The 223,327-nt window shown below is 62.8% G+C and carries 212 protein-coding genes, 1 other RNA gene and 5 pseudogenes (2 of these 218 running past the window's edge); 114 read left to right on the top strand and 104 right to left on the bottom strand.

What is annotated here, in order from left to right; all coding sequences use genetic code 11:
• The 3 genes in view from AC5QPF_RS00995 to AC5QPF_RS01005 are tightly spaced (at most 34 nt apart) and all read left to right on the top strand, a layout consistent with a single transcriptional unit that may run on beyond the window.
• Positions 1-968, top strand: partial view of a TolC family outer membrane protein gene (locus AC5QPF_RS00995; protein ID WP_494961627.1) — the 3' portion only. It extends 382 nt beyond the left edge of the window; the window shows 968 of its 1,350 coding nt (coding positions 383-1,350); its start codon lies beyond the left edge, outside the window; it ends in the stop codon at positions 966-968.
• A 34-nt stretch (positions 969-1,002) separates the two neighbouring features.
• Positions 1,003-3,159, top strand: coding sequence for a type I secretion system permease/ATPase (locus AC5QPF_RS01000; protein WP_494961628.1), 2,157 nt, complete (start codon positions 1,003-1,005; stop codon positions 3,157-3,159).
• Positions 3,149-4,516 (top strand): HlyD family type I secretion periplasmic adaptor subunit, encoded by a 1,368-nt coding sequence (locus AC5QPF_RS01005; RefSeq protein ID WP_494961629.1) that lies wholly within the window; start codon positions 3,149-3,151, stop codon positions 4,514-4,516. Before AC5QPF_RS01000 ends, AC5QPF_RS01005 begins: the two co-directional genes overlap by 11 nt.
• A gap of 124 nt (positions 4,517-4,640) precedes the next feature.
• Here the strand turns inward: AC5QPF_RS01005 and AC5QPF_RS01010 are convergent, their stop codons facing one another.
• Together AC5QPF_RS01010 and rep are read right to left on the bottom strand one after the other, a co-directional pair.
• Complete coding sequence (locus AC5QPF_RS01010) at positions 4,641-5,210, bottom strand: xanthine phosphoribosyltransferase (protein WP_330077996.1); 570 nt, start codon at positions 5,208-5,210, stop codon at positions 4,641-4,643.
• 65 nt (positions 5,211-5,275) lie between these two features.
• On the bottom strand, positions 5,276-7,285 hold the full coding sequence (gene rep, locus AC5QPF_RS01015; RefSeq protein WP_494961630.1) for a DNA helicase Rep: 2,010 nt from the start codon (positions 7,283-7,285) through the stop codon (positions 5,276-5,278).
• Positions 7,286-7,551: 266 nt separating this feature from the next.
• Here rep and AC5QPF_RS01020 point away from each other — a divergent pair, with 266 nt between their 5' ends.
• Positions 7,552-9,216, top strand: coding sequence for an EAL domain-containing protein (locus AC5QPF_RS01020; protein WP_494961631.1), 1,665 nt, complete (start codon positions 7,552-7,554; stop codon positions 9,214-9,216).
• Positions 9,217-9,316: 100 nt separating this feature from the next.
• Here the strand turns inward: AC5QPF_RS01020 and AC5QPF_RS01025 are convergent, their stop codons facing one another.
• Positions 9,317-10,705, bottom strand: a complete 1,389-nt coding sequence (locus tag AC5QPF_RS01025) for a NorM family multidrug efflux MATE transporter (protein WP_494961632.1) — start codon at positions 10,703-10,705, stop codon at positions 9,317-9,319.
• Positions 10,706-10,840: 135 nt separating this feature from the next.
• Between AC5QPF_RS01025 and AC5QPF_RS01030 the strand changes: the two genes are divergently transcribed.
• Both AC5QPF_RS01030 and AC5QPF_RS01035 read left to right on the top strand, forming a co-directional pair.
• Positions 10,841-11,785, top strand: a complete 945-nt coding sequence (locus tag AC5QPF_RS01030) for a LysR substrate-binding domain-containing protein (protein WP_494961633.1) — start codon at positions 10,841-10,843, stop codon at positions 11,783-11,785.
• Positions 11,786-11,931: 146 nt separating this feature from the next.
• Positions 11,932-13,905 (top strand): Cache 3/Cache 2 fusion domain-containing protein, encoded by a 1,974-nt coding sequence (locus tag AC5QPF_RS01035; protein ID WP_494961634.1) that lies wholly within the window; start codon positions 11,932-11,934, stop codon positions 13,903-13,905.
• A 110-nt stretch (positions 13,906-14,015) separates the two neighbouring features.
• Here the strand turns inward: AC5QPF_RS01035 and hglS are convergent, their stop codons facing one another.
• Positions 14,016-15,392, bottom strand: a complete 1,377-nt coding sequence (gene hglS / locus AC5QPF_RS01040) for a 2-oxoadipate dioxygenase/decarboxylase HglS (RefSeq protein ID WP_494961635.1) — start codon at positions 15,390-15,392, stop codon at positions 14,016-14,018.
• Positions 15,393-15,490: 98 nt separating this feature from the next.
• The gene (locus AC5QPF_RS01045) at positions 15,491-16,390 is read right to left on the bottom strand and encodes a LysR substrate-binding domain-containing protein (protein ID WP_494961636.1); all 900 of its coding nucleotides are present in this window, start codon (positions 16,388-16,390) and stop codon (positions 15,491-15,493) included.
• Between the two features lie 119 nt (positions 16,391-16,509).
• Between AC5QPF_RS01045 and amaB the strand changes: the two genes are divergently transcribed.
• Positions 16,510-18,000 (top strand): L-piperidine-6-carboxylate dehydrogenase, encoded by a 1,491-nt coding sequence (gene amaB / locus AC5QPF_RS01050; protein ID WP_494961637.1) that lies wholly within the window; start codon positions 16,510-16,512, stop codon positions 17,998-18,000.
• Between the two features lie 63 nt (positions 18,001-18,063).
• Positions 18,064-19,353 (top strand): L-pipecolate oxidase, encoded by a 1,290-nt coding sequence (gene amaA / locus AC5QPF_RS01055; protein WP_494961638.1) that lies wholly within the window; start codon positions 18,064-18,066, stop codon positions 19,351-19,353.
• Here amaA and AC5QPF_RS01060 read toward each other — a convergent pair.
• The 4 genes and pseudogenes from AC5QPF_RS01060 to AC5QPF_RS01075 form a co-directional block, all read right to left on the bottom strand.
• Positions 19,350-20,597: a cyclic nucleotide-binding domain-containing protein gene (locus tag AC5QPF_RS01060; RefSeq protein WP_494961639.1), complete on the bottom strand. Its 1,248-nt coding sequence runs from the start codon at positions 20,595-20,597 to the stop codon at positions 19,350-19,352. The genes amaA and AC5QPF_RS01060 overlap by 4 nt on opposite strands.
• A 110-nt stretch (positions 20,598-20,707) precedes the next feature.
• Positions 20,708-21,016, bottom strand: coding sequence for a Txe/YoeB family addiction module toxin (locus AC5QPF_RS01065; protein ID WP_494961640.1), 309 nt, complete (start codon positions 21,014-21,016; stop codon positions 20,708-20,710).
• Complete coding sequence (locus AC5QPF_RS01070) at positions 20,997-21,266, bottom strand: type II toxin-antitoxin system prevent-host-death family antitoxin (RefSeq protein ID WP_494961641.1); 270 nt, start codon at positions 21,264-21,266, stop codon at positions 20,997-20,999. Before AC5QPF_RS01070 ends, AC5QPF_RS01065 begins: the two co-directional genes overlap by 20 nt.
• A 127-nt stretch (positions 21,267-21,393) precedes the next feature.
• A pseudogene (locus tag AC5QPF_RS01075) lies at positions 21,394-22,047 on the bottom strand (ATP-binding protein); the annotation flags it as partial.
• A gap of 255 nt (positions 22,048-22,302) precedes the next feature.
• On the opposite strand from AC5QPF_RS01075, the gene AC5QPF_RS01080 reads away from it, so the two are divergent.
• The 5 genes from AC5QPF_RS01080 (at position 22,303) to AC5QPF_RS01100 (ending at position 28,168) form a co-directional block, all read left to right on the top strand.
• Entirely contained in the window at positions 22,303-22,851 is a 549-nt protein-coding gene (locus tag AC5QPF_RS01080) for a TnsA endonuclease N-terminal domain-containing protein (protein WP_494964102.1), read from the top strand.
• The gene (locus AC5QPF_RS01085) at positions 22,848-24,770 is read left to right on the top strand and encodes a TnsB C-terminal domain-containing protein (RefSeq protein ID WP_494961642.1); all 1,923 of its coding nucleotides are present in this window, start codon (positions 22,848-22,850) and stop codon (positions 24,768-24,770) included. The genes AC5QPF_RS01080 and AC5QPF_RS01085 overlap by 4 nt, the downstream gene beginning before the upstream one ends.
• On the top strand, positions 24,767-25,657 hold the full coding sequence (locus AC5QPF_RS01090) for a TniB family NTP-binding protein (RefSeq protein ID WP_494961643.1): 891 nt from the start codon (positions 24,767-24,769) through the stop codon (positions 25,655-25,657). The genes AC5QPF_RS01085 and AC5QPF_RS01090 overlap by 4 nt, the downstream gene beginning before the upstream one ends.
• Entirely contained in the window at positions 25,615-26,736 is a 1,122-nt protein-coding gene (locus AC5QPF_RS01095; RefSeq protein ID WP_494961644.1) for a TniQ family protein, read from the top strand. Before AC5QPF_RS01090 ends, AC5QPF_RS01095 begins: the two co-directional genes overlap by 43 nt.
• 505 nt (positions 26,737-27,241) lie before the next feature.
• Positions 27,242-28,168, top strand: coding sequence for a hypothetical protein (locus AC5QPF_RS01100; RefSeq protein WP_494961645.1), 927 nt, complete (start codon positions 27,242-27,244; stop codon positions 28,166-28,168).
• A 1-nt stretch (position 28,169) separates the two neighbouring features.
• Here AC5QPF_RS01100 and AC5QPF_RS01105 read toward each other — a convergent pair whose 3' ends face one another.
• The 6 genes from AC5QPF_RS01105 to AC5QPF_RS01130 form a co-directional block, all read right to left on the bottom strand.
• Positions 28,170-29,903 carry a hypothetical protein gene (locus tag AC5QPF_RS01105; protein ID WP_494961646.1) on the bottom strand — a complete coding sequence of 578 codons (1,734 nt, stop codon included), beginning with the start codon at positions 29,901-29,903 and terminating at the stop codon, positions 28,170-28,172.
• A gap of 160 nt (positions 29,904-30,063) precedes the next feature.
• Complete coding sequence (locus AC5QPF_RS01110; RefSeq protein WP_494961647.1) at positions 30,064-31,395, bottom strand: three-Cys-motif partner protein TcmP; 1,332 nt, start codon at positions 31,393-31,395, stop codon at positions 30,064-30,066.
• A 17-nt stretch (positions 31,396-31,412) separates the two neighbouring features.
• Positions 31,413-32,156, bottom strand: a complete 744-nt coding sequence (locus AC5QPF_RS01115; protein ID WP_494961648.1) for a DUF5131 family protein — start codon at positions 32,154-32,156, stop codon at positions 31,413-31,415.
• Between the two features lie 254 nt (positions 32,157-32,410).
• Positions 32,411-33,574 (bottom strand): three-Cys-motif partner protein TcmP, encoded by a 1,164-nt coding sequence (tcmP, locus tag AC5QPF_RS01120; RefSeq protein WP_494961649.1) that lies wholly within the window; start codon positions 33,572-33,574, stop codon positions 32,411-32,413.
• 164 nt (positions 33,575-33,738) lie between these two features.
• Complete coding sequence (locus AC5QPF_RS01125; RefSeq protein ID WP_494961650.1) at positions 33,739-33,987, bottom strand: hypothetical protein; 249 nt, start codon at positions 33,985-33,987, stop codon at positions 33,739-33,741.
• A gap of 75 nt (positions 33,988-34,062) precedes the next feature.
• A complete protein-coding gene (locus tag AC5QPF_RS01130) occupies positions 34,063-34,527 on the bottom strand; it encodes a PA2171 family ribosome-binding persister protein (protein ID WP_494964103.1) in 465 nt (154 codons plus the stop codon).
• 323 nt (positions 34,528-34,850) lie between these two features.
• On the opposite strand from AC5QPF_RS01130, the gene AC5QPF_RS01135 reads away from it, so the two are divergent.
• A complete protein-coding gene (locus tag AC5QPF_RS01135) occupies positions 34,851-35,084 on the top strand; it encodes a PLD nuclease N-terminal domain-containing protein (protein ID WP_095158376.1) in 234 nt (77 codons plus the stop codon).
• A gap of 67 nt (positions 35,085-35,151) precedes the next feature.
• Here the strand turns inward: AC5QPF_RS01135 and AC5QPF_RS01140 are convergent, their stop codons facing one another.
• Positions 35,152-35,361 (bottom strand): hypothetical protein, encoded by a 210-nt coding sequence (locus AC5QPF_RS01140; RefSeq protein ID WP_494961651.1) that lies wholly within the window; start codon positions 35,359-35,361, stop codon positions 35,152-35,154.
• Positions 35,362-35,714: 353 nt separating this feature from the next.
• Between AC5QPF_RS01140 and AC5QPF_RS01145 the strand changes: the two genes are divergently transcribed.
• Entirely contained in the window at positions 35,715-35,936 is a 222-nt protein-coding gene (locus AC5QPF_RS01145) for a hypothetical protein (RefSeq protein WP_494961652.1), read from the top strand.
• Positions 35,937-36,116: 180 nt separating this feature from the next.
• Here the strand turns inward: AC5QPF_RS01145 and AC5QPF_RS01150 are convergent, their stop codons facing one another.
• Positions 36,117-36,407: a KGG domain-containing protein gene (locus AC5QPF_RS01150; protein ID WP_494961653.1), complete on the bottom strand. Its 291-nt coding sequence runs from the start codon at positions 36,405-36,407 to the stop codon at positions 36,117-36,119.
• A 564-nt stretch (positions 36,408-36,971) separates the two neighbouring features.
• Here AC5QPF_RS01150 and AC5QPF_RS01155 point away from each other — a divergent pair.
• Together AC5QPF_RS01155 and AC5QPF_RS01160 are read left to right on the top strand one after the other, a co-directional pair.
• Complete coding sequence (locus AC5QPF_RS01155; RefSeq protein ID WP_494961654.1) at positions 36,972-41,108, top strand: CheR family methyltransferase; 4,137 nt, start codon at positions 36,972-36,974, stop codon at positions 41,106-41,108.
• Positions 41,109-41,604: 496 nt separating this feature from the next.
• A complete protein-coding gene (locus AC5QPF_RS01160; protein WP_494961655.1) occupies positions 41,605-41,913 on the top strand; it encodes a response regulator in 309 nt (102 codons plus the stop codon).
• Positions 41,914-41,937: 24 nt separating this feature from the next.
• On the opposite strand, the gene AC5QPF_RS01165 is transcribed toward AC5QPF_RS01160, so the two are convergent.
• The gene (locus AC5QPF_RS01165; RefSeq protein ID WP_494961656.1) at positions 41,938-43,488 is read right to left on the bottom strand and encodes a PAS domain-containing protein; all 1,551 of its coding nucleotides are present in this window, start codon (positions 43,486-43,488) and stop codon (positions 41,938-41,940) included.
• 172 nt (positions 43,489-43,660) lie between these two features.
• Complete coding sequence (locus AC5QPF_RS01170; RefSeq protein WP_494961657.1) at positions 43,661-45,004, bottom strand: cation:proton antiporter domain-containing protein; 1,344 nt, start codon at positions 45,002-45,004, stop codon at positions 43,661-43,663.
• A 160-nt stretch (positions 45,005-45,164) separates the two neighbouring features.
• Here AC5QPF_RS01170 and AC5QPF_RS01175 point away from each other — a divergent pair, with 160 nt between their 5' ends.
• Complete coding sequence (locus AC5QPF_RS01175) at positions 45,165-45,587, top strand: low affinity iron permease family protein (protein ID WP_009682060.1); 423 nt, start codon at positions 45,165-45,167, stop codon at positions 45,585-45,587.
• 142 nt (positions 45,588-45,729) lie between these two features.
• Positions 45,730-46,134 (top strand): response regulator, encoded by a 405-nt coding sequence (locus AC5QPF_RS01180; protein ID WP_494961658.1) that lies wholly within the window; start codon positions 45,730-45,732, stop codon positions 46,132-46,134.
• Between the two features lie 4 nt (positions 46,135-46,138).
• Here AC5QPF_RS01180 and AC5QPF_RS01185 read toward each other — a convergent pair whose 3' ends face one another.
• The 5 genes from AC5QPF_RS01185 to AC5QPF_RS01205 form a co-directional block, all read right to left on the bottom strand.
• On the bottom strand, positions 46,139-46,528 hold the full coding sequence (locus AC5QPF_RS01185) for a response regulator (protein WP_095158060.1): 390 nt from the start codon (positions 46,526-46,528) through the stop codon (positions 46,139-46,141).
• A 205-nt stretch (positions 46,529-46,733) separates the two neighbouring features.
• Complete coding sequence (locus tag AC5QPF_RS01190) at positions 46,734-47,177, bottom strand: HhH-GDP family DNA glycosylase (protein WP_494961659.1); 444 nt, start codon at positions 47,175-47,177, stop codon at positions 46,734-46,736.
• Positions 47,174-47,398: a DUF2188 domain-containing protein gene (locus tag AC5QPF_RS01195; protein ID WP_095158064.1), complete on the bottom strand. Its 225-nt coding sequence runs from the start codon at positions 47,396-47,398 to the stop codon at positions 47,174-47,176. Before AC5QPF_RS01195 ends, AC5QPF_RS01190 begins: the two co-directional genes overlap by 4 nt.
• Before the next feature lie 14 nt (positions 47,399-47,412).
• A complete protein-coding gene (locus tag AC5QPF_RS01200; protein WP_330076358.1) occupies positions 47,413-47,571 on the bottom strand; it encodes a hypothetical protein in 159 nt (52 codons plus the stop codon).
• A gap of 134 nt (positions 47,572-47,705) precedes the next feature.
• Positions 47,706-48,002 (bottom strand): hypothetical protein, encoded by a 297-nt coding sequence (locus tag AC5QPF_RS01205; protein WP_330076357.1) that lies wholly within the window; start codon positions 48,000-48,002, stop codon positions 47,706-47,708.
• Positions 48,003-48,257: 255 nt separating this feature from the next.
• Here AC5QPF_RS01205 and AC5QPF_RS01210 point away from each other — a divergent pair, with 255 nt between their 5' ends.
• From AC5QPF_RS01210 to AC5QPF_RS01220, 3 genes are read left to right on the top strand one after another with little or no spacing between them, the layout of a single operon-like run.
• Positions 48,258-48,761 carry a nicotinamide-nucleotide amidohydrolase family protein gene (locus AC5QPF_RS01210; protein WP_494961660.1) on the top strand — a complete coding sequence of 168 codons (504 nt, stop codon included), beginning with the start codon at positions 48,258-48,260 and terminating at the stop codon, positions 48,759-48,761.
• An 11-nt stretch (positions 48,762-48,772) separates the two neighbouring features.
• Complete coding sequence (locus AC5QPF_RS01215) at positions 48,773-49,279, top strand: hypothetical protein (protein ID WP_494961661.1); 507 nt, start codon at positions 48,773-48,775, stop codon at positions 49,277-49,279.
• 10 nt (positions 49,280-49,289) lie between these two features.
• Positions 49,290-49,733: a YetF domain-containing protein gene (locus tag AC5QPF_RS01220; protein ID WP_494961662.1), complete on the top strand. Its 444-nt coding sequence runs from the start codon at positions 49,290-49,292 to the stop codon at positions 49,731-49,733.
• A 120-nt stretch (positions 49,734-49,853) separates the two neighbouring features.
• Here the strand turns inward: AC5QPF_RS01220 and AC5QPF_RS01225 are convergent, their stop codons facing one another.
• The 5 genes from AC5QPF_RS01225 to AC5QPF_RS01245 all read right to left on the bottom strand — a co-directional run bounded on the left by AC5QPF_RS01225 (position 49,854) and on the right by AC5QPF_RS01245 (position 55,713).
• Entirely contained in the window at positions 49,854-50,933 is a 1,080-nt protein-coding gene (locus tag AC5QPF_RS01225; protein WP_494961663.1) for a M28 family peptidase, read from the bottom strand.
• Positions 50,934-51,091: 158 nt separating this feature from the next.
• Positions 51,092-51,373 carry a DUF6555 family protein gene (locus tag AC5QPF_RS01230; protein ID WP_494961664.1) on the bottom strand — a complete coding sequence of 94 codons (282 nt, stop codon included), beginning with the start codon at positions 51,371-51,373 and terminating at the stop codon, positions 51,092-51,094.
• A 164-nt stretch (positions 51,374-51,537) separates the two neighbouring features.
• Positions 51,538-54,057 (bottom strand): DNA ligase D, encoded by a 2,520-nt coding sequence (gene ligD, locus AC5QPF_RS01235; RefSeq protein ID WP_494964104.1) that lies wholly within the window; start codon positions 54,055-54,057, stop codon positions 51,538-51,540.
• Positions 54,058-54,878: 821 nt separating this feature from the next.
• Positions 54,879-55,154 (bottom strand): DUF2061 domain-containing protein, encoded by a 276-nt coding sequence (locus tag AC5QPF_RS01240; protein ID WP_494961665.1) that lies wholly within the window; start codon positions 55,152-55,154, stop codon positions 54,879-54,881.
• 49 nt (positions 55,155-55,203) lie between these two features.
• Positions 55,204-55,713, bottom strand: a complete 510-nt coding sequence (locus AC5QPF_RS01245) for a DUF892 family protein (protein ID WP_494961666.1) — start codon at positions 55,711-55,713, stop codon at positions 55,204-55,206.
• Positions 55,714-55,943: 230 nt separating this feature from the next.
• On the opposite strand from AC5QPF_RS01245, the gene AC5QPF_RS01250 reads away from it, so the two are divergent.
• Both AC5QPF_RS01250 and AC5QPF_RS01255 read left to right on the top strand, forming a co-directional pair.
• Positions 55,944-56,828, top strand: a complete 885-nt coding sequence (locus AC5QPF_RS01250) for a manganese catalase family protein (RefSeq protein WP_494961667.1) — start codon at positions 55,944-55,946, stop codon at positions 56,826-56,828.
• Positions 56,829-57,077: 249 nt separating this feature from the next.
• Positions 57,078-57,578 carry a DUF892 family protein gene (locus tag AC5QPF_RS01255; protein ID WP_494961668.1) on the top strand — a complete coding sequence of 167 codons (501 nt, stop codon included), beginning with the start codon at positions 57,078-57,080 and terminating at the stop codon, positions 57,576-57,578.
• Positions 57,579-57,679: 101 nt separating this feature from the next.
• Here the strand turns inward: AC5QPF_RS01255 and AC5QPF_RS01260 are convergent.
• Positions 57,680-58,531: pseudogene (locus tag AC5QPF_RS01260) on the bottom strand (YifB family Mg chelatase-like AAA ATPase); the annotation flags it as partial.
• 250 nt (positions 58,532-58,781) lie between these two features.
• Here AC5QPF_RS01260 and AC5QPF_RS01265 point away from each other — a divergent pair.
• Positions 58,782-59,828, top strand: coding sequence for a hypothetical protein (locus AC5QPF_RS01265; RefSeq protein ID WP_494961669.1), 1,047 nt, complete (start codon positions 58,782-58,784; stop codon positions 59,826-59,828).
• Here AC5QPF_RS01265 and dmeF read toward each other — a convergent pair whose 3' ends face one another.
• The 3 genes from dmeF to AC5QPF_RS01280 form a co-directional block, all read right to left on the bottom strand.
• Positions 59,829-60,740 (bottom strand): CDF family Co(II)/Ni(II) efflux transporter DmeF, encoded by a 912-nt coding sequence (gene dmeF / locus AC5QPF_RS01270; protein WP_494961670.1) that lies wholly within the window; start codon positions 60,738-60,740, stop codon positions 59,829-59,831. It lies immediately after the preceding gene.
• Positions 60,741-60,749: 9 nt separating this feature from the next.
• Positions 60,750-61,025, bottom strand: coding sequence for a metal-sensing transcriptional repressor (locus tag AC5QPF_RS01275; RefSeq protein WP_494961671.1), 276 nt, complete (start codon positions 61,023-61,025; stop codon positions 60,750-60,752).
• 150 nt (positions 61,026-61,175) lie between these two features.
• The gene (locus AC5QPF_RS01280; RefSeq protein ID WP_330073753.1) at positions 61,176-61,439 is read right to left on the bottom strand and encodes an accessory factor UbiK family protein; all 264 of its coding nucleotides are present in this window, start codon (positions 61,437-61,439) and stop codon (positions 61,176-61,178) included.
• Positions 61,440-61,849: 410 nt separating this feature from the next.
• Here AC5QPF_RS01280 and glnK point away from each other — a divergent pair, with 410 nt between their 5' ends.
• The 3 genes from glnK (at position 61,850) to sutA (ending at position 64,352) form a co-directional block, all read left to right on the top strand.
• On the top strand, positions 61,850-62,188 hold the full coding sequence (glnK, locus tag AC5QPF_RS01285; RefSeq protein ID WP_002555808.1) for a P-II family nitrogen regulator: 339 nt from the start codon (positions 61,850-61,852) through the stop codon (positions 62,186-62,188).
• Between the two features lie 39 nt (positions 62,189-62,227).
• Positions 62,228-63,562, top strand: coding sequence for an ammonium transporter (locus AC5QPF_RS01290; protein WP_494961672.1), 1,335 nt, complete (start codon positions 62,228-62,230; stop codon positions 63,560-63,562).
• A 466-nt stretch (positions 63,563-64,028) separates the two neighbouring features.
• A complete protein-coding gene (sutA, locus tag AC5QPF_RS01295; protein ID WP_494961673.1) occupies positions 64,029-64,352 on the top strand; it encodes a dormancy-specific transcriptional regulator SutA in 324 nt (107 codons plus the stop codon).
• Positions 64,353-64,440: 88 nt separating this feature from the next.
• Here the strand turns inward: sutA and AC5QPF_RS01300 are convergent, their stop codons facing one another.
• The 6 genes from AC5QPF_RS01300 to lptM are packed head-to-tail and all read right to left on the bottom strand — an operon-like array spanning position 64,441 to position 69,012.
• On the bottom strand, positions 64,441-65,136 hold the full coding sequence (locus AC5QPF_RS01300) for an HAD-IA family hydrolase (protein ID WP_494961674.1): 696 nt from the start codon (positions 65,134-65,136) through the stop codon (positions 64,441-64,443).
• The gene (gene xerC / locus AC5QPF_RS01305) at positions 65,133-66,032 is read right to left on the bottom strand and encodes a tyrosine recombinase XerC (RefSeq protein ID WP_494961675.1); all 900 of its coding nucleotides are present in this window, start codon (positions 66,030-66,032) and stop codon (positions 65,133-65,135) included. Before xerC ends, AC5QPF_RS01300 begins: the two co-directional genes overlap by 4 nt.
• Complete coding sequence (locus tag AC5QPF_RS01310) at positions 66,032-66,769, bottom strand: DUF484 family protein (RefSeq protein ID WP_494961676.1); 738 nt, start codon at positions 66,767-66,769, stop codon at positions 66,032-66,034. The genes xerC and AC5QPF_RS01310 overlap by 1 nt, the downstream gene beginning before the upstream one ends.
• A 13-nt stretch (positions 66,770-66,782) precedes the next feature.
• Positions 66,783-67,613: a diaminopimelate epimerase gene (dapF, locus tag AC5QPF_RS01315; protein WP_494961677.1), complete on the bottom strand. Its 831-nt coding sequence runs from the start codon at positions 67,611-67,613 to the stop codon at positions 66,783-66,785.
• Positions 67,614-67,617: 4 nt separating this feature from the next.
• On the bottom strand, positions 67,618-68,865 hold the full coding sequence (gene lysA, locus AC5QPF_RS01320) for a diaminopimelate decarboxylase (protein WP_494961678.1): 1,248 nt from the start codon (positions 68,863-68,865) through the stop codon (positions 67,618-67,620).
• Positions 68,866-68,874: 9 nt separating this feature from the next.
• Complete coding sequence (gene lptM / locus AC5QPF_RS01325) at positions 68,875-69,012, bottom strand: LPS translocon maturation chaperone LptM (protein WP_458979916.1); 138 nt, start codon at positions 69,010-69,012, stop codon at positions 68,875-68,877.
• A gap of 187 nt (positions 69,013-69,199) precedes the next feature.
• Here lptM and cyaY point away from each other — a divergent pair, with 187 nt between their 5' ends.
• From cyaY to rnk, 3 genes are all read left to right on the top strand, one after another.
• Positions 69,200-69,532, top strand: coding sequence for an iron donor protein CyaY (gene cyaY / locus AC5QPF_RS01330; RefSeq protein ID WP_494961679.1), 333 nt, complete (start codon positions 69,200-69,202; stop codon positions 69,530-69,532).
• A 1-nt stretch (position 69,533) separates the two neighbouring features.
• Complete coding sequence (locus AC5QPF_RS01335) at positions 69,534-69,752, top strand: DUF1289 domain-containing protein (RefSeq protein ID WP_494961680.1); 219 nt, start codon at positions 69,534-69,536, stop codon at positions 69,750-69,752.
• A gap of 224 nt (positions 69,753-69,976) precedes the next feature.
• Entirely contained in the window at positions 69,977-70,387 is a 411-nt protein-coding gene (gene rnk, locus AC5QPF_RS01340) for a nucleoside diphosphate kinase regulator (RefSeq protein ID WP_330073743.1), read from the top strand.
• Here the strand turns inward: rnk and AC5QPF_RS01345 are convergent, their stop codons facing one another.
• From AC5QPF_RS01345 to AC5QPF_RS01355, 3 genes are all read right to left on the bottom strand, one after another.
• On the bottom strand, positions 70,388-73,243 hold the full coding sequence (locus AC5QPF_RS01345) for a class I adenylate cyclase domain-containing protein (protein WP_494961681.1): 2,856 nt from the start codon (positions 73,241-73,243) through the stop codon (positions 70,388-70,390).
• Positions 73,244-73,420: 177 nt separating this feature from the next.
• On the bottom strand, positions 73,421-73,666 hold the full coding sequence (locus tag AC5QPF_RS01350; protein WP_494961682.1) for a TIGR02647 family protein: 246 nt from the start codon (positions 73,664-73,666) through the stop codon (positions 73,421-73,423).
• 87 nt (positions 73,667-73,753) lie between these two features.
• Positions 73,754-74,038, bottom strand: coding sequence for a hypothetical protein (locus tag AC5QPF_RS01355; RefSeq protein WP_494961683.1), 285 nt, complete (start codon positions 74,036-74,038; stop codon positions 73,754-73,756).
• A 147-nt stretch (positions 74,039-74,185) separates the two neighbouring features.
• Between AC5QPF_RS01355 and AC5QPF_RS01360 the strand changes: the two genes are divergently transcribed.
• A complete protein-coding gene (locus tag AC5QPF_RS01360) occupies positions 74,186-74,854 on the top strand; it encodes a glutathione S-transferase N-terminal domain-containing protein (protein ID WP_494961684.1) in 669 nt (222 codons plus the stop codon).
• Between the two features lie 100 nt (positions 74,855-74,954).
• Here AC5QPF_RS01360 and argH read toward each other — a convergent pair whose 3' ends face one another.
• Complete coding sequence (gene argH, locus AC5QPF_RS01365) at positions 74,955-76,349, bottom strand: argininosuccinate lyase (protein ID WP_489079164.1); 1,395 nt, start codon at positions 76,347-76,349, stop codon at positions 74,955-74,957.
• A gap of 301 nt (positions 76,350-76,650) precedes the next feature.
• Between argH and AC5QPF_RS01370 the strand changes: the two genes are divergently transcribed.
• The 7 genes from AC5QPF_RS01370 to rsd all read left to right on the top strand — a co-directional run bounded on the left by AC5QPF_RS01370 (position 76,651) and on the right by rsd (position 83,063).
• The gene (locus AC5QPF_RS01370) at positions 76,651-77,397 is read left to right on the top strand and encodes a response regulator (RefSeq protein ID WP_494961685.1); all 747 of its coding nucleotides are present in this window, start codon (positions 76,651-76,653) and stop codon (positions 77,395-77,397) included.
• A 128-nt stretch (positions 77,398-77,525) separates the two neighbouring features.
• Complete coding sequence (gene hemC, locus AC5QPF_RS01375) at positions 77,526-78,467, top strand: hydroxymethylbilane synthase (RefSeq protein WP_494961686.1); 942 nt, start codon at positions 77,526-77,528, stop codon at positions 78,465-78,467.
• The gene (locus AC5QPF_RS01380; RefSeq protein WP_494961687.1) at positions 78,464-79,231 is read left to right on the top strand and encodes a uroporphyrinogen-III synthase; all 768 of its coding nucleotides are present in this window, start codon (positions 78,464-78,466) and stop codon (positions 79,229-79,231) included. Before hemC ends, AC5QPF_RS01380 begins: the two co-directional genes overlap by 4 nt.
• A 44-nt stretch (positions 79,232-79,275) precedes the next feature.
• Complete coding sequence (locus AC5QPF_RS01385; protein WP_494961688.1) at positions 79,276-80,406, top strand: uroporphyrinogen-III C-methyltransferase; 1,131 nt, start codon at positions 79,276-79,278, stop codon at positions 80,404-80,406.
• A complete protein-coding gene (locus tag AC5QPF_RS01390) occupies positions 80,403-81,641 on the top strand; it encodes a heme biosynthesis HemY N-terminal domain-containing protein (protein ID WP_494961689.1) in 1,239 nt (412 codons plus the stop codon). The genes AC5QPF_RS01385 and AC5QPF_RS01390 overlap by 4 nt, the downstream gene beginning before the upstream one ends.
• A gap of 198 nt (positions 81,642-81,839) precedes the next feature.
• Positions 81,840-82,361 (top strand): disulfide bond formation protein B, encoded by a 522-nt coding sequence (locus AC5QPF_RS01395; protein WP_494961690.1) that lies wholly within the window; start codon positions 81,840-81,842, stop codon positions 82,359-82,361.
• 231 nt (positions 82,362-82,592) lie between these two features.
• Complete coding sequence (rsd, locus tag AC5QPF_RS01400; protein ID WP_494961691.1) at positions 82,593-83,063, top strand: sigma D regulator; 471 nt, start codon at positions 82,593-82,595, stop codon at positions 83,061-83,063.
• A 28-nt stretch (positions 83,064-83,091) separates the two neighbouring features.
• Here the strand turns inward: rsd and AC5QPF_RS01405 are convergent, their stop codons facing one another.
• A complete protein-coding gene (locus AC5QPF_RS01405) occupies positions 83,092-83,754 on the bottom strand; it encodes an FKBP-type peptidyl-prolyl cis-trans isomerase (protein ID WP_494961692.1) in 663 nt (220 codons plus the stop codon).
• 241 nt (positions 83,755-83,995) lie between these two features.
• Between AC5QPF_RS01405 and AC5QPF_RS01410 the strand changes: the two genes are divergently transcribed.
• Positions 83,996-85,126 (top strand): AlgP family protein, encoded by a 1,131-nt coding sequence (locus AC5QPF_RS01410; RefSeq protein WP_494961693.1) that lies wholly within the window; start codon positions 83,996-83,998, stop codon positions 85,124-85,126.
• On the opposite strand, the gene AC5QPF_RS01415 is transcribed toward AC5QPF_RS01410, so the two are convergent.
• Positions 85,102-85,584 carry a TIGR02444 family protein gene (locus tag AC5QPF_RS01415; protein ID WP_494961694.1) on the bottom strand — a complete coding sequence of 161 codons (483 nt, stop codon included), beginning with the start codon at positions 85,582-85,584 and terminating at the stop codon, positions 85,102-85,104. The genes AC5QPF_RS01410 and AC5QPF_RS01415 overlap by 25 nt on opposite strands.
• A gap of 50 nt (positions 85,585-85,634) precedes the next feature.
• On the opposite strand from AC5QPF_RS01415, the gene AC5QPF_RS01420 reads away from it, so the two are divergent.
• The 3 genes from AC5QPF_RS01420 (at position 85,635) to AC5QPF_RS01430 (ending at position 88,850) form a co-directional block, all read left to right on the top strand.
• On the top strand, positions 85,635-87,545 hold the full coding sequence (locus AC5QPF_RS01420; RefSeq protein WP_494961695.1) for an ATP-binding cassette domain-containing protein: 1,911 nt from the start codon (positions 85,635-85,637) through the stop codon (positions 87,543-87,545).
• Complete coding sequence (locus tag AC5QPF_RS01425; protein ID WP_494961696.1) at positions 87,545-88,132, top strand: mechanosensitive ion channel domain-containing protein; 588 nt, start codon at positions 87,545-87,547, stop codon at positions 88,130-88,132. Before AC5QPF_RS01420 ends, AC5QPF_RS01425 begins: the two co-directional genes overlap by 1 nt.
• A gap of 85 nt (positions 88,133-88,217) precedes the next feature.
• The gene (locus AC5QPF_RS01430) at positions 88,218-88,850 is read left to right on the top strand and encodes a LysE family transporter (RefSeq protein WP_494961697.1); all 633 of its coding nucleotides are present in this window, start codon (positions 88,218-88,220) and stop codon (positions 88,848-88,850) included.
• 98 nt (positions 88,851-88,948) lie between these two features.
• On the opposite strand, the gene AC5QPF_RS01435 is transcribed toward AC5QPF_RS01430, so the two are convergent.
• The 4 genes from AC5QPF_RS01435 to AC5QPF_RS01450 are packed head-to-tail and all read right to left on the bottom strand — an operon-like array spanning position 88,949 to position 92,088.
• On the bottom strand, positions 88,949-89,689 hold the full coding sequence (locus AC5QPF_RS01435; RefSeq protein WP_494961698.1) for a penicillin-binding protein activator LpoB: 741 nt from the start codon (positions 89,687-89,689) through the stop codon (positions 88,949-88,951).
• Positions 89,690-89,692: 3 nt separating this feature from the next.
• Positions 89,693-90,283 (bottom strand): penicillin-binding protein activator LpoB, encoded by a 591-nt coding sequence (gene lpoB / locus AC5QPF_RS01440; protein ID WP_494961699.1) that lies wholly within the window; start codon positions 90,281-90,283, stop codon positions 89,693-89,695.
• Positions 90,284-90,301: 18 nt separating this feature from the next.
• Positions 90,302-90,673 carry a YcfL family putative periplasmic lipoprotein gene (locus AC5QPF_RS01445; RefSeq protein ID WP_330073725.1) on the bottom strand — a complete coding sequence of 124 codons (372 nt, stop codon included), beginning with the start codon at positions 90,671-90,673 and terminating at the stop codon, positions 90,302-90,304.
• 14 nt (positions 90,674-90,687) lie between these two features.
• Positions 90,688-92,088, bottom strand: coding sequence for a COG3014 family protein (locus AC5QPF_RS01450; protein ID WP_494961700.1), 1,401 nt, complete (start codon positions 92,086-92,088; stop codon positions 90,688-90,690).
• Positions 92,089-92,413: 325 nt separating this feature from the next.
• Here AC5QPF_RS01450 and AC5QPF_RS01455 point away from each other — a divergent pair, with 325 nt between their 5' ends.
• Positions 92,414-94,309 (top strand): FTR1 family protein, encoded by a 1,896-nt coding sequence (locus AC5QPF_RS01455; protein ID WP_494961701.1) that lies wholly within the window; start codon positions 92,414-92,416, stop codon positions 94,307-94,309.
• 66 nt (positions 94,310-94,375) lie between these two features.
• Complete coding sequence (locus AC5QPF_RS01460) at positions 94,376-94,837, top strand: YaiI/YqxD family protein (RefSeq protein WP_494961702.1); 462 nt, start codon at positions 94,376-94,378, stop codon at positions 94,835-94,837.
• A 110-nt stretch (positions 94,838-94,947) separates the two neighbouring features.
• Here the strand turns inward: AC5QPF_RS01460 and elbB are convergent, their stop codons facing one another.
• Positions 94,948-95,613: an isoprenoid biosynthesis glyoxalase ElbB gene (gene elbB / locus AC5QPF_RS01465; RefSeq protein ID WP_494961703.1), complete on the bottom strand. Its 666-nt coding sequence runs from the start codon at positions 95,611-95,613 to the stop codon at positions 94,948-94,950.
• 113 nt (positions 95,614-95,726) lie between these two features.
• On the opposite strand from elbB, the pseudogene AC5QPF_RS01470 reads away from it, so the two are divergent.
• A pseudogene (locus AC5QPF_RS01470) lies at positions 95,727-96,779 on the top strand (sterol desaturase family protein); the annotation flags it as partial.
• Between the two features lie 75 nt (positions 96,780-96,854).
• Here AC5QPF_RS01470 and AC5QPF_RS01475 read toward each other — a convergent pair.
• Complete coding sequence (locus AC5QPF_RS01475) at positions 96,855-97,499, bottom strand: VTT domain-containing protein (RefSeq protein WP_494961704.1); 645 nt, start codon at positions 97,497-97,499, stop codon at positions 96,855-96,857.
• A gap of 208 nt (positions 97,500-97,707) precedes the next feature.
• Here AC5QPF_RS01475 and hemB point away from each other — a divergent pair, with 208 nt between their 5' ends.
• A complete protein-coding gene (gene hemB, locus AC5QPF_RS01480) occupies positions 97,708-98,718 on the top strand; it encodes a porphobilinogen synthase (RefSeq protein WP_494961705.1) in 1,011 nt (336 codons plus the stop codon).
• A 19-nt stretch (positions 98,719-98,737) separates the two neighbouring features.
• The gene (gene ppk1 / locus AC5QPF_RS01485; RefSeq protein WP_494961706.1) at positions 98,738-100,972 is read left to right on the top strand and encodes a polyphosphate kinase 1; all 2,235 of its coding nucleotides are present in this window, start codon (positions 98,738-98,740) and stop codon (positions 100,970-100,972) included.
• Here ppk1 and ppx read toward each other — a convergent pair.
• Positions 100,959-102,461 (bottom strand): exopolyphosphatase, encoded by a 1,503-nt coding sequence (gene ppx / locus AC5QPF_RS01490; protein WP_494961707.1) that lies wholly within the window; start codon positions 102,459-102,461, stop codon positions 100,959-100,961. The two genes, ppk1 and ppx, sit on opposite strands and share 14 nt — an antisense overlap.
• Before the next feature lie 239 nt (positions 102,462-102,700).
• Here ppx and trxA point away from each other — a divergent pair, with 239 nt between their 5' ends.
• The 5 genes from trxA to AC5QPF_RS01515 all read left to right on the top strand — a co-directional run bounded on the left by trxA (position 102,701) and on the right by AC5QPF_RS01515 (position 108,014).
• Positions 102,701-103,030 (top strand): thioredoxin TrxA, encoded by a 330-nt coding sequence (gene trxA, locus AC5QPF_RS01495; RefSeq protein ID WP_494961708.1) that lies wholly within the window; start codon positions 102,701-102,703, stop codon positions 103,028-103,030.
• A 227-nt stretch (positions 103,031-103,257) separates the two neighbouring features.
• On the top strand, positions 103,258-104,517 hold the full coding sequence (gene rho, locus AC5QPF_RS01500; RefSeq protein ID WP_009395654.1) for a transcription termination factor Rho: 1,260 nt from the start codon (positions 103,258-103,260) through the stop codon (positions 104,515-104,517).
• A 127-nt stretch (positions 104,518-104,644) separates the two neighbouring features.
• The gene (gene ubiD, locus AC5QPF_RS01505; protein WP_494961709.1) at positions 104,645-106,111 is read left to right on the top strand and encodes a 4-hydroxy-3-polyprenylbenzoate decarboxylase; all 1,467 of its coding nucleotides are present in this window, start codon (positions 104,645-104,647) and stop codon (positions 106,109-106,111) included.
• A complete protein-coding gene (locus tag AC5QPF_RS01510) occupies positions 106,111-107,079 on the top strand; it encodes a 2Fe-2S iron-sulfur cluster-binding protein (RefSeq protein WP_494961710.1) in 969 nt (322 codons plus the stop codon). Before ubiD ends, AC5QPF_RS01510 begins: the two co-directional genes overlap by 1 nt.
• A gap of 284 nt (positions 107,080-107,363) precedes the next feature.
• Positions 107,364-108,014 (top strand): gamma-glutamylcyclotransferase, encoded by a 651-nt coding sequence (locus AC5QPF_RS01515; protein WP_494961711.1) that lies wholly within the window; start codon positions 107,364-107,366, stop codon positions 108,012-108,014.
• A 102-nt stretch (positions 108,015-108,116) separates the two neighbouring features.
• Here AC5QPF_RS01515 and AC5QPF_RS01520 read toward each other — a convergent pair whose 3' ends face one another.
• Positions 108,117-109,094 (bottom strand): zinc-binding dehydrogenase, encoded by a 978-nt coding sequence (locus AC5QPF_RS01520; protein ID WP_494961712.1) that lies wholly within the window; start codon positions 109,092-109,094, stop codon positions 108,117-108,119.
• A 163-nt stretch (positions 109,095-109,257) separates the two neighbouring features.
• Between AC5QPF_RS01520 and AC5QPF_RS01525 the strand changes: the two genes are divergently transcribed.
• Complete coding sequence (locus tag AC5QPF_RS01525; protein ID WP_330073711.1) at positions 109,258-109,665, top strand: flagellar basal body-associated protein FliL; 408 nt, start codon at positions 109,258-109,260, stop codon at positions 109,663-109,665.
• Here the strand turns inward: AC5QPF_RS01525 and AC5QPF_RS01530 are convergent, their stop codons facing one another.
• From AC5QPF_RS01530 to AC5QPF_RS01545, 4 genes are all read right to left on the bottom strand, one after another.
• A complete protein-coding gene (locus tag AC5QPF_RS01530; protein ID WP_494961713.1) occupies positions 109,666-110,775 on the bottom strand; it encodes an ABC transporter permease in 1,110 nt (369 codons plus the stop codon).
• Complete coding sequence (gene rbbA, locus AC5QPF_RS01535; protein ID WP_494961714.1) at positions 110,775-113,495, bottom strand: ribosome-associated ATPase/putative transporter RbbA; 2,721 nt, start codon at positions 113,493-113,495, stop codon at positions 110,775-110,777. Before rbbA ends, AC5QPF_RS01530 begins: the two co-directional genes overlap by 1 nt.
• Entirely contained in the window at positions 113,492-114,457 is a 966-nt protein-coding gene (locus AC5QPF_RS01540) for an HlyD family secretion protein (protein WP_494961715.1), read from the bottom strand. The genes rbbA and AC5QPF_RS01540 overlap by 4 nt, the downstream gene beginning before the upstream one ends.
• A 93-nt stretch (positions 114,458-114,550) precedes the next feature.
• Positions 114,551-115,000: an EVE domain-containing protein gene (locus tag AC5QPF_RS01545; protein ID WP_494961716.1), complete on the bottom strand. Its 450-nt coding sequence runs from the start codon at positions 114,998-115,000 to the stop codon at positions 114,551-114,553.
• Between the two features lie 185 nt (positions 115,001-115,185).
• Here AC5QPF_RS01545 and AC5QPF_RS01550 point away from each other — a divergent pair, with 185 nt between their 5' ends.
• On the top strand, positions 115,186-115,338 hold the full coding sequence (locus AC5QPF_RS01550) for a hypothetical protein (RefSeq protein ID WP_458979949.1): 153 nt from the start codon (positions 115,186-115,188) through the stop codon (positions 115,336-115,338).
• Between the two features lie 14 nt (positions 115,339-115,352).
• Here AC5QPF_RS01550 and AC5QPF_RS01555 read toward each other — a convergent pair whose 3' ends face one another.
• The 4 genes from AC5QPF_RS01555 to AC5QPF_RS01570 form a co-directional block, all read right to left on the bottom strand.
• A complete protein-coding gene (locus AC5QPF_RS01555; RefSeq protein ID WP_494961717.1) occupies positions 115,353-115,958 on the bottom strand; it encodes a 5-formyltetrahydrofolate cyclo-ligase in 606 nt (201 codons plus the stop codon).
• A gap of 84 nt (positions 115,959-116,042) precedes the next feature.
• A non-coding RNA gene (gene ssrS / locus AC5QPF_RS01560) (6S RNA) lies at positions 116,043-116,221 on the bottom strand.
• Positions 116,222-116,240: 19 nt separating this feature from the next.
• Positions 116,241-116,558, bottom strand: a complete 318-nt coding sequence (locus tag AC5QPF_RS01565; RefSeq protein WP_494961718.1) for a cell division protein ZapA — start codon at positions 116,556-116,558, stop codon at positions 116,241-116,243.
• The gene (locus tag AC5QPF_RS01570) at positions 116,555-116,764 is read right to left on the bottom strand and encodes a TIGR02449 family protein (protein WP_009395629.1); all 210 of its coding nucleotides are present in this window, start codon (positions 116,762-116,764) and stop codon (positions 116,555-116,557) included. The genes AC5QPF_RS01565 and AC5QPF_RS01570 overlap by 4 nt, the downstream gene beginning before the upstream one ends.
• Before the next feature lie 144 nt (positions 116,765-116,908).
• Here AC5QPF_RS01570 and AC5QPF_RS01575 point away from each other — a divergent pair, with 144 nt between their 5' ends.
• The 9 genes from AC5QPF_RS01575 (at position 116,909) to gcvP (ending at position 128,777) form a co-directional block, all read left to right on the top strand.
• Positions 116,909-117,463, top strand: coding sequence for a UPF0149 family protein (locus AC5QPF_RS01575; RefSeq protein ID WP_494961719.1), 555 nt, complete (start codon positions 116,909-116,911; stop codon positions 117,461-117,463).
• Between the two features lie 73 nt (positions 117,464-117,536).
• Positions 117,537-118,823: a Xaa-Pro aminopeptidase gene (pepP, locus tag AC5QPF_RS01580; protein WP_494964105.1), complete on the top strand. Its 1,287-nt coding sequence runs from the start codon at positions 117,537-117,539 to the stop codon at positions 118,821-118,823.
• Entirely contained in the window at positions 118,820-120,019 is a 1,200-nt protein-coding gene (gene ubiH, locus AC5QPF_RS01585; RefSeq protein WP_494961720.1) for a 2-octaprenyl-6-methoxyphenyl hydroxylase, read from the top strand. The genes pepP and ubiH overlap by 4 nt, the downstream gene beginning before the upstream one ends.
• Before the next feature lie 41 nt (positions 120,020-120,060).
• Positions 120,061-121,278, top strand: a complete 1,218-nt coding sequence (locus tag AC5QPF_RS01590; protein WP_494964106.1) for a 2-octaprenyl-3-methyl-6-methoxy-1,4-benzoquinol hydroxylase — start codon at positions 120,061-120,063, stop codon at positions 121,276-121,278.
• Between the two features lie 116 nt (positions 121,279-121,394).
• Positions 121,395-122,396: an extracellular solute-binding protein gene (locus AC5QPF_RS01595; protein WP_494961721.1), complete on the top strand. Its 1,002-nt coding sequence runs from the start codon at positions 121,395-121,397 to the stop codon at positions 122,394-122,396.
• Positions 122,397-122,585: 189 nt separating this feature from the next.
• On the top strand, positions 122,586-124,148 hold the full coding sequence (locus tag AC5QPF_RS01600; protein ID WP_494964107.1) for an ABC transporter permease subunit: 1,563 nt from the start codon (positions 122,586-122,588) through the stop codon (positions 124,146-124,148).
• Between the two features lie 120 nt (positions 124,149-124,268).
• Positions 124,269-125,351 carry a glycine cleavage system aminomethyltransferase GcvT gene (gene gcvT / locus AC5QPF_RS01605; RefSeq protein ID WP_494961722.1) on the top strand — a complete coding sequence of 361 codons (1,083 nt, stop codon included), beginning with the start codon at positions 124,269-124,271 and terminating at the stop codon, positions 125,349-125,351.
• Between the two features lie 48 nt (positions 125,352-125,399).
• A complete protein-coding gene (gene gcvH, locus AC5QPF_RS01610; RefSeq protein ID WP_494961723.1) occupies positions 125,400-125,783 on the top strand; it encodes a glycine cleavage system protein GcvH in 384 nt (127 codons plus the stop codon).
• Positions 125,784-125,903: 120 nt separating this feature from the next.
• On the top strand, positions 125,904-128,777 hold the full coding sequence (gcvP, locus tag AC5QPF_RS01615; protein WP_494961724.1) for an aminomethyl-transferring glycine dehydrogenase: 2,874 nt from the start codon (positions 125,904-125,906) through the stop codon (positions 128,775-128,777).
• A gap of 54 nt (positions 128,778-128,831) precedes the next feature.
• Here the strand turns inward: gcvP and AC5QPF_RS01620 are convergent, their stop codons facing one another.
• Both AC5QPF_RS01620 and AC5QPF_RS01625 read right to left on the bottom strand, forming a co-directional pair.
• Positions 128,832-130,478 carry an ATPase, T2SS/T4P/T4SS family gene (locus AC5QPF_RS01620; protein ID WP_494961725.1) on the bottom strand — a complete coding sequence of 549 codons (1,647 nt, stop codon included), beginning with the start codon at positions 130,476-130,478 and terminating at the stop codon, positions 128,832-128,834.
• A 63-nt stretch (positions 130,479-130,541) separates the two neighbouring features.
• Complete coding sequence (locus AC5QPF_RS01625; RefSeq protein WP_494961726.1) at positions 130,542-130,898, bottom strand: ACT-like domain-containing protein; 357 nt, start codon at positions 130,896-130,898, stop codon at positions 130,542-130,544.
• A 126-nt stretch (positions 130,899-131,024) separates the two neighbouring features.
• On the opposite strand from AC5QPF_RS01625, the gene AC5QPF_RS01630 reads away from it, so the two are divergent.
• Positions 131,025-131,495 carry an Lrp/AsnC ligand binding domain-containing protein gene (locus tag AC5QPF_RS01630; RefSeq protein ID WP_494961727.1) on the top strand — a complete coding sequence of 157 codons (471 nt, stop codon included), beginning with the start codon at positions 131,025-131,027 and terminating at the stop codon, positions 131,493-131,495.
• Between the two features lie 75 nt (positions 131,496-131,570).
• Here AC5QPF_RS01630 and AC5QPF_RS01635 read toward each other — a convergent pair whose 3' ends face one another.
• The gene (locus AC5QPF_RS01635; protein ID WP_494961728.1) at positions 131,571-132,938 is read right to left on the bottom strand and encodes a CYTH domain-containing protein; all 1,368 of its coding nucleotides are present in this window, start codon (positions 132,936-132,938) and stop codon (positions 131,571-131,573) included.
• Between the two features lie 126 nt (positions 132,939-133,064).
• Here AC5QPF_RS01635 and argE point away from each other — a divergent pair, with 126 nt between their 5' ends.
• A complete protein-coding gene (argE, locus tag AC5QPF_RS01640; protein WP_494961729.1) occupies positions 133,065-134,213 on the top strand; it encodes an acetylornithine deacetylase in 1,149 nt (382 codons plus the stop codon).
• A gap of 115 nt (positions 134,214-134,328) precedes the next feature.
• Positions 134,329-135,627: an amino-acid N-acetyltransferase gene (argA, locus tag AC5QPF_RS01645; protein ID WP_458979964.1), complete on the top strand. Its 1,299-nt coding sequence runs from the start codon at positions 134,329-134,331 to the stop codon at positions 135,625-135,627.
• 47 nt (positions 135,628-135,674) lie between these two features.
• Here argA and AC5QPF_RS01650 read toward each other — a convergent pair whose 3' ends face one another.
• Entirely contained in the window at positions 135,675-137,051 is a 1,377-nt protein-coding gene (locus tag AC5QPF_RS01650; RefSeq protein WP_494961730.1) for a glutamine synthetase family protein, read from the bottom strand.
• A gap of 602 nt (positions 137,052-137,653) precedes the next feature.
• On the opposite strand from AC5QPF_RS01650, the gene AC5QPF_RS01655 reads away from it, so the two are divergent.
• From AC5QPF_RS01655 to AC5QPF_RS01685, 7 genes are all read left to right on the top strand, one after another.
• Positions 137,654-139,015: a glutamine synthetase family protein gene (locus AC5QPF_RS01655; protein WP_494961731.1), complete on the top strand. Its 1,362-nt coding sequence runs from the start codon at positions 137,654-137,656 to the stop codon at positions 139,013-139,015.
• 47 nt (positions 139,016-139,062) lie between these two features.
• Positions 139,063-140,424 (top strand): aminotransferase, encoded by a 1,362-nt coding sequence (locus AC5QPF_RS01660; RefSeq protein ID WP_494961732.1) that lies wholly within the window; start codon positions 139,063-139,065, stop codon positions 140,422-140,424.
• A gap of 150 nt (positions 140,425-140,574) precedes the next feature.
• Positions 140,575-141,672: an extracellular solute-binding protein gene (locus tag AC5QPF_RS01665; RefSeq protein WP_494961733.1), complete on the top strand. Its 1,098-nt coding sequence runs from the start codon at positions 140,575-140,577 to the stop codon at positions 141,670-141,672.
• Positions 141,673-141,837: 165 nt separating this feature from the next.
• Complete coding sequence (locus AC5QPF_RS01670; protein WP_494961734.1) at positions 141,838-142,932, top strand: extracellular solute-binding protein; 1,095 nt, start codon at positions 141,838-141,840, stop codon at positions 142,930-142,932.
• A 59-nt stretch (positions 142,933-142,991) separates the two neighbouring features.
• On the top strand, positions 142,992-144,134 hold the full coding sequence (potA, locus tag AC5QPF_RS01675) for a polyamine ABC transporter ATP-binding protein (protein WP_494961735.1): 1,143 nt from the start codon (positions 142,992-142,994) through the stop codon (positions 144,132-144,134).
• Positions 144,131-145,051 carry an ABC transporter permease subunit gene (locus tag AC5QPF_RS01680; RefSeq protein ID WP_494961736.1) on the top strand — a complete coding sequence of 307 codons (921 nt, stop codon included), beginning with the start codon at positions 144,131-144,133 and terminating at the stop codon, positions 145,049-145,051. Before potA ends, AC5QPF_RS01680 begins: the two co-directional genes overlap by 4 nt.
• The gene (locus AC5QPF_RS01685; RefSeq protein WP_494961737.1) at positions 145,048-145,935 is read left to right on the top strand and encodes an ABC transporter permease subunit; all 888 of its coding nucleotides are present in this window, start codon (positions 145,048-145,050) and stop codon (positions 145,933-145,935) included. The genes AC5QPF_RS01680 and AC5QPF_RS01685 overlap by 4 nt, the downstream gene beginning before the upstream one ends.
• 169 nt (positions 145,936-146,104) lie before the next feature.
• Here AC5QPF_RS01685 and AC5QPF_RS01690 read toward each other — a convergent pair whose 3' ends face one another.
• Complete coding sequence (locus tag AC5QPF_RS01690; RefSeq protein WP_494961738.1) at positions 146,105-148,486, bottom strand: penicillin acylase family protein; 2,382 nt, start codon at positions 148,484-148,486, stop codon at positions 146,105-146,107.
• A gap of 93 nt (positions 148,487-148,579) precedes the next feature.
• Here AC5QPF_RS01690 and AC5QPF_RS01695 point away from each other — a divergent pair, with 93 nt between their 5' ends.
• Entirely contained in the window at positions 148,580-149,143 is a 564-nt protein-coding gene (locus tag AC5QPF_RS01695) for a maltose acetyltransferase domain-containing protein (RefSeq protein WP_494961739.1), read from the top strand.
• Here AC5QPF_RS01695 and AC5QPF_RS01700 read toward each other — a convergent pair.
• Both AC5QPF_RS01700 and AC5QPF_RS01705 read right to left on the bottom strand, forming a co-directional pair.
• Positions 149,137-150,087 carry a hypothetical protein gene (locus AC5QPF_RS01700; RefSeq protein WP_494961740.1) on the bottom strand — a complete coding sequence of 317 codons (951 nt, stop codon included), beginning with the start codon at positions 150,085-150,087 and terminating at the stop codon, positions 149,137-149,139. The genes AC5QPF_RS01695 and AC5QPF_RS01700 overlap by 7 nt on opposite strands.
• Before the next feature lie 98 nt (positions 150,088-150,185).
• The gene (locus tag AC5QPF_RS01705; protein WP_494961741.1) at positions 150,186-150,746 is read right to left on the bottom strand and encodes a DUF6436 domain-containing protein; all 561 of its coding nucleotides are present in this window, start codon (positions 150,744-150,746) and stop codon (positions 150,186-150,188) included.
• 98 nt (positions 150,747-150,844) lie between these two features.
• On the opposite strand from AC5QPF_RS01705, the gene bipL reads away from it, so the two are divergent.
• Positions 150,845-151,777: a phospholipase BipL gene (gene bipL / locus AC5QPF_RS01710; protein ID WP_494961742.1), complete on the top strand. Its 933-nt coding sequence runs from the start codon at positions 150,845-150,847 to the stop codon at positions 151,775-151,777.
• On the opposite strand, the gene AC5QPF_RS01715 is transcribed toward bipL, so the two are convergent.
• Positions 151,778-152,527 carry a hypothetical protein gene (locus AC5QPF_RS01715; RefSeq protein ID WP_494961743.1) on the bottom strand — a complete coding sequence of 250 codons (750 nt, stop codon included), beginning with the start codon at positions 152,525-152,527 and terminating at the stop codon, positions 151,778-151,780.
• Between the two features lie 114 nt (positions 152,528-152,641).
• Between AC5QPF_RS01715 and AC5QPF_RS01720 the strand changes: the two genes are divergently transcribed.
• Together AC5QPF_RS01720 and AC5QPF_RS01725 are read left to right on the top strand one after the other, a co-directional pair.
• Positions 152,642-153,274 carry a 2OG-Fe(II) oxygenase gene (locus AC5QPF_RS01720; RefSeq protein WP_494961744.1) on the top strand — a complete coding sequence of 211 codons (633 nt, stop codon included), beginning with the start codon at positions 152,642-152,644 and terminating at the stop codon, positions 153,272-153,274.
• Positions 153,255-153,755 carry a 2-thiouracil desulfurase family protein gene (locus tag AC5QPF_RS01725; RefSeq protein ID WP_494961745.1) on the top strand — a complete coding sequence of 167 codons (501 nt, stop codon included), beginning with the start codon at positions 153,255-153,257 and terminating at the stop codon, positions 153,753-153,755. Before AC5QPF_RS01720 ends, AC5QPF_RS01725 begins: the two co-directional genes overlap by 20 nt.
• Before the next feature lie 67 nt (positions 153,756-153,822).
• On the opposite strand, the gene AC5QPF_RS01730 is transcribed toward AC5QPF_RS01725, so the two are convergent.
• Positions 153,823-154,599: a transporter substrate-binding domain-containing protein gene (locus tag AC5QPF_RS01730; RefSeq protein WP_494961746.1), complete on the bottom strand. Its 777-nt coding sequence runs from the start codon at positions 154,597-154,599 to the stop codon at positions 153,823-153,825.
• Positions 154,600-154,804: 205 nt separating this feature from the next.
• Entirely contained in the window at positions 154,805-156,034 is a 1,230-nt protein-coding gene (gene serA / locus AC5QPF_RS01735; protein WP_494961747.1) for a phosphoglycerate dehydrogenase, read from the bottom strand.
• Between the two features lie 171 nt (positions 156,035-156,205).
• On the opposite strand from serA, the gene AC5QPF_RS01740 reads away from it, so the two are divergent.
• The 4 genes from AC5QPF_RS01740 (at position 156,206) to AC5QPF_RS01755 (ending at position 160,360) form a co-directional block, all read left to right on the top strand.
• Positions 156,206-157,603 (top strand): D-2-hydroxyglutarate dehydrogenase, encoded by a 1,398-nt coding sequence (locus AC5QPF_RS01740; RefSeq protein ID WP_494961748.1) that lies wholly within the window; start codon positions 156,206-156,208, stop codon positions 157,601-157,603.
• 35 nt (positions 157,604-157,638) lie between these two features.
• The gene (locus AC5QPF_RS01745; protein ID WP_494961749.1) at positions 157,639-158,304 is read left to right on the top strand and encodes a fumarylacetoacetate hydrolase family protein; all 666 of its coding nucleotides are present in this window, start codon (positions 157,639-157,641) and stop codon (positions 158,302-158,304) included.
• A gap of 145 nt (positions 158,305-158,449) precedes the next feature.
• Positions 158,450-159,382, top strand: coding sequence for an SdiA-regulated domain-containing protein (locus tag AC5QPF_RS01750; RefSeq protein ID WP_494961750.1), 933 nt, complete (start codon positions 158,450-158,452; stop codon positions 159,380-159,382).
• A gap of 78 nt (positions 159,383-159,460) precedes the next feature.
• Positions 159,461-160,360: an SdiA-regulated domain-containing protein gene (locus AC5QPF_RS01755; protein WP_494961751.1), complete on the top strand. Its 900-nt coding sequence runs from the start codon at positions 159,461-159,463 to the stop codon at positions 160,358-160,360.
• Between the two features lie 177 nt (positions 160,361-160,537).
• On the opposite strand, the gene rpiA is transcribed toward AC5QPF_RS01755, so the two are convergent.
• The gene (gene rpiA, locus AC5QPF_RS01760) at positions 160,538-161,209 is read right to left on the bottom strand and encodes a ribose-5-phosphate isomerase RpiA (RefSeq protein ID WP_494961752.1); all 672 of its coding nucleotides are present in this window, start codon (positions 161,207-161,209) and stop codon (positions 160,538-160,540) included.
• Between the two features lie 133 nt (positions 161,210-161,342).
• On the opposite strand from rpiA, the gene ilvA reads away from it, so the two are divergent.
• Together ilvA and AC5QPF_RS01770 are read left to right on the top strand one after the other, a co-directional pair.
• Complete coding sequence (gene ilvA / locus AC5QPF_RS01765; RefSeq protein WP_494961753.1) at positions 161,343-162,854, top strand: threonine ammonia-lyase, biosynthetic; 1,512 nt, start codon at positions 161,343-161,345, stop codon at positions 162,852-162,854.
• A gap of 39 nt (positions 162,855-162,893) precedes the next feature.
• Positions 162,894-163,322: a DUF2269 family protein gene (locus tag AC5QPF_RS01770; protein ID WP_494961754.1), complete on the top strand. Its 429-nt coding sequence runs from the start codon at positions 162,894-162,896 to the stop codon at positions 163,320-163,322.
• A gap of 10 nt (positions 163,323-163,332) precedes the next feature.
• Here AC5QPF_RS01770 and AC5QPF_RS01775 read toward each other — a convergent pair whose 3' ends face one another.
• Positions 163,333-163,989, bottom strand: a complete 657-nt coding sequence (locus AC5QPF_RS01775) for a histidinol-phosphatase (protein ID WP_494961755.1) — start codon at positions 163,987-163,989, stop codon at positions 163,333-163,335.
• 143 nt (positions 163,990-164,132) lie between these two features.
• Between AC5QPF_RS01775 and AC5QPF_RS01780 the strand changes: the two genes are divergently transcribed.
• Both AC5QPF_RS01780 and ptsP read left to right on the top strand, forming a co-directional pair.
• Positions 164,133-164,612: an RNA pyrophosphohydrolase gene (locus AC5QPF_RS01780; protein WP_009396722.1), complete on the top strand. Its 480-nt coding sequence runs from the start codon at positions 164,133-164,135 to the stop codon at positions 164,610-164,612.
• A gap of 22 nt (positions 164,613-164,634) precedes the next feature.
• A complete protein-coding gene (gene ptsP / locus AC5QPF_RS01785) occupies positions 164,635-166,914 on the top strand; it encodes a phosphoenolpyruvate--protein phosphotransferase (protein ID WP_494961756.1) in 2,280 nt (759 codons plus the stop codon).
• 116 nt (positions 166,915-167,030) lie between these two features.
• Here the strand turns inward: ptsP and AC5QPF_RS01790 are convergent, their stop codons facing one another.
• Positions 167,031-167,777 (bottom strand): NRDE family protein, encoded by a 747-nt coding sequence (locus AC5QPF_RS01790; protein WP_494961757.1) that lies wholly within the window; start codon positions 167,775-167,777, stop codon positions 167,031-167,033.
• Between the two features lie 126 nt (positions 167,778-167,903).
• On the opposite strand from AC5QPF_RS01790, the gene AC5QPF_RS01795 reads away from it, so the two are divergent.
• Genes AC5QPF_RS01795 through AC5QPF_RS01805 form a run of 3 tightly spaced genes read left to right on the top strand, consistent with a single transcriptional unit; the run spans position 167,904 to position 170,531 of the window.
• Positions 167,904-168,686, top strand: coding sequence for a TSUP family transporter (locus AC5QPF_RS01795; RefSeq protein WP_494961758.1), 783 nt, complete (start codon positions 167,904-167,906; stop codon positions 168,684-168,686).
• Positions 168,687-168,700: 14 nt separating this feature from the next.
• Positions 168,701-169,510, top strand: a complete 810-nt coding sequence (lgt, locus tag AC5QPF_RS01800) for a prolipoprotein diacylglyceryl transferase (protein WP_494961759.1) — start codon at positions 168,701-168,703, stop codon at positions 169,508-169,510.
• Positions 169,511-169,559: 49 nt separating this feature from the next.
• Positions 169,560-170,531: a thymidylate synthase gene (locus AC5QPF_RS01805; RefSeq protein WP_494961760.1), complete on the top strand. Its 972-nt coding sequence runs from the start codon at positions 169,560-169,562 to the stop codon at positions 170,529-170,531.
• A gap of 129 nt (positions 170,532-170,660) precedes the next feature.
• Here the strand turns inward: AC5QPF_RS01805 and cadR are convergent, their stop codons facing one another.
• On the bottom strand, positions 170,661-171,104 hold the full coding sequence (gene cadR, locus AC5QPF_RS01810; RefSeq protein ID WP_494961761.1) for a Cd(II)/Pb(II)-responsive transcriptional regulator: 444 nt from the start codon (positions 171,102-171,104) through the stop codon (positions 170,661-170,663).
• Between the two features lie 84 nt (positions 171,105-171,188).
• Here cadR and AC5QPF_RS01815 point away from each other — a divergent pair, with 84 nt between their 5' ends.
• The 6 genes from AC5QPF_RS01815 (at position 171,189) to AC5QPF_RS01840 (ending at position 179,563) form a co-directional block, all read left to right on the top strand.
• Complete coding sequence (locus AC5QPF_RS01815; protein WP_494961762.1) at positions 171,189-173,465, top strand: heavy metal translocating P-type ATPase; 2,277 nt, start codon at positions 171,189-171,191, stop codon at positions 173,463-173,465.
• Between the two features lie 8 nt (positions 173,466-173,473).
• Positions 173,474-174,343 carry a LysR substrate-binding domain-containing protein gene (locus AC5QPF_RS01820; protein ID WP_494961763.1) on the top strand — a complete coding sequence of 290 codons (870 nt, stop codon included), beginning with the start codon at positions 173,474-173,476 and terminating at the stop codon, positions 174,341-174,343.
• A gap of 205 nt (positions 174,344-174,548) precedes the next feature.
• Positions 174,549-175,613, top strand: coding sequence for a putative 2-aminoethylphosphonate ABC transporter ATP-binding protein (locus tag AC5QPF_RS01825; RefSeq protein ID WP_494961764.1), 1,065 nt, complete (start codon positions 174,549-174,551; stop codon positions 175,611-175,613).
• A 1-nt stretch (position 175,614) separates the two neighbouring features.
• On the top strand, positions 175,615-177,339 hold the full coding sequence (locus tag AC5QPF_RS01830; RefSeq protein ID WP_494961765.1) for a putative 2-aminoethylphosphonate ABC transporter permease subunit: 1,725 nt from the start codon (positions 175,615-175,617) through the stop codon (positions 177,337-177,339).
• Positions 177,340-177,374: 35 nt separating this feature from the next.
• The gene (locus AC5QPF_RS01835) at positions 177,375-178,400 is read left to right on the top strand and encodes a putative 2-aminoethylphosphonate ABC transporter substrate-binding protein (protein WP_494961766.1); all 1,026 of its coding nucleotides are present in this window, start codon (positions 177,375-177,377) and stop codon (positions 178,398-178,400) included.
• A gap of 44 nt (positions 178,401-178,444) precedes the next feature.
• The gene (locus AC5QPF_RS01840; RefSeq protein WP_494961767.1) at positions 178,445-179,563 is read left to right on the top strand and encodes a TIGR03364 family FAD-dependent oxidoreductase; all 1,119 of its coding nucleotides are present in this window, start codon (positions 178,445-178,447) and stop codon (positions 179,561-179,563) included.
• Between the two features lie 55 nt (positions 179,564-179,618).
• Here the strand turns inward: AC5QPF_RS01840 and AC5QPF_RS01845 are convergent, their stop codons facing one another.
• Positions 179,619-180,983 (bottom strand): DUF3482 domain-containing protein, encoded by a 1,365-nt coding sequence (locus AC5QPF_RS01845; RefSeq protein ID WP_494961768.1) that lies wholly within the window; start codon positions 180,981-180,983, stop codon positions 179,619-179,621.
• Positions 180,976-182,355, bottom strand: a complete 1,380-nt coding sequence (locus AC5QPF_RS01850) for a DUF2868 domain-containing protein (RefSeq protein ID WP_494961769.1) — start codon at positions 182,353-182,355, stop codon at positions 180,976-180,978. The genes AC5QPF_RS01845 and AC5QPF_RS01850 overlap by 8 nt, the downstream gene beginning before the upstream one ends.
• Before the next feature lie 66 nt (positions 182,356-182,421).
• On the opposite strand from AC5QPF_RS01850, the gene AC5QPF_RS01855 reads away from it, so the two are divergent.
• Positions 182,422-182,940 carry a dihydrofolate reductase gene (locus AC5QPF_RS01855; protein WP_494961770.1) on the top strand — a complete coding sequence of 173 codons (519 nt, stop codon included), beginning with the start codon at positions 182,422-182,424 and terminating at the stop codon, positions 182,938-182,940.
• A gap of 40 nt (positions 182,941-182,980) precedes the next feature.
• Here the strand turns inward: AC5QPF_RS01855 and AC5QPF_RS01860 are convergent, their stop codons facing one another.
• A complete protein-coding gene (locus AC5QPF_RS01860; protein ID WP_494961771.1) occupies positions 182,981-184,369 on the bottom strand; it encodes a cation:dicarboxylate symporter family transporter in 1,389 nt (462 codons plus the stop codon).
• 243 nt (positions 184,370-184,612) lie between these two features.
• Here AC5QPF_RS01860 and AC5QPF_RS01865 point away from each other — a divergent pair, with 243 nt between their 5' ends.
• The 3 genes from AC5QPF_RS01865 (at position 184,613) to AC5QPF_RS01875 (ending at position 186,309) form a co-directional block, all read left to right on the top strand.
• The gene (locus tag AC5QPF_RS01865) at positions 184,613-185,668 is read left to right on the top strand and encodes an HAD family hydrolase (protein ID WP_494961772.1); all 1,056 of its coding nucleotides are present in this window, start codon (positions 184,613-184,615) and stop codon (positions 185,666-185,668) included.
• Positions 185,669-185,908: 240 nt separating this feature from the next.
• On the top strand, positions 185,909-186,067 hold the full coding sequence (locus AC5QPF_RS01870; protein WP_494961773.1) for a hypothetical protein: 159 nt from the start codon (positions 185,909-185,911) through the stop codon (positions 186,065-186,067).
• Positions 186,068-186,087: 20 nt separating this feature from the next.
• On the top strand, positions 186,088-186,309 hold the full coding sequence (locus AC5QPF_RS01875) for a hypothetical protein (protein WP_494961774.1): 222 nt from the start codon (positions 186,088-186,090) through the stop codon (positions 186,307-186,309).
• A 689-nt stretch (positions 186,310-186,998) separates the two neighbouring features.
• Here AC5QPF_RS01875 and ilvD read toward each other — a convergent pair.
• A complete protein-coding gene (gene ilvD / locus AC5QPF_RS01880; RefSeq protein ID WP_494961775.1) occupies positions 186,999-188,840 on the bottom strand; it encodes a dihydroxy-acid dehydratase in 1,842 nt (613 codons plus the stop codon).
• A 310-nt stretch (positions 188,841-189,150) separates the two neighbouring features.
• Here ilvD and AC5QPF_RS01885 point away from each other — a divergent pair, with 310 nt between their 5' ends.
• Both AC5QPF_RS01885 and AC5QPF_RS01890 read left to right on the top strand, forming a co-directional pair.
• Entirely contained in the window at positions 189,151-189,633 is a 483-nt protein-coding gene (locus AC5QPF_RS01885) for a DUF2867 domain-containing protein (RefSeq protein ID WP_494961776.1), read from the top strand.
• Between the two features lie 244 nt (positions 189,634-189,877).
• On the top strand, positions 189,878-190,279 hold the full coding sequence (locus tag AC5QPF_RS01890) for a type II toxin-antitoxin system HicB family antitoxin (RefSeq protein ID WP_494961777.1): 402 nt from the start codon (positions 189,878-189,880) through the stop codon (positions 190,277-190,279).
• 141 nt (positions 190,280-190,420) lie between these two features.
• Here AC5QPF_RS01890 and AC5QPF_RS01895 read toward each other — a convergent pair whose 3' ends face one another.
• On the bottom strand, positions 190,421-191,617 hold the full coding sequence (locus tag AC5QPF_RS01895; protein ID WP_494961778.1) for a class I SAM-dependent methyltransferase: 1,197 nt from the start codon (positions 191,615-191,617) through the stop codon (positions 190,421-190,423).
• A gap of 142 nt (positions 191,618-191,759) precedes the next feature.
• On the opposite strand from AC5QPF_RS01895, the gene AC5QPF_RS01900 reads away from it, so the two are divergent.
• The gene (locus AC5QPF_RS01900) at positions 191,760-192,626 is read left to right on the top strand and encodes an HDOD domain-containing protein (protein WP_494961779.1); all 867 of its coding nucleotides are present in this window, start codon (positions 191,760-191,762) and stop codon (positions 192,624-192,626) included.
• Between the two features lie 3 nt (positions 192,627-192,629).
• Positions 192,630-193,442 carry a bifunctional DNA-formamidopyrimidine glycosylase/DNA-(apurinic or apyrimidinic site) lyase gene (gene mutM, locus AC5QPF_RS01905; RefSeq protein WP_494961780.1) on the top strand — a complete coding sequence of 271 codons (813 nt, stop codon included), beginning with the start codon at positions 192,630-192,632 and terminating at the stop codon, positions 193,440-193,442.
• 71 nt (positions 193,443-193,513) lie between these two features.
• On the opposite strand, the gene ggt is transcribed toward mutM, so the two are convergent.
• The 6 genes from ggt to AC5QPF_RS01935 all read right to left on the bottom strand — a co-directional run bounded on the left by ggt (position 193,514) and on the right by AC5QPF_RS01935 (position 199,702).
• A complete protein-coding gene (ggt, locus tag AC5QPF_RS01910; RefSeq protein ID WP_494961781.1) occupies positions 193,514-195,199 on the bottom strand; it encodes a gamma-glutamyltransferase in 1,686 nt (561 codons plus the stop codon).
• On the bottom strand, positions 195,199-195,450 hold the full coding sequence (locus tag AC5QPF_RS01915; protein WP_011531711.1) for a YfhL family 4Fe-4S dicluster ferredoxin: 252 nt from the start codon (positions 195,448-195,450) through the stop codon (positions 195,199-195,201). Before AC5QPF_RS01915 ends, ggt begins: the two co-directional genes overlap by 1 nt.
• 111 nt (positions 195,451-195,561) lie before the next feature.
• Positions 195,562-196,041 (bottom strand): pantetheine-phosphate adenylyltransferase, encoded by a 480-nt coding sequence (coaD, locus tag AC5QPF_RS01920; protein ID WP_494961782.1) that lies wholly within the window; start codon positions 196,039-196,041, stop codon positions 195,562-195,564.
• A 112-nt stretch (positions 196,042-196,153) separates the two neighbouring features.
• Positions 196,154-197,743: a GMC family oxidoreductase N-terminal domain-containing protein gene (locus tag AC5QPF_RS01925; RefSeq protein ID WP_494961783.1), complete on the bottom strand. Its 1,590-nt coding sequence runs from the start codon at positions 197,741-197,743 to the stop codon at positions 196,154-196,156.
• A 14-nt stretch (positions 197,744-197,757) separates the two neighbouring features.
• Positions 197,758-198,243 (bottom strand): twin-arginine translocation pathway signal protein, encoded by a 486-nt coding sequence (locus AC5QPF_RS01930; protein ID WP_494964108.1) that lies wholly within the window; start codon positions 198,241-198,243, stop codon positions 197,758-197,760.
• Between the two features lie 55 nt (positions 198,244-198,298).
• Positions 198,299-199,702 (bottom strand): aldehyde dehydrogenase family protein, encoded by a 1,404-nt coding sequence (locus AC5QPF_RS01935; RefSeq protein ID WP_494961784.1) that lies wholly within the window; start codon positions 199,700-199,702, stop codon positions 198,299-198,301.
• Between the two features lie 224 nt (positions 199,703-199,926).
• Between AC5QPF_RS01935 and AC5QPF_RS01940 the strand changes: the two genes are divergently transcribed.
• The gene (locus AC5QPF_RS01940; RefSeq protein ID WP_494961785.1) at positions 199,927-200,592 is read left to right on the top strand and encodes a TetR/AcrR family transcriptional regulator; all 666 of its coding nucleotides are present in this window, start codon (positions 199,927-199,929) and stop codon (positions 200,590-200,592) included.
• 30 nt (positions 200,593-200,622) lie between these two features.
• Positions 200,623-201,477, top strand: coding sequence for a rhodanese-like domain-containing protein (locus tag AC5QPF_RS01945; protein WP_494961786.1), 855 nt, complete (start codon positions 200,623-200,625; stop codon positions 201,475-201,477).
• On the opposite strand, the gene AC5QPF_RS01950 is transcribed toward AC5QPF_RS01945, so the two are convergent.
• The 4 genes from AC5QPF_RS01950 to AC5QPF_RS01965 all read right to left on the bottom strand — a co-directional run bounded on the left by AC5QPF_RS01950 (position 201,478) and on the right by AC5QPF_RS01965 (position 205,951).
• Positions 201,478-202,464 carry a hydrolase gene (locus tag AC5QPF_RS01950; RefSeq protein WP_494961787.1) on the bottom strand — a complete coding sequence of 329 codons (987 nt, stop codon included), beginning with the start codon at positions 202,462-202,464 and terminating at the stop codon, positions 201,478-201,480.
• A gap of 93 nt (positions 202,465-202,557) precedes the next feature.
• A complete protein-coding gene (gene rsmD / locus AC5QPF_RS01955) occupies positions 202,558-203,139 on the bottom strand; it encodes a 16S rRNA (guanine(966)-N(2))-methyltransferase RsmD (protein ID WP_494961788.1) in 582 nt (193 codons plus the stop codon).
• Positions 203,139-204,602, bottom strand: a complete 1,464-nt coding sequence (locus AC5QPF_RS01960; RefSeq protein ID WP_494961789.1) for an insulinase family protein — start codon at positions 204,600-204,602, stop codon at positions 203,139-203,141. Before AC5QPF_RS01960 ends, rsmD begins: the two co-directional genes overlap by 1 nt.
• Positions 204,599-205,951, bottom strand: a complete 1,353-nt coding sequence (locus AC5QPF_RS01965) for an insulinase family protein (protein WP_494961790.1) — start codon at positions 205,949-205,951, stop codon at positions 204,599-204,601. Before AC5QPF_RS01965 ends, AC5QPF_RS01960 begins: the two co-directional genes overlap by 4 nt.
• Positions 205,952-206,187: 236 nt before the next feature.
• On the opposite strand from AC5QPF_RS01965, the gene ftsY reads away from it, so the two are divergent.
• The 4 genes from ftsY to rpoH all read left to right on the top strand — a co-directional run bounded on the left by ftsY (position 206,188) and on the right by rpoH (position 210,252).
• Complete coding sequence (ftsY, locus tag AC5QPF_RS01970) at positions 206,188-207,594, top strand: signal recognition particle-docking protein FtsY (RefSeq protein ID WP_494961791.1); 1,407 nt, start codon at positions 206,188-206,190, stop codon at positions 207,592-207,594.
• Complete coding sequence (ftsE, locus tag AC5QPF_RS01975; protein WP_075805208.1) at positions 207,591-208,262, top strand: cell division ATP-binding protein FtsE; 672 nt, start codon at positions 207,591-207,593, stop codon at positions 208,260-208,262. Before ftsY ends, ftsE begins: the two co-directional genes overlap by 4 nt.
• Positions 208,259-209,284, top strand: coding sequence for a permease-like cell division protein FtsX (gene ftsX, locus AC5QPF_RS01980; RefSeq protein ID WP_494961792.1), 1,026 nt, complete (start codon positions 208,259-208,261; stop codon positions 209,282-209,284). The genes ftsE and ftsX overlap by 4 nt, the downstream gene beginning before the upstream one ends.
• A 113-nt stretch (positions 209,285-209,397) precedes the next feature.
• A complete protein-coding gene (rpoH, locus tag AC5QPF_RS01985) occupies positions 209,398-210,252 on the top strand; it encodes an RNA polymerase sigma factor RpoH (RefSeq protein ID WP_494961793.1) in 855 nt (284 codons plus the stop codon).
• Between the two features lie 126 nt (positions 210,253-210,378).
• Here the strand turns inward: rpoH and mtgA are convergent, their stop codons facing one another.
• Positions 210,379-211,074, bottom strand: coding sequence for a monofunctional biosynthetic peptidoglycan transglycosylase (mtgA, locus tag AC5QPF_RS01990; protein WP_494961794.1), 696 nt, complete (start codon positions 211,072-211,074; stop codon positions 210,379-210,381).
• A 66-nt stretch (positions 211,075-211,140) separates the two neighbouring features.
• Here mtgA and AC5QPF_RS01995 point away from each other — a divergent pair, with 66 nt between their 5' ends.
• From AC5QPF_RS01995 to trmB, 4 genes are all read left to right on the top strand, one after another.
• Entirely contained in the window at positions 211,141-211,512 is a 372-nt protein-coding gene (locus AC5QPF_RS01995) for a DUF423 domain-containing protein (protein WP_494961795.1), read from the top strand.
• A 102-nt stretch (positions 211,513-211,614) separates the two neighbouring features.
• Positions 211,615-211,815 carry a sulfur carrier protein ThiS gene (thiS, locus tag AC5QPF_RS02000; RefSeq protein WP_316919057.1) on the top strand — a complete coding sequence of 67 codons (201 nt, stop codon included), beginning with the start codon at positions 211,615-211,617 and terminating at the stop codon, positions 211,813-211,815.
• 50 nt (positions 211,816-211,865) lie between these two features.
• Positions 211,866-212,660: a thiazole synthase gene (locus AC5QPF_RS02005; protein ID WP_075805203.1), complete on the top strand. Its 795-nt coding sequence runs from the start codon at positions 211,866-211,868 to the stop codon at positions 212,658-212,660.
• Between the two features lie 9 nt (positions 212,661-212,669).
• On the top strand, positions 212,670-213,395 hold the full coding sequence (gene trmB, locus AC5QPF_RS02010) for a tRNA (guanosine(46)-N7)-methyltransferase TrmB (protein ID WP_494961796.1): 726 nt from the start codon (positions 212,670-212,672) through the stop codon (positions 213,393-213,395).
• Between the two features lie 97 nt (positions 213,396-213,492).
• On the opposite strand, the gene AC5QPF_RS02015 is transcribed toward trmB, so the two are convergent.
• The 11 genes and pseudogenes from AC5QPF_RS02015 to AC5QPF_RS02065 form a co-directional block, all read right to left on the bottom strand.
• Complete coding sequence (locus AC5QPF_RS02015) at positions 213,493-213,819, bottom strand: DUF3392 family protein (protein WP_330073627.1); 327 nt, start codon at positions 213,817-213,819, stop codon at positions 213,493-213,495.
• Positions 213,820-213,828: 9 nt separating this feature from the next.
• A complete protein-coding gene (gene hemW, locus AC5QPF_RS02020) occupies positions 213,829-215,010 on the bottom strand; it encodes a radical SAM family heme chaperone HemW (RefSeq protein ID WP_494964109.1) in 1,182 nt (393 codons plus the stop codon).
• A 29-nt stretch (positions 215,011-215,039) separates the two neighbouring features.
• Positions 215,040-215,636, bottom strand: coding sequence for an RdgB/HAM1 family non-canonical purine NTP pyrophosphatase (gene rdgB, locus AC5QPF_RS02025; RefSeq protein WP_494961797.1), 597 nt, complete (start codon positions 215,634-215,636; stop codon positions 215,040-215,042).
• Entirely contained in the window at positions 215,633-216,067 is a 435-nt protein-coding gene (locus AC5QPF_RS02030) for a DUF4426 domain-containing protein (RefSeq protein WP_494961798.1), read from the bottom strand. The genes rdgB and AC5QPF_RS02030 overlap by 4 nt, the downstream gene beginning before the upstream one ends.
• Positions 216,068-216,094: 27 nt before the next feature.
• Complete coding sequence (gene metW, locus AC5QPF_RS02035) at positions 216,095-216,715, bottom strand: methionine biosynthesis protein MetW (protein ID WP_494961799.1); 621 nt, start codon at positions 216,713-216,715, stop codon at positions 216,095-216,097.
• Between the two features lie 7 nt (positions 216,716-216,722).
• Positions 216,723-217,862, bottom strand: a complete 1,140-nt coding sequence (metX, locus tag AC5QPF_RS02040; RefSeq protein WP_494961800.1) for a homoserine O-succinyltransferase MetX — start codon at positions 217,860-217,862, stop codon at positions 216,723-216,725.
• A 91-nt stretch (positions 217,863-217,953) separates the two neighbouring features.
• On the bottom strand, positions 217,954-218,544 hold the full coding sequence (locus AC5QPF_RS02045; protein WP_494961801.1) for a YggT family protein: 591 nt from the start codon (positions 218,542-218,544) through the stop codon (positions 217,954-217,956).
• Between the two features lie 10 nt (positions 218,545-218,554).
• Complete coding sequence (gene proC, locus AC5QPF_RS02050) at positions 218,555-219,373, bottom strand: pyrroline-5-carboxylate reductase (RefSeq protein WP_494961802.1); 819 nt, start codon at positions 219,371-219,373, stop codon at positions 218,555-218,557.
• Positions 219,374-219,411: 38 nt separating this feature from the next.
• A complete protein-coding gene (locus AC5QPF_RS02055; RefSeq protein ID WP_494961803.1) occupies positions 219,412-220,098 on the bottom strand; it encodes a YggS family pyridoxal phosphate-dependent enzyme in 687 nt (228 codons plus the stop codon).
• A gap of 142 nt (positions 220,099-220,240) precedes the next feature.
• Positions 220,241-220,672 (bottom strand): annotated as a pseudogene (locus tag AC5QPF_RS02060) (C40 family peptidase); the annotation flags it as partial.
• A 78-nt stretch (positions 220,673-220,750) separates the two neighbouring features.
• A pseudogene (locus tag AC5QPF_RS02065) lies at positions 220,751-220,867 on the bottom strand (peptidase P60); the annotation flags it as partial.
• Between the two features lie 156 nt (positions 220,868-221,023).
• Here AC5QPF_RS02065 and AC5QPF_RS02070 point away from each other — a divergent pair.
• Positions 221,024-221,443, top strand: a complete 420-nt coding sequence (locus AC5QPF_RS02070) for an NINE protein (RefSeq protein WP_330073618.1) — start codon at positions 221,024-221,026, stop codon at positions 221,441-221,443.
• Positions 221,444-221,490: 47 nt separating this feature from the next.
• Here AC5QPF_RS02070 and AC5QPF_RS02075 read toward each other — a convergent pair whose 3' ends face one another.
• Positions 221,491-222,183 carry an SPOR domain-containing protein gene (locus AC5QPF_RS02075; RefSeq protein WP_494961804.1) on the bottom strand — a complete coding sequence of 231 codons (693 nt, stop codon included), beginning with the start codon at positions 222,181-222,183 and terminating at the stop codon, positions 221,491-221,493.
• Between the two features lies 1 nt (position 222,184).
• Positions 222,185-223,327, bottom strand: partial view of an arginine--tRNA ligase gene (gene argS, locus AC5QPF_RS02080; RefSeq protein WP_494961805.1) — the 3' portion only. It continues 594 nt past the right edge of the window; only the last 1,143 of its 1,737 coding nucleotides appear in the window; its start codon lies off the right edge, out of view — the gene reads right to left on this strand; it ends in the stop codon at positions 222,185-222,187.

Raw genomic sequence — 223,327 nt, forward strand, 5'->3', positions numbered from 1 at the left:
ACACGTCGGAGCGCACCGCGTTGCAGACCGCCAAGGTGTACATCGACGTGCTGACCCGCCGCGAGATGGTGCGGCTGGCCGAAGCCAACCTGCGCAGCCACGAACGCATCTATGACCAGATCCAGTTGCGCACCTCCCGCGGTGTCGGTCGCCAGGCTGACATGGACCAGGCCGAAGCACGTCTGGCCGGGGCGAAAAACAACCTGCTGACGGAACAAACCAACCTCGCCGACGCACAAACCAGTTACCTGAGCGTGGTTGGCCAGTTGCCTGACGAACTGACGGCGCCTGCGCCGTTCATGGACCTGCTGCCTGCAACGCTCAACGAAGCCCGCCAGCAGATGGTCGAGAGCAACCCGGCGCTGCGCTCGGCCGAATCGGACATCGCCGCCGCCGACAAGCAGTACGATGCGGCCAAGTCGCGCTTCTATCCGCGTTTCGACGCCGAACTGGAGCGCGCGGCGAACAACGACGTCGATGGCATCAACGGGCACAACAACGAGTGGCAGGCCATGGTGCGCATGAGCTTCAACCTGTTCGACGGTGGCAGCGACAAGGCCGACCTGGAATCCAAAGCCTTCATGGCCGGTCAAGCGCTGGATATTCGCAACAATGCCTTGCGTCAGCTCAATGAGGAGTTAGGCTTGGCGTGGAATGCTATGCAGAACGCCGATGCCCAGGTGCCGATCGCCCAGCAATATGTCGATCACAGCAGCAAGGTACGTTCGGCCTACCAGAGCCAGTTCAGCCTGGGCGAACGCACCTTGCTCGACCTGCTCGACAGCGAGAACGAATTGTTCACTGCACAACGTCGGCTGGCCGAGGTGAAAAGCGTTCAACTGTTTACTCAATACCGGATCAAGGCGACCATTGGGTCGCTGCTCAAGAGCCAGGGAGTCGTGGCGCCAATGGCAACGGTCGTGCAGAACGATCTCAAGCCCAAGGTGAACCTTCCCGGGCTGAATTGAGATCCTCCCTCACTCGCCAGCAAGAGAAGTTCGCGTGGAATCAGAAGTCAGTCGAACCCAGCTCACCCATGATCCGCGAAGCCAGCACGACGATCCGTTGCTGGACAGCCTGCTGTCACTTTGCGTGCTGCACCAGAAGCCGGCCAGCCGCGCGATGCTTACCACCGGCCTGCCGCTGCCCTCGCAGCGCCTGAGCCCCGAGCTGCTGCCACGGGCGGCGGCGCGGGCCGGGCTGCAGGGGCGCCTGCTGCAGCGCAAGCTGGAGCAGATCCCGAGCATCGCCATGCCGGCCATGCTCCTGCTCAAGGACGGGCGCAGCACCATCCTGCTCGGCTGGGAAAACGAGAACACCGCACGCCTCCTGCTCAGCGAGAGCGACGGCGGCGAAGTCCACGTCACCCGTGAGGCGCTGCAGAGCGACTACGCCGGCCGCGTGTTCTTCGCCCAGCCGCAGCACAAGTTCGACGTCAACCACGGCAACCTGATCCCGCGGGCCCGTTCCTGGTTCCGCGACACCCTCAAGCGCTCCAAGTGGCTGTACGCCGACGCGATCGCCGCCAGCCTGATCATCAACCTGATCGCCATGGGCGCACCGCTGTTCGTGATGAACGTCTACGACCGCGTCGTGCCCAACCAGGCCACCTCGACCCTCTGGGTGCTGGCCATCGGCATCACCGGCGCCTATGTCTTCGACCTGATCCTCAAGGGATTGCGCAGCCTCTGCCTTGACCTTGCGGGGAAAAAGACCGACCTGATCATCTCCGCCACGCTGTTCGAGCGCATCGTCGGCATGTCGATGAAGAACCGTCCGGCGCGGGTCGGCAGCTTTGCCCAGAACATCCACGAGTTCCAGGGCCTGCGCGACTTCCTCGCCTCGCTGACCCTGGCCAGCCTGATCGACCTCCCGTTCACCATTCTGATCCTGATAGTGATCGGCATCATCGGCGGCCATCTGGTGTGGATTCCGATCGTGGCCTTCCCGCTGGCGCTGGGCATTGGCTATGCCTTGCAGAAACCGCTGACCGCCACCCTTGAGCGGACCATGGCCCTGGCCTCCGAGCGCCAGTCGAGCCTGATCGAGACCCTCGCCGGTCTCGACGCAGTCAAGGTCAACAACGCCGAGAGCGAACGCCAGTACATGTGGGAGCAGACCATCGGCACCCTCAGCCGCCTGGAGCTGCGGGTAAAGGTGCTGTCCGGCCTGGCAATGAACATCACCCTGCTGATTCAGCAAATGGCTGGCGTGGCCCTGATCTGCTTCGGCGTGTACCAGATCATGGACGGCAACCTCAGCATGGGCGGCCTGATCGCTTGCTACATGCTCAGCGGCCGCGCCCTCAGCCCGCTGGGCCAGCTCGCCGGTTTGCTGACTCGCTACCAGCAGGCCAAGGTCACCATGGTCTCCACTGACCAGATGATGGAACTGCCGCAGGAGCGCAACTTCGAGGAGCGTCCGCTGAGCCGCCAGGTGCTGCAGGGGGCCATCGAGTTCCGCGGTGTCGACTTCACCTACCCCAACCAGCAGAACCAGGCGCTCAAGGGCATCAACCTGAGCATTCGCCCGGGGGAGAAGGTTGGCATCATCGGTCGCAGCGGTTCGGGCAAAAGCTCGCTGGCCAAGCTGGTGGTCGGCCTCTACGAAGCCGATGCCGGTTCGTTGCTGGTGGATGGCGTGGATATCCGTCAGATCGATGTCAGCGAGTTGCGTCACAACATCGGCTACGTAGCCCAGGACATCCAGCTGCTCGCCGGTACCCTGCGTGACAACCTGGTCAGCGGCGCACGCTACGTCGAGGACGAGATGGTCCTGCAGGCTGCCGAGCTGGCCGGCGTCCATGAATTCGCCCGGCTGCACCCGAAAGGCTATGAGCTGCAGGTCGGCGAACGTGGGCAGAACCTCTCGGGCGGTCAGCGGCAGAACGTCGCCCTGGCCCGTGCGCTGCTGCTCAACCCGCAGATCCTGTTGCTCGACGAGCCCACCGCGGCCATGGACAACACCGGCGAGGAGCGCCTCAAACAGCGCTTGCAGGCAGTGATCGAGCACAAGACCATCGTTCTGGTGACCCACCGGGCGTCACTGTTGTCGCTGGTGGACCGGTTGATCGTCGTCGACCGTGGACAGATCGTAGCGGATGGCCCGAAAGCCGCCGTCATGGATGCGCTGAAGAAGGGGCAGATCAGTGTTGCTTAAGTCAGGCGTGGGACGTGTCCTGCGAAATTACTTCAAGGGTTCGCAGTCGTTTGGCGGCGAGCCGCTGCCCGAGGTCAACAAGGCGCTGGTCGAGGATGCCCCGCGCATCATCCGCCTGACCATCTGGGGCATCATCGCGTTTTTCGTGTTCCTCCTGCTGTGGGCCAACTTCGCCGTGCTCGACGAGGTCACCCGCGGGGACGGCAAGGCCATCCCATCGTCCAAGCTGCAGAAGATCCAGAACCTGGAGGGCGGCATCATCGCCCAGATCTACGCCCGCGAAGGCGAGATCGTCGAGGCTGGTGCGCCGTTGCTGCGCCTGGACGACACGCGTTTCGTGTCCAACGTCGGCGAGACCGAGGCCGACCGCGTCGGCCTGGCCCTGCGGGTCGAGCGCCTGAGCGCCGAGGTCGAGGACCGTCCGCTGAACATCGACGCCGAGCTGCGCAAGGCGGCACCGAGCCAGGCGGCCAGCGAGGAATCGTTGTTCCAGAGCCGGCATCAGCAATTGCAGGATGAGATTGGCGGTTTGCAGGAGCAACTGGTGCAGCGTCAGCAGGAGCTGCGCGAGTTTTCCTCCAAGCAGGCCCAGTACCGCAACAGCCTGCAGCTGCTGCGCCAGGAAATCGCCATGTCCGAGCCATTGGTGGCCCAGGGCGCGATTTCCCAGGTGGAGGTCTTGCGTCTCAAGCGTGCCGAAGTGGAAAACCGCGGTCAGCTGGATGCCACCTCGCTGGCGATCCCGCGTGCGGAGTCGGCGGTCAAGGAAGTCGAGCGCAAGATCGACGAAACCCGTGGCAAGTTCCGCAGCGATGCGCTGACCCAATTGAACGAAGCCCGTACTGACCTGAACAAGGCCCAGGCCACCGGCAAGGCCCTGGAAGACCGGGTCAGCCGGACCCTGGTCACCTCGCCAGTGCGCGGTATCGTCAAGCAGGTGCTGGTCAACACTATCGGCGGTGTGATCCAGCCGGGCAGCGACCTGGTGGAGATCGTCCCGCTGGACGACACCCTGCTGGTGGAAGCACGGATCCGTCCGCAGGACATCGCTTTCCTGCATCCGGGCCAGGAGGCCATGGTCAAGTTCAGCGCCTATGACTTCACCATCTACGGCGGCCTCAAGGCCAAGCTGGAGCAGATCGGTGCGGACACCATCACCGACGAGGAAGGCAAGAACACCTTCTACCTGATCAAGCTGCGCACTGAACGCAGCCACCTGGGGACCGACGAGAAGCCGCTGCTGATCATCCCGGGGATGGTGGCGACGGTGGATATCATCACCGGCAAGAAGAGCGTGCTGAGCTACCTGCTCAAGCCGATCATCCGGGCCAGGGCAGAGGCCTTGCACGAACGTTGAGAGCCTCATCGCTGGCTTGCCAGCGATAGGGCCCTCACAGGCCCTACAAAGCTCCCGGCATGAAAAAGCCCGCCGCCACATCACTGTGGCGGCGGGCTTTTTACATCCGCACCGGAGTTCGAGGTCAGAGGAAGGTGACCTGGCCACCTTCCAGCGATTTCACCCGGGCCAGCGACTCGACGCGGTAGCCCTGCGCATCCAGCTCGGCACGGCCGCCCTGGAACGACTTCTCGATGACGATGCCCAGGCCGGCAACGGTGGCGCCGGCCTGCTTGATGATCGAGATCAGCGCCTGGGACGCCTTGCCGTTGGCCAGGAAGTCGTCGATCACCAGCACGCGGTCGCTGCTGTTCAGGTGACGCGGCGAGATGGCCACGGTGTTTTCGGTCTGCTTGGTGAAGGAGTACACCGACGCGGTCAGCAGGTTTTCCGTCAGGGTCAGGGACTGGTGCTTGCGTGCAAAGATCACCGGTACGCCGAGCTTAAGGCCGGTCATCACCGCCGGGGCGATGCCCGAGGCTTCGATGGTGACGATCTTGGTCACGCCGGAGTCGGCGAACAGACGGGCGAACTCGTCGCCGATCAGCGCCATCAGCGCAGGATCGATCTGGTGGTTGAGAAACGCATCGACTTTCAGGACCTGATCGGAAAGCACGATGCCTTCTTCGCGAATCTTCTGCTGCAGTGCTTCCACGGGTGTTTCCTCGGATGTAAGCAAAAGGCCCCGGCATGGGCCAGGGCGATTGAAGGGTTGATTATCTACCGTTTGAGCATGGCGCGGATATCCGCCAGCGCCGTATTGCCTCTTGCCGCCTTGACCTCTACCGGTGCGTCGTCCAGTCCTTCCCAGGCCAGGTCGTCCTCCGGCAGCTCATCCAGGAAGCGGCTCGGCGAACAATCGATGATCTCGCCGTACTGCTTGCGCTTGGCGGCGAAGGTGAAGGCCAGGGTCTGGCGCGCCCGGGTAATGCCGACATACGCCAGGCGGCGTTCTTCCTCGATGGTGTCGGCTTCGATGCTGGAGCGGTGCGGGAGGATTTCCTCTTCCATGCCCATGATGAACACGTAGGGGAATTCCAGGCCCTTGGAGGCGTGCAGGGTCATCATCTGCACGCCCTCGGCGCCTTCTTCCTCTTCCTGCTGGCGCTCCAGCATGTCGCGCAGTACCAGCTTGCCGATGGCGTCCTCGATGGTCATGTCGCCGTCCTCGTCCTTCTCCAGCGTGCTTTTCAGCGCGTCGATGAGGAACCAGACGTTGCCCATGCGGAAGTCTGCGGCTTTGTCGCTGGAACTGTTGCTGCGAATCCAGTTTTCGTAATCGATATCCATCACCATGCTGCGCAGCGCGGCGATCGGATCTTCCAGGGCCACCTGCTCGCGGACCTTGTCCATCCAGCTCTTGAAGCGGTGCAGGCGGTCGGTGAAGCGCGCATCCAGATGCTCGCGCAGGCCCAGCTCCTCGCTGGCGGCGTACATCGAGATCTTGCGTTCGGTGGCGTAGTTGCCGAGCTTTTCCAGGGTGGTCGAGCCGATTTCACGGCGCGGTACGTTGATCACCCGCAGGTAGGCATTGTCGTCGTCCGGGTTCACCAACAGGCGGAAGTAGGCCATCAGGTCCTTCACTTCCTGGCGCCCGAAGAAGCTGTTGCCGCCGGACAGGCGGTACGGCACCTGGTGGTGCTGCAGCTTCAGTTCGATCAGCTTGGCCTGGTAGTTGCCGCGGTAGAGGATGGCGAAATCGCTGTACGGCCGGTCGGTGCGCAGGTGCAGGCTGAGAATCTCCATGGCCACCCGCTCGGCTTCGGCCTCCTCGTTCTTGCAGCGGATCACGCGAATCTCGTCGCCGTGGCCCATCTCGCTCCACAACTGCTTCTCGAAGGCGTGAGGGTTGTTCGAGATCAGCACGTTGGCGCAGCGCAGGATGCGGCTGGTGGAGCGGTAATTCTGCTCCAGCATGACCACCTTCAGGGACGGGTAGTCGTCCTTGAGCAGCATCAGGTTTTCCGGACGCGCGCCACGCCAGGCGTAGATCGACTGGTCATCGTCGCCGACCACGGTGAACTGGTTGCGCGTGCCGATCAGCATCTTCACCAGCAGGTACTGGCTGGCGTTGGTGTCCTGGTATTCGTCCACCAGCAGGTAGCGCACGCGGTTCTGCCACTTTTCCAGGATGTCGGTGTGTTCCTCGAACAGCTTCACCGGCAGCAGGATCAGGTCGTCGAAGTCCACCGCGTTGAACGCCTTGAGCGTGCGCTGGTAGTGCATGTAGACGATGGCAGCGGTCTGCTCCTTGGGGTTGCGCGCCTTCTCCAGTGCCTCGGGGGGCAGGATCAGGTCGTTTTTCCAGGCGCCGATCATGTTCTTGATCTCGTCGACACCGTCGTCCCCGGAGTACTCCTTCTGCATGATGTCGGTCATCAGCGCCTTCACATCGGTTTCGTCGAAGATCGAGAAACCGGGCTTGTAGCCCAGGCGCTGGTGTTCCTTGCGGATGATGTTCAGACCGAGGTTATGGAAGGTCGAGACCGTCAAGCCGCGGCCTTCGCCCTTGCGCAGCAGGGTGCCGACCCGCTCCTTCATCTCCCGCGCGGCCTTGTTGGTGAACGTCATGGCCACGATGTACTGCGCACGGATTCCGCAGTTCTGGATCAGGTGGGCGATCTTGCGGGTGATCACGCTGGTCTTGCCGGAGCCTGCGCCGGCAAGTACCAGGAGCGGGCCGCCGACGTAGTTCACGGCTTCTTGCTGCCGGGGATTGAGTCGGGACATGACGTAAACCGGGGGTGGCTGAAAAATAGCCGCGCAGTTTAACAGGGCTTCGCCTTCATGGCGCGACCGTCTGACAGTGTGACGCAGCACAATATCTAAATTTGCCGGCTCTGCTACTTTCCATCAGGATGCGCCTCCAAATGGATGGATTTTCCTGAAACGAGAGCGGTTGTTTCAAGTGAAAATCATTTACATTAGTGCTGTTGTAACAAATGATTTGTCCCGCGCCCTGTCTGTGTCTGCGCGCTGGTAACTAAGGAGAGAGCTTGTCTACGCCTGCCGAACCGTTGCGTTTGCTTCTGCTGGCTGAGGAACCCGAGTGGGCGGTTGCCCTCGGTGAGTCTCTGTTGCCGCTGGCGGGCACTGCGGTATTGCTGACGGCACCGAGTTGGGAGTCGGTGGACAGCCTGTTTGCCCGCGACCGCAACGCCGTGGTGTTGACCACGCCGGGCCGCCAACCGGCGCCGGGGCGCTGCGACCTGCCGATGGTACTACTGCTGGACGCCGAGCCGGCCAAGGCGCCGCCCGGTGTCAGCGACTGGCTGGTACGCGGACAACTGGGCAGCGACACCGTGCGCCGCTGCCTGCGCCATGTGCGCGAACGCGGTGTTCTGGAATCGACCCTGCAGCGCCTGGCCGAGGAAGACCCGCTGACCGGCATCGCCAACCGCCAGGGCTTCCAGACCCTGCTGGCCGCGCGCCTGGCCGAGAATGATGGTCGCGGTGTTGCCCTCGGCCACCTCGACCTCGACAACTTCCGCCACGCCAACGACGCCCTCGGTCATCAGGGCGGTGACCGTTTGATCCTGCAGGTGGTGGGCCGCTTGAAGAGCCAGCTGGAAGCCGGCGACCGCGTAGCGCGCCTGGGCAGCGACGAATTCGCTCTGCTTATCGACACCCGCCGCGAGCCGCAGCGCGCCGAGCGCATGGCCGAGCGCATCGTCGAAGCCCTGGCCGAGCCGTACTGGATCGACGGCGAAAGCCTGTTGATCGGCTGCAGCCTTGGCGTCGCCCATGCCCGCGCCCAGGCCGGTGCGGACCCGCTGATGTGGCATGCGCACATCGCCATGCAGCAGGCCAAGGGCACCCACGGCTGCACTTATCACGTGTTCGACGAGCGCATCAATCGCAACGCCCGCAGCCTGGCTGATCTGGAAAGCGAACTGCGCCGCGCCTTGCGCCGTGACGAACTGGAATTGCACTACCAGCCGCGCCTGGACCTGGCCGAAGGCCGTATCGTTGGCCTGGAGGCCTTGGTGCGCTGGCGCCATGCTGAACGCGGCCTGCTGCCGCCCAGCGAATTCGTGCCGCTGGCCGAACAGAGCGGGCTGATCGTGCCGCTGGGTTACTGGGTGATTTCCCGGGCCTTGCGTGACATGCAGATCCTCCGCGAGCGTGGGCTGGCGCCGCTGCATATGGCGGTGAACCTGTCGTTCCGTCAGTTCCAGGACAGCCAGTTGCTGGCCACCCTGAGCCGACTGATCGTGCAGCATGGCGTGGATGCGCGCTGGCTGGAGTTCGAACTGACGGAAACCGCGGTGATGCGCCGCAACGACCTGGTCAAGCAGACCATGGATGCCCTGGGACGGTTGGGCGTGCGTTTCTCGCTGGACGACTTTGGCACCGGCTTCTCGTCGTTCGTCCACCTCAACAGCCTGCCGATCGCCTTGCTCAAGGTCGATCGCAGCTTCGTCGGCGGAATGGAGCAACGGGAAGAGAACCGCAAGCTGGTCCACGCCATGATCAACCTGGCGCACAACCTCCATTTGGATGTGGTTGCCGAGGGGGTTGAGACCGAGGAGCAACTGGATTTGCTGCGCAGCTTTGGCTGCGACCAGGTGCAGGGGTACCTGATCAGCAAGCCGCTGGCGATCGAGCCGCTGGTGGAATACCTGCTGCTGAATGCAGTACAGAAACCGGTAGCGCTATAGGAAACGACGCGGACCTTGTGGGAGCGGGTTCACCCGCGATTGCGGTAGTGAGTTCACCATCGCAATCGCGGGTAAACCCGCTCCCACAGGTCCGCGTCGCTTATACGGACCTTGTCACGGTCGAAGCCACTGCCTCCCCACCGATCATCCGCTTCATCCGCCATTCGAACGCCAGCGTCAGGCTGATCGCCGCAAACGCCAACCCCAGCGCCAGCCCCCACCACACCCCCACCGCACCCATCCCCAGTGGAAACGCCATGATCCACGCCGCTGGTGCGCCGATCACCCAATAGCTGAAAAGCCCGACCAGGAACGTCGTCTTGGCATCCTTGAGCCCGCGAATCGAGCCCATGGCAATCGTCTGGATACCGTCGAACAGCTCGAACCACGCCGCCACCATCAACAGGCTCACCGCCAGCTTGATCACACCTGCGAACGCCGGGTCATTGCGATCCAGGAACAACCCCACCAACGGCTCGGGCATCACCCAGAACAGCACCGAGAACCCCAGCATCACCGCCGCACCGAAGCCGATCCCCAGCCGTCCGGCATTGCGCGCCGCCAACAGACGGTCGGCACCATAGTGCAGGCCGACGCGCATGGTCACCGCATAGGACAGGCCCGCCGGAATCATGAACGCCGTCGACACGATCTGCAGGGCGATCTGGTGCGCGCCCAACTCGGTACTGCCCATGGTGCCCATGCACAGCGCGGCGAAGGCGAACAGGCCGACTTCCACGGTGTAGGTGCCACCAATCGGCAACCCCAGCCGCCACAGCTCGCGCAGCGCCGGCCACGACGGCCGCGAAAGATTGCGCCGGATCGGGTAGGGCGCATAGGCCGGATGCCGGCGGATATACAGGGCCAGGGCGATGGCCATGGCATTGGCGACGATCGCCGTGACCAGGCCGATGCCCACCAGCCCCAGCTTCGGCAGGCCGAACATGCCTTCGATCAGCGCATAGTTGAGCAGGAAGTTGGCCACCGTCCCGACCAGGCTGATGACCATCACCGGCGACGAGCGCCCCAGCGCGCTGGTGAAGCCGCGCAGGGCCATGAAGGTCAGGTAGCCGGGCAGGGCGAAGGGCAGCAACAGCAGGAAGTGACCTGCGTTTTCGACGTTGCCCGGCTGCTGGCCGAGCAGCAACAGCACCGGGCCAAGGTTCCACAGCACCAGCGCGGCGACCACCGCCATCACCCAGGCCAGCCACAGCCCGGCCTGGGTCAGGCGGGTAGCGCCTTCGGCATCGCCGGCGCCATGGCGGATGGCGACCAGGGTGCCCACCGCAGCGATGACGCCGAGGCAGAAGATCGACACGAACGAATAGCTGGCCGCACCCAGACCGCCGCCGGCCAGTGCCTCGGGGCTGATTCTGGCCATCATGAAGGTGTCGGTGAGCAGCATCAGCATGTGCGCCAACTGCGAGGCCACCAGCGGCCCCGCCAGCCGCAACAGTGCCTTGAGTTCATGGGTTGGCGCCGCTTGCATGATTCCGCGTCCTTTTCCGAAAGTAAGTGACAAGCCGCTAATTCTCGACCTTTGCGGCAACCCGCACAAAAGGATAAAAACGATCGGTGGCATGAGTAAAACTCATGCGAAGATGTGCGCTCACGGAGGTTCGCCATGTCCCATCGTCTTCCCCCGCTGTACGCCCTGCGCGCCTTCGAGGCAGCGGCGCGGCACAGTTCTTTCACCCGCGCGGCGGATGAGCTGAACATCACCCAGAGCGCGGTGAGCCGGCATATCCGCACCCTCGAGGAGCATTTCGCCTGCCGGCTGTTCATGCGTAATGGCCGCAGCCTGCAACTCACCGAAGCGGCGCGCCTGCTCCTGCCCGGGGTGCGCGAAGGCTTCGCCGCACTGGAGCGGGCCTGCGGCACCCTGCGCAGCGAGGAAGGCATCCTGCGCATGAAAGCCCCGTCGACCCTGACCATGCGCTGGCTGCTGGCGCGCCTCAGCCGCTTCCGCCACTTGCAGCCGGGCAATGAGGTGCAACTGACCAGCGCCTGGATGGACGTCGATCATGTCGACTTCAATCAGGAGCCCTTCGACTGCGCGGTGTTGCTGGGCGATGGACACTTCCCGCCGGATTGGGAGGTGAGCCGGCTGTTCTCCGAATTACTGGTGCCGGTGGGCGCTCCCGGCCTGCTCAGCGACGGGCCCTGGACGGTCGAGCGTCTGGCGACCTGCGAACTGTTGCACCCGACTCCGGACAAGCGCGACTGGCGCACCTGGCTGGCACGCATGGGCCTCACCGAACAGGTGTCGCTCAAGGGCGGCCAGGTCTTCGATACCCTGGAACTGGGCATGATCGCTGCGGCGCGGGGCTATGGCGTGTCCATGGGCGATCTGTTGATGGTCGCCGAGGACGTTGCCCAAGGGCGACTCAGCCTGCCTTGGCCGGCGGCGGTGGCCAGCGGGCTTGACTACTATCTTGTCTGGCCGCGCACGCGTCCCGGCGGCGAGCGCCTGCGTCGGCTCAGCGATTTCCTGCAGGGCGAGGCACGAGCCATGCAGTTGCCAGACGTGGAGATGCTGCAAGCAAATGAGCTCAACAACGGTGAGTGATCGTTTGCGCTGAATATCCGGGTTTGGCACTCAAGTAATCTTCGACTGCGCCGAAGTAGGAGGCGAGGGCCCGGAATGAGGCCCATGCCCATGCCCATCGTGCACCGCGATCAGGATGATCCCGGCTTTCTTCGCCAGGAGTTCTCATGTCTCAACCCCGCGCCCGGATTGCCTCCCAACTTGGCCTCGCGCTGGCCGCCGTGCTTGCCGTTGTGATCAGCGGCAGCACATTGTTCGCCTTGCGCTCCCTCGACCACGCCAACCTGGTTACCCGCCAGGAACACCTGACCAGCGAAGCGCGGCTGCTGGCCGACCAGCTCGGCACTTTCCACGACTCCCTGCGCGAAAGCACCCAGCGCCTGGCCGGGTTGTTCGAAAAGCGCTTCAAAGACCTGAGCGTGCAGGCTGGCACCTCGATTCCGGTGGCCGGAGTGGCCACGCCCGGGCTGTTCCTCGATGGCCAGGCGTTGAACAACGATTTCAGCGAGGTCGACGAATTCCGCCAGATGACCGCCGGCGTCGCGACCCTCTTCGTGCGCAGCGGCGATGACTTCATCCGCATCAGCACCTCGCTGACCAAGCAGGATGGCAGCCGTGCGATCGGTACCCTGCTGGACCGGCAGAGCCCGGCCTATGCGCGGATCATGGCTGGCCAGCCGTATGTTGGCCGGGCGCTGCTGTTCGAGCGCTTCTACATGACCCAATACACCCCGGTGCGTGATAGCGCAGGAAAGGTGATCGCCATCCTCTTCGTCGGCTTCGACTACACCGACGCGCAAAAGACCCAGTTCGACAACCTCAAGCGCTTCCGCATCGGCCAGACCGGTTCGCTGGCCCTGCTCGACGAGCAGCAGCACTGGCTGGTACCGCCCGCTGGCGCGACCGGTGGCGAACAGGAAGCCGCGCAACTGGCGGGCAAGCCCGGTGAAGGACGCTTCTGGAACGATGGCGTGGAGGAGCTCTACAGCGTCGCCGTACCTTTTGCCGGCGGGCCCTGGACCGTGGTGGCGAGCATGCCGGAGGCGGAAATCCGCGCGGTGACCTGGAGCGTCGGTACCCGCCTGGCCATCGGCAGCCTGCTGGCGATGCTGCTGGCGGTGGGTGCCACGCTGTGGCTGCTGCGGCGCAAGCTGCGGCCATTGAGCGACCTGGTGCACCAGGCCGAAGCCCTGGGCGCCGGTGACCTGGACGTGCGCCTGAAGGTCACCAGCCACGACGAGATCGGCCAGCTTGCTGCCAGCTTCAACCATATGGGTGAAGCCCTGGCGAGCATGGTCGTGCGTATTCGCGAGGCTTCGCAGCAAGTGGGCAACCGCGCCCATGCCCTGGCCGACCTGTCCTCCGGTGCTTGCGATGGCATGGAGCAACAATCGGGTGAGATCACCAGCATGGCCGGCGCGGTTGAAGAGTTCAGCGCCACCTCGCTGGGCATCGCCGACAGCATGGGCAATACCGAGCGCATGGCGCGCGACAATGCCCAGCAGACCCGCATCGGCCGGGCTTCGATGGAGCAGGCGTCAGACTCGTTGCAGCAGATTGCCGAGGCCCTGGGTGATACCGCCAAGGTCATCGATATCCTGGGTGCGCGTTCGCAGGATATCGGCGGCATCGTCGGGGTGATCACCGCGATTGCCGAGCAGACCAACCTGCTGGCGCTCAATGCTGCCATCGAGGCGGCGCGGGCGGGTGAGCAGGGCCGTGGTTTCGCGGTGGTCGCCGACGAGGTCCGGCATCTGGCCGCGCGCACTCGCCAGGCCACGGATGAAATCTCCGGGATGATCGACAGTGTTCAGCAGCAGACCGGGCATGCCATCAGCACCATGGAGCAGGGCAACCGCCTGATGCGCGAGGGCCTGGAGCGCAATGCCCGGGTGGCCGAGGCACTGGCGCGGATTGACGAGCAGAGCCGCAGTGCCGGTGAGCAGTTTGCGGCGATCAATACCGCGACCCAGGAGCAGAGTGCTACGGCGACGGTGCTGAGCAACAACCTGCAGAGCATTGCCCTGGCCAACAGCGATCAGCGGGAAGTGGCCAACAACCTGGCCTCGACGGCGCGGGAGCTGGAGGGGTTGGCGGAGCAACTGCGGCAGGAGGTGGACCGGTTCCGCGTTCGCCACTGATCCACGCAACACCGCAAACCCTGTGGGAGCGGGTTCACCCGCGATTGCGTCGGTGAATTCACTACCGTAATCGCGGGTAAACCCGCTCCCACAAGGTAACGCGTCGTGCTTTAGAGGGTGGGAAGACCAAGGGCCTCGGCACAGGCCGCCAGCGAACGCCGCTCACTCTCGGCATACAACGCCAACTCATCCTGCACCCGCTGCCCCAACGCCTCCTCGAACGCCTCCCGATTGGCATTGCTCCCATACTCCGCCTGCCCATCGTCCCCCAGGTTGGACTGGAAGATCCCCGCCGCACTCACCGGCAGGAAATCCTCGTACACCAGCGCTTCGAAATGCACATGCCCCGCCTCGATCAGCGCTTCCAGGCCGGCCGGATGCTCCTTGGCCGCCAATCCCTTCTCCGTCGGGAAGTAGCGGAAGTAAGCCAGTTCCTGCTCGCGCATCTGCCCCAGGTCATCCGGGAATGCCCGGAATGTCTCGGCCAGCAGGCTCATGTAGCGATCGGCATTGCTCTCCGCCGGCGCACCGCCCAACGCCCCGCGAGTGGCATCCAGCAACTGGTCGTAGAGCCGGCGCCCCTTCGGCGTCAGCGCCGCACCACGCTGCTCGATCTCGCCGAAGCGCGCCGTATGGCTGCCCACCGCATCACGGAAGGCAATAGACTCCTGTAGCGCCTTGAAGCTGGTCTGACGCAGCAGGATCGGATGCCGCCGGGTCGGTGGCCCTTCTATCACCGCCTTGGGCGGGATGCCATGGGCCGGCATGCCCAACTGGATCGCATCGATATCCAGGGTACGCGGGGTCAGGTGGTTGATATGCGGGCCCTTGAACGCCACCACATCGGCAATCAGGCGGTGCTGGTCGTGCAGTTGCTGGTATTGCCCGGCGGTCACCGTGGCCTCGTGGTGCCAGCGGAAGGTGTGCAGCGCTTCATCGACGAACTCGCCGGCATCCGCCTCGTTCAGGCCGCCATCGCGCTCGCCCTGGGCGATCAGATCCAGCACCCGAGGGGTGAAGATCTGGCGCTTGTCCAGAATCGAGCGGGCCAGCTCGCGCAAGGCCGGATCATCGATCAGTTCCAGGCGCAGCAGCGAGGTGAAGACCCGGAACGGGCTGAGACGCAGCGACTGTTCGTGTACCGGGCGGAACGCCGTGGAATGCACCGGTACACCCGCCGAACTGAGGTCGTAATAGCCCACCGGCTGCATGCCCATCACCGCGAACAGCCGGCCGATGGTCGCCAGTTCCGCCGCCGTGCCGACACGGATGGCACCGTGGCGTTCCTGATCCAGGCGTTCGATCTCGCCGGTCCAGCGCAGGGCCTCGGCGACTTCGGGGCGCATTTCCATGACCTGGCGATTGACCTCGCTCACCAGCTTCAGCAGCGTGCCGTAAAGCGGCACTTCCTGCTTGTACATGAGCGACATGGCGGCGGAGAACCGCGCGCGAATCTGGTCCGGGCTGACGAAATCTTGAGCGGGCATCGCAAGCTTCCTGGTGAGTGGTTCGGGCTCGCCTACATGAAAACGAGGAATGCTGATCGACTTCAAGCGAAAAAAAGTCGAGCAGTCATTCCGTAAATTCAGGACTTGTCGGCGGCGACCTGCTCGGCGATCCAGTCCACCAGGCAACGCACCTTGGGCACTTCGGCGGCATGCTCGGAAAAGGCGAGGAAGTGCGCGCCGTTGCTGCGCATGCGATGGGGCCATGCCACCACCAGCTTGCCCTCGGCCAGGTCGGCTTCGGCCAGGTAGCTTGGCACCAGGGCCACGCCGCAGCCGGCCTGCGCCGCGCTCAGGCACATATGGAAGGTATCGAAGCGCGGGCCATGGTAGCTGTTGGGCGAATGCAGGCCCTGTTCGAGAAACCATTCGTGCCAGGCCTCCGGGCGCGTGGTGCTTTGCAGCAGCACCAGGCCGGACAGTTCGCTGGCGTCGTTCAGCGCGCCGCCGGGCAGCAGTTCCGGTGCGCACACCGGCACCACGTCCTCGCCGAACAGCTCGATGCAGGTTGCCCCAGGCCAGGTGCCCTGGCCATAGAAGAACACCACGTCGGCTTTGGCCTGGAGCAGGGAGAACGGCTCCATCTCGTTGCGGATATCCAGATGGATGTTCGGGTGGCGCTTGCCGAAGCCCTTCAGGTGCGGGATCAGCCAGCGCACGCCGAAGCTGGGCTGGGTCGCGACCTTGAGCACTTCGGTCTGCTCGCCGTAGGACATGATGTAGCGGCTGGACATGTCGACCTGGGTGAGGATCTTGTTCACCTCGGCCAGGTACAGCGCACCGGCGGGAGTCAGTTGCAGGCGGCGGCGGATGCGCAGGAACAGGTGATGGCGCAGCATCTCCTCCAGTTGCGCCACCTGCTTGCTCACTGCGCTCTGGGTCAGGTGCAGCTCCTCGGCGGCGCGGGTGAAGCTCAGGTGCCGGGCGGCGGCCTCGAAGCACTGCAGGGCGGCCATCGACGGGACCAGGCGTTTGGACATGATTCATTACCTGAGGGAATGATGTGCGGAATAAAGGTCGTTTGTTGAGGCTTGGTGATCGGATTAATACTGATCCCTGACAATGATTACAACCTCTCACCGCCTTGCAGGAGAACAACATGGTTGATGGATTGCTTGCCCGCCTGGGTGTCCCGGTCAGTGCCTACACCAACGGCAACCATCCCGTTCACACCCCGATCGACGGCAGTGTGATTGCTTCGGTGCACCTGGAGCCGGCTACAGCAGTCGGCGCGAAGATCGCCAGGGCGCAGCAGGCCTTCGAAGCCTGGCGCAACGTGCCGGCGCCGCGTCGCGGTGAGTTGATCCGCCTGTTCGGCGAAGTGCTGCGCGAGCACAAGGCCGACCTCGGCGAGGTGGTCTCGGTGGAAGCCGGCAAGATCACCCAGGAAGGCCTGGGGGAAGTACAGGAAATGATCGATATCTGCGACTTCGCCGTCGGCCTGTCGCGCCAGCTCTACGGCCTGACCATCGCTTCCGAGCGCCCTGGCCACCACATGCGTGAAAGCTGGCATCCGCTGGGCGTGGTCGGCGTGATCAGCGCCTTCAACTTCCCGGTCGCGGTGTGGGCGTGGAATACCACCCTGGCGCTGGTCTGCGGTAATGCCGTGGTGTGGAAACCGTCGGAAAAGACCCCGCTGACCGCGCTGGCCTGCCAGGCCCTTTTCGAAAAAGCCCTGGCCCGCTTCGGTGACGCGCCGCAGGACCTGAGCCAGGTCATCATCGGCGACCGCGACGCCGGCCAGGCGCTGGTGGACGATCCGCGCGTGCCGCTGGTCAGCGCCACCGGCAGCACCCGCATGGGCCGCGAAGTCGGACCACGGGTGGCCGCGCGCTTCGGCCGCAGCATCCTTGAGCTGGGCGGTAACAACGCGATGATCCTCGCCCCCAGCGCCGACCTCGACCTGGCTGTGCGTGCCGTGCTGTTCAGTGCCGTCGGCACCGCCGGGCAACGCTGCACCACTCTGCGTCGGGTGATCGTGCACCGTTCGGTCAAGGACGAAGTGGTTGCGCGGGTGAAGTCTGCCTACGGCAAGGTGCGTATTGGCGATCCGCGGGAAGGCAACCTGGTTGGTCCGCTGATCGACAAGGCGTCGTTCCAGGCGATGCAGGATGCCCTGACCCGCGCACGGGACGAGGGTGGTCAGGTCTTCGGTGGCGAGCGCCAGTTGGCCGAGCAGTACCCGAACGCTTATTACGTGGCGCCGGCCATCGTGGAAATGCCGGGGCAGACCGAGGTGGTGCGTCACGAGACCTTCGCGCCGATTCTCTATGTGCTGGCCTACGATGATTTCGAGGAAGCGCTGCGCCTGAACAACGAGGTGCCGCAGGGGCTGTCGTCGTGCATCTTCACCACTGACCTGCGTGAGGCCGAGCGCTTCCAGAGTGCGGCGGGCAGTGACTGTGGCATTGCCAACGTCAATATCGGCACCAGCGGCGCGGAGATCGGTGGCGCCTTCGGTGGCGAGAAGGAGACCGGGGGCGGGCGTGAGTCGGGGTCGGATAGCTGGAAGGCCTATATGCGCCGGCAGACCAACACCGTGAACTACTCCCGGGAATTGCCGCTGGCCCAGGGCATCGTCTTCGACTGATGGAAAGGGGGCCGCAAACCGGCCCCAGATAACAAAATCAATATTCGCTCCGGGGACCCGCCCATGTCCGACCTGCGTCAACAATGCTTGTGGGAATACGTCACTCCACCCCCGGCCCTCGCCTCGGCCCTGAACGGCGACGCCGTGGCCGATGTCTGCGTCATCGGCGGCGGCATCACCGGCCTCTCCGCCGCCCTGCACCTGCTGGAACAGGGCAAGTCCGTGGTCCTCCTGGAAGCCCGCGACATCGGTCACGGCGGCTCCGGGCGCAACGTCGGCCTGGTCAATGCCGGCACCTGGATCCGTCCAGACGAGGTCGAGGCCACCCTCGGCCAGCAACAGGGCAGCCGCCTGAACAAGGTTCTGGGCGAAGCCCCGGCAGAAGTCTTCGCCCTGATCGAACGTCTCGGTATCGACTGCCAGGCGCGTAACGAAGGCACCCTGCACATGGCCCACAACGCCACCGGTGTCGCCGACCTGCAGGCCCGCCACGAACAATGGACCCGACGCGGCGCTGACGTCGAACTGCTCACCGGCGCCCGCTGCGAGGAATACTGCGGCACCACGCAGATCGCCGCCGCGCTGCTCGACCGCCGCGCCGGCACCATCAACCCCATGGGCTACACTCGCGGCCTGGCCGAAGCGGTGGAACGCCTGGGCGGCCGCATTTACCCACAGTCCCCGGTTCAGGGGCTGGAGCGCTCAGGCAACCAGGGCTGGCGAGTGAAGACCGCGAAAGGCTCGGTGCAGGCCGAAAAAGTGGTCATCTCCACCGGCGCCTACACCGAAGGCGACTGGACCGACCTGCAGCGCCACTTCTTCCGCGGCTACTACTACCAGGTCGCCTCGGCACCACTGCACGGTGCCGCCGCCGACAATGTACTCAAGCATGGCCAGGGCTCGTGGGATACCCGCACCGTGCTCAGCAGCATCCGTCGCGATGACCAGGGCCGCCTGCTGCTGGGCAGCCTCGGCCGGGTCGACAACAAGCCATCCTGGTTCATCCGCAGCTGGGCCGACCGCATCCAGAGCCACTATTTCCCGCAACTGGGCAAGGTGGAGTGGGAGATGCACTGGACCGGCTGCATCGACTTCACCCCGGACCACCTGATGCGCCTGTTCGAGCCGGCGCCGGGAATTGTCGCGGTCACCGGCTACAACGGTCGTGGCAACACCACCGGCACGGTGATCGGCAAGGCCTTCGCTCAGTTCCTGATGCAGGACGACCCGGCCACGCTGCCGATCCCGTTCTCGCCGATGAAGCCGGTGGCAGTGCCTGCGCTGCGCACCGGTTTCTACGAGACCGGGTTCTCGCTGTATCACGCCGGGCAATGCCTGCGGGTGGTGCTCTAGGCCTTGCGCTGCAGCCAGTGCAGGAAACCGCCTTTCTTGACCTCGGCCGGTCGCTGTAGCAGCAGCGACTGGCTGTTGTCCTGACGGAAACGCTGAAGTTTGCTCAGCGCCGTCTTCACTTCATCGCGCTGCTCCAGGCAACTGCGCACCTCGGCCTTGTCGATGCGGTAGAGCAGGCAACTGGTCAGGCTGCGGAATTCGGCGATGGACGCTTCACTGTCCAGCAGGCCTTCCAGCCCGAGGACTTCGCCCGGGCCCATGCGCCCGGCTTCGAGCAGTCGCTCGCCATCGCGCACCGAGGCCGAGACCACGCCGGTGCCGATCACCAGCACGTGATCGGAAGCCTCGTCGACGCCAAGGATGATCTGGTCCGCCGGGTATTCCACGGCGATCATGCGCTGGCTCAGGCTGTCCTTTTCCTCGCTGGTCAGGGCGCGGAAGATGCGCACGTCTTCCAGCAGGCCGCGTTGGCGGCTCCACGGGCGCGCATCGCTTTCCGGGTTCCAGATCACCCCGGCAGCCACCAGGTGACGGTGGGCGAGGTCGAACATCTGGTTGCGCACGCTGGTCTTCTCGCCCATCGAGCCGACGAAGCCACTGGCCTCGTACTCCACCGATTCCAGGGTCGAGGTCTTGATCGTGGCCTTCGGCGCCGGGGTAGAGAGCAGCGCGCTGCTGCCTTGCAGGGTTTTCTCCAGGGCATCCAGCACCTTGCCCTCGGTGCCGTCGATGCTGATCCACTCATCGATCTGGTAGGGGCGGGTGGTGTTGAGGACGATGCCGGAGAACACGTCGCTCAGGGTGCTCTGCAAGGCCAGGCCGATCACGATGGCCATGACGCCGGAAGTCGCCAGCAGGCCTTTGACCGGAAGCTGCATCACGTATGCGGCTGCGGCGACGATGGCGACCAGGAAGATCACCGCGCCCAATACGTCCTGCAGCAGGCGGCCGGTGTGGCCGCTGCGGGCGATCAGCAGCAGGCCGATGACCACGGTCAGCGTGCGCGCGGCGAACAGCCACCAGGTGATTTCCAGGACGGTAGCGATCAGGTTGCGGGCCAGGTCTTCGGGCCAGGGTGGGGGTTGTAGCGGGCTGATGCCGGCGCTCAGGAGTACCCCGGTGAACAGCAGGAAGGCCACGACCCGGGCGGCCGTGCGCCAGTTGCGGCGCTCCACGGGGATGGCGCGCCAGAGGAGCAGGTCGAGGAGCAGGAGGAAGGCGCCGAGCAAGAGGGGGTAGGGCATGGGGTTCTCGGGGTGAGTGGTCGCCGAAAGGTCTCAAATGTCATTCGAAACAACAGATTTCACAATGCTCTGTGGCCGAATTCCTTCAGGCACTTCTCATTAGCTAAGCCTCATTCGTAATGATAGCGGCAGGCAATGACAGTCAATGTCCCCGCTTCGTACATGTAGATCAGTCGATGCTCCTTGGTGATTCGGCGAGAGTGGTACCCGCTTAAGTCACCTTTGAGGGGTTCAGGTTTTCCAGTGCCTGTGAAAGGTGTCCGCAGGCATTCGGAGATCAAGCGATCCAAAGCAATGGAGATGGCTTCATCATTGGTTTTCCAATACTGGTAGTCCTTCCAGCCGTGAGGAGTGAACGAGACAGACACGTCGCGTCGAGCCTCCTCCTTGTTGCGCTGTTTAGTCTTCTGTTGGGACATTCAGAGAAACCTCCTGTACGAAGGCCTTCCCGGCCTTGTGCTGAGCAATGGATTCGCGCAGCCACGCGGCATTCTTCTCATTACCCAGCAGGTAGACGGTTTCAGCCATCGAGTTGTAGTCCTCAAGGGACATGACAACCACTGGTTCGCCTCGCTGGCGGGTGATTACTGCCGGTTCGTGGTCCCGGCAAACGTCATCCATAGTCTGTTTCAAGTTGGCCCGCGCCTCGCTGAAAGTAAGTACTTGCATTGTGTTGTTTCCTTCCTGGGACAGACCAGGGTGTTCGGGGGTATGAAAGTCGATCATGGTACAGAACATTGTACGTTTCAAGATCGCTTCATCCGAAGCCTGACACTCTCGTCTGAGCTACCCGGATTTACTCTTGTCCCGCCGGCCGATACTGCAACGCCTCCGCCAGATGCTCCCGCCGGATATCCTCCACTTCCTCCAGATCCGCCAACGTCCGCGCCACCTTCAACAACCGATGCGCCGCCCGCAGCGACAGGGTCAATCGCTCGCAGGCGGTTTCCAGCCATCTCTCATCGGCTGTGGATAACCCGCAATGCCGGCGTAGGCCGGGGAGATCGAGGAAGGCGTTGGCGCAACCTTGCCGTTGTTGTTGCCGCTCGCGGGTCAGGGCGACCTGCCGGGCAACCGTTGCGCTGTCGGGGCCGTCACTGCTGGCGGGTGACAGGGCGGTGGCCTCGCGGGCAACGGTGAGGTGCAGGTCGATGCGGTCCAGCAACGGACCGGAGAGTTTGTTGCGGTAACGCTGGACCATTTCGCTGCTGCACCGGCAGCGACCAGTAGGGTCGCCGAGATATCCACAGGGGCAGGGGTTCATCGCCGCCACCAGTTGGAAGCGCGCCGGGAAACGCACCCGGTCCCGCGCCCGCGCCACCACGATCTCGCCCGATTCCAAGGGCTCGCGCAGCACCTCCAGCACCCGGCGTTCGAACTCCGGAAGCTCATCCAGGAAGAGCACACCGTGATGAGCCAGGGTAATTTCGCCGGGCGTCGGGCGAGACCCACTGTAGGCTTTCGAAATAGATGCGAAACCATTACGCTAGAGGGCACGAAGCGCCGTTTTCGATTGCACAAATAGATGCGAGAAATTTTCTAATTGGATGCGACAGGATTGAAAACTATTCGAAATAGCTGCGACCAGATTAAACAGGTCCGGCCGATCAAGCCGACACGCCGCAGCGTATCTGGCTTTTTACCCTTCCGAGGTGTCGGCGGCATCCCCTTCGAGTCGTTGCTGGAGCGCGATTTCCTCAAGCGGATGAGGTTCTCCCATCGTGTCGAATCGGTAATCGCACAGCCTGTTCGCGTCGACTTTCTCGATTCGCGCGGGCGTCCTCAGACCTACACTCCCGACTTCCTGGTTCATTACCGCCAGCTGCCTGACGTTGACTATATGGACTACATCAAGCCGATGCTGGTCGAGGTTAAGCCAGCCTACGAATGGCGCAAGAACTGGCGTACCTGGCTTGGAAAGTGGAAGGCCGCTCGCCGCTATGCGCGGCACGAAGGTTGGACTTTCAGCATCTATGACGAATCGCGTATTCGCGGACTTCCGCTTGAGAACATCACGTTCCTCGAACGGTTCGAACGGTTGGAATTTGATCGCGAAGACATTGAGATGGTCCTGAAAACGCTCCAGGAGATGGAGTTCGCTCCGGTGCATTACCTCCTAGCCCGCCATTTCAAAGGCGTATACCGGGACCGCGGGGTGGCGCTGTTGTGGCATCTGATCGCTACTGGGCGAGTAGAGTGCGACATCACCGAACCTTTGAACGAATTCCTCGAGATTTGGACGGCCACGGTATGAACATCTATGACATCGACACCGATGAGCACCTGGTCCCCTTCGAACCCTCCAGGGAGCGCGTGCGTATCGAGGTAGGCGCGACGGTCCGTAGTGATAAGCAGAACTACCAAATCGTTCAACTGCTCGACCTTCAGAATGTCGTAGGCATTGAGGTCGAATCTGGCCGTAGCGTATCGCTTCGAATCTCCGAGTTGGAGCCTGTGGAGCAGGAGAGAGTTGACGGCCTGTACGTCAACTATGACATCTCGACAATCAGCTCCGATGAGTGGGCTGTTGCCCAGAAGCGCTTCTCAGCAATCAAGCCGCTGTTGCGTGACTCGGTGCTTCCAAGAAGCAGCGTCGACGAGCGCGCCAAGGAAGTGGGTGTCGACGCGGCCACGCTTTATCGGTGGCTGGACCGCTATCAAAGTTGGCAAGAGGTGCTAGCGCTTGTGCCCCGCAAGCGCGGCTGGCAATCGGGTAATAGCCGGCTGAGTGCCCAGGCGGACAATCTGATTGGGGCCGTGATCGAAGAGCACTATCTAACCTCACAGCGCCACTCGATCCAGTCGACTATCAAAGAAATCGAAACGCAGGCCAAAGCCCTTGGTTTTACCCCTCCCAGCGCATCGGCGGTCAGGGCCAGGATAAAACGCATTCCCGAGAAAGTGGTGTTACGCCGGCGCGGTTTTGCGGACGAGGCGCGTAACCGCTTCACGCCTTCCGTCGGCAAATTCCCAGGTGCGGACTATCCGCTGGCGGTAGTCCAGATCGACCACACCCCGATCGACCTCATCATTGTGGATGACCGGCATCGCAAGCCGATTGGACGCTTGTGGCTGAGCCTTGCGATCGACGTGCACTCCCGGATGATTACCGGTTATTACCTGGCCCTCGAAGATCCTTCAGAGATCTCTGTCGGGATGTGCCTGGCGCACTCGATATTGCCGAAGGAAGCCTGGCTGAACCTCCACAATGTTCGTGGAGAATGGCCGGTTTGGGGCTTCCCTCGCATAGTGCACACTGACAACGGCCCTGATTTCCAGGCTGAGAACTTCCGGCGGTCGTGTTCTAACTACAACATCGAGAACCAGTTCCGTCCGGTGAAACGACCCAAGTACGGCGGTCATATCGAACGGCTGTTGGGCACCTTCATGCGTGAACTGCATGAGCTTCCAGGCACCACCCATAGCAGCGTGCCTGATAGAGCCGGCTACGACTCCGACAAGCACGCCGCACTCACGATGAGTGAGTTTGAGGAGTGGTTGGTCAAGACGATCATCATCTACCACAACCGTGTTCACTCTGGGATCTACATGCCTCCCGCGCGAAAATGGCACCTTGGCTTCTTCGGTAGCCGCGGTGTCGATGCCTTGGTGAGTGTTCCGCCTCGACCAGCAGACCCACTCACGGTGCAGTTGGATTTCATGCCTTCTTACCGCCGTACCGTCCAGCACTACGGTGTTCAGCTTGACGTGTACTACTACTCGGAGGCCTTGCGTCACTGGATCGGTACGACGGATCCCGCCACCGGCCAGGCCCGCAAGTTCGTGTTTAGGCGTGACCCTCGCGATATCAGCGTTATCTGGTTCTACGATCCTGTGCTTAAGCAATATTTTCGTGTGCCAGTGGCCAACCAAGCCTTCCCTGCTGCAACCCTTTGGGAGTTCCGAGCAGCCAAGAAACAGGCGGTTGATGAAGGTCGTCAGCACATCGATGAAGCGTTGATCGGCAGGCTCATTTTGGAGCGCCGCCAGATCGTGAAGGATGCGTCAGCGAGTACCAAAAAGGCACGTCGTGATGCCCAGAAGCACAAGGTGCACACCAAAAACATCACGCCGGCACGGCCTGTCAAAGAACGTGTGGAAGCGGTACCTTCTCTTCTTACGGGCGAAGAGCAACTGCTCGATGACGTTGACCTGATTGGTGATATCCAATGACTGAGTACGCCCACCTGCATGCCGATTTCAGGCCCGTTTTGCAGCTATCGGCTCGTGAGCGGATCCTGTTTATGGGGGAGCCTCGTTGGATTGGCTACAAGGCGGCCCACCATATCCTGGACAGCCTGGAATGCCTGCTGGATGCTCCAAAGCGGCCGAGGATGCCGAATATGCTCATCGTCGGTGACCCCAACAACGGCAAGACCACCATCGTTCGGCATTTCGAGAAGACCCATGGCCAAGGCTACGTCGACGAGAACTCCGAGCCGGTGCGGCCGATCATTCTGGCTGAAGCACCTCCGTCTGCCGAGGAGAAGGATCTGTACATTGCCATCCTCGATCGTATGTGGATGCCATACAAAACCACCGACTCCAAGGTCACGCTGAGGTTTCAGGTTATCCATGCCCTGCGCGAGCTCAAGGTGCGGATGCTGATCATCGACGAAGTGCACTCGATGCTCACCGGTTCCGCCACGAAGCAGCGTGAGGTCATGAACGCCCTCAAGATGCTGTGCAATACCTTGATGATCCCGATCGTCGGCGTAGGCACTCGTGATGCCGTGCAGATCCTGCACCTTGATCCGCAGCATGCCAGTCGCTTCGACGTCATCAAGCTGGAGACTTGGAAGTTGAACGCGGATTTCCAACGCCTGCTGAAGTCGTTCGAGGCAGTTCTGCCACTCAAGCGGCCCTCGGAGCTCTACAAGCCAGAGCTGGCTCAGCTGATTCATTCCATTTCGGGCGGCAATACGGGTGACCTGCACGGCCTGCTGCTCGAATGTGCCACGGAAGCCATCAATTCTGGGAAGGAATGCATCGATCGACCACTCATCGAGAGTAAGTCGTGGAAGCGTCCTACACTTGGCATCCGGGAGCGCGTTGTCTAGCACCCCGGTGGCCTCTCACACCTTCGATCCTGCCTGACGAGCTGTTCTCTTCCTGGCTGTTGAGAACTGCGCATGCCCATGGCTGCGAGCCGCGTACGTTGACCAGTATTGTCTGGCCAGGTACCCAGGTATGGTCTGTGGATCTGGACCGCATGCATGCCTGGGCTAACCTCGATGTGTTGGCCGCCATGGCAGGGCTCAGCGCACAGGCTCTATTGGCCAGCACGCTCTGGCCAATCATTCAGATTTTGTCTCCAAACCCTGCCGCTCAGAGATCGTCGCTGTTGCCCTGGATTCTGCCGCTGGGGTGTCGAAGCCGATCTCATGCAGGCGGATTGCTTTGCTGTACTCGCTGCATGTTGGAGCCTGTTCCTCACTACCGGCAGCAGAATAGGCTTGCGTGGCACACCGCTTGTCCCAGGCACCGCGTGTTGCTGATTGATCGTTGCCCTAGCTGCTTTTCGGCGCTGCAGCCAGGTCGCTTGCGTGCTGATCAACCACTATCCAAATGTCACCATTGTGGAGATTCGTTGGGCGGTACTCTCTCAAGGCCAGCGTCTGAATCCGCCGTGGCATTTCAGACGTTCGCCGACGCTGCGAGCCATTCCACCGTGCCCTACGGAGGGATGTCGTTGAGCTTCTCGGAGTGGATGTGCATTGCGCGGGTCATGATCAGCTTCCTGAAGGCTGCAGCGCGGGGGCCGACGGGTAAAATGCGGCGGTTCTGCCAGGCAATCGGTGTAGATGCTTCTGAGCTGAAGTCTTCATCGCTGGGGTTGCCGTTTGAGTACGCATCGCCTGCTGAACGTGCTGGGCTGCTAGGCCAAGCCTGGGAGATAATGCAGGCCGGTCCGGAGCGGTTCGTGGATTCAGCAACGGAGGCTGAACTACCCGTGTCTGCTTTTCCCCTACCGCCGTTTGGAGTGCCCCACATTCTTGAGCAGATGCTCTCGGAGCTTACCCAGCACTCCCCGCACAAACCTGGCCGAGAAGGTCTTAACCATACTCGCGCGCCTCTAGAAGTGTGGCGGATGTGGAATCGATTGCAGAGAAGGATGCGTAGAAATGACCTCTCATGACACATCCACCCAGGCGGGTTGTGATGGATGCGGACGCGAGATGGCCAAGGCCAAGCGAGTTCACGCGGGCAAGCGATACTGCGATACATGCTATCCGCGGCTCTTCAAACGGCGCATGTGTCCTGGCTGTGGTGATTTTGCTCGACTTCCAGTCCTCGATCCAGGAGCACGTTGCCGTGGTTGCGAGCGGGCTGGTCCCTGCGTGAGATGCGGTAAGACCGAATTTGAAACCAGGTTGAGAACTGAGTACGGACCAGTCTGCGGATCCTGTGTGCCTTATTTCCGCACTGCTGACCACTGCGAGGTCTGTGGAAAACTCTCTCAGCGGCTGGCCAGAAATAAATCAACAGGACTGCGCCAATGCCCGACGTGCAGTGGGCCAGCGAAGGCTACCTGCCCGAGCTGCCGGCGCCATCGCGTGCTGATCACTGGGGATGATGGTGTCGCGCGATGCGGGGCTTGTACCTCCCAGCCTGACCACCCTTGCGCCTCGTGCCACATTCTGATGCCTGCCGGACGTGGTCGGGAATGCGAAGCGTGTGGATGGAAAAGTGTTCTCCTCAAGCGGTTGGTCATAAACGGTAACGGCTTCAGTAACGATGGCATAAATGCGCTTTACACCCAGTTTGGCGAGTGGCTGCTAGATAGATCCGGTCCACATAAGGCCGCTCTGAAAATCAACGGCCACTATCAATTTTTCCAGGCGCTCGATGCCGGCTGGGGCGCAGTCCCTTCGTACGAGCAACTGCTACAGCATTTTGGTGCTCGAGGTCTCCGCAAGGCAGAGAACCCCATGCGCTTCCTGGTCGATACCGGCAGGGTCACCATCAGTGCTCAGCTTCGTGAGCAGGATACGGAGCGGGGCCGGCTTGCGGCGATTCTCGCCGAGCCCGTCGACGCTTGGTCCGCTCGACTGCTGAACGAGTATGTCGACACCTTGATGGCGAAAATGGAGCACAGCGGCACTGGTGTGCGTTCAGTCAGGTTGGCGGCGCGTCCGGCGGCCAATCTGCTCAAGGTGGCCCAGTTGAAGCTAGGAGCCTTCCCTACGCAGAAAAACCTGGAGTCGTTCTGGCGAGAATCGCCTGGCCAGGTAGCAGCGGTTACCGGCTTCGTCGGCCATCTGAATAAGCGGTATGGGCTCAAACTGCAGGCTAAACCGGACTCGCATTGGCTAACCCAGGCCAGGCGGCAGAGGGCTGAACGGGAGCTGGTGGAGCTATTGAGCGAAGCCGCCGGTGACGACTTCGAAGTACAGTGGATCGTGAAGGGGCTGGCCTACTTCCATGATTTGCCGAGGGTGAGCCGTAAAACCCTTGTGTTCCAGGTGCAGGAATACCGCGGGGTGGCCGGCTACAACGTCACCTATGAGGACAAGATCCTCTGGGTACCTTCTGCAAACAGCTATCAGCGGGGCGATCACTCACTTTGAGTCACTCTAGCTCCACGCCAATTTCCTTGAATGCATTGATCAGCCGGCTGCGGTACAGCACTTTGGCATCCTTTTGGTGGTGTTTGAAAATCTTCGTTCCAGAAGGGAAAAACGACTCCATGTGCTTGAATCGTCCAACGACGTAGCGTACTCGCGAACAGAGTTGCTGCACGAACTCTTCGAACTCCTCGAGTGTGGTGACATGAGACTTCATGAGCACGCCCGAATACTCGGCCTTGTCCGGTTTGGTCGGTTGTACCTCGAAGCAAAAGTAGTTTTCGCCATCTACCTCAATCCGCAACACCATTACACCGCGGCACTCGCCGGTTTTCTTATCCAGGTACACCCACCCAGGGGCGGTCTTGTCCTCGGGGGTCCAGTCAATCGTAGGGCGTAGCACTATTCGGCCTGGGGGGCCTTGGTCTCGGAATTTGGATGGCGTGTACCAGTTCACCTTGGTCACCCTACCGGGGTTGTCCACCATGATGGATTTGAACGCGTTCCAGATGTCATAGAGGAAACCATGCGTCTCCAATTCGGCTTCAGCTGCATGCTCAAGCTTTCCGACGTTCTTACCAGCACCGGTCCCTTCCCCCGATGAGTGGGAGTCAGCTTCAGGCGGATTGGGGCCGAGCCGGCTGCGGCCGGCCTTGATCACGTCCTTCTTCTTCTTGATTGGGCGTTTTGGGCCAAGCAATTTGAAGGGAGGAGGTTTAACGATGATCGTCTCAGAATGGCCGTCCGGTGCCATGTGAGAGTGCTCGTTGAGAAACTCTTCCGCTTCCGCTGTGCGGACTGGTCGTGGCAGGACTAGATGCCCGCCCTCTTTTCCACCGCTGCTATCAAACTTCTTTGTCAGCCATTCGATGTCTTCACCTTCTGGTTGACTGGAGCCGCCCAGACTCAGGCATAGGAAGGTGTTGCCTTCGTTGATCCAACGTCCGCGGCATCGCAGAAGTCCCTTGCCACGGAACCATGGTCCAGCTTCCATGAAGATCTGGGTGGAGGGGTCTTGAGAGATGAATTGAGCGTTGATGTGCCTAATGCGGCGAGCTGCATAGTCGTCATACAGCAGGTGTGCAAGGAAGACTGCATCGTAGAAGCGCATCTTCCAAGAGGGCTTGACCACCCATCTATACGCGTCACGCTGCGGCTCATCAAAGAACACCGACATCACGTCCGACCATCGGAGTGTGGTTAGGGCTCGGCAAACCTCCATGTTTCTGGCGTAGGCGCGGATAAAGTACTCCGTGCAAGGGATTAGCAGGTTTTTTCTGCTATTACCCAGCTTGAAACTGAGCAGCCGAGTTCGATCTTGCTGATACTGCAGCGGATAGTCATCGTGGTGGAATAGGTGCGGGGTCCCCAGCTTGACCAGCTCTGCCCTGGAAGTGAATGACCAGCCCTCTTCGTCGAAGTTGACCTCAAAATCTTCTGGGTCTGAGGCTAGGTTCGTATCAGAGACACATAGGCCGTTGCGCCAGATGGTGCCTATGCGGTAGTGAGGCAAGCTGCTAAGGGGCACGATGGCCGACGTACGTGGGCCAGGCACATCATTGAACAGCTGCCTGAAGTGAACCTTCACCAAGGGGATCGAGCGAGGTCTCGTATTTTGCCGGACGGGCCCGTACCACCAGACAAGTTGGTCACCTTGCAACAGCTTGACCTGGCTATCGGTGTGCCTGAGGTTGATACGGTAGTACGAGAGGTCGATGCGTTGAAGCTGGTCAGCCAAGCCAAAACTCCCTGTCATGCTATATCGCCATCTTTCGAGTCTACCTATTTGGCATGACTCTTTCGATGGCAAAAAACGCTTGTTCAGTGGAGCTTGGCTGAGGCGGGATGCTCTAGCTCAAGGTGAGCTGGGTCGAGGATGGTTGAGTCACCGGCAATCACTAGTCTTCGAGCTCCGTCTTTCCCTTCTGGACCATTGAGATGGGAGGTAAGAAAAACATCGTTCGCTGCGCCGCCGGCCTCAGGATATCTGAGGGCTTGATGCTGCTGCCCTTGCGGCGCTTAGTGCCACTGTCTTTGTCGTAAACCTCGATGTCCTTGCACAGAATTGGCATGTGGAGGGCCTCGCGAACGATGCTTTCGTTGGCCATCGTGCCGTTGGCCATGCTCTTCATCATGTCCTCGAATGTCTGTACGGGCTGTTGGTAGATCTGCCTGGGCAGCAGCTCGGAGAGTTCTTTCTCGATGCGTTTTCCGGTGACGCTATCGAAGAAGTGTTCTTCACCGAAGCCGAGATTGTGCTGATCGGTCACCTGGATATCGCGCTTGGTGTCGTAACCCACGAACAACGCGGGCGTCATTGCGTGCGAAAAGTGGTTGCCGTACTTCCAGTGGATTTCCTTCATCACTGCGTTGGCGCGATAGGTCTTGGCGAGATGAATGAACCAGTAGGTGCGAGGGTTAGCGCCAAACGGGGTTATGAAAAATACCGTCATGAAATCCGCGCCGCTTTCTTTCAGTATGCCCTCTGCTAGGAAGCGCTGAATGATGTGCTGCCATTCATGGGGCATAGTAGCCTTGAAAGAACGGAGCTTTGCCCACGGAATGTATTTTTCCAGGTCGATATTTTGGAGCGCCTTACGGTTTTCCTCGCGCTCAGAAAGATAGTCAATCAGGCTGTCAACGTTGAAGGTCAGCAACACCTCAGCATTTTTCACTTCCTGAAAGATGGTGCGGATGCTGGAGAAGGGAACATCTTTGTAAGCGTATTGGTCCAACAAGAAAAGTGCACGTTGCGAAAACTTTAATTTCTTGATCTGACTTATCAGCGTAGGGAGAGCGTTGGTGAATCGTGACTTGATCGGAAATACATCCTTGTCAATTAAGTGCGAATATCCTTTCGTATTAAGCACCGCGTTCAGGTAGTTAATGTTGTCCTTTTTGATGTCTACAAAGTAGTACTTGGCAATTACTTCGCGGTTTTGCTTTCTCTGAATGTTTATTTCTGCAACTGTCTCACGCACAGTTTCCAATGCGATGATCGGCGATCCATAATGGACGCCAACACCATCATCGTCCTTGTAAATACCCCCGCCGCAGAACCCGTCGATGATGCTGATTCCGATTCGTGGAATCATCTGGTTGCTCATCAGGACTGTTATGTAGGAACGGATATAGTCCTGAATGATCTTGTGCTTAATCTTGCTGTGGGGGTCAATCTGAGGATACGTCCGGGTGGAAATATTCCATTTATACTTTTCATCCGTGGCCATCCGGTAAATCCTTTAACTCAGGCTAAATTCAACAGAGGTATCTCATCCCAGGTCTGGCCGTTCAGTAGCCGCCCGTTTGCTTTTTTAGAGCGCTTGACTCCATCCGCACCCCACCCACCCCATTGCTTGAAGAAGAATGCGGAGCCGGAGATATCGCACTGGCGATGAATGTTGTCGACCCATTCTTGCTGCATGGGACGCGCTTTCGCACCTGACTCGCCTCCAACGATTACCCAATGGATGTCGGTCAGGTCTATTTCACCGAGGTCTTCGAGAAGGGGCTCCGCCGAGAGGAACCGGATTGTGGCATTCACACGGCGTAAGCAGTCGATACGAGGAACGCCATAGGCCTTGTCTTCGACCGATACACCAAGCCAGGCGTTGGTAGGTGGAACGCGCTTGCTGAAGTAATCAGCCAGCCGTTCTGCGCGCTTGGTCAGGATTTGAAAGGTATGTTGCGTCGCCTCACGAATGACGTCAAAAACTTGATCGATGTAATGATCAGGGACTTTTTCGTGAAACAGATCCGACATGGAATTTACAAAATAAATAGTCGGTTTCTTGCGCTGAAGTGGCTCGCGCAGTTTCTCCGGGCGCAGGCTTAGCTTGAAACCATTCTCATAACCTGGAGTGCCCATGGCCTGCAGCCGGCGCGCCATGTTCTCGGCATAACAATGCTTGCAGCCGGGAGATACCTTGGTGCACCCCACGATGGGATTCCAAGTCATTTCGGTCCATTCTATGCTCGTCTGGGTACTCATTGCACTGTAACTCCTGTCGTGCACGATGCTCATGTAAACCGGGCGCGACTCAAATGACTGTCACCTTTGTGTTTGGCATTTCTGTCCGTGGCCCTGCCAAGTTAGAAGCATAACACATCTGCCCGATAATCCCAGCCAAATAAGAGTTGCTTGATATATTATTTGGCTAGCGATTTCATGGTGTGTTCAAACTTTCTTTTCATCGCCTGGTTTCTGGGCTGTTCATAGAGGCTAGCAAGTCTTTTTGTCGAAATTTATTCTGCGCTGAGTACCCAACGTTCACTTTTCCTTGGCCAGTGAGGCCTTACTGGTTTTTTTGTCCGGTTACGAACATCCGCATCCAGGTTTTTGATTTTCCCTTCTTTTGCTAAGTCTTTGAACGCAAGTTGCAGGTCCGTCGGATAGAGGTCGGATTCCGCAAGGAAGTTTGCCCAGCAATCGTTATCCAGCAGTAATGGTGTTGCGGAGAGACGTGTCAGCAAATACTTTCTGGCGAGCATTCTGTTGTCCCGAACGTTGATTGGCTCGGGCTGATCCTCAGGTGAGGAAAATAGGTCATAAACAGGAGGCCTCTTGCTCGATTGTTGCCTGAGCTTAGTCTCGAACTGACTGACACGCTGGACCATGTCCATTTGCTCGGCGGCATCCTTGAAGACAATGAGCCCCATGGGGTGTCGTGTGAGGTAGATTAGGAAGTACAGGACGCGGTCCATGCCTGGACGCTCAACGGTGACGTGCGCAGTCCTGCCGTTGTAGAGGTTTCCCATCATCTGGCGGTACTGAGAAACAATGATGTGCTGCCGCTCTGTTGCAGTCTCTTCGCCTGAGAAAGTGATTGGCTTACCGAGCAGCTCTTCCACGTTCGCTTGCTGTGCTTTCATCGACATCGCTCGGTTGACGAAGTCGTACATCAAGTTTATGAGAAACTCGGCTCTGTTCAACGCCAGTAGCGGCGCCAATACTGGCGCTGTGATGACCTTCCACCCCTTGGGGTCTATGAAGAAGAACGTGAACCCCAGTTTTGCCCAACTCGCGATATCAGCGATTTTTTTTGTGTAGTCGCCGTGGATGCAGCTGGCTTCTACGCCACTGCCCGTGTTGTGGGACAGGAATCTCTCCAGCTTCGCAAAAGCGTCGTCGTTTTTCTCAATATACAGGGCGCGGAATTTCACCTTTGCGCCATGCCGCTCTTCAAGCGACTTCGCACAATCCTTCATCAGGCTCAACGAGATACCAATGGAGGTATCGCGCAGGTCATCCGATTCTTCCGACCAGGGGCCAGCGAAGCAGTCGACGTAGTTGATCACCTGCTCACTACGGCCGATGATCATAAACAGCCGCTGCAAGTAAGTTCTCAGAATGGTGTGCTTGACGTACGCCTGCTCTCTACCCTGATATTCCATCGGTATCAAAGACATTTCACTTCCTTGTTGACCCATCTCTCTCGCCTACCACGGATCGGCTAATCACGTTGAGCGGCGTTGTAGTGGCAATACGATATCTCAGCCTGGGTCAAGAGGCTACGGTCGGCCCCCGCGGGGTGCCGGAAGGTTGATGGCTGCGGTTGGTCCTCCGTGGAAGCTCATTCGCAGCCCTGCAGCTGGGTATTTTTTCTCCAGCCCCGGAGATTCATTACACACAGGCAGAGTTGCAATATGATCAGGGCCCAGGCCTCTGCGTGCCAACCCCACACACTCCAAAGTACGTTGCTGACGATGAAGCAGCAGAAGCCAATCTTTCTCCTCCCTGCACGACGTGAACCTATGCACCACGCTGCTAGGACAGTCATCACCATGGCTGGCCACTCGAGAAAATCTATCCAGTACACCATGCCCTACCCAATCGCTGGTTCGGTTTGATCGGAAGCATCTGCCAGCCCAACACGGGCCGGCAGATCAGTGCGGAATCAGGCGGCTCGTTGCTCGCCTTTGAGCATTTTCTTATGCGTCTCCATGGCCTGGCCGAGTTCCTCAAGGACGTCTTTACCCAGCAGCTTTTTGGCGGTCGGGAAGAGCTCGCTTTCTTCCTCCTCGATATAGTGCTCCAGCAGCTCTTTCATGACCTTTACTCGGCCTGCGAACTCGACGGCTCCGGTTTCGGTATGCAGCAGATCAGGGAGCACCAAGGAGTCAACGGTTCGGTGCTCCTCCTTGGCCTCGTAGTACATTTTGGCTTCTTCTCTGCCACCTGCTTGCTTGATGGCTGGGTACAAAATCTCTTCCTCAAGCGCCGTATGGAGCTGCAGCTCCTGTTCGATGCGATGAAGTAAATCAGCGCGTTTCTTTACTGCGCGCTCTGTGGTGTTAGAGAGATCTTCGAGCAGCTTCTTCACCAGTTTGTGGTCTTGAATCAGTAGGTCAATCGCATTTATTGAATCACCTCACCACGGGCTAAACACAGGTTCTTGCCTATGGTTGAGTTGCTCTCCATCAGCTGGGTTCCACTCCTTTGATGGTTGGCAATGCCCATGACGAGGCCAACCAACTGCATTCGCGAGGCCCGTTGCGGCAGGACTGCGCAAAGGCTTTCTCCGGCGCTGAGTGCGACGCCGACCGGGCCTGGCTCATCGGATTTGCACCGATCATCCCCTTCACAAGCCTCCGCCTGAACTTACCCCGCGCTGAGAATTCATCTGCATATGAGGGTCGCAATCGCTCAGCCAGGCGGCCATTTCAAGCGTAGGGAGAGACGGCAATGAGTGAGCCTGTGACGTACTTTTGGATTGCTCTGGCGGCAATCATCTTGTTGGTGGACCTGTGGGCGATCGTTAGCGTGTTTCGCAGTGACAAGACAGACTCCACCAAGGCGATGTGGGCTTTGATACTGGTGGTGTTGCCCGTTGTTGGACTCGCGATTTGGGGAGTGGCTGGTCCCCGCGGGATAAAGCGTGGAACCGGGCCGACGTCGAAGGAGCACAGTAAAGGTTAGCTCCACACAGGTTGTGAAAACGATGCGGATTCGGCTCCGGGGCAAGAGATGGATGCAGATCGTTCTATCAGTGCCTGGTCGCTTGGGCAGCTCCAAGCAAGCCGGACTGGTAGTCTGATATCGCTTGGAAAAGGCTTTCAGCTTCAAGCCTCAGGCGTTCGATATTCTCGGCTGAAGATCCAATAGATTTGGCTTCGTGATACCGACGTAGCGCTTCTGTCGCCTTCTTGGTCAAAGGCTCCAAGGAATCCAGGGCCTCGCTGAGTGATTCCTTCATGGATATCGATCTCCGACAGTGGTTTATTCAGTTGAAAGCATACCGGTCTCTCTCGAGGGAGATCGCTGAAGTATGGCTGATAGACCGCCTGTTCGAAGATAGAGAACCGCGACTGCGCAAAAGTCTTAGCGTCTCGCTCTCTATATTTGGCGCTCCGATAGCGAGTTTTCCTCCGCAGGCAATACGTGGCTGGATGGAAGGAGCGAAGTCTTACCATGAAAGCCGAATCATGACCGTCGCCCCCACCCCCCTGAACCCTTACTACGTGTTGACTCTCCATTTCATAGATCGAGGGTACAGCAATGAATGCGATAGGTGGAACGGTAGGGCGTACAGGTAGCGGGATCCGGCATATGGATGACTGGTTCGCTATCTATGACAATCATCGACTGCGTCGGGAATACCCAGACGCTTATCACGATGAACTCCTTAGGCGTGCTGACGAAATGGATCGGCAAAAACTTATCGACTGGCAGCAGTGGCGAGATCTACGGGTGCTTGCTGATAAAAGCTACTTGGAGGCCGTGGCGGGAGCCGAATTTAAGACTCCGGCTGTTGAGGATTACGGCTGCTGACAATGGCCTGGCGTCGTACCGGGTTCATGTTCGTGCTCCAGGCGCTGGACCTGCACATCGCGGAACGAGGAGTTATCACCTCTTCAGCGCTTGCGGAGACAAGCAGCCGGGACGGTTGCCGCCCCGGCTCATTTACACGGTCTGAGAAGCTTGAACACCTACGCTAGGAGTAGTTGCCGCTCAGCGATTGTTATCATCACTTTTGCGGCCCCCACCGTGGCTATGCTGTCCACCTACGCGGCCAGCTTCGGATGCCTTTTCCCGATCGTTTGCGAAATTGCCACCAGAAGCCTGGCCACCTTTCTGACCGGCTTCCGATGCGCGCTCAGGGTCATTCTTGAAGTTGCCTCCCGACGCTTGGCCGCCTTTACGGCCAGCCTCGGACGCCTTCTCGCGGTCGTTGGCAAAATTGCCTGGGTTGGTATTGGCATTCCCGCCCTGATTGCCGCGTTTATCTTGATTGTCAGCCATGATCGTCTACCTCATATCAGTCACACAGGTTGGTCTGTGTTCAGTAGTGACCGGAAGCAAACGGCACATCCCCCAAGAAATTATGAGATTACGGACGAGGTGCGCTAAGGGAAGCGGAATTAATTAACTGTGCTTTTTTGTTGCGCGAACAAGGTATTGAAGCTTTGTATTATCCGACTCTAAAGCCTTGTATAAGTTTTATCTTGATGTTGTACATCCCTAAAAAAAGGTACAACAATCTTAATTGGCTATAAGCCACACTGACTACATATTGCCATCAGTCGAGGCTGGGCCCGAATACCGAACGAGTGATTCGACTGGCCCTTTGCCCCCATTGAACAAAATCCGATACCTGCAACACTAGTTGGTGCTAGATCGTAATTAAATCTCGATGTCACGGTTCGTTCCCGGACGTTTTACGGTGCAGATCAGTTGCTTCCTTTACGCGCTTGCGATCTCCGCTGTCCCCAGGTAGCGACACACTAGGACCGGGCTCTCAGGGGATTTAGCGAAACGATCGGGTACTATTGATCCCTTAGCCATCGAACGACAGAGAACGCCTTTATGACACGGACAGCCAAGCGCCCGTCTTCCGTACCTCAACGGGAAGGCATCATACCCAGCCATCTGGATTTTGCGGTTGTCGGCATAGGGGCGTCTGCTGGGGGCTTGAACGCCGTAAGGGCATTTTTCGAGCACATGCCATCCGATAGCGGTATGGCGTTCGTCGTGGTACTCCACCTCTCTCCTGATCACGAAAGCGTTGCCGATCGGATCCTTCAAGGCTGCACGTCGATGCCGGTCCTCCAGGTCACCAGCACCTCCCGCATTGAGGCCAATCGTGTCTATGTAATCTCTCCAGCCACTCAGCTCTCCATGAATGACGGCTATCTAAGGGTTACTGCTGCAAACCGCCCACGGGGTAAACACACATCCATCGACCTTTTCTTTCGCGACCTGGCAGATGTGCATAAAGAGCGTTCTTTCTGCGTGGTGCTTTCCGGTACAGGAAGTGACGGAGCGGTGGGGTTGTCGCGAATAAAGGAGCAAGGTGGGGTAACCATCGCGCAAAGTCCGGATGATGCAGAGTTCGACGGCATGCCGCTCGCGGCGATCGCAACTGGTATGGTCGATGCGGTCCTTCCCGTCGTGGACATTCCGCACAAATTGCAGGAGCTCTGGGAGAACACGCGGTCGATCAAGCTTCCCGCTCCTCACGATATAGACGTTGACCAACAGACGCAGCCCTACGAACGTGAAGCGGCGGAGGGTTCGTTACGGGAAATCTTGCGTTTGCTGCGTACGCGCACTGGTCACGATTTCAAACATTACAAACGTGCCACAGTGCTAAGGCGGATTGAACGGCGATTGCAGGTCACCGCCCAGCCGGACCTGCAGGCCTATTACAACTACCTGGAAAACACGCCGGAAGAAGCCAAGCTCCTCCTGGGAGACATGCTGATAGGCGTAACCAACTTTTTCCGGGATCGGGAGGCATTCGAAGCACTGGAGCGTCATGTGCTGACATCCCTGATGTCGGCCGATGACCAGCAGGGTCAGCGCGAAGAAGTGCGCATCTGGTCGGCAGCGTGCTCAACAGGCGAAGAGGCGTACAGCCTGACGATTCTGTGCACCGAGCATCAGAAGCTTGAGCTGGATCCGATGAAGATTCAGGTTTTTGCGACCGATATCGACGAGCGTGCCATCGCCGCCGGCCGGGCGGGCTTGTATTCCGAGGCCATTGTCACCGATGTGCCCCCGACCCGCCTGCGCCAGTACTTTATCAAGGAAGGCGAAAAGTATCGGGTACGTAAAGAAATCCGCGAGAGGGTTCTTTTCGCTAAGCACAGCCTTCTTTCAGATCCACCTTTCTCCCAAATTGACTTGGTCGTGTGCCGCAACCTACTGATCTACCTTGATCGCGAAAGCCAACGTGAACTGCTACAAATGTTTCATTTCGCGCTACGACCGGGCGGGTATCTGTTCATGGGATCGTCTGAATCCGCCGACGTGTGCTCCGAGCTTTTCACTCCGGTAGATAAACGCAATCGGATCTATCGCGCCAAGGCCGGGGCAAATGTTCAACGCAAGGCGCCAAGCCTGCCGCGTGGCGGATTCAAATTAGCGAGCTTGGCTGAGCCGGTTCCGATGGTCCAGGTGCCACGCAAGTTTTCCTACGCAGACATCCATCAACGAGCTATGGCTGAGCACATGCCTCCCAGCATGATCGTTGATAGCGATGGAGACATCCTGCACATCACAGAAAGTGCTGGCCGTTTCATGCGCTATGTCACCGGAGAACTCAGTCGTAATGCCTTGGTGCTAATCATGCCGCAGCTGCGTTCTGAGCTGCGCACAGCATTGTTCCAGGCCCAGCAAAACGGTAATCCCACCTTGTCGCGAAAGGTCCGCATCAAAGACATGGATGGCGAGTGCCTGGTAGACGTCATCGCCCGCCCCTACAAGGATGACGCTACCGAACAGGAAGTGCGTACAGTCGTATTCAATGTCTCCCGGATCGAGCCAGGCACAGACCTGAAGGATCTCAATCTGCAAACCGAAAACGAGGTGCTCGCCAGCCTCGAAAACGAACTGCAGCGAACCAAGCTGCACCTCCAGGACGTAATTGAGCAATCCGAAGTTTCCGGCGAGGAACTGAAGGCTTCCAACGAGGAGATGCAGGCGGTTAACGAAGAGTTGCGCTCAGCGACCGAGGAGCTGGAGACTAGCAAGGAAGAGTTGCAATCGATCAACGAAGAGTTGCTCACGGTCAATTACGAGCTCAAGACTAAGGTTGAAGAGACCGACAAGGTCAATGATTACCTGGCCAACCTCATCGCCTCCACTGACATCGCCACCGTCTTCGTCGATCGCAACATGCATATTCGTTGGTTCACACCACGAGCAAAAGAAATCTTCAGCATGCTGCCAGTGGATACCGGTCGTTCACTGCTTGATATCACCCACCGGCTCGATTATCCCGAACTTGCGGAAGATGCATCGGCAGTGTTTGAAACGCTCACGTTGTTTGAGCGAGAAGTCCGCAGCAATGACAACCGCTGGTATATCGCTCGCCTTTTACCGTATCGCTCAAGCGAAGACCATATTGACGGGACAGTGCTCACCTTTATCGATATAACCAAGCGGCGAGAAGCGGAGGAAGATCTTCGACAGGGCCAGGAGCGGATGCGGCTGGTTGCAGAAAGCACCCATGATTTCGCCATCATTATCCTTGATGAAAAAGGCGTGATCTCGGATTGGAACACAGGCGCGGAGCTGATCTTCGGTTACAGCGCTGCCGATATCGTCGGCTCGAACTATGACGTGATTTTCACTCAAGAGGATCGCGTCGCTGGAGTAGCTACAGACGAGTTGAGACGAGCTCGTGAAAAAGGCCGAGCAGAAGACGAGCGCTGGCATGTCCGCAAAGATGGCAGCCGCTTCTACTGCACTGGTGAGGTGGCACGTTTGCAAGCCGACGCCGTACATGGCTATGTGAAAATCGCCCGTGATCTGACGGGGCACAAGCGGCTGCAGGATGAACAATGTCGCAAATTGGAGAAAACAGAAAACGACAGTCTGCTCAAGGACGAGTTCTTCGCGATCATGTCCCACGAGCTTAAGCATCCGTTGAATTTGATCCAGCTTAACGCCGAGATCCTCCGCCGTTTGCCTGCGGTTAGGAACATCCTGAACGCTAGCAAGGCGATTACTACGATCAATGACGCTGTATCAAGTCAAGCTCGGATAATCGACGACCTGCTTGATGTGGCTCGTATCCGCACCGGCAAGCTGAAGCTGAAAAAGCGGCTTATGGACCTTACCAAGGTACTGGAGGATATCCATTCCGTGGTTACCGAAGAGTATCCGGAGGCCGAGATCCTTTTCGAGATTCCGGAGCCGCATTCCGCCCCCTTGCTGATCAATGCAGACCCAACCCGAGTAGAACAGATCGTCTGGAATCTGCTGCATAACGCCCTTAAATTCAGTGGTGAAAACGCCAGGGTCCGCGTCACGTTGCAGAGTATCGACCACTCGGCGCAACTGCAGGTGATCGATAACGGCGTCGGCCTATCGACTGATGATCTGCAGAATGTCTTCGAGCTCTTCAAACAAGCTCCGGCAAGACATGCCAGCCATCAACGCGAAGGATTGGGCATTGGGCTGTCGTTAGTAAAACAACTAGCACAAGCCCATGGAGGGGGTGTGGCAGCCCGCTCACCGGGGGTAGGCCATGGCTGTACCTTCACGGTGACGCTACCTCTTTCTGAACAATCGCTGACGGACATTCAAGTCGATGAGCAGACGGGCCTCGAAGGCCGGCTGAGCGGCCTCAGAATCTTGCTGGTCGATGACTCCAACGACGTACTGGAAGTGATGCGCACTCTTCTGGAGATGGAAAACGCTATGGTCAAAAGCTACAGCGATCCAAGAAAAGCCCTAGAGGTATCGGGACAGGAATCGTTCGATGTGATCTTGACCGACATTGGGATGCCGCACATGGATGGCCATGAATTCATCAACGCGCTGCGTAGCAAGAGCAAAACTCATGAAAACACGCCAGCCATTGCGTTGAGCGGCTATGGCAGTGCCCAGCAAAAGGGAAAGCCAGCATCGGCCAATTTCGCTCGGCATCTCACAAAGCCAGTCCAGTACGATGAATTGGTGGATACGATTGAAACGGTATGCCGGACCGCTTGAGCCTTGGCACGCTTGCTTGATGGCCATGCCGCTCTGTTCGTTGAGAATGGAGGACTTCTCACCGCATTCGCCAAGCAAGGCTCAGGCTGCATTCAGTTATTGAAAATGGCGGCTTAGGTAGTTTGCAGCCTGCGCTAACGGCCGCTATGGGTCGTTAGCTGCCAATGGTGGAGAGCTGTTTTCGCCGTTCAGGATGCGTGCGGCGGGTCATATCCAGCGCAAATGACATGGCACGTCGATGCAAACGGTTGATCAGCATCGATGAAAATCACTAGCCAACTGTAGGCTTCAGCGCGGTGCTTAACCGTAACATCCGGCCGAACAGTCAACATGCCCTCCACAGTGCGCATGCTTGCGCGCTTGCGCCGTCTGTCCTTCCTTCTGTCCGTCCCTGGAAACAATGGTGAATGTGCTGACACCAATAGGGAAATAGTGGGGGAAATCTATGCGTGGGCTAGTGCTGGTGGTCGAGGATGACGACATCCTCCGATGGTTGATGACTGAAGTCGTAACGCACTTGGGGCATGACGTCGTCGAGTGCGCAAGCGCCGATGACGCCATGCAAAAACTGCAAGAGGGTCAACCGCTGGCATTATTGATTACCGATGTGCGCATGCCCGGTCACTATGACGGGCTGGATCTGGCCAAAGCGGTCTGGGCGTTGCGCCCGGGGCTTCCGGTCATTATCGTTTCTGGCAATACGGTGCTCGAGCCTGGTTTTCTTCCGAGCAACGCTCGGTTCATCACCAAACCGTGCACTCTGGATGCGTTAAGCCTCGCGATCAATGAGCTCCTAGGCCCCTGAAGCACAGAGTTAGCGGTCGAGCCCTTACACCTTGAATCGCACGCGGATGGTGCTTTTTCCGGACTGTCTGTCGATCGAGATGGCCGCAGCCCCGTATCCGCAGTAATTCTTGACCAGGCGCATACCCAAGCCGGTACCGGTTGGCTTGGGATAGGTGTCCGGGAAACCATCCCCCTCATCTGAAACGCTGATCAGCGCGTGATCGCCGGCATCCTTCACCTCGACCTCAATGGTCCCTTTGCCGTATTTCAGGGCATTGGTGATCAACTCCGAAACCACCAGGCCTAACGGCGCCATTCGTTCCGGAGGAAGCACCAATGGGTCGGCATCCAGCTCGATTTTTCGGTCAGCCAGTGCTCGGCCCAAATCACCCAGCAACGCCTTGAGGTAGTCCGATGCCAGAATGGCTTGCTCTTGCGAGGCGTTGTATAGGCGCTCATGCACGGTGGCAATGGTGACGACGCGACCGGCCGCTGTTTGAAGCTGAATCCTGACAGCCTCATCGGGAGTCAGGTTGGCTTGTAGGAGCAGCAAGGTATTGACCAGATGGAGGCTATTCTTGACCCGGTGATGGACCTCCTCGACGTCCATGTTGCTTCTGCTGAGTTGGGTGTTTTGCGCTTCTATCAGCGATAGTAATTGGGCTTCGTGATGCCGACGCTCAGTGATGTCCCGGGAGACAGCAATCACTTTTTCTACAGCGCCTTCAGGACCCAAGATAGGTGCGACAGTCACATCCCACCACTTGGGCTCAGCGAGTGCTGTAGGACAGAGGGCCTCGAAACGGGTGGACTCGCCGCTCACGACCTTTTCCAATGCATCGAGTACCAGGGATTCGGACTCTTGAGGCCACAGCTGCCACCAGGATTTGCCTTTGACCTGAGCCAGGTCGCCGATCTGCATCAAACACAAGCCGGCGTCGTTCATGAATTCGATTTCCCCCTCGGTCGAAAGAACCTTTACGCAGTCGGGACTGGCGTTGAGCATGCTTTCCGAATAAGGGTTTGAAGCGGGAACGTCAGCGCCGGCGGCCAGTCTTTCCAAGGTCATCGAGATAACGTTGGATATCCCCTCCAGGAAGACCAGGTCGCTTTCGATGAAGTCATCACCGTCACTACTGTCAGCTTCCAATACTCCAAAAGGGACCGAGATACCCCGGATCGGCACGTTGATCGCGCGCTCTATGCCGTATCTCTTCAGCAGCTCTGGGGTCCGAAAACGTTCTTCCTGGCCGAGATGGTTGGAAAGCACTGGACGGTAGGTCGATATCGCATAGCCGGCCGGGCTTGCGACATCGCCACCAACAACCGCGCTACCGATGTCCTCCTCATCCCAGCCAACCCCGTATGCAAGGAGGAAATCATTGGTGTCCTCAATCGGAGTGAGGACCTTGGCAAAGCGGGTTTGCATCCCCTCTGCCACCACCGTACATGCCTGATTAATCAACGGATCAAGGCTGTCCGATTTCAGCGAGTGAACACCAAACTCGACAACCAATTCATGCTGTCTCTTGAGTCGGGCATGAGTCTTTCGTAGCGCAGCCCGGATCGTCTCATCAGGAGTCGAGTGTTCCATAAACGGTGTTCCACAACGGGAGTGGGGGGTCGTTATCGTCGCACCGGCGCACTACAGAAAACAATCGCATCGATGATGGAGCTTCAGCGGCACTTGGGCAGCTCTCCAGCATAGTTCAGCCGTCGAGCGAATGTCCTGGTCCTGGACCTTTAGGAGAAGGTTTTGTCGAGGATCAAGGCGTCCGCTTTCGCCGGGCCTGATAGCGTGCCAGGAGAGATTGAACAGAGAGACCATGAACCAAAATGCTCAGCGCAACGACTGACAGAACCAGGTTGCTACTCTGCGCTGCAGCACTTGGGGGAAGCCCGTGATTTATCGCGTAGAAGAGATAGTACAAGCTGCCGATTCCCTTGATGCCGAACCAGCCCAGAAGTCCTCGCTGAGGAGCATCCAAACCTTGGCGCAAAGGTGTGAGAAAAACACTGAGTGGTCGGATGATACAGAACAATGCGCCCGCTACGATGAGCCCCTGCCAATCCCAATGCTCCAGCAGCACCACACCCAAGAGCGTGACCAGAAAGACTTCCAATGCTCGCTCAACCAGGCTGCCAAACGCCAACATATCACCCAGCATGATCGCTGCCGCGACGCGGGAGTCGTCGAGCTCTGCGACATCCCCCTTTACGGCCAGCTCTGGTGCCACATGCTGGTGACCCACCACCGGCTGCACCAGATGTTCTGCCGCAGGATCTGAAGGACTCGCAGCAGTAAGCACTTCGGCCTGCCGCAGCCCGAGTCCCGCGGCGAACACGGCCAGGAAGCCATAACCCTGTATCGCCTCGGTAATGACATAAGCAAGCGCCACGAGAGCTAGGGCAAGATAATCATTAGGCGAGACAGTGCTGTCGTCGTTGCGCAAGCGCAAGTAGAGGGTCAGCTTGCCTAGGCCTCTTCCCATCCAATACCCGCACAATGCGCCGACGGAGGCTGCCCATAGCACATCCCCGAAGACCCAATGGATGAACCACGGCTCCCCGGGATCTCGCTGTAACAGCAGCCCCAGCATTACGAAGGGAAAGGCCACACCGTCGTTCAACCCGGCCTCCCCCGACAAGCCGAAGCGCACAGGGTCATCATCCTGGGCATCTACCACCTGCACGAGGGTTGCAAGCACCGGATCTGTGGGGGCGAGAATGGCGCCAATTAGCACCGAAACGCCCCAACTCATGTTGAGTGCGTAATGAAGCAGGAGGCTTACACCTCCTATGCACACCAGGAGCACTGGGCCCGCAAGGTAGAACGCTGTCCGCCACCTGGGATTTCGAAGTGGCAACCGCAATTTGAGGCCGCTGAAGAAAAGAGAGAACAGCACGGCCACTTCGGTGAGGTGTTCCAGCCATCCACTCGCCTTAGAGAGGTCCAACTGCAGCAACCCTATAGCAGGTGAGCCGAGCGCAATGCCAAGGCCAAGACAAACCACCGAGCTGGTAACCGGTGCCCAGCGAAGATAGGACGATGACAGGGCTAGGACCAAGAGCACTGCGCCCAGCATGGCGAACCAAACGATGAAGGTCATTACCCAAACGCCTTGAAACTCAGATGGTGAGCGTTCGAGTGGGTACCGAAGCGGCTCGTTCAGCCTGTCTCCAGATGTCACTTGTCTAGCCGACCAAATGTAAAAAAAGATTTCAGGCTCTGACGACGGTCCTACGTTCTAGTACACCTAGGAGAAAGTCATGAAATTCGCGCAGTTCTGCCAATGGCTCGCCAACCGGTCGGGGAAGCCAAGTACATTTTTGATCGCCGTGGTGCTCATTGGGTTATGGGCTATCTCAGGGCCTTGGTTCCACTACAACGACACCTGGCAGCTCATCATCAACACCTCTACGACGATCGTCACTTTCCTGATGGTGTTTCTGATCCAGAACACGCAGAACAGGGATAACGACATCATCCACGTGAAGCTGGACGAGTTGATTCGCGCCACCAAGTCGGCTCAACGTTCTGTCTTGGATTTGGAAGATATGGACAGCAAAGAGCTTCGAGCGCTGCGCAGGGAATACCGCGCGATGGCTGAAAATTGCGGTCAAGCGGATTTGCAGGAGCCAAGCGCTCCTGAGGATGGAGAGCAGCGCGTAAATATCGATCAACAACGCTAGCCTGGGGCGTTTGATTGATTAAGTGAGACAGAATGAATTTTTCTGGTACAAGCGATGTCGTAATGACATCGCGCACCAAGCCGCCTTGAAGACGGCGACAGGATGTCAGCTTCGACCTGGTGCGCGTTACGCGAGCCAGATGATGAAACACACGATTTCCCCTCCACCGCTTCCCCCCGTGATGCTTGTAGAAGACGAACCTGCGTTAAGAGAAATCCTTACCTTTATGCTGGAGGATCTCGGAGCTGTGGTGACCAGCTTTGCAACCGCGGCTGAAGGACTCGCCGCTCTAGGTGCTCATGACTGGGCGTTGGTCCTGACGGACGTTAGAACCCCAGGGCCTGTCGATGGGCTTGCTCTTGCAACCACAGCTAGGGCAAGACTGCCGGCCGCTGGGGTCATAGTAATGAGCGGGTTCTATGAAGAGATGGGAAGATCACTGCCAATGGGAGTGTCTTTCCTGCCCAAGCCGTGGCCTTCAGAGTCTTTTGACCAACTTGTAATGCCCGTTCTCGAACAGTTCAGCAAGCGGATGTACCCAGAGTAGGGGGTTACCGGCTCAGGGCTTGTCCGATGGCGTCAATGAGTTGTTCAAGAGCCCAAGGTTTGAAAAGGAAGATGGTCCGAGGATCGAGCCCACCTGTGTCTAGGTTGAAGCCGGACGTGAAGATACAGGGCAAATCGGGCCACTTCTGTTGGATCATGGAAAGGAACTCCATACCTTTGATGCTACCAGGTAGCCCATGGTCGGCGATGGCCAGAGAGAAGCTACCGTGCTGCTCCAGTAACTCGATGAGCGCGTCATCGGCGTTATCGAATGTGGTGCAGTCACCTCCCAATTCCCGAATGATATCGGACATCAATGTCCTCAACGTCTGATCATCTTCCAGAACAAGTACCTTCATTCCGGTCAAAGACAGTCCTTTTGTCTCGAATTCCATAACGCCTCTCGCCTGCAAAAAAGAGAGTTTTTCATGATCCTAGGTGGTAATCGACGGTAGCGTATAGCCATCGCGTCTGCTCGCGCCGTCATATTTTTGAACAGAACACCAAAGGATGATGGTTGCGAAGAAGGTGGTCTTCGGTGTGTGGATGCGAGCCCCCACGTCCAGAGATATTCTGAGCGAAGCGGCATGACAAAATTCTCTACTCGGCGCTATGGGTACGCTCAAGGTAGGGGCGGAACTCTCGCAGAAAAATTTCGAGGGTTTTCGGCCCGATCCCGTCCAGGCTGAGAAGCCAAGTTTCAAATTGACCGGTGTCGGATGCTGTGACGACAGCTGCAAGTTTGGCGTGGAGCTCTGCCTCAAGGCGTAGCCCTAAAGCGTGGAGCCGGCGGGCTGTTGATTCGTCATAACGTGCATAGCCAGCCTGGCCCAGCAACTTTACAAGGACCTGGTGCGAGCATCCGGCCAGCTCGCTCGGTGAATCCAAACCATGTCTGTCGACCAGGGTGCGATAGGCCTCTACTGCGGTGCTGGACCGAATCCTCTTTCCAATCAGAAAGCTGGCCAGCAGCCACTTGTAAACACCGACTTCATAAGCCTCTGAAATGTCGATGCCCAAAGTGGCAGCGGTAACCGTGATCACCCCTTGGTGCGCTTCGGGTCAGCGGCACGTGGATACGTCCGTTCTTCCTCGATTGTACCGTCGGCCTTGTGGATCTTCACCGAGGCGGTTTTCCCGTCGAAGAACTCGGAAAGGTGGCCGACCAATTCAGCCTTCGTAGCAGCGCGCTTGGAAGCACGTTCAGCACCGGCTTTCTTCAGTTCCCAACCATCGGCGGTCGGGCTCACGTGATAATTTTCCACGACTCATCCTCCTATTAGATTGATTCGCCATCGTCCTGGATGTCTTGCTCAGCTTCAGCTGCATCCGTGGCGTCGGCATCGTTCAACGGCGGAGACGTAGGCTTCTCCGGGTCATTGATGAAAGGGACCTTGCTCGGCCCTTGCTCTTCAGAACCTTCTGTTTTTGGCTGCATGGTGCATCTCCTTTACCCACGTTTGGAGCGCTTCGCCGCGTCTACGTTCAGTTCGATCAGTTGCACCGTCCTTCCAATCCTATGCTGTTGGCAGAGGTGTTCAGTTATCTGGGCCCCGGGGTTCACACAGTTACTCAGCGACCATGTTGCCTCGCAATCGATGTTGAAGCGGCTTGGCCAAGGTGGCGAGCACGAGCAACCCCCCAGTTCATCGCGCGGGTCATTGTCTCGCCGGGGCGCTTGTCGAAACCCTCCTCGGAGAGCGGCTGACCGAGCTCATCGTAAACCCCGACGAAGAGTTGGGTTTCTCCTGTCCGGGCCAAGCGCACCTGTACATCGATCAAACGCCCGTTATCCAATTTCTCACTGTGGGTTCGGTGATGAAGATTAGGATCCGCCCACTGCAAAAAGGCCTTTCCCCGGTGTTTCATTGTCTCTGCCTCCGCTTCGGCTGCTGTGTGTCTTTTGACAAAATAGCGGAGGCACCAGTCTTCTCAAATCCGCCGCCGAATTATGTGACCTGCTTCAGCCGCGAGGAGCGCTCAGTCCTTTGTGAAGGAGTTTTAGGGCTGGGACACTCGCCACTCTCTATCGGGAGCAGGCGACACGTGACCGTCTACGAGGTCTGCTGAACCAATCGTTTTGGATAAACGTCAATCCAGAAACAGGCCAAGGGGACTACAGCCATGCTTGAGGATCCCGTTGCGGACGTGCTGGCATATTGCAAGGAAAACGACCTTCTGCTGACCACCGCCGAATCATGTACTGCTGGCTACATGATTTCCCTGCTGGCAACGGTGCCTGGAACCGGCGAGGTGGTGGAGAGCGGGTATGTGGTGTATTCCCCACAAGCCAAACAACGGCTCCTGGGTGTCACTCCTGAAACCATCGAGCGATATGGTTTGACCAGCGAAGCAGTCGCTTGGGAGATGGCCATTGGCGCACTAAAAGACAGCGAGGTAGATATTGCGATCGCGACTACCGGCGTCGCTGGACCTGAGCCTGAGTCGGGTATTGCCCCAGGAACATTATGTTTTGCGTGGGCGTTTGCCGGAGAGCCAATAGCAGTCTTTACCCGTTGCCAGCGCTTTTTTGGCGAGCGTAGCGAAGTCATGCGCGAAGCGGCGCTCTATGGACTTACTCAGATCCCTCATTACCACCGGCGATGGCTTCGTGGGGAGCGAGCCTGAGGGCAAAGCTGATGAATAAAAACGAACTGCACTCCCGGCTATTCCCTGTGCATGAAGACATGCGTATGCAGCAGAGCGTCTGGACCTTCGAGCGCGTAGGTTGGTATGCCTTGGTGATCATCGTGCTGCTTGCGCTCGCTGGCGTGTTCGGCAACGGGCCGTTGAGCAATGCCGAGGCGGTCAGCGCCGATGGCAAGCTGCGCGTGCAGTACCAGCGGCTGAGCCGTACCGGGACGGTGGACACTCTGCGGATCACGGTCCAGGGATCAGCGGGAAAACCGTTAACGGTGACGCTGGACGGCACTCTGTTCCGCGAGGCCAGTATCGAGACCATGCAGCCCGCGCCACTAAGCTCTATGTCCAAGGGCCAAGCGTTGCTTCTCCAGCTGGGCACGAGCAACGATGGGCTTGCCACGTTATACCTTACCGTCCGATCCGAATACGTTGGCACGCTGCGGGGGATGGTCGAGGCTGATCCAGGCACGGCTGTCAGCCTTTCAACTTTTCTCTTTCCCTGAGGAGCGTTTCATGGACTCGATCCTCCGCGCCGCGGGCATGTATATCGCCCTCATGGTCTTATTTCGGATTGCCGGCAGACGCTCACTGGCGGACCTGACCACCTTCGATTTTGTGCTGCTGCTGATCATTGGCGAAGCTACTCAACAAGCCCTACTGGGGGAGGATTTTTCCTTCACCAACGCCATGTTGGTCATCGCCACGCTCATCGTTCTGGACGTCGGGCTGTCCTTGGCGAAACTGAACTCCCGACCCCTCGCTCGACTTCTCGATGGACATGCGACCTTAGTGGTCGAACGTGGACGCTTTCTTCACGAGAGGATGCGCCGGGCGCGACTTACCGAAGACGATATTCTGGAGTCGGCACGCACCAGTCAGGGCGTGGAGAAGGTCGAACAGATCAAGTTCGCGATCGTGGAGCGCAACGGGAAGATATCGATCATACCGGAGGAATGACTTGCGAAACGGGGACAGGTCCTGCGCCCGGATCCCGACCGGCCGAGGCGGGAAGGCCACCCCATAACGTGTTCTCAACCTTCACCCGGCTTCCCCCTGCTCATTACCCGAACTTGATTGCTACGACGGCTCCAGCGAGCTGACGACATCAGACGACGGTTCTAGCAAATACTCGACGAGCGTAGCCGCGCATGCCGAAATGCCTTCCACCAGCACCATTTCGAAGCCATGGGTATTTTCAGTTGGGATGGCGATACACCCCGCCTTGGCGTCGATACCCGTACTCAGTACGGCGCTCGCATCAGATGCGAAATCAACGAGCAATGCTGGCTGTGGCTGGTAACCGGCGCGGACGGTAGCGGCCATCAGAGCCTGAACGACGGAGCGGCTGTAATAACCTTTCTGGTCGCCGGTATTGATGATCGGGTGTGCAGACAATGAGGTGTCGTACTCCTCCAGGACCGGACCGACTTCCACTGCAATAGTGGTGTCCCCGGGTAGCCTGGATGCGGCGTAAAGGGCGCCGGCATTCGACTCTTCCTCCAGTGTGGTACACACGAACCACACGTCCTGCTTCAGTTGCTTGCGACGTTGCTGCAGTAGCTTTGCCGTCTCTATCACCACGACCAGTGGAGCCCTGTCGTCAAGGAAATGTGCTGCAATGCAATCCTGCACCCTGAACGGCTTACGCCAATGCTGACTGAGCACCACCCGGGTGCCTGGGCGGACACCTAAACGTTCCAGCTCCTGCTGTGATTTGCGGGTGACGACGTAGACGTCTCGCCATTGCACATCGCCGGACAGCACATCTCGGCCACTAGGCGTGCTACCACTGTTGTGCATTGAACCGTATGAAAGGACGCCAGGGAGAACTTCCTGATCCCCAAGGATATCGACGGGACAGACGCCGAATGAAACGGGCTGGGCTCCACCCAGCGCTACCACTTCAAGGTGGCCGTCCTCTCGTACTTTTTTCACGATCATCGCAATTTCATCGAGGTGAGCCATGACGCGAATGGACGAGTCCGGCTCTACGTTCCCCGATGCCTGGACAACCCCGACCACGTTCCCCGCATTGTCGGTCTCTACCCTGTCGCACCAGCGCTCCAACTCCCGCACACAAACTGCGCGAACTTCATCCTCCTGACCGCCAGGTCCCCTGGCAATCAGCAGCTCTTCAAGCAGTACTTCGAGTTCCATGGTCGCTCCATTCCGCTACGCCCAGGACGATGGACAATCCGACCCTGGCGCTGTTTGCCCGTCGCCAACAGCAGCTGCGGCTGCAACAGTCCAATAAACAGCAATCGCTGATCATCGGGGTGATGTACCAAGGTGAATCACACCCTGATGATCCTCTCTCACGTTGCAGAGAACTTGCCCACATCTATCGGTTGGGGCACAAACGCGGGACCTTGGCCTGAGATCCGCCATTTCACATTTGTGATGCCATAACGTTCAGCCATCGGCTTGCTCACCTTCTTGAGCGAGTGCTGGCCGAACCTCGGAATCATCCCTACTCCCGCATCGCAACTGGCCCAGTGCCAGGCTTCGGCGTTGTCCATTCGTTCGAGACGGATGATGAATGTTCTATAGCTCCCGTGCAGCTCGTATTCAATGACGTACAGCTGTGATCCTGCCATCGGATTCTCTCCATTGTTCACCCCATGTATGGAGCGATGAGAGGTCACGGAATTCACTCGAATTTCATGATCGGCAAAGATCGTCGCGGGGCGGTCGCCTAATAGCATGAGGTAGATGCAAAACACAGTTCAGGGGGGTGATTGTGTTCTAACGGCTATGGCGATTAGCGCTTCTCTCTCATGTCGATGCGATGCGCCATCTCAGAGGTGATGTGTTGGTGAGTGTTCGTCAATTCTGACCAGGGATCGTCGCCTGCGAGCTCGTCCAGGCGCTCCTGAACGTTGGCAATATTCCACCTGGCTGCCGATTGCAGGTCTTGAATCTCTTCTCTGAAAATCGGAACGGATACCGGCAGCCCTTCTCTGGCTCTGGCGGAGAACACATTCGCGGTCGTGGCCCCTTTACCATTGCGCAGATAGTCAATGAAGATCTTTCCTACACGGTTTTTAGGCCCAAGTACTGCCGAGAATCGATCTGGGACGAGCTTGGCGATGTACTGCACCACCGCCTGGCTAAACGACTTCACCTCTTCCCAACCTGCTTGGGGTGTCAGTGGCACCACGATGTGGATACCTTTGCCTCCGCTTGTCTTGAGGAAAGACCGCAGTCCAAGCTCGTCGAGCACCACCAGGGTGAGTTGAGTAGCCTCGACCATTGATTTCCAAGGCAGCGCTGGATCAGGGTCAAGATCGAGCACAAAGCGATCCGGCTGTTCAATGTGAGCCGTTGTGCCGTTCCAGGAATGAAGTTCGATAGTGTTCATCTGCACGGCACCTACAAGCGCTTCCACTCCGTTGATAACCATCCCGGCTTTGCCTGCTTCTGCCTTTGGCACAGTGGTGATATTGGGTATGGCGAGGCGTTCGGCATGTTTCTGGAAAAACAACTCCCCGGTGATACCTTCCGGTGCTCGCACCAGAGCGATCGGGCGATCCCTCAGATGCGGTAAAAGCCACGGAGATACCTGGGCGTAGTACTCGGTCAGGTCTCGTTTGGTCAGCCCGCTGCTAGGATCGATGACACGATCTGGGTGTGTGATACGCACTTTGCCCGGGGCGACCGTGGCGCTGCTGGCCTTGCGCGGCACCACGTCTTCCGGGACCGGCGCTGCCTTCTCGACCGTGATGTCCTGAGCTGGTTTATCGGTGCGAAGACCGTGAAAGACTGCATGCCTTACCACCCCGTCAGCCGTTATTTCCGCGAAGGTCACCTCGGCAAGCAGCTTGGGCATCAACCAATGAACACCTCGGGCATCGACGCCTTTGGGGGGATTAGCCACGGGCGTCTTCTTCCGTTCCATGGGACGCAATGTTTTCAAAATGGTGGCGAGGGTCGACTCGGTGAAACCAGTGCCTACCTTGCCGGCATAGCGGAGCTCGCCGCTGGCCTGGTCGGTTAACGCGAGCAGCAGTGCCCCAAACCCGCTTCGGGCACCCTTGGGATCGGTATAGCCCACGATTACGAACTCCTGACGATGCTTGCACTTGAGCTTGATCCAGGAGTCGCTGCGCCTCGATACATAGGGGCTTCCGGACCGCTTGCCGATAAGCCCTTCCATCCTCATTTGGCAAGCACTGTTCATCAAGGCATTGACGTCTTCAGTGAAGTCTTCAGAGAACCTAAGTAAGGGGTTCTGATTGCCTTCCAGCAGTTGGCCCAACGCAGATCTGCGCCGTTCAACCGGAACCTCGCGCAGGTCGCCGCTGTTCAAATAGGGCAGGTCGAATAGGTAGTAAATGATGCCGTGGCTTTTGCCGGCATCGAAAGCGTTCTGCAGTAGCTGAAAGTCAGGTACGCCTTCACTATTGTGGACAACGATCTCGCCATCCAGCCACGCGGACTCCAGGCCAAGCTCCTTGATGGCCTCAGCCTGGTTTGGCAGCTTGTCAGTCCAGTCATGGCCGTTGCGCGTGAAGAAGCGGACCTCGTCCCCGTCAACCCGACAAAGCATGCGGTAGCCATCGAACTTGATTTCGAACCGCCATTCAGTGCCTTGTGGACTGGACTCCACCAGGGTTGCCAGCTGTGGGGCCAGCTTTTGGGGTAGAGGCGCCCGGATAGCTTCAAGATTCCCGCTCGGGCGCACTCCAGCCTGGCTTTCATTTTGGTCAGCGGACTTGGATTGGCCCCTTTTCCTGGGAATGAGGGTCCGATCACTTAGAACACTGTTGGGCTTCTCAACCACTACATCGAATTCGGCTAATGGGCGAGCTGCCTGGTCCTGATGCTTGATGAGGAACCACTGCTCTTGCTTGCCTTCGATGTGAGTTTTTACCAGATTCCATACGCCGGATAGCTTTTCCCCTTTCAGCTCGAATTTCAGACGACCTTTGCGATAGGCCTCGTCTGCGTCACCTTGCGGTATCCACAGGCCTCTGTCCCAAACAATCACATCGCCTGCGCCGTAGTGCCCTTTGGGAATGGTGCCTTCGAAGGTGGCGTAGTCGAGGGGATGGTCTTCGACATGCACCGAGAGTCGTTTTACCTTTGGGTCGAAACAGGGGCCTTTGGGTATCGCCCAGCTTTTAAGCGTACCGTTTAGCTCCAGTCGGAAATCGTAGTGCAGCCGGGAGGCGTCGTGCTTTTGAACGCAGAACTGCAAGGCGTGAGGCTCGTTACGATTAAGGCGTTTGGCCCTACCAGATGATCCGGACGGCTCAGGGGTCGCTGCGAAGTCGCGCATCTGCTTGTATTTCTCGAGGCCCGGCACGCTAATGTCGGTATGCTCTGGTGCGTCATCAGTAGCTCGACCAAGCAGGTCATTTACAAGTTGAGTGCGCGTCAGGCCGCGGGATTTCGCCTCGGCATTCAATATCTGCTCGACCATCGTGTCTCTCAGATTCTCCAGCGGTTCGCCGGCCTCCAATGACTCACCCTCTCCCAAGGAGAGCATCTTGGACAAAACCTCTTCGTCAGAAGCAGCGAGAACTACGAATGCCAGTGTCGAGTCGTCCATGTGACGGCCCTCTCCGAGTCAGTAATAGCCAAAGCTCTTTTCCATCTCGTTTGGAGGGAACCGCCAAAGGGATAATTCCGTTCAAATCGTCGCTCAGTCTCCGTGTGACTGGAAAACCCCAAGTCCAAGGGTGGCGCATGATTGTTCCCGCGACGACCTCACACTGGTTTTTATGAACAGCCGCATGGCTGCTGGCCTCCCGGTCATCGTTACCAGTAGGGGCTCCAGGGATTTTCCAAAGAAACAAGTAGAGGCAACGCTCACTTAAGGGAGTTTCCAGGGATTTCGTAGGCTCGAATGGGATCACTCCGGTGCCGAAAATTCGTCCACGCTTCTTTAGGCTGGTGGAAGCCGCAGACTACGCACACGTAATCGTCCCCCTCCATACCCAGATAATAAGCCTTCTTTATATAAACATGGGGACACAACTTTTGTTCAAGGCTCTCAGGTTTTTTTGTCATGGTCGGACCTCGGTTATCAAGAACTTCGACTGAGGCGGCCAACCAATAAATCAAGTTCGTCGCGAGGTTTAACTTAATGCGTCCTGCTTACGTGTCGGCAAGCGGTGACTCAGGAGGTTTGCCACTATGGGAAGACGAATCACCCCCGAACCGAAGCCATAGCTTCTCGTGAAAATAGAAGGCTACGGTATTACACGCCGGCTCAATGAGTGCGATTAGTCCTCCCGTTAAAACTGAGCCTGTCAACAGGTACGCTACGGTAAATGCTATGGAAAAATGAACCACACTAAAGCTCAGGGTTTTGGCTAGAGGTCCGGCTGTGTCATGTGATTTACAACGCAGTGCTTGTAATAATATTTTCATTGCTCATCTCTGTATCAAAGGTGAGCCACCATAATGATGGCCCTGAGAGCTACCGTTTTGCTTCTTGATCCGGGTCGGCTGAACGTTGTAAGAAAGCGTGTGTAATCTGTGGGAGATGATCTTTTAGCCAGTCAGCCATGGCTATCTCTTCCTTCAAGATGGAGCGGCAGGCATCAGCCGTGACGGTATCGCCCGCATGAGTCGCAGCCTCAATCAAGACGGTATAGGACGCTATCTCCAGGTTCTCGAAAACATAACCGGCCATGGCGCCCTTTACGACTTCGTCACTCATAGTCATTCCTCCGACGGCCTGACCAAAAGCCATCAATTTGCCAGCCAGGTCTTTAAGTGTCGAAGTAGTGCCTCCAAGTCGTTCGATGCATTCCACTAATAAGCGCTGTTGTCCCTCAGTTTCAGTTATATGCTGCTCGATGCGCTCGCGCAGTTCAGGATAGTGCTCCAGACGCTTTGCTTGTGCAGTGAGCATCTTCTCAGCCTGTTGCTCCATTGCATGAGCGTCACGTAGCCAGTCCAGGAGATGCTCGTTAGGAAGGGTCATGTTGGGTCCCTCAATAGATGGTCGGAATATTTGTGAACCACCTACCAGAGGGACGTTCATTGTGTTCGACGAACGGATCACACTAACTAATTAATTGTGCGCCAATCGAAAAAGTGAACTGCTGACACCATACCTTTCGTCTTGTAGCCCTGTTTCAATCTGCACATTTCGCAGCCGGGGCATTCAGATCAGTTATCCCGTTAATTTATCGTATAAGCCTGGGAGGTTGTATGTTTATTCATAACAAACGTCTGCAATATACCGTTCGGGTCGCCGAACCTAACCCTGGTCTTGCCAACCTTCTGCTGGAGCAGTTCGGTGGGGCTCAGGGGGAACTCGCCGCCGCCAGCCGTTACTTCACCCAAGCATTAGCAGAGGATGACCCGGGACGCAAAGATCTTCTGATGGATATCGCGACGGAAGAGCTGAGCCATCTCGAGATTGTGGGCTCGATCATTGTGATGCTGAACAAGGGTGCAAAGGGACGCCTGGCGGAAGGAGTGGAAGAAGAGGGTGAGCTCTATCGAGCGATCAATGGCGCCGGCAACGACTCTCACATTACCAGTCTCCTGTACGGCGCCGGTGCCCCGCTCACCAACTCGGCCGGTGTGCCTTGGACCGCCGCCTATATCGACACCATAGGCGAGCCCACAGCAGATTTCAGATCGAACATCGCTGCTGAGGCCCGCGCCAAAATCGTCTATGAGCGGCTGATGAATGTGACCGATGACCCTGGTGTGAAAGAGGCGTTGGGTTTCCTGATGACCCGCGAAATCGCTCATCAGCTTTCTTTTGAGAAAGCCCTGCACGCCATCCAGCCTAACTTCCCTCAGGGCAAGCTGCCGGGAATGCCCGAGTTCACAAACAAGTACTTCAACATGTCCGGCGAGCCTAATGTGCGAGGCCCTTGGAATCAGGGTGACGAATGGGAGTACGTCGAGAACCCAAGTACGGCAGTGGACGGTGGTGATGGGACAGCATTGGTCACCCTAACTGCAGATGACATGCAACTGGTTGAGGCGATGAAGTCTCGGACAGCCTCCAATCCCAACGCAAACCCGGTTACAGGCGCTGACCTCGGATCTGGTCTCGTCCAAGGCCCAGACAGCGAGTGAAGGTCATGTCGCGAAGCACTGAAGGTCGGAAATTGGGCGAGTTTCCGTTGCATTCCAAACTTGAAGGCGCGCTGGCCCACTTTGAAATGGACTCGCGTTTGGCTTGTCGAGCGCTTCGAGGGGCCATTCAAGAATTTGGCTTAGGTACGCTGCTTCCAAACGACCTACCGCTTGAATCCAGGCGCAACGCAGGATCGTTGAGGCGTTCCGCCCACACCACGGATTGAACACCACCGAAGGAGAATCATCATGGCTGCACGCAAGACCGTTGAAGACCTTTTCATTCACGAGCTTTCGGATGTCTACAGTGCCGAGAAGCAAATCACCAAGGCTTTGCCTCGAATGGCTCGAGCTGCCACCAACCCGCTGCTCAAGGATGCATTTACCGCTCACCTGGAAGAGACCCAAGGCCAGATAGAGCGGATCGACCAACTGGTCGAAATCAGCGGGCTGAAGCTCAAGCGCATGAAGTGCGTTGCGATGGAGGGGCTCGTCGAGGAAAGTAAGGAGCTGCTCGACGAAATCGAAAAAGGGCCGGTGCTCGATGCAGCGTTGATCGGCGCCGCCCAGAAGGTTGAGCACTATGAGATTGCCTCCTACGGCACCCTCATCGCGATGGCCAAGCATCTCGGAATGAAAGAAGCGGCCGGCTTACTGGCCGACACGCTAGCGGAAGAGAAGTCCACCGACGAGAAGCTTTCCGCTATCGCCGAAGAGGGTGGTAACCAAGCGGCTACCCTCCAGAAGTGACCCTTGCGCGAGAGATAGGGCTCCAGATATACCTGGAGCCTTTCAAACCGTGCTGGGCCCCAGTCGCATTTAATTCGAAAAATTCGCATTTATTTCGAAATCCGACACCCACCGCCAACCAGTGCAGGCCCCGACGCAGAATGATGCGGGTGACGAAACGGCCGTTGTGGCCAGCAGTCCAGCGGCTTGGAGTCCGCCACCGACTGGATCGCCGCCACCTCCAGCGCCTCGCGCTCGTCCAGCGGCGGCAACAGGCCGGGCAGGCGGCTGGCGAGCAAGGTCTTGCCGGTCCCGGGCGGGCCGCTGAACAGCAAGTTATGCGCGCCAGCCGCGGCCACCAGCAATGCACGCTTGGCGGCAATCTGGCCCTGCACTTCGCTCAAGTCCGGATAGGGTCGCGGGTTCAGCAGCAGTCCGTTGGCCTTGTAGGGCTCCAGTGGTTGAACCCCGCTGAAATGCCCCACCAGCTCCAGCAAATTCCCCGCCGCGTATACGACCAGCCCGGATGCCATGCAGGCTTCCTCGGCATTCTCCCTCGGCACGACCAGCGCCCGCCCGGCATCGCGGGCGGCCAGGGCCGCAGGTAGCACGCCCTGCACCGGTCGTATCGCACCAGACAGTGCCAGCTCGCCCAGGCACTCCACCGCATTCAGCGCCGCCAGCGGGAATTCCCCGTTGGCCGCCAGCAGCCCCAGGGCAATGGCCAGGTCGAAGCGCCCGCCATCCTTGGGCAGGTCCGCCGGCGCGAGATTCAGGGTGATCCTCCGCTGGGGAAATTCCAGCTTCGAATTGACGATCGCACTGCGCACCCGATCCTTGCTTTCCTTGACCGTGGCTTCCGGCAGCCCGACCAGGGTCAGGGTCGGCAGACCGTTGGCAAGGTGAGCTTCGATGATGACGGGCGGTGCCAGCACCCCCACCTGGGCGCGGCTGTGGACGAGGGCGAGGGACATGAACACTCCATGATCGATGCGGGGCCGCGTCGTGCGGTCTTGCAAGGATAGTGGCGGACTCGCGGGCCACTGCCCGGACTGTGCTTCCGGGTATTACACGACCGTTTTCGCCTTGCCGGAGCCAGATAGTGGCATTTTGATTCTCACGGCACTGATCTATAGTCGGGCGGCTTTTTCAACTGCCCTCGCCGAACCGCGTTGTGTTGTCTGGCAAAGGGTCAACGGTTTTCCTGGATAAGGACGTCTGCTCATGCCGGTCACCACCTGTTCCGCGTGCAACCACTACGTCAATGTCCCCAACGTGGCCAACGCGCAGGCATTCGAATGCCCTTTTTGCCTGCGCGACAAGGTGAGCAACAACAAGCCGGTAATGGTCCTGTACAAGTGCCATTCGTGCATGAACGTCTTGCTGTTCGCCGCCAAGCGCCCTCCGAGCGCCTGCTCGCGCTGCCGCACATTGATCAGGACCCTGGTCAATCAACAGGTGCCGTCGGCAGTCGCGCCTTTCGTGGAGCGGGAATGGCTGTACCACGTGACCAGCCCGGCCGTGGCCCGGCTGGTGAAGGCTGGCGGGCTGCGTTCGGCCCTGGCCCGGACCGGCGAACGCAAGCCTGATCCGGAGGGCTCGTTCGCCAAGGACCGGGTCAAGCGGGTATCCACCTCGATCGACTCCCGGCTTCGACAATACATCGCCAACTGCCGGGCGAACCTGGACAACGACTGGTTCATCAAGCAGAACACGGCCTACACGCCGATCCCGCTGGCACTCACGGGTGACAACAACGACTACGTGACCCTGAAGGTGCAGGACGAGAGTCGCTTCATGGGGTTCGGCAGGCAGACGATCGGTGAGGGTTTCAAGGGAGACATCGGCACGGTCAAGCTCTCAAGGGACGCCACCACCCTGAAGTACCTGAATACCCTGAAAACGATGCCGGCGCATTTCCTGACGCGCCTGGCCAATGACTACGCCAACCTGAACTTCGATATCGAAGGCGCGATCACGGCCAGCCATGTGTATTTCCTCAACACCGACGACGTCATGATGACCAAGGACGGCTTCAAGGATTACATCAAGTTCCGCAAGCCCGAAGACACTGCGGTACTGCGCATCCGCCGCCGGGATGTGTTCGGGCTCATGCCTGACGAGGCCGACCAGCGTGCCCTCAGGACCGCCCTCAGTGTCAGTGCGTTCGCCGGGTTCGAGATCATGACGGCGGGTACACGCGATGATTTCCTGCGTGACGATTTCCGTGCCGACAGCGACAACTGGACCCCGTTCAAGAACTGGGGCTGATCACGCGGGTTGCACCTCGACCGTCAGGTGGCGCACCTCGTGTACCTGCAGCAGGCGCTGCCGGATGCTCGCCAGGTCCGACCCGACCACGCTGACGATCGCCGCATGCGCCTCGGGACCGACCCGCCACACATGCAGGTCGGTGATCCGCGCATCTCCCGGTTGCTCCACGAGCTCGCGGATTTCCTCGGCGACATGCGCGTCGGTCTGGTCCAGCAGCACGCCTGCGGTGACTTTCATCAGGCTCCATGACCAGCGTGCGATCACCAGCGCACCGACGATGCCCATCAGCGGATCCAGCCATACCCAGCCCAGGTAACGCCCGGCCAGCAGCGCGGCGATCGCCAGCACCGAGGTCAGGGCATCGGCGATCACGTGCAGGTAGGCGGAGCGCAGGTTGTTGTCGTGACCGCCGTGGTGATGATGGTCGTGCCCATGGTCATGATCGTGATGGTGGTGATCATGGCTGTGCCCGTGTCCGAGTAGCAGGGCGCTGACGATATTGACCGCCAGCCCGATCACCGCGATGAAGATCGCCATGTCGAACTGCACCTCACCCGGCTGGAACAGGCGGATGGTCGACTCGACACCTACGCTCAGGGCGACGATGCCCAGGATCAGTGCCGAGGCGAAGCCGCCCAGGTCGCCGACCTTGCCGGTACCGAAGCTGTACCGCGAACTCCCCGCATGGCGCCGGGCATAGGCATACGCCGCCGCAGCGATGCCAAGCGCTCCGGCATGGGTAGCCATATGGAATCCGTCGGCCAGCAGGGCCATGGAGCCGGTGATATACCCGGCGGCGATCTCGGCCACCATCATCACCAGCGTGAGGGCCACCACCCATAGGGTGCGGCGGGCATTCTGGTCATGGGCGGAACCGAGGAACTGATGGTCGTGCGTCTGCTGGTTCATGGTGATCCCTCACTTGGAGTAGCGGCGGATGGCTTCAAGCAGTTCTTCCATGCCCTTGGCGCGTTCCTCGTCGCTCAGTTCGGGATTGGCGACGTGCTCGCGGGCGTGGTCCTCGATGATTTCTTCCAGCAAACCGTTCATGGCGCCGCGGGTGGCGGCTACCAGGTGCAGGGTGGTGCCGCAGTCGGCGCCTTCCTCCAGGGCCTTTTCCACCGCCTGGAGCTGGCCGGCGATGCGTTTGACGCGCTTGAGCAGCGCGTCCTTCTTCACGTGGGTGTGTGACATGGGTATACCCCCCCTACCTATGTAATGGCGCGGAGTATGGCATACCCCCTCCCCCTATACAAGCGACAGGCGAACGAAAGCCCGGGAGGCAGGTGTGAGGAGGGATCAACGGTGGCCAGCACCGCAGGGCGCTGGCCGGGAGGGCAGCGATTATTCGCTGGCGATGGGATTCAGGCGGGTTTCGAGTTCTTCGACCTTGGCTTCCAGTGCTTCGAGGCGTGCGCGGGTACGGGCAAGAACGACCATCTGGCTGTCGAATTCCTCGCGGCTGACCAGGTCGAGTTTGCTGAAACCGCTTTGCAGCAGGGCCTTGAACTGGCTCTCCAGTTCGCTGCGCGGTTGTGCGGTGTCGTTGCTGAACAGGCGCGAGGCCTGGTCGCTCAGGGCATCGAGAAAGGCTTTCGGCGCGAGCATGGTTAGCGCTCCTGTTTCGAAAAGAGGGCGGGCAGTGTAGCACGGGGCAATCATGGGCTTTCGTTGCACGCTTTTTGCGCATCTTCGGCGTCAGCGACGCACCGTTGTTGTGCGTCGTTTAACGTGCTGGCGACTGGCCAAGACCGGGCTTTGCTTCCAAGTCTTTGTAATCCGGCGCTTTCCCGGACATGGCACTGTTTCTGCTAAGACCATCGTGACCCATGCACTGATGCAGTCCCAGGACGATGCAGTGCTCAGGCGGAGCGAAGACACGACCATGGTCGGGTGCGGTTTCGCGAATCGGCGCGAGGATAGGCGCCGAGGAAACGTTACAAAGCCCAGGCACTGCGCTTAGACTTGAGTCGGGTTTGTTTTCCTGGGGCAAGTCCACCTATTCGGGAGAGAGTTTCATGAAGCTAGTCACTGCCATCATCAAGCCGTTCAAACTGGACGATGTGCGCGAGTCGCTGTCCGAAATCGGCGTGCAGGGCATCACTGTCACTGAAGTCAAAGGCTTCGGTCGGCAGAAGGGTCACACCGAGTTGTATCGCGGCGCGGAGTACGTGGTCGACTTCCTGCCCAAGGTCAAGATCGACGTCGCCATCGACGACAAGGATCTGGACCGGGTCATCGAAGCCATCACCAAGGCCGCCAACACCGGCAAGATCGGTGACGGCAAGATTTTCGTGGTGAATCTGGAACAGGCTATCCGCATCCGTACCGGCGAAACCGATACCGACGCGATCTAACCAAGCCGCCCCAAACCCAACGCCCCAGGAGATAACAAAATGACTCTGCGTAAATTCGCAGGGCTAGGAGCCCTTTTGTCCCTCGTAATGCCTGCCCTGGCGCTGGCCGAGGAAACCACGGCGGCTGCAGCCCCTACGCTCAACTCCGGCGACACCGCCTGGATGCTCACTTCGACGGCCCTGGTGCTGTTCATGACCATCCCGGGCCTGGCCCTGTTCTATGGCGGCATGGTGCGTTCGAAGAACGTCCTCTCGGTGATGATGCAGTGCTTCGCCATCACCGGCCTCATCAGTGTGCTCTGGGTCATCTACGGCTACAGCCTGGCGTTCGATACCACCGGTATGGAGCAGGGCGTCACCAACTTCAACTCCTTCGTCGGCGGCCTGTCCAAGGCATTCCTCGCCGGCGTCACTCCGGCCAGTCTGACTTCGGCCTTCCCTGAAGCCGTGTTCATCGTCTTCCAGATGACCTTCGCCATCATCACCCCGGCGCTGATCGTCGGTGCCTTCGCCGAGCGCATGAAGTTCTCCGCGATGCTGGTGTTCATGGGCATCTGGTTCACCCTGGTCTATGCGCCGATCGCGCACATGGTCTGGTCCGGCAACGGCGGCCTGATGTGGGACTGGGGCGTGCTCGACTTCGCTGGCGGCACCGTGGTGCACATCAACGCCGGTGTGGCCGGCCTGATCTGCTGCCTGGTACTGGGCAAGCGCAAAGGCTACCCGACCACCCCGATGGCGCCGCATAACCTCGGCTACACCCTGGTCGGCGCGGCCATGCTGTGGATTGGCTGGTTCGGCTTCAACGCCGGTTCCGCCGCCGCCGCCAACGGCACCGCCGGCATGGCCATGCTGGTGACCCAGGTCGCCACCGCCGCCGCCGCGCTGGGCTGGATGTTCGCCGAGTGGATCACCCATGGCAAACCAAGCGCGCTGGGCATCGCCTCGGGCGTGGTCGCCGGTCTCGTGGCAATCACCCCGGCTGCCGGTACCGTGGGCCCGATGGGTGCCCTGGTGATCGGCCTGGTCTCCGGCGTGATCTGCTTCTTCTGCGCCACCAGCCTGAAACGCAAGCTGGGCTATGACGACTCGCTGGACGCCTTCGGCGTGCACGGTGTCGGTGGTATCGTCGGCGCGATTCTCACCGGTGTGTTTGCAGCGCCGGTCCTGGGTGGCTTCGGCACCGTCACCGACATCGCCGCACAGGTCTGGATCCAGGCCAAGGGCGTCGGCTTCACCGTGATTTACACCGCCATCGTCACCTACGTGATCCTGAAAGTCCTGGATGCAGTGATGGGCCTGCGTGTGAACGAAGAAGAAGAATCGGTCGGCCTCGACCTGGCACAACACAACGAGCGCGGCTACAACCTGTAACCCGCCGAGAAAAAACTTGCCCGGCTTGCCGGGCATTTTTTTGTCTAGGTTTTGCCTTCCGGGGGCCGCGCAAACGGTTTTTCGCGGCAGGTTCATCCCTCATGGAATGGCTCTGCGGTTGTCAGCGGAAAACTTACAGTCATCGGGGCGTTTTAGACACTTTGCTTTTTCATCGGGCACGCTAGAATGCGCGCCGTGGGGTGATGATGGCCTGTTCACACACTTCATGGCCCTTTGCTAGGCTTGCTGATGAGCGAGCCGATTGGCAGGGACCAGCCGGCGCATTTGAACCGGTGGCTCTTTATTTGGTCAGGCTCTGAAAGGCCTGCACAGCGTTCGCCAGCTGAAGCGGCGGGCGCTGCCGATCATGGGTAACCCATGGTTCGTGATCTTTCTCCTGCGGCCGTAAACCTCTACGGCGGCTGGTCTATAACTAATCTGCTTTTCGCAAGTCATGAGGTAGAACATGAGCGACGACGATCTGGAAAATGACGACCTCGAAGTAGGCGACGACGAAGAAGGTGATGAAGGCCTCGAAGCGGCGGCTGATGACGTAGCCGACGACAGCGCTGACGACAGCCCGGCCCCTGCGGCCAAGGGCAAGTCCAAGGCGGCGGTCTCGGTCGACGAGATGCCGAGCATGGAAGCCAAACAGAAGGAGCGCGATGCGCTCGCCCGTGCCATGGAAGAATTCCTGGCCCGTGGTGGCAAGGTGCAGGAAGTCGAAGCCAACGTGGTTGCCGATCCGCCCAAGAAGCCCGACAACAAGTACGGCAGCCGTCCTATCTGACGCCGCCGTGACGAAAAAGCCCGCCATTGCAGCGGGCTTTTTTGCGTTTGGCGGGTTGCGGCCGGTAGCTGCGCCGTGATTCTTCAGCTCAGCGCCAGCGCGCCAACACATCCGGCAATTGCGAAAGCCTCTGGATCTGCGCATCCGGTCGCCCCTCGGCTTCCCAGGTCTTGCCCTGCGGGTTGAACCACACCGCACGCAGCCCGGCACGCTGGGCGCCGGCGATATCGTCGCCGGGATGGTCGCCAATATGCACCGCGGCACCGGCATCGACCTCACCCTGGCGCAAGGCCTCGAGAAACGGCGCCGGATCCGGCTTGCCGATGCCGATATCTTCGGCACACAGGGCGAATTTGAAGTAATCCGCCAGCCCCAGGCGACGCACATCGGCGTTGCCGTTGGTGACCACGCCCAGGGTGTAGTGACGGCGCAGCAGCTCCAGCACCGGTTGCACCTCAGGGAAGATCTCGATCTGGTGGCGGGCGTGGAGGAACACCTCGAAGCCTTCGTTGGCCAGCTCTCGAGCGTGGGCTTCGCTGTAGCCGACATCCTCCAGGGCATGGAACAGCACGCGCCGGCGCAGGGCGCTGATGCGGTGCTTGAGGCCGGGCTCGGCCTGCACCACGCGCTCGCGAATGGCGTACAGGTGCTCCACCGGCACCGCGCCCAGGGTCGGCGCATTGGCCGCCAGCCAGTCGCGCAGCACGGCCTCGGCACTGACGATCACCGGCGCGGTGTCCCACAGGGTGTCGTCAAGGTCGAAGGTAATCAGTTGAATACTCATGAATCTCCGCCTTTACTGCGTTTCGCACGAGGATGCGCGCTGTCGTAGACCGCCGCAAGGTGCTGGAAATCGAGGTGGGTGTAGATCTGGGTGGTGGCGATGTCGGCATGGCCGAGCATCTCCTGGACCGCACGCAGGTCCTGGGACGACTCCAGCAGGTGGCTGGCGAACGAATGCCGGAGCATGTGCGGATGCAGGTTCTGCCCCAGCTCGCGCTCACCGGCTGCCTTGACCCGTTTCTGGATCGCCCGGGGCCCGAGGCGCCGGCCCTGCTGGCTGACGAACACAGCGTCGTCCTGTGGATTGCTCAGTACGCGCATGGCCAACCACTGCTCCAGCGCCTCGCGGGCCTTGCTGCCCACCGGCAGGACGCGGGTCTTGCTGCCCTTGCCGTGCACTTGCACCAGTCCGGCGGGCAGGTCGAGTTGTGCGAGGTCGAGGTCGGTCAGCTCGGAAAGGCGCAGCCCGGAGGAATAGAACAATTCGAGGATCGCCTGGTCGCGGCGGGCCAGGAAGTCGTCTTCCACGCCGCCTTCCAGCAGTTGCAGGGCGCGGTCGGTGTCCAGCGTTCGCGGCAGCCGGCGTTCTCCCTTGGGTGCGGACAGGCCGTTGGCCGGGTCGTGGTCGCAGACACCTTCACGGTTCAGGTAACGGTAGAAACCGCGTACTGCCGAAAGCAGGCGAGCCAGGCTACGGGACGACTGTCCCTGGTGATGCCGACGTGCGATGAGCTGGCGCAGGTGCTGGATCTGCAGGGCTTTCCAGTCACTGATACCGACCGTGGTGCAATACGCCAGGACTGTGTCGAGATCACGTCGGTACGCCAGCTGGGTGTGCTCGGACACCTGGCGTTCGCTGCGCAGGTGCGTGCAGAACGCGTCCAACTGGCGTTCCATCAGCGCACCGGGCGCAGGGTCTGGGCCTGGCGTGGCACCACGCGACCGAGGACTTCGGCGATATAGCCGAGGAACAAGGTGCCGACGCTGCTCTTGTAGTGATGCGGATCGCGGCTGCCGATCGCCAGGACACCATGCAGCCCTTGATTCTCCAAGGCCGCCACCGCGCTGGAACCGACCTCCTTGCGCTGCGCCTCGCCGAACAGGAAGTCCAGCTCATGGTCGCGCAGGTTGCCGCTGACAGTCTTGCCGCCGCCGAGCAGCCCGCCAATGGCCTGCTGAGCCTCTGTGGCGCTGACCCAGCGGCCCACCGGTGTAGGGTGCTCGCCGAACAGGATGAGACTCACGAAGGGTACCTGGAAGTCTTGGCGCAGACGGTCTTCCACGGCCATGACCACGGCTTCCAGGCTGTCGGCGTCGAGCAGGTCGAGAATCAGCCGGCGGGTCTTGTCGAACAGCCGGTCGTTGTCACGGGCGACATCCATCAGGTGCGAGAGGCGGTGGCGCATCTCGATGTTGCGGTCGCGCAGCAGCTTCAGCTGGCGTTCCACCAGCGACACGCTGTCGCCGCGCTGGTGGGGGATACGCATGTCGAGCAGCAGTTCGTCATGCTCGGCGAAGAAGGTGGGATGGGCACGCAGGTAAGCGGCCACGGCCTCGGCCCCGACGTCGGGCGTGGAGCCCTCCACGAGGTTATCGTCGGGTTCCGCGGCTGGCGCCTGGGGCTGATCGGTCATGGCTGGCACTCACTCATAGACGAACCTGTCCTTCATACACCCGAACGGCCGGTCCGGTCATCATCACCGGCTTGCCCGGACCGCCCCACTCGATGGACAGGCGTCCGCCGGGCAGGTCGATGAGCAGGGGCGAATCCATCCAGCCCTGGCTGATGGCGGCCACCGCAGCGGCGCAGGCGCCGGTACCGCAGGCCTGGGTTTCCCCGGCGCCACGTTCCCAGACGCGCAGTTGGGCGCGGTGGCGGTCGATGACCTGGAGGAAACCGACGTTGACCCGCTGCGGGAAGCGCGGGTGGTGCTCGATCTGCGGGCCGAGGTCGTGGACCGGGGCGCTGTTGATGTCATCGACGCGCAGCACAGCATGGGGGTTGCCCATGGATACCGCAGCTAGCTCGACGGTCTGCCCGCCGACTTCCAGCGGATAGCTCAGGGCCTGGGCCGGCGCCTGGAACGGGATATCGGCCGGAACCAGGCGTGGCGGACCCATGTCGACGCATATCTGCCCGTCGTTGCGAACGTCCAGCTCGATGATGCCGCCCTTGGTTTCCACGCGGATGCGTTTCTTCGCGGTCAGGCGCTTGTCGAGGACGAAGCGGGCGAAGCAGCGCGCGCCGTTGCCGCACTGCTCAACCTCGGAACCATCGGCGTTGAAGATCCGGTAGCGGAAGTCCACTTCCGGATTGCTCGGCGCCTCGACGATCAGCAACTGGTCGAAGCCGATCCCGGTATGCCGGTCACCCCACGCCTTGGCGTGCTTGGGCTGGATATGCGCGTGCTGGCTGACCAGGTCGAGAACCATGAAGTCGTTGCCCAGGCCGTGCATCTTGGTAAAACGCAAAAGCATCGTGTCACTCCGGCAGCAGGCTTTCGCCGGCGAACAGCTCGGCTACGGTCTCGCGGCGGCGCACTTCGAAAGCCAGGTCGCCATCGACCAGCACTTCGGCGCAGCGGCCACGGGTGTTGTAGTTGGAGCTCATGACGAAACCATAGGCGCCCGCGGAGCGAACGGCCAGCAGGTCGCCTTCGGCCAGGCTCAGGCTGCGGTCCTTGGCGAGGAAGTCGCCGGTCTCGCAGATCGGCCCGACCACGTCGTAATTGCGCGTCTCGCCGTCACGCGGCTGCACGGCGCTGACGTCCATCCAGGCCTGGTACAGGGCCGGGCGGATCAGGTCGTTCATCGCCGCGTCGACGATGGCGAAATCCTTGTGCTCGGTGTGCTTGAGGTATTCCACGCGGGTCAGCAGCACGCCGGCGTTGGCCACGATGTGCCGGCCCGGCTCGAAGACCAGGGCCAGCTCGCGTTCGCCGAGGCGCTCGCGCACGGCCTTGATGTAGTCGCCGGCCAGTGGCGGCTGTTCATCGCGATAGCGCACGCCGAGGCCGCCGCCCAGGTCCAGGTGGTTGAGCAGGATGCCGCAGTCGCCGAGGCGGTCGACCAGCATCAGGATGCGGTCGAGAGCGTCGAGAAAAGGGTCCAGCGAGGTCAGTTGCGAACCGATGTGGCAGTCGACGCCGACGATTTCCAGGTTCGGCAACTGCGCGGCGCGAATGTAGACCTCTTCGGCATCGGCGATGGCGATGCCGAACTTGTTCTCTTTGAGGCCCGTGGAGATGTACGGGTGGGTGCCGGCATCGACGTCCGGGTTGACCCGCAGCGACACCGGGGCGCGCACGTCCATCTCGGCGGCCACCTGTTGCAGGCGCTCCAGCTCCTCGGTGGACTCGACGTTGAAGCAGTGCACGCCGACTTCGAGGGCGCGGCGCATGTCCGCGCGGGTCTTGCCGACGCCGGAGAAGACCACGCGATCGGCGCGGCCGCCAGCGGCGAGGACGCGTTCCAGCTCGCCGCCGGAGACGATATCGAAGCCCGCGCCGAGGCGCGCCAGGACGTTCAGCACGCCCAGGTTGGAATTGGCCTTGACCGCGAAGCAGACCAGGTGCGAGGTGCCCTGCAGGGCATCGGCGTAGCTACGGTACTGGGCCTCGATATGGGCACGGGAGTACACGTAGGTCGGGGTGCCGAAGCGTTCGGCGAGCGCCGACAGGCCTACACCTTCCGCGAACAGCTCACCGTCGCGGTAGTTGAAAGCGTCCATCGGGGTCCCTTACTGGTGCTGGTGCGATTGCGACTTCTTGCCGTCCTTGCTGTCATCAGGCAGGTACAGTGGGCCCTTCTGGCCGCAGGCGGAGACGAGGCAGGCAATCGCGACGAGCGCCGCGAGGGAGGAAATCAGGCGCTTCATTGGCGAAATCCTTTGATTCAAAGCAGTATTGCGCCGGAGTATACCGAGCCCCCGGCGGCTTGCCTATGTAGCCGGCCAGCCGTCGGGCGGCGTGCCCGGGGCGTGGCGTTTGTCTTTGCATTCGCGGCGCGGCGCTCGTATCTTGCCCGGCTTGCGTGTTGAGCAGACATTTTTCGAGGTTCCTGCAATGAGTTTGAGCGAAGCGCGTTTTCACGATCTGGTAGACGCGACCCAACAGGCACTGGAAGACCTGTTCGATGAGAGCGACATGGACCTGGACATGGAAAACTCGGCCGGCGTGCTGACCGTCAAGTTCGACAACGGCGCCCAACTGATCTTCAGCCGCCAGGAGCCGCTGCGTCAGCTGTGGCTGGCCGACCGCTCCGGTGGTTTCCACTTCGACTACGACGAAGAAAGCGGTAAGTGGGTCTGCGAGAAGACCGAGGAGCTGCTGGGCGAGATGCTGGAGCGCATCGTCTGGGAGCGTGCTGGCGAAAAACTCGATTTCGAAGAGATCTGAGATGAGCGAGGTTCGACCGGCCAAGCCGCTGTACAGCAATGTCAGCCCGGCGGTGAAGTCGCCGTGCATCAGCACCTGTCGCCTGGATGAGGCGCGGGTATGCATCGGCTGTTTCCGCCATGTGGAGCATATTCGCGAGTGGCGCTCGGCGGATGACCAGCGGCGGCGGGAGATTTGCGCCGAGGCCAGTGTGCGGCGGCTGGCTGCGACGGGCTCCTGACTCTTCAGGGCCTTCGCTGGCCTCATCGCTGGCAAGCCAGCTTCCCACAGTGTCCGCGGCGCCGCTGAACCTTGTGGGAGCTGGCTTGCCAGCGATGAGGCCTTGTGAAATTGCCCGGCTATGGTAGTGTCAGCCTCATATCGGCCAATGCCGAGCTATCGAAAACCCCGCCCTTGGGCGGGGTTTTGCTTTATTCGATCTGCCAAAAGGAGTCTGACTGGATCATGAGCACCTCACCTTCCCTCACCCTCACCCGACTGGACGTGCAGCGTCTCGAGCGCCTGATCGACAGCCTCGATGAAAACACCCCGGGTGTGCTGGCCCTGCAGGGCGAGCTGGACCGTGCCGCACAGGTGGTCGGTCACGAGGAAGTGCCCGCGGGCGTGGTGACCATGAATTCCCGCGTGCACTGCCGCGAGGAGGCCAGCGGCAAGGACTACCACCTGACCCTGGTCTACCCGCAGGACGCCGGCAAGGAAGGCAATGTGTCGATCCTCGCGCCGATCGGCTGTGCCCTGCTTGGCCTATCGGTGGGCGAGCAGATCGACTGGCCGGCCCCGGGCGGCAAGACCCTCAAGCTCAAGCTGCTGGAAGTCGAATACCAGCCGGAAGCGGCAGGCGACTTCGACCTCTGATCACACCGCCGCCAGCGCCTGGTTCAGTACCCGTTCCAGATCCTGCTTGTAGCGCAGATAGAGAAGGGTCGAGTCCTGGCCGTCGGCCAGCAGGTCGGACAGGTCCAGGTCGGTGATGTAGCAGCGGTAGCGCTGGGCATCGCGACGCTGCTCGATGATCTCGCGGGCGACCACGGCATACAGCTGGTCGCCATGGTCCAGCTCGGAAAACTCCTTCTGGTTGCAGTACAGGGTGACGTGCAAGGCATTGTCCCCTGCGGCCTGGATGATTGCCTGGACCTCGTAGTAGGGCAGGTCCAGTGCCAGTTCCGGCGCTTGCCAGGGCTCCACATGGCGGGCCCGCCCGCTCCCCGACGGCAGCAGCCGGTAATACAAAGTGTCCAGCGGATGGGCCTGTTGCTCGTCCATCGGCAGCCGCGCATTGCGGCGGAACACCACGGCCTGCAGGAAACGCTGCAGCGGCAGCAACAGACTGCTCTCGTCGTGGTAGGGCAGGCGCTGCTGCCACAGGGCGTTGTACTCATCCAGCACGTAGACATCCGCCCAGGCATCCTGCACCCGGTAGAACACCTGCACGCACTGCGGCTGGCCCATCGGCAGGACCAGCGCCAGGTCGTGGTCTTCCATCACGTTGGCGTCCAGCTCCAGCGGGCTGTAGGCACTGCGCTCCTCGCCAAGGTAGCCGAGCAGGGCGGCCTGGCTGTCCAGCGACACCAGGTTGACCCCGCTGCGATACAGCTCCAGCACATGGGTGTGCTGCTGCACCTGGATCAGGTAGCGGTGCTCCAGGCGCTGGTCGAACAGGGCCAGGGCGTTGGTGAAGACTTCCTCGACCCGCTGGGCGATGGCCATGGCGCGGTTGTGACAGAAGCTGCGGACCCGCAGTTTCGGCCGGTGCGGGCCGTCCACGGTGCCGTTGTCGAGACTGTTGAGGTAGTCGCGCACGCAGCGCAGTAGCGCGTGCTCGCCCTCGTAGCGCAGCACCTGCACTTCGTTCCAGCTGTTGAGGATGACCTGGTCCAGGGTCAGCACCAGGTTCTCGCGGACCCCGGCGTAGCTCAGCGAATCGGTGCGCTCGGTGGTCATCAGGATGTTCAGGTCGCGATGATGGCGCAGCGGGTCGACGCCGACGTTGACCAGTAACAGCACCTCGTCGGCCACGCTCGGGCGCAGCAGGCATGCGTCGCTGACGGTGCTCAGCGGCAGGGTCACGCTCTGCTGCAGGCTGCCCATCAGGTGGAACAGCTCATACTCGCTGAGGTCGCTGCTGCCCGGGTGCAGGGCCATGCGCGTGGCGCTGTCGATCACGCCGTTACGATGTGCCCAGGCCAGCAGGTCGAGGAGGTCGCGGGTGCGCTTGATCGGGGTGAAGTGCTCCCACTCGTGCGCGCCGAGGTTGCCGTTGTACAGGCCCCAGTGGCTCTGGCCCGGCTCCTTGCGGTCGGGAGAATGAACCAGCGTCAGGGTATCTTCGGCCAGGTCCGGGGCGACGCCCGGGTTGACGAATTCGACCTTGCCGGCGCGCCGCTCGAAGGCGGCGTAGAGGCGGCGGCCGAGGATATTCAGGTCGCGCTGGTCGATCCGCGCGATGGCGCCGAGGTTGCGCGCGAACTGGTCGAGGAAGCGGTAGCTGTGGTTCAGCTCGGCCACCAGCACCCGGCGTTCGGCTGCGACCTGGCGCACCTTCCACTGGCTGCGGCTGTCGAGCAGCGCCAGTTGCCGCTCGTTCCAGCCCCATTCGTGGGTCAAACGCTCCAGCAACTCGCACTGCCAGTTGGGCTTCTGTCGGGCCAGTTGGCTGATCTTGCGGTTGACCTTGAGGTACAGGCTGCGTCGCACCAGCTCCAGACGCTGGGTCTCGTTGCGCCGCTGCAGGTACTGCTCGATACGCCGGTAGACCATCATGTACGGGTCCAGCTCGTCGATATCCAGGACATTGGCGAACACCGCCTGTTTGAAGTGCAGGCTCAGGCAGCGCACGTCCGGGTGCTCGCTGGCGTAGACCTCGGTCAGCAGCAGCTTGAGCACCGACTTGTAGGGCGACTCGATGCCCTTGAACAACTGCCACAACCCGGCACCGACGAACTCGCCAGGCGGGATATGGGCCAGGTGGCCCAGGTCGAGGACTTCGTCGCTGCGCACGAAGCGCTTGGACAGCAGGGTCTCGGTGTAATAGGCGTAATTACCTTCCTCGTATACCGGCACCAGCCACCACAGTGGGGTGCGGCCGGCCAGCCAGATCGCGGTGCGGTAGAACTCGTCCAGCAGCAGGTAATGCTGGGTGGTGCCGCAGTCGTCGGAACTCAGGCGGCTGTCGCGCTCACCGGTAATGAACTGCCGCGGCTCGATCAGGAACAGGTGCGCTTCGGCACCCTGGCTGGCGGCCCAGGCCTCCAGCAACTGGCATTTTCTGCGCAGTTCGGCGATCGCGGTCTCGCCCAGGTCCGGGGCATGGCAGACCCAGATGTCCATGTCGCTCTGTTCCGCCTGGGCCAGCGTGCCCAGGCTACCCATGAGAAACAGGCCGTGGATCGGCAGCAGGCTGTCACCGCGTTTGCTCTTGTAGGAGAACGAGCGGGTCAGACGCTGGGCCTCGGCCAGGGCCAGCGGGCTCGGCTCGTAGGCGGAAACGCCCGCCGGAGTGTTGCCGGAGACATAGCCGGGCAGCAGCGGATGATTGACGTGGAAGAACAGCGGCAGCAGGGTCAGCACTTGCTGTTGGCGGCTGGACAGCCCTTCCATGGCCCGGGCCAGGCGGCCCTGGTTGAGGTCCAGGAAGCGCTTGCGCAACTGGTTGAGGACCTTGCGGTCGATGCCCTGGTCGAGGTCAGGGCGGATTTCGTGAGGAAGATTCATCGCAAGCTTAAGCCAGCCGTCGTGAGGGCACGGGCGAGTTTAGCCGCTGCGAGAGCGAAGCGATAAGGTCTATTTGAAAATTGACGCCATTTTTCCAGCGCCGTTTGTCGGCGCCGCCGAATCTGTCGTGGCAAGCCCGCTGCACGAGGCCCCGGGCTTGCCGCTGCGGTGTGGAAATCAGGCGGTTTCGGAAACGTTGAGGATGGTCAGCAATTGCTGGGTGGCCTGGGCGGCGTCGATGCCAAGACTGGTCAGGTAGCCGCCATCGGGCTGGGTGATCAGCTGTTTTTCATACAGGCGCTTGGCGGCGGCGATGGCCTGGGGCGCGGCGGTGGTGTGGACCTTCAGTCCTTCCTGGGTGCTGTCGAGGTTGAACAGCGCGAGAATTTCCAGTTCGGCAACCAACTCGGGGGTAAACGACATAGGTACTCCGGACTTCAAGAATTTAGGAGGGTGGCACCTCTGCGGGTGCCTGGACTTGCAGTGTAGCCAGCCTCGCCCGTACCTGCGTCAGTCTTTTTCCGGTGGCAGCTCGGGCAGGGCGCGCAACGCGGTTTCGTACCACTCGGTATTGAAGGGGCGGTCGTCGTCGAGCATGGCGTCGATCTCGATCGCCAGCACATGGGCCATCAGGTTGAGGATGTCCTCGCGCTCGTAGCCCACCAGGGTCAGCTTGTTGAACGCCGCCTTGGCCGCCGGCGGTTCGCCGCTTTCGATCTGGTTCTCGATGGCTTGGGTCAGGGTCGATTCGGCGAAGGCTTCTTCTTCGTCGTGGTCGATATCGTGGTCGCTCATGGGCGGGCTCCTCTGGGTGAGGCGGCCAGTGTGCCACGCCCTGCGTGACAATGCCGGGCTATCTGCCGGGTGCATGATGCTGGTCAGTCCAGAGCCTTGCGGCTATAACAACCCGGCCAACCCCTTTCGGCCTGGAGGCTGTTCCACATGCTCAAGCTTCATGGATTCGCGGTCAGCAATTACTACAACATGGTCAAACTGGCGCTGCTGGAAAAAGGCCTGCCGTTCGAAGAAGTGCTGTTTTTCGGCGGTCAGGTCCCGGACTCGCTGAAGATCAGCCCGCGCGGCAAGGTGCCGGTGCTGGAGACCGAGCACGGGTTCCTCAGTGAGACCGCGGTGATCCTCGACTATATCGAGCAGACCCAGGGCGGCAAGCCGCTGCTGCCGGCCGATCCGTTCGCCCGTGCCAAGGTCTGGGAACTGGCCAAGGAAATCGAGTTGTACATCGAGCTGACTGCCCGTGCCCTGTATCCGCAGGCGTTCTTCGGTGCCGAAGTGCCGGAAGACATCAAGGCCAAGGCGTGGACCGAGCTGCAGGCAGGCCTCGCCGCGCTCAAGCGCGCCGGGGCGTTCACGCCTTATGTGGCGGGCGACAGTTTCACCGTGGCGGACATCTATTTCGCCTTCAGCGTCGACCTGGCCCGTGCCGTGGGCAAGAAGGTGCATGGCGTGGATGTGCTGGAAGACTTCCCGCAGGCTCGGGCGCTGCTGGACCTGCTGGCGCAGAATCCGCACATGGCCGGGATCAATGAAGCGAAAGCGGCGCAGTTCCCTACCTTCCTGGAGCAGGTAGTCAAGGCGCGCGGCGGGAAGTAAAGAAGGAGAGGGGGGATGACGCGGTCCCTTTGAAACCGAGGCGGCCTCATCGCTGGCTTGCCAGCGATGAGGCCGCCTCGTTCCCACAGGATTCGCAGCGTTAGCGGCTGGCCAGCAAGGCCTTGCCGCGGGCCACGGCAGCACGAACCTGTGCCGGAGCAGTACCACCGATGTGGTTACGTGCGTTGACCGAACCTTCCAGGGTCAGCACGGCGAATACGTCCTGCTCGATCTGGTCGCTGAACTGGCGCAGCTCGTCCAGACTCATCTCGGCCAGATCCTTGCCGCTTTCCACGCCGTACTTCACCGCGTGACCAACGATCTCGTGGCAGTCACGGAACGGCAGGCCGCGGCGCACCAGGTAGTCGGCCAGGTCGGTGGCGGTGGAGAAGCCACGCAGGGCCGCCTCGCGCATCACCGCGTGACGCGGCTTGATCGCCGGGATCATGTCGGCGAAGGCACGCAGCGAGTCGCGCAGGGTGTCGGCGGCGTCGAACAGCGGCTCCTTGTCTTCCTGATTGTCCTTGTTGTAGGCCAGCGGCTGGCCTTTCATCAGGGTCAGCAGGCCGGTCAGGGCGCCGAACACGCGGCCGGTCTTGCCGCGCACCAGCTCCGGCACGTCCGGGTTCTTCTTCTGCGGCATGATCGAGCTGCCGGTGCAGAAGCGATCAGGCAGGTCGATGAACTGGAACTGCGCGCTGGTCCACAGCACCAGCTCTTCGGAGAAGCGTGACAGGTGCATCATCGCCACGCTGGCGGCAGCACAGAATTCGATGGCGAAGTCGCGGTCGGATACGCCGTCCAGCGAGTTGCCGGCCACTGCTTCGAAGCCCAGCAACTGGCAGGTCAGTTCGCGGTCGATCGGATAGGTGGTGCCAGCCAGCGCGGCGCTGCCCAGGGGCATGCGGTTGGTGCGCTTGCGGCAGTCGACCAGACGCTCGTAGTCGCGGCTGAGCATTTCGAACCAGGCCAGCAGGTGGTGCCCGAAGGTCACTGGCTGGGCAGTCTGCAGGTGGGTGAAGCCGGGCATGACGGTTTCTGCCTCGCGCTCGGCCTGTTCCAGCAGGCCCTGCTGCAGACGGGTGATCTCGCCGAGGATCAGGTCGATCTCGTCACGCAGCCACAGGCGGATGTCGGTGGCCACCTGATCGTTGCGGCTACGGCCTGTGTGCAGTTTCTTGCCGGTGATGCCAATGCGGTCGGTCAGGCGTGCCTCGATGTTCATGTGCACGTCTTCGAGGTCGACGCGCCAGTCGAAATTGCCCGCCTCGATCTCGCCCTGGATGGTCTTCAGACCATCGATGATGCTGTCGCGCTCGGCGTCGGTGAGCACGCCGACCTTCGCCAGCATGGTGGCGTGGGCGATCGAACCCATGATGTCGTGGCGGTACAGGCGCTGGTCGAAGGTGACGGAGGCGGTGAAGCGGGCGACGAAGGCGTCGACGGGCTCACTGAAGCGGCCGCCCCAGGACTGGTTGGTCTTGTCAGTGCTCATGGATTCGCTCGTTGAAGGCGTGAACGGGAAAAGTGTCGCGGATGATAACAGGGTTGCCGCGCCCGTCGGGGCTCGGCGGTCGGCCTGGATGCGGGTTTATGTCGCGGCTACGGGTGATATTCAACGATTGAACGGCAGTGTCGCGGCAACCGTCTACAGTTGGACAGAGGATCGGCGCTGTTTGCAGTCGACCAGTGAATCTTTAGCCATCGTGCGAGTCTCAGCGTGGGTCGCCGTGACGGCCGTCACCGTGATTGTCACGTTAGCCTTGTACGAGACTCACGCAGGAATCCAGCGCAATATGAATGTCCTGATCGTTGATGACGAACCCCAAGCCCGCGATCGCCTGAGCCGCCTGCTCGGCGAACTGGAGGGCTATACCGTGCTGGAGCCCAGCGCCACCAACGGCGAAGAGGCTCTGGCGCTGATCGATTCCCACAAACCCGACGTGGTCCTGCTCGATACCCGCATGCCGGGCATGGACGGCCTCCAGGTTGCTGCCCGGTTGTGCGAGCGCGAAGCCCCGCCGGCGGTGGTGTTTTGCACCACCGATGACGAATTCACCCAGCAAGCCTTCAAGGACAGTGGTCTGGGCCACGTGCTCAAGCCGGTGCAGGGCGAGGAACTGCACAACGCCCTGCGCAAGGCCGAGCGCCCCAATCGTGCGCAACTGGCGGCTCTGACCCGTCCGGCTGCAGAAGGTGGCGGTGGCCCGCGCAGCCATATCAGTGCACGGACCCGAAAGGGCATCGAGCTGGTGCCCCTGGACCGGGTCATCTACTTCATTGCCGACCACAAGTACGTGACCCTGCGTCACGAAGAGGGCGAAGTGCTGCTGGACGAGCCGCTCAAGGCCCTGGAAGACGAATTCGGCGAGCGCTTCGTGCGCATCCACCGCAATGCCCTGGTGGCCCGTGATCGGATCGAGCGCCTGCAGCGCACACCCCTCGGGCACTTCCAACTGTTTCTCAAGGGTTTGAATGGCGATGCCCTGATCGTCAGCCGGCGACACGTGGCCGGTGTCAGGAAAATGATGCAGCAGCTTTAGGGCGGGGATGGACGGGATCGCGACCAGGGATGGTCATTTTCCTGCCGACTTCTTTGCTGACATGGATCTGCAAGAGGCTTTGACGGAGCTGTTATCATCCGGCGAATCTTTCTGGTACGGATCGTTCCATGTCCACTCGCGAAATCCGCATTGCCACCCGCAAAAGCGCCCTTGCCCTGTGGCAGGCCGAATATGTCAAAGCCCGTCTGGAACACGCCCATCCGGGACTGCTCGTGACCCTGGTGCCGATGGTCAGCCGTGGCGACAAGCTGCTCGACTCGCCGCTATCGAAGATCGGTGGCAAGGGCCTGTTCGTCAAGGAACTGGAAACTGCGCTGCTCGATCAGCAAGCCGATATCGCCGTGCATTCCATGAAAGACGTGCCGATGGACTTCCCCGAAGGCCTGGGCCTGTTCTGCATCTGCGAGCGTGAAGACCCGCGCGATGCCTTCGTTTCCAATACCTTCGCCAGCCTCGACGATCTGCCGGCCGGCAGCATCGTCGGCACCTCCAGCCTGCGCCGCCAGGCCCAACTGCTGGCGCGCCGTCCGGATCTGGAAATCCGCTTCCTGCGCGGCAACGTCAACACCCGCCTGGCCAAGCTGGACGCCGGCGAGTACGACGCGATCATCCTCGCCGCCGCCGGCCTGATCCGCCTCGGTTTCGAAGACCGCATCACCTCCACCATCAGCATCGACGACAGCCTTCCTGCTGGCGGCCAGGGCGCCGTTGGCATCGAGTGCCGCAGTGCCGACAGCGAGATCCACGCGCTGCTGGCGCCGCTGCACCATGTCGACACCGCCGACCGCGTCTACGCCGAACGGGCGCTGAACAAACACCTCAATGGTGGCTGCCAGGTGCCGATCGCCTGCTACGCCGTACTCGAAGGCGACCAGCTTTGGCTGCGCGGGCTGGTAGGCGAGCCGGCTGGCGGCGCGCTGCTCACTGCCGATGCCCGTGCTCCGCGCGGTTCAGCCGAGACGCTGGGCGTGCAAGTGGCTGAAGCGCTGCTGGCCCAAGGCGCCGGCGACATCCTCAAGGCGGTGTATGGCGAGGCCGGTCACCCGTGACCGCCTGGCGGCTGTTGCTGACCAGGCCTGCCGAGGATTGCGCGGCCCTGGCCGCCACCCTCGATGAAGCCGGTGTGCAGGGTAGCTGCATGCCGCTGCTGGAGATCGCACCACTGGCGGTTTCGGAGCAGCAACTGGCGCTGGTACGCACGCTCGACCGCTACTGTGCGGTTATCGTGGTCAGCAAGCCGGCGGCCCGGCTCGGTCTCGACCTGCTGGCCGGGCTCTGGCCGCAACTGCCGGCGCTGGACTGGTTCACGGTCGGAGCGGCCACTGCCGCGGTGCTCGAAGCTGCCGGCCTGACCGTGCACTTTCCCGATAGCGGTGACGACAGCGAAGCGCTGCTGCGTCTGCCCGCACTGCAGGCGGCACTGGCCGGTGCGGCGCCGCGGGTGCTGATCCTGCGTGGCGAGGACGGACGCGAGCTGCTGGCCGGGCAATTGACCGCCAGTGGCGCGCACGTCGACTATCTGCCGCTGTACCGCCGTGGCCTGCCGGACTACCCTGCCGGTGCCCTGCTGCGACGCATCGAAGCGGAACGCCTGAATGGCCTGGTGGTCAGCAGTGGGCAGGGCTTCGAACACTTGCGTGCACTGGCTGCGCAGGATTGGCCGCGCCTGGCGCGGTTGCCCTTGTTCGTACCGAGCCCGCGGGTGGCGGAAATCGCCCGCCAGGCCGGTGCGCAGAATGTGGTGGATTGCCGCGGCGCCAGTGCCGCGGCTTTGCTGGCGGCGCTGCAGGAAACCCCTGCACCCGCTTCCTGAGGCGCTAAGCTGAGGCGACGCGCCTTAAAACAAAGGATGGATACGTGAGCGAAACAGCCTTGCCCAACGAAGATCAGCCAACGCCGTCCGAGGCTTCGACAAACCCCGCGCCCGCCCCGTCCGGGCGCTCCGGCAATGGCTTGGCGCTCCTCGCCCTGCTGCTTGGCGCCGCTGGTGTCGCCGCAGGTGGCTGGGGCCTGTGGCAGGTGCGCCACCTGCAGCAGGTCAATCAGGACCAGGTCGAGCAGGTGCGCCAATTGAACCAGCAGAGCGAAGCCCTGCAGGCTCGCGAACAACAGCTGTCGGCACAACTGGGCAGCCTGCCGCCGGCCAGCGAGCTGGAAGACCGCCGGCGTCTGGTGGCGCAGTTGCAGGGTGACCAGCAACGTCTGAGCCAGCGCCTGGAAACCGTGCTCGGGGCCAGTCGCAAGGACTGGCGTCTGGCCGAGGCAGAACACCTGTTGCGCCTGGCCAGCCTGCGCCTGTCGGCGTTGCAGGACATCGCCAGTGCCCGTGCCCTTGTCGAAGGTGCCGACCAGATCCTGCGCGAACAGAGTGACCCGGCATCCTTCGCCGCTCGCGAACAGTTGGCCCGTAGTCTCGTCGCATTGAACAGCACCCAGCAGCCGGATCGCACCGGCCTGTTCCTGAAACTCGCCGCGCTGCGCGAGCAGGTGGTGGAGCTCAATGTGCTGGCGCCGGAATTCAAGAACGATGGCCAATCCCTGTTCGGCCTGACGGCCGACGGCGATGGCGCGAGTCGCTGGTCGCAGTGGTGGGAGCAGATCTCGCGCTACTTCCGCATCGACTTCGATGCCGACAAGAACATCAAGCCATTGCTGGCCGGCCAGGCCCTGAGCCAGGTGCGCCTGGCTCTCAGCCTGGCGCTGGAGCAGGCGCAGTGGGCGGCGCTGAACGGCGAGGGCAAGGTCTACACCCAGGCTATCGACGAAGCCCGCAGTGTGCTGCTGGGCAACTTCAACAAGGACAACGAGCAGGGCCGGATGATGCTGGATCAGCTCAATGCGCTGGTGAAGGAACCGGTCACCGTGGTCACCCCCGACCTCGCCGAAAGCCTCTCCGCCGTGCAGGCCTACCTCGAGCGCCGGCACCTGCCCGCCGAGGAAGCGGCGCTGCGCCAGCCGGGTGAGAAAGCCCAGGAGGCCACGCCATGAAACGAGCCTACCTCCTGGTGATCGTGGCGATCGTCGTCGCGACCCTGCTGGGGATCGCCGTGGCTCGGCACAGTGGCTACGTGTTGATCGCCTATGACAGTTTCCGCTACGAATCCAGCCTGTGGGCGACCCTGGGCCTGCTGGTCGGTATCGTGCTCGTGTTGTGGTTGCTCAAAGCGCTGATCGGCGCGGTGCTGCACTCCACCGGCGTGGTCAATCCGTGGTCGCGGCGCAATCGTGGCCGGCGCACCCGCCTGGCTATCGAGCAGGGCCAGCTGGACCTGGCCGAAGGTCGCTGGGCCAGTGCCCAGCGCCATCTGCACCGGGCCGCCGAGGCCGAGCGCCAGCCGCTGCTGTACTACCTCGGCGCCGCCCGAGCGGCCAACGAACTGGGCCGCACAGAAGACAGCGACAGCCTGCTGGAGCGCGCACTGGAGCGCCAGCCGCAGGCAGAGCTGGCGATCGCCCTGACCCATGCACAGTTGCAGGTCGACCGCGGTGACACCGATGCCGCCCTGGAAACCCTGCAGGCCATGCACGAGCGCCACCCGCACAATGCCCAGGTGCTGCGTCAGTTGCAGCGCCTGTACCAGCAGCGTGGTGACTGGTCGGCACTGATCCGCCTGATGCCGGAATTGCGCAAGGACAAGGTGCTCTCGGCCAAGGAACTGACCGAGTTGGAGCGTCGTGCCTGGGGCCAGAACCTGTGCCTGGCGGTGCAGCGCGAGGAAGATGGCCAAGCTGCCAGGCAATCGCTGGAGCGCGCCTGGCAGCAATTGACCAATGCGCAACGCCAGGAGCCGCAACTGGTCCTGGCCTATGCCGAGCAACTGCGCCAGCTCGGTGTGGAAAGCGAGGCGGAGGAAATCCTGCGCACTGCACTCAAGCGCGAATATGAGACTCACCTCGCACGCCTCTACGGACTGGTGCGTGGCAGCGACCCCGCCAAGCAGTTGCAGACCGCCGAGGGCTGGCTCAAGGCTCACCCGGATGACCCGGGCCTGCTGCTGACCTTGGGTCGCCTGAGTCTGCAGAACCGCCTGTGGGGCAAGGCCCGCGATTACCTCGAAAGCAGCCTGCGCCTGCAACGCAACCCGGAAGCCTGTGCCGAACTGGCGCGCCTGCTGGCCGGATTGGGCGAGAACGAGCGCAGCAACGCGTTGTTCCAGGAAGGCCTCGGCCTGCTTGACGAGCGTCTGCTGGCGCTACCGTTGCCGGACCCGGTGCGGGCCTGACATGGGTACCACGGGCCGACCCCAAGCGGCGGCCCGTGAAGGTCGGTAAATTGTCCTTCGGTGGATTGGGGAAATTTCCTACTAATTTCGGCGAAATTTCCAATAAAAATCAGAGACTTGTCCCGTTAGTTGCTTCTTGAAACAACGAGGCTCTTTCCTCTAACGTTGCCAAATGTCTTTTCCTGCCTTGGTCTTGCCATGCCGTTGGCCTGTCTGCGTACCTTTTTCTTCCCGGCTTTCCTGTTCTCCCTGTTGGCCCTGTGCGGCGCGCTGTATCTCGAATTCGGCCTGGGCCTGGATGCCTGCCCGCTGTGTCAGGGCCAGCGCCTGCTGCTGGCGGCGTTCTCACTGACCTGCCTCGGCGCCTTGCTCCATCGGCCCGGGCGCATCGGCGAGCGTTTCTACCTATGGGCTGGCCTGGTGCTGGCTCTCGGCGGCAGCGCGCTGGCCGCGCGGCATGTCTGGTTACAGGGCCTGTATATGGCTGCGGAACGGTCATGCGAACAGTCCATGACCTACCTGCTCGAGCATGGCTCCCTTGTCGAATGGCTGCACGGTCTGCTGCTGGGCTCACCCGAGTGTGCACCGATCAACTGGAGCTTTCTCGACCTCAGCGGGCCGGAATGGAGCTTGCTGGCTTTCCTCGGGCTGACGGTGCTGGTGCTGCTGCGCCTGATCGGCAGGCGGCGGTTGAACCCGGGCGAATCCCTGGAGTCATGAAAGGGTGTCCGTCAGCGTTTGAAACGACCGGCGGCGATGGGTCGCAGGATCAAACACTTGTATGAAACTAGTCGCCTGCGTACCTTGAAGCCTAGGGCGTGCGGGAATAATCTCCCCTCCACGCATTATCGAAAACACTGCTGCTCAATGCCGTTCTGCCGTAATTTCCTTGTGTATCGCCACTTGCGATACAGGGCGCAGGGGCACGACCCAAAAAGGGATGAGACCGCCATGTTAGAGAGTTGTCAGAATGCTCAGGAGCGCTGGGGTGGGGTTCACAAACTCATTGACCGCTGGCTGCAGGAGCGTGAAGAGCTGGTAACTGCGTTCCGCGAGTTGCGCGATGCCAAGCCGGCATTCGCCGACAAATCATTGAACGGCCGTTTCTGCGAAATCCTCGTGGACTACGTGTCCGCCTGGCACTTCGAGATCTGCGAACAACTGATCAGTGAAGCCAAGGCCTTCGGTGACGATGGTGGCCTGGAACTGGCACAGCAGATCAATCCGCGCATCGATGTCAGCACCGAGCGTGCATTGGCGTTCAACGACCATTGCAGCAAGGGTCAATGTACCGACAACGGGCGTTTTGCCGAAGAGCTGAAGACGCTGGGTGGCCAGCTTCGTGAGCGCTTCGAGCTGGAAGACTGCCTGATCGAAGTGCTGCACACTGCGCACAAGGAAGAAACGCCGGCTACTGCCTGACGCTGCCTCCTGCAACGTTGCCGACGACTCAGTCGGCAACGTCGAGCAATTCGATCTCGAACACCAGTGGCGTGTAGGGCGCGATCAGATCGCCCGCGCCATCGGCGCCATAGGCTTGCGCCGAAGGAATCACCAGGTGGTACTTCGAGCCAGTCGCCATCTCCGGCAGCGCTGCCTGCCAACCCGCGATCACGCTGTCGAGGTTGAACCACTGCGGTTGATCGTTCTGGTCGAACACCGTGCCGTCCGGCAGTTTCCCCACATAACGCACCTTCACCTTGCCATGGGCTTTCGGCTGGGCGCCCGCGCCGGCCTGCAGCTGGCTCATCAGCACGCCATCGCTCAGCTCGCGGACACCGGCACGGCCCCGTTCGTTGGCGATGAAGCGGCGCTCCGCAGCCAAGGCCTGCTCTACGTGGGACTGGGCGACGGCGTCGTTGGCCTGTTGGTCATGCTGGGCGAGGATGGCATCGATGCGGGCCTGGGACAGGGCCAGTGGTTTGTTCTGATAGGCCTGCTGCAACCCATCGATCAGCGCCTGAAGTTGCAGTCCCGGGACTTCCTCGCGCAGGCGTTCGCCGAGGCTGGCGCCCAGGCTGTAGGCGAGGTCGTGGTCCGAGGGTGTCGCAGCCGGCTCCGCCAGAACCGGTGGCAGCGTGAAGAATAACGACAGCAACAAATAGCGCGGCACGGACTGGCTCCGAAAATGGAAGGGAAGAGTTGCAGCGGATTCGATTATGCCTGTTCGCCGGGGGCAAGTTAGTTAATTGTCTGCAGTCTGTAACACAGCATCTACACTTGTCCCGAGCTGCAGCTTTCAGAACTTTGCCCAGGCATGCAACCCGGCGTCTTGTTTACTGTCAACATGCCCTAGCGGCGATAGCAGCACAGGTCTAGTATGAGCCGCAATTTCGTCAGCCAGGAGGAAAGCCATGTCGGCCAACAAGAAGCCAGTCAACACGCCGTTGCACCTGCTGCAACAACTCTCGGGCAGCCTGCTTGAGCATTTGGAAAATGCCTGCTCGCAAGCGCTGGCCGATGCGGAAAAATTACTCGCCAAGTTGGAGAAACAACGCGGCAAGGCTCAGGAAAAACTGCACAAGTCCCGTCTGAAACTTCAGGACGTCGCTGCCGCCGGTAAAGCCAAGGCACAGGAAAAGGCAAAAGGCGCGGTCGCCGAGTTGGAAGATGTACTCGAATCGTTGAAAGATCGTCAGGCCCAGACCCGTACTTATATCGTCCAGCTGAAGCGCGATGCCCAGGAAAGTTTGAAGCTGGCCCAGGGCGTAGGTAAAGTTCGCGAAGCCGCTGGCAAGGCGCTTTCTTCCCGCACTCCAGCCAAACCGGCCGCCGCCAAGCCTGCTGCCAAACCGGCCGCCAAGGCCGCTGCTGCCAAGGCCCCAGCAAAAGCAGTTGCCAAGCCGACTGCCGCCAAGCCTGCCGCTGCCAAGGCCCCAGCCAAGACTGCCGCCAAGCCTGTCGCTGCCAAGGCCCCAGCCAAGGCCGCCGCTAAACCTGCCGCTTCCAAACCAGCCGCTAAAACTGCTGCTGCCAAACCTGCGGCAAAACCAGCGGCCGCCAAACCGGCTGCGGCCAAACCAGCAGCGAAAACCGTTGCTGCCAAACCAACCGCTGGCAAGCCTGCGGCCAAACCAGCGGCTGCCAAGCCGGCTGCGGCCAAACCAGCAGCGAAAACCGCTGCTGCCAAACCGGCCGCTGTCAAGCCTGCGGCAAAACCTGTGGCTGCCAAACCAGCGGCCGCCAAGCCCGCTGCGAAACCAACTACTGCCAAACCGGCCGCTGTCAAGCCTGCGGCGAAACCAGCGGCTGCCAAACCGGTTGCCGCCAAGCCTGCTGCGAAACCAGCGGCTTCCAAAGCACCGGCCAAGCCGGCCGCAGCGAAAGCACCGGCCAAACCTGCAGCGGCCAAGCCAGCCGCGGCAAAACCCGCTACCGCTCCAGCCGCTACCCCAGCACCGGCTGCGGCACCTGCTGCTTCGCCAGCACCTGCCGCTCCAGCTGCTACCGCCAACAGCACTCAGTCGCCGTCTTCGGCTTCCTGAGTGATTCCCGTCGCGGCGCGCAGCATCCGCAGCGCGTCGTGATTCTGGGAGGCTACCGGCGCCAGCCGGAACAGCCAGCTCCCCGGAGGGGTTTTGTCCCCGTCCGGCCAGCCATCGCAGATCAGTTGCAAGCGCTTCAGTTGCAGGCGCTCGGCATCCAGTTCCAGCACTTTCACTTGTTCGCGCAGCGCCGCCAGTTGCGGGTCGTTCGCTGCCTGCGTACGCCATTGCTGGCGTAATGCGCGCAGCGGTTGCACCACCGCCGACTGCCAGGGCCCGGCCAGGTCCCGCAACTGTCCCAGGCGCGCTTCGCTGATTCCCACGCTGCGTTGCTCCAGCCAGGCCGCACAGAGCAACAGGCAGATATCTGCACCCTGCGCCTGCAATTCCAGGCAAGCCGCTTCCACGCCGGGACGGGCATAGAGCCCGATGGCGAAATCCCACAGATCGGAGTGCATGGTCCTACTCGCGCCAGTTGCCATCGAAGCTGGTAGACTCCGCGGCCATTATGATCAGACTTTCGAACCTCACTTTACAGCGTGGTCCGCAACGCCTGCTAGAAGGCGCCGAGCTGACCCTGCACGCCGGCCAGAAAGCCGGCTTGATCGGCGCCAACGGCGCCGGGAAATCCAGCCTCTTCGCCCTGCTGCGCGGCGAGCTCACTCCGGACTCGGGTGACTGCCAGTTGCCCGGCGATTGGCGCATTGCCCATATGCGCCAGGAGGTCGATACCCTCGATCGCCTTGCCGTGGACTATGTGCTCGATGGCGACCTGCGCTTGCGCCAGGTCCAGGCTGATCTTGCCGCCGCCGAAGCCGCCCACGACAATGCTGCCCTGGCCCGCCTGCACATCGAGCTCGACAGCGCCGACGGATACACGGCTGACGCCCGCGCGCGCAAGCTGTTGGCTGGCCTGGGTTTCAGCAACGAGCAGATGGACCGCCGCGTCGGTGACTTCTCCGGTGGCTGGCGGATGCGCCTTAATCTGGCGCAGGCACTGATGTGCCCGTCCGACCTGCTGCTGCTCGACGAACCGACCAACCACCTCGACCTCGACGCGATCCTCTGGCTGGAAGACTGGCTCAAAGGCTATCCCGGCACCTTGCTGCTGATTTCCCACGACCGTGACTTCCTCGATGCCGTGGTCGACCACATCGCCCATGTCGAGCAGTGCAAGCTGACCCTCTACCGCGGCGGCTACACCGCGTTCGAGCGTGCCCGGGCCGAGCGCCTGGCGCAGCAGCAACAGGCCTATGAGAAGCAGCAGGCCCAGCGCGCGCACATGGAAAAGTACATCGCCCGCTTCAAGGCCCAGGCCACCAAGGCCCGTCAGGCACAGAGCCGGATCAAGGCTCTGGAACGCATGGAAGAGCTGACCGCGGCCCATGTCGATTCGCCGTTCGACTTTGTCTTCCGTGAATCGCAGAAGATCTCCAGCCCGTTGCTCGACCTGTCCGAAGCCCGTCTGGGCTACGGTGACAAGACCGTGCTGGAGAAGGTCAAGCTGCAACTGACGCCGGGCGCGCGGATCGGCTTGCTCGGCCCCAACGGCGCCGGCAAGTCGACCCTGATCAAGAACCTCTCCGGCGAACTGCAACCGCTGGCTGGACGTCTGGTCCGTGGCGAGAACACCTCGGTCGGCTACTTCGCCCAGCATCAGCTCGATTCGCTGGACAGCAAGGCCAGCCCGCTGCTGCACCTGCAACGCCTGGCCCCGACCGAGCGTGAGCAGACCCTGCGCGACTTCCTCGGCGGCTTCGACTTCCGCGGTGATCGTTGCGATGAGCCGGTACTGAATTTCTCCGGTGGCGAAAAGGCCCGCCTGGCCCTGGCGCTGATCGCCTGGGAACGGCCGAACCTGCTGCTGCTCGACGAACCGACCAACCACCTGGACCTGGAAATGCGCTTGGCGCTGACCATGGCCTTGCAGGAATTCAGCGGCGCCGTGGTGGTGGTTTCCCACGATCGTCACCTGCTCAAGAGCACCACCGATGAATTCCTCCTGGTGGCCGATGGCAAGATGGAGGCGTTCGACGGCGACCTCGACGACTACGCGCGCTGGCTGGTGGAGTACCGTCAGCGCAATGCGCCGGTCAGCAACACGCCGGTCAACCCGGACAAGACCGACAAGAAGGCCCAGCGCCAGGCCGCCGCGGCCCTGCGCCAGCAACTGGCGCCGCACAAGCGCCAGGCCGACAAGCTCGAGGCCGACCTGAACAAACTCCATGAAGACCTCGCCAAGGTCGAGGCCAGCCTCGGCGACAGTGGCGTCTACGAGGCGGGACGCAAGGACGAGCTGCGTGATCTGCTGGCTCGACAGGCCCAGCTCAAGGGGCGTGAGGCGGAGCTGGAGGAAGCCTGGATGGGCGCCCTCGAAGTGCTGGAGAACATGCAGGCGGAGCTGGAGGCATTGTCCTGATGGAGTCGTTGCGGCAGATGCTGCCAGCGGAGTTGATCGGACCCTTCTGGATGGGTTTGCAGATCCTGCTTATTCTGGTGGTGGCCTTCTTCCTGCAACGCCTCGTGGCGCGCAGCCTGCACAGCCTCAGCGAGCGCTACCCGTTGCCGCCGCAACTGATGATGCCGCTGCGCGGCGGCCTGCGCTGGCTGATCATGGGCAGCGCGCTGCTGTTCGTGCTGGAACGCCTCGGGGTTTCTGCCACGGTGTTGTGGACCGCGCTGTCGGGCTTCGTCGCCGTGGCGGCGGTGGCTTTCTTCGCCATCTGGAGCGTGCTCTCCAACCTGCTCTGCGCAGTACTGATCTTTACCGTCGGGCCGTTCCGCATCGGTGACGTGGTAGAGCTGGTCGACACCACCGACAAGCCCGGCATCAAGGGGCGTGTCACCGCCATCAACCTGCTGTTCACCACCTTGGTGGAAATGCCTGAGACCGGTGGTGCACTGGTGCAGGTGCCAAACAGCCAGTTCTTCCAGAAATCCGTGCGCCGCTGGCGTGGCAGTGATGTGCTGCCGGTGATCAGCGAGGGCAAATCCAGCGACACCTGATCGACACCTGAAAAATTTCGTGGTGATTTTCTTGCAGGCGGATTAGCGTTGAGGTCTTGAAGAAGATTCCTGGCCGAGGTGTGAGATGTCGCTGGAAACGTGGTTGGCCTTTTTTGCGGCCTGTTGGGTCATCAGTCTGTCGCCGGGTGCCGGGGCCATTGCCTCGATGTCCTGCGGCCTGCAGTACGGATTCTGGCGTGGCTACTGGAACGCCCTGGGCCTGCAACTGGGCCTGATCCTGCAGATCGCGATCATCGCTGCGGGTGTTGGCGCGGTATTGGCAGCGTCCGCTACCGCCTTCCACGTGATCAAGTGGTTCGGCGTGGCCTACCTGGTCTATCTCGCGGTCAAGCAATGGCGGGCTCTGCCGGCGGACCTGTCCGACGATTCGGCGGTGCGACCGATCGGCAAACCGCTGAGCCTGGTATTCCGCGGGTTCCTGGTGAACGTCAGCAACCCCAAGGCGCTGGTGTTCATGCTGGCGGTGCTGCCGCAGTTCATCAATCCCCATGAAGCGCTGCTGCCACAGTACCTGGCGATTACCGTGACGATGGTCAGCGTGGACCTGCTGGTGATGGCGGGCTATACGGGCCTGGCGTCGAAAGTGCTGCGCCTGCTGCGCACGCCGAAGCAGCAAAAGCGGATGAACCGTACGTTCGCGGGGTTGTTCATCGGAGCGGCGACCTTGTTGGCCACCATCCGGCGGGCGCCGGTCTAAGAGCGCCGCGTACCCTGTGGGAGCGGGTTCACCCGCGATTACGGTAGTGAGCTCACTATTGCAATCGCGGGTGAACCCGCTCCCACAGGGGCCACATTTCAGCGCAGGATCTTCGCTGGCTCATCCGGCGGCAGGTTGTTCCTCGGAGCATAGTGCCCCTGACCAGGCACCGAACCACCCAGTTGCTCGGCCATCTGCCGGGCCACATCCATCCCCAGCTCCTTCGACACTTCCCGCACCACCCGCGGCCGGTTCAGGCTGATCTTCAGGTCCCGACTCTTCACCAGCTTGGTGTCCTGCCCTTCACCCATGGCAGTGAACGCCGAGGTGATTTCATAGGTACGGGTGTTGATCAGGCTGAAGTCCGCCACCAGGCTCAGGCCCAGCACCGCCGAGTAGGCATTGGTGTTGTCGATGGCATTGACGTCCTGCTGGAAGTCGATGTCCGACAGGGTACCGAACAGCACGTAGTCGGCGCCTTTGAAGTCGCCGGCCTTGATTCGCTTGATGATGTCGTAGACATCGGTCTTGGCATTGGTGATGTACGGCTTGCCTTGCACCAGCTGGAACATCCCGGACTTGAGGATCTCGCCCTTGATGTCACCACTGAATTTGCGCAGTTCGGTCTGCTCGATGTAGCTCTCGCTGCTCTCGAACTCGTTGTAGCTGGACGAACTGTTGGCGTGGTACATGCTCGCCGACGAATTGTTCTGCGCCGACACGATGTGGATGTACTGCTCCACACGCTCCTGGTAGGCCAGATCGGTGACCGCCACCTTGGGGGCCGCCTGCACGCCGAAGGCGCAGGCCAGGCCGAGAATACCCATCCATGCGCGCATCGCTTAACGCTCCGTGGTCTTGCGGATTTCTTTTTCGTCCATCCATTCGGCCAGGCCGCTTTCGACGTCGACCAGTTGCAGGCTGAACTTGTAGAACACGTCCTTGTAGTCGCTGCTGCGCTTGACGATCGAGCTGATCGAGCCTTCCAGGCGGTACTTGGCGGCGATCATGTTGCCGGTCTTGGCGATGGTGTTCTTCTTGTACAGGCCGCTCTGGTTCTGCAGCTTGAGCTGGTCGACCTGGCTGTCCATCTGGTTGTTGTCGCTGGCGAAGCGGGCGGTGCCGGACTTCATCAGTTGGGTCTTGATCGAGGTAGTGATCTCGCGGGTATCGATGTACTCGCTGGTCTTGTTCTTCACGTCGTACACCTGCACCACCGGACGACCCTGCAGGACGCCGGACTGGGCCAGAGAGCGGGTCATGCTCTCGGCGATCATCTGCAGGTCGGTGGAGCCGAACTCGTTGGTCACCAGCTCGACGGCCTTGGTGTCGCCGTAGCTGATGTTCTTGCCACCCAGCACGGGCGACGGGGAGGAGCAGCCGCTGGCCAGGGCAACGACGGTGGCGAGCAGGGAAATCTGAACGAACTTCATGGAAAACTCCGGAAAAAATTACTGAGACTGGACTTCGAGACGGAAGTCGGTGGCTTGCGGCACCGGGGCAATGGCCGGCAGCACGGTGGATTGCGAGCCGTACAGGCTCAGAGCTTTCCAGCCCTCTTCATCGGCCACCGGGAAACCGTCGTTGCCCAGCCAGGCGAAGCGGTAGAGCAGGGTCTTGTTACTGCCGCTGGTGTTATTCAGCGCCACCTTGACGGTGAGAAAGCCGTTCTCGCGGGCGACCCGCATCGGCCCGGTCTCGATGTTCTTCAGCTTGCCCATGACTACCACCTTGCTGGCGGCGCTGCCGGGAGCCGGTGGCGGCGGGGTGGCGCAGCCGGCCAGAAGCGCGGCGGCAAGGGCGAGGGTGAGTTTGAAACGCATGACGAGTCCTTCGTTTACTTGAGGCTGGCGACGGCGGCGGCCGGCGCGGTGGGAGTGACGACATGGGTGGCCTGGCCGGCGGTGTAGACCTGGTTGCCGACCACACGCAGGGCGACGACCTGGTAGGGACGGTCGACCTTCACCGTGACCTTGCTGCCACCCAGGCCGGACGGCAGGCTCAGTTGGTGCTCGCCCTGGCTCAGGCGCACGCGGGTAACCCGGGTTTCGTTGGGCAGGGTGCGCCAGGTGCGGGTGTCGGCGCCTTCGGTGACCGCCGAGGCGATGCCCATGACCAGGCCGGCCATCGGGTTGACGTCGTTGATCTGCTTTTGCGCCACGCCGCGGGTGACGGCGCGCACGGTGGTGCGCAGGATGATGCCCGGCATGTCGTCGCGCAGGGCGCGTCGTGACATGGCGGAGGTGCTGTTGAGGGTGGTCAGGCTCAGGGCCTTGTCGTCCAGGTTGATCTGCCCGACGGTGGCGGTGGAGGTGTCCTCGCGCATGATCGGGAACGACAGCGGGGTGATCACCAGGTTGCCGCTGATCATCAGTGGCAGCGGGATACGTACCGAGTCGCGGGCCGGGGCCAGGCCGCTCTGTACCACGATCAGCACGTCGCTGTCCTTGTCGTCGCGCTTGCCGGCGCTCTTGTCCAGGTCGAGCAGGGCCTGTTCCAGCAGCGGGGTATTGGGCAGCAGTTCGGCGGCCTTGCGGTAGCCCGGCGCGGCCAGGCCCTGTTCGCCAAGGGCCTCATAAACGTAGCCGGACAGGTAGTGGCTGAAGGCGCTCTGGTAGCTGTTCTTCAGGTTGATCACTTCCGGCGCGTCGAGGGCGGCGACCGGGTAGCCCTTGAGGTCCTTGTACTCGGTCTTGACGCCGTCCTTCTCGGCTTCCTCTTCGCGCTTGAGGTATTCCTTGTCGCGCAGCTCGGCGATCACCGCCTCGCGCTCGTGGGTCTTCTTGATCTCGGTGCGGGCGCCGTCGAAGTCGTTCTGTGCCAGCAGGTTGAGGGCCATCTGCGTGGTCAGCATGACCTTTTCGTAGTCGTAGCCTTCGTAACGGCGCACCTTGTCGTTGACCAGGTAGCTGCCGAACTGGCTCAGGTACTTCTCGGTGTCGAGCTTGACCGACTCTTCCCACTTGAACACCAGGCCGTCGGCCTCGCGCCAGGCGTTCTGGCTGCCGGCCAGGTCACCCTTGGAACGCAGCAGTTCACCTTTCTCGAACCAGTAGAGCAGGTCCTTGTCCTCGCCCTTGTTGTTCTTCTCCAGCACGGCGAGGGCGGCGTCAACATTGCCGGCGCTCAGGTGCTGGTTGGTTTCCTTGAGTTCAGTGTCGTAGCTGCGGAAGACTGCGCAGCCGGTCAGTTGGGTGGCCACGAACAGTGTGGCAAGCGTAAGGACGCGGGATTTCATTACTTCTTCCCTGAGTGTTGGCGGAGTCTTTTCGGATCGATATGTCTGAAAAGTTATTATTTGTCTTTCAATAATTCCGAATGGCTATATCGAAGGGCGTGACGTATTAGGCGCGATTTCCCTGCGAGCCAGGCGCGCCGAGTTGTTACAACCAGTGAGTGCCATCAGGGGTGCCATTATCTCCGAAGTGCCGGACGAACGGTATTTTTCACCGTGATGAAAGTGGCAATTAATGAAATTGTTGCTAATTTTTACGATTCGCCTTGAGCCTTCCTGGACGGCGGTGAACAATATTCGCCTCATCGACGACGTCCGAGACTGTCCCATGATTTCCCCCTCCCGCGTGATCGCCTGGCTGTTGTGGCCAGTGCTGGCCCTTGGCAGTGCCGTGGCACTGGCCGAACCTGTCGAGGGGGCGGCGAAGGCCCTGCACCTGTTGGATTACATCGGTGCCGATTACCCGGCGACCGTTGAGTCGGGCAAGGTGGTCGATGACGCCGAGTACCGCGAGCAACTGGAGTTCGTCGGTACCCTCCAGAGCATGCTCGCCGGGTTGCCCGAACGTCCGCAACGCAAGGCGCTGGAAGAGGGCGTCACGCAATTGCGCCAGGCCATCGATGCGCGGGAAGACGGCGTCTCCGTGGGCCGCCAGGCGCGGCAGTTGGGTGCCGAGCTGGCGCTGGCCTACGAGGTCGCCCTGGCGCCTTTGATCACTCCCGAACCCACGCGTGGTGCGCCGCTGTACGCCCAGCATTGCTCGGTCTGCCACGGGGACAGCGGTGCCGGCGACGGTCCGGCGGGTGTTGGCCTGGAGCCCGCCCCGAGCAACCTGCGTGACGCCGCGCGGCTCGATCGACTGAGCCTCTACGATCTCTACAACACCCTCGGACTGGGCATCGAGGGCACCGATATGCCGTCTTTCGCCGATCAGCTCGACGAGCGTCAGCGCTGGGACCTGGCCTCCTACATCGCCAGCTTCACCGCCGACCCGGCCAAGGCCGCCAGCGACAAGACCTTCAGCCTCGGCGACCTGGCCCGCCAGACACCGGCTGAGATCGAAGCCAGCCAAGGCCCCGATGCCCTGGCGACATTCCGCGCCCAGCGAGCCAAGCCACCGCAGGTCAAGCGCGGTCCAGGCCAGTTGCTCGACTACACCTCCAGCACTCTCGACAAGAGCCTGACCGCCTACCGCAATGGCGACCACGAGCAGGCCTACGACCTGTCGGTGGCCGCTTACCTGGAGGGCTTCGAACTGGTGGAAAGCTCACTCGACAATATCAACAGCGTCGTGCGCAAGGACACCGAGAAGGCCCTGATGGCTTATCGTCAATCGCTGCAGGACGGCCTGCCGCTGGAGCAGGTCCAGGCCAGACTGGAGCTGGCCAAGGCCAAGCTCAAGGAATGCGCCGGCCTGCTCGGTGGCGATGGCCTGAGCTGGTCGCTGAGCTTCTTGTCCGGCCTGCTGATCCTGCTGCGTGAAGGCCTGGAAGCAATTCTGGTGCTGGCGGCGATCCTCGCCTTCCTGCGTAACACCGGCCAGCAGGCGGCAGTACGCAGCGTCAATATCGGTTGGGGCCTGGCGCTGCTGGCGGGCTTCGGCACTTGGGCACTGGCGGCCTACGTGATCGATGTCGGCGGTGCCCAGCGCGAGTTGCTGGAAGGCTGCACGGCGCTGTTCGCCTGCGTGATGGTGCTCTGGCTGGGCGTGTGGATGCACGATCGCCGACACGCTGCAGCGTGGCAGGACTACATCAAGAGCAGCCTGGTCGGCGGCGGTGGTCGCTTCGGCTTCGCTGTGCTGGCGTTCTTCTCGGTGTACCGCGAGCTGTTCGAAGTGGTCCTGTTCTACGAAACCCTATGGCTGCAGGCCGGTCCGGCAGGGCATCAGGCGGTGCTGGCCGGTGGCGGCACGGCGGTGGTGCTGCTGGTGGGCCTGGCCTGGATCATCCTGCGCGGCTCGGCCAAGCTGCCGCTGTCGCTGTTCTTCAGCATCAACGCGGCGCTGTTGTGTGCGCTGTCGGTGGTGTTCGCCGGACATGGCGTCAAGGCGCTGCAGGAAGCCGGGATCTTCGGTACCCATCCGATACCGTTCTTCGACTTCGAATGGCTGGGTATCCACGCCGACCTCTACTCGCTGTCCGCCCAGGCGGCAGCACTGCTGGCCATAGTCGTGCTCTACGGGCGCAGTTGGCTGGCCTCCCGTCGCATGGCGGCGTCCTGATTTGAAGCGGGGCGGGCAAGCAGCGATACTGCCCGCCCGTTTCAAGTCGTTGTGGATAACTCCGTCATGCGTGTCTGGATCGATGCCGATGCCTGTCCGAAGATGGCCAGGGATCAGGTAGTCAAATTCGCCCTAAAGCGTCAGTTCGAAGTGGTGATGGTGGCCGGTGGGCCCCAGGCCAAGCCGCCGTTCGCCCTCGTGAAGCTGATTGTCGTGCCCAGCGGGATGGATGCGGCCGATGATTATCTGGTGGAGCACGCGGTGCCGGGGGAATTGGTGATCTGCAGCGACGTGCCGCTGGCCGACCGCTTGATCAAGAAGGGCGTGGCCGCGCTGGACCCGCGCGGGCGTGAGTTCGACGAGCGCAACATGGGGGAACGGCTGGCGGTGCGCAATCTGTTCACGGACCTGCGTGAGCAGGGGCAGGTCGTAGGTGGGCAGGCGGCTTATGGGGACAAGGACAAGCAGGCGTTCGCCAATGCGCTGGATCGGATTCTGACTCGCCTGGTGAAGCAGTTCCCGGAGTGATGTGGTGACTGCGGGGGCCTCATCGCGGGCAACGCCCGCTCCCACAAGCACCGCGTGCACCGCCGGACCCTGTGGGAGCGGGCGTTGCCCGCGATGAGGCCGGTGAGGATTCACTCACCTTCGTGCGTCAGCTCCAGCACACGGTCCACCAGCTTGTAGATGCCACTGGCCGCTTCACTGATCGACTGCGCCAGCATGTAAGCTGGGGTACTCACCAGCTTGCGCTGGGTATCTTCGACGATGTCGTGTACATCGCATTCTTCATGGGTACCGCCCATCTTGACGATGGCGGCGCTGGTGTCAGCGTCGGTGCCGATGGTGCAGACCACGCCAGGTCCGTAGATCTTCGCCGCCAGGGCCGGCGAGATGCAGATCAGGCCGACCGGCTTGCCAGCCTCGGCGAAGGCCTCGGCCAGGGCCAGGACATCCGGATGCACGCTGCACCCCGGACCATCCACGGCGAAACTCGACAGGTTCTTCGCCGCACCGAAACCGCCAGGCACGATCAGCGCGTCGAAATCGTCGACGTCGGCCTCGCGCAGGTCCTTGATGTTGCCACGGGCAATCCGCGCCGACTCCACCAGCACATTGCGCGATTCGGGCATTTCCTCGCCGGTCAGGTGGTTGATCACGTGCATCTGCGCGATGTTCGGCGCGAAGCATTGCACCTGGGCGCCACGCTGGTCGAGGCGCAGCAGGGTGATCACGCTTTCGTGGATTTCCGCGCCGTCGTAGACGCCGCAGCCTGACAGAATCACAGCCACTTTTTTAGTCATGCTTCCTACTCCCGTTTCGAGGCGCTAAATGTCGTCTAATTTGGCAGTTGTCGCCATAGGGATAACAGCATTGTCGGCCTAATCTTGATCCATTGCCTGAAAATGGACCTGCCATGGACTTCATCTTGTATGCCGTGCCGTTTTTCTTCGTGCTGATCGCGGTGGAGCTGCTCGCCGACCGCTGGCGCGGCACCCGCAACTATCGCGTGGCCGATACGGTGAACAGCCTGAGTGCCGGGGTGTTGTCCACCACGTTCGGTTTGCTGACCAAAGGTGTGGGTCTGGTGACCTATGCCATTGCCGTTGAGCATCTGGCGCTGTTCCAGTTGCCCGCCGAGGCTTGGTGGGTATGGGTAGCTGCGTTCATCGCCTACGACTTCTGCTACTACTGGCTGCACCGCTTCGGCCATGAACGCAACATCCTCTGGGCCGCGCATTCGGTGCATCACCAGAGTGAGGACTACAACCTCTCCACGGCCCTGCGCCAGACCAGCACCGGCTTTCTCCTGTCGTGGATCTTCTACCTGCCGCTGGCGGTGCTGGGCGTGCCGCTGCTGGTATTCGTCAGTGTCGGCGCGCTGAACCTGCTGTACCAGTTCTGGGTGCACACCCGGCACATCCCCAAGCTGGGCTGGTACGAATGGCTGTTCGTCACGCCGTCCAATCATCGTGTTCACCATGCACAAAACCCTCTGTACTTGGATCGCAACTATGGCGGTGTGTTCATTATCTGGGACCGCCTGTTCGGCACCTTCCAGCCCGAGGACGATGCCGAGCCGGTGATTTTCGGGGTGACCACGCCGCTGGCCAGCTGGAACCCGTTGTGGGCCAACCTGCAGTTCTATGCTCAGCTGTGGAGCGATGCGCGTCGCGCGGAACGCTGGCAGGACAAGTTGCGGATCTGGTTCATGCCCACCGGCTGGCGTCCGGACGATGTGGCGCGGCGTTATCCACAGGCCAAGCAGGATCTGGCCCAGTTCCGTAAGTTCGAGGTGCCACTGGCCTGGCCGCGGCAGGTCTACGTGGTGCTGCAGTTCGCCGTGTACGTGGCGTTGGGCAGCTACTTGATGAACGCTGGCGCGCAGTTGCCGCAGCCGGCCTTGCTGCTCGGTGCGCTGGTGATGGGGTTTGGCTTGTTCGTGCTGGGGGCGGCCCTGGAGAACCGCCCCTGGGCCAGGCGCCTGGAATGGCTGAGGCTGGCGCTGTGCCTGCCTGTCTACGCTTTGGCGGGTTGGACCGGCTTAGCGCCGGTCACCGCCCTCGGATGGGTCGTGCTGCTCGTCTACGGTTTGCTCAGCCTTGCCGGCCTGTACGTCAGCTGCTTCCTGCCGGGCGATGCGCGCGGCCTTGAAGCGTCGGCGCAGCCACAGGCAGCCGCCGAGCACCAGCAGACCGCCGAGCACCCATAGCTCGTACTTCTTCACGTTGCCCAGCAGCCCTTCGAGAATCGCACCGAAGTGATAGGCGGCCGCGCCGAGGGCCAGGGCCCAGACCGCTGCGCCGATGCCATTGAGCAGGAGATAGCGGCGCGGCGGGTAACCGGAAAGTCCGATGGCTACCGGCATCACCGTGCGCAATCCGTAGACGAAGCGGAAACTCAGCACCCAGATATCCGGATGACGGCGTACGTGCTCCAGGGCGCGGTCCCCCATCATTTGCCAGCGCGGCTTGCGCGCCAGCAACTTGCGCCCATGCCGACGGCCCATGAAGTACCAGAGCTGGTCGCCGGCGTAGCTGCCGAAGAAGGCCACCAGCACTACCAGATTGATATCCATGTATCCGCGGAACGCCAGGAATCCGGCAAGCACCAAGATGGTCTCGCCTTCAAAGAACGTACCTAGAAAGAGGGCAAAGTAGCCAAAATCTTGCAGGAATTGTTGAAGCATTTTCTGGATGCTGGCGAAATGAACGCGCAGCCTACCCCTTCGAGCGCTCTTGGGAAAGTGTCCAAATGTGTCTCGACGTGAACAATTCCTACAGGGGACAATGCCTGCGTCTGTAGGTCGCAGGGTTATCCCCGCCTGTCACACAAGCGTCATAATGGCCGCTTATAACTGTCGCGCCCGCCTGTTCGCGCGGGCTCAGGAGTCTGCCGTGAGCTTTACCCCTGCCAATCGCCTGTTCCCCGCTACCCGCCTGCGTCGCAACCGTCGCGACGATTTTTCCCGTCGCCTGGTTCGTGAGAATGTCCTGACCGTCGACGACCTGATCCTGCCAGTCTTCGTCCTCGACGGTGAAAACCGCCGCGAGGAAGTCGCCTCCATGCCGGGCGTCGAGCGCCTGAGCATCGACCTGCTGCTGGAAGCGGCGGCGGGGTGGGTCGACCTGGGCATTCCGGCCCTGGCCCTGTTCCCGGTGACCCCGGCGGAAAAGAAATCCCTCGATGGCGCCGAAGCCTGGAACCCCGACGGTATCGCCCAGCGCGCCACCCGCGCACTGCGCGCCCGCTTCCCGGAACTGGGCGTGATCACCGACGTCGCCCTCGACCCGTTCACCACCCATGGCCAGGACGGCATCCTCGATGAAGAGGGCTATGTCCAGAACGACATCACCGTCGACGCTTTGGTCCGCCAGGCCCTGTCCCATGCCGACGCCGGTGCCCAGGTGGTGGCCCCTTCGGACATGATGGACGGTCGCATCCAGGCCATCCGCGAAGCGCTGGAACTGGCCGGCCACGTGAATGTCCGCATCATGGCCTACTCGGCCAAGTACGCCAGCGCCTATTATGGTCCGTTCCGCGACGCGGTCGGTTCGGCGCTCAATCTGGGCAAGGCTAACAAGGCCTCGTACCAGATGGATCCGGCCAACACCAACGAGGCGCTGCATGAAGTGGCGGCCGACCTCTCCGAAGGCGCCGATATGGTCATGGTCAAGCCAGGCATGCCGTATCTGGATATCCTTCAGCGGGTCAAGGACGAGTTCAAGGTACCGACCTTCGTTTACCAGGTCAGTGGCGAATACGCGATGCACATGGCAGCAATCCAGAATGGCTGGCTCTCCGAGGGCGTCATTCTCGAATCGCTCACCGCTTTCAAGCGGGCGGGCGCCGACGGCATCCTCACGTATTTCGCCGTACGTGCCGCACAATTGATGAGAGGGCAGTAACGCCCTTCAGGAACGCAATATGAATAACGAAGCACTGATCGAAGCCGCTGTGAAGGACGTCAAGGAAGTGCCGGCCGCACCCGAGCCGATGCTGGAAACCCCGCCTGAGCCCGAAGTGGTTCCGGCGCCGGCGGCGGAAGCGCCGGCGGTCGCGCCCGCTCCGGCCATCGCCGTGCCGGGCCTGGATGACAGCAGCCTGTATATCCATCGCGAGCTGTCGCAGTTGCAGTTCAACATCCGCGTGCTGGAACAGGCGCTGGATGAGTCCTACCCCTTGCTGGAGCGGCTGAAATTCCTGCTGATCTTCTCCAGCAACCTGGACGAGTTCTTCGAGATTCGTGTTGCCGGCCTGAAGAAGCAGATCACCTTCGCCCGTGAGCAGGCCGGCGCCGACGGCCTGCAGCCGCACCAGGCGCTGGCGCGTATCAGCGATCTGGTGCACAGCGAAGTGCAGCGCCAGTACGCCATCCTCAATGACGTGCTGCTGCCGGAGCTGGAAAAACACCAGATCCGCTTCATCCGCCGCCGCCACTGGACGGTCAAGCTCAAGACCTGGGTGCGTCGCTTCTTCCGCGACGAGATCGCCCCGATCATCACCCCGATCGGCCTCGACCCGACCCACCCGTTCCCGCTGCTGGTGAACAAGAGCCTGAACTTCATCGTCGAACTGGAAGGTGTCGATGCCTTCGGCCGCGATTCCGGTCTGGCGATCATCCCAGCGCCGCGCCTGTTGCCGCGGATCATCCGCGTGCCGGAGGACGTCGGTGGTCCTGGCGACAACTACGTGTTCCTTTCGTCGATGATCCATGCCCACGCCGACGACCTGTTCCAGGGCATGAAGGTCAAGGGCTGCTACCAGTTCCGCCTGACCCGCAACGCCGACCTGGCGCTGGACTCGGAAGACGTCGAAGACCTGGCCCGCGCACTGCGCGGCGAGCTGTTCTCCCGTCGCTATGGTGACGCGGTGCGTCTGGAAGTCGCCGATACCTGCCCGAAACACCTCTCCGACTACCTGCTCAAGCAGTTCAGCCTGAGCGAGAGCGAGCTGTATCAGGTCAACGGTCCGGTCAACCTGACCCGCCTGTTCAGCATCACCGGTCTGGACAGCCACCCGGAGCTGCAATACACGCCGTTCACCCCGGCGATCCCCAAGCTGTTGCAGAACAGCGAGAACATTTTCAGCGTGGTGGGCAAGCAGGACATCCTGCTGATGCACCCGTTCGAGTCTTTCACCCCGGTAGTGGACATGCTGCGTCAGGCGGCCAAGGACCCTCACGTCCTCGCCGTGCGCCAGACCCTCTATCGCAGTGGTGCCAACTCGGAAATCGTCGATGCGCTGGTGGACGCCGCGCGTAACGGCAAGGAAGTCACTGCGGTCATCGAGCTGCGCGCGCGCTTCGACGAAGAGTCCAACCTGGCCATGGCCAGCCGCCTGCAAGCGGCCGGTGCGGTGGTGATCTACGGCGTGGTGGGCTTCAAGACCCACGCCAAGATGATGCTGATCCTGCGTCGCGAAGCCGGCGAGATTGTTCGCTACGCACATCTGGGGACCGGCAACTACCACGCCGGCAACGCCCGCCTGTACACCGACTACAGCCTGCTGACTTCCGACGACGCCCTCTGCGAGGACGTCGGCAAGCTGTTCAGCCAGCTGATCGGCATGGGCAAGACCCTGCGCATGAAGAAGCTGCTGCACGCGCCTTTCACTCTGAAGAAAGGCATGCTCGACATGATCGCCCGGGAAACCCAGTTTGCCCTGGAGGGCAAGCCGGCGCATATCATCGCCAAGTTCAACTCGCTGACCGATCCGAAGATCATCCGCGCGCTGTACAAGGCCAGCCAGTCCGGTGTGCGCATCGACCTCGTGGTGCGGGGCATGTGCTGCCTGCGTCCGGGCATCGCCGGGGTGTCGCACAACATCCAGGTACGCTCGATCATTGGCCGCTTCCTGGAGCACACCCGGGTCTTCTATTTCCTCAATGGCGGCGACGAGCAGATCTTCCTGTCCAGTGCCGACTGGATGGAGCGCAACCTCGACAAGCGCGTCGAGACCTGCTTCCCGGTGGAAGGCAAGAAATTGCTGCTGCGGGTGAAGAAGGAGCTGGAGGGGTACCTGACCGACAATACCCACGCGTGGATCCTGCAACCGGACGGCCGCTACGTACGCAGCACGCCGACCGGCAACCAGAACCCGCGCAGTGCCCAGGCGACCCTGTTGGAGCGCCTGAGCAACCCGGTGCTTATCGTACGCTGAGGATGAAGCCGACCCGGGTCAGCCACTCGGCCTCCTGGTCGAAGTCGGCCTGGGTCAGCTGGTTCTCCTGCAACCAGCCATCCGGGAAGGCGACGGCCAGGCTGTCGCCGCTGGCGTAGAGCTCCACCTTCGGCATCTGCTGGGTGCCGCGGATGTGGTGGAACAGGATGGCGAAGCGCAGCAGTACGCACAGGCGGATCAGCTTCACGCCTTCGTCGCCGAATTCGGCGAACTTGTCCTTGGGAATGTTGCGGCGATGGCCGCGCACCAGCAGGGCCAGCATCTGCTGGTCCTCGCGGGAGAAGCCGGCAAGGTCGGAGTGTTCGATCAGGTAGGCACCGTGCTTGTGGTAATGGTAGTGGGCAATGTCCAGGCCCACTTCATGCACCTTGGCTGCCCAGCCCAGCAATTCACGCCAGATCCCCTCCTCGAGATCCCAAGCCTTGGCCACCTGGTCGAAGGCGTGCAGCGCCTTGCGCTCGACCCGTGCCGCCTGGCCCTGGTCGACGTGGTAGCGCTCCATCAGCGAAGTCAGGGTGCGCTCGCGCACATCTTCGTGGTGATGGCGGCCGAGCAGGTCGAACAGCACGCCTTCGCGCAGGGCGCCGTCGCAATGGTCCATGCGTTGCAGCTCGAGGGCGTCGAAGATGGCTTCGAGAATCGCCAGGCCCGCCGGGAAGATGGCCCGGCGGTCGGGTTTGACCCCATCGAAGTCGATCTTGTCAGTCTCGCCCAGCTTGAACAGCCGGCGCTTGAGCCAGGCCAGGCCGTCGGCGTTGACTTCGCCAGCGCCCAGACCGGCGGCCTTGATTGCCAGGCCGATGGCGCGGATGGTGCCGGAGGAACCGATGGCCTCGTCCCAGCCCAGGCGGTGCAGGGCGGTCTCGATGCTCATCAGTTCCAGGCGCGCCGCGGTGTAGGCCTGGGCGTAGCGTGCCGGGGTGATCTTGCCGTCGCGGAAATAGCGCTGGGTGAAGCTGACGCAGCCCATCTGCAGGCTCTCGCGCAGCAGCGGCTCGAAGCGCTGGCCGATGATGAATTCGGTACTGCCGCCGCCGATATCGGCCACCAGGCGCTTGCCCGGGGTATCGGCGAGGGTGTGGGAGACGCCCAGGTAGATGAGGCGGGCCTCTTCGCGGCCGGAAATCACTTCCACCGGATGGCCGAGGATTTCTTCGGCGCGGCGAATGAATTCGCCGCGGTTGCGTGCTTCGCGCAGTGCATTGGTGCCGACGATACGCACCGAGCCCTGTGGCATGCCGTTGATCAACTGGGAGAACCGCTTCAGGCAGTCGAGGCCGCGCTGCATGGATTCTTCGCTGAGCTGGCGCTCCTCGTTGATGCCGGCCGCCAGTTGAACCTTCTCGCCGTTGCGCTCCAGGATGCGGATCTCGCTGTGATGGGCCTTGGCTACAACCATGTGGAAACTGTTGGAGCCCAGGTCGATGGCGGCGATCAGGGAAAGGTTCTTGGCGGAGGATTGGGGCATGGTAATGGCTTCTCGGTCGTTAACCTGGCAATCCTGCCACGATAGTCGGCTCACGCCAACGCGGGGCTGTCCAGGGCTTGATGTGGCGCAGTTTCGCGTAGGAAATGTGTCTTTTGTGTGACAGTCGATACGCCGAATCATCAACTATCATAGACAGACTCAATCGGTTGCGACTTCCTGTCGACAGACAGGGCGGCTATGATGGGCGACGTTTTTTGCTTCCGACCTTGGAGATTTCCATGAGCAGCGATCTTATCAAACACGTCAGCGACGCTTCCTTCGAAGCGGACGTACTGAGTGCCGAACTTCCTGTCCTGCTGGACTACTGGGCTGAGTGGTGCGGTCCTTGCAAAATGATCGCTCCGGTCCTGGACGACGTCGCCGAGGAATACGCCGGCAAGCTGATCGTCGCCAAGCTGAACATCGACGCAAACCCGGACACCCCGTCCAAGAATGGCGTTCGCGGCATCCCGACCCTGATGCTGTTCAAGAACGGCAACGTCGAGGCCACCAAGGTTGGCGCGCTGTCGAAATCGCAGCTCAAAGCCTTCCTCGACGCTCATATCTGAGCCTCGAAAAAGCCCCGCATTTGTCGGGGCTTTTCTCTTTCTGGTGACTAGACGCCAGAAAAAGCAGGTGTTACATTCGGCCTCGCACTGATTCTCCAGTGCCCCCTGCACGCCCGTCGCCGCATTCCAATTCGAATTCAGTACGCGATCTTTCGCCTCCCGCGGCGCGGCTTCATTAAGCCAGATGCTTAATCTCTCCCTTCTTACATGATTACTCCATTCCCCTTATGAACCTGACTGAACTCAAGCAAAAGCCGATTACCGATCTGCTCGAAATGGCCGAACAGATGGGCATAGAAAATATGGCCCGTTCGCGCAAGCAGGATGTGATTTTCTCCCTGCTGAAAAAGCACGCCAAAAGCGGCGAGGAAATTTCCGGTGACGGCGTGCTGGAGATTCTCCAGGACGGTTTCGGCTTCCTGCGTTCGGCGGACTCTTCCTACCTGGCCGGCCCTGACGACATCTACGTCTCGCCAAGCCAGATCCGTCGTTTCAACCTGCGCACCGGCGACACCATCGTCGGCAAGATCCGGCCACCGAAAGAGGGCGAGCGTTACTTCGCACTGCTGAAGGTCGATACCATCAACTTCGACCGTCCGGAAAACGCGAAGAACAAGATCCTGTTCGAAAACCTGACGCCGCTGTTCCCCAACGAGCGGCTGAAGATGGAAGCCGGCAACGGCTCCACCGAAGACCTCACCGGTCGTGTGATCGACCTCTGCGCCCCGATCGGCAAAGGCCAGCGCGGCCTGATCGTCGCCCCGCCGAAAGCGGGCAAGACCATCATGCTGCAGAACATCGCGGCGAACATCACCCGCAATAACCCCGAGTGCCACCTGATCGTCCTGCTGATCGACGAGCGCCCGGAAGAAGTGACCGAGATGCAGCGCACCGTGCGCGGCGAAGTGGTCGCCTCCACCTTCGACGAGCCACCGACCCGTCACGTGCAAGTGGCCGAAATGGTCATCGAGAAGGCCAAGCGCCTGGTCGAGCACAAGAAAGACGTGGTCATCCTGCTCGACTCCATCACCCGTCTGGCCCGCGCCTACAACACCGTGATCCCGAGCTCCGGCAAGGTTCTGACCGGTGGTGTCGATGCCCACGCCCTGGAGAAGCCGAAGCGTTTCTTCGGTGCTGCGCGTAACATCGAGGAAGGCGGTTCGCTGACCATCATCGCCACCGCGCTGGTCGAAACCGGCTCGAAGATGGACGAAGTGATCTACGAAGAGTTCAAGGGCACTGGCAACATGGAACTGCCCCTGGACCGTCGCATTGCCGAGAAGCGCGTCTTCCCGGCCATCAACATCAACCGTTCCGGGACCCGTCGCGAAGAGTTGCTGACCGCCGACGACGAACTGCAGCGCATGTGGATCCTGCGCAAGCTGCTGCACCCGATGGACGAGATCGCCGCCATCGAGTTCCTGGTCGACAAGCTCAAGCAGACCAAGACCAACGACGAGTTCTTCCTGTCGATGAAGCGCAAGTAAGCACTCGCCACACGCAAGAGCCGGGGAAACCCGGCTTTTTGCTATCTGTCTTTCAGACTATTCTGACCGGCCCGGTTCGGCGCTACACTGCCAACCCCGACCGATACGGCCAACACGAGGCTCACGCATGCAGTATCGCGATTTGCGCGACTTTATCCGTGGCCTGGAACAGCGCAACGAGCTCAAGCGCATCCAGGTCCCCATTTCGCCGGTCCTGGAAATGACTGAAGTCTGCGACCGCACGCTGCGGGCCAAGGGGCCGGCACTGTTGTTCGAGCGCCCCACCGGTTACGACATCCCCGTGCTCGGCAACCTGTTCGGCACCCCGGAGCGGGTGGCCATGGGCATGGGCGCCGAGTCGGTCAGCGAATTGCGCGAGATCGGCAAGCTGCTGGCCTTCCTCAAGGAGCCGGAGCCGCCGAAAGGCCTGAAGGACGCCTGGTCGAAACTGCCGATCTTCAAGAAGGTCGTGTCCATGGCGCCGAAGGTGGTCAAGGACGCGCCGTGCCATGAAGTGGTCATCGAGGGCGAGGATGTCGACCTGGCCATGCTGCCGATTCAGCATTGCTGGCCGGGCGACGTCGCGCCGCTGATCACCTGGGGCCTGACTGTCACCCGCGGGCCGAACAAGGAACGCCAGAACCTCGGTATCTATCGCCAGCAGGTGATCGGCCGCAACAAGGTGATCATGCGCTGGCTGAGCCACCGTGGAGGCGCCCTGGACTACCGCGAATGGTGCGAGAAGAACCCCGGCAAGCCGTTCCCGGTGGCGGTGGCTCTGGGCGCTGACCCGGCGACCATCCTCGGCGCGGTCACCCCGGTGCCGGACACCCTCTCCGAATACGCCTTCGCCGGCCTGCTGCGGGGCAACCGCACCGAACTGGTGAAATGCCGCGGCAGCGACCTGCAGGTCCCGGCCAGCGCCGAAATCATCCTCGAAGGCGTGATCCATCCGGGCGAGACCGCGCCGGAAGGCCCGTATGGCGACCACACCGGCTACTACAACGAAGTCGACAGCTTCCCGGTGTTCACCATCGAGCGCATCACCCATCGCACCAAGCCGATCTACCACAGCACCTACACCGGCCGGCCGCCGGATGAGCCGGCGATCCTCGGCGTGGCCTTGAACGAAGTGTTCGTGCCGATCCTGCAGAAACAGTTCCCCGAGATCACCGACTTCTACCTGCCGCCGGAAGGCTGCTCGTATCGCATGGCGGTGGTGACCATGAAGAAGCAGTACCCTGGCCACGCCAAGCGCGTAATGCTGGGGGTCTGGTCGTTCCTGCGACAGTTCATGTACACCAAGTTCGTTATCGTCACCGACGACGATGTCAATGCGCGGGACTGGAACGACGTGATCTGGGCCATTACCACGCGCATGGACCCCAAGCGCGACACGGTGATGATCGAGAACACGCCGATCGACTACCTGGACTTCGCCTCGCCAGTCTCGGGCCTCGGCTCGAAGATGGGCCTGGACGCTACCAACAAGTGGCCGGGCGAGACCACTCGCGAGTGGGGCCGGGTCATCGTCAAGGACGAAGCCGTGACCAAGCGGATCGATGAGCTGTGGAATCAGTTGGGAATAGATTGATGCAGGTGACCTTGCAGCCGTCCGGGGCAGTGATGACCCTCAACCCGGGCGAGAGAATTCTGGAAGCGGCGCAGCGCCTGGGTTACGACTGCCCGCAGAGCTGCCGCAATGGCAACTGCCACGTCTGCGCCGCATTGCTGGTGGAAGGCCGCGTGCGTCAGGAGGGCGAAGTGCGCGATCACGGTGAGCTGTTCACCTGCATCGCCGAGCCGCTGGAAGATTGCGTGCTGCTGTGGGACGGCGTGCTGGCCCTGGGCGAGCTGCCGGTCCGCTCGCTGGCCTGCCAGGTCAGTGAATGCAGCGAGGTCGGTGGCGATGTCTGGCGCGTGCGCCTGCGTGCCCCGGCAGGCAAGCCGCCGCGCTATCACGCCGGGCAGTACCTGATGATCCAGCGCGAAAGCGGCGACAAGGCAGCGTTCTCGCTAGCCTCGGCACCGCACCGTGGCCGTGACCTGGAACTGCACGTGCTGGCCCGCGAGCAAAGCGCCCAGGACCTGATCGCCCAGTTGCAGCGCAATCGCATGGCGCGTATCGAGCTGCCCTTCGGTGATACCCACCTGGCCGAACTGCCGAAAGGTCCGCTGGTGCTGATCGCCGCCGGCACCGGCATGGCGCAGATGCACAGCCTGATCGAGCATTGCCGGGTCCGTGGCTTCCAGCATCCGGTGTACCTGTACTGGGGCGTGCGCCGGCCTGAGGACTTCTACGAGATCGAGGAATGGGCGCAATGGCAGCAACTGCCGAACCTGTTCCTGCACAAGGTGGTCAGTGACCTGTGCGGCTGGGAAGGGCGCTGCGGCCTGCTGCACGAGGCAGTGTGCGAGGACATCGACGACCTGTCGCGGATCCACGTCTACGCCAGCGGCTCCCCCGCGATGGTCTATGCCACCCTCGATGCCCTGGTGAATGCCGGCATGGATGCGCACCAGATGCGCGCTGATGTATTCGCTTATGCACCACGCGGGTAACTTCGGTAATAAGGCGCGCCACAACGGCGCGCTGCGTTAAATAACCAAGCATGAAAGTAAAGTTATAAAGGCCGCCGGCCTTTTAATTGTTGCGCGCGCCGCGAAAAAGTATCGCTACACTTGCAAGAGTACAGTCAAATTTTCCGAAATCCCCGGAGTCAGGGGCTTTGAGCACGACGGGACTTGCTGATCTGCCGTTATCTGCCGTACGGTAAGTGTTCAACGAGTGTGTTGGCTTTATAGTGAGCTACTTCGGTAGTTCACGAGGATCTTTGGCGGCTGCTATGTCGGTACTTGAACCTGCACCTTTCCCCCTGGCCTATCCGCCAGTGCTTGATTTCGGACAGCAATTGTCCCGGGAGCAACTTCTCGACTCCATGCAGAAAACCATGGCACTGCATAAAGGTGGCCCTGTCTGGCTGTTCGCCTACGGTTCGCTGATCTGGCGGCCGGAATGCCAGTCCACCGAGCGTCGTCGTGGGCGGGTGCATGGTTATCACCGGGGCCTGTATCTCTGGTCCCATGAGCATCGTGGTACGCCGGAATGTCCGGGGCTGGTGTTCGGCCTCGACCGTGGGGGCTCGTGCAGCGGGTTCGCCTATCGCTTGCCGGAAGAGACTCTGCAGGATTCGCTGCTGGCGCTGTGGCAGCGGGAGATGCCGTACCCGGCGTATCGCCCGCACTGGCTGAATTGCCGGCTGGACGACGGCAGCAAGGTGCAGGCGCTGGGTTTCGTGCTGGAGCGGCATCTGCCGTGCTACGCGGGGAACCTGCCGGACAGCCTGCTCAGCCATATCTTTGCCAGCGCCAAGGGGCGCTATGGCACGACCCGGGAGTATGTGGAGCAGACGCTGGCGGCGTTGCGCAGCCATGCGATGCCTGACCGGGGTCTGGAGGAGCGCTACAAGCGCTGCCACGCTCAGCAAGGAAGCTGAAGCCTGCCGCGAACCTTGTGGGAGCGGGTTCACCCGCGATAGCGTCAGTGGATTCACCACCGCAATCGCGGGTAAACCCGCTCCCACAGGGTCCGCGTCGTCTTATCTGACGTTGATCACCAACTTGCCCAGCGCTTTGCGCGTCGCCAGTTGCTCAATGGCCTGCCCCGCCTCCGCCAGCGCATAGGTCTTCGAAACCAGCGGCTTCAACTTCCCTTCGGCAAACCAGGCAAACAGCTGCTTGAAGTTCTCCGCATTGTCCGCAGGCTGCCGCTGTGCGAACGAGCCCCAGAACACCCCGAGCACTGCCGCGCCCTTGAGCAGCACCAGGTTTGCCGGAAGCTCCGGAATCCGCCCGCTGGCAAAGCCCACCACCAGCAACCGGCCATTCCACGCCAGGCCGCGTACTGCCTGGTCGAACAGGTCGCCGCCGACCGGGTCGTAGATCACGTCCACGCCCTTGCCGCCGGTCAGGCGCTTGATCTCGTCCTTGAGGCTGGCCTGGCTGTAGTCGATCAGTTCGTCCGCACCTGCCGCGCGAGCGGTTTCCAGCTTTTCGGCACTGCTGGCCGCCGCGATCACCTTCGCCCCCATGGCTTTGCCGATCTCCACCGCCGCCAGTCCGACACCGCCGGAAGCCCCCAGTACCAATAGGGTCTCGCCCGGTTTTAGCTGGCCGCGCTGGGTCAGTGCATGCATCGAAGTGCCGTAGGTCATGCCGAAGGCCGAGGCGGTGACGAAGTCCATGCCTTCGGGAATCGGCATGGCGTTGTAGGCCGGCACCGCCACCTGTTCGGCGAAGCTGCCCCAGCCGGTCAGGGCCATGACCCGGTCGCCGACCTTGAATCCTGAAGCGTTCTCGCCCGCCACGGCAACCACCCCGGCCGCCTCGCCGCCTGGCGAAAACGGCAGCGGCGGCTGGAACTGGTACTTGCCTTCGATGATCAGGGTGTCAGGGAAGTTGACGCTGGCCGCATGCACGTCCAGGAGAATCTCGTTCTTCTTCGGCGTAGGGCTGGCGACGTCTTCCAGCACCAGATCGCGGGCCGGACCATGGGCTTTGCACAACACGGCTTTCATCGGGACTATTCCTTTGCGGGTGGTGGCCGATAAGTGTAGGTGTGCGAAGTGCCCGGTCAACGAGCATGGCCTGGCCTGAATAGGCCGGCATAAGCGAGCCCGGGCTTGGGTTTGCACGGTGCGCTGGGTATGCTGGCGGCCAACTGTTTCGAGGAGTGAATTCGTGAAAGCGTGGATCCTGGTGGTACTGGCATTGATGCTGCCCGCGGCGGCAATGGCCGAAGAAGAGAAGGAAGGTGCGGCACCCAAGGTGTCCTATATCAGCCTGACCCCGCCTTTCGTCGGCAACTACGCCCTCGACGGCAGCCCGCGCCTGCGCGTGTACAAGGCCGACGTGGCGTTGAAGGTCACCGGCGACGCCGATGCCGCCGCGGTCAAGCATCACGAACCGCTGATCCGCAACCAACTGGTGGCGCTGTTCACCCAGCAGACCCTGGATGCCATGAGCAACGTCGAGGCCAAGGAAAAACTGCGCCAGGAAGCCCTCAAGCAGGTGCAACAGGTGCTGGAAAACGAAGAAGGCCGTCCGGTCGTCGAAGACCTGCTGTTCAACAACCTGATCGTCCAGTAATCAGGAAGCCAGGCTGCGGCGGAAGCGCGCCAGGGCGATCGCGAAGAACGCCAGGCCGATCGCCGCCAGGGCCAGCAGGTCCGGCCAGACCACGTTGAGCCCGGCGTCGCGGAACAGGATCGCGGCGCCGAGGCTGACGAAGTGGGTCGAGGGCGACAGTTGCATCACCCATTGCAACCACTGCGGCATGCTGTCCAGCGGCGTGCTGCCACCCGAGAGCAACAGCATCGGGATGATCACCGGGATCGCCAGCAGGCCGAACTGCGGCGTCGAACGCGCCAGCGTGGCAAGAAAGATTCCCAGTGCGGTACTGGCGAACAGGTACAGCGCCGTCACTCCCAGGAACAGTCCCAGCGAGCCCGCCAGCGGCACGCCCAGCGCCCACTTCACGATCACTTCCAGCGACACCCAGGTGCACAGCACCACCACCAGGGCGTTGCTGGCGATCTTTGCCAGCATGATTTCCAGAGCGGTCAGCGGCAGCACCAGCAGATGGTCGAGGGTGCCGTGCTCGCGTTCGCGCAGCAGCGCGGTGCCGGTAAGGATGATGGCGAGAATGGTGATGTTGTTGACGATCTGGATCACCGCGAGGAACCAGCCGCCCTCCAGGTTGGGGTTGAACAGGGCCCTGGGCTCCAGCTGGATCGGTGTGCTGCTGGCGGCGTTGGCGTAGTCGAGCAGCTCGCGCTCGAAGATCCGCCCGATATAGCCGGCCCCCATGAACGCCTGGCTCATCGCCGTAGCGTCGACGTTGATCTGGATTTCCGGCGAGCGGCCGGCCAGCAGGTCGCTGTGGAAATTCACCGGGATATTGATGACGAAGGTGAACAGCCCGCTGTCCAGGCTGCGGTCCATCTGGTCGTAGGCCAACGGCACGGCCGCCTGGAATTCCGGCGGTTGCAGGGCTTCGGCGAGCTTGCGCGAGATCGGGCTGTGGTCCTCGTCGACCACGGCGACGCTGGCGTTGTGCACGCCGATCACCGAGCCCGCCGCCGGCATGTAGATCGCCACGCTGAAGGCATAGAGCAGGAACAGCAGCAGGACGCTGTCGTGGCGCAGGCTGGTCAGTTCCTTGAGGCCAAGGCGCAGGATATGGGCAAGACGCTGCATCAGGCCTCCTGTTTCTTCAGCATCACCAGGCTCAACCCGGTGAAGGCGGCGAAGAAGCCCAGCAGCGCCAGGCATTGCGGCCACAGCTCGCGCAGGTCGAGGGCCTTGGTGAAGGTGCCGACGGCGATATCGAGGAAGTAACCTGCCGGGAACAGCTGGCCCATCAGCGCCGCCGAGCCGTCGAGGGAGGAGCGCGGCACGATCAGCCCGGAAAACTGGATGGTTGGCAGGCTGGTGAGGATCATGGTGCCGAGGATCGCCGCGATCTGGGTGCGGGTGAAGGCCGAGATCAGCAGGCCGAGGCTGGTGGTCGCCAGCAGGTAGAGTACGCCGCCGCAGGCCAGGGCCAGGGCGCTGCCCTTGAACGGTACGCCGAACAGCCAGCGGTTCATGGCCACCAGCAGCGCCAGGTTGACCAGGCTCACCGCCAGGTAGGGCATCTGCTTACCGAGGAGGAATTCCAGGCGAGTCAGCGGCGTGGCGTAGAAGTTGGTGATCGAGCCCAGTTCCTTCTCGCGGACGATGCCCAGGGCAGTGAGCATTGCCGGGATGAAGGCCAGGATCAGCGCCATCACCCCGGGACCGATGGCGTTCACGCTGATCACGTCCTGGTTGTAGCGAAAGCGCGTCTCCAGCTTCACCGGCGCCTGACGTGGCTGTGCCGGGCTACTCAGAGCCGCCAGTTGCTCAAGGTTGGCCTGGTGCACGGCCTCGACATAGTTGCGGCTGGTTTCGGCGCGGAACGGCATACCGCCATCCAGCCACGCGGCGACCACTGGCTGGCGCCCGGCCAGCAGGTCGCGGCCAAAGCCGGGCGGTATCTCCAGGGCCAGCTTGATCTCCGAGCGCTGCAGACGCTGATGCAGTTGCTTCGGATCACGGATCGGCGGCTGTTCGGCGAAGTAGCGCGAACCGCGGAAGGCTTCCAGATAGGCGCGGCTCTGCGGGCTCTGGTCCTGGTCGTAGACGGCGAAGGCGAGGTTCTCCACGTCCAGGGAAATGCCGAAGCCGAAGATCACCATCATGAACAGCGCGCCGGCCAGGGCGAAGGCCAGGCGCACCTTGTCGCGCAACAGCTCCTTGCCTTCGCGGCTGGCAACGGCGACCAGGCGGGTCAGGCTGAAGCCCCGACGCGGCGGCGGGCTCGCGCTGGCCTCGGGCGTGTCGAGACTGGCCTCGGGCGTTTCCGGTGCGCCGCCCTGGGCCTGTTCCAGACAGGTGACGAAAGCGTCTTCCAGGGTTTCGCCGCCGTACTGCAGCCGCAGCGCTTGCGGTGTGTCGCAGGCCAGCACCTGGCCGGCGTGCATCAGGGAAATGCGGTCGCAGCGCAGGGCTTCGTTCATGAAGTGGGTGGAGAGGAAGATGGTCACGCCCTGGTCCCGTGACAGCTCGATCAGCAGCCGCCAGAAATCGTCGCGGGCGGCCGGGTCGACGCCCGAGGTGGGTTCGTCGAGGATCAGCACTTCCGGGCGGTGCAGTACCGCGACCGCGAGCGACAGGCGCTGGCGCAGGCCCAGGGGCAGGGCACCGGACTGCTGGTCGGCGATATCGCCGAGGTCGAAGCGCTCGATCAGCTCGGCGATGCGCGGGGCGCTGTCGGCCTTGCTCAGGTCGAACAGCCGCGCGTGCAGCTCCAGGTTCTGGCGCACGCTCAGTTCGCCGTACAGCGAGAAGCTCTGCGACATGAAGCCGACCCGCTTGCGTGTGGCAAGGTCCCTGGCGTCCACCGGGCGGCCGAGCAGGGTGGCGCTGCCTTCGCTGGCCGGCATCAGGCCGGTTAGGACCTTCATCGTGGTGGTCTTGCCGCAGCCGTTGGAGCCGAGGAAACCGAAGATTTCGCCGCGGCCGATGGCGAAGCTGACCTTGTTCACCGCCGTGAAGTCGCCGAAGCGCAGGGTCAGTTCATGGGCCTCGATGGCGATGCTGGCATCGCTGGCATCTCGCGGCGGGATGCGCAGTGGTTCCACGTCTTGACCGCTGTCGCCCTGGAAATGGGTGAAAGCTTCGTCCAGCTTGCCGCTGGCGGTGACCTCGGCCAGTTTCACGCTGGGCCCGGCGGCGATCAGCTTGCCGCGGTCGAGCATCAGGCAGTGCTCGAACTGCTCGGCCTCTTCCATGTAGGCCGTGGCCACCAGCAGGGTCAGTTGCGGGCGCTGCTGGCGCACGCTGTCCACCAACTCCCAGAAGCGCCGCCGCGATAGCGGGTCGACGCCGGTGGTGGGCTCGTCGAGGATCAGCAGGTCCGGCTCGTGGATCAGGGCGCAGCACAGGCCGAGCTTCTGCTTCATGCCGCCAGACAGCTTGCCTGCCGGCCGCTCGGCGAAGCGCAGCAGGTCGGTGGCCGCCAGCAGGGTGTGCATGCGCGCCTCGCACTCGGCGCGGGACAGGCCGAACAAGGTGGCGAAGAAGCGGATGTTCTCGCTGATCGACAGGTCCGGGTACAGGTTGCCGCCCAGGCCCTGGGGCATGAAGGCGATGCGCGGGTACAGGCTGGCGCGGTGCGAGCGGCGCTGGATCGGGCCGCCGAGCACCTCGAGCTCGCCCTGCTGCAGCTTCTTCACCCCGGCGATCAGACCGAGCAGGGTGGATTTGCCGGCGCCGTCCGGGCCGATCAGCCCGCAGCGGGTGCCAGCGGGCAGTTCGAAGGCGATATCCTGCAGGGCTTGCAGCGCGCCGTAGCGATGCTCGATACCGCTGGCACGCAGGGCCGGAGCGTTCATTGCAGGTTGACCGGCCAGTCTACGGGGGCCGTTCGCACATAGCCGGCGCCGGGCATGCCGGGCTTGGCCTGGGGCACGGCGTCGGGCGCGGTCAGGCGCAGCTTGACGCGGAACACCAGCTTCTGCCGCTCGTCACGGGTTTCCACCTGCTTGGGGGTGAACTGGGCCTTGGCCGCGACGAAGGCGATCCTCGCTGGCAGTGCCTGCTCGGGCAGGGCGTCGAGGACGATGCGGGCCTCGTCGCCCACGGTGAGCCGACCTGTGGTGGAGGCAGGCAGATAGAGGTTCATGTACTGGTCGCTGGGATCAATCAGCAACAGCACGCGGCCACCGGCGCCGAGCACTTCGCCAGGTTCGGCCAGGCGCAACTGGATCACGCCGTCGAGGGGCGCGCGCAGGCTGCTGTCATCGATTTCGCTGGTCAGTTGCGCGACCTGGGCCTCGGCTGCACCAATTGCCGCCTTGATCGCCGCCAGTTGCGCGCGGGCCGCGACCACCGCCGAGTTGCTGGTGTCGAAGCGCGCCTGTTGCTGGTCGAGCAACTGCTGGCTGGCGTATTTGCGCTGGAACATTTCCTTGATCCGCTTCAGTTCCTGGCTGGCCAGCAACTGCTCGCTCTGGCGCAGTTGCACGGTGGCCTGGGCGGCGGCGTGGTTTTCCCGGGCACGCGCCACTTCGGCTTCGGCCTGGGCGCGCTGGGCTTCGAGGGTGCGGGTATCGATGCGCGCGAGAAGCTGGCCGCGGCTGACCTTGTCGCCTTCGTCCACAAGGACTTCGGCGAGGCGCCCGGGTACCTTGCTGGCGATCTGCACTTCGGTGGCTTCGAGGCGCCCGTTGCCCATGGCCAGGCCTTCGGGAAGGCGGTCGTGCAGGGATTTCCAGTAGCCCAGGCCACCGGCGGCGACCAGGAGTGCGATCAGCGCGCCGGCGAACAGTCGGGGCGTACGTTGGCTCTTCGACATGATTCTGCGTCCTGTTGCATACACGTCTGATTGTGACGTGCCGCCTGCCTTGGCGGATTGATTCGCGTCAAATGAGCCCCGATCCTACGCCGTTCAGCGAAGATTGAGTATTGCCGCCCATTGATCCGCTGTGACTGGCATCACAGACAGACGACTGCCTTTCTGCACCAGCGGCAGTTCGGCCAGTGCCGCCTGCTGCTTCAGGTAGCCCAGGCCAAGGACCTTGCGGAAGGTTTCCACATGGGCGACGTCCACGGCGCTCCACGGGTTCTTCTCGGCGTTGGCCTTGGGGTCGTGGTAATGGCTTTCCGGGTCGAGGGCGGTCGGGTCCGGGTAGGCGGCATTGCTGATCCGCGCGATACCGGCGATACCCGGCTCGGGGCAGCTTGAGTGATAGAAGAAGAACTCGTCGCCGACTGCCATCGCACGCATGAAATTGCGCGCCTGGTAGTTGCGCACACCGTCCCAGCGGGCCTCGCCGAGACGGGCCAGATCTTCGATGGACAGCTCGTCGGGTTCGGATTTCATCAGCCAATAGGCCATGGGTTCAGCTCCTTCATCGTTCTGAAACAACCTGTTGCATCAAACCGACGACTGGCTGACGTCAAGGTTTGCGTGCGGACGAATGTTGTCGGAAAATGCGCCAATTTTGAGCTTGACGCTGCTGCACGGCCTATAACAAGAACCGCTGCGGACATCGTGATGAGTTTGCCTTAGGGGGGCAATCGATGAATCGCAAACCGGATTTGTTCTGGGTACTTGTTTTTGTGTTCGGTCTTGGCGTGGTCACCACCGGTTACGCCCAGAGCCTGTGGGAGCGCAATGCCGACGCCGCGTACCAGATGCCGGTAGCTCCCGCGCAAGCCCAGGCCAAGCGTTGAGCCGGCGCCTCTTGTCAGCGCGCCAGGTACCAGCTTCTGTCCGATACGGTTCCCTGTAGGGGAACGTCCCAACTGGCTTGTGCCAGTCGCTCCACCTTCTGGCATTCGTGTGCCAGTCCCAGCAGCAAGGGTTTCTTCCACGTCTTGCGGCGGCCTTGGTAGGCCAGGCTGCGATCGTAGAAACCACCGCCCATGCCCAGGCGTCCGCCCGTTTCGTCGAATCCCACCAGCGGCAGCAGGATCAGATCCAGCGCCCAGATCGGCCGTTGTCGCGCCAGGCTGATGGGCGGCTCGGGGATGCGGAAGCGGTTGGGTCGCAGCTTTTCCCCATGCTCGAAGCGTTGGAAAGCCATCTTGGTCCGCGGCCAGGCGTGCAGCACCGGCAGGTAGGTGAACTTGCCACGGCGCTGCGCCTCGCGCAGGAGCAGGCGCGGGTCTATCTCGCTGTCGTTGGGCAGGTACAGGGCAATGTGCTTCGCGCGGCGGAACAGTGGATGCTGCGCCAGTTGGCGGTACAGGCCGCGGGCGGCGCGCCGCTGCTCGGCTGGCGTCAGGGCACGACGGGCATCTCGGAGCAGGCGGCGAAGTTGGGGGCGGGTAAGCGACGCGGTGTCGGTCATGGCACTGGCCCTTGGAGCAGACGTCATGGCGTGACGTTGCGGATGCCCGCGCGGCAGGAGGAAAAGGCGCGAGCAATGAAAAACAGGCTCCCCGACGAACCGCTGTCGGTGTAGCCCTTGAACCCGAAAGTTCAAGGTGGAGATTGCAGGGGGCGTTAAGGCTTTCCGTCAAGCGGACATGCACACCGGCCCCAACGTGCAACCCCCGTGGTTGTGCGTATCGGCTCAGGGACATGACCGACTGGCAAGCACTCCAGGGAGTGGGGCGGAGTATACAGAAACTTAGTTGCTTTTTGTATCCGCGTCGTCGGCCAAGGCCTGGTCCACGCGCTCCAGCAGGTCGCGCACCTGCTCACGGGTCGCGCCGCCACTCTGTGCGTCCGGGCGCTCCTGGTTGTGCAGCAGGTCGTGGGTGATGTTCAGCGCCGCCATCACGGCGATGCGGTCAGCACCGATCACCTTGCCGCTGCTGCGGATCTCGCGCATCTTGCCGTCCAGGTAGCGAGCCGCGCTGATCAGGTTGCTGCGCTCTTCCGGCGGGCAGATGATCGAATACTCTTTGTCGAGGATCTGCACGGTGACGTTGTTCGGTGAACTCATGAGTCTTGCTCCAGGGCCTTGAGCCGCGAAATCATCGATTCGACTTTCTGTCGCGCGATTTCGTTTTTTTCGATGAGGTGGGCACGCTCCTCGCGCCAGGATTTTTCCTGCACGGATAGGAGTGCATTTTGCCGTTTTAGTTGCTCGACCCGCTCGATCAGCAGTTCGAGGCGGCTCTTCAGCGTTTGCAGCTCGTCTTCTTGCATTGCTCGCCACTCGGTTCGGTCCGACCCGGAATCCTGCCTCCGGCACCTGCGTAATTGCCCGCGTCGATGGTCTTGGCGCGCCTGCCGGTGCTAGGATACAAGGCCTTCATTCTAGTCATTGCGCCGTCTGGCGCCTAGTTGCCCATGCCTACTACCAATTCGCCGTACACCGCCTTCGCCACCCTGCTCAGCAGCAACGGCCATCCTGTTTCCCCCGCTGAACTGCACGGCCTGTTGCTCGGCCGCAGCTGCGCCGGCGCCGGTTTCGACGTCGACAGCTGGCTGGCCGATGCCGCCCAGCTGCTGGAAAGCGAACCGGTAGACAACGTGCGCAACGCTTTGATCGGCCTGCAGGAAATGGTCAAGGCCGAACTGACCGGCGAAGATATCACCATCGTCCTGCTCCTGCCGGGCGACGACCAGCCTCTGACCGAGCGCGCCGCAGCCCTGGGCCAGTGGTGCCAGGGCTTCCTCAGCGGTTTCGGCCTGAACGCCGGCGGCAAGGACCTGAGCAGCGAAGTCAACGAAGTGCTGCAGGACCTCAGCGCCATTTCGCAAGTCCAGGACGCCCTGGAAGAATCCGAAGACGGCGAAAGCGACTATATGGAAGTGATGGAGTACCTGCGCGTTGCGCCGCTGCTGCTCTACACAGAGCTGGCCAAGCCGGTCGCAGCCACCGCCAAACCTTCCTTGCACTGAGGCCGAACAGGGGTTCCCCGTGGCAGTCACCCATATCCCGAAAGCGGAATACGCCAAGCGCCGCAAGGCGCTGATGGCGCAGATGGAACCCAACAGCATCGCCATCCTGCCGGCGGCCGCGGTTGCCATTCGCAACCGTGACGTCGAGCACGTCTATCGCCAGGACAGCGACTTCCAGTACCTCAGTGGCTTCCCCGAGCCCGAGGCGGTGATCGCCCTGATTCCCGGGCGCGAGCATGGCGAGTACGTGCTGTTCTGCCGCGAGCGCAACCCCGAACGCGAACAATGGGACGGCCTGCGCGCCGGCCAGGAAGGCGCGGTGCGCGACTTCGGTGCCGACGACGCCTTCCCCATCAGCGATATCGACGACATCCTGCCCGGCCTGATCGAAGGTCGCGATCGGGTCTACTCGGCCATGGGCAGCAACGCCGAGTTCGACCGGCGGCTGATGGAGTGGATCAACGTGATCCGCTCCAAGGCGCGCCTGGGCGCGTCGCCGCCGAACGAATTCGTTGCCCTGGATCATCTGCTGCACGACATGCGCCTGTATAAATCGGCGGCGGAAGTGAAGGTGATGCGCGAGGCCGCGACGATTTCCGCGCGGGCCCACGTGCGGGCCATGCAGGCCTGCCGCGCCGGCCTGCACGAATTCAGCCTGGAAGCCGAGCTGGACTACGAGTTCCGCAAGGGCGGGGCGAAGATGCCGGCCTACGGCTCGATCGTCGCCGCCGGGCGCAACAGCTGCATTCTTCACTACCAGCAAAACGACGCGCCGTTGAAGGACGGCGACCTGGTGCTGATCGACGCCGGTTGCGAGATCGACTGCTACGCCAGCGACATCACCCGCACCTTCCCGGTCAGCGGCGTGTTCTCGGCGGAGCAGAAGGCGATCTACGAGTTGGTGCTCAAGGCCCAGGAAGCTGCGTTCGCCGAGATCGCCCCGGGCAAGCACTGGAACCATGCTCATGAAGCGACGGTCCGGGTGATCACCGAGGGACTGGTGGAACTGGGCCTGCTCAAGGGCGATGTCGACGAACTGATCGAGAGCGAGGCCCATCGGGCTTTCTACATGCACCGCGCCGGACACTGGCTGGGCATGGATGTACATGATGTCGGCGAGTACAAGGTCGGTGGTCAGTGGCGCGTGCTCGAACCGGGCATGGCCCTGACGGTCGAACCGGGTATCTACATCGCAGCAGACAACCAGAGCGTCGCGAAGAAGTGGCGTGGTATCGGTGTACGAATCGAGGATGACGTGGTGGTAACCCGAAACGGCTGTGAAATCCTGACCTCCGGCGTGCCCAAGACGGTCGCCGAGATCGAGGCGCTGATGGCCGCTGCGCGAAGCCCGGCCGCATGAACCGGGCCAATCTGGCAATCATCGGCGGCGGCCTGGTCGGCGCCAGTCTCGCCTTGGCTTTGCAGGCCGGGGCCCGCGAACGCGGCTGGAAGATCCTGCTGATCGAGCCGTTCGCCCCTGGCGACAGCTTCCAGCCCAGCTATGACGCACGTTCCTCGGCGCTGTCCTTTGGCACCCGACAGATCTACGAACGCTTGGGCCTGTGGCAGACCATCAGCCGCCGCGCCGAGCCGATCCGCCAGATCCAGGTCTCCGACCGCGGCCGCTTCGGCGCCACCCGCCTCGACGCCCTCGAAGAAGGCGTGCCGGCCTTGGGCTACGTGGTGGAGAACGCCTGGCTCGGCCAGTGCCTGTGGCAGGCCCTCGACGCCGAGGTGGTGAGCTGGCGCTGCCCGGCGGAAGTCACGGCGATGCAGCCGCTCGGCGATGGTTACCGCCTCTCTCTCAACGATGAAACCCAGGTCGATTGCGACCTGGCCGTACTGGCCGATGGCGGGCGTTCCGGCCTGCGCGAGCAACTGGGCATCCATGTCCAGCAGCGGCCTTACCACCAGAGCGCGCTGATCGCCAATATCACCCCGGGCGAGGCCCATTGTGGCCAAGCCTTCGAGCGCTTCACCGACGACGGCCCGATGGCCCTGCTGCCGCTGCCAGAAAACCGCTGCGCCCTGGTCTGGACCCGCGCCGGGATGGATGCCAAGCGCCTCGCCGAACTTGACGAGCGCAGCTTCCTTGCCGAGCTTCAGGGCGTGTTCGGCTACCGCCTCGGCGCCCTGCGCCAGGTTGGCGCACGGCACCTGTACCCGCTGACGCTGGTGGAAGCCCAGGAGCAGGTCCGCCCGCATCTGGTGGTGCTGGGCAACGCCGCCCACAGCCTGCACCCGATCGCTGGCCAGGGCTTCAACCTGTCGCTGCGTGACGTACAGTCGCTGGCCGATGGCCTGCTTGCCGGTCCGGACACCCCCGGCGACTTCGCCACCCTGCGTGCCTACCGCGAACGCCAGCGCCTGGACCAGGACCTCACCGTCGGTTTTTCCGACAAGGTCACCCGCCTGTTCGGCACCGCCCAGCCGCTGATCGCCACCGGACGCAACCTCGGCCTGCTCGGTCTCGACCTGTTGCCGCCGGCCAAGCGCTGGTTCGCCCGCCAGGCCATGGGCCTGGGCACCCGCCCCGACCTCCAGGGCAAGGCATGACCCCTTCTTTCTCTCACGTGGAACAGGCTTGAAGCATGGACATGCGCGCGGATCTGTTGATTGTCGGTGCCGGTATGGTCGGCAGCGCCCTGGCCCTGGCCTTGCAGCACAGCGGCCTGGAAATCCTCCTGCTGGATGGCAGCCCGCTGTCGGTGCAGCGCTTCGACGCTGACGCCCCATTCGAGCCGCGGGTCAGCGCCCTGTCGGCGGCCAGCCAGCGCATCCTTGAGCGCCTCGGCGCATGGGAAGGCATCAGCGCGCGGCGGACCAGCCCCTATTCGGACATGCATGTCTGGGACGGCAGCGGCACTGGCCAGATCCACTTCTCCGCGGCCAGCGTGCACGCCGAGGCCTTGGGGCACATCGTCGAGAACCGCGTGGTCCAGGACGGCCTGCTGGAGCGCCTGCACGACAGCGAGATCGGCCTGCTGGCCAACGCCCGCCTGGAACGCATGCGCCGCTCCGGCGACGAGTGGCTGCTGACCCTCGCCGACGGTCGCAACCTGCGCGCGCCGCTGGTAATCGCCGCTGACGGCGCCAATTCGGCGGTGCGCCGCCTGACCGGCTGCGAAACCCGCGAATGGGATTACCTGCATCACGCCATCGTCACCAGCGTGCGCTGCGCCAGACCACACCAGGCCACGGCCTGGCAGCGCTTCACCGATGAGGGGCCGCTGGCTTTCCTGCCGCTGTCGCGTGATGGCAAGCAGGACTGGTGCTCGATCGTCTGGTCGACCACGCCGGAGCAGGCCGAACGGCTGATGGCGCTGCCGGACGAGGCCTTCTGCGTCGAGCTCGAACGTGCCTTCGAAGGCCGCCTGGGCGAAGTGCTGGGAGCCGACCCGCGGCTCTGCGTGCCGCTGCGCCAGCGCCACGCCAAGCGCTACGTGGCCGAGGGCCTGGCGCTGATCGGCGATGCCGCGCACACCATCCATCCGCTGGCGGGGCAGGGCGTCAATCTTGGCTTCCTCGATGCCGCCGTTCTTGCCGAAGTGCTGCTGGCCGCCTACGAACGCGGCGAGCGCCTGGCCGATGTACGCGTGCTGAGCCGCTTCGAGCGCCGGCGCATGCCGCACAACCTGGCCTTGATGGCCGCGATGGAAGGGTTCGAGCGCCTGTTCCAGGCCGATCCGCTGCCGCTGCGCTGGTTGCGCAACAGTGGCCTGAAATGGGTCGAGCAGATGCCTGAGGCCAAGGCGCTGTTCGTGCGCCAGGCGCTGGGTTTGAGCGGCGACCTGCCGGAACTCGCCAAGGCCTGATCCCTTCACACAATCTCCGCAACATCTGGTAACTCCTCGGTTCGCCGTTCGGTTTGAGAAGGCAAATGACATTAACTACCATTTGCGCCTCATTTCGATACCGAGGAGCGCCACCGATGTCGCCACGCAAGCAACTGTTCGCTGCCCTGACCCTCTCCCTGTTCGGTGGCGCTGCCCAGGCGGCGGACGAAGTGGTGGTTTATTCCTCGCGCATCGACGAGCTGATCAAGCCGGTATTCGACGCCTACACCGCCAAGACCGGGGTGAAGATCAAGTTCATCACCGACAAGGAAGCCCCGCTGATGCAGCGGATCAAGGCCGAGGGCGAGAACGGCGTGGCCGACCTGCTGCTCACCGTCGACGCCGGCAACCTCTGGCAGGCCGAGCAGATGGGCATCCTGCAGCCGATCAAGTCGCCTGTGATCGATGCCAACATCCCGCCGCAATACCGCGCGTCTTCCCATGACTGGACCGGCCTGAGCCTGCGCGCGCGGACCATCGTCTACTCCACCGAGCGGGTCAAGCCTGCCGAGCTGAGCACCTACGAGGCGTTGGCCGACAAGCAATGGGAAGGTCGCCTGTGCCTGCGCACGGCGAAGAAGGTCTACAACCAGTCGCTGACCGCGACCATGATCGAGACCCACGGCGAGGCGAAAACCGAGGAACTGGTCAAGGGCTGGGTCAACAACCTCTCCACCGACGTGTTTTCCGACGACAACGCGGTGGTCAATGCCATCGCCGCTGGCCAGTGCGATGTCGGCATCGTCAACACCTACTACTACGGGCGACTGCACCAGGCCAATCCGAAACTGCCGGTCAAGCTGTTCTGGCCTAACCAGGGCGACCGCGGGGTGCACGTCAACCTGTCCGGCATCGGCCTGACCAAGCACGCGCCGCACCCGGAGGCGGCCAAGGCGCTGGTGGAATGGATGACCGGTGAAGAGGCGCAGAAGATGTTCGCTGCCATCAACCAGGAGTTCCCGGCCAACCCGAAAGTCGCGCCGTCCGAGGAAGTGGCAGCCTGGGGCAGCTTCAAGGCCGACACCCTGCCGGTTGAGGTGGCGGGCAAGCGCCAGGCTGAAGCGATTCGCTTGATGGATCGGGCTGGCTGGAACTGAGGTTCAGCCCTTATTCTTGCCGGGTCCTTGAGGCCCTATCGCTGGCAAGCCAGCTCCCACAATCCCTGTGGGAGCTGGCTTGCCAGCGATAGGGCCAGCAAAAACACCACATCCCTAAGAGACCCACCCTTGTCCCGCCCCACCCAACGCCGCTGGTACCCGCTGGTCTTCGCCATCGCTGCGCTGGTGATGCTGCCCCTGAGCGTGCTTGTGCTGTCCTGGCAGAGCATCGACACGCAGATCTGGTCGCACCTGCTCGACACCCAGATGAGCCGCCTGCTGGGCAATACCCTGACCCTGGTGCTAGGTGTCGGCATCGGCGTGACGGTCCTCGGCGTCAGCCTGGCCTGGCTCACCAGCCTCTGCGAATTCCCCGGACGACGCTGGCTCGACTGGGCGCTGATGCTGCCCTTCGCCATCCCCGCCTATGTCCTGGCCTTCGTCTTCGTCGGTCTGCTGGATTTCTCCGGGCCGGTGCAGACCCTGCTGCGCGAGTGGTTCGGGCCGATGCGCCTGCCGCGTGTGCGCTCTACCGGCGGCGTGATCACCGTCCTGGTGCTGGTGTTCTACCCCTACGTCTACCTGCTGGCGCGCAACGCCTTCCTCGCCCAGGGCAAGGGCCTGATGGAAGCGGCGCGGGTCCTCGGGCAGTCGCCGCTACAGGCGTTCTGGCGCGTCGGCCTGCCGATGGCGCGTCCGGCGATCCTTGCCGGCCTGGCCCTGGCGCTGATGGAAACCCTGGCCGACTTCGGCGCCGTCTCGGTGTTCAACTTCGACACCTTCACCACCGCCATCTACAAGACCTGGTATGGCTTCTTCAGTCTGTCCAGCGCCGCCCAGCTGGCCAGCCTGCTGCTGCTCGCGGTGATGCTGGTGCTCTACGGCGAACGCCGCGCCCGTGGCGCCGTGCGCAGCAGCAACGAGCGCCCGCGGGGCAAGGCGTTGTATCACTTGCGCGGAATCAAGGCCGCCGCTGCCAGCGGCTGGTGCCTGCTGGTGTTTGCCTGCGCCTTCGTGGTCCCGGTGCTGCAATTGCTGACGTGGTTCTGGCAGCGCGGTCGCTTCGACCTCGACGAACGCTACAGCGCCCTGATCCTGCACACCCTCTACCTCGGCGCGGCCGCCGCGCTGCTCACGGTCGCCGTGGCGCTGCTGCTGGCCTTCGCCCGGCGCCAGTCCTCGGCGCCGACGATCCGCGCCGGGGTCAGCCTGGCCAACCTCGGCTACGCGCTGCCCGGCTCGGTGCTGGCGGTAGCGATCATGCTGGCCTTCAGTTACCTCGATCGCGAACTGGTCATTCCGTTGTCCAGCTGGCTAGGCGGGGCCGGCAAGCCGCTGTTGTTGGGCAGCCTGGCCGCCTTGCTGCTGGCCTACCTGGTGCGCTTCATCGCGGTGGCCTACGGGCCGCTGGAAAACAGCCTCGGACGGATTCGTCCGTCGCTGCCGGAAGCAGCACGCAGCCTGGGTGTCAGTGGGCCGGGATTGTTTTTCAAGGTGTATCTCCCGCTGCTGGTGCCAGGGGCGTTGAGCGCGGCGTTGCTGGTCTTCGTCGATGTGCTCAAGGAAATGCCGGCGACCCTGCTGATGCGCCCCTTCGGCTGGGACACCCTGGCGGTGCGGGTCTTCGAGATGACCAGCGAAGGGGAGTGGGCGCGGGCCTCGCTGCCGGCGTTGACCCTGGTCCTGGTCGGCCTGCTGCCGGTCATCGGTTTGATTCGGCGTTCGGCCCGGCACCCGGGTCAGAGTGACTGACGGATGCCACCTGGCTTCCTTGCGGATACAATGCGCGGCATTCGCTACGGCCGGTCCCTGGCCGGGTAGCCGGAACGCTACCGTCAGCCGTAGCTTCGCCACGCCCGGAAGGAGAAACCCATGGGACAGCGTACGCCTCTGTATGACCTGCACCTGGCGCTTGGCGCCAAGATGGTCGATTTTGGCGGTTGGGATATGCCCCTGCATTACGGCTCGCAGGTCGAGGAACACCACCAGGTGCGCCGCGACTGCGGAGTCTTCGACGTCTCTCACATGACCGTCATCGATATCGCCGGAGTCGATGCCACGCACTGGCTGCGTCATCTGCTGGCCAACGATGTCGCCCGCCTCGACCAGAGCGGCAAGGCCCTCTACAGCACTTTGCTCAACGATGCGGGCGGGGTGATCGACGACCTTATCGTCTACCGCCTCGACGATGGCTATCGCGTGGTAGTCAACGCCGCCACTCGCGACAAGGTCCTGGCCTGGCTCGAAGCGCGCCGCAGTGGCTTCGAGGTGCAGTACCGCGAGCGTCCGGAACTGGCGATCCTCGCCATCCAGGGCCCGCTGGCGCGGGAAAAGGTCGCCGAGCTGCTCAGCGCGCCGCGCGCCGCCCTGATTCGCGACTTGAAGCCGTTTGAAGGCCGCTTCGAGGGCGACTGGTTCATCGCCCGCACCGGCTACACCGGCGAGGACGGCCTGGAGATCATTCTGCCAGCCCTGCAGGCCCCGGCCTTTTTCAACGACCTGGTCGGTGCCGGCATCGCCCCCAGCGGCCTCGGTGCCCGCGATACCCTGCGTCTCGAGGCCGGAATGAATCTGTACGGCAACGATATCGACGAAGACCATTCCCCGCTGACCTCGAACCTGGCCTGGAGCATCGCCTGGGAGCCCGCAGAGCGCGATTTCATCGGGCGCCAGGCGCTGGACGCCGAGAAACTCCGCGGGGTGACCTCGAAACTGGTGGGCCTGGTGCTGGAAGAGCGCGGCGTCCTGCGTGCTCACCAGGTGGTTCGTGTTGCGGAAGTTGGCGAAGGAGAGATTACCAGTGGTAGTTTCTCGCCTACGCTGAGCAAGGCGATCGCGCTGGCGCGCCTGCCGATGGCCACCGCTGACCGGGCCGAGGTGGAAATCCGCGGCAAGTGGTACCCGGTGCGCGTGGTCAAGCCGACGTTCGTGCGCCACGGCAGAATTCTGATCTGATATCCATTCCGGCGGGCCGACCGCTAACCTGTTGAGGAAAAGACAAACATGAGCAATATCCCCGCTGATCGGCGTTACGCCGAAAGTCATGAATGGGCGAAGCTGGAAGCCGACGGAACGGTCACGGTGGGTATCAGTGACCACGCCCAGCAAGCTCTGGGTGACGTGGTGTACGTCGAACTGACCGAAATCGGCAAGGTTTTCGGCCAAGGCGACGCTGCCGGTGTCGTTGAATCGGTGAAGGCTGCTTCGGACATCTACTCGCCCGTCAGCGGCGAAATCATTGCCGTCAACGAAGACCTCAGCGACAGCCCTGAACTGCTCAACGAAGAACCTTACGGATCCTGGATCTTCAAGCTGAAACCGTCCGACAAATCCGAACTGGACAAGCTGCTGGACGCAGAAGGCTACGCAGCGCTCATCGGCGACTGAATCCATTTGGGGCCGCAGAGCGGCCCCAAAACGTATTTTTCCTACGCAATCGGCAATCCCTTCCTAGACTCTAATGGCCCCGACACCCATCGGGGCTTGGTCTAGGAAGAGAGAGCCGCTATGTCCCTGTTGCCGTCCCTGAGCCAACTGCACGACACCAATCCGTTCCTGCGCCGTCACCTCGGCCCCGATGCCGCCGAGCAGCAAGCCATGCTCGACGTTCTGGGCGTTGCCAGCCGTACCGAGTTGATCGAACAGACTGTGCCGCCCGCCATCCGCTTCAATCGCCCCCTGGCCTTGCCGCCGGCCCTGGATGAACAGGCCGCGCTGGAGCGCCTGCGTGGCTACGCCGAACAGAACCAGCGCTGGACCAGCTTGATCGGCATGGGCTACCACGGCACCCGTACGCCGACGGTGATTCTGCGCAACGTCCTGGAAAATCCGGGCTGGTACACCGCCTACACGCCCTACCAGCCGGAAATCGCCCAAGGCCGCCTGGAGGCTTTGCTGAACTTCCAGCAGATGGTCATCGACCTTACCGGGCTCGATCTGGCCAACGCCTCGTTGCTCGACGAAGCCACTGCTGCCGGCGAAGCCATGGCCTTGGCCAAGCGGGTGAGCAAGTCGCGCAGCAATCGCTTCTTCGCCGACGAGCATTGCCATCCGCAGACGCTTTCGGTGCTGCAGACCCGTGCCGAGGGCTTCGGTTTCGAACTGGTAGTGGATGCGTTGGACAACCTCGACCAGCACGACGTGTTCGGCGCCCTGCTGCACTACCCCAACACCCATGGCGGCGTACACGACCTGCGCCCTGCCATCCAGCACCTGCACAGCCAGCAGGCCATCGCCTGTGTCGCCGCCGACCTGCTCAGCCTGTTGCTGCTGACCCCGCCGGGGGAGCAGGGCGCTGACGTGGTGCTCGGCTCGACCCAGCGTTTCGGCGTGCCCATGGGTTACGGTGGCCCGCATGCCGCGTATTTCGCCTGCCGCGACGAGTTCAAGCGGGCCATGCCGGGACGCATCATCGGCGTGTCCAAAGACGTTCGTGGCAACCTGGCGCTGCGCATGGCCCTGCAGACCCGTGAACAGCATATCCGCCGCGAGAAGGCCAACTCGAACATCTGCACGGCTCAGGTCCTGCTGGCCAATATCGCCGGCTTCTATGCGGTCTATCACGGGCCTGACGGACTGCGACGCATCGCCCAGCGGGTACACCGGTTGACCACGATCCTCGCCGCTGGCCTGGAGCGCAATGGCGTGAAGCGCCTCAACACGCACTTCTTCGACACCCTGACCCTGGAGGTCGGCGGCAGTCAGACCGCGATCATCCAGAGCGCCGAGGCTGCGCGCATCAACCTGCGCATCCTCGGTCGCGGCCACCTCGGCGTGAGCCTCGACGAGACCTGCGACGAAAGCACCGTGCTGCGCCTGTTCGACATCTTCCTCGGCGTCGACCACGGCCTGCGGGTCGAGGACCTGGACGCCGAGGATCTGCCCGCTGGCATCCCCGATGACCTGTTGCGCCGCACCGATTACCTGACCCACCCGGTGTTCAACCTGCACCACAGCGAAACCGAGATGCTGCGCTACCTCAAACAGCTGGAGAACAAGGATCTGGCCCTCAACCAGTCGATGATCCCGCTGGGCTCCTGCACCATGAAGCTCAATGCCAGCAGCGAAATGATCCCGATCACCTGGCCCGGCTTCGCCGAGTTGCACCCCTTCGTCCCGGTGGAGCAGGCCACGGGCTACAAGGCGCTGATCGACGAACTGGAAAGCTGGCTGTGTGCGATCACCGGCTTCGACGCCATCTGCATGCAGCCCAACTCCGGCGCCCAGGGCGAGTACGCCGGGCTGCTGGCGATCCGCAAGTACCACCAGAGCCGCCAGCAGGGGCAGCGTGATATCTGCCTGATTCCCGCTTCGGCCCACGGCACCAACCCGGCGTCGGCGCAGATGGCCGGCATGCAGGTGGTGATCGTGGCCTGCGACAACGCCGGCAACGTCGACCTGGAAGATCTCAAGGCCAAGGCGAAAGAGGCAGGGGAACGGTTGTCGTGCCTGATGGCCACCTATCCGTCGACCCACGGCGTTTACGAGGAAGGCATCAGCGAAATTTGCGAGGTTATCCACAGCCATGGCGGTCAGGTCTACATGGACGGCGCCAACCTCAATGCCCAGGTGGGCCTGGCGCGGCCCGCAGATATCGGGGCCGATGTTTCGCATATGAACCTGCACAAGACCTTCTGTATTCCTCACGGGGGCGGCGGGCCGGGCATGGGGCCGATCGGCGTGCGCGCACACCTGGCGCCGTTCGTCGCCAGCCACCCGGTGATCCCGGTGCCGGGACCGGACCCCCAGAACACGGCGGTCAGCGCTGCGCCCTGGGGCAGTGCGAGCATCTTGCCGATCAGCTGGATGTACATCGCCATGATGGGCCCGCAGTTGGCGGATGCCAGCGAGGTGGCGATTCTTTCCGCCAACTACCTGGCCGAGCGCCTGGGCGGGGCTTTCCCGGTGCTGTACCGCGGGCGCAACGAGCGTGTGGCCCATGAATGCATCCTCGATTTGCGACCGCTCAAGGCGGCAACCGGGATCAGCGAGGAGGATGTGGCCAAGCGCCTGATGGACTATGGCTTCCATGCCCCGACCATGTCGTTTCCGGTGCCGGGGACGCTGATGGTCGAGCCGACCGAGAGCGAGCCGAAGGCCGAGCTGGACCGCTTCGTCGAAGCGATGCTGAGCATCCGTGCGGAAATCGCCGAGGTGCAGAACGGCAACTGGCCGGCGGAGGACAACCCGCTCAAGCGCGCGCCGCATACCCTGGCGGATGTGCTCGGGGTGTGGGACCGGCCGTACAGCCTGGAACAGGCGGTAGCGCCAAGCGCACATGCCCGGGCGCACAAGTACTGGCCGGCGGTGAACCGGGTGGACAATGTCTATGGGGACCGGAACCTGTTCTGTGCTTGTGTGCCGGTGGAGGAATATCGCTGAGGGCTCATGGCGCAGCCCATGATTTATTGATCTGGCACGAACCTGTGGGAGCGGTCATGCGCAGATCAGGTCGATCTCGGTCATGCTGGTGATTCCGGCGGCGACCTTGCGTTCGCCGGCCTCACGCAGCCCCTCCATCCCCAGATCCCGCGCCTTGCGCCGCAGCACCTGCACATCGCACTCCGCCCCGATCAACGCCCGGAGCCCATCCTCCAGCTCCAGCACCTCATAAACTCCGGTCCGCCCGCGATAGCCGGTCTGCCGGCATTCCCGGCACCCATCCCCCGTCTTGCACGCCGGACACAGTACCCGTACCAGCCGCTGCGCCATCACTCCCACCAGCGTTGCCTTGATCAAATAATGAGCAACTCCTAACTCCAACAACCGCCCGATCGCTCCGCAGGCATCGTTGGTATGCAGGCTGGACAGCACCAGGTGCCCGGTCAGCGCCGCCTGGATCGCCACTTGCGCGGTTTCCAGATCGCGGATCTCGCCGACCATCATGATGTCCGGGTCCTGGCGCAGCAGGGCGCGCACGCCGTTGGCGAAGTCGAGGCCGATGCCCGGCTGGACCTGGGTCTGGTTGAAAGCCGGCTCGACCATCTCGATCGGGTCTTCCAGCGTACACACGTTGACCTGCGGCGTGGCCAGTTGCTTGAGTGCGCTGTACAGGGTGCTGGTCTTGCCCGACCCGGTCGGCCCGGTGACCAGAATGATGCCGTGGGGCCGGCTCAGCATCGCCTGCCAGCGCGCCAGCGCCGTGCCGTCGAGCCCCAGGCCGCGGTTGTCACGCTGCAGCAGGTGCGGGTCGAAGATACGCATCACCAGCTTTTCGCCGAAGGTCGTCGGCAGTGTCGACAGGCGCAGTTCGATTTCGTCTCCGGCGGAGGAACGGGTCTTTATCCGGCCATCCTGGGGACGACGCTTCTCGGCGACGTTCATTCGCCCGAGGTGCTTCAGGCGGCTGGTGATGGCCAGGGTCACTGCCGGTGGGAACCGGTAGGCGTCGTGCAGCACGCCGTCGATGCGCAGGCGCAACTGGCCCTGCTCGCGGCGCGGTTCGAGGTGGATATCGCTGGCGCGCTGTTCGAAGGCGTACTGCAACAACCAGTCGACAATGCTGACGATATGCGCGTCGTCGGCATCGTGCTGGCCGTCGCCCAGCTCCAGCAACTGTTCCAGGTCTCCACTGGCTGGCGCGGGCATGTCCAGGTGGCTGGCACCGCTGACCGAGCGTGCCAGGTGGAAGATGTCCTGGCTGAGCTGACGAATCCGCAGCGGGCTGGCGAGTACCCGGATCACCCTGCGCTTGAGCACCTGCGCCAGATCCGCTTCCCACCCGCGTACCCAGGGCTCGGCACTGGCCACGGTGACACTGTCGACCGTCTGCGCCACGGCAAGGATGCCGTGGCGACGGGCGAAGGCGGCGGACATCAGGCCGCTCATGCCCGCCAGGTCGAGGTGCAGCGGGTCGAGGCGCAGGAACGGTTGCCCCGTCTGCTGCGCCAGCCACTGGCAGAGGTGGTCCAGGTCGAATACCTGGCCAGGCTGGCGCAGGTCATCCAGGCGCTGGCTGGCGAGGGTTTCCAGGGGGTGAGCATCCAGCGTTCCGGGGGCGAAACGCTGGCGCGATTCGGGGCTGATGCAGCGCTGGGCGATCAGTTCATCCAGCAGTTGGAACAGGTCCAGGCGGCGATCCATCTGCGACGTCCTTGTGCAATGGCGGGATTGCCAAGGCTAGTCGTGTTGCCGTCGGGGGCTGGCTCAGAAGCTTTTCCGGATTTGTCCGTGGCTATCGGCGGACAGCAGTGCGGTGCGCAGTACCACTTCGCATACGCAGATCAGGTTGCGCATCTTCTGCTCGATCAGCTGGGCGCGGTGCCAGCTCAGGCCATCGATGGCGATCTCCACCTGCAGCAGGTCGGCCTGCTGGCGCATTTGTACGCCGGACGGCAGCAGGCATTGCAGGGCGAAGAGATTGAGGATGCGGCACAGGCTGTCGGATTCGGGCTCGACCTGCAACTGATAGTGGTAGCGCACCTTGTTGTTTACGCCCTCCAGATTGTCGGCGTCATACAGGCGCGGGGCGGCGAAATGGTCGGGGCGTTCGAGTGCGGTCATGGGGTATCTCCGAAGGCAGTGAGGGAATCTTTGCACGGCGAAGCGGAGATTGTTTTTCTATCATTAGCCGCTATGGCGTTTTTTCGAATTGTTCAATTCGCCGGATGGCGATGAGGAGAAATAATCATGCAAAGCGAGCTGGACCTCTACGACCGCCGCATTCTGGCCCTGCTGCAAGAGGATGCCTCGCTGTCCAGCGCGCAGATTGCCGAGAAGGTTGGCCTGTCGCAGTCGCCGTGCTGGCGACGGATTCAGCGGCTCAAGGAGGAAGGGGTGATCCGCGCCCAAGTGACCTTGCTGGACCGCAAGAAGATCGGCCTGAACACGCAGATCTTCGCCGAGGTGAAGCTCAACGCTCACGGGCGCTCCAACTTTGCCGAGTTCACCGAGGCGATCCGCGGTTTTCCGGAAGTGCTGGAGTGTTATGTGCTGATGGGGGCGGTGGACTTTCTGCTGAGGATCGTGACCCCGGATATCGAGGCGTATGAGCGGTTTTTCTTCGAGAAGCTGTCGCTGGTGCCGGGGATTCAGGAGGTGAACTCGACGGTGGCACTGTCGGAGATCAAGTCCACTACCAGTCTGCCGGTCCTGCGTTAGCCCATTGGGGCCGCTTCGCGGCCCTTCGCGAGCAAGTTCGCTCCCACAAGGTCCGTGAAGCGGCCCCAAACCGGCTCACTTGCGCGCGAGCTGTTTCCAGGCGCGGCACTGCGAGACGGCGAAGGCCTGGTGCACGCGGGCGTCGAGGACTTCGTCGCTGATCGGCTGGTTGGCCAGGTGCTGCAGCTTGACCAGCTCACCGTACAGGCGATCCAGCTCCGGCACTTCCAGCACGTTGCGCGCGTAGTGCAGCCAGGCCAGCAGGCGCTCGATGCGCGGCAGCTGTTCGGCGAGGTCTTCCGGCTGCTGCTGGTACAGCGGCAGTTGCAGGGCCTTGGCTTCGTCGCCCAACTCCACGCTCAGCCAGTTGGCCAGCTGCGCCGCGCCCTGGCGTTCGCCGCGCTTGTTGCGCTCGACGGTCCAGCCGCGGGCCAGCAGCCAGCGCGAGGTGTCCAGGGAGAACTGGCCCCAGCGGGTGTCCAGCAGCTCGTCGGCGAACTGCTCGGGGGCGGCGCGGCGCACGTCTTCGTCGTCGTTGCCGGCCAGCACCAGGGTGCGCCAGTCTTCCAGCAGGGCGTCGAGGACGTTGCGCAGTTCACGGGTGGTAGCCCGCGGTGCGGCCTGGCCGAGGCTGCTGGCCAGGGCGCGCAGTTCGCCGAGGTTCTGCACCCAGTCCTGCAGCAGGCGCCAGTGGCCAGTGTGGTGGAACTGCTCGGCGAGGCGCTGGCTGCTGGCGAGCAGGTGCCAGGCGATGGCGGCGAAGGCGTCGTCCAGCGACATTTCCGCGTTCAGCTCGGGGGCCGGCAGGTTGACGTGGTAGCTGGTCGGGTCGAGCAGGCGGTAGCCGCGCTCGGCCTTGCTGATGTCGCAAGGGAACAACGGCAGGCTCGCGGCCAGTTCGGCGGCCAGCTCCAGCAGGGCTTCCGGTTCACCTTCGCGCAGTTCCAGCTCTAGTTCGCAGATTTCTTCCTTCTGCTTGCCGGCGCTGACGGTGCCCAGGTCCAGGGCCGCCTCGATGACCACCTTGGACTTGCCGCGACCCCAGGCGATATCGGCGTACTCGCGAACGAAATCGGTGGTGAACAGCGGCTTGATGGTCTTCTTGTCCAGCTCGGCCAGGGCGACCGGCCAGCAGGTGTCGTCGAGTTTCTTCAGGTCGAGCTTGGCCTTGGGCAGCTCCCACTGGAACTCGTTGCGCTCGGATAGACCGGCGACGCTGGTGCCGCGGGTCTTCAGGGTCTGGATCACCACGTCGCCGTCACGGCGCAGGCGCAGGGCGACCTTGGCTGCGGACAGATCGCGTTCCGGGGTGTCGAAGTACTGGTTGAGCAGTTCGCGCTGCTGCCAGCCGGATTTGTTGCGCTTTTTCAGCAACGGGTGTTCGCGCAGCGCGGCGAGGGTCTCGCGGCTGATGCGCAGTTTGATTTCGGTTTCTTTATTCATTGCCGGGTAACCAGGCTGGAAGGGCGGGGTACGTCTTGGCCGTGCAGTGTACAGGAGTCGCTCGCCGACGGTTTATTCATGCAACCTGATGGCCCTATGATGGGCCTCGTTTCCAGGAGAACGCGCATGTCGTTGCCATCGCTCAAGGACCAGTTCGCCGCGCTGATCGCGGCGCCTTCGGTCAGTTGTACCCAACCGGATCTGGACCAGTCCAATCGCGCGGTGATCGACCTGCTCGCCACCTGGCTCGGTGACCTGGGTTTCTCCTGCGAGATTCAAGAGGTCACCCCGGGCAAGTTCAACCTGCTCGCCAGCTTCGGCAGCGGCCCCGGCGGCCTGGTGCTGGCCGGGCACAGCGACACCGTGCCGTACGATCCGCAGTTGTGGAAAAGCGACCCGCTGACCCTCACCGAGGACGGCGACCGCTGGATCGGTCTGGGCGTGTGCGACATGAAGGGCTTCTTCCCGCTGATCATCGAGGCGGTCCTGCCTTTGCTCGATCAACCGTTCAAGCAGCCATTGCTGATCCTGGCCACCTGCGACGAGGAGAGCTCAATGTCCGGCGCCCGTGCCCTGGCCGAGGCCGGTCGGCCGCTGGGGCGTGCGGCGGTGATCGGCGAGCCGACCGGGCTCAAGCCGATTCGCCTGCACAAGGGGGTGATGATGGAGCGCATCGACATCCTCGGGCGTAGTGGCCATTCGTCGGATCCTTCCCTGGGCCACAGCGCCCTGGAAGCCATGCACCAAGTCATGGGCGAGTTGATGGACCTGCGCCGGCAGTGGCAGCGCGAGTACAACAACGCCCAGTTCACCGTACCGCAACCAACCATGAACTTCGGTTGCATCCACGGCGGCGACAACCCCAACCGCATCTGCGGCCAGTGCGCCCTGGAGTTCGACCTGCGGCCGCTGCCAGGCATGGTCCCGGAGGTGCTGCGCGCGGCGATCCGCAGCAAGCTGGCGCCGCTGGCCGAGCAGCACCAGGTACGTATCGACTACGCGCCGCTGTTCCCCGAAGTGCCGCCGTTCGAACAAAGCGTGGATGCGGAACTGGTGCAACTGGCCGAACGTCTTACCGGTCATACGGCCGCAGCAGTAGCCTTCGGCACCGAAGCGCCTTATCTTCAGCGCCTGGGTTGCGAGACCATCGTGCTCGGCCCCGGTGACATCGCCTGCGCGCACCAGCCTGGCGAGTACCTTGAACTGTCACGCCTGGCGCCTACAGTGCGTCTGTTGCGTGAACTGATCCAGCATTACTGCCTCGGGCCTGCCTGAGATCAGTCCTTTCCTGACAGAGGAGAACGCGTGTGACGCCTTGCCTGTTGCGACGATAACCCTTCGAGCGCTGTGTGCCGTTCCGTTCTTGTTTTAATTCCTACAGGCCCATGTCATGCCCGAATACGTCAACTGGCTGCGTCACGCTTCTCCCTATATCAATGCCCACCGGGACTGCACCTTCGTGGTCATGCTCCCGGGAGATGGGGTCGAACACCCCAACTTCGGCAATATCGTCCACGACCTGGTGCTGCTGCACAGCCTCGGGGTTCGCCTCGTTCTGGTGCACGGCTCCCGTCCGCAGATCGAAAGCCGTCTGGCCGCCCGTGGCCTGAGCGCCCATTACCACCACGGCCTGCGCATCACCGACGCGGCCACCCTGGAGTGTGTGATCGACGCTGTGGGGCAATTGCGTATCGCCATCGAGGCGCGGCTGTCGATGGACATGGCCAATTCGCCGATGCAGGGCGCGCGTCTGCGGGTGGCCTCGGGCAACCTGGTCACGGCGCGGCCGATCGGCGTGGTCGAGGGGGTGGATTACCACCACACCGGTGAAGTACGCCGGGTCGACCGCAAGGGCATCGGCCGCTTGCTGGACGAGCGCTCTATCGTGCTGCTGTCGCCGCTGGGCTATTCGCCGACCGGCGAGATCTTCAACCTCGCCTGCGAAGACGTCGCCACCCGCGCGGCCATCGAACTGGGCGCGGACAAGCTGCTGCTGTTCGGCGCCGAGCCGGGGCTGCTGGATGCCAACGGCAAGCTGGTGAAGGAGATTCGCCCGCAGCAGGTGGCGCCGCATCTGGAGCGCCTGGGCACCGATTACCAGGGGGAGTTGCTGGATGCTGCGGCGGAGGCGATCCGTGGCGGTGTGGCCCGCAGTCATATTGTCAGCTATGTGGAAAACGGCGCGCTGCTCAACGAGCTGTTCACCCGTGGCGGCGGCGGTACGCTGGTGGCCCAGGAGCAGTTCGAACTGGTGCGCGAGGCGGCGATCGAGGATGTCGGTGGCTTGCTGGAACTGATCAGCCCGCTGGAAGAGCAGGGCATCCTGGTGCGGCGGTCCCGCGAGGTACTGGAGCGCGAAATTGAGCAGTTCAGCGTGGTGGAGCGGGAGAGCACCATCATTGCCTGTGCAGCGCTGTATCCGATTGCCGATTCGGATGCGGGGGAGCTGGCTTGCCTGGCGGTGAACCCGGAGTATCGCCACGGCGGGCGCGGAGATGACCTGCTGGAGCGGATCGAGGAGCGGGCGCGGGAGATGGGTTTGAAAACGCTCTTCGTGCTGACGACCCGGACGGCGCACTGGTTCCGTGAGCGTGGCTTCGTGCCGAGCGGCGTGGAGCGGCTGCCGGCGGCGCGGGCTTCGCTGTACAACTACCAGCGTAACTCGAAGATCTTCGAAAAAGCGCTGTAAGACTTTAGGCCATAAGAAACGCCGCCTATATCAGGCGGCGTTTTCAGTTACACGGTATGCAGGTACCAGTTGTACTCGAGGTCCGAGATGGAGTGCTCGAACTCCTCCAGCTCACTCTCCTTGCACGCGACGAAGATGTCGATGTACTTCGGATCGATGTACTTGTTGAGGATCTCGCTGTCGTCCAGCTCGCGCAGGGCGTCGCGCAGGTTGTTCGGCAGGCTCTGCTCGACCTGCTCGTAGGCGTTGCCTTCCACAGGCTCGCTCGGCTCGATCTTGTTGGTCAGGCCGTGATGTACGCCTGCCAGCACGGCGGCCATCAGCAGGTACGGGTTGGCGTCGGCACCGGCCACGCGGTGCTCGATGCGCACCGCATCGGCGGTACCGGTCGGGACCCGCAGGGCCACGGTACGGTTGTCCAGACCCCAGCTCGGTGCATTCGGCACATAGAACTGCGCACCGAAACGACGATACGAGTTGACGTTCGGGCAGAGGAACGCCATCGAAGCGGGCAGGGTCTCGAGCACACCGCCGATCGCGTGACGCAGCGCGGCGTTCTGCTCGGGATCCTCACTGGTGAAGATGTTCTTGCCATCCTTGTCCAGCACCGAGATATGCACGTGCAGACCATTGCCCGCCTGGCCCGGGTACGGCTTGGCCATGAAGGTGGTGTCCATCTCATGGTCGTAGGCGATGTTCTTGATCAGACGCTTGAGCAGTACCGCGTAATCGCAGGCGCGCAGCGGGTCGGCGACGTGGTGCAGGTTCACTTCGAACTGCGCCGGGGCGCTTTCCTTGACGATGGCGTCGGCAGGGATGCCTTGCTCCTTGGCACCTTCGAGGATGTCCTGGAGGCAGTCGACGTATTCGTCGAGGTCGTCGATCAGGTAGACCTGCGTCGATTGCGGGCGTTTACCGGAGATCGGCGAGCGTGGCGGCTGTGGGCGACCGTTCACGTTCTCCTGGTCGATCAGGTAGAACTCCAGTTCGAACGCGGCGCAGATGGTCAGGCCCAGTTCGTCGAACTTGCTCACCACCTGGCGCAGGACTTCCCGCGGGTCGGCGAAGAAGGGCTCGCCTTCGAGCTCGTGCATGGTCATCAGCAGTTGCGCAGTCGGGCGCTTCTGCCAGGGTTCGTTGGAGAGGGTGCCCGGGATCGGATAGCAGATCCGGTCGGCGTCGCCGATGTCCAGGCCAAGGCCGGTACTTTCGACGGTGGAACCGTTGATATCCAGGGCGAAGAGGGAGGCGGGCAGGTTGATGCCTTTCTCGTAAACCTTGTGGAGGCTGGTGCGCTCGATGCGCTTGCCACGCACCACACCATTCATATCTGCAATCAGAAGGTCAACGTAGAGAACCTCAGGATGTTCCTTAAGGAACGCGTTCGCTTCGTTAAGCTGAACGGCACGCGGGGGTACCGACATGATGCAACACCTTTGTTGTTAAAAATATCAATCAATTGGGGCTTGCAACCCCAGTCAATCGGAAAGCCGGAGTGAAGTCAAGCAAGCCCCATGATGCCCTAAAAAGGCACCGTAGCGGCATTTTTGCTGCAATTGGGGGCATCGACAAGGCCTGCTTTCGTCGCCCAGAAGCGGAATCGAGAAAGCCGTATTTTATTTTTTACGGGGGTGTTGTGTAAAAAAATGAACAAGGCTAAGCTCGGTCGCAACCCATAACATCAATAATACCGGGGGTTACATGTTACGCCTGCCGATCAACGGCGAGAGCGGCCGTCCCGTGTGGACAGGCCCGAGCGCCACTTTCGCGAGCAGCGATCGCTACCTGCCCGTAGCGTTCAATCCGGCAAATATAGTTGACGGCCGAGGCGACGTGTTCCCGAAAGATTCACCCTCTCATACTGCCTTTCATGACTATAGTCGGCTCCCCCGCATCCGCTCGGATGACGGAGACGCATTCTCCCCGCGCGGCTTTTGCTTTGCCTCGTCGGGGCATACAGAATGCTGGAGAAGGCCTGTCATGGCCCTCCTGACCACCGTCCAGGCGTTTACCTCCCGAGGTATGTATGAGTAGCAGCAATCTCGACCAGCTCACCGATTGGCTGAAAGAGCACAAGATCACCGAAGTCGAATGCCTGATCAGCGACCTGACCGGCATTACCCGCGGCAAGATCTCGCCGACCAACAAGTTCATCGCCGAAAAAGGCATGCGTCTGCCCGAAAGCGTTCTGCTGCAGACCGTGACCGGTGACTACGTCGATGACGACATCTATTACGAGCTGCTCGACCCGGCCGACATCGACATGGTCTGCCGCCCCGACGAGAACGCGGTGTTCCTCGTGCCGTGGGCCATCGAGCCGACTGCCCAGGTCATCCACGACACCTACGACAAGAAGGGCAACCCGGTCGAGCTGTCGCCGCGCAACGTGCTCAAGAAGGTTCTGAAACTCTATGCCGACAAGGGATGGCAGCCGATCGTGGCGCCGGAGATGGAGTTCTACCTGACCAAGCGCTGCGAAGACCCGGACTTCCCGCTGCAGCCGCCGATCGGCCGCTCCGGCCGCCCGGAAACCGGGCGCCAGTCATTCTCCATCGAAGCCGCCAACGAATTCGACCCGCTGTTCGAGGACGTCTACGACTGGTGCGAGCTGCAGAACCTGGACCTCGACACGCTGATCCACGAGGACGGCACCGCGCAGATGGAAATCAACTTCCGTCATGGCAATGCCCTGTCCCTGGCCGACCAGATCCTGGTGTTCAAGCGCACCATGCGTGAGGCCGCGCTCAAGCACAATGTTGCGGCCACCTTCATGGCCAAGCCCATGACCGGTGAGCCAGGCAGTGCCATGCACCTGCACCAGAGCATCATCGACGTGAAGACCGGGAAGAACATCTTCTCCAATGAAGACGGCAGCATGAGCGAGCTGTTCCTCTATCACATCGGCGGACTGCAGAAGTTCATCCCCGAGGTGCTGCCGCTGTTTGCCCCCAACGTCAACTCGTTCCGCCGCTTCCTGCCCGACACCTCGGCGCCGGTCAACGTGGAATGGGGCGAGGAAAACCGCACCGTCGGCCTGCGCGTACCGGATGCCGGTCCGCAGAACCGCCGTGTGGAAAACCGCCTGCCCGGCGCCGATGCCAACCCGTACCTGGCGATCGCCGCCAGCCTGCTGTGCGGCTACATCGGTATGGTCGAGGGCGTGAATGCCAGCGCACCGGTCCAGGGTCGTGGTTACGAGCGGCGCAACCTGCGCCTGCCGCTGACCATCGAGGATGCCTTGGAACGCATGGAGAACTGCCGTGCGCTGGAGGCCTATCTGGGCAAGAAATTCATTGCCGGCTACGTCGCGACCAAACGCGCCGAGCATGAAAACTTCAAGCGCGTGATCAGCTCCTGGGAACGTGAGTTCCTGCTGTTCGCGGTCTGATAACCCCGGGGCCGCAGGAGCGCGGCCGCCAGCAATCGGAGAAGCACATGAGCGTCAAGAACCCGCAAACCCGCGAGTGGCAGGACCTGAGTCGTGATCATCACCTGGCGCCCTTCAGCGACTACAAGCAGTTGCAGGAGAAGGGCCCGCGGATCATTACCAAGGCCCAGGGCGTGCACCTGTGGGACAGCGAAGGCCACAAGATCCTCGACGGCATGGCCGGCCTGTGGTGCGTGGCGGTCGGTTACGGGCGTGAAGAACTGGCCGAAGCGGCCAGCAAGCAGATGCGCGAGCTGCCGTACTACAACCTGTTCTTCCAGACCGCTCACCCACCGGCACTGGAGCTGGCCAAGGCCATCTCCGACGTGGCTCCGGCGGGCATGAGCCATGTGTTCTTCACCGGTTCCGGCTCCGAAGGCAACGACACCGTGCTGCGTATGGTCCGTCACTACTGGGCACTCAAAGGCAAGCCGCAGAAGAAAGTGATCATCGGCCGCGTCAACGGCTACCACGGCTCCACCGTGGCCGGTGCCAGCCTGGGTGGCATGTCCGGCATGCACGAGCAGGGCGACTTGCCGATCCCGGGCATCGTCCACATCCCGCAGCCCTACTGGTTCGGCGAGGGCGGTGACAAGAGCCCCGAGGAATTCGGCATCTGGGCCGCCGAGCAACTGGAGAAGAAGATCCTCGAAGTCGGTGTGGATAACGTCGCCGCCTTCATTGCCGAGCCGATCCAGGGCGCCGGTGGCGTGATCATCCCGCCAGACAGCTACTGGCCGAAGATCAAGGAAATCCTTGCCCGTCACGACATCCTTTTCGTCGCCGACGAAGTGATCTGCGGCTTCGGCCGGACTGGCGAGTGGTTCGGCTCCGACTACTACGGCCTCAAGCCCGACCTGATGACCATCGCCAAGGGCCTGACCTCCGGTTACATCCCCATGGGCGGCGTGATCGTTCGTGACGAAGTGGCCCGGGTGCTCGGCGAAGGCGGCGACTTCAACCACGGCTTCACCTATTCCGGCCACCCGGTGGCGGCTGCGGTGGGCCTGGAAAACCTGCGGATCCTGCGCGACGAGAAGATCGTCGAGCGCGTTCGCGAGGAAACGGCACCTTATTTGCAAAAGCGTCTGCGCGAGCTGAACGACCACCCGCTAGTGGGTGAGGTCCGCGGTTTGGGCATGCTCGGCGCGATCGAACTGGTCAAGGACAAGGCCACCCGCAGCCGTTACGAAGGCAAGGCGGTCGGCATGATCTGCCGTCAGTTCTGCTTCGACAACGGCCTGATCATGCGCGCGGTCGGCGATACCATGATCATCGCGCCGCCGCTGGTGATCACCCGCGACGAGATCGACGAACTGGTGGAAAAGGCGCGGAAATGCCTGGATCTGACGCTCGAAGCGCTGAGCTGAGCACCTGCTAGGCTGGCATGGTGGCTTTGCGGCATGCCAAGGCGTTGAAAGAGCGCCTTGGATCTTGCCAGACTAGCGACTGTTTCAGTCGCGGCGCAGACAGGCCGGCCGCTGAACAGATGGCTTTATAAAAATTCTGGAGCATTACGCATGAAGAAAATCGGCAAGACGCTGTTGGCCGCATCCCTGGTCGGGATGGTGGCTAGTGCTGTTCACGCGGACGACAAGGTTCTCCACGTCTACAACTGGTCCGACTACATCGCCCCGGAGACCGTTGCCAAGTTCGAGAAACAGACCGGCATCAAGGTCGTCTACGACGTCTTCGACAGCAACGAAACCCTGGAAGCCAAACTGCTGGCGGGCAAGTCCGGCTACGACGTGGTCGTGCCGTCCAACAACTTCCTGGCCAAGCAGATCAAGGCTGGCGTCTACCAGGAACTGGACAAGTCCAAGCTGCCTAACTGGAAGAACCTCGACGAAGACCTGCTCAAGGCCGTCGGCGACGCCAGCGACCCGGGCAACAAGCATGCCTTCCCGTACATGTGGGGTTCCATCGGCATCGGCTACAACCCGGAGAAGGTCAAGGCCGCGCTGGGTGTGGACAAGATCGACTCGTGGGACGTGGTGTTCAAGCCGGAGAACATCGCCAAGCTCAAGAGCTGCGGCGTGAGCTTCCTCGATGCTCCGACCGAGATGATCCCGGCCGCGCTGCACTACCTGGGCAAGCCGACCGCGAGCAAGGACAAGAACGATCTGAAGGCCGCCGAAGACCTGTTCCTCAAGGTTCGTCCGTCGATCGCCTACTTCCACTCGTCCAAGTACATCTCCGACCTTGCCAACGGCAACATCTGCGTGGCCGTGGGTTACTCGGGTGATCTGGAGCAGTCCAAGGCCCGTGCCCACGAAGCTGGCGACAAGGTGAAACTGGACTACGTCATTCCGAAAGAAGGTGCCGGTACCTTCTATGACATGGTCGCCATTCCGAAGGACGCCGAGAACGTCGACGCCGCCTACAAGTGGATGGACTTCCTGATGCAGCCGGAAATCATGGCCGAGATCACCAACGCCGTGCGTTTCCCGAACGGCAACAAGGCTGCCACGCCGCTGGTGGACAAGGACATCTCCGGCGATCCGAGCATCTACCCGTCTGCCGAAGTGAAAAAGCAACTGTACGCAATCAGCGACCAGGATCCACAGACCCTGCGCCTGATCACCCGTAGCTGGACCAAGATCAAGTCGGGCAAGTAAGCCGACTCACGCCTCGGGGCGCGGCGAAAGCCGCGTCCTTGACGGCTGAAACATAAAATTTTTTTGCTGCAAGGGTGTATCGAAGGTAAGTTGCGCGCCGGTTCGGTGATCCGGCAGTCATTTCTGCCGCACGCCACACGGGCACTAATGTAGAGGACCTCCCACTTGTCTATTTCCGTATTTCGCAAGGCCGTCATGGCTGGAGCGGGTCTGACGCTGGCTTGCAGCGTCCAAGCGGCGCCCACGGTGCACATTTACAACTGGTCGGACTACATCGGCCAGACCACCCTCGCGGACTTCGAGAAGTCCACCGGCATCAAGCCGCTGTATGACGTTTTCGACTCCAACGAAACCCTGGAAGGCAAACTCCTGGCCGGTCGCACCGGCTATGACGTGGTAGTGCCGTCCAACCATTTCCTCGGCAAGCAGATCAAGGCCGGTGCGTTCCAGAAGCTCGACCGCGCCCAGCTGCCGAACTGGAACAACCTCGACCCCGCCCTGCTCAAGCGCCTGGAGCGCAACGACCCGGGCAACCAGTACGCAGTGCCGTACCTGTGGGGTACCAATGGCATCGGCTACAACGTCGAGAAGGTCAAGGCGGTGCTCGGCACCGACAAGATCGATTCCTGGGCCGTGCTGTTCGAGCCGGAGAACATCAAGAAGCTCTCCAGTTGCGGTGTCGCCTTCCTCGATTCGGCGGACGAAATGCTGCCGGCGATGCTCAACTACCTGGGACTCGACCCCAACAGCCAGGATCCGAAGGACTACAAGAAGGCCGAGGACAAACTCCTCGCCATTCGCCCCTACGTGACCTATTTCCACTCGTCCAAGTACATCTCCGACCTGGCCAACGGCGACATCTGCGTGGCCGCCGGCTTCTCCGGCGATGTGTTCCAGGCCAAGGCCCGTGCCGAGGAAGCCGGCAAAGGCGTGGACGTGGCCTATGTGATTCCCAAGGAGGGAGGCAACCTCTGGTTCGACATGCTGGCCATCCCCAAGGATGCCAAGAACGCCAAGGAGGCCCATGCCTTCATCAACTATCTGCTTGAACCTGCGGTTATCGCCCAGGTCAGCGATTACGTTGGTTACGCCAACCCGAACCCCAAGGCTGGCGACCTGATGGACCAGGATGTACGGAAGGATCCTGCGGTTTACCCATCGCAGGATGTGATCGACAAGCTTTACGTCAATTCCGAGTTACCGCCCAAAGTGCAGCGTTTGATGACCCGTACCTGGACCTCGGTCAAGACGGGTAAATAAAAAATCCGGACCCGCCACGGCAGGGGCGGGTGCAGAACATTCTGTTGGGAGTTTCACAAATGGCAGTTGCCTCCGGCGCCTATAAGAAAGCCCTCGAAGGCGACCAGCAACCCAAGCAGGTGCTGGTCAAGATCGATCGGGTCACGAAGAAGTTCGACGAAACCGTCGCGGTGGACGATGTCTCCCTCGAAATCAAGAAGGGCGAGATCTTCGCCCTGCTCGGCGGCTCCGGCTCGGGTAAATCGACCCTGCTGCGCATGCTGGCGGGCTTCGAGCGTCCGACCGAAGGGCGCATTTTCCTCGATGGCGTCGACATCACCGACATGCCGCCCTACGAGCGGCCGATCAACATGATGTTCCAGTCCTACGCGCTGTTCCCGCACATGACCGTGGCGCAGAACATCGCCTTCGGCCTGCAGCAGGACAGGATGCCCAAGGCCGAAATCGAGGCCCGGGTGACCGAGATGCTCAAGCTGGTGCACATGACCCAGTACGCCAAGCGCAAGCCGCACCAGCTTTCCGGCGGCCAGCGTCAGCGCGTGGCCCTGGCCCGCTCCCTGGCCAAGCGTCCCAAGTTGCTGCTGCTCGACGAGCCGATGGGCGCGCTGGACAAGAAACTCCGCTCGCAGATGCAGCTGGAACTGGTGGAAATCATCGAGCGCGTGGGCGTGACCTGCGTAATGGTGACTCACGACCAGGAAGAGGCCATGACCATGGCCCAGCGCATCGCCATCATGCACCTGGGCTGGATCGCCCAGATCGGCAGCCCGATCGACGTCTACGAGACCCCGACCAGCCGCCTGGTCTGCGAATTCATCGGCAACGTCAACCTGTTCGACGGTGAAGTGGTAGACGACGCCGAGGGCTATGCCCGCATCGCCAGCCCTGAGCTCGAGCGCAACATCTACGTCGGCCACGGTGTCACTACCTCGGTGGAAGACAAGTCGATCACCTACGCCTTGCGCCCGGAAAAACTGCTGGTCACCTCGCAGCAGCCGACCTGCGAATACAACTGGTCACGCGGCAAGGTCCACGACATTGCTTACCTGGGCGGCCACTCGGTGTTCTACGTCGAGCTGCCGAGCGGCAAGATCGTCCAGTCCTTTGTCGCCAACGCCGAACGTCAGGGTTCGCGTCCGACCTGGGGCGATGAAGTCTACGTCTGGTGGGAAGACGACAGCGGCGTGGTACTGCGGTCATGAACATGCGCAAGCTCAAGCGAGCGCTCAACCGCGTGACGCCGGAGGGCCGGCATGTCGTTATCGGCATCCCGTTCCTGTGGCTGTTCCTGTTCTTCATGCTGCCGTTCTTCATCGTTCTGAAGATCAGCTTCGCCGAAGCGGACGTGGCGATCCCGCCGTACACCGAGATCTATAGCTACGTCGAGGACAAGATCCAGGTCGTGCTCAACCTGGCCAACTACGGCCTGTTGACCCAGGACGAGCTGTACATCTCGGCCTACCTGGGCTCGCTGAAGATGGCCTTCTTCAGCACCCTGCTGTGCCTGCTGATCGGCTATCCGATGGCCTACGCCATCGCCAACGCACGCAAGGACATCCAGACCGTCCTGCTGCTGCTGATCATGATGCCGACCTGGACCGCGATCCTGATCCGCGTCTACGCCTGGATGGGCATCCTCAGCAACAACGGCCTGCTCAACGCCTTCCTGCAATGGCTGGGCGTGATCGACCAGCCATTGCAGATCCTCAACACCAACCTGGCGGTGTACATCGGCGTGGTCTATTCGTACCTGCCATTCATGATCCTGCCGCTGTTCGCCAACCTCGTGAAGCATGACCCGAGCCTGCTGGAAGCTGCGTCGGACCTGGGTTCGAGCCGCTTCAACAGCTTCTGGAAGATCACCGTGCCGCTGTCCAAGAACGGCATCATCGCCGGCTGCATGCTGGTGTTCATCCCGGTGGTGGGCGAGTTCGTGATTCCTGAGCTGCTTGGCGGTCCTGAGACCCTGATGATCGGTAAGGTCCTCTGGCAGGAGTTCTTCAACAACCGCGACTGGCCGGTGGCCTCGGCCCTGGCAGTAGTGATGCTGGCGATCCTGATCGTGCCGATCCTGCTGTTCAACCGCAGCCAGGCGAAAGAGATGGAGGGCCGGGCATGAAACGCGTCGGATTTTCCAATGTAATGCTGGTCCTCGGCCTGTTGTTCATCTACCTGCCGATGCTGATCCTGGTGATCTACTCGTTCAACGCCTCAAAGCTGGTGACGGTATGGGGCGGCTGGTCGGTGAAATGGTACGTCGGCCTGCTGGACAACACCCAACTGATGGGTTCGGTGATGCGCTCGCTGGAGATCGCCTGCTACACCGCGGTCGCTGCGGTGGCGCTGGGAACCCTGGCAGCGTTCGTCCTGACCCGGGTCACCCGCTTCAAGGGCCGCACCCTGTTCGGTGGCTTGGTCACCGCGCCGCTGGTAATGCCTGAAGTGATCACCGGTCTGTCGCTATTGCTGTTGTTCGTGGCGATGGCGCAGATGATCGGCTGGCCGCAGGAGCGTGGCATCGTCACTATCTGGATCGCCCACACCACGTTCTGCGCCGCCTATGTGGCGGTGGTGGTGTCGGCCCGCCTGCGCGAGCTGGATCTGTCCATCGAAGAGGCGGCCATGGATCTTGGCGCGCGGCCGTGGAAGGTGTTCTTCCTGATCACCATTCCGATGATCGCGCCGTCGCTGGCGGCGGGCGGCATGATGTCCTTCGCCCTGTCGCTGGATGACCTGGTGCTGGCGAGCTTCGTGTCCGGCCCGGGTTCGACCACCCTGCCGATGGAGGTGTTCTCCGCCGTGCGTCTGGGCGTGAAGCCGGAGATCAACGCGGTGGCCAGCCTGATCCTGCTGGCAGTGTCGCTGGCGACCTTCTTCGTCTGGTACTTCAGCCGCCGTGCAGAGGAGCGCCGCAAGCGCGCGATCCAGCAGGCGATCGAGGAAGCTGCAGCGGATGGCTGGAAACAGCCGGAAGTGCGGCGTCCTGCGGCTGCCCAGGCCTGACCGGACGGCAAGATGAAACGGGCCGGGTGGATTTCCACCCGGCCCGTTTTCTTTGGTGTGGCTGCCGGCCCCATCGCGGGCAACGCCCGCTCCCACTAGGTCCGTGGTGTACACAAAACCTGTGGGAGCGGGCGTTGCCCGCGATGAGGCCCTCAAGACCAACCCAAGGCTACTTGGCAGGCACCAGCCGCAACGTCCCCTCGGTCTCCCCCGCCAACCCCAACCACGCCCTCTGGTATTTCCCCTCGACATACGGCTTCGCCTGATCCGAATAGTGCCTGTCGAACAACACCCCACTTTGCCCAACCGGATTGATGCTCAACGCTGTCCCTGCATCGGCGAAATCGATCAGCCGCCTTGTCGATGGCCCATAAGTCACCGGCCATGGCGCCGGGCCGATCTTCGCCGACAGGTTGTTCGGCACCTCATGGGTCCCCGGCGCTGCGAACGGCCCGACATTGAACAGCTTGTCCAACGGCTTCTGCATGCCCAGCGGATGTCCGTGGGTCAGGGTATGCGCCTTGCCCCACTGCCAGCCCGATGGATCCTTGCCCAGAGCCTCGCCCAGGTGCGACAGGGTGCGCTCCCAAGCCTGCTTGACCACCGCCGTACGGCTGCCGCGTTCGCTGCTGCCCTGGCTGTCCCACCACGGCGAATCCGCATCGGCAGCCAGGCGCGGCAGGGCGTCGTCTATCACTCGGGTGGAGATCAGCGCCTGGAACCAGGCATCGCCCAGCTCGTCGTGCATCGCAGCGAAGGCCAGTTCGTAGAGGAACTGATTGAACAGCGTGGCGCTGACCGAATCCAGCGGATAGTCGCCGCGCCAGGCCGCCAGTTGCTCCACCAGCTCGCGACCCTGCTGGTCCTGTACTACCTGGCGCAGCACTGGCAGCAGCGGGCCGAGGGTGCGCGGGCCATAGTCGGTGGTGGTGCCGAGCTGCAGCGCCTGGCTGTTCTGCAGATCCCATTTGACCTGGTCGTCGGCCAGTTGCCGGTCGAGCTGGCGACCGCGGTCCGGCAGGTTGTAGTAGCCGGGAATCGCCACGCCCATGGGTGACTGTGGCTGGAAGTTGGCCGAGATGATATAGCCGTTGGCCGGGTTCTCCGACTGCGGGTTGACGCTGAAGGGGTAGAAGCCGGACTTGTCCGCCTGGCCCGTGCTGCCGTCAAGAATGAACGCCGGGTTCACCCCATCGGGGCGTATCGGCAAGGCCGCCGCTGCCCACCAGCCGATATCGCCACGGGCGTTGGCCCAGACGAAGTTGAGGCCGGGCGCCTGGACTTTCTGCACCGCGCTGCGCATGGCGTCCAGGCTGCTGGCGCGGTTGATCTCGTAGAAACCGTCGAGGATCGGATTCGGGCTTTCGAGGAAGGCCCACCACATGGCGATCGGCGTCGGCCCGGCGTCCTGGCCCAGCACCTTGTTGACGATCGGGCCGTGGGGCGAGCGCAGCAGGGTAACGGTCTGGTCCGCCTCGCCCTTGACCTTGATCGTCTGCTCGCTGCGGGTCAGTGGCTGCCATTGGCCATGGACCATGACCTGGTCCGGGTTGTCCGGGTTGACCTTCTCGGCGATCAGGTCGACGTCGTCATTCTGGAACATGGTCAGGCTCCAGCCGAATTCACGGTTGTGCCCGAGGGACGCGAACGGGTTGAGCGCCTGGTGATAGCCATACAGGTGGAAACCCGGCGCCGACAGTTCGGCCTCGTACCACACCGACGGCACCGAGAAGCGGATATGCGGGTCGCCCGCCAACAACGGCTTGCCGCTGCGGGTGCGACTGCCGCTGACTGCCCAGGCGTTGCTGCCCTCGAACTGTGGCAGGCCGGCTTCGCCGAAGGCCTGCTGGCTGACCTGGGCGAGTTGCCCCAAGGATTTCCAGTCGGCATCCGCCAGCGCGGGTGCGCGTTGCAGCACGCCGTCGGGATGCCAGTCGAGGTCGAAGACCTTCAGGTATTGCTCGCCGAGATGGTCGCGGACGAAGGTCAGCAGCGGTTCGGTGCGGAACGCGGCGGCGAAGCTGTAGGCCATGAAGCCGGCGATGCTCAGGGTGTCCTGGGCGGTGAAGGGGCGCGGGGTGATGCCCAGGGCGTCGAACTCCATCGGTTTCGGATGGCTGTCCTGCCAGGCGTTGACGCCGTCGAGGTAGGCCTGGAGGGCTTTCCAGGCCGGAGACTGTTTGTCCTGGCGGTCGACCATGGCTTGTGCCTGCTCGCCGATGCGCAGGCTGCGGAATAGCGTGTCGGTGGCAACCATCTTCGGCCCCAGCACCTCGGCCAGTTCGCCGCGGGCCAGGCGCCGGGTAATCTCCATCTGGAACAGGCGGTCCTGGGCATGCACGTAGCCCAGGGCGCGATACAGGTCGGTCTCGTTCTGCGCCTGGATATGCGGCACGCCGCGCTCGTCATAGCGTACGCTGACCGGCGCCTGCAGCTTCGCCAGGGCCAGCTCGCCATTGCGCTGCGGCTGCTTGCCCTGCACGTACAGGTAACCACCGCCGGCTGCCGCGACGGCGATGGCAACGGCGAGAAGGGTGAGACGGCGTTTCATCGAAGCTCCTTGCGTGGGATCTTTCTGCCAGCGGACATGATCGGACAGAGGATAGACTTTGCCAGCCGATAGATCAGCCAGGAGTGATGGCCAATGGACCTTAGCGAGAAACAGAAGATGCTTACCGGCCAGTTGTACCGCGCCACCTGCCCGGAGTTGCAGGCCGAGCAAATCGCCAACAAGCACTGGATGCAGCGCTACAACGACTCCGCCGACCTGCTCAACGAGCAGCGCCATGGCCTGCTGGTCGAGCACTTCGCCAAGGTCGGCAGTGGTGCGGTGATCCGGCCGCCGTTCTATTGCGACTACGGCTACAACATCGAGCTGGGCGCTAATGTGTTCATGAACTTCAACTGTGTGATCCTCGACATCTGCACGGTGAGCATCGGCGACGACTGCCAGATCGGGCCGGCGGTGCAGATCTATGCGGCGGATCATCCGCGGGATCCGGTGGTCAGGCGTAGCGGGCTGGAGAGTGGCAAGCCGGTGAGGATTGGTTGCAACGTATGGATTGGTGGCGGGGCGATCATCCTGCCGGGGGTGACGGTGGGAGATAACGCGATCATCGGGGCGGGGAGCGTGGTGAGCCGGGATGTGCCGGCGGGAGTGACAGTGATGGGCAATCCGGCGCGGGCGCGTACCCGGCCGGATCACTGATCGAGAAAGCGACGCGGACCCTGTGGGAGGCTGACGGGCGGGGTGTTGCGGGAGGGGGCAAACCTTATGCTGGTTTCCAGCACCTTGCTCTGAGCCGAGAGTTGAATCGGGTATTTATTGCGGTCGTAGAACGCCGTGTTGTTGGCCTTGTGCACTTGCAGCAACTGCGCCAGCTCGTCTTCCAGAGCCTTGGCATGCAGCGGTGCGTGCTCTTGTGCCAGTGTCTCGAACCTCTGGTCGGAGAGTGCCTCCAGATGTTCTTGCAAGCGGCCTGTGCTGACCTGGTGCTCCTGCGTTGCCAGGTCCATCTGGGCTAGCAGCATATCTACGGTGCGAATGCTCTTTTCGAGCCTTTGCGCCTGCTTGACTTCGTTTGCGGCGAACTTCCTGGCGACGGTCAGCGCCTTGGTTCTTACGTTCAGATAGTCGATGGCACCGGTAAGCAGTTTCGCTTCGTTGGCGGCCCGGTAGGAGTCGAGCCAGGTCTTCCTGGGATCGGCGAAGCCATGGGGGCGCGACAGCGCATGGACATAGTCGACGGCGCTTTTGGCAAGCGGTGATTCACCGAAGAACTGCAGGGCGGTTTGCTGCAAGGCGGGTAACGCGGCGGACTTCTGCAGCAACAACTGCTGGGTGGCGGCGGACTGGCGGTCCAGCACCTCATGTTGCAGCAGGTTGTCCAGGTTGCCCGCGAGTTGCTGAACCTGGGTATCCAGGTTCGCTTTCAGCGACTTCTCATCGGCCGCGTGTTGCTGGTCGATGGCTTTCTTGTCCGCGTGCGCCTGTTCGAGGATCTCGAAGACCAGAACGCCTGCCTGCACGTGCGAGGTGTAGACCCGGTGGTCGAATGTTCCACTCCAGGTCGGGGAAGGGCGCAGAGAGTGTCGATCCCGGGTAGCGTGGACGGACTGCGCGGGTAATTCGACGGTTGTCTGTTTCGGCATACAAGCTCTCCTTTGCTGTATGCGCGAAACCTACGGAACGCGATCCTCCGGCTGGATGTAGATAGTTATTGGCGTGATTGACGAAATTTCCGCTGTTTTCAGTCGCTCCAAGGGCAATAACAGCCCACCGCCATCGTCTGCGTCACCTGTACCGGCCGCCCTTGGGTCAGCGCCTGCAGGATCGGCTCGATGAAGCTGTTGCTGGCATTGCACGTTGCCCCTTCGCTGTAGGGCCCGAAGTAGGCGAGGTTGCCGTCCCGGTCCCAGATCGCCACGGCCGGGCTGGCCGGCAGGTGCTCGGCGCCGGGCAGGCGGGCGATGGGCTTAAGTGAGGAGAGGTTGACGGGAAGCTGGCCGTGGGTGCCGGGCTTTTGCACCACGTGGAAGGACACACCCTGCGGCGCGTAGTGCTCGATCAGTTCACCGAGATGCTGCTGGTTGCCGACATTGCACGGGCAGGCCGGGTCCCAGAAGTGCACCAGGCGAATCGGGCCGGGGCCGGCGAGTTCTGGCGGCAGGCGCAACTGGTCGCCGCTGAACAGAGCAGTCTGGTTGTCGAACGGGCGCAGGTACTGGCGCTGGAAATTGTCATACGCCCACCACAGCCCGGCGGCACAGAGCAGAAGGGTGAAGGCGGCAAGCAGCTTTTTCCCCGACATGGGCAATCCCGGCAAATTGAAGGGGGCCAGCTTGCCATGCCCCCGCCGACAGATGAATATCGCAGATCAATCCTTTGCCGCCTTTCCGGAAATCCGCCATGTCCGCCTCGTTCCAAGCCGATTCACTGCGTGCCAGCCTGCCAGCCTTGGCGGCGCGCCAGCCGTTGTCGGTCGAGGGCCAGGCCTATCAGCGCTTCTACGGGCTGGACCGCGCGCCACGGGCGGCGAGCTGGCTGGGGCGCTTTTCCCGGGCGGGTTTCGATGTGGTCGCGCAGGCCTGGCTGCCCGCCGAACCGGTGGCGACGCTGGTGCTGCTGCATGGCTTCTACGATCACATGGGCTTGTACCGACACGTGATCGACTGGGCGCTGGAGCAGCATTTCGCGGTGATTTCCTGTGACCTGCCCGGGCACGGCCTGTCCAGCGGCGAGCGGGCCAGCATCGATGACTTCGGGGTGTATCAGCAGGTCCTCGACGCCCTGTTCGAGCAGGCTGGCGAGCTGAAACTACCGCAACCCTGGCACCTGTGCGGGCAGAGCACCGGTGGCGCGATTGCTGTCGACCACCTGCTGCATCGCGGCGAGCACAGCCCGGTGACGGGCGAGGTGGTGCTCCTGGCGCCGCTGGTACGACCGCGGGCCTGGGGCTGGTCGAAACTCAGCTACTGGATGCTGCGGCCCTTCGTGAACGGCATCGCCCGGCGCTTCAGCGAGAACAGCAACGACCCGACCTTCCTGCCGTTCCTCCTCGCCGATCCGCTGCAGCCACGGCGCCTGCCCACAGCCTGGGTCGGTGCGCTGCTGGAATGGGTAAGGCGCATCGAAGCGGCACCGGGTAGTACACGCCGGCCGTTGATCGTGCAGGGTGAACAGGACATGACGGTGGACTGGCGCTACAACCTGGAGGTGCTCAAGGGCAAGTTCGACGCCCCGCAGATTCTCCTGCTGCCACAGGCGCGACACCACCTGGCCAATGAGTTGCCGGAGATCCGCCAGCGTTACTTCGCCTTCATCGGCCAGCGCCTGGGCTGATCAGCGCAGGTCGGAGGTGCTCTGGCCGACGGCGAGGCCGGCGCGGATAGCAGCCAGGGCGGCCTTGTAGTAGGCCTGGCCTTCACTGGACTCGGCGAAGGTGGCGAACTCTTCCAGCTCGGCGTCGGACAAGTCGCGGTAGACGTACAGCAATGTGTTGTTCAGGTCTTCGCCGATCTGCTGCATCAGGCGCTGGCGCTGGCCGTCCAGCAGGCCCTGGGCCTGGCCGCCGCCAAACAGACCGGGAATCATCTGGCTGAGGCTGTCGGCTGCCACGCCGGCGATCGCCAGGCTGACTTCGGCACCGGCTTCGCGGGCCGGCAGGGCCTGGGCCAGGTGGCCGACGATCAGCAGGCGAGTGTCGCTGGCCTCGATCTTCGGCAGGCCCTTGGCGTTCTTCGCCAGTTGGTCGCGGCGGGTGGCAAGCAGTTCGGCGGCCACCACCTTGCGCCCCAGTGGCGACTGGAAGAAAGCCAGTGCAGGCGCGGGGTTGCTCAAGTTGGCACGCAACTGGGCCTCGGCGCGGCGGTCCACGGCCTTGGCTTCGAAACGCTGGTTGCTGTTGTCCACCAGCGCCTGGAATACCGCGGGCGGCAGGCTTTTCTGGTAGCGCTGCTGGGCGGCGGCGATGGCATCGGAGAAGTGGGCACGCTGCTCAGGCCAGCCGGCGACCTTGTACAGCTGATCGAGGGAGTCTGCCCGGACAGGCGTGGTGCAGATGATCAACAACAGAAAAAACAGACGGCGCATTCAGGACTCCTGTCGGCAGGCCGCTATTGTCCGTGGCCTTGCGGGGCTTTGTCGAGACGCCCGTGACGCGATGCGACCAAGTGGCGCTGTCGGTTTGCCTGGCGGCCCGTTACCATGCGCGCCATGCACATATCCTCCGAACACCCGCAATTGCTCGGCATCGTCGACGACCTGGCCAATCAGGGCTGGTCGCGGCAGGCCATTTTCCTTCCCGACGCCCTGACCCGGGCGCTGGCGGCCGAGTGCCGGCGGCGCAAGGCCGAGGGCGAGCTGGCGCCGGCCGCTGTAGGTCGTGGGCAAGGCCAGGAGGTGCGCGAGGGGATTCGCGGTGACCATATCCTCTGGCTCGAGCCCGGCCAGTCCGAGGCCTGCGACCAATACCTGACCTTGATGGACGCCCTGCGCGAGCAGCTCAATCGTGATCTGTACCTGGGCCTGGAGGATTTCGAGTGCCATTTCGCCCTGTATCCGCCGGGCACCTTCTATCGCAAGCACCTCGACCGCTTCCGCGACAGCGACCGGCGCACGGTGTCGGCGATCATCTACCTGAATGACGACTGGCAGCCCGCCGATGGCGGCGAGTTGCGCCTGTTCTTCGCCGATGGCCGCGAGGAAGACGTGCCACCAGTGGGCGGCAGCCTGATCGTGTTCATGTCTGCCGACCTGCCCCATGAAGTGCTCGCGGCCAATCGCGAGCGCCTGTCGGTCACCGGCTGGTTCCGCCGTCGTGGCAACGAGCCGTTCTGACCTGCCGCGGGTGCTGGTGAGCGCCTGTCTGCTTGGCCAGCCGGTGCGCTATGACGGGCGTGCCAGCGGGTATCCCGATCTGTTGCGGACCTGGCAGGAAGAAGGCCGGGTGGTGCCGTTGTGCCCGGAAGTGGCGGGTGGTTTGCCGACGCCGCGTCCGCCCGCAGAGATTCCCGGCGGGCAGGGTGGCGCGGTGCTGGATGGCGAGGCGCAAGTGGTCACGGTGCTGGGCGAGGATGTCAGCGCGGCGTTTCTCGCCGGGGCCCGGCAGGCGCTGGATCTGGTGCGTCGGCATGGGATCCGGGTGGCGGTGCTGAAGTCTGGCAGCCCGTCGTGCGGCAACCGGTTGGTGTATGACGGGACGTTCAGTGGCCACAAGATCGAGGGGGAAGGGGTCGCCAGTGCCTTGCTGCGGCGGGAGGGGGTGCTGGTGTTCAGTGAATTGGAACTGGAAGAGGCTGCCAAAGCGCTCGACTCATGATTCTTGTTGCTTTCACTGGTCTCATCGCTGGCTTGCCAGCGATGAGACCCTGAAGGGCACTGAATATCTAGGGTTTCGGCGGCTCGCTGGCATCCACCCCGAACCACTTCTTCGACAGCTCGGCCAGCCGGCCATCCGCCTTGATCCGCTGCAGGGCATTGTCCAGCGCGCTCTGGAACGCCGGATTACCCTTCTGGAACGGAATCGCCAGGCTTAGCACCGGGCCTACGCTGGCGCCTTCCTCCACCGGCAGCTTGCTGTCGCGAATCGCATAGGGCACCAGCAGGCGATCGCTGATTACCGCGTCGATCTGGTCGTCGGCCACTTCCTTGATCGGCTGCACCGGGTCCTGATAGCCGCGCAGGTCCACGCCCTCGACTGCCTTGGCCTGCTCGGCGAACGAGCTGCCCTGGACGAAACCGAGGCTGTGCCCCTTGAACGCCTCCAGGCTGTGCAGCGGCCGCTTCTCTTCCCGGCGTACAATCAATTGGGCGCGGGTGTAGCTGTAGGGGGCGCTGAAATCCAGGCGCTCCTCCAGTTCCGGACTGACCGCGATCTGGTTCAACGCGATATCGTACTTGCCGTTCTGCACACCGGGCAGCAGGTCATCGGCCGTCACTTCGACAAAGGACGCGTTGACGTCCAGTTCACGGGCAAGCATCTGCCCAAGCTCCACTTCGAACCCACTCAGTTGCCCGGCGGTATCGCGGAAGTTGAACGGTGGCATTTTGGCTTCAATCGCAATGCGCAACTCGTTGCGGTCGCTGACGTCGTCCATCAGTTCCGCTTGAGCCCACGGACTGAGCAGGCTGGCGGCAAACAATGCCCCGGTAAGAAAACGCATTCGAGCCCCTTTTTGTTGGCAATTAACACAGTATTGCCGCAGCTTTCTGGTTTGCCACGGTCAACGTGCCCCTTGTGACCACGTCACTCCCGGGATGTTTAACGGTAGTTGAAATATTTCTCGCGTAATCGTGCAACTTTTTGTTTTCGTCCGGCCAATAAAAAGGGAGGCCACCAGGGCCTCCCTTTTCAACAGCGAAGCGAACTCAGAACAGGACGCGGGAACGGATGGTGCCCCTGACCTGTTGCAGTTTCTCTTGCGCCAGGTCCGAGTACTCGGCGTCGACGTCGATCACCACGTAACCGACTTTCTCGTTGGTCTGCAGGAACTGACCGGAGATGTTGATGCCGTTTTCGGCGAAGACCTTGTTGATCTCGCTGAGTACGCCCGGGATGTTTTCGTGGATGTGCAGCAGGCGATGCTTGCCAGGGTGCGCCGGCAGGGCCACTTCAGGGAAGTTGACCGAGGACACCGAGGTACCGTTGTCGCTGTACTTGACCAGCTTCTCGGCCACTTCCAGGCCGATGTTGGCCTGGGCTTCGGCGGTGGAGCCACCGATGTGCGGGGTCAGGATCACGTTGTCCAGGCCACGCAGCGGGCTTTCGAACTCTTCGTCGTTGGAACGCGGCTCGATCGGGAACACGTCGATGGCGGCGCCGATCAGGTGCTTGTCACGGATCGCGGCGGCCAGGTGGTCCAGCTCGACCACGGTGCCACGGGCGGCGTTGATCAGGATCGAGCCCTTCTTCATCGCGCGGATTTCCTTCTCGCCGATCATCCACTGGGTGGATGGCAGCTCAGGCACGTGCAGCGAGACGATGTCGGCCAGGCCCAGCAGTTCGTGCAGGCTGGTGACCTGGGTGGCGTTGCCCAGCGGCAGCTTGGTCAGCGGGTCGAAGAAGAACACCTGCATGCCCAGGCTCTCGGCCAGGACCGACAGCTGGGTGCCGATCGAGCCGTAGCCGACGATGCCCAGCTTCTTGCCACGGATCTCGAAGGAGTTGGCCGCGCTCTTGATCCAGCCGCCACGGTGGCAGGACGCATTTTTCTCAGGGATGCCGCGCAGCAGCAGGATCGCCTCGGCCAGCACCAGCTCGGCAACGGAGCGGGTGTTGGAGTACGGTGCGTTGAACACGGCGATGCCGCGCTCGCGAGCCGCTTCCAGGTCGACCTGGTTGGTGCCGATGCAGAAACAGCCGACAGCGACCAGTTTCTTGGCGCAATCGAAGATCTCTTCGGTCAGTTGAGTGCGGGAGCGGATACCGATGAAGTGGGCATCGGCGATCTTTTCCTTCAGCTCGGCTTCCGGCAGGGAACCGGTGAGGTACTCGATGTTGGTGTACCCGGCGGCCTTGAGGACGTCCACGGCGTTCTGGTGGACCCCTTCGAGAAGAAGGAACTTGATCTTGCTCTTATCGAGAGAAGTCTTGCTCATCTGCGTAAACCTGTGTCCCGGAGAAAAATGGCAGGGAAGTGAAGCCAGCGCAGATCGGCCTGAAGCACGATTAGCGGGGGGCGTATGCTAGCATACCGACGCCGCGCTCAGACCATCCCCGGCACGTGAAGTGTGCTCAGGGTGACCATGAAAAGTTCGAGAGTTCCGCCGATGACCGACCCTGTTCTGATCGATGAACTGAAGACCCTTGTCGAGCCTGGCAAGGTCCTGACTGACGCCGCCTCCCTCGAAGCCTGGGGCAAGGACTGGACCAGGCACTTCCCGCCGGCCCCCTCGGCCATCGTCTTTCCCAAGACCATCGAGCAGGTCCAGGCCATCGTCCGCTGGGCCAACCGGCACAAGGTCGCCCTGGTCCCGTCGGGCGGGCGCACCGGCCTCTCTGCTGCGGCTGTGGCGGCCAATGGTGAAGTGGTCGTGTCCTTCGACTACATGAACCGCATCCTCGATTTCAATGCTTTCGACCGTACCGTGGTGTGCCAGCCGGGCGTGGTCACCGCGCAGTTGCAGGCCTTCGCCGAAGAGCAGGGGCTGTATTACCCGGTGGACTTCGCATCGTCCGGATCCAGCCAGATTGGCGGCAATATCGCTACCAATGCCGGCGGGATCAAGGTCATTCGCTACGGCATGACCCGCAACTGGGTGGCTGGCCTCAAGGTCGTCACCGGTGCCGGCGAGGTGCTGGAACTGAACAAGGACCTGATCAAGAACGCCACCGGCTACGACCTGCGTCAGCTGTTCATCGGCGCCGAAGGCACCCTGGGTTTAGTGGTCGAGGCCACCATGCGCCTCGACCGGGCGCCGAAGAACCTCACTGCGATGGTCCTCGGCACCCCGGACTTCGACTCGATCATGCCGGTGCTGCATGCCTTCCAGGGCAAGCTCGACCTGACCGCCTTCGAGTTTTTCTCCGACAAAGGGCTGGCGAAGATCCTCGGCCGCGGCGACGTACCTGCGCCATTTGCCACTGAATGCCCGTTCTACGCCTTGCTGGAGTTCGAGGCCACCACCGAGGACGTGGCCAACGAAGCGCTGGCCCTGTTCGAGCACTGCGTCGAGCAAGGCTGGGTGCTCGACGGTGTGATGAGCCAGAGCGAGCAGCAGTTGCGCAACCTGTGGAAGCTGCGCGAGTACCTGTCCGAGACCATCTCTCACTGGACCCCTTACAAGAACGATATTTCGGTGACGGTGGCCAAGGTGCCGGCGTTCCTACGCGATATCGATGCCATCGTCACGGCGTACTATCCGGACTTCGACGTGGTCTGGTACGGCCATATAGGTGATGGCAACCTGCACCTGAACATTCTCAAGCCAGAGGACATGGGCAAGGACGAGTTCTTCGCCAAGTGCGCCGTGGTCAACAAGCAGGTGTTCGAAACCGTCGAGAAGTACAACGGTTCTATCTCCGCGGAGCACGGCGTCGGCATGACCAAGCGCGATTACCTTGCCTATAGCCGCTCGGCGGCGGAAATTGCGTACATGAAAGCAGTCAAGGCGGTGTTCGATCCCAACGGGATCATGAACCCGGGCAAGATCTTCGCCCCCGAGTAAGCCGCCGCGGATTCAACCAGCACCAGGAGTCGATCATGAGTTATCAGCACCAATATGTAGACGGGACGCGCATCCACTTCAACCTGGGCAAGGTGGTGTGCATCGGGCGCAACTACGCCGAACACGCCAAGGAGCTGGACAACCCGATCCCCACCGAGCCGCTGCTGTTCATCAAGCCGGGCAGTTGCGTGGTGCCGGTGGACGGCGGTTTCGCGATTCCGACCGAGCGTGGCTCGGTGCATTACGAGGCGGAGATTGCCGTGCTGCTGGGCAAGTCGCTGTCGCCGCAGCCTTCCGAGGAAGAGGTGCTGGACGCCATTTCCGGTTTCGCCCCGGCCCTGGACCTGACCCTGCGCGACCTGCAGGCTCAACTGAAGGACAAGGGCCTGCCCTGGGAGCGCGCCAAGTGTTTCGATGGCGCCTGCGTGCTGGCGCCGTTCGTTGTCGCCAGCACGTTCGCGGACCTCGCCGATATCGGCATCCGCCTGACCATCAACGGCGAAGTGCGCCAGGACGGCAACAGTGCGCTGATGCTCAATCCCATCGTGCCGATGATCCAGCACATGGCCTCGCAGTTCTCCCTGCAAGCGGGTGATGTGATCCTGACGGGTACTCCGGTGGGCGTTGGCCCGCTGAATCCGGGGGATGAGCTGGTCCTGGAATTGCCGGGCGCCAGCCGCTTCGAGAGCCGGGTGCTCTGAAATCCCGGGGCCGCAAAGCGGCCCCGTACACCTGCCAATGCAACTCATCGGCTTTTGCCGTTTTTTTCACAAACCATCTGGATAATTCTCCCCCGGTCCGTCGACTACGCTCGTCAGTCGGGATAACAAAAAAGGGAATTCTCCAATGGCCGCTCCCCTCGCCTCCGACGGCATCCCGCCGTCTGCACGCAAACGCCCCGTCATCCGTCGCTGGTCCACCTGGCTGGCCGCTGCCGCTGTGATCGGCTATGGCGTCGCCATTGCCATGCATTGGGATGACCGCGGGTTTCTGTGGTTGCAGGAGCGTTTCGAGAGCCAGGCCGAGCAGAAGGCCAGTGTCTGGTTGCCGGACTACCGCGCCGATATCGATGCCAAGGTGCTCCCAGGCATGGAAAAAGACGAGGCATCCGACCTTTCCTATGATCCACAGCGCAAGACCCTGTTCGCCGTGATGGGCAAGAACCCGTTCCTGGTCGAGCTCACCCTGGACGGCGATGTGCTGCGCAAGATCCCGCTGGTAGGCTGGGCCAACCCTGAAGGCGTGGCCGTGATGGCGGACGGGCGCCTCGCTATCGTCGACGAGCGCCAGCACAATCTGGTCCTGGTTCGCCTTGACGACGCGACCCACGAGCTGAACATCAAGGATTTCCCGCAATACGACCTCGGTCCTTCGGCGGACCAGAACAAGGCCTTCGAATCCATTGCCTGGGATCCGGGACAGCAACGCCTGGTGCTTGGCGAAGAACGCCCGCCCCGGCTGTTCACCTGGTCTACCGATGGTCGTTCGGACCTGACCGGCAACAAGCAGGAACTGCCCAACGACGACCTGGATCTGCGCAACCTTTCCGCCCTCGGCATCGACCCGCGCACCGGGCATATGCTGGCGCTGTCGGCGGAATCCAACATGCTGCTGGAGCTGGACGAGAAGGGCGAGCAGGTCAGCTTCATGACCCTGCAAGGCGGCTTCAATGGCCTGGCCAAGCGCATCCCGCGCGCCGAAGGCGTGGCGATGGACGAGGCGGGCACCCTGTACATGGTCAGTGAGCCGAACCTGTTCTACCGCTTCCGCAAGGAGTGATCGCGGTGCTTTAAGCTTCGTTTCAGTTGGCTATGGTTAGATTCGGGCCGTTTCGTTTTCCCGCCCGAGTCTTTCCTCATGCGTCTGCGTATTTCCCTTCTTGTATCGCTCGTTGCCCTGCTGGCCGTCCTGGCCCTGGCGGGGCAGCACTATCGCCTGTTCGAGCGTGGCTGGTTCAATCTCAAGACCTGGTGGCAACCGGCGGAACAGAGCATTGGCCTCGACCGCTACAAGGTCGTGATCGAAGCACAGGCCATTGAGGGGCTGGACAAGGACATCTCTGCGCTGACCTTCGATCCAGACCGAAACAGCCTGTTTACCGTCACCAACAAGTCTCCGGAACTGATCGAGCTGTCGCTGGATGGGCGCATCCTGCGCCGGGTGCCGCTGACCGGTTTCGGCGATCCGGAGGCGGTGGAGTATGTCGGGCGCGACAGCTACGTGATCACCGATGAGCGCCAGCAGCGCCTGATCCGCGTGCGTCTGACCGATGACACGCCGTTCCTCGACGCCAAGGATGCCGAGCAGTTGACCCTGGGCATCGGCCTCAATGGCAACAAGGGCTTCGAGGGCCTGGCCTTCGACCAGCAGGGCAAACGCCTGTTCGTGGCCAAAGAGCGCGATCCGATGCTGATCTACGAGGTGCACGGCTTCCCCCATGACAATCCGGAGCAGCCGTATGCCGTGCATGTGGTGCAGGACCGCAAGCGCGATGCGCGGTTGTTCGTGCGCGATCTGTCGAGTCTGCAGTTCGACGAACGCAGCGGGCATCTGCTGGCGCTGTCGGATGAGTCGAAGCTGGTGCTGGAGCTGGATGTTCAGGGCAGGCCGCTGGCGAGCCTGGCGCTGCGCAAGGGCTTTCACGGGTTGAAGGAAAGCGTGCCGCAGGCGGAGGGGATTGCGATGGATGGGGCGGGGACGTTGTATCTGGTGAGTGAGCCGAATCTGTTCTATGTCTTCAGGAAAGCAGATCGGTAGAGCCGCACCGAACCTTGTGGGAGCGGGTTCACCCGCGATTGCGGTGGTGAATTCACCGACGTAATCGCGGGTGAACCCGCTCCCACAAGGTCCGCGTCGAACATTCGGCCTATGTTCTATACGCGACAGCGCAGCCCGGCAGGGCTGGATGGCCTCCCACAGGGTTTTGTGGTGCTCTTACGCGCGAAGGGTCTTCACGCCTTCACCGGTACCCAGCAACAGCAGATCCGCTGGCCGCGCCGCGAACAGGCCGTTGGTGACCACACCGACGATGGCATTGATCTGCGTTTCCAGCTCCACCGGGTTGGTGATCTGCAGGTTGTGCACGTCGATGATGATGTTGCCGTTGTCGGTCACCACGCCCTCGCGGTACACCGGGTCGCCGCCCAGCTTCACCAACTGGCGCGCCACGTGGCTGCGGGCCATCGGGATCACTTCCACCGGCAGCGGGAAGGCGCCCAGCACCGGGACCAGCTTGCTGGCGTCGGCGATGCAGATGAAGGTCTTGGCCACCGCCGCGACGATCTTCTCGCGGGTGAGAGCCGCGCCGCCGCCCTTGATGAGGTTCAGGTGCTCGTCGCTCTCGTCGGCGCCGTCGACGTAGAACTCCAGCTCGCTCACGGTGTTCAGCTCGTAGACCGGGATGCCGTGGCCCTTCAGGCGCGCGGCGGTGGCTTCGGAACTGGCCACGGCGCCGTCGAAGGCGGTCTTGTGCTGGGCCAGGGCGTCGATGAAGCAGTTGGCGGTCGAGCCGGTGCCGACACCGATGATGCTCTTGGCATCAAGGCTCGGCAGGATGAAATCGACGGCGGCCTGGGCGACGGCCTGTTTGAGTTGGTCCTGGGTCATGCGGGCTCCGAAGCGGGGGAGTATCGTGAAGCCGGGCATTATAGCGGCTAAAACCCCTGGTTTGCTGTGGTCGCCCGACAAGGCGCTGGGGTAGACTCCGATCCCCCGTCCCGCCGCCTGTGATGCTTTCCCGATGCTCGAACAGTACGTCAAGAAGATCCTCACCTCGCGCGTCTACGACGTCGCCGTGGAAACCCCTCTGCAAGCCGCCGGCCAGTTGAGCAAGCGCCTCGGCAACCAGGTGCTGCTCAAGCGCGAGGACCTGCAGCCGGTGTTTTCCTTCAAGATCCGCGGCGCCTACAACAAGCTGGCGCAGTTGAGCGTGGAAGAGCGCGCCCGCGGCGTGGTCACCGCCTCGGCCGGCAACCATGCCCAGGGCCTGGCCCTGGCGGCGAAGGAAATGGGGGTCAAGGCAACCATCGTGATGCCGCGTACCACCCCGGAAATCAAGGTCGAGGGCGTACGGTCCCGTGGCGGCAAGGTGGTCCTGCACGGCGATTCGTTCCCCGAGGCACTGGCCTACTCGCTGAAACTGGTCGAGGAAAAGGGCTTCGTCTACGTCCATCCCTATGACGACCCGCACACCATCGCCGGGCAAGGCACCGTGGCCATGGAGATCCTGCGTCAGCACCCGGGCCACCTGGACGCGATCTTCGTGCCGGTAGGCGGTGGTGGCCTGATCGCCGGTATCGCGGCCTACGTCAAATACCTGCGTCCCGAGATCAAGATCATCGGCGTCGAGCCGGACGACTCCAACTGCCTGCAGGCCGCCATGGCCGCCGGTGAGCGCGTGGTGCTGCCGCAGGTCGGGCTGTTCGCCGACGGCGTCGCGGTGGCGCAGATCGGTCAGCACACCTTCGATATCTGCCGCGAGCATGTCGACGAAGTGCTCACCGTCAGCACCGACGAGATCTGCGCGGCAATCAAGGACATCTACGACGACACCCGCTCGATCACCGAGCCCGCTGGCGCCCTGGGCGTGGCCGGGATCAAGAAGTACGTGGAGCAGCGCGGCGTCAGCGGTCAGACCCTGGTGGCCATCGACTCCGGGGCCAACGTCAACTTCGACCGCCTGCGCCATGTCGCCGAGCGCGCCGAGCTGGGCGAGGGTCGCGAAGCCATCATTGCCGTGACCATCCCCGAGCAGCCGGGCAGCTTCAAGGCCTTCTGCGAGGCCATCGGCAAACGCCAGATCACCGAATTCAACTACCGCTACCACACCGGTGGTGAGGCGCATATCTTCGTCGGCGTGCAGACCCACCCGGACACCGATCCGCGCAGCGCGCTGATCCAGCACCTGACCGAGCAGGGTTTCCCGGTACTGGACATGACCGACAACGAACTGGCCAAGCTGCACCTGCGGCACATGGTCGGCGGGCATGCCGAGGTTGCCGACGAACTGGTGCTGCGCTTCGAGTTCCCCGAGCGGCCGGGGGCGCTGTTCAACTTCCTCAACAAGCTGGGCGGGCGCTGGAACATCTCGATGTTCCACTACCGCAACCACGGCGCGGCGGATGGTCGCGTGGTGGCCGGCCTGCAGGTGCCGGAAGACGAGCGCCACCTGGTGCCGGCGGCGCTGGAGAAGATCGGCTATCCGTACTGGGACGAAACCGGCAACCCGGCGTACCGGCTGTTCCTCGGCTGAACGGCTACGCTTTGAGCAACGCCTGAGGAAATCGCTGCCATGGAAACCCTGACCGCGCTGAAAACCGCCCACATTCTCGCCACCGTGCTACTGCTGGCCAGTGCGCTAGGGCTGGCGATCTGGACCTGGCGCGCACGCCGCGCCGGTGATGCAGCGGTCTACGGCCGATTGCTGGCGCGTCCGCAGGGCTTTCTCTGGCTGATAATGGCGCTGGGCCTGGCGAGCCTGCCGTTCACCGGTTGGTGGCTGGTGCACCTGGTGGGCTGGCCGTTGGGGCAGACCTGGGTGCTGGGCTCCAGCCTGCTCTATACCTTTGGCGCGCTGGCCTGGTTCTGGCTGTTGGTCCGGGTCAACCGTTTGCGTACCGAGCCGGCCAAGGGCAAACCGCAGTTCACCCTGGCCCTGGCGCTGTTCAGCGGTGTGTGCTTCATCGCTATTGCCGGCTTGATGGGCGCCAAGCCGGTCTGAGCGTGCTGGCTCAGTCGCGCAGGCTGATCACCGGCCAGCCGCGTTTCTCTGCCTCGGCCCGCAGGTTCGGGTCCGGATCGACCGCCACCGGGTTGTCCACCTGTTCCAGCAGCGGCAGGTCGTTCATCGAGTCGCTATAGAAGTAGCTGCCTTCCAGGTTCAGGCCGTTCTCTGCCAGCCAGGTGCGCAGGCGGGTCACCTTGCCTTCGCGGAAGCACGGCACGTCGATGCTGCGCCCGGTATAGCGGCCGTCCACCAGCTCGCACTCGGTGGCCAGCAGGGTCTCCACCTCCAGGCGCTTGGCGATCGGCCCGGTGATGAAGCGGTTGGTGGCGGTGATGATCACCAGCTTGTCGCCGGCGTCGCGGTGCTTCTTCAGCAGGGCCAGGGCCTTGGGCAGGATGATCGGTTCGACGCAGTCGCGCATGAAGTCGCCATGCCATTCGTCGAGCTGGGCCATCTCGGTGGTGGCCAGGATCTCCAGGCTGAAGTTCAGATAGGCCTGCAGGTCCAGCTTGCCGGCCAGGTAGTCCTGGTAGAAGGCGTCGTTGCGGTTCTGGTACTCAACCGGGTCGAGAATGCCCCGGGCGCACAGGTAGTCGCCCCAAGCGTGGTCGCTGTCGCCGCCGAGAAGGGTGTTGTCCAGATCGAATAAAGCCAGGCGCATTGAAGAGTCACTCGCATAACATCTGAAAAGTCCCACAGAATACGGACTTTTCACGGAGCTGCACATAAGGTATGGCGGGCGCGTTGCTGGCCTTGCAAGCTTTGTGGAACAATGCGGCGACATGCGTTTGCGAGGTTGCTGCCGTGATCGACCCCGATGGTTTTCGCCCCAATGTCGGGATCATTCTGACGAATGATCTTGGACAGGTGCTATGGGCCCGGCGAATCAACCAGGATGCCTGGCAGTTTCCACAAGGGGGAATCAACCCCGACGAAACACCGGAAGATGCTCTGTACCGCGAGTTGAATGAAGAAGTAGGTCTGGAGCGTCAGGACGTGGAAATTCTTGCCTGCACCCGTGGCTGGTTGCGTTATCGTTTACCCCAACGTCTGGTCCGCACCCACAGCCAACCGCTGTGCATCGGCCAGAAACAGAAATGGTTCCTGCTGCGCCTGGTGTCCAACGAGCAGCGGGTGCGGATGGACCTGACCGGCAAACCGGAGTTCGATGGCTGGCGCTGGGTCAGCTATTGGTATCCCTTGGGCCAGGTGGTGACATTCAAGCGCGAGGTATATCGCCGCGCGCTCAAAGAGCTTGCCCCGCGCCTGCTGGCGCGCGACTGACGACGGAGTTCGACCCCGAGCCATGCTCAATACGCTGCGCAAGATCGTCCAGGAAGTTAACTCCGCCAAGGATCTCAAGACGGCGTTGGGGATCATCGTCTTGCGCGTCAAAGAGGCCATGGGCAGCCAGGTCTGCTCGGTCTACCTGCTCGACCCGGAAACCAACCGTTTCGTCCTGATGGCCACCGAAGGCCTAAACAAGCGTTCCATCGGCAAGGTCAGCATGGCACCGAACGAGGGCCTGGTCGGTCTGGTCGGCACCCGGGAAGAACCGCTGAACCTGGAAAACGCCGCCGATCACCCGCGCTACCGCTACTTCGCCGAGACCGGTGAGGAGCGCTTCGCCTCCTTCCTTGGCGCGCCGATCATCCATCACCGCCGCGTGGTGGGCGTGCTGGTCATCCAGCAGAAGGAGCGCCGCCAGTTCGACGAGGGCGAGGAAGCCTTCCTTGTCACCATGAGCGCGCAGCTCGCCGGGGTTATCGCCCATGCCGAGGCCACTGGCTCGATCCGCGGCCTGGGCCGCCAGGGCAAGGGTATCCAGGAAGCCAAGTTCGTCGGTGTGCCGGGTTCGCCGGGCGCTGCGGTGGGTACTGCGGTGGTCATGCTGCCGCCGGCCGATCTCGACGTGGTGCCGGACAAGACCGTCACCGACATCGATGCCGAACTGAAACTCTTCAACAACGCCCTCGAAGGCGTGCGCGGCGACATGCGCACCCTCTCGGCCAAGCTGGCGACCCAGCTGCGCCCGGAAGAGCGCGCGTTGTTCGACGTCTACCTGATGATGCTCGACGATGCCGCGTTGGGCGGCGAGGTGGTCGAGGTCATCAAGACCGGCCAGTGGGCCCAGGGCGCCCTGCGCCAGGTGGTCGGCGAGCACGTCAATCGCTTCGAACTGATGGATGACGCCTACTTGCGTGAGCGTGCGTCCGATGTGAAGGACCTTGGCCGGCGCCTGCTGGCGTACCTCCAGGAAGCTCGCCAGCTGTCGCTGGTGTACCCGGACAACACCATTCTCGTCAGTGAAGAACTGACCCCGGCGATGCTCGGCGAAGTGCCGGAAGGCAAGCTGGTCGGTCTGGTCTCGGTGCTGGGTTCGGGCAACTCCCACGTGGCCATCCTTGCCCGCGCCATGGGCATTCCCACGGTGATGGGCCTGGTCGACCTGCCGTACTCCAAGGTCGACGGCATCCAGATGATCGTCGACGGCTACAAGGGCGACGTCTACACCAACCCCAGCGACGTGCTGCGCAAGCAGTATGCCGACGTGGTCGAGGAAGAGCGCCAGTTGGCCCAGGGCCTTGATGCCCTGCGCGAGTTGCCGTGCGAGACCACCGACGGCCATCGCATGCCGCTGTGGGTCAACACCGGCCTGCTCGCCGACGTGGCGCGGGCGCAGCAGCGGGGCGCCGAGGGCGTTGGTCTGTACCGCACCGAAGTGCCGTTCATGATCAACCAGCGCTTCCCCAGCGAGAAGGAGCAACTGGCGATCTACCGCGAGCAGTTGCAGGCCTTCCATCCGCTGCCGGTGACCATGCGCAGCCTGGATATCGGTGGTGACAAGGCGCTTTCCTACTTCCCGATCAAGGAAGACAACCCATTCCTCGGCTGGCGCGGCATCCGTGTCACCCTCGACCACCCGGAAATCTTCCTGGTGCAGACCCGCGCGATGCTCAAGGCCAGCGAAGGCTTGAACAACCTGCGCATCCTGCTGCCGATGATTTCCGGGATTCACGAGCTGGAAGAAGCCCTGCACCTGATCCACCGTGCCTGGGGCGAAGTGCGCGACGAAGGCACCGACGTGCCGATGCCGCCGGTGGGCGTGATGGTGGAGATTCCTGCAGCGGTTTACCAGACCAAGGAGCTGGCGCGTCAGGTGGACTTCCTTTCGGTCGGTTCCAACGACCTGACCCAGTACCTGCTGGCGGTGGACCGCAACAACCCGCGGGTCGCCGACCTCTACGACTACCTGCACCCGGCAGTGCTGCAGGCCCTGCAACACGTGGTCACCGCGGCCCATGCCGAAGGCAAGCCGGTGAGCATCTGCGGCGAGATGGCCGGTGATCCGGCGGCAGCGGTGCTGTTGATGGCGATGGGCTTCGACAGCCTGTCGATGAACGCCACCAACCTGCCGAAGGTGAAGTGGATGCTGCGCCAGATCAGCCTGGGCAAGTCGAAGGAAATGCTGGCGCAGGTCATGGAGATCGATAACCCGCAGGTTATCCACAGCACGCTGCAACTGGCGCTGAAGAATCTCGGGCTGTCGCGGATGATCAATCCGGGGCAGGGGCACGGCGTCTGATATCTGGCTGTCTGTTCTGACGCCATCGCGGGCAACGCCCGCTCCCACAAGGACCGCGTACATCGCCGAACCCTGTGGGAGCGGGCGTTGCCTGCGATGAGGTCCGATAAGGCACCTCAGATCTCCAGCTCTACCTCCCCCAGATGCCCCCCAAACGGCCCGAAGCTCCGCTCCAGCAACCTCCGCTTCCCCTCCGCCTCGACAATCAGCACCGTACTCGCCCGCGTCCCATAGTTCTGGCTGGCAATGAACACGCTGGACAACAGTCGCTCTGTCGCCACTCCGACCCCGGTATTCGGCAACTCGGCATCGGCCGCCTGACGATCATCCTCGAGCAGGGCGAACAGCTTCTGCGGATCCGCTTCATCCAGTTGCTCACGCAACCCCTCCCGCGCCTTCACCAGTTTCGGCCAAGGCGTATCCAGGGCAGCATTCGACAACCCGTAGACACCCGCCGACAGCAACCGTGGCGCCGCATCCCGGCCATGCAGGTAGCCCAGCGTGTGTCCGTCGCCCACCAGCAAATTGAACCCGCAATAGTGCTGCGCTTCGCCGGCCACTTTCTCCAGGTAGGCCTCAACCGACAACTCCCCACGCAGATACCCGGCCACCAGTTCACCTCGTGAGCGCGTGCCCAGTGGCTGCCCCGGATCACGGATATTGGTCAGCGCGGAAAAACGCCCCTGCGGCCCGACCCCCAGCCAGGTCCCGCCGGCTTCAAGGTCACGCCCGGCATACACCCCGGGCGCCTCGTCCCAAGACGCCAGGGCCTGGGTCGGACGAGCATGGAATTCGTCACGGTTGGCCGCGACGATCAGCGGGCGGGCGTGACCCGGCCGCCAGGCAAAAACGATCAGGCACATCGTGGCTCCCGTTCAGCTGGCCTGTGGTAGTGCCCCACTGTACCCAGACTTACCTGTCGGCGTCTTCACTGGAGACCGGGACCCACCTTCCGTTACCATGCCGGACTGAATTTTCCGGGGGCGACAATGGAATTCGTGCTCTATCTGCTGCTGGGCGCCTGCGCAGGCGTGCTGGCCGGGCTGTTCGGCGTCGGTGGCGGCATCATCATCGTCCCGGTGCTGGTGTTCAGCTTCACCCTGCAAGGCTTCGATACCTCGGTGCTGACCCACCTGGCCGTCGGCACCTCGCTGGCGACCATCGTCTTCACCTCGATCAATGCCATCAGCGAACACCACCGCAAGGGCGCGGTGCAGTGGCCGATCTTCGCCTGGATGACCCTGGGCATCCTTATCGGCGCCGGCATCGGGGCCAAGACCGCCTCGCTGATCCAGGGCCCGCACCTGCAGAAGATCATCGGCGTGTTCGCCCTGGTGATCGCCGTGCAGATGGCCCTCGAGCTCAAGCCCAAGGCCAGCCGTGGCGTGCCCGGCAAGGCCGGGCTGACCCTGGCCGGCAGCATCATCGGCTGGGCCTCGGCGATCTTCGGCATCGGCGGCGGCTCGCTGACCGTGCCGTTCCTGACCTGGCGCAGCCTGCCGATGCAGCAGGCGGTGGCCACTTCGTCGGCCTGCGGTCTGCCCATCGCCCTGGTCAGCGCCCTGAGCTTCATGCTTCTGGGCTGGCACGAAGAGCACCTGCCGCCGCACAGTGCCGGTTTCGTCTACCTGCCGGCGCTGCTCGGGATTGCCGTGACCAGCATGTTTTTCGCCCGCTTCGGCGCGCGCCTGGCGCACAAGCTGTCGCCGCGCCTGCTCAAACGCCTGTTCGCCGCGCTGCTGTTCTGCGTCGGCCTGAGCTTTCTGCTTTAACGAGAGGAGTCATCATGCTGCCTTACCCGCAGATCGATCCCGTGGCCCTGGCCATCGGGCCACTGAAAATCCATTGGTATGGCCTGATGTACCTGGTCGGTATCGGCGGTGCCTGGCTGCTGGCCTCGCGCCGGCTGAACCGCTTCGATCCCACCTGGACCCGGGAAAAGCTCTCGGATCTGGTGTTCTGGCTGTCCATGGGGGTGATCGTCGGCGGGCGGCTCGGCTATGTGCTGTTCTACGACCTGAGCGCCTACCTGGCCAACCCGACCCTGATCTTCGAAGTGTGGAAGGGCGGCATGTCGTTCCACGGCGGCTTCATCGGCGTGATGCTCGCGGCCTTGTGGTTCGGCAAGCGCAACAACAAGTCGTTCTTCGAGCTGATGGACTTCGTCGCGCCGATGGTGCCGATAGGGCTGGGCGCCGGACGCATCGGCAACTTCATCAACGCCGAGCTGTGGGGCAAGGCCACCGACGTGCCGTGGGCCATGGTCTTCCCGCCGTTCAGTGACCCGGCGCAACTGCCGCGCCACCCGTCGCAGCTGTACCAGTTCGCCCTGGAAGGCGTGGCGCTGTTCCTGATCCTCTGGTTGTACTCGCGCAAGCCGCGGCCAACCATGGCGGTGTCCGGCATGTTTGCCCTGTTCTACGGGATCTTCCGCTTCATCGTCGAATTCGTCCGCGTCCCGGACGCCCAGCTCGGCTACCTGGCCTGGGGCTGGCTGACCATGGGTCAGATTCTCTGCGTGCCAATGATAGTCGGCGGCCTCGCCCTCATCTGGTGGGCCTATAATCGCAAGCCGACGGTGAAACCAGCCGTCTGATATTCCACGGCAGGGGCGATCCCCCTGCCGTCTTCGTTACAGGAACGCTATGAAACAGTATCTGGATCTGGTCCGCGACGTCATCGAGAACGGCACCCTGCAGGAGAACCGCACCGGCGTGCGCACCATCGCCCTGCCGGGTGCCATGTTGCGCTTCGACCTGCAGAAGGGCTTTCCCGCCATCACCACGCGCAAGCTGGCGTTCAAGTCGGCGATCGGCGAGATGGTCGGCTTCCTCCGTGGTGTGAAGAATGCCGCGCAGTTCCGCGAGCTGGGCTGCAAGGTCTGGGACCAGAACGCTAACGAGAACGCCGCCTGGCTGGCCAACCCGTTCCGCCAGGGCGCTGACGACCTCGGCGAGATCTACGGCGTGCAATGGCGCCAGTGGCCGGCCTACAAGCGCATTGCGCTGAGCAACCCGGCGGCCATCGAGCTGGCGCAGAAGAATGGTTTCGTGAAGATCGCCGAGGCCGAGGAAGACGGCGAAGCCTTCGTCGTGCTGTACAAGGCCATCGACCAGATCCGCCAGTGCGTCGACACCATCGTCAACGACCCCAACAGCCGGCGCATCCTGTTCCATGGCTGGAACTGCGCGCAGTTGGACGAAATGGCCCTGCCGCCGTGTCACCTGCTGTACCAGTTCCACCCGAACACCCAGACCAAAGAGATTTCTCTGACCCTGTACATCCGCTCCAACGACCTGGGCCTGGGCACGCCGTTCAACCTCACCGAAGGCGCCGCGCTGCTGTCGCTGATCGGTCGCCTGACCGGCTACACGCCGCGCTGGTTCACCTACTTCATCGGTGATGCGCATGTCTACGAGAACCATCTGGACATGCTCAACGAACAGCTGCGCCGCGAGCCGCTGGACGCGCCAAAGCTGGTGATCAGTGATCGGGTGCCGGAGTTTGCCAAGACCGGCAAGTACGAGCCGGAGTGGCTGGAGAAGATCGAGCCGAGCGATTTCAGTCTGGAAGGGTATGAACACCATCCGCCGATGACGGCGCCGATGGCGGTCTGAATTCTCAAGGCCTGCACCAAACCTTGTGGGAGCTGGCGTTGCCAGCGATAGCGTCCGACCAGACAACATCGTTGCCAGTGCCGGCCTCATCGCTGGCAACGCCAGCTCCCACAGGTTCAGCGGTAATCTTCAGTGACCGTGGCTTCGCCCGACATGCGAATGCTCCGCATCCGGCACCGACACCGCCCCATTCACCTCCAGCCTCTCCAGAATCGCGCAATGCTCGCCTTCGGCGCGGCACCTCCTGCGCAACTCCATCAACTGCTCCTGCAATGCCACCAGGCCATCGATTCGTGCCTGCACGTGCTCGATATGTTCGTCGACCAGCGCATTGACGCTTTCGCACTGGTCCTGCGGACTGTCGCGCAGCTTCAGGAGGCTGCGGATCTCCTCAAGGGTCATGTCCAGCGTGCGGCAGTTGCGGATGAAGGTCAGGCGTTCGACATGGGCCTGGGTGTAGACCCGGTAATTGCCCTCGCTGCGGTGCGGTTCGGGTAGCAACTGCTCCCGCTCGTAGTAACGGATGGTCTCCACCGCGCAGTCGGTGGCCTTGGCCAGTTCGCCGATCTTCATCTGAAAAAACCTCCATGGGTTGCTTGACCCTATAGTGGCTACAGGGTGTTCACTTGGCAACAGGACTTTTAGGGATGCCCCCTCATGAATCGACCTGTCAGCTTCGAGCCGCATAAAAAGCCGCACGATCACGACCATTCTCATCACGATCACTCCAGTGAGTCTACTCACGGCTGTTGCGCGCCCAAGCCGCAAGCCCATGGCTGCTGTTCCGCTGCGCAAGCGCCTGCGTTAGTGCAACTGCAGGAGCGCGCCAGCGCCGACGCCCAGCTCAGCCGTTTCCGCATCGAGGCCATGGACTGTCCGACCGAACAGACGCTGATCCAGAACAAGCTCGGCAAGCTTGCCGGCATCGAGCAACTGGAATTCAACCTGATCAACCGCATCCTCGGCGTGCGCCATACCCTTGGCGACAAGCACGGCATCGTCGAGGCCATCGCCTCGCTGGGCATGCAAGCCGAGCCGCTGGCCGACGACGCGCAGGAGAAGGCCGCGCCCCCGGCGAAGAAAGCCTGGTGGCCGCTGGCGCTGTCCGGCGTCGCCGCGCTGGCGGCGGAAATCGTCCATTTCACCGCGGCGGCGCCGGAGTGGGTGGTCGCGGTACTGGCCCTGGCGGCGATCCTCGGTTGTGGCCTGGGCACCTACAAGAAGGGCTGGATCGCCCTGAAGAACCGCAATCTCAACATCAACGCGCTGATGAGCATCGCCGTGACCGGTGCCGTGCTGATCGGCCAGTGGCCGGAAGCGGCCATGGTCATGGTGCTGTTCACTCTCGCCGAAGTGATCGAGGCACGTTCGCTGGATCGCGCACGCAATGCCATTGGCGGGTTGATGCAACTGAGCCCCGATATGGCCACGGTGCAGCAGGCTGACGGGCAGTGGCTGGAAGTAGAGGTGACCAAGGTTCAGCTCGGTGCGCTGGTGCGTGTCCGGCCGGGCGAACGCGTCGGTCTCGACGGCGAGGTGGTCAGCGGTCAGTCGACCATCGACCAGGCGCCGATCACCGGGGAAAGCCTGCCGGTGGAGAAAGGCCCGGGCGACAAGGTCTTCGCCGGCACCATCAACCAGTCCGGTGCCCTGGAGTACCGCGTCACCGCCGCCGCTGGCGAATCCACCCTGGCGCGGATCATCCGTGCCGTGGAAGAAGCCCAAGGCGCGCGGGCACCGACCCAGCGCTTCGTCGATCAGTTCTCGCGCATCTACACCCCGGCGGTGTTCGCCTTCGCCCTGGCGGTGGCAGTGATTCCGCCGCTGTTCATGGCCGGCGCCTGGTTCGACTGGATCTATCGCGCGCTGGTCCTGCTGGTGGTGGCCTGCCCGTGCGCCCTGGTGATCTCCACCCCGGTGACCATCGTCAGCGGCCTCGCCGCCGCAGCGCGCAAGGGCATCCTGATCAAGGGCGGCGTCTACCTCGAAGGCGGGCGCAAGCTGGATTTCCTCGCCCTCGACAAGACCGGCACCCTGACCCACGGCAAACCGGTGCAGACCGACATGCAGGTGCTGGACACCCTTTTCGACGACCGCGCCCAGCGTATCGCCGCCAGCCTGGCCGGACGTTCCGACCACCCGGTATCGCTGGCGATTGCCCGCCAGGCGAAGGAACAAGGTGTCGAATTCGCCGAGGTAAACGACTTCCAGGCCCTGATGGGTCGTGGCGTCAGCGGCGAAGTTGACGGCGTGCGCTACCACTTGGGCAACCACCGCCTGGTGGAAGAGCTGGGCCTGTGCTCGCCGCAGCTGGAGGAAAAACTCGACGCGCTGGAGCGCCAGGGCAAGACCGTGGTCCTGTTGCTCGACCCTTCCGGCCCGCTGGCGCTGTTCGCCGTCGCCGACACGGTCAAGCAGACCAGCCGCGAAGCCATCGCCGAGCTGCATGAGCTGGGTATCCGCACGGTCATGCTCACCGGTGACAACCCGCACACCGCCGACGCCATCGCCGCCCAGGTCGGCATCGACGAAGCCCGTGGCAACCTGTTGCCGGCAGACAAGCTGGCCGCTATCGAAGACCTCTACGCCAAGGGCCACCGCGTCGGCATGGTCGGCGACGGTATCAACGACGCCCCCGCCCTGGCCCGCGCCGAGATTGGTTTCGCCATGGCTGCGGCCGGTACCGACACGGCCATCGAGACCGCCGACGTTGCCCTGATGGACGACGACTTGCGCAAAATCCCGGCCTTCGTCAGGCTCTCGCGGCAAAGCGCTGCGATCCTGGTGCAGAACATCGTTCTGGCCCTGGGTATCAAGGCGATCTTCCTGGCGATCACATTCGCCGGCCTGGCGACTATGTGGATGGCGGTGTTCGCCGACATGGGCGTGAGCCTGCTGGTGGTCTTCAACGGGCTGCGCCTGCTGAGAAAGTAAGAGGATTTATGCTGAGTTCCGAGCTGAAGGCGTTCTACAGGGTGGCCCGCCTGGGCAGCATCACCCTTGCGGCAAAGAAGCTCGGGCTCAGCCAGCCCACCGTCACCACGCAGATCCGTAATCTGGAAAGCCATTACGGCGTCGAGCTGTTCTACCGCGGTGGCCGGCGCCTGGCCCTGAGCGAGGAGGGCGCGCGGCTGCTGCCGATGGTGCGCGACCTGCTGCAGAAGGAAGCCGATATCGAGTTCTTCCTGCGCAACAGCGGCCAGCAGCAGGGCGCGCTGCGGGTGGCGGCGACCGCGCCGTACTACATCCTCGATCTGGTGAAGATCTTCCGTGAGCGCCTGCCGCAGGTGGAGGTCTCGGTGGAGATCGGCAACTCGCAGCAGGTCCTGGAGTTGCTGGAGGAATACCGGGTGGATGTGGCGGCGTCCTCGCAGTTGCTGGAAGACAATCGGCTGATACGGCGGATATTGGGCACCGATCCACTGGTGGTGGCGGTGCATCGCAGCCATCCGCTTGCCTCGCGGGAGTCGGTGCCGCTGGCAGCGCTGGCCGGGCATTGTCTGCTGATGCGCGAGCAGGGCTCGACCACGCGCAAGCTGACCGAGCAGATGCTCGAAGAGGCGGGGGTGAAGGTCGGGGCGCTGCTGGAGATCGGCAGTCGCGAGTCGATTCGCGAGGCGGTGCTGAGGAATATCGGGATCAGCATCATTGCCCGACATGAAGTGCCGCATAACCCGGAACTGCGGGTGCTCAGCCTGGAGGGGGCGCCGGTGATGCATGAGTATCTGTATTGTCTGAAGGAAAGGCGCCATGCGCGGTTGCCGGCTGCTTTTCTCGGGTTGGCCCAGGAAATGTCGGCTATCGATTCCTGACGTGAGGGCCTTATCGCTGGCAAGCCAGCTCCCACAGTGTCCGCGGCGCCGCTGAACCTGTGGGAGCTGGCTTGCCAGCGATGAGGCCTTCAAGATCACCAACAAAAATCTGCCAATACCACTATCGTCAGCTTTTGCCCCAACGCCACGGAACCTTCGCAAAGCGTACCTAGCATGACCCTCATTCGTTCGGTGAGGTCCTGTCATGAACAACACGCTTGCACAACCCGGCGCCCAGTTGCGCGTTCGCGGCATCAACAAACGCTTCGGGGCCTTCACCGCCCTGCAGGATGTGTCCCTCGACGTCGCCGCCGGCGAGCTGGTCTGCCTGCTCGGCCCGTCCGGTTGCGGCAAGACTACCCTGCTGCGCTGCATCGCCGGCCTCGAGCGCCAGGACCGCGGCGAGCTGATGATCGGCGACCGCGATATCTCCACCCTGCCGCCGCAAGCCCGTGACTACGGGATCCTGTTCCAGTCCTACGCGTTGTTCCCCAACCTCACCGTCGAAGCCAATATCGCCTACGGCCTGGCCGGCAGCGGCCGCAACGAGGTGCGCCAGCGCGTCGGGCAGATGCTGGAACTGGTCGGCCTGACCGGCAGCGAAAAGAAATACCCCGGCCAGCTTTCCGGCGGCCAGCAGCAACGCGTCGCCCTGGCCCGCGCCCTGGCGCCGGCGCCGTCCCTGCTGCTGCTCGACGAACCCATGTCGGCCCTCGACGCTCGGGTCCGTGACCATCTGTGCACCGAGCTGCGCCAGCTCCAGCGCCAACTGGGCATCACCACCCTGATGGTTACCCACAACCAGGACGAAGCCATGCTCATGGCCGACCGCATCGCCGTGATGAACAACGGCCAGGTCGAGCAGTACGCCACCTCGCAGGAAATCTACGACCGCCCGGCCACCCCGTTCGTCGCCGAGTTCATCGGCCAGGGCAACTGGCTGCCGTTCCAGCGTTGCAGCGACAGCCATGCCCAGGTCGGCGACCTCAACCTGCGCCTGGCCCCGGGCGCCAAGGCCAGCGGCAGTGGCCGGCTGTTCTGCCGCCCCGAGGCGATCACCATCAACCCGATCGTCCACGAGGAAAACCTGTTCCCGGCGCGCCTGCGGGAAATCACCTTCCTCGGCAATCGCTGCCGCATGAGCTTCGAACTGCACCAGCTGCCGGGCCATGCCCTGCTCGCCGAAGTCGCCCCGCAAGCCATGCCGCGCCTGGGTTCGCAGGATATCTGGGTGGCCCTGCCGCCGCGCAGCCTGCAGGTCTTTGCCTGAGATGGGCGCTCCACTCACCCTGCCGATCGCCCAGGCGAAGGCAAAACCGCGGTCTGGCGTTGCCCTGGGTGACCGTCTGTTCGTGGTCGGCGGCAAATGGCTGCTGCTGATGTTTCTTGTGGTCTCGGTACTGTTGCCGCTGCTGGCGATCTTCTGGCGCGGCTTCAGCAGCGAAGCCGGGCAGGGCGGCGGTTGGGCTGCGGCCAGCGAGCTGTTCGCCAGCGCCAACTTCCATTGGCTGCTGGGCAACAGCCTCAAGGTATCCCTCAGCGTCGCCGCTATCGTCGTGCCGCTGGCCTACCTGTTCGCCTACGCCCTGCAACGCACGCTGATTCCCGGCAAGCGCATCTGGCGCGGGATTTCCCTGCTGCCGCTGCTGGCGCCTTCGATGCTGCCGGCCATCGCGCTGGTCTACCTGTTCGGCAACCAAGGCATGCTGCGCGGGCTGCTCTCCAACAATATCTATGGCTTCTGGGGCATCGTCTTCGGCGAAGCCATCTACACCTTTCCCCACGCCCTGATGATCCTGATGTCGGCGCTGTCCCTGGCCGATGCCCGCCTGTTCGACGCCGCGTCGAGCATGGGCGCCGGCCGGTGGCGCGCCTTCCATAGCATCACCTGGCCGGCCACGCGCCAGGCCGTGTTCGCCGCGTTCTGCCTGGTGTTCACGCTGACCATCACCGACTTCGGCGTGCCAGTGGTGGTGGGCGGTGACTACCAGGTGCTGGCGCTGGAAGCCTACAAGGCCGTGGTCGGCCAGCAGCAGTTCGGTCGCGGTGCGCTGATCGGCATGATCCTGCTGGTCCCGGCGCTGCTCAGCTTTGGCGTCGACGCCTGGCTGCGCCGCCGTCAGGGTGAGGCCATGAGCGGCCGTGCCCAGGTCTTCGAGCCGCAGGTGTCGCGCCGTCGCGATGCCTGGTTCCTGGCCATCGTCCTGGTGGTGTGCGCCGCGCTCCTGCTGGTGGTGGGCATGGCGGTGTACTCGTCGTTCGTGAAGTTCTGGCCGTACAACCTGTCGCTGTCCCTCAAGCACTACCAGTTCGACGAAACCGCCGGCGGCGGCTGGCTGGCCTACTGCAACAGCCTGACCATGGCCGTGGGCACTGCGCTGATCGGCAGCGTGGCGATCTTCACCGGCGCCTACCTGATGGAAAAGACCAGCGGCCAGCGCAGCCTCAACCAGGTCCTGCGCCTGCTCAGCTTCGTGCCGATGGCGGTGCCTGGGCTGGTGCTGGGCCTGGGCTACGTCTTCTTCTTCAACCTGCCGGGCAACCCGCTGCATGTGTTCTACGGAACCATGGCCCTGCTGGTGGTGTGCACCGTGGCCCACTACCTGACCACCGCGCAGATGACCGCGACCACCGCCCTGCGCCAGCTCGACGGCGAGTTCGAGGCCGCCGCGCTGTCGCTCAAGGCGCCGCTGTACCGGCACTTCATGCGGGTCACCGTGCCGATCTGCCTGCCGGCGCTGCTGGACATCGTGCGCTACCTGTTCGTCTCGGCGATGACCACGGTGTCGGCGGCGATCTTCCTCTACAGCCCGGACACCATCCTCGCCGCGGTGGCCGTGCTGAACATGGACGACGCCGGCAACGTCGGCGGTGCCGCTGCCATGTCGACCCTGATCCTGTTCACCAGCGCCGGCGTCTCGCTGCTGCTGGCCTGGGCCTCCAAGGGCCTGCTGAAACGCTCCCAGGCCTGGCGCCAGCGCGCGCCGGGCCATTGATCACGCCACCCGACCCCCTTCAAAGGAACCGCATCATGTTCAAGCCACTCGCTCTTGCCGCTGCCGTCCTGTCCGCGTTCAGCGTGCACGCCAACGCCGCCCAGACCCAACTGACGGTCTACACCGCGCTGGAAGCCGAACAACTCAAGAGCTACAAGCAGGCATTCGAAAAGGCCAACCCGGACATCGAGATCAAGTGGGTGCGTGATTCCACCGGGATCATCACCGCCAAGCTGCTGGCCGAGAAGGACCGTCCGCAGGCTGACGCAGTGTGGGGGCTGGCCGCCTCTAGCCTGGCCATTCTCGACCAGCAGGGCATACTGCAGGCCTACGCGCCGAAAGACCTGGGCAAGATCGGCGCGAACTACCGCGATGCAGCCAATCCGCCGGCCTGGGTCGGCATGGACGTGTGGGCCGCGACCATCTGCTTCAACACTGTCGAGGCCGAGAAGCAGGGCCTGAGCAAGCCGGTGAGCTGGCAGGACCTGACCAAGCCCGAGTACAAGGGCAAGATCGTCATGCCCAACCCGGCGTCCTCGGGCACCGGCTTCCTCGACGTCAGCGCCTGGCTGCAGACCTTCGGCGAGCCGCAGGGCTGGGCCTACATGGATGCGCTGCACCAGAACATCGGCCAGTACGTTCACTCCGGTTCCAAGCCATGCAAGCTGGCGGCTGCCGGTGAGTTCCCGATCGGCATTTCCTTCGAATACCCGGCCGTGCAGCTCAAGCGCCAGGGCGCGCCGCTGGATATCGTACTGCCGAAGGAAGGCCTGGGCTGGGAGATCGAGGCCACCGCGGTGATCAAGGGCACCCCGCATGAAGACGCGGCCAAGCGCCTGGCCGACTTCTCCGCCAGCCCGGCGGCGATGGAGCTGTACAAGGAAAACTTCGCCGTGCTGGCCCAGCCGGGTATCGCCAAGCCGCAGACCGAGCTGCCGGCGGACTACGAGCAGCGCCTGATCAAGAACGACTTCGGCTGGGCATCGAAGAACCGCGACAGCATCCTGGCCGAATGGCGCAAGCGCTATGACGGCAAGTCGGAGAAGGTTGCCCAGCAGTAAGTCAAAGCGCAGCCCCAAAACCTGCCTACCCAACAGGATCTGAAATGACCGATTTTCTCATCGTCGGCGCCGGCATCCTCGGCCTTTCCCATGCCTATGCCGCCGCCCGGCGCGGCCTGCGGGTCAAGGTCTTCGAGCGCAGCGCCACCCCGCTCGGTGCCTCGGTACGCAACTTCGGCCAGGCCCTGGTCAGCGGCCAGCCGCCTGGCCAGATGCTCGACCTGGCCCGTGCCAGCCGCCCGCTGTGGGCGCACTGGGCGCAAGCCGCGGGTTTCTCCATCAAGCGCAACGGCTCGCTGCTGCTGGCTCGCACCGAGCAGGAGCGCGACCTGCTGGACGCCTTCTGCACCCGTCGCGCCGTTGAACACGGCTACCCCGTCCGCCTGCTCGAAGGCGACGATCTGCGCGGCCTGTACAACGGCCGTTTCAGCCATCACCGCGCCGCCCTGCACGGCCTCGACGACCAGCAGGTGTTCTCCCGTGAAGCCCTGCCCAGCCTGATCGACTGGCTGCGCGAGGCCATGGGTGTCGAGTTCCATTTCTCCACCCTGGTCCGTGGCATCGAGCCCGGGTACCTGGACACCACCCAGGGCCGTTTCAGCGGCCGGCAGATCGTGGTCTGCTCCGGGCACGACTACCAGACCCTGCTGGCCGAACCGATCGCCGCGTTGCAACCGCAGGTCTGCCGCCTGCAGATGCTTCGTGCCCGCCCGCGTTTCGAGCTGGACCTGCAGCACGCCCTGCTCACCGGCCTGAGCTGCCTGCACTACGGCGCCTATGCCGACCTGCCGGAAGCCCAGGCCCTGCGCGAGCGGGTCGAGGCCCACAGCCCGCACCTGCTGGAGCATGGCATTCACCTGCTGATCAGCCCGACGCCGTATGGCGAGCTGATCATCGGCGACTCCCACGCCTACGGCAGCGATGCCTCGCCGTTCAATGCCGAGCAGGTGGACGACTGGATGATCGAACTGGCCGAGCAGACCCTGGGCGGGCGTATCGAGATCGTCGAACGCTGGCAGGGCGTGTATGGCTCGGGTGGCCCGGGGCCGTTCTCGCTGCTGCCGGTGGCGCCGGGGATCAGTGCCGCGCTGATGCACACGGGGGTTGGCATGAGCGTCGGTCCGGCGCTGGCCGAGCGGCATGTGGCGCAACTGCTGGAATAGCGCAGCCCCTTGTGGGAGCGGGTGAACCCGCTCCCACAAGGTCCGCGTTCTGCTTTCAGATCTCGGGCAGCAGGTGTTCGATCTGCTCCAGCCTTTCAGCCTGGCTCAACCTCGCCCCCGGATTCAGTGAAGACCACTGCGGATGCGCCCTTGCCTTGCTCAGCGCCGCCGGCAGCTTGCCCTCGCGCCAGGCCTGGTCCGGCGGATTCTCCAGCCTGATCCGCCCCATCGCCGCATGCCCCCGTACCTCCAGCGCCTGCAGCAACTGCCGCTGCCGCACCGCCAGCAAGCGCAGCACCGCATCATCCACGGTCAGCTCCTGCTGCCCCTTCAACTTGCCCATCAAGCGCGAGCCATAACCACGCGCCGTTTGCAGGGCCCCCCCGGCAATGGCCCCGGCAATCGCCGCGACACCCAAGGTCAAGCCACCGACCATCAGGTCGATCCCGGCTCCCGCCGCCGCCCCGGCCATGGCCCCGCCACCCAGGCGAATACCCAGCAGCTTCAGGGTTTCCGGATTGAACAGATCATCCCCCCAACGCCCATCCAGCAACGGCAGATCCCCGGCATTGGCATCCTCGCGCCGAAACGCATACAGCTTGAGCAACGCCTCGACACAACGCTGCTCACGCTGGCGAATCGCATCGCGCAGTTCGGCGATGGCCTTGGCTTCTTCCTCCGGCTTCGCCACCACGCTGCGCCGGCACGCCGCGCAATCCACCAGCAACTCGGCGATCAGGCGCTTGCCGCTGTGCTGGCGCACCTGGCGCTGCGCCTGCTGGTCATCGATCAGCCGCTGCAAGGCCGGTCGGGCATTCTCCAGCATCAACTGGAGGCTTTCGTACAACCGCCGCTCGCCATCTTCCGTCGGCGCGACGCTGTCGAAGCGGACCAGCGCATGCAGGCCGAGACGAGCCAGGGCTTCGCGCCAGTCCGGCTCGCGGTGGTCGCTGCTGGCGACGAAGTTGAGCACCGGCAGCAGCGGCTTGCCGCAACCGGCGAGGACTTCCAGCTCATCGCGATACTTGGCCAGCACCGGCTCGCGGGCGTCGATCACGTAGAGTCCGGCGTCGCTGGCCATCAACTGGCGGACCACCTTGGCTTCCTGCTCGAAACGCTGGCGTGCCTCGCTGCTCTGCAGGAAGCGCTCGAGCCGCGCCGGGCCATCGAGCCGCTCGCCCGGTCGTTCCAGGCGTTCAAGGTAGTCGAGCAGGGCGATGGCATCTTCCAGCCCCGGCGTGTCGTACAGCTCCAGCAACGGCTGGCCGTCCACCGACAGCCGCGCGCCCTCGACATGGCGGGTGGTGCTGGGGCGATGGGACACCTCGCCAAAGCCGACATCCCGGGTCAGGGTGCGCAGCAGCGAGGTCTTGCCGACATTGGTGTGGCCGACCACGGCCAGTTTCAGGGCGTCAGTCATGGCCGTGCTCCAGCCAGTGGATCGGCGAGGTATCGGCGTAGGGCAGGGCCAACTGCTCCAGGGCCTGGTGCCAGTCGCCGAGGCGTTCGGCATCCAGCGCCTGGCCGGGTGGCGGCAGCATCAGCCAGATGCGCGTTGCGGCGGCGCTGCGGGCCAGTTCGGCGAGCAGGGCAAGGCTGCCGCGATCCGGCGAGCGCCGTGGGTCGCAAGCGATGGCCAGGCGAGCGGGGGGGAAATGACTCAACTGGTCCAGCAGGCGGCGGCGTGATTCACGACTGTCGAGCACGCCGGCGTCGGTCACCGTCGCCGGTAATGCGGGTGGCCAGGGGCGCTGATCGTCCAGTTCCAGGCCCACCAGCAAGGCGCCTTCGTGCTGCACATCGTCCTGCCCGCGCTGGATCTGCGGCAGTTGTTCCGGCGCGGCATCGTTGACCCCGAGGCGTTCGCTGCTCGGCATCAAGGCTTCGCGCAGGCCGCTGTAGCCGGGCAGCTTGAGGTCCAGTGCCAGTTGCGCGCGACCCCGGCGCCAGCGCCACAGGCACAGCGCTCCCAGCAGCAGGCGCGGGAGGATGCCGTAGACCACCAGCACGCCCAGCAACCATCCGGCCCAGGCCTGGCGGCTGAGATCCAGTGCCGGCAGGGTGTCGCCGCTGGCGCGGATCATCGCCACGTCCGGGGTGCTGAAACCGAGCAGGGACGGTAGGGCGCCGAGGGCCTGTGTCAGGCCAACGAAGGTGTCGGGCTGGAGCAGGGTGGTTTCCCAGACGAAGCCGTAGCGGCGGGTCGACAGCAGCATCAGCAGCAGGACCAGCGCCGTGCTCAGCGCCAGCAGCCAGAGGCCGTGGACCAGGGTGCCGAGCAGCCAGCGGGTCAGGCGCTGGCGTTGCAGCAGGACCAGCAAGGCGGGCGCGAGGTGCACGCTTTTCGCGTCGCGGGCGAATTTCTCGCTGAGCCACAACCACAGCCGGCCGAGGCTGGCCCCGTGATCGCCGGCCAGGACCAGTCCGGCGGCCCAGCCCAGCAGCAACAGCAGGTCGAGCCCGAGCAGGCTGCCCAGGGCCCAGAACACGTTGACCGGGCGCAGCCCATCGCCGAGGGCGGCGAAGGCCAGGCCGGCGCCGCTGACCACGGCCAGCACCAGCAACACCAGCAGGGCCAGGCGTGCACCGCGCTTGTAGTGGTCGAGGGCCTGGCGCAGGCCGTCGCGTTCGGCCAGCCACAGGGCGCGGTGTTCGAGGCGTTGCGCAAGGTCGCCACCCTGCTGGCGGGCGCGGCGGTTGGCTTCCTGGTCGTCCAGGGGCCCGGTGTGTTCTTCACGCAGGCGTACCGCTTCGGTCAGCCAGCGCTTGTCCAGGTCGGTCAATCCAGTCACGTACAGCTTCCTTGAACCAATCACCGGGGAAGCATAACCCAGGCGTCCTTTGCTATCCTCGCCGCCATGAAAACATCACGCCCCCTCAGCCTGATCGCGGCCCTCGCCGAGAACCGCGTCATCGGCATCGACAACCGCATGCCCTGGCACCTGCCGGGAGACTTCAAGTATTTCAAGGCCACCACCCTGGGCAAGCCGATCATCATGGGTCGCAAGACCTGGGACTCGCTCGGCCGGCCGCTGCCGGGACGGCTGAACCTGGTGGTCAGCCGCCAGGCCGGGCTGCAGCTGGAGGGCGCCGAGGTGTTCGCTTCGCTGGAGGACGCCATGGTGCGTGCCGAGCAGTGGGCCGCCGAGAAAGGCGTGGACGAGCTGATGCTGATTGGCGGCGCGCAGCTGTATGGGCAGGCTCTGGCGAGCGGCTTGGCGGATCGCCTGTACCTGACCCGAGTGGAGATGAGCCCGCAAGGGGATGCCTGGTTCCCTGAGGTGGACGAGGCAGTCTGGCAGAAGGTATCGAGTGAGCCGGGGCCGGTGGAGGAAGGGAAGCCGGGGTATCACTTCGAGGTGTGGGAAAGGATCTGAGACTTTTGGGGCCTGTTCAGGCCCCAATCGCTGGCAAGCTTTAAGAGTGACTCAACTGCACCTGCTCATCCCCAGCCAGCACTGCCTTGTCGGTCTGCCCGAGCAACTGGCTGGTAATGGTCCCGGCGGTCATCGACCCACTGACATTCAACGCCGTGCGCCCCATGTCGATCAGCGGCTCCACCGAGATCAGCAGCGCCACCAGTTCCACCGGCAAACCCATCGCCGGCAGCACGATCAGCGCGGCGAAGGTCGCGCCACCACCGACCCCGGCCACGCCGGCCGAACTCAGGGTCACCACTGCCACCAGCGTGGCGATCCACAGCGGATCCAGCGGATCTATCCCCACCACTGGCGCCACCATCACCGCCAGCATCGCCGGATACAGCCCGGCACAACCGTTCTGCCCGATGGTCGCGCCGAACGACGCGGCAAAGCTGGCGATCGCCTGCGGCACGCCCAGGCGGCGGGTCTGCGCCTCGATGCTCAGTGGGATGCTGGCGGCGCTGGAGCGGCTGGTGAAGGCGAAGGTCAGCACCGGCCAGACCTTGCGCAGGAAGCGCAGCGGGTTGACCCCGGCCAGGCCCAGCAGCACGCCATGCACGCCGAACATCAGCGCCAGGCCGATATAGGACACCACCACGAAGCTGCCCAGCTTGATGATGTCGTCGAGGTTGGAGCTGGCGACCACCTTGGTCATCAGCGCCAGCACGCCGTACGGGGTGAGCTTCATCACCAGACGCACCAGGCGGGTCACCCAGGCTTGCAGGGTGTCGATGGCGGCCAGGGCGCGGTTGCCCTTCTCGGCATCATCCTTGAGCAGTTGCAGGGCGGCGACGCCGAGGAAGGCGGCGAAGATCACTACGCTGATGATCGAAGTCGGCTTGGCCCGCGCCAGGTCGCCCACCGGGTTGCTCGGCAGGAACGAAAGCAGCAGTTGCGGGATGTTCAGGTCGGCGACCTTGCCCGCGTAATCGCTCTGGAGGGTGGCCATCCGCGCGGTTTCCTGAACGCCGGCCACCAGCCCTTCGGCGCTGAGGCCGAACAGGTTGGTGAGGGCGATGCCGATCAGCGCCGCGATGGCGGTGGTGAACAGCAGGGTGCCGATGGTCAGCACGCTGATCCGGCCCAGGGACGAGGCGTTATGCAGACGGGCCACGGCGGACAGGATCGAGACGAAGATCAGCGGCATGACGATCATCTGCAACAGTTGCACATAGCCGACGCCGACCAGGTCCAGCCAGCCGATGGTGGCCTTGAGTACCGGGTGGCCGGCGCCGTAGATCGCATGCAGCGCAGTGCCGAACAGCACGCCGAGGATCAGGCCGAGCAGCACCTTCTTCGCCAGGCTCCAGCTCGGATTGGTTTTCGCCAGGCCCAGCAGCAATGCCAGGAACACCAGCAGGTTGAGAAATAGCGGCAGGTTCATTGAAGCTCCAGTAAAAACGACGCAACCGCCGATAAACGGCGGTTGCTGAAACGAAAATGCTAACAGCATGAAAACAAACGAATTTATATCGTTATGGAATTAATGGTGTCGTTTCTGGAATAAACGCCAGTCGCTTTCAGGCAAGTGCCTGCCGCTCGGGCCATTGTCGGGGTCGTTGTCAGAGCGTAAGGCAGGGGCCGGAGTGCTTAGGGTTGGTCGGTCATCTTTTCTGGAGAACCGCACATGAAGTTCGCTCCGAAGATCCTCGCCACCGGCCTGGCCTTCCTGCTCGCCGGCCAGGCGCTGGCGGTCGAGCTGAAACACTGGCCGGAGTCGGCCGCCAAGCAGCTTGATGCCATGATCGCCGCCAATGCCCATAAGGGTAACTACGCGGTGTTCGACATGGACAACACCAGCTACCGCTTCGATCTCGAAGAATCGCTGCTGCCGTTCATGGAAAACAAGGGCGTGCTGACCCGCGACAAGCTCGACCCGTCGCTCAAGCTGATCCCGTTCAAGGACACGGCCGAACACAAGGAGAGCCTGTTCAGCTACTACTACCGCCTCTGCGAAATCGACGACATGGTCTGCTACCCCTGGGTGGCGCAGGTGTTTTCCGGCTTTACGCTCAAGGAGCTCAAGGGCTACGTCGACGAACTGATGGCCTCGGGCAAGCCGGTGCCGAGCACCTATTTCGAGGGTGACCAGGTCAAGAACATCGAGGTGCAGCCGCCCAAGGTGTTCACCGGGCAGACCGAGCTGTACAACAAGCTTATGGAGAACGGCATCGAGGTCTACGTGATGACCGCGGCTTCGGAAGAGCTGGTGCGCATGGTCGCCTCCGATCCCAAGTACGGCTATAACGTCAAGCCGCAGAACGTCATCGGCGTCAGCCCGCTGCTCAAGGACCGCACCAGCGGCGCCCTGACCACCGCGCGCAAGCAGATCAGCGCCGGGCACTATGATCCTGCGGCCAATATGGGCCTGGAGCTGACCCCGTACCTGTGGACCCCGGCGACCTGGATGGCCGGCAAGCAGGCGGCCATCCTCACCTATATCGATGAATGGAAGAAGCCGGTACTGGTGGGCGGGGACACGCCGAACAGCGACGGTTACATGCTGTTCCACAGCGTCGATGTGGCCAAGGGGGGCGTGCACCTGTGGATAAACCGCAAGGCCAAGTACATGGACCAGATCAATGGGATGATGGCCAAGCATGCGGCGGCGCAGGCCAGGGAAGGATTGCCGGTGACGGCGGACAAGAACTGGGTGGTGGTGACGCCGGAGGAAATCCAGTAAGGGCTTGCGGAGCTGGCAATACAAAACCTGTGGGGGCGGTGAACCCGCCCCCACGGGCAACACAAAGCGATATCAATTGCGAATCGATCTTATCTCCTGCTAGCCTGCGCACCTCTAAGAGCCCCGCCAACTACGGCACCTGGTCGACCTCGCACCAGTACGGGGACCAAGATCGCCGCCACCGACGCGCTGTTCTACAAGCTGACCCCGGAGCTGTCGGCCTATGCCAGCTACACCAAGGTGTTCAAGCCGCAGACGGATGTCGATGCCGGCGGCAACGTCATCAAGCCGCGTGAAGGCGAGCAGTACGAACTGGGGCTCAAGCGCGAGTTCTTCGACGGTCGTCTGAACGGCAGCGAGGCGATGTCCGCATCTACGATGAAAACCGTGCAGAGCTGATCTCCGGCGGGGTGCGGGCGGTGAGTGCCACCTACTACCGGCGCAACCGGGACTTCGAGCAGGGTGGCTATGCGATCGCTTCGGCGCAGATCGGCTACAAGGTGAACAAGAACGTCTCGGTGAAGCTGACCGGCAACAACCTGTTCGACTGCACGTACTACGAGCGGGTGGATAGCCCGTGGGGCTCGAACTTCTATGGTGAGCCGCGCAACTTCACCTTCACCGTGCGGGCCAGTTACTAGAAAGTCAGACGTTACGCGTACCCCGTGGGCGGGTTCACCCGCGATTGTGGAGTGAACCCACCATCGTTATCGCGGGTAAACCCGCTCCCACAGGTCCGCGCAACGCCCCATAAAAAAAGGTTCATCACGGAATACCGGGAAGCTTTGGGTTTAGTGGCGGTATCGGTATCGCGAGCTTATCCATTGCGGGCGGCGAAGCCACCGGCCCCTTCCGCCTCTACCTTCGAAAACAAGATCGGCATCGGTAGCCCAACATAACAAGACGCCGCGCTCTTGCTTTTGCTGTTATGTGCGCGAAGGTTCAGGCGCCGCAAATTGCGACCTCAGCCGGCCGAGTGGAGGTGTCTTGCGGGGGCAGGTGCGCAGCACCCTTCGGCGAAGCCGAAGCGCGAGGTGAAGACTTGCGAAGCAAGTCGTAGACCGCGGGCCCACGCAAGGCGCCGGAAGGAGGGGACCCGAAGCGAAGCGCAGGGCCGGCTGTGGGAGCGGGCGGTTTTCGTCCATTTTGCCGCAACAAAATGGACCCGCCGTAAAGGCGGAAGGGGCCGGTGGCGTCACCGCCCGCAATGGATAAGCTCGCGACACCGACACCGACACCGAACATTCAACCCCCAAGTTTCCCGATATACCGTGAAGAGCCTAAAAAAACCGGCGCTCAAGGCGCCGGTTTTTCAGTGCTCATCGACCACTCACAGCCCGTCAAGCAGTGCCTTGTTGCGCACAGCACCCTTGTCGGCACTGGTCGCCAGCAGGGCATAGGCCTTCAGCGCGGTGGTCACCTTGCGTGGACGCTGCTCCATCGGTTTCCAGCCCTTCTGGTCCTGCACGATACGACGCGCCGCCAGCTCTTCATCGCTGACCAGCAGGTTGATCGCACGGTTCGGGATGTCGATCAGCACCTTGTCGCCGTCCTGCACCAGGCCGATGGCGCCGCCCGCAGCCGCTTCCGGCGAGGCGTGGCCGATGGACAGGCCCGAGGTACCGCCGGAGAAGCGACCGTCGGTGAGCAGGGCGCAGGCCTTGCCCAGGCCCTTGGACTTCAGGTACGAGGTCGGGTACAGCATTTCCTGCATGCCCGGGCCGCCTTTCGGACCTTCGTAGCGAATGATGACGATGTCGCCTTCCTTCACTTCGTCGGCGAGGATGCCGCGCACGGCGCTGTCCTGGCTTTCGAAGATCTTCGCGTTGCCTTCGAAGACGTGGATCGACTCGTCCACGCCAGCGGTCTTCACCACGCAGCCGTCGAGGGCGATGTTGCCGTACAGCACGGCCAGGCCGCCTTCCTGCGAGTAGGCGTGCTCGACGCTGCGGATGCAGCCGTTTTCACGGTCGTCGTCCAGGGTGTCCCAGCGGGTCGACTGGCTGAAGGCGGTCTGGGTCGGGATACCGGCCGGGCCTGCCTTGAAGAAGTGGTGCACCGCCGGGTCGTCGGTCTGGGTGATGTCCCACTTGGCGATGGCTTCTTCCAGGCTCGGCGAGTGCACGGTCGGCACGTCGGTGTGCAGCAGGCCGCCACGGGCCAGCGAACCGAGGATGCTGATGATGCCGCCGGCGCGATGGACGTCTTCCATGTGGTACTTCTGGATGTTCGGCGCCACCTTGCACAGCTGCGGCACCTTGCGCGACAGGCGATCGATGTCGCGCAGGTCGAAGGCCAGCTCGGCTTCCTGGGCTGCGGCCAGCAGGTGCAGGATGGTGTTGGTGGAACCGCCCATGGCGATGTCCAGGGTCATGGCGTTCTCGAACGCCTTGAAGCTGGCGATGCTGCGCGGCAGGACGCTGGCGTCGTTGTCGCCGTAGTAGCGCTTGCACAGCTCGACGATGGTGCGGCCGGCGGTGAGGAACAGTTGCTCACGGTCGGAGTGCGTGGCCAGGGTCGAACCGTTGCCCGGCAGGGACAGGCCCAGGGCTTCGGTCAGGCAGTTCATGGAGTTGGCGGTGAACATGCCGGAGCAGGAACCGCAGGTCGGGCACGCGCTGCGCTCGTACTCGGCGACCTTCTCGTCGCTGGCGGTGGAGTCGGCGGCGATGACCATGGCGTCGACCAGGTCCAGACCGTGGCTGGCCAGCTTGGTCTTGCCCGCTTCCATCGGGCCGCCGGAAACGAAGATCACCGGGATGTTCAGGCGCAGGGCGGCCATCAGCATGCCGGGAGTGATCTTGTCGCAGTTGGAGATGCAGACGATGGCGTCGGCGCAGTGGGCGTTGACCATGTACTCCACGGAGTCGGCGATGATCTCCCGGCTCGGCAGCGAATAGAGCATGCCGTCGTGGCCCATGGCGATGCCGTCATCCACCGCGATGGTGTTGAATTCCTTGGCCACGCCACCGGCGCGCTCGACCTCGCGGGCAACCAGCTGGCCCAGGTCCTTCAGGTGCACGTGGCCCGGGACGAACTGGGTGAAGGAGTTGGCGATGGCGATGATCGGCTTCTTGAAATCCTCGTCCTTCATGCCGGTGGCGCGCCACAGCGCGCGGGCACCGGCCATGTTGCGGCCGTGGGTGGACGTTTTGGAACGGTAATCAGGCATGAAGCACTCCTGGCGGCTAATCAGGTGACAAAAAGGGGAGTGAGCTTCTCTTGTCCTTGGTACCGCAAGGCAGGTGGCCGCTGGTACGGATGAGGCCGCAGACGCCACGGGATCGCCGCGCGCTCGGCCAGAGCTCATAAACCCGCCGGGGGATGACTGGCGATGAATAGGCCGATTCTACACCGCTGGCGGGCTTAGGGAATGGCGCAATGGATGGTCGGCGGGATTTGTCATCGGGCTCGCTTTCCACGGGCTAGAGCGTTACCGTGGCGTCCTTCTTCGAATGATGGCCTTTTTTCACGGAGGAAATATGGTCCACCCTGCCGATGTTCCTGCCAGCAGCGTGCTGCGCATGCTCTCTACCACGGCGTGGTTCTTCGACTGTTTCGCCCGCCGGGTCACCCCGGAACAGGGCCTCACGGCACTGGATGCCTACCGGCGCATGAGTCGTGCCGTGCCGAAATGGATCAACCAGGCGTTGTGGCTGCGTGACCTCATGGTCCGCCCGTTCGGGCTCAAGCCGGTGGCCGGTTTCAACCTGCGGGAACAGAAGACTGCGCGGGTGGGCGACCAGCTGGATTTCTTCCAGGTGGCCGCGGTGACCGACAAGGAGCTGATCCTGACGATCAAGGACAGTCACCTGGATGTAATGATCTCGGTGCATCTGGACCCGAACAACCAGCTCAGCCTGACGTCCATCGTCGAGCCGCATAACCTGCTGGGGCGGGTGTACATGCGCCTGATCCTGCCGCTGCATCGGCGGGTGGTGAAGTCGATGCTGGGTGGTCTGTAACGCGCCTGTTCAGATGTACACCGACCCTGTGGGAGCTGGCTTGCCAGCGATGACTTTGGTGAATTCACTATCGCAATCGCTGGCAAGCCAGCTCCCACAGGGTCCGCGTCGCACTCTCGGTCAATCGTCCTCCCTGAATTAGTGCCAGCACCTTAAAAGATAACTCCAGTCACATCTTTTCCGGGGTTCTCCCGGGGATCGGGGATAAGGTCGACTCCTTCGCATCAGAAGCCAGGAGCCGACCATGCAATATCCAATCTGCATCGAATGGGGCGACGAAAACACCGCCACCGGAATCCAGATCCCCGACATCCCCGGAGCGGTCACCGCTGGCGACACCTTCGAGGAGGCCTACGCTGCCGCAATCGAAGTCGCTCACATCATGCTCGAAGAGATTGCCGGCAATGGTGAGCCCATCCCCATGCCCACCAGAACCGCCGTTCACCGGAGCAATCCTGACTTCGCCGGAATGGGCTGGGGAATGCTGGAAATCGATATCACTCCTTATCTGGGCAAGACCGAGAAGGTCAATGTCACCTTGCCAGGCTTTGTGATCCAACGGATTGACCGTTATGTCCGCGATCACAATGTGAAGAGTCGTTCATCCTTCCTTGCCGATGCGGCGATGGAAAAGCTGGGGCGCTAGAAGCAGTGCTCCGGCAGCGGCGAGAATCAGGAAACCAGCGCCCAGACTTGCGGGTAATTACGGAACGGCCAAGCGCCCCCGCCGCCAGCCCCAAACAAAAAATCCCGGCAACCAGGCCGGGATTTTTCATTCAAGCGCCTATCAGCTGTTCGGCAACAACCGGCAGATGATGCTCTTGATATACCGCGTCTCCGGAATCGCCGGGTGTACCGGGTGGTCCGGGCCCTGGCCGCCGCGTTCCAGCAACTGGATATTGCGGTCCAGGTGACGCGCGCTGGTCAGCAGGATGTTCTGCAGGTCGTCTTCCGGCAGGTGCATCGAGCAGGACGCACTGACCAGGATGCCGTCCTTGCTCAGCAGGCGCATGGCCTGTTCGTTCAGGCGGCGGTAGGCGCCTTCGCCGTTCTTCAGGTCCTTCTTGCGCTTGATGAAGGCGGGCGGGTCGGCGACGATCACGTCGAAGCGCTCTTCGGCGGCCTTCAGTTCACGCAGGGCGGCGAACACATCGCCTTCGATGCAGGTGACCTTCTCGGCAAAGCCGTTCAGCGTGGCATTACGCTCCACGCCATCCAGGGCGAAGCCCGAGGCGTCCACGCAGAACACTTCGCTGGCGCCAAAGGCACCGGCCTGCACGCCCCAGCCACCGATGTAGCTGAACAGGTCGAGCACGCGCTTGCCCTTGACGTACGGCGCCAGGCGCGCGCGGTTCATACGGTGGTCGTAGAACCAGCCGGTCTTCTGGCCTTCCATCACCGGCGCTTCGAACTTCACGCCGTTCTCTTCCAGCGCGACCCACTCCGGCACTTCGCCGTAGACGGTCTCGACGTAGCGCTCCAGGCCCTCGGCATCACGCGCCGACGAGTCGTTCTTGAACAGGATGCCGCTGGGCTTGAGCACCTGGATCAGGGCCGCGAGGACGTCGTCACGCTGGCGCTCCATGGTTGGCGAAGCGATCTGCACCACCAGAATGTCGCCGAAACGGTCGACCACCAGGCCCGGCAGCAGGTCGGAATCGCCGTAGACCAGGCGGTAGAACGGCTTGTCGAACAGGCGCTCGCGCAGCGACAGGGCAACGTTCAGGCGATGCACCAGCAGCGACTTGTCCAGCGACAGCTTGATGTCGCGGGACAGCAGGCGGGCGCAGATCAGGTTGTTCGGGCTCAGGGCGACGATGCCCAGGGGCTTGCCGCCAGCCGCTTCGAGGATCGCCTGGTCACCGGCCTTGAAACCGTGCAGCGGAGTGGCGGCGACGTCGATCTCGTTGCTGTAGACCCACAGGTGGCCCGCGCGCAGGCGGCGGTCGGCATTGGCTTTGAGACGAAGAGTGGGCAGGGACATGACGTCGCTCCGGAAAAAAGAGCGGGAGTATACCGTGCCGGCCAGCCCGGGCGCCCGTCGCCGCGACAAATTGCATGGCGACTGGCCGTCACTCGACCGATCGATCAGGTTAGAATCGCCCGTCAGCCCCGAGTGTGAACTTATGATCCCGGAACTCACCGCCGAACAGATCCAGCAAGCCTTGCAAGGCATCAGCGTACCGCCACAGCCGCAGATCATGGTCGACCTGCAGATGGAGCAGTACATGCCCGATCCTGACCTGGAGACGATCGCCAAGCTGATCTCCCAGGACCCGGGCCTGGCCGGCGCGCTGCTGAAGATCGTCAATTCGGCGCATTACGGGCTTACCAACAAGATCGCCTCGATCCAGCGCGCGGTGAACCTGCTCGGCAGCCGCTCGATCATCAACCTGATCAACGCCCAGTCGATCAAGGGCGAGATGAGCGACGAGACCATCGTTACCCTCAATCGCTTCTGGGACACCGCCCAGGACGTGGCGATGACCTGCCTGACCCTGGCCAAGCGCATCGGCTCGCAGGCGGTGGACGAAGCCTATGCCCTGGGGCTGTTCCACGATTGTGGCGTGCCGCTGATGCTCAAGCGCTTCCCCGACTACATGAGCGTGCTGGAAGACGCCTACGCCAGCGCCGGCGAGCGCCAGCGCGTGGTGGACACCGAGAACCAGGTGTTCAACACCAACCATGCGGTGGTCGGCTACTACACCGCGCGCTCGTGGCGCCTGCCGGAGCATGTCAGCAACGCCATCGCCAACCACCACAACGCCTTGGCCGTGTTCAGCGATGACTCGCCGCGCAACGCGCAACTGAAGAACCTGCTGGCGATCCTGAAGATGGCCGAGCACATCTGTGCCTCGCACCGGGTGCTGGGCAATACCGGCGTCGACCACGAATGGAATACCGTCGGGCACCTGGTGCTGGACTATATCGGCCTGTCGGAATACGACTTCGACAACCTCAAGCAAACCATCCAGGAACTCGGTAGCCACTGATCCATGCCTGAATTACCCGAAGTCGAAACCACCCGCCGCGGCATCGCTCCGTATATCGAAGGCCAGCGCGTCAGCCGCGTGATCGTCCGTGACCGGCGCCTGCGCTGGCCGATTCCCGAAGACCTCGACGTGCGCCTGTCCGGGCAGCGTTTCGTCTCGGTGGAGCGGCGGGCCAAGTACCTGCTGTTGAATGCCGAGGTGGGGACGTTGATCAGCCACCTGGGGATGTCCGGCAACCTGCGGCTGGTGGAAGTCGGGCTGCCGGCGGAGAAACACGAGCATGTGGATATCGAGCTGGAGTCCGGCCTGGCGCTGCGTTACACCGATCCACGGCGCTTCGGCGCGATGCTCTGGAGCCATGCGCCACTGGAACACGAGCTGCTGGTAAAGCTCGGGCCGGAGCCGCTGACCGACCTGTTCGATGGCGAGCGCCTGTTCCAGCTGTCCCGCGGGCGGTCGATGGCGGTGAAGCCGTTCATCATGGACAACGCGGTGGTGGTGGGCGTGGGCAATATCTATGCAACCGAGGCACTGTTCGCGGCGGGGATTGATCCGCGTCGGGAGGCCGGGAGCATTTCGCGGGCGCGGTATCTGCGGTTGACCATCGAGATCAAGCGGATCCTGGCGGCGGCGATCGAGCGGGGTGGCACCACCTTGCGTGACTTTATCGGTGGGGATGGGCAGCCGGGGTATTTCCAGCAGGAGCTGTTCGTCTATGGGCGGGCGGGTGAGCCGTGCAAGGTCTGTGCTTCGACGTTGCGGGAAGTTAAGCTGGGGCAGCGGGCCAGTGTGTTTTGTCCGCGGTGCCAGAAGTAGGATTTTGTGCGGGATTTGATGGCCTCATCGCTGGCTTGCCAGCGATAGGGCCAGTAAGAACACCCAGAAAATCAGGGCTTCAGCACCTCTGAACTACCAACACCTCGGGGATCACTGGCCGACTCCAGTCGCCCATTCTGCTTGTCCCAGAACAGCACCTGCTGGTTGCCATAGCTGCGGCCCACATCCTTCAGGCTGTACCCCCGCGCCTGCAAGGCCTCCAGCTCGGAGGCACTGAACGCCCCCGGTTCATGTTCCACCACGTCCGGCAAATACTGGTGGTGATACCGCGGCACCGCCGGCCAGCTACTCACCGGCCGCCCATCCAGATATTCCAGCATCGACAGCAGCACCATGCTCGGAATCCGGCTGCCCCCCGGCGTACCGAAGGCGGCGAACTCTGCAGGGCTCTCGATAAAACTCGGACTCATGCTCGACAACGGCCGCTTGCCCGCCGCCACGGCATTGGCCTCACTGCCCGCCAGCCCATAGCTGTTGCTGCCCTGCGGATCGGCCGCGAAATCATCCATTTCATTGTTCAGCACCACACCCGTCCCGGGCGCAGTAAAGGCTGCGCCGAACGGCAGGTTGACCGACAGCGTCGCCGCCACGGCATTGCCCTGGGCATCGATCACCGCGAAATGGGTGGTGTGATCGCCCTCGCGCCAGGCCGGTGATGGCGGCAGGCTGCTGCTGGGCGTGGCGTCACGCACGTCGATACTGTCGACGAGCTGGACCAGATGCTGGCGCGCCAGCAATTGCGGCACCGGGTTGGCCACATGGTCCGGATCCCCGAGCAGACCGCGATCGCGATAGGCACGCCGCAACACTTCCAGCACGTAGTGGGTGCGCTGCACCTTGTCCGCGCTCTGCCACGGCAGGCGCTGCAGCATCGCCAGGCTCTGGGCGATGGCCACACCACCGGCAGACGGCGGCGGTGCGCTGATCAGTTCGCGCTGGCCGGCGAGGGTATAGCGCAGCGGCTCGCGGTTCACGGTGCGGTAGTCGGCGAGGTCGCTGGCGCTCCAGATACCGCCGGCTGCCTTGACCTCGGTTACCAGCTTCAGCGCCACCGGCCCCCGGTAGAAACCATCACGCCCCTGGTCTGCCAGGCGTTGCAGGGTCGCCGCCAGCTCCGGCTGGCGAATCACCTTGCCCAGCGCCGGCACTTCACCCTGGTCGAGGAACAGCCGTGCGCTTTCCGCGTCGTCGCGCAGGGCGGTCTGGCGCATCGTGGCGCGGTCACGGTAGATGCGATCAACGGCAAAACCCTGGTTGGCCAGGCGGATCGCCGGGGCCAGGGTGTTCTTCAGCGGCAACTTGCCGTAGCGCGCGGCCAGTTCGTCCAGCGCCGCCGGCAGGCCGGGAATCGCCGCGGCCAGCGGACCGTTGATCGACAGGCCCGGCTGGATCTTGCCGTCCTTCAGGTACATGTCCGCCGTGGCCCGGGCGGGCGCGCGTTCGCGGGCATCGAGGAAGTGATAGGCGGTCGGCGTGCCGGGCTGGCGCAGGAGGAAGAACCCGCCACCACCCAGCCCCGAGCCATAGGGCTCGACCACCGCCAGGGCAGCGCTCACGGCAATGGCCGCATCGAAGGCGTTGCCGCCTTGCTGGAGGATTTCCCGCGCCGCAGCGGTCGCGTCGGGGTGGGGTGTCGCCACCGCCGCGCGCCCCGGGCCATCGGCCAGGGCGGCGACGCTGCACAGCGCAAGGCTTGCGCCGAGGAACAGGTTGCGAAGCGCGCTGGCGCCGCTCATCAGGCCTTGCCGGTGATACGGCGGTACTTGGCCATCAGCTCGTCTTCGGTTTCCGGGTGCGCTTCATCCAGCGGGATGCAGTCGACCGGGCAGACCTGCTGGCACTGCGGTTCGTCATAGTGGCCAACGCACTGGGTGCACAGGTTCGGGTCGATCACGTAGATCTCTTCGCCCTGGGAGATGGCGGCGTTCGGGCACTCGGGTTCGCAGACGTCGCAGTTGATGCAATCGTCGGTGATGATCAGGGACATGGGGACTCCGGCCAGGGTCGTCGGCCCGGGCAATTGAAAACCAATGGGCGCAATTGTGCCGTATTAGCGCCCGTTGTGCACGCGGGCGCCGGTTTTCCTGGCCAGATGAGATTACTTCTTGAAACGCTCGGTCAGCGCGTCGGCCACTGCCGGATGCACGAACTTGGTGATATCGCCGCCCAGCGCCGCGATTTCGCGGACCAGCGTCGAGGAGATGAATGAATAACGTTCCGACGGGGTAAGGAACAGGCTTTCGACGTCGGGCGCCAGTTGCCGGTTCATGTTCGCCAGCTGGAACTCGTACTCGAAGTCCGAGACCGCGCGCAGGCCGCGCAGGAACACATTGGCCTGCTGCTCCTTGGCGAAGTGTGCCAGCAGCGACGAGAAGCCGATGACTTCGACGTTGGGCAGGTGTTTGGTGACCTCGCGCGCCAGTTCCACCCGTTGTTCCAGGGGGAACAGCGGATTCTTCTTGGGGCTGGCGGCGACCGCGATGATCACGTGGTCGAACAGACGCGAGGCGCGTTCGACCAGATCGCCATGGCCCTTGGTAATAGGGTCGAAAGTACCCGGGTACAACACTCGGTTCATCGCGTCGTCCTGGCAGGAGTGCGTTAGGGACTCGGATGGTAGCGCAGCCGATGCGCTCGGGCCAAGTCGCCATCATCGGGCAAAGGCACTATGGACAGGGGCGCGGGGCGTGCTAGCGGAGTCGCTCGGCAAGCTGCTGGCTGAGCCGCGCGCTGATGGCATACACCGACAATTGCGGGTTCGCACCGATGCTGGTGGGGAACAGCGAACCGTCGTGGATTGACAGGTTTTCCAGTTGGTGATGCCGGCCAAGACTGTCGCAGACGCTCTGGCGCGGGTCTTTGCCCATAGCGCAGCCGCCCATCACATGGGCGCTGCCCAAACGGGTGAGGAAGGTTTCCAGCGGCAGTTCGTCGATGGCCCGTCGTGCCTGGGCCAGGGTCTTCGCCGGCCGGGCATGGCTGTGCAATGGCAGGACACTGTCCGCCCCGGCTGCGAACTGGATCTCGGCCATGCTGTGAAAGGCCCGGCGCACCCCATCCCAGGCGTAGGGCGACACGGCGTAGTCGAGCACCGGCGTGCCGTCGCCGCGCAGTTCCACGCTGCCGCCGACGCTGTCCGGGTGAAAACCGTCGCGCAGCAGGGCGAGCATCACGTGGGTGTGCGGCAGGTCCTCCATGCGCAGGGCGTTCTCGGTGCCGAAGCCGCCGAGCAGGGTCGCGGCCAGCGCGGGGTGCAGCGGTGGTACCTCCAGCTTGTAGCCCATGGGACCGGTCACGCCGTTGCGCCACTGGAAATGGTCGCTGTAGATCGACTGCGGTGCGCCGTAGAACGGGTTCACCGGCTCGGCGAAGCGTGCCGCGCTGAAGTTGACCAGGTGCAGGAAGGTGCGCTTGCCCAGGCGCTGGTGCGGGTTTGGCGCCGCCGAGCGCAGGAGCAGGGCAGGGCTGTTGATGCCGCCGCCGGCGAGGATGTAGTGGCGGGCACGGACGCGGATGGTGCGGCCTGTGGGCGTCACGCATTTCGGGTCCATGGCCACGCAATGCAGTTCGCTGATCTTCTGGCCGTCATGCACAAGCTTTTCCGCGCGGGCCAGGTAAAGCAGCTCGCCGCCGTGCTCCAGGGCCGCCGGGATGCTGGTCACCAGCATCGACTGCTTGGCGTTGACCGGGCAGCCCATGCCGCAATAGCCGAGGTTCCAGCAGCCGCGGACATTGCGCGGGATCACCTTCCAGTCCAGCCCGAGGGCCGTGCAGCCGCGGCGCAGCACGTCGTTGTTGGGGTTGGGCGGCATCTGCCACGGGGCGATGCCGAGGCGCTGTTCCATGCGCTCGAACCAGGGCGCCAGGTCGTCCACGCCGTGGCCTTCGACGCCATGATCGCTGGCCCAGTGGCGCAGGGTCGGCTTCGGGGTTCGGAAGCTGGAGGTCCAGTTGATCAGCGTGGTGCCACCCACCGCGCGGCCCTGGAGGATGGTGATAGCGCCGTCCTTGCTCAGGCGGCCGATGCCTTCCTGGTAGAGGCTGGCGTAGGCCTCGTTCTCCAGCATGTGGAAGTCGCTGCTGGTCTTCAGCGGGCCTTCTTCTATCAGCAACACGCGAAAACCGGCGGCACTGAGCAGTTCGGCACTGGTGGCGCCACCGGCGCCGCTGCCGATGATGGCGACATCGGTTTCCAGCGTCAGGTCCTGGCTCAGGGCCGAGCCGTCACGGGTTTTCCAGCCGCGGGCGAGGCCGTCGCGGAACAGGTCGGGTACGGGCATGGGTTGGCTCTCGCTCAGATTTTCGGTGGGCCGGGGTAACCGCAGGCGCCCCAGGACTCGGGCAGGCTGTACCAGGCCATCAGCAGCAGTTGCAGCAGCGAGCAGTAACCCTGGCGCAGCAGGTTCAGCGAGCTGTCCTGCCAGCGCAGGAGAAAGGCCTGGATGCGCGCTGGTTCGGCCTGCTCCCAGGCGCTCCAGACACCGGTCAGCGGACCACGGGTCAGGGGCAGGGCGAGCACGTCGAACAGTTGCCGGGTCAGCTTGAGCATCTCGGTGGACAGGCTGGCCAGGGCCTCGTCGAGGCGGGCGAGGACCTTGTCGACCAGCGCTCCGGTGCCTTCGAGGACGACCGGTATCACGGCGCGGAGCATGGGCAGGTCGTCGTCGCGCAGGACGCGAAAGCCGTTGGCCGGCGTCGAGGCGGAACAACCCACCAGGCTGGCACCGCCGAGGAACAGCGTGGCGCCGAGACTGAACTTGAGCAGGCCGCGACGGTTCAGCGCGGCGACTTCGGGCAGGCGTGTTGTCATTGTTGTGAGCCTGTATATGCAGCGATCAACGGATGAAGAAGCGGTACACCAGTTGTTGCAGGCGCTTGCCGTAGGGCGGGTAGACCAGCCGCGCCAGGTTCAGGCGCTGTTTGGCCAATACGCCCTTGGCCTGGCTGAAGGTCTGGAACCCTTCGTAGCCGTGGTAATGCCCCATGCCGGACGGGCCGACGCCGCCGAACGGCAGGTCGTCCTGGGCCACGTGCAGCAGGGTGTCGTTGAGACAGGCACCGCCGGAGTGGGTGTTGTCCAGGACCAGGCGCTGCTCGTCGCGCTCGTAGCCGAAGTAGTACAGGGCCAGTGGGCGCGGGCGCTGGTTGACGTAGGCAATGGCCTCGTCGATCTGGTCGTAGGGCACCACGGGCAGCAACGGGCCGAAGATCTCGTCCTGCATCACGCGCATGCCGTCGCTGACGTTTTCCAGCACCAGTGGCGGCAGGCGACGGCCCGCCGGGGTTTCGTCCGGGTACAGGCTGGTGACCCGGGCGCCTTGGCGACGGGCGTCGTCGAGGTAACTGTTGAGCCGGGCCAGGTGGCGCGGGTTGATGATCGCGGTGTAGTCGGGGTTGTCGCTGATGCGCGGATAGAAGCGCCGGACGGCTTCGCGGTAGGCGTCGATGAAGCCGGGAATGCGCTCGCGCGGCACCAGCACGTAGTCGGGGGCGACGCAGGTCTGCCCGGCGTTGAGAGTCTTGCCAAAGGCGATGCGCTCGGCGGCATCGGCCACGGGCACGCTGGCGGACACGATGGCCGGCGACTTGCCGCCCAGTTCCAGCGTCACCGGGGTGAGGTTGTCGGCGGCGGCGCGCATCACCTCGCGGCCGACGCTGGTGGCGCCAGTGAACAGCAGGTGATCGAAGGGCAGGCGGGAGAAGGCCTGGCCGACCTCGGCTTCACCCAGCACCACGCTGACCATGTCGCTGGGGAACACCGATTCAAGCAAGGCCTTGAGCGCCAGGCCACTGGCCGGGGTGGCTTCGCTGAGCTTGAGCATGACCCGGTTGCCAGCGGCGAGAGCGCCGGTGAGCGGGCCGATGGCGAGGAACAGCGGGTAGTTCCACGGTACGATCACCCCGACCACGCCCAATGGCTGGTACTGCACCCGCGCACTGGCCGGCTGGAAGGCCAGGCCGACGGCGCGGCGGCGGGGTTTCATCCAGCGGGCCAGGTGTTTTTCCGCGTGGACCAGGCCCTGGACGCTGGGCAGGAGTTCGGCGAGGCGGGTTTCGTCGGCGCTGCGTCCGTTGAAATCCTGGTCGATGGCGGCGATCAGTTCGTCCTGGCGGGCGACCAGGGCCTGACGCAGGGCCTTGAGCCACTGCCGGCGCTGGGCCAGAGGCGGCATGGGCAGGCGATTGAAGGCGGCGCGCTGTTCGGCGAACAGGGTGTCGAGCCAGTCGAGCTGGGACATCAGGACCTCCAGTGACGTGTTGTCGTGGCTAGAGCATATACTCTAAGTCTGATCCTGTGACCGACGCGGACCCTGTGGGAGCGGCTTTAGCCGCGATTACGGCAGTGATGCCATCATCGCAATCGGCTCCCACAGGGTCCGTGTCGATCATGTAGATGCAACCCCTTCACCGACGCCGTAAGATCAGGCAATCATTTCAAGCTCATGAATGGGGAACCGCAGTCATGGCCCCGCGAATAAAAACCCGCGAGCGCATCGTGCAGAACAGCCTGGAGCTGTTCAACCAGAACGGCGAGCGCAGCGTCAGCACTAACCACATTGCCGCGCACATGGAGATTTCGCCTGGCAATCTGTACTACCACTTCGCTAATAAGCAGGAAATCATTGCCGAGTTGTTCAGTCAGTATGAGGAACAGGTGGAAAGTTTCCTGCACCCGCCCAAGGGCCGCCCGGCCACGGTCGAGGACAAGCGCTTTTACCTCAAGGAAATCCTCGCGGCGATGTGGAACTTCCGGTTCCTGCACCGCGACCTGGAGCACCTGCTCGACAGCGACAGGGAACTGGCCGCCCGCTACCGGCGCTTTTCCCAACGCAGCCTGTTGCAGGGCCAGTCCATTTACAGCGGCTTCGTCGAGGCCGGGATCCTGGAGATGAACGCAGTGCAGATCGAGTCGTTGACCCTCAACACCTGGATCGTCCTGACCTCCTGGGTGCGCTTCCTCTGCACCACCCGGGAAAATGCCGCGCACCTGAGTGAAGAAGCCATCAAGCGCGGCGTCTATCAGGTATTGGTGCTGGAGCTCGGCTTCGTCACTGCCTCGGCCCGGCCGGCGGTGGACGCGCTTTGCGAAGAATTCTACGTACCGCTGCAGCAGGCGCTGGAGCAGTAACGTGCCCTTTCAATCGATATGGAGACTGTCATGCCCCTCGCGCAACTGATTGCACCCCGGCAGCTGGCGGAACGCCTCGGCGAACCGAAGCTGGTGATTCTCGATTGTCGTTTTGCCCTGGAGGACGTCGACTACGGTCAGCGCAGCTACGCCGAGGGGCATATCGCCGGGGCGCATTTCGCCGATCTGGAGCGCGACCTCAGCGGGCCGGTGGTCAAGGGCGTGACCGGGCGTCACCCGTTGCCGCAGCCTGGGCGACTGATCGAGCGCTTCCAGCAGTGGGGCATCAGCAACGACAGCGACGTGGTGCTGTATGACGACGGGCCCGGCGCTTTCGCCGCCCGCGCCTGGTGGCTGCTGGCCTGGCTCGGCAAGCGCAGCGGCGTGTACCTTCTCGATGGCGGCCTCAAGGCCTGGCACACGGCGGGCCTGCCGCTGAGCCTGGACCCGGCGGATCGCCACGAAGGCTCCTTCAGCGGCAAGCCCGATCCGGCCTTGCTGATCAGCGCCCAGCACCTGCGCGAACGTCTCGGCGATCCGGCCCTGACCCTGCTCGACGCCCGCGCCCTGCCGCGTTTCCGTGGCGACGTGGAACCGATCGATCCGGTCGCGGGACACATCCCCGGCGCGCAATGCGCGGCCTTCACCGAAAACCTAGGTGCCGATGGTCATTTCCTGCCGGCAGAGCAACTGAAGGCCCGTTTCGCCAGGCTGCTCGGCGAGCGTCAGCCACAAGACCTGGTGGCCTACTGCGGCTCCGGCGTCACCGCCTGCCACAACCTGTTCGCCCTGAGCCTCGTCGGCTACCCGCTGGCGCCGCTGTACGCCGGCTCGTGGAGCGAATGGATCACCGACCCGCAGCGCCAGGTCGCCACCGGCGACTGATCAGCAGTTACCGACCAGCCACTCGGGGATACGCCGTTCCAGGTAGTACCCCGGCTGGCGCAGGCTGCCCTCGACGAACCCGACATGACCCCCGTGGGCGTGCAGCTCCAGGGTGGTGGTGCTCGCCAGCTCGCCAGCCTCCGGCAGGCTGTGGGGGAAGACGAAGGGATCGTCGCTGGACTGGATGATCAGCGTTGGCGTGCGGTTCTCGCCCAGGTAATAGCGGCTCGACGAGCGCTTGTAGTAGTCGTGGGCATCGCTGAAACCGTTGAGCGGCGCGGTGACGCGGCCGTCGAAGTCCCAGAAGGTGCGCAGGTTGGTCAGTGGGCCTAGGCGGGCGAGGATGTCCAGGCCTTCGTCATGGCCACGGTGGAGGAAGTCTCGTTCCTTGTTCTTCAGGTAGGCGACCATCTCGCGGATGAAGTGCGCCTGGTACACCCGTGAAAAGCCCAGGCCGATGCGGTCGGCGCACTGGTCCAGGCGAAACGGCACCGACACTGCCACAGCCGCCTGCAACTGGCTGGCCGAGCCGGTTTCGCCCAGATGCTTGAGCAGCACGTTGCCGCCCAGCGAATAACCCACTGCATACAACGGCGCGCTTGGGCGCTGCGCCCGCAGATGGTCGATGACTTCTGCCAGGTCCTCGCTGGCCCCGGAGTGATAGCTGCGCGGCAGCAGGTTCGGCTCGCCGGAGCAGCCGCGCCAGTTCACTGCCACGCTGGCCCAGCCGCGGGCCTGCAGGGCGTGTTGCAGGCCGAGCACGTAATGGGAGGAGGACGAACCGGTCAGGCCGTGCAGCACCAGCACCAGCGGTGTGTCGTTGCTGTGGGGGCCGCTCCAGTCCAGGTCGAGGAAGTCGCCGTCGGCCAGCCACAAGCGCTCGCGCTGGTGATCCAGCGGCGTCGGCTTGCGCCAGAGGGGGCCCCAGAGAGTTTGCAAGTGAGGATTGCGCAGGCCCGTTGCGGGCTTGAAGAAGGTGGACATCATGACGGCTTCACTCGGGAACACGCGGCAGTTTCTATCAGCCAGTGTAAGTGCTGGCTTCAAGGGCTGCCGCGCGAGATGACGGGCAGATGACGATCAGCCGCGCTCCCACAGGGCGTAGTGGACCTGGCCGGCTTTCTTTTCCCGGTGCAGGCGCCAGGTGCCCGGCACGTTGAGGGACGACGGTGCGGTTTCGCTTTCGATGTAGATCCACGCGTGATCGGCGAGCCAGCCACCGTTTTCCAGAAGCTCGCAGGTCTGTGGCACCAGGTCCTGGTGGAACGGAGGGTCGAGGAAGACCACGTCGAAGCGCTGTTTCGCCTCGCCCTGCAGGTAACGCAGGACATCGCTCTGCACCAGTTGGCCGCGCGGGCAGCGCAGCACTTCGAGGTTGTTGCGCAGGCTGCTGATGGCCGCTGCGTTGCTGTCCACGGCGACGGCATCGCCGGCACCGCGGGACAGGGCTTCCAGGTACAGGGCGCCGCTGCCGGTGAAGGCATCCAGCACCTTGGCCCCTTCGATGTACGGGGCGAGCCAGTTGAACAGGGTTTCCCGCACCCGGTCCGGCGTCGGGCGCAGGCCGGGGGCGTCGGGGAAGCTCAGGCGACGGCTGCGCCATTCGCCGGCGATGATGCGCAACTGGCCTTGGCCCGCGTGCGGCTTGGATGGACTGGCCATTAATGCTCCGGTACGCCAAGCGGCTGCTCGGCGGGTTTGTCGAGGGGCGGTGGCAGCGGTTGCTGCGGCACCTTCGGCCCCGCGGTGACAATCACCAGCTTGTCCGCGGACAGGTGGCGATTCAGCGCATCCCGGACCTGCTCGACGGTCAGTTCCTGGGATTGGCGCATGTAGTCTTCGAGGTAGGTCAGCGGCAGATTATAGAAGCCGATGGCCCCCAGTTGCCCGACGATACTCGCGTTGCTGGCATTGGACAGCGGGAAGCTGCCGGCCAGCTCGCGCTTGGCGTCGTCCAGTTCCTGCTGGGTCGGGCCGGTCTTCAGGTAGTCGCGCAGGAGGTCCTGGACCAGCTTCAGGGTACCCTCGCTGAGTTCGGCGCGGGTCTGCAGGTTGATCATGAACGGGCCGCGGGCCTGCATCGGCACGAAGGTGGAGTAGACGCCGTAGGTCAGGCCGCGCTTCTCGCGGACCTCGCTCATCAGGCGGGTGCCGAAGGAACCACCGCCGAGGATCTGGTTGCCCAGGGACAGCGCGGCGTAGTCCGGGTCGGCGCGGTCGATGCCCAGTTCCGCGAGCATCAGGTGGGTCTGCTTGGACGGGAAGTCGATATGGCTCGGGCCCGCCTTGGGCTCGGCCGGCTCTGCGACCTTGGCCAGTGCCGGGCCTTTCGGCAGGGCGGCGGAAACCTGGGCGGCGATGGCTTCGGCGTCCTTGCGGCTGAGGTCGCCGACCAGGGCAATCACCGTGTTGCCGGCGGCGTAGGCCTTGTTGTGGAAGGCTCGCAGCTGCTCCAGGGTGATCGGCGGGATGCTTTCGGCGGTGCCGTCGCTCGGGTGCCCGTAAGGGTGTTTGCCGTACAGGCGCTCGAACAGTTGCAGGCCGGCCAGCTTGCCGGGGTTCTGCTTCTGGTATTCGAAGCCGGCGAGCATCTGGTTCTTGATGCGGGTCAGGGCGTCGGCGGGGAAGGTCGGCTTGCCCACCACCTCGGCGAACAGCTTCAGCGCCGGCTCGCGCTTGTCGGCAACGCTCAGGCTACGCAGCGAGGCCACCGCCATGTCGCGGTAGGACCCGTTGCCGAAGTCGGCTCCCAGGCCTTCGAAGCCCTGGGCGATGGCGTTGACGTCCTTGCCGGCCACGCCTTCGTTGAGCATGGCGTTGGTCAGCGCGGCCACGCCGGCTACGTCGCCGTCCTGGCTGCTGCCGGCGGCGAAGGTCAGGCGCAGGTCGAACATCGGCAGTTCATGGGCCTCGACGAACAACACGCGGGCGCCTTCCTGGGTGTTCCAGGTCTGGATGTTCAGGGCACGGTGGCTGGGCGGTGCCTTGCCTTCCAGCTCGGCCAGGGATTGCAGGGTGTTGGCCGGCTTGGTTTCCGCAGCATGGGACGGGCCGGCCAGGGCCAGGGCCAGGGCGCTGGCCGCAACCAGGCTGGTCAGCTTGAAGTGGGTGATCGGCTGGCTCATTTCGCCTGTTCCTCGGGCAGTACGTGGGCAACGCTCAGGCGTTCGCGAACGAAGTAGGTGCGTGCGGCGTTCTGGATATCCGCCGGGGTCACGTTCTTCAGCTCATCCAGCTCGTTGTCGATCAGCTTCCACGACAGGCCGACGGTCTCCAGCTGGCCGATGGTGGTGGCCTGGCTGCTGATGGAGTCGCGGTCGTAGACCAGCCCGGCGATGACCTGGGCGCGGACCCGCTCCAGCTCCTCGGCGCTTGGCGGCGTGGTCTTCAGTTCGTCGAGCAGTTTCCAGATCCCTGCTTCCACTTCGGCGAGGGTCTTTTTCTTCTGCGTGTTCGGCGTGGCCGAAAGGGTGAACAGGCTGTCGCCGCGGGCGAACGGGTTGTAGTTGCTGGAGGCACCGGCCACCAGCTCTTCGCCACGTTCCAGGCGGCTGGCCATACGCGCGCTGTAGCCGCCGTCGAGGAGGGCGGAGATCAGGCGCAGGGCATGGACTTCACGCGGGTTCTTGGCGGTGGCCAGGCCCGGCACGTTGAAGCCGAAGATCAGGCTCGGCAACTGGGTGCGCACATGCACGGTGAGCTGGCGCAGGCCGGGCTCGGCCAGTTCCAGCGGCAGCTTGCTCGGCGGCAGGGTGCGTTTCGGGATCTTGGCGAACCAGCGCTCGGCCAGCTTGCGCACTTCGTCGGCGGTGACGTCGCCAACCACCACCAGGGTGGCGTTGTTCGGCGCGTACCAGGACTCGTACCAGTGGCGCAGTTCCTCGACCTTCATGCGTTGCAGGTCGGCCATCCAGCCGATGGTCGGGGTGTGGTAGCCACTGGCCGGGTAGGCCATGGCCTTGAACAGCTCGAAGGCCTTGGCGCCCGGGTTGTCCTCGGTGCGCAGGCGGCGTTCTTCCTTGATGACCTCGATTTCGCGGCTGAACTCATCCGGCGGCAGGCGCAGGCTGGCCATGCGGTCGGCCTCCAGCTCCAGGGCGACGTTCAGGCGATCACGGGCCAGCACCTGGTAATAGGCGGTGTAGTCGTCGCTGGTGAAGGCGTTTTCCTCGGCGCCGAGGTCGCGCAGGATGCGCGAGGCTTCGCCGGGGCCGAGCTTGTCGCTGCCCTTGAACATCATGTGTTCCAGAGCGTGGGAGAGACCGGTCTGGCCCGGGGTTTCGTAGCTGGAACCGACCTTGTACCAGACTTGTGAGACCACCACCGGGGCGCGGTGGTCTTCGCGCACGACCACTTTCAGGCCGTTGTCGAGGATGAATTCGTGGGTCGGTTGCGGGTCGGCGGCGAAGGCCGCGAGAGGCAGACAGATCGTGCCGAGCAGCAGGCCGGCGGCACGGCGGGCTAGAGCATTCATTCGTGATTCAACCTGTTGGGCTGCCCGCTTGGCTTAGCGTCGGCGGGCTAGGAGGTGCTAGGATACTGATCCGGTTGCCTGGCGACCATGCCTGTCGAGGATGTCGCCGCAAAGGCCCCCCGACAAAATAGACGACGCGCACGAACGAGCCGGATTTAAAAGAGTCTGTTCTGCGTTACAAAAGAATTCCGAGTGCGCCGCACTGGCGCATCGCCACCCTGAGATAGCCGTCTTCCATGTTTGGTTCCAACGACGACAAAAAAACGCCGGGCGCCCCCGGTGAAAAGAAAGGCCTGTTCGGCTGGCTGCGCAAGAAGCCCCAGCAACCTGTTGTCGAACAGCCTGAAACTCCTGTCCCAGACGCTTCCGAGCCCGCTCCTGCGGTCATCCCGGAAGCGCCGGTCGCTGCCGCTGCGCTGGTCACGCCCGAGCCGGTGGTTGCGCCGGCCGTCGAGGCGCCGGCCAGTCTGGTGCTGCCCGTGCCGGAAGAGCCGGTGGCGCTGGTGCCGGACCTGGAACCCAAGGAACCGCCACCGATTCCCGAGCTGCCGGCTGCCGTGGTTCAACCTGAGCCCGAGCCTGCGCCTGTCGTGGTTGCACCGCCTGCTCCGGTGGTTGCGCCAGCACCCGTGGTTGTACCGGCACCAGCGCCACAGCCCGAGCCCGTACCGGAGCCAGTCGCTGCCGCTCCAGTGCCGGTGGAAGAAGCCAAGACCGGCTTCTTCGCCCGCCTGAAGCAAGGCCTTTCCAAGACCAGCGCCAGCATCGGCGAAGGCATGGCCAGCCTGTTTCTCGGCAAGAAAGCCATCGACGACGACCTGCTCGACGAGATCGAGACCCGCCTGCTGACCGCCGACGTCGGTGTCGAAGCCACCACGCTGATCGTGCAGAACCTGACCCAGAAGGTCGCGCGCAAGCAGTTGGCCGATGCCGACGCCCTGTACAAGTCGCTGCAGGACGAACTGGCAGGCCTGCTCAAACCGGTCGAGCAGCCGCTGCGCATCCAGTCGCAGAACAAGCCGTTCGTCATCCTCGTGGTTGGCGTCAACGGTGCGGGCAAGACCACCACTATCGGCAAGCTGGCGAAGAAGCTCCAGCTCGAAGGCAAGAAGGTCATGCTGGCTGCCGGCGACACCTTCCGTGCCGCGGCGGTGGAACAGTTGCAGGTGTGGGGCGAGCGCAACCACATCCCGGTGATCGCCCAGCACACCGGCGCCGACTCGGCCTCGGTGATCTTCGACGCCGTGCAGGCCGCCAAGGCCCGTGGTATCGACGTGCTGATCGCCGACACCGCCGGTCGCCTGCACACCAAGGACAACCTGATGGAAGAGCTGAAGAAGGTCCGTCGGGTCATCGGCAAGCTCGATACCGACGCGCCGCACGAGGTCTTGCTGGTCCTCGACGCCGGCACCGGCCAGAACGCCATCAACCAGGCCAAGCACTTCAACCAGAGCGTCGAACTGACCGGCCTGGCCCTGACCAAGCTGGACGGCACCGCCAAGGGCGGGGTGATCTTCGCCCTGGCCAAGCAGTTCGGCCTGCCCATTCGCTATATTGGCGTAGGGGAAGGGATCGACGATCTGCGCGCGTTCGAGGCTGAGTCCTTCGTCAAAGCACTGTTTGCCGAGCGGGAGCATCCATGATCCGATTCGAACAGGTCGCCAAGCGCTATCCGAATGGTCACGTTGGCCTGCATGAGTTGAGTTTTCGGGTGCGGCGGGGCGAGTTTCTGTTCGTGACCGGTCACTCCGGGGCCGGCAAGAGCACCCTGCTGCGCCTGCTGCTGGCCATGGAGCGCCCGACCAGCGGCAAGCTGCTGCTGGCCGGCCAGGACCTGGGCCAGATCAGCAACGCGCAGATTCCGTTCCTGCGCCGGCAGATCGGCGTGGTTTTCCAGAACCACCAACTGCTGTTTGACCGTACTGTGTTCAACAACGTCGCTCTGCCGCTGCAGATCCTCGGCCTGTCCAAGGTCGAGATCGCCAAGCGGGTCGACTCGGCGCTGGAGCGCGTGGCCCTGTCCGACAAGGCTGAGCTGTTCCCCGGCGACCTGTCCACCGGCCAGCAGCAGCGGGTCGGCATCGCTCGTGCCATCGTCCACCGTCCGGCCCTGCTGCTGGCGGACGAGCCCACGGGTAACCTCGACCCGCGACTGGCCGCGGAGATCATGGGTGTTTTCGAAGATATCAACCGCCTGGGTACCAGCGTGCTGATCGCCAGTCACGACCTGGCCCTTATCGCGCGCATGCGCCATCGCATGCTGACGCTGCAGCGCGGCCGCCTGATCGGCGACGGGGAGGCCGGGCAATGAGTGCGACACGCAGTCCAAAAGTTTCCGAGCGGGTGGCACCGAAACCTGCCGATCCGCAGCCCTCGAAAAAGAAGCAGCGTGACGAGGATGACGGTCCGGATTTCCGCACCCTGCTGGCGGCCTGGCTGGAAAGCCATCGCTCCAGCCTGCTGGACAGCCTGCGCCGCCTCGGCAAGCAGCCGATCGGCAGCTTCTTCACCTGCCTGGTGATGGCCGTGGCGCTCAGCCTGCCCATGGGGCTGTCGCTGATCCTCAGCAATATCGAGCGCCTGGGTGGCTCCTGGCAGCGCGCGGCGCAGATTTCCCTGTACCTCAAGCTGGACGCCGGTGCGCGTGATGGCGAGGCGCTGCGTGATCAGATCAAGGCGCTGCCGGGGGTGGCCGATGCCGAGTACGTCAGTCGCGACCAGGCGCTGAACGAGTTCCAGCAGCAGTCCGGCCTGGGCGAAGCCCTGCGCGAACTGCCGGAGAACCCGCTGCCTGGTGTGGTGGTGGTGACGCCGCTGGAAGTCGACAAGCCGGCGCTGGAAGCTCTGCGCCAACGCCTGGCGGAGATGCCGCGGGTCGAGTTGGCACAACTGGATCTGGTCTGGGTGGAGCGCCTGGCGGCGATTCTCAAGCTCGGTGATCGCTTTGTCTTCGGTCTGACCGTGCTGCTGGTTTCGGCACTGTTGTTGGTGATTGGTAACACCATACGTCTGCATATCGAGAACCGCCGCACCGAAATCGAAGTGATCAAGCTAGTCGGCGGTACCGACAGCTATGTACGTCGCCCCTTCCTTTATATGGGCGCGCTGTACGGTTTTGGTGCGGGAATCCTGTCCTGGGGCGTGCTGGAGTTCGGCCTGAACTGGCTGAATGAGGCGGTGGTCGACCTTTCAGGGCTGTACAACAGCGATTTCGCCCTGGCCGGCGTGCCTGCTGCCGATGGTCTGTCGCTCTTGCTTGGGGCCGTGCTGTTGGGGTATATCGGTGCATGGATCGCGGTGGCCCGCCACCTGAGTGAGCTGGCGCCACGATAGTGTCTTTTTGCTGGTATTGACTATTCAGGTATTCAGGGAACTTGTTTCGCGGTTTCCGGTCAATGTTGGCAGTGCCCACGGGCACGAGTTCAGTGAGTCGGAGGTTTTTTCGTATGACCACTTCGTTGCAACCTGCTTACGCCTTGGTCCCGGGTGCGAATCTGGAGGCCTACGTGCACACGGTGAACAGCATTCCCCTGCTGACCGCCGAGCAGGAGCGTGAACTGGCCGAGAGTCTCTACTATGAGCAGAATCTTGAGTCCGCTCGGCAAATGGTGCTTGCGCACCTGCGCTTCGTCGTACATATCGCCCGCAGCTATTCCGGCTACGGGCTGGCCCAGGCCGACCTGATCCAGGAAGGCAATGTCGGCCTGATGAAGGCGGTAAAACGCTTCAACCCGGAAATGGGCGTGCGTCTGGTGTCCTTCGCGGTGCACTGGATCAAGGCCGAGATCCACGAGTTCATCCTGCGTAACTGGCGCATCGTCAAGGTCGCCACCACCAAGGCCCAGCGCAAGCTGTTCTTCAACCTGCGCAGCCAGAAGAAACGCCTGGCCTGGCTGAACAACGACGAAGTTCATCGCGTCGCCGAAAGCCTGGGTGTGGAGCCGCGGGAAGTCCGGGAGATGGAAAGTCGGCTGACCGGCCAGGACATGGCCTTCGATCCGGCCTCCGAGGCTGATGACGACAGCGCCTTCCAGTCGCCGGCAAACTATCTGGAAGACCACCGTTACGATCCGGCTCGCCAGCTGGAAGATGCCGACTGGAGCGACAGCTCCTCGAGCAACCTGCACGAAGCGCTGCAGGGCCTGGACGAACGCAGCCGCGACATCCTCTACCAGCGCTGGCTGGCCGAGGAAAAGGCCACCCTGCATGATCTGGCGGCCAAGTACAGTGTGTCGGCGGAGCGGATCCGCCAGTTGGAGAAGAATGCGATGAACAAGGTGAAGGCGTTGATCGCGGCCTGATTGCTCCGCAAACCAATAAGAAACCCGACTTGAACGTCGGGTTTTTTATTGGCTGCAAGCTACAAGAAAAAGCAGCGGCTACGCGGACCGCTCTTTCTTATGGCTTGAAGCTTGAGGCTTGCAGCTTCATTTCAACTGCTCCAGATAACCATCCCCACCCAACTGACTCATCTGTTGCCGAATCCACCCCGCCCGCCGCGCCACATAGCTGCTTGGCCGACTGGCACTCCAGTTCCGCGGATTAGGCAACACGGCAGCCAGCAAACTGGCCTGCTGCCGCGTCAGTTTGCTGGCATCCACCCCAAAGTGATGCCGCGCTGCCGCTTGCGCCCCGAACACTCCGTCATCCCACTCGGCGCTGTTCAGGTACACCTCGAGAATCCGCTCCTTCGACCACAGCAACTCGATCAGCGCGGTAAACCATGCCTCCAGTCCCTTGCGCAACCAGCTGCGCCCGGACCAGAGGAACTGGTTCTTCGCCACCTGCTGGCTGAGGGTGCTGGCCCCGCGAATGCTGCCGCCGCGCTCGTTGTGCGCCAAGGCGGCCTGAATGGCACCGAAGTCGAAGCCCCAGTGGGTGGCGAACTTCTGATCCTCGCCGGCAATCACCGCCACCTTCAGGTCATCGGAGATCCTGTCCCACGGCTCCCAGTCGCGCTCCAGGTCGATGGGCTCGCCATCGATCCACGACTCGATCTTGCGCTCCACCATCAACGCCGTGCCCGGCGGCGGTACCCAGCGGAAGATCAGCACCAGCACGACGCTGCCGGCGGCGAACCAGAGCACGGCACGGGAAAGGCGGCGGATGATGAGTGACAGCATGATGATGGCTTGGCCGCAGCGGATGAGCGGGCCATTATACAGACCCCTGCCATAAGGAGTTCTCCCATGCTTCGCAGCTTCCTCCTGCTCGCGGCTTTCTTCGGCTTCACTGGCGTTGCCCTCGGCGCCTTCGCCGCCCACGGTCTCAAGGCCCGCTTGAGCGCCGAATACCTGGCGATCTTCCATACCGGCGTGACCTACCAACTGATCCACGCCCTGGCCCTGTTCGGCGTCGCCATCCTCAGTGTGCACCTGCCAGGCCGGCTGGTGACCTGGGCCGGCGGCCTGTTCATCCTCGGCATCCTGCTGTTCTCCGGCAGCCTCTACATCCTCACCCTGAGCGGTATCGGCAAGCTTGGCATGATCACTCCGCTGGGTGGCCTGGCCTTCCTCGCCGGCTGGCTGTGCCTGGGCCTGACAGCCTGGCGGCTGAACTGACTCACGGGTCGAATATCGTGACGAATGGTGTCAGCCGGCCTTGGGTTCGGGCGCAGATCGGCGCTAGAATGCGGGCCCCTGAAAACAATGGCGGCCGTGCGCATGCGCATCCAACTGAACGGTGAACCCTACGAATTGCCCGACGGCGAGAGCGTCGCGGCCCTGCTGAGCCGGCTCGAACTGACCGGTCGCCGGGTGGCGGTCGAACTGAACCTGGACATCGTGCCGCGCAGCCAGCACGACAGCACCGCCCTCAACGAGGGCGACCAGGTCGAGGTGGTCCACGCCATCGGTGGCGGCTAGTCCGCCCCGCGTCCCACCCGCAAGTCCCTCCCCCTACAAGAGGATCCATGATGAGCAACGTTCGTAGCGACAAGCCCTTCACCCTGGCCGGCCGCACCTTCCAGTCGCGCCTGCTGGTCGGCACCGGCAAGTACCGTGACATGGAAGAAACCCGCCTGGCCATCGAGGCTTCGGGTGCCGAGATCGTCACCGTCGCCGTGCGCCGGACCAACATCGGCCAGAACCCGGGCGAGCCGAACCTGCTCGACGTGTTGCCGCCAGACCGCTACACCATCCTGCCGAACACCGCCGGCTGCTACGACGCGGTCGAAGCCGTGCGCACCTGCCGCCTGGCCCGCGAGCTGCTGGATGGCCACAACCTGGTCAAGCTGGAAGTCCTGGCCGACCAGAAGACCCTGTTCCCCAACGTGATCGAAACCCTCAAGGCTGCCGAAGTGCTGGTCAAGGACGGTTTCGACGTGATGGTCTACACCAGCGATGACCCTATCATCGCCCGTCAGTTGGCCGAAGCCGGCTGCATCGCGGTCATGCCACTGGCCGGCCTGATCGGCACTGGCCTGGGGATCTGCAACCCGTACAACCTGCAGATCATCCTCGAAGAGGCCAAGGTTCCCGTGCTGGTGGACGCCGGTGTCGGTACCGCCTCCGACGCCACCATCGCCATGGAGCTGGGTTGCGAAGCAGTGCTGATGAACTCGGCCATCGCCCACGCCCAGCAGCCGATCATGATGGCCGAGGCCATGAAGCACGCCATCATCGCCGGGCGCATGGCATACCTGGCTGGCCGCATGCCGAAGAAACTCTATGCCAGCGCCTCGTCGCCGCTGGATGGTCTGATCAAGTAAGAGTCGAAGATGACTGAATCGCAAGAAACGCCCGTCACCGCCGAAGGCGAAGAGCGCCAGCACCGCCGCATCAAGAGTTTCGTGATGCGCGCCGGGCGCATGACCGAAGGCCAGCAGCGCGGCCTGGATCAGGGCGGCCCGCTGTACATCCTGCCGCTGGCCGACAGCCCGGTAGACTACGATCAGGTGTTCGGCCGCTCGGCGCCGCGTACCCTGGAAATCGGTTTCGGCATGGGGCATTCCCTGCTGGAGATGGCCGCTGCCGCGCCGGAGCAGGACTTCATCGGTGTCGAAGTGCACCGTCCGGGTGTCGGCGCGCTACTCAACGGCGTACTGACGCAGGGCCTGAAGAACCTGCGGGTGTATGACTGCGATGCCATCGAAGTGCTGAACCGCTGCGTCGCCGACGGCAGCCTGGACCGGCTGATGCTGTTCTTCCCGGATCCATGGCACAAGAGCCGTCACCACAAGCGCCGCATCGTCCAGCCGGAGTTTGCCGAACTGGTGCGGCGCAAGCTGAAGGTAGGCGGTGTGTTCCACATGGCGACCGACTGGGAACCGTATGCGGAGTACATGCTGGAAGTGATGGCGGTGGCACCGGGTTATCGCAACCAGGCGGCGGATGGGGCTTATGTGCCGCGTCCGGAAGAGCGGCCGATCACCAAGTTCGAGCGCCGCGGCGAGCGGCTCGGGCATGGTGTCTGGGACTTGAAGTTCGAGAAGCTGGCTGACTGATCTAGTGCCCTTGAGGGCCTCATCGCGGGTAAACCCGCTCCCACAGGTTACGCGATCCCTGTGGGAGCGGGTTTACCCGCGATGAGGCCCTCAATGTTTATCCGCGGCGATCAGCCACTACGCCGATCAACACCAGCACCACCAGCAACACCGGGGCCAGCGCATAGTTGTTGAACTGGCTCAGTCCCTTCACCACCCACGGGGTGGCATAGATCAGCGCAGCGCCGCTGCCGATCAGCACCAGCAAGGCCATGAACGGCACACGCAGGGCACCGGCCAGGTTGCCGAGGCGACCTTCGACCCAGCCCTTGATATCGGTGCCGAACAGCACCAGCAAACAGCCGACAAGCGCCAGAGATATCTCCGACAGGTTGCTGCGACTCCAGCGGGAGACGGTCGAGAGCAGGTCGAGTACCAGGTCCATGGGCTTTCCTTAGGTCAAGAAATACTGCAGCAGATCATTGAGGAACAGCTGGCCCCGTGGCGTGGCGACCAGCCGCGTCGGTTCGACTTGCAAAAGACCCTTTTGTTCGGCCTCGCGTCGCGCTTGCCGCAGGTTTTCCAGCGGCAGCCCGGTACGCAGGGTGAACAGCTCGGCGTCGACGCCGTCGGTCAGGCGCAGGGCGTTCATCAGGAACTCGAAGGGCAGTTCGTCCAGCGGCAGCAGTTTTTCCCCGGCCTTGAAGGCCTTGGCCGGGTTCAGGTAGTCCTTCGGCAGACGGGTCTTCCAGGTGCGCAGGATGCGGCCGTCGGGGTGGCTGAGCTTGCCATGGGCACCGGCGCCGATGCCGATGAAATCGCCGAAACTCCAGTAATTCAGATTGTGTCGCGCCGCCCGGCCCGGCTGGGCGTAAGCGGAAATTTCGTATTGGTGATAGCCGTTGCGGGCCATCAGCGCCTGGCCGGCTTCCTGGATGTCCCAGAGGATATCGTCCTCCGGCAGCTCCGGAGGCTGGTTCCAGAACACCGTGTTCGGCTCAAGAGTCAGCTGGTACCAGGACAGGTGTGTCGGACCGAGGTCGATGGCCTGTTGCAGGTCGCCCAGCGCCTCTTCCAGGGACTGGTCCGGCAGGCCGTGCATCAGGTCCAGGTTGAAGTTGTCGAACCCGGCGTTGCGCGCCATGCCGGCAGCACGCACCGCTTCGTCGCCGTTGTGGATACGACCCAGGGCCTCCAGCTTGGCCTGCTGGAAGCTCTGGATGCCGATGGACAGGCGATTGATGCCCAGTTGCCGGTAGGCCTTGAACTTCTCTTGCTCGAAGGTCCCTGGGTTGGCTTCCAGGGTGATCTCGATATCGCTGGCGAAGGGAATCCGTTGCTCGACGCCTGCCAGCAACCGGCCCAGGGCCTTGGCGCTGAACAGGCTCGGGGTACCGCCGCCGAAGAAGATGGTGCTGATGGGGCGGCCATGGACCGCCGGCAGCTCCTGGTCGAGATCGGCCAGCAGCGCGTCGACATAGGCCTCTTCAGGCAGCTCGGGCGTGGCGGCGTGGGAGTTGAAGTCGCAGTACGGGCACTTGCGCACGCACCACGGGATATGGATGTACAGCGACAGGGGCGGCAATTGCGGCAGTGCCGCCCGTGGCGTTTGGGTGGTGAAGCCTGCCTCGTCCATGTGCAGTGGCTGGGCCGGCAATTTCTCGGTCATGCCAGGCCCAGACGTTGACGCAACAGGCTCATGGCGCGGGCGCGGTGACTCAGTTGGTTCTTGTCGACCGGGGCCAGGTCGGCGCTGGAGCAGTTGCGCTCCGGGACCCAGAACAGCGGGTCGTAGCCGAAGCCGTGCTCGCCACTGGCCGCGGTGAGGATGCGCCCGTGCCACAGGCCTTCGCAAAGGATCGGCAACGGGTCATCGGCGTGCCGCACCAGGGCCAGGACGCAGACGAACTGCGCGCCACGCTCGGCTTCCGGCACGTCCTTCAGCGCTTCGAGCAGTTTGGCGTTGTTCGCCGCGTCGCCCTTGCCGTCGGCATAGCGCGCCGAGTAGATGCCCGGCGCGCCGCCGAGGAAGTCCACGGCCAGGCCGGAATCGTCGGCCAGCGCTGGCAGGCCGGAGATGCGCGCGGCATTGCGGGCCTTGAGGATGGCGTTCTCGACGAACGACAGGCCGGTTTCTTCCGGCTCGACGCTGCTGAATTCACCAATGGAGCGCAGTTGCACGGACTCACCGAGCATGGCCTGCAGTTCCTTGAGCTTGCCGGCGTTGTGGCTGGCCAATACGAGTTGCTGGATATTCATCATTCGCCTGGGAAAACTTCCTGGTTGAAGCTGAAGGAGTTGCTGGTTTCGCCGGAGCCGACCGTGATCGAGAAGGTCAGGGTCTCCTGCTGTTTGACCGGGAACTGGGCCAGGTAATAGACCGCGCCCTGGTCGGTGACCTGCTTGAAGGTCAGCGGGGTCTGCCGGCTGGTCAGGTCGGTGTAGCTGCCGCTGACCGAGGCGACGCTGGGTTTGTCGGCCTTGAGCACGGTGACGTTGATCACCCCTTGCTCCTTGCTGCGCACCAGGTTCGCGGCCTGGGCCGTGGCCGGCTGGACGAAGGTGGAGTTGAACACGCTGTAGTGCACGGTCACGTCACCGAAGACTTCCTTGCGCTCCGGTTTCGCGACATCGGCGGCCAGTACCGGCAGGGCCAGGCACAGGCTGAACAGAAACATGGCTAGACGACGCATGATCGCATTCCTCTGATGGACGACGGGTTATACCGCGACCTTGTGCTCCTGCAGGCCGGGGCTGCTGACACGATAGATACCGATTTCACCTAGAAGATTAGGCCAAAGGCGTCCGGCCCATCCGTTGCGGTGACGATTGTCCACCGCCAGGCGGTTCAGTACCTGGGCACGCCGTTCGCTGCACAGCGCCTCGAAGTCCTCGAAGGTGCAGAAGTGGATGTTCGGCGTGTTGTACCAGGTATACGGCATGAAGTCGGAAACCGGCATGCGACCCTTGGTCGCCAGGTACCAGCGGCAGCGCCAGTGACCGAAGTTGGGGAAGGTGATGATGCACTGGCGGCCGACGCGCAGCATCTCGTCGAGGATGCGGTCCGGGTATTCCACGGCCTGCAGGGCCTGGGTCATGACCACCACGTCGAAGCTGTTGCTGGCGAAGTTGCCCAGGCCCTTGTCGAGGTCCTGCTCGATGACGTTGACGCCCTTGGCCACGCACTGGGCGATGTTGTCGGCGTCGATTTCCAGGCCATAGCCGGTCACCTGCTTGGTGTCGCGCAGCGAGGCCAGCAGTTCGCCGTTACCACAACCCAGGTCGAGGACGCGGCTGCCGGCGGGGATCCATTCCTGGATGATTTCCAAATCGGCTCTCATGTCTTCCTCAGCAGGTGATGCGGTTCATGTAGTTGGCGAAGCCCTGGATGTAGCGCGGCGTCGGGATCAGGAAGGCGTCGTGGCCGTAGGGCGAGTCGATTTCCAGGTAGCAGACGTTCTTCCGTGCGGCGATCAACGCATCGACGATTTCCCGCGAGCGTGCGGGAGAGAAGCGCCAGTCGGTGGTGAAGGACATCACGCAGTAGTCTGCGGTGACATGGGCCAGGCTTGCCGCCAGGTCGCCGCCTTTGCTGGCCGCCGGGTCGAAGTAATCCAGCGCCTTGGTCATCAGCAGGTAAGTGTTGGCGTCGAAGCGCCCGGAGAATTCCTCGCCCTGGTAGCGCAGGTAGCTTTCCACCTGGAATTCCACGCTATGGAAGTCGTAGTTGAGCTTGTCGCTCTTCAGTTCGCGGCCGAATTTCTCGCCCATGGAGTCATCGGACAGGTAGGTGATGTGCCCGACCATCCGCGCCAGCATCAGGCCGCGCTTGGGGATCACGCCCTGGTCCTGGAACGACCCGCCGTGGAATTCCGGGTCGGTGAGAATGGCCTGGCGGGCCACCTCGTTGAAGGCGATGTTCTGCGCCGACAGTTTGGGTGCCGAGGCAATGTCCACGCAGTGGCGCACGCGATCCGGGTAGGTGATGGTCCATTGCAATGCCTGCATGCCACCAAGGCTGCCGCCGACGATCGCGGCCCATTGCTGGATGCCGAGGCGATCGGCCAGGCGCGCCTGGCTGTGCACCCAGTCTTCCACGGTGAGCACCGGGAAATCGGCACCGTAGGGCTTGCCGGTGGCCGGGTTGAGGCTGCTCGGGCCGGTGCTGCCGTTGCAGCCGCCGAGGTTGTTCAGGCTGACCACGAAGAAGCGGTTGGTATCGATCGGTTTGCCCGGGCCGATGCAGCTGTCCCACCAACCCGGCTTGCGGTCGTCGGGGCTGTGGTAGCCGGCGGCATGGTGATGGCCAGACAGCGCGTGGCAGATGAGCACGGCGTTGCTGGCCGCGCGATTGAGTGTGCCGTAGGTTTCGTAGATCAGTTCGTACGAGGCCAGCGAGCGGCCACAGGCGAGGGCCAGCGGTTCATCGAACCGGGCGATTTGCGGTGTTACCAGACCGACGGAATCTTCGGGAAGGACAGTGGACATCGACCCTGCTCACGCGTGAAAGAGGCGTAAGTCTAAAGAGGGCCACCCCCCAGCGGCAAGCGATGGCTTGCCGCTGGGGCGGGTTGGGGGATCAGATCATCCGCCACAGTTCCAGGGGCATGTTCAGGTACTCCGCCAGAGGCGGCAGGACATACGACTGGATCAGCTGGATGGCAATGAAGGCGAAGATCGGCGAAATGTCCATGCCGCCCAGGTTGGGCACGATGCGGCGGAACGGCGCCAGGATCGGTTCGCTGATCTGCCAGGCCAGTTCGGCAGCGGGGTTGTGGCTGTTGGGTGCGACCCACGAGACGATCACCATGATGATCATGGCGAACCAGAAGATCTTCAGCAGCAGCGAGGTGACCCCGACCACAGCCCAGATCAGCAGGTGCAGGACATTGCCGAAGGTGCCGTAGACCAGCATCAGCACGAAGGCCATGAGCAGCGCCTGGAGCACGATGGCCAGCAGCAGTGATGAGGTATCGAGGCCACCGATGCTCGGGATGACCCGGCGCAGTGGTTTGAGCAGCGGCTGCGTGGCACGGACCACGAACTGGCTCAGCGGGTTGTAGAAGTCGGCCCTGACCGCTTGCAGGATGAAGCGCATGAGGATGATCGCCAGGTACAGGCTGACCAGGGTTTGCACCACGAAGACCGTGGCGCTGGACAGTGCATTCATCAAAAACTCCTTAATTGCCCAGTTGTTCGGCCATCTCGGCCGAGCGATGTGCTGCAGCGCCCAGCGCCTTCTCCACCAGGGCTTCGAAGCCGTCGGCCTGGAACGACTTGATCGCCGCTTCGGTGGTGCCGTTCGGCGAGGTCACGCGGCGGCGCAGCTCTGCGGCGTCGACATCGCTGGAGGTCGCCATGTGCGCGGCGCCGAGGGCGGTTTGCAGGGTGAGTTTCGAGGCGGTCTCGCGGGACAGGCCGAGTTTCTCGCCAGCGGCGGTCATTGCTTCGATCAGCAGGAAGAAATACGCCGGGCCGCTGCCGGAAACGGCGGTCACCGCATCCAGTTGAGCTTCGCTGTCCAGCCACAGGGCGATGCCCACGGCCGACAGCAGTTGCTCGGCCTGCTGGCGCTGTTCTGCGGAGACTTCGCTGGTTGCATACAGACCGCTGACGCCCTGGCGCAGCAGGGCCGGGGTATTGGGCATGCAGCGCACGATCGGCTGGGCGCCGAGCCACTTGTTCATGCTGGCGCAGGTGATTCCTGCGGCAATGGAAACCACCAGCTGGTCTGGCTTGAGGTTTGGCTTGAGGGCTTCGCAAACGGCTTTCATCGCCTGCGGCTTGACCGACAGCACTACCACGTCGGCGCCATCGACGGCTTCGGCGTTGCTTTCGAACAGGGCGATGCCGTGCTCGGCATGGATCTTCGCACGTTGCTCGGCACCCGGGTCGCTGGCGCGAATCTGCGCGGCTTCCAGGCCCTGGGCGCGCAGGCCGCCGATCAGGCTGGCGGCCATGTTGCCGGCGCCGATAAAGGCAATACGAGTCTTGCTCATGTCAGGTCCTTGAGAGGAGAAAAGGGGAACAGCATGGGTCAGGCCTGGCCATAGTCGCGGGCACCGAACAGCGCGGTGCCGATCCGTACCCAGGTCGCGCCCTGGGCGATGGCGCTTTCCAGATCATGGCTCATGCCCATGGACAGGGTGTCGAGGTCCAGTCCGAGACTGTCTTGCAGCTCGCGCACGCGGGCGAAGGCAGCGTCCTGCGCTGCGCGGTCGTCGGTGGGTTCGGGAATGGCCATGAGGCCGCGAAGGCGCAGCTTCGGCAGGGCGGCGATGGCCTGGGCGAGGGTCGGCAGTTCTTCCGGCGTGCAGCCGGACTTGCTGTCCTCGCCGCTGACGTTGACTTGCAGGCACAGGTTCAGCGGCGGCAGATGGTCCGGGCGCTGTTCCGAGAGGCGTTGTGCGATTTTCAGTCGATCCACCGAATGTACCCAGTCGAAATGCTCGGCGATGGCGCGAGTCTTGTTCGACTGAATGGGGCCGATGAAGTGCCAGGTCAAGGGCAGGTCGGTCAATTCTGCCTGTTTGGAGAGTGCTTCCTGCAGGTAATTTTCTCCGACATCGCGAACCCCGGCGGCGAAGGCTTCGCGCACGGCTTCGGAGGGTTTGGTCTTGCTCACGGCCAGCAGGTGTACGCTCGCCGGGTCGCGGCCGCTCGCCGTGGCGGCGCTGTGGATGCGTGTGGCGAGGGTGGAAAGATTGTCTGCGATGGTGGACATGGAAAGACTGCCAGCGGCTCATGGGTCTGCGGCATTCTACCCGCTTGGCGGGGTTTGGGGAGGCAGGATAGAACTGGTTCTGGGAGCGGCGCGCTCCCACGGGATCTTGCACAGGCCCAGAGACAGGGCCTGATGCTCGGTCTCAGCGCTTGGCCAGGCGCAGCTGTTGCTGTTCCTTCGGCAACACCCGCTTGGCCACCACATAGTGCTTCTGCCAGTACGGCTTGTTCAGCGTGTCGATGGTCACGTTCTTGCCGGTACGCGGGGCATGGATGAAGCGGTCATTACCCAGGTAGATGGCCACGTGATTGACCCGGCGACTGCGGATGTTGAAGAACAGCAGGTCGCCCGGTTTGAGGTCACCGCGCTCGACCTTCACCCCATGACCGCTGGCCATGGCGTTGGAGGTGCGCGGCAGGTCGACTTCATCGATATCGTTGAAGGCGTATTTCACCAGCCCGCTGCAGTCGAAGCCCTTGCCCGGGGTGCTGCCGCCCCAGCGATAGGGCGTACCCAACTGGTTGACGGCACGGCTGAGCACGTTGCTGCTCTGGCTGGCCGGCATCTGCGCCACCTGCTTGACGGCGGCGCTGCGGTTGACGTGGGTTGCACGATACTTGACGGAACTGCTCTTGTTCGAGCGGACTGCCGTGGAGTTGGCGGTGTATCCGACATAGCCGTTGGGAAGACGTTGCTCACGGTTGGTGGCGTGGGCGGCCAGGGGCAATAATAGGCAAATGGTCAGCCATGTCTTGAAAAATGAACGCATTAGGCAAGGCTCTTATAGTGTTGGCGCGCAACTTTATAACAGCTTTTCGGTCGATTTCTGATCCACTGGTCGTCTCAAAAGTGTCATCTGTCGGCAAGTTCAGAAAAAGTCACATCTTTCCTTAGAAAATTTTTTGCTAACCCTCCGAGGCTATGAATGAACGGTTATCAACAGGCAGGTCGTCCTGACACTCACAGCAAGCTGTTCGGCTACCTGCTGTGGATCTTCGGTTTCCTCGGCGCACACCGCTTCTACTACGGCAAGCCGGTGACCGGCACCATCTGGTTCTTCACCCTGGGTCTGCTGGGCATTGGCTGGATCATCGACCTGTTCCTGATCCCGGCCATGGACCGCGAGGCGGACCTGCGCTTCCAGCCCGGCGCACTGGACTACAACATTGCCTGGTTGCTGCTGACGTTCCTCGGCGTGTTCGGCGTGCACCGCATGTACCAGGGCAAGTGGATCACCGGTGTGATCTACCTGTTCACCGGTGGACTGTTTCTGGTCGGCATCCTGTATGACCTGTGGACGCTGAACACGCAGATCTCCATCAAGAACGCCCAAGGGCGCTACTAAGAAAAAGGCCCTGATCGTGATCAGGGCCTTTTCGTTTGGCGATGGTTCTACTGCTGGCGGAGTTGACGCTGCTGCAACAGCAGGTTGTTGAAGCCGCTGCCCGCCAGTTGCTTCTGCGCCACGGTCAGTTGTTCGCGGTTGCTGAACGGCCCGACCAGCACCCGGTACCAGGTCTCTTCCTTGACCGTACCGGACTCCACTTGTACCGACTGCCCGAGCAGGATGATCTGCGCGCGCACCTTGTCGGCATCCGCCTGTTTGCGGAACGAACCGGCCTGCAGGTAGAACTGCGTGGTCGCGGCCGGCTTGATCACGGGCGGTGCTGGCGGTGGGACTTCGCCGTTCAGTGCGGCCTGGGCCCGGGCGGTGTCGATCTTCGCCGCTTCCGCCGGGGTTACCGGGGGTTGCGCCGGCACCGGCGGGGTTTTCTCCGGCACGGCCTCGGGCGGCACTATCACTTCCGATTCCGGCAGCAGCGTGTAGAAGTCGTACTTCGGCTTCACCGGCTGCTGCGGGCTGGGCGGCGTCTTGTTCGCCTCGGCGATCTTCTCGGCCTTCTGCTGCTCCGGCTTCTCCCGCTTCACGTCGTCGCGGCCCGGCTCCAGCTTCATCAGGAAAACGATGAAGGCGCCGATGGTCAGGCCCGCCGCCAGCCACATCCAGCCCGGGATCGGCTGCTTGGCCGGGGCCTGGTTGCGGCTGGCACCGCGCTTGGGCGCAGGTTTTTTCTTGGCTGCCAAGTTACATGCGCTCCAGGGTTTCCAGGCCCAGCAGCTCCAGGCCCTGTTTCAAGGTACGACCGGTCAGGGCCGCCAGGCGCAGGCGGCTCTGCTGTTGCTCCGGAGTTTCGGCAGCGAGGATCGGGCAATTCTCGTAGAAGCTGGAGAACAGGCCGGCAACGTCGTACAGGTAGCTGCAGAGGATGTGCGGAGTGCCCTTCTCGGCGACGTTGTTGAGAATCTCGGCAAACTGCGCCAGGCGTGCGGCCAGGTCCTGTTCCTGCTGGGCCTGCAGCACGATCTGACCGTCGACTTCGTTGAAGTCCTTGCCCAGCTTGCGGAACACGCCAGCGACCCGGGTGTAGGCGTAGAGCAGGTACGGCGCGGTGTTGCCTTCGAAGTTGAGCATCAGGTCGAAGTTGAAGCTGTAGTCGCTGGTGCGATGCTTGGACAGGTCGGCGTACTTCACCGCGCCGATGCCGACCACCTTGGCGATGGCGCGCAGGTCGTCTTCCGGCAGCTCCGGGTTCTTCTCCTTCACCAAGGCGTAGGCGCGTTCCTTGGCTTCGGTCAACAGGTCGATCAGCTTCACGGTGCCGCCATCACGGGTCTTGAACGGGCGGCCGTCAGCGCCGTTCATGGTGCCGAAGCCCATGTGCTCGGTCTGCATCGGGTGGGTGATGAAGCCGGCGCGGCGGGCCACCTCGAACACTTGCTGGAAGTGCAGGGCCTGGCGCTGGTCGACGAAGTACAGGGCGCGGTCGGCGTGCAGCACATTGCTGCGGTAGCGCACGGCGGCCAGGTCGGTGGTGGCGTAGAGATAGCCGCCATCGGCCTTCTGCACGATCACCGGTAGCGGCTCGCCGTCGGCGGTCTTGAATTCTTCGAGGAATACACACTGAGCGCCGTTGCTCTCGACCAGCAGGCCCTTGGCTTTCAGGTCGCTGACCACGTTGGCCAGGTCGTCGTTGTAGGCGCTTTCGCCCATCACGTCGGCCATGGTCAGCTTGACGTTGAGCAGCTCGTAGGTCTTCTGGCAGTGCGACAGCGAGATGTCCTTGAAGCGCGTCCACAGCGCCAGACAATCGGCGTCGCCAGCCTGCAGCTTGACCACCAGGCCGCGGGCGCGGTCGGCGAATTCGCTGGACTCGTCGAAGCGTTTTTT

Source organism: Pseudomonas sp. Con_6 (assembly GCF_059379395.1).

Excerpts from the sequence above, each read along its gene's own strand:
- rep (WP_494961630.1), bottom strand. The coding sequence starts at position 7,285 with ATGTCCCGACTCAATCCCCGGCAGCAAGAAGCCGTGAACTACGTCGGC.
- AC5QPF_RS01025 (WP_494961632.1), bottom strand. The coding sequence starts at position 10,705 with ATGCAAGCGGCGCCAACCCATGAACTCAAGGCACTGTTGCGGCTGGCG.
- AC5QPF_RS01030 (WP_494961633.1), top strand. The coding sequence starts at position 10,841 with ATGTCCCATCGTCTTCCCCCGCTGTACGCCCTGCGCGCCTTCGAGGCA.
- AC5QPF_RS01035 (WP_494961634.1), top strand. The coding sequence starts at position 11,932 with ATGTCTCAACCCCGCGCCCGGATTGCCTCCCAACTTGGCCTCGCGCTG.
- hglS (WP_494961635.1), bottom strand. The coding sequence starts at position 15,392 with ATGCCCGCTCAAGATTTCGTCAGCCCGGACCAGATTCGCGCGCGGTTC.
- AC5QPF_RS01045 (WP_494961636.1), bottom strand. The coding sequence starts at position 16,390 with ATGTCCAAACGCCTGGTCCCGTCGATGGCCGCCCTGCAGTGCTTCGAG.
- amaB (WP_494961637.1), top strand. The coding sequence starts at position 16,510 with ATGGTTGATGGATTGCTTGCCCGCCTGGGTGTCCCGGTCAGTGCCTAC.
- amaA (WP_494961638.1), top strand. The coding sequence starts at position 18,064 with ATGTCCGACCTGCGTCAACAATGCTTGTGGGAATACGTCACTCCACCC.
- AC5QPF_RS01060 (WP_494961639.1), bottom strand. The coding sequence starts at position 20,597 with ATGCCCTACCCCCTCTTGCTCGGCGCCTTCCTCCTGCTCCTCGACCTG.
- AC5QPF_RS01065 (WP_494961640.1), bottom strand. The coding sequence starts at position 21,016 with ATGTCCCAACAGAAGACTAAACAGCGCAACAAGGAGGAGGCTCGACGC.
- AC5QPF_RS01070 (WP_494961641.1), bottom strand. The coding sequence starts at position 21,266 with ATGCAAGTACTTACTTTCAGCGAGGCGCGGGCCAACTTGAAACAGACT.
- AC5QPF_RS01080 (WP_494964102.1), top strand. The coding sequence starts at position 22,303 with ATGAGGTTCTCCCATCGTGTCGAATCGGTAATCGCACAGCCTGTTCGC.
- AC5QPF_RS01085 (WP_494961642.1), top strand. The coding sequence starts at position 22,848 with ATGAACATCTATGACATCGACACCGATGAGCACCTGGTCCCCTTCGAA.
- AC5QPF_RS01090 (WP_494961643.1), top strand. The coding sequence starts at position 24,767 with ATGACTGAGTACGCCCACCTGCATGCCGATTTCAGGCCCGTTTTGCAG.
- AC5QPF_RS01100 (WP_494961645.1), top strand. The coding sequence starts at position 27,242 with ATGCCTGCCGGACGTGGTCGGGAATGCGAAGCGTGTGGATGGAAAAGT.
- AC5QPF_RS01110 (WP_494961647.1), bottom strand. The coding sequence starts at position 31,395 with ATGGCCACGGATGAAAAGTATAAATGGAATATTTCCACCCGGACGTAT.
- AC5QPF_RS01115 (WP_494961648.1), bottom strand. The coding sequence starts at position 32,156 with ATGAGTACCCAGACGAGCATAGAATGGACCGAAATGACTTGGAATCCC.
- tcmP (WP_494961649.1), bottom strand. The coding sequence starts at position 33,574 with ATGTCTTTGATACCGATGGAATATCAGGGTAGAGAGCAGGCGTACGTC.
- AC5QPF_RS01125 (WP_494961650.1), bottom strand. The coding sequence starts at position 33,987 with ATGGTGTACTGGATAGATTTTCTCGAGTGGCCAGCCATGGTGATGACT.
- AC5QPF_RS01135 (WP_095158376.1), top strand. The coding sequence starts at position 34,851 with ATGAGTGAGCCTGTGACGTACTTTTGGATTGCTCTGGCGGCAATCATC.
- AC5QPF_RS01140 (WP_494961651.1), bottom strand. The coding sequence starts at position 35,361 with ATGAAGGAATCACTCAGCGAGGCCCTGGATTCCTTGGAGCCTTTGACC.
- AC5QPF_RS01145 (WP_494961652.1), top strand. The coding sequence starts at position 35,715 with ATGGATGACTGGTTCGCTATCTATGACAATCATCGACTGCGTCGGGAA.
- AC5QPF_RS01150 (WP_494961653.1), bottom strand. The coding sequence starts at position 36,407 with ATGGCTGACAATCAAGATAAACGCGGCAATCAGGGCGGGAATGCCAAT.
- AC5QPF_RS01155 (WP_494961654.1), top strand. The coding sequence starts at position 36,972 with ATGACACGGACAGCCAAGCGCCCGTCTTCCGTACCTCAACGGGAAGGC.
- AC5QPF_RS01160 (WP_494961655.1), top strand. The coding sequence starts at position 41,605 with ATGACTGAAGTCGTAACGCACTTGGGGCATGACGTCGTCGAGTGCGCA.
- AC5QPF_RS01165 (WP_494961656.1), bottom strand. The coding sequence starts at position 43,488 with ATGGAACACTCGACTCCTGATGAGACGATCCGGGCTGCGCTACGAAAG.
- AC5QPF_RS01170 (WP_494961657.1), bottom strand. The coding sequence starts at position 45,004 with ATGACCTTCATCGTTTGGTTCGCCATGCTGGGCGCAGTGCTCTTGGTC.
- AC5QPF_RS01175 (WP_009682060.1), top strand. The coding sequence starts at position 45,165 with ATGAAATTCGCGCAGTTCTGCCAATGGCTCGCCAACCGGTCGGGGAAG.
- AC5QPF_RS01180 (WP_494961658.1), top strand. The coding sequence starts at position 45,730 with ATGAAACACACGATTTCCCCTCCACCGCTTCCCCCCGTGATGCTTGTA.
- AC5QPF_RS01185 (WP_095158060.1), bottom strand. The coding sequence starts at position 46,528 with ATGGAATTCGAGACAAAAGGACTGTCTTTGACCGGAATGAAGGTACTT.
- AC5QPF_RS01200 (WP_330076358.1), bottom strand. The coding sequence starts at position 47,571 with ATGCAGCCAAAAACAGAAGGTTCTGAAGAGCAAGGGCCGAGCAAGGTC.
- AC5QPF_RS01205 (WP_330076357.1), bottom strand. The coding sequence starts at position 48,002 with ATGAAACACCGGGGAAAGGCCTTTTTGCAGTGGGCGGATCCTAATCTT.
- AC5QPF_RS01210 (WP_494961660.1), top strand. The coding sequence starts at position 48,258 with ATGCTTGAGGATCCCGTTGCGGACGTGCTGGCATATTGCAAGGAAAAC.
- AC5QPF_RS01215 (WP_494961661.1), top strand. The coding sequence starts at position 48,773 with ATGAATAAAAACGAACTGCACTCCCGGCTATTCCCTGTGCATGAAGAC.
- AC5QPF_RS01220 (WP_494961662.1), top strand. The coding sequence starts at position 49,290 with ATGGACTCGATCCTCCGCGCCGCGGGCATGTATATCGCCCTCATGGTC.
- AC5QPF_RS01225 (WP_494961663.1), bottom strand. The coding sequence starts at position 50,933 with ATGGAACTCGAAGTACTGCTTGAAGAGCTGCTGATTGCCAGGGGACCT.
- AC5QPF_RS01230 (WP_494961664.1), bottom strand. The coding sequence starts at position 51,373 with ATGGCAGGATCACAGCTGTACGTCATTGAATACGAGCTGCACGGGAGC.
- ligD (WP_494964104.1), bottom strand. The coding sequence starts at position 54,057 with ATGCGCGACTTCGCAGCGACCCCTGAGCCGTCCGGATCATCTGGTAGG.
- AC5QPF_RS01240 (WP_494961665.1), bottom strand. The coding sequence starts at position 55,154 with ATGAAAATATTATTACAAGCACTGCGTTGTAAATCACATGACACAGCC.
- AC5QPF_RS01245 (WP_494961666.1), bottom strand. The coding sequence starts at position 55,713 with ATGACCCTTCCTAACGAGCATCTCCTGGACTGGCTACGTGACGCTCAT.
- AC5QPF_RS01250 (WP_494961667.1), top strand. The coding sequence starts at position 55,944 with ATGTTTATTCATAACAAACGTCTGCAATATACCGTTCGGGTCGCCGAA.
- AC5QPF_RS01255 (WP_494961668.1), top strand. The coding sequence starts at position 57,078 with ATGGCTGCACGCAAGACCGTTGAAGACCTTTTCATTCACGAGCTTTCG.
- AC5QPF_RS01265 (WP_494961669.1), top strand. The coding sequence starts at position 58,782 with ATGCCGGTCACCACCTGTTCCGCGTGCAACCACTACGTCAATGTCCCC.
- dmeF (WP_494961670.1), bottom strand. The coding sequence starts at position 60,740 with ATGAACCAGCAGACGCACGACCATCAGTTCCTCGGTTCCGCCCATGAC.
- AC5QPF_RS01275 (WP_494961671.1), bottom strand. The coding sequence starts at position 61,025 with ATGTCACACACCCACGTGAAGAAGGACGCGCTGCTCAAGCGCGTCAAA.
- AC5QPF_RS01280 (WP_330073753.1), bottom strand. The coding sequence starts at position 61,439 with ATGCTCGCGCCGAAAGCCTTTCTCGATGCCCTGAGCGACCAGGCCTCG.
- glnK (WP_002555808.1), top strand. The coding sequence starts at position 61,850 with ATGAAGCTAGTCACTGCCATCATCAAGCCGTTCAAACTGGACGATGTG.
- AC5QPF_RS01290 (WP_494961672.1), top strand. The coding sequence starts at position 62,228 with ATGACTCTGCGTAAATTCGCAGGGCTAGGAGCCCTTTTGTCCCTCGTA.
- sutA (WP_494961673.1), top strand. The coding sequence starts at position 64,029 with ATGAGCGACGACGATCTGGAAAATGACGACCTCGAAGTAGGCGACGAC.
- AC5QPF_RS01300 (WP_494961674.1), bottom strand. The coding sequence starts at position 65,136 with ATGAGTATTCAACTGATTACCTTCGACCTTGACGACACCCTGTGGGAC.
- xerC (WP_494961675.1), bottom strand. The coding sequence starts at position 66,032 with ATGGAACGCCAGTTGGACGCGTTCTGCACGCACCTGCGCAGCGAACGC.
- AC5QPF_RS01310 (WP_494961676.1), bottom strand. The coding sequence starts at position 66,769 with ATGACCGATCAGCCCCAGGCGCCAGCCGCGGAACCCGACGATAACCTC.
- dapF (WP_494961677.1), bottom strand. The coding sequence starts at position 67,613 with ATGCTTTTGCGTTTTACCAAGATGCACGGCCTGGGCAACGACTTCATG.
- lysA (WP_494961678.1), bottom strand. The coding sequence starts at position 68,865 with ATGGACGCTTTCAACTACCGCGACGGTGAGCTGTTCGCGGAAGGTGTA.
- lptM (WP_458979916.1), bottom strand. The coding sequence starts at position 69,012 with ATGAAGCGCCTGATTTCCTCCCTCGCGGCGCTCGTCGCGATTGCCTGC.
- cyaY (WP_494961679.1), top strand. The coding sequence starts at position 69,200 with ATGAGTTTGAGCGAAGCGCGTTTTCACGATCTGGTAGACGCGACCCAA.
- AC5QPF_RS01335 (WP_494961680.1), top strand. The coding sequence starts at position 69,534 with ATGAGCGAGGTTCGACCGGCCAAGCCGCTGTACAGCAATGTCAGCCCG.
- rnk (WP_330073743.1), top strand. The coding sequence starts at position 69,977 with ATGAGCACCTCACCTTCCCTCACCCTCACCCGACTGGACGTGCAGCGT.
- AC5QPF_RS01345 (WP_494961681.1), bottom strand. The coding sequence starts at position 73,243 with ATGAATCTTCCTCACGAAATCCGCCCTGACCTCGACCAGGGCATCGAC.
- AC5QPF_RS01350 (WP_494961682.1), bottom strand. The coding sequence starts at position 73,666 with ATGTCGTTTACCCCCGAGTTGGTTGCCGAACTGGAAATTCTCGCGCTG.
- AC5QPF_RS01355 (WP_494961683.1), bottom strand. The coding sequence starts at position 74,038 with ATGAGCGACCACGATATCGACCACGACGAAGAAGAAGCCTTCGCCGAA.
- AC5QPF_RS01360 (WP_494961684.1), top strand. The coding sequence starts at position 74,186 with ATGCTCAAGCTTCATGGATTCGCGGTCAGCAATTACTACAACATGGTC.
- argH (WP_489079164.1), bottom strand. The coding sequence starts at position 76,349 with ATGAGCACTGACAAGACCAACCAGTCCTGGGGCGGCCGCTTCAGTGAG.
- AC5QPF_RS01370 (WP_494961685.1), top strand. The coding sequence starts at position 76,651 with ATGAATGTCCTGATCGTTGATGACGAACCCCAAGCCCGCGATCGCCTG.
- hemC (WP_494961686.1), top strand. The coding sequence starts at position 77,526 with ATGTCCACTCGCGAAATCCGCATTGCCACCCGCAAAAGCGCCCTTGCC.
- AC5QPF_RS01390 (WP_494961689.1), top strand. The coding sequence starts at position 80,403 with ATGAAACGAGCCTACCTCCTGGTGATCGTGGCGATCGTCGTCGCGACC.
- AC5QPF_RS01395 (WP_494961690.1), top strand. The coding sequence starts at position 81,840 with ATGCCGTTGGCCTGTCTGCGTACCTTTTTCTTCCCGGCTTTCCTGTTC.
- rsd (WP_494961691.1), top strand. The coding sequence starts at position 82,593 with ATGTTAGAGAGTTGTCAGAATGCTCAGGAGCGCTGGGGTGGGGTTCAC.
- AC5QPF_RS01410 (WP_494961693.1), top strand. The coding sequence starts at position 83,996 with ATGTCGGCCAACAAGAAGCCAGTCAACACGCCGTTGCACCTGCTGCAA.
- AC5QPF_RS01415 (WP_494961694.1), bottom strand. The coding sequence starts at position 85,584 with ATGCACTCCGATCTGTGGGATTTCGCCATCGGGCTCTATGCCCGTCCC.
- AC5QPF_RS01420 (WP_494961695.1), top strand. The coding sequence starts at position 85,635 with ATGATCAGACTTTCGAACCTCACTTTACAGCGTGGTCCGCAACGCCTG.
- AC5QPF_RS01425 (WP_494961696.1), top strand. The coding sequence starts at position 87,545 with ATGGAGTCGTTGCGGCAGATGCTGCCAGCGGAGTTGATCGGACCCTTC.
- AC5QPF_RS01430 (WP_494961697.1), top strand. The coding sequence starts at position 88,218 with ATGTCGCTGGAAACGTGGTTGGCCTTTTTTGCGGCCTGTTGGGTCATC.
- AC5QPF_RS01435 (WP_494961698.1), bottom strand. The coding sequence starts at position 89,689 with ATGCGCGCATGGATGGGTATTCTCGGCCTGGCCTGCGCCTTCGGCGTG.
- lpoB (WP_494961699.1), bottom strand. The coding sequence starts at position 90,283 with ATGAAGTTCGTTCAGATTTCCCTGCTCGCCACCGTCGTTGCCCTGGCC.
- AC5QPF_RS01445 (WP_330073725.1), bottom strand. The coding sequence starts at position 90,673 with ATGCGTTTCAAACTCACCCTCGCCCTTGCCGCCGCGCTTCTGGCCGGC.
- AC5QPF_RS01450 (WP_494961700.1), bottom strand. The coding sequence starts at position 92,088 with ATGAAATCCCGCGTCCTTACGCTTGCCACACTGTTCGTGGCCACCCAA.
- AC5QPF_RS01455 (WP_494961701.1), top strand. The coding sequence starts at position 92,414 with ATGATTTCCCCCTCCCGCGTGATCGCCTGGCTGTTGTGGCCAGTGCTG.
- AC5QPF_RS01460 (WP_494961702.1), top strand. The coding sequence starts at position 94,376 with ATGCGTGTCTGGATCGATGCCGATGCCTGTCCGAAGATGGCCAGGGAT.
- elbB (WP_494961703.1), bottom strand. The coding sequence starts at position 95,613 with ATGACTAAAAAAGTGGCTGTGATTCTGTCAGGCTGCGGCGTCTACGAC.
- AC5QPF_RS01475 (WP_494961704.1), bottom strand. The coding sequence starts at position 97,499 with ATGCTTCAACAATTCCTGCAAGATTTTGGCTACTTTGCCCTCTTTCTA.
- ppk1 (WP_494961706.1), top strand. The coding sequence starts at position 98,738 with ATGAATAACGAAGCACTGATCGAAGCCGCTGTGAAGGACGTCAAGGAA.
- ppx (WP_494961707.1), bottom strand. The coding sequence starts at position 102,461 with ATGCCCCAATCCTCCGCCAAGAACCTTTCCCTGATCGCCGCCATCGAC.
- trxA (WP_494961708.1), top strand. The coding sequence starts at position 102,701 with ATGAGCAGCGATCTTATCAAACACGTCAGCGACGCTTCCTTCGAAGCG.
- rho (WP_009395654.1), top strand. The coding sequence starts at position 103,258 with ATGAACCTGACTGAACTCAAGCAAAAGCCGATTACCGATCTGCTCGAA.
- ubiD (WP_494961709.1), top strand. The coding sequence starts at position 104,645 with ATGCAGTATCGCGATTTGCGCGACTTTATCCGTGGCCTGGAACAGCGC.
- AC5QPF_RS01510 (WP_494961710.1), top strand. The coding sequence starts at position 106,111 with ATGCAGGTGACCTTGCAGCCGTCCGGGGCAGTGATGACCCTCAACCCG.
- AC5QPF_RS01515 (WP_494961711.1), top strand. The coding sequence starts at position 107,364 with ATGTCGGTACTTGAACCTGCACCTTTCCCCCTGGCCTATCCGCCAGTG.
- AC5QPF_RS01520 (WP_494961712.1), bottom strand. The coding sequence starts at position 109,094 with ATGAAAGCCGTGTTGTGCAAAGCCCATGGTCCGGCCCGCGATCTGGTG.
- AC5QPF_RS01530 (WP_494961713.1), bottom strand. The coding sequence starts at position 110,775 with ATGCAGCGTCTTGCCCATATCCTGCGCCTTGGCCTCAAGGAACTGACC.
- rbbA (WP_494961714.1), bottom strand. The coding sequence starts at position 113,495 with ATGAACGCTCCGGCCCTGCGTGCCAGCGGTATCGAGCATCGCTACGGC.
- AC5QPF_RS01540 (WP_494961715.1), bottom strand. The coding sequence starts at position 114,457 with ATGTCGAAGAGCCAACGTACGCCCCGACTGTTCGCCGGCGCGCTGATC.
- AC5QPF_RS01545 (WP_494961716.1), bottom strand. The coding sequence starts at position 115,000 with ATGGCCTATTGGCTGATGAAATCCGAACCCGACGAGCTGTCCATCGAA.
- AC5QPF_RS01550 (WP_458979949.1), top strand. The coding sequence starts at position 115,186 with ATGAATCGCAAACCGGATTTGTTCTGGGTACTTGTTTTTGTGTTCGGT.
- AC5QPF_RS01555 (WP_494961717.1), bottom strand. The coding sequence starts at position 115,958 with ATGACCGACACCGCGTCGCTTACCCGCCCCCAACTTCGCCGCCTGCTC.
- AC5QPF_RS01565 (WP_494961718.1), bottom strand. The coding sequence starts at position 116,558 with ATGAGTTCACCGAACAACGTCACCGTGCAGATCCTCGACAAAGAGTAT.
- AC5QPF_RS01570 (WP_009395629.1), bottom strand. The coding sequence starts at position 116,764 with ATGCAAGAAGACGAGCTGCAAACGCTGAAGAGCCGCCTCGAACTGCTG.
- AC5QPF_RS01575 (WP_494961719.1), top strand. The coding sequence starts at position 116,909 with ATGCCTACTACCAATTCGCCGTACACCGCCTTCGCCACCCTGCTCAGC.
- pepP (WP_494964105.1), top strand. The coding sequence starts at position 117,537 with ATGGCGCAGATGGAACCCAACAGCATCGCCATCCTGCCGGCGGCCGCG.
- ubiH (WP_494961720.1), top strand. The coding sequence starts at position 118,820 with ATGAACCGGGCCAATCTGGCAATCATCGGCGGCGGCCTGGTCGGCGCC.
- AC5QPF_RS01590 (WP_494964106.1), top strand. The coding sequence starts at position 120,061 with ATGCGCGCGGATCTGTTGATTGTCGGTGCCGGTATGGTCGGCAGCGCC.
- AC5QPF_RS01595 (WP_494961721.1), top strand. The coding sequence starts at position 121,395 with ATGTCGCCACGCAAGCAACTGTTCGCTGCCCTGACCCTCTCCCTGTTC.
- AC5QPF_RS01600 (WP_494964107.1), top strand. The coding sequence starts at position 122,586 with ATGCTGCCCCTGAGCGTGCTTGTGCTGTCCTGGCAGAGCATCGACACG.
- gcvT (WP_494961722.1), top strand. The coding sequence starts at position 124,269 with ATGGGACAGCGTACGCCTCTGTATGACCTGCACCTGGCGCTTGGCGCC.
- gcvH (WP_494961723.1), top strand. The coding sequence starts at position 125,400 with ATGAGCAATATCCCCGCTGATCGGCGTTACGCCGAAAGTCATGAATGG.
- gcvP (WP_494961724.1), top strand. The coding sequence starts at position 125,904 with ATGTCCCTGTTGCCGTCCCTGAGCCAACTGCACGACACCAATCCGTTC.
- AC5QPF_RS01620 (WP_494961725.1), bottom strand. The coding sequence starts at position 130,478 with ATGGATCGCCGCCTGGACCTGTTCCAACTGCTGGATGAACTGATCGCC.
- AC5QPF_RS01625 (WP_494961726.1), bottom strand. The coding sequence starts at position 130,898 with ATGACCGCACTCGAACGCCCCGACCATTTCGCCGCCCCGCGCCTGTAT.
- AC5QPF_RS01630 (WP_494961727.1), top strand. The coding sequence starts at position 131,025 with ATGCAAAGCGAGCTGGACCTCTACGACCGCCGCATTCTGGCCCTGCTG.
- AC5QPF_RS01635 (WP_494961728.1), bottom strand. The coding sequence starts at position 132,938 with ATGAATAAAGAAACCGAAATCAAACTGCGCATCAGCCGCGAGACCCTC.
- argE (WP_494961729.1), top strand. The coding sequence starts at position 133,065 with ATGTCGTTGCCATCGCTCAAGGACCAGTTCGCCGCGCTGATCGCGGCG.
- argA (WP_458979964.1), top strand. The coding sequence starts at position 134,329 with ATGCCCGAATACGTCAACTGGCTGCGTCACGCTTCTCCCTATATCAAT.
- AC5QPF_RS01650 (WP_494961730.1), bottom strand. The coding sequence starts at position 137,051 with ATGTCGGTACCCCCGCGTGCCGTTCAGCTTAACGAAGCGAACGCGTTC.
- AC5QPF_RS01655 (WP_494961731.1), top strand. The coding sequence starts at position 137,654 with ATGAGTAGCAGCAATCTCGACCAGCTCACCGATTGGCTGAAAGAGCAC.
- AC5QPF_RS01660 (WP_494961732.1), top strand. The coding sequence starts at position 139,063 with ATGAGCGTCAAGAACCCGCAAACCCGCGAGTGGCAGGACCTGAGTCGT.
- AC5QPF_RS01665 (WP_494961733.1), top strand. The coding sequence starts at position 140,575 with ATGAAGAAAATCGGCAAGACGCTGTTGGCCGCATCCCTGGTCGGGATG.
- potA (WP_494961735.1), top strand. The coding sequence starts at position 142,992 with ATGGCAGTTGCCTCCGGCGCCTATAAGAAAGCCCTCGAAGGCGACCAG.
- AC5QPF_RS01680 (WP_494961736.1), top strand. The coding sequence starts at position 144,131 with ATGAACATGCGCAAGCTCAAGCGAGCGCTCAACCGCGTGACGCCGGAG.
- AC5QPF_RS01685 (WP_494961737.1), top strand. The coding sequence starts at position 145,048 with ATGAAACGCGTCGGATTTTCCAATGTAATGCTGGTCCTCGGCCTGTTG.
- AC5QPF_RS01690 (WP_494961738.1), bottom strand. The coding sequence starts at position 148,486 with ATGAAACGCCGTCTCACCCTTCTCGCCGTTGCCATCGCCGTCGCGGCA.
- AC5QPF_RS01695 (WP_494961739.1), top strand. The coding sequence starts at position 148,580 with ATGGACCTTAGCGAGAAACAGAAGATGCTTACCGGCCAGTTGTACCGC.
- AC5QPF_RS01700 (WP_494961740.1), bottom strand. The coding sequence starts at position 150,087 with ATGCCGAAACAGACAACCGTCGAATTACCCGCGCAGTCCGTCCACGCT.
- AC5QPF_RS01705 (WP_494961741.1), bottom strand. The coding sequence starts at position 150,746 with ATGTCGGGGAAAAAGCTGCTTGCCGCCTTCACCCTTCTGCTCTGTGCC.
- bipL (WP_494961742.1), top strand. The coding sequence starts at position 150,845 with ATGTCCGCCTCGTTCCAAGCCGATTCACTGCGTGCCAGCCTGCCAGCC.
- AC5QPF_RS01715 (WP_494961743.1), bottom strand. The coding sequence starts at position 152,527 with ATGCGCCGTCTGTTTTTTCTGTTGTTGATCATCTGCACCACGCCTGTC.
- AC5QPF_RS01720 (WP_494961744.1), top strand. The coding sequence starts at position 152,642 with ATGCGCGCCATGCACATATCCTCCGAACACCCGCAATTGCTCGGCATC.
- AC5QPF_RS01730 (WP_494961746.1), bottom strand. The coding sequence starts at position 154,599 with ATGCGTTTTCTTACCGGGGCATTGTTTGCCGCCAGCCTGCTCAGTCCG.
- serA (WP_494961747.1), bottom strand. The coding sequence starts at position 156,034 with ATGAGCAAGACTTCTCTCGATAAGAGCAAGATCAAGTTCCTTCTTCTC.
- AC5QPF_RS01740 (WP_494961748.1), top strand. The coding sequence starts at position 156,206 with ATGACCGACCCTGTTCTGATCGATGAACTGAAGACCCTTGTCGAGCCT.
- AC5QPF_RS01745 (WP_494961749.1), top strand. The coding sequence starts at position 157,639 with ATGAGTTATCAGCACCAATATGTAGACGGGACGCGCATCCACTTCAAC.
- AC5QPF_RS01750 (WP_494961750.1), top strand. The coding sequence starts at position 158,450 with ATGGCCGCTCCCCTCGCCTCCGACGGCATCCCGCCGTCTGCACGCAAA.
- AC5QPF_RS01755 (WP_494961751.1), top strand. The coding sequence starts at position 159,461 with ATGCGTCTGCGTATTTCCCTTCTTGTATCGCTCGTTGCCCTGCTGGCC.
- rpiA (WP_494961752.1), bottom strand. The coding sequence starts at position 161,209 with ATGACCCAGGACCAACTCAAACAGGCCGTCGCCCAGGCCGCCGTCGAT.
- ilvA (WP_494961753.1), top strand. The coding sequence starts at position 161,343 with ATGCTCGAACAGTACGTCAAGAAGATCCTCACCTCGCGCGTCTACGAC.
- AC5QPF_RS01770 (WP_494961754.1), top strand. The coding sequence starts at position 162,894 with ATGGAAACCCTGACCGCGCTGAAAACCGCCCACATTCTCGCCACCGTG.
- AC5QPF_RS01775 (WP_494961755.1), bottom strand. The coding sequence starts at position 163,989 with ATGCGCCTGGCTTTATTCGATCTGGACAACACCCTTCTCGGCGGCGAC.
- ptsP (WP_494961756.1), top strand. The coding sequence starts at position 164,635 with ATGCTCAATACGCTGCGCAAGATCGTCCAGGAAGTTAACTCCGCCAAG.
- AC5QPF_RS01790 (WP_494961757.1), bottom strand. The coding sequence starts at position 167,777 with ATGTGCCTGATCGTTTTTGCCTGGCGGCCGGGTCACGCCCGCCCGCTG.
- AC5QPF_RS01795 (WP_494961758.1), top strand. The coding sequence starts at position 167,904 with ATGGAATTCGTGCTCTATCTGCTGCTGGGCGCCTGCGCAGGCGTGCTG.
- lgt (WP_494961759.1), top strand. The coding sequence starts at position 168,701 with ATGCTGCCTTACCCGCAGATCGATCCCGTGGCCCTGGCCATCGGGCCA.
- AC5QPF_RS01805 (WP_494961760.1), top strand. The coding sequence starts at position 169,560 with ATGAAACAGTATCTGGATCTGGTCCGCGACGTCATCGAGAACGGCACC.
- cadR (WP_494961761.1), bottom strand. The coding sequence starts at position 171,104 with ATGAAGATCGGCGAACTGGCCAAGGCCACCGACTGCGCGGTGGAGACC.
- AC5QPF_RS01815 (WP_494961762.1), top strand. The coding sequence starts at position 171,189 with ATGAATCGACCTGTCAGCTTCGAGCCGCATAAAAAGCCGCACGATCAC.
- AC5QPF_RS01820 (WP_494961763.1), top strand. The coding sequence starts at position 173,474 with ATGCTGAGTTCCGAGCTGAAGGCGTTCTACAGGGTGGCCCGCCTGGGC.
- AC5QPF_RS01825 (WP_494961764.1), top strand. The coding sequence starts at position 174,549 with ATGAACAACACGCTTGCACAACCCGGCGCCCAGTTGCGCGTTCGCGGC.
- AC5QPF_RS01830 (WP_494961765.1), top strand. The coding sequence starts at position 175,615 with ATGGGCGCTCCACTCACCCTGCCGATCGCCCAGGCGAAGGCAAAACCG.
- AC5QPF_RS01835 (WP_494961766.1), top strand. The coding sequence starts at position 177,375 with ATGTTCAAGCCACTCGCTCTTGCCGCTGCCGTCCTGTCCGCGTTCAGC.
- AC5QPF_RS01840 (WP_494961767.1), top strand. The coding sequence starts at position 178,445 with ATGACCGATTTTCTCATCGTCGGCGCCGGCATCCTCGGCCTTTCCCAT.
- AC5QPF_RS01845 (WP_494961768.1), bottom strand. The coding sequence starts at position 180,983 with ATGACTGACGCCCTGAAACTGGCCGTGGTCGGCCACACCAATGTCGGC.
- AC5QPF_RS01855 (WP_494961770.1), top strand. The coding sequence starts at position 182,422 with ATGAAAACATCACGCCCCCTCAGCCTGATCGCGGCCCTCGCCGAGAAC.
- AC5QPF_RS01860 (WP_494961771.1), bottom strand. The coding sequence starts at position 184,369 with ATGAACCTGCCGCTATTTCTCAACCTGCTGGTGTTCCTGGCATTGCTG.
- AC5QPF_RS01865 (WP_494961772.1), top strand. The coding sequence starts at position 184,613 with ATGAAGTTCGCTCCGAAGATCCTCGCCACCGGCCTGGCCTTCCTGCTC.
- ilvD (WP_494961775.1), bottom strand. The coding sequence starts at position 188,840 with ATGCCTGATTACCGTTCCAAAACGTCCACCCACGGCCGCAACATGGCC.
- AC5QPF_RS01885 (WP_494961776.1), top strand. The coding sequence starts at position 189,151 with ATGGTCCACCCTGCCGATGTTCCTGCCAGCAGCGTGCTGCGCATGCTC.
- AC5QPF_RS01890 (WP_494961777.1), top strand. The coding sequence starts at position 189,878 with ATGCAATATCCAATCTGCATCGAATGGGGCGACGAAAACACCGCCACC.
- AC5QPF_RS01895 (WP_494961778.1), bottom strand. The coding sequence starts at position 191,617 with ATGTCCCTGCCCACTCTTCGTCTCAAAGCCAATGCCGACCGCCGCCTG.
- AC5QPF_RS01900 (WP_494961779.1), top strand. The coding sequence starts at position 191,760 with ATGATCCCGGAACTCACCGCCGAACAGATCCAGCAAGCCTTGCAAGGC.
- mutM (WP_494961780.1), top strand. The coding sequence starts at position 192,630 with ATGCCTGAATTACCCGAAGTCGAAACCACCCGCCGCGGCATCGCTCCG.
- ggt (WP_494961781.1), bottom strand. The coding sequence starts at position 195,199 with ATGAGCGGCGCCAGCGCGCTTCGCAACCTGTTCCTCGGCGCAAGCCTT.
- AC5QPF_RS01915 (WP_011531711.1), bottom strand. The coding sequence starts at position 195,450 with ATGTCCCTGATCATCACCGACGATTGCATCAACTGCGACGTCTGCGAA.
- coaD (WP_494961782.1), bottom strand. The coding sequence starts at position 196,041 with ATGAACCGAGTGTTGTACCCGGGTACTTTCGACCCTATTACCAAGGGC.
- AC5QPF_RS01925 (WP_494961783.1), bottom strand. The coding sequence starts at position 197,743 with ATGCCCGTACCCGACCTGTTCCGCGACGGCCTCGCCCGCGGCTGGAAA.
- AC5QPF_RS01935 (WP_494961784.1), bottom strand. The coding sequence starts at position 199,702 with ATGTCCCAGCTCGACTGGCTCGACACCCTGTTCGCCGAACAGCGCGCC.
- AC5QPF_RS01940 (WP_494961785.1), top strand. The coding sequence starts at position 199,927 with ATGGCCCCGCGAATAAAAACCCGCGAGCGCATCGTGCAGAACAGCCTG.
- AC5QPF_RS01945 (WP_494961786.1), top strand. The coding sequence starts at position 200,623 with ATGCCCCTCGCGCAACTGATTGCACCCCGGCAGCTGGCGGAACGCCTC.
- AC5QPF_RS01950 (WP_494961787.1), bottom strand. The coding sequence starts at position 202,464 with ATGATGTCCACCTTCTTCAAGCCCGCAACGGGCCTGCGCAATCCTCAC.
- rsmD (WP_494961788.1), bottom strand. The coding sequence starts at position 203,139 with ATGGCCAGTCCATCCAAGCCGCACGCGGGCCAAGGCCAGTTGCGCATC.
- AC5QPF_RS01960 (WP_494961789.1), bottom strand. The coding sequence starts at position 204,602 with ATGAGCCAGCCGATCACCCACTTCAAGCTGACCAGCCTGGTTGCGGCC.
- AC5QPF_RS01965 (WP_494961790.1), bottom strand. The coding sequence starts at position 205,951 with ATGAATGCTCTAGCCCGCCGTGCCGCCGGCCTGCTGCTCGGCACGATC.
- ftsY (WP_494961791.1), top strand. The coding sequence starts at position 206,188 with ATGTTTGGTTCCAACGACGACAAAAAAACGCCGGGCGCCCCCGGTGAA.
- ftsE (WP_075805208.1), top strand. The coding sequence starts at position 207,591 with ATGATCCGATTCGAACAGGTCGCCAAGCGCTATCCGAATGGTCACGTT.
- ftsX (WP_494961792.1), top strand. The coding sequence starts at position 208,259 with ATGAGTGCGACACGCAGTCCAAAAGTTTCCGAGCGGGTGGCACCGAAA.
- rpoH (WP_494961793.1), top strand. The coding sequence starts at position 209,398 with ATGACCACTTCGTTGCAACCTGCTTACGCCTTGGTCCCGGGTGCGAAT.
- mtgA (WP_494961794.1), bottom strand. The coding sequence starts at position 211,074 with ATGCTGTCACTCATCATCCGCCGCCTTTCCCGTGCCGTGCTCTGGTTC.
- AC5QPF_RS01995 (WP_494961795.1), top strand. The coding sequence starts at position 211,141 with ATGCTTCGCAGCTTCCTCCTGCTCGCGGCTTTCTTCGGCTTCACTGGC.
- thiS (WP_316919057.1), top strand. The coding sequence starts at position 211,615 with ATGCGCATCCAACTGAACGGTGAACCCTACGAATTGCCCGACGGCGAG.
- AC5QPF_RS02005 (WP_075805203.1), top strand. The coding sequence starts at position 211,866 with ATGAGCAACGTTCGTAGCGACAAGCCCTTCACCCTGGCCGGCCGCACC.
- trmB (WP_494961796.1), top strand. The coding sequence starts at position 212,670 with ATGACTGAATCGCAAGAAACGCCCGTCACCGCCGAAGGCGAAGAGCGC.
- AC5QPF_RS02015 (WP_330073627.1), bottom strand. The coding sequence starts at position 213,819 with ATGGACCTGGTACTCGACCTGCTCTCGACCGTCTCCCGCTGGAGTCGC.
- hemW (WP_494964109.1), bottom strand. The coding sequence starts at position 215,010 with ATGGACGAGGCAGGCTTCACCACCCAAACGCCACGGGCGGCACTGCCG.
- rdgB (WP_494961797.1), bottom strand. The coding sequence starts at position 215,636 with ATGATGAATATCCAGCAACTCGTATTGGCCAGCCACAACGCCGGCAAG.
- AC5QPF_RS02030 (WP_494961798.1), bottom strand. The coding sequence starts at position 216,067 with ATGCGTCGTCTAGCCATGTTTCTGTTCAGCCTGTGCCTGGCCCTGCCG.
- metW (WP_494961799.1), bottom strand. The coding sequence starts at position 216,715 with ATGAGAGCCGATTTGGAAATCATCCAGGAATGGATCCCCGCCGGCAGC.
- metX (WP_494961800.1), bottom strand. The coding sequence starts at position 217,862 with ATGTCCACTGTCCTTCCCGAAGATTCCGTCGGTCTGGTAACACCGCAA.
- AC5QPF_RS02045 (WP_494961801.1), bottom strand. The coding sequence starts at position 218,544 with ATGAATGCACTGTCCAGCGCCACGGTCTTCGTGGTGCAAACCCTGGTC.
- proC (WP_494961802.1), bottom strand. The coding sequence starts at position 219,373 with ATGAGCAAGACTCGTATTGCCTTTATCGGCGCCGGCAACATGGCCGCC.
- AC5QPF_RS02055 (WP_494961803.1), bottom strand. The coding sequence starts at position 220,098 with ATGTCCACCATCGCAGACAATCTTTCCACCCTCGCCACACGCATCCAC.
- AC5QPF_RS02070 (WP_330073618.1), top strand. The coding sequence starts at position 221,024 with ATGAACGGTTATCAACAGGCAGGTCGTCCTGACACTCACAGCAAGCTG.